This is a genomic window from Arthrobacter sp. AIWTK1 (assembly GCF_056680535.1).
The window spans coordinates 1,301,467-1,532,152 of record NZ_CM155287.1; the positions used below are offsets into that span (position 1 = coordinate 1,301,467).

A 230,686-nucleotide genomic window follows, 5' to 3' on the forward strand; every position below is an offset into this window, starting at 1 on the left:
ACCCGTCCGGTAGATGCTTTTATTGGCGTTGACACGGGCTCACGGGACAATTCCCTGGCTTTGCTTGACCAGGCATTCGGCGAGGACAACGTCACCACCTTCCACCAGGGGCGGACCGGAATGGGGGACGCGGTCAAGGCCGGCCTGGCCGCCTTGGCCCCCCGGAACCCGGACAGCCGGAACGACACCGAGTGGATCTGGTTGCTGCACGACGACGCCGCGCCCGCGCCGGAAGCCCTGGCCGAACTGCTCCATGCCGTGGAGCGTGCGCCCTCGGTGACGGTGGCAGGGTGCAAGCAGCTGGACTGGGACGCCAAGCGCCGGCTGATCGACGTCGGGCTTTCCACCAGCCGCTGGGCTGAACGGCTGACCCTCATTGAGGCGGACGAACTCGACCAGGGGCAGTACGACGGCCGCAGCGACACCTTCGCGGTCAACTCGGCCGGGATGCTGGTCCGGCGCGACGTCTGGGAAGAACTGGGCGGGTTCGACGCCGCCCTTCCCGGCACCGGTGACGATGTGGACTTCTGCTGGCGCAACCGCCTGGCCGGACACCGCGTTGTGGTGGTGCCCACCGCGCGGATGTTCCACGTTTCGCATCGGCCCCAAGCATTGGGGAGCGCCAGTGCTGCCCGGAAGGCCCAGGTCTACCTGCGCCTCAAGCACACAGTGTGGTGGAAGGTACCCCTGCACGCCGCAGGGGCGTTGCTGGGCAGCCTCTTCAAACTCGTCCTGAGCATTGCCGTCAAGGACCCCGGCCACGGATTCTCCCAACTCATGGCAACCTTCGTGGCGCTGGGCCGGCCCGGGGCTGTGATCCGCGGACGCCGCGACGCAGCAAGGACGCGGCGGATCCGCCGCTCGGTCATCAAGGGGCTCCAGACCCCGCGCCGCGAGGTCTGGGCCCACCGGCGTTCCCTCATTGAAGCCCTGGGCTCCGATGACCCGGGAGGGGACGCAGCCAGGAGCGATCCGCTGGCGGAACAGCCCAGCGGTGACTCCACGGATGATTTTGCCGCGCTGACCACTTCCGAGCGCGGATGGGTGGGCAACGGTGCCCTGCTCGCGGTGATCCTGACAGCGGCGGCATCGCTGATTGGTCTCTCCGGGTTCTTCCGCGCCGAAGCTGTCTCCGGCGGTGCCCTGATTCCGGTCTCGTCGAAGGTATCGGACATCTGGCACCACGCCACCAGCTGGTGGATCGGCCTCGGCGCCGGACTGCCCGGCCACGGCGACCCCTTCGCACTTCTTCTGTGGGTCCTTGGCCTTGTGGGCGGAGGGGACGCGAACAGCGCCCTCGCCTGGCTGCTGCTCCTGGCCATGCCGCTCTCCGGCCTTGCCGCGTGGTTCGCGGCGGGCGGCCTGACCACGCGGCGGCGCTTCCGCTTGGTGGCAGCAGTTGCCTGGGGCGGGGCTCCCGCCCTGCAGGTTGCGCTGAACCAGGGGCGCCTTGGTGCCCTGGTTGCACACATCATGATGCCGCTGCTGGTTCTGGCACTGCTGCGTGCCACCGGCACCGCACGCGGCCAGGGACGCTTCGCGGTTCCCGAGCCGGGGGACCGGCGCTTCCAGGAACAGCCTCCCGCCAAGCCGGGCGTTAACGGCACCCCTTCATGGACTGCGGCGGCGGCCGCCGGCCTGGCGCTGGCTGTTGTAACAGCAGCTGCACCCTCATTACTGCTTCCCTTCGTCGTCGTGGTTGTCCTTGCCGGGATCCTGCTTGGCAGGCGCGGGCGGACAGTATGGTGGGCGCTGCTGCCAAGTGCCGCCATTTTCATTCCGTTCGGTATTTCGGTGCTTGACCGCCCACGGGCACTGCTCGCCGACCCCGGCGTCCCGCTCGGTTTTCAGGGCGCGCCCTTGTGGCAGCAGCTTCTGGGTCAACCCCTGTATTTCGACGTCGACGGCGGCCTGGCCGGCCTTGCCGTCTTCGGCGGTTCCGGCATCCCGTGGGCGCTGCTCCTGGCCCTGCTGGTCGGGTTGCCTGTGGTTGCACTCGCCACTGCGGCACTGTTTGTCCCGGGCAAGCGCACCCGCGTGGCCCGCGCCTTGTGGGTAGCCGCCCTGATCGTCCTCGCAGGCGGCTGGCTCGCCAACCACATCGCCACCGGCGCCAGCGCGGACACCCTTGTCACTCCCTTCACCGGACCGGCCGTGTCCGCGTCCGGCTTCCTCCTGCTGGGCGCCGCCCTGATCGGAGCCGACGGCCTGCTCTGCTTCGCTGAGAAGACGGCCTCAGCCCCGGCCGCCCGACGGGTCGGCCTCAAGTCCGTGTCCGTCCTAGCCATGGTGCTGCTCCTGGCCGGACCCGCGGCGGGACTGACCGCGTGGGCAGCCCAGAACCTGTTGCAGTCCGTATCAGGGGCAACAGCGGCCGAAGCGACCCCCGCTGGTACAACCCCCCTGGGAACCCCGCGGCAGATCGCTCCCACGGCCGCCCGCACGCTGCCGGCCACGGCCATCGACCGGGGCCAGGGCCCCGAGCAGACCCGGACGCTGGTCATCGACACGGCGGAGGACGGCAGCTTCGACGCCTCGATCGTGCGTGGCGCCGGGACCACCCTTGACGGACTGTCCACCATCGCAGCCGCCCGCAATATCATGGGTGACCCCGGTAAGGAAACGGTCAGGGATGACGACGCCGTCACGGCGGCGCTGCGCAGCGTCGTAGCCACGGTGGTTGCCGGCCAGGGCGTCGACCCGAGGCCGGAGCTGGAACGCCTGGGCGCGGGATTCGTTGTGCTGCGGGCGTCGGACACTGCCGCGCAGCTGACCGCGAGCCGGATGGACGCAGTGCCCGGACTGGTGGCAGTAGGTCAGACCAACGTCGGCTGGCTCTGGCGGATCAGTCCGCTCAACCAGCCCGTCATCGACGCCGCCGCCGTTGCCCACCGCGTGCGCATCGTGGACGGCGCCGGCGCTGCGATCGGACTCCTGCCCTCGGACCTGGAAACAGTCGATGCCGCCGTTCCGGAAGGACCGGAAGGCAGGCTCGTGGTCCTGGCGGAGCGTTCCGATCCGGGCTGGTCCGCATGGATGGATGGCAAGCGGCTGACGTCCACCACCTCCGGCTGGTCCCAGGCCTTCACTCTGCCCGCCCAGGCCGGCCAGCTCACCATCCGTTACGAAAACCCGTGGGCAGTGTGGTCCGCCATCATGCAGGCGACGGTCATCGGACTGACTGTCCTGCTGGCCATCCCCATGCCCGCCCGCCGGCCCAACACGGGCCTCTCCCGGGATGAAGGCTCCCTGCGTAAGGAACATCAGCATGCATAAGGACGGGAACGACGCCGCGACGGGTGTCCACGAGGCAGGGGACGGCTCCGACGCAGCACGCGGGAACACGGACGAAGCGCCCGTGGCCGGCAGCGTTAAGGCACCCGGCGCCCGCGGACTGTCCGCCCGCGGAACGGTCGCCGGAGTAGTGTCAGCCGTGGTCATCGTGGCCGCAGCCGGAAGCCTGGTCGCGGCAGCGTCCCTGGGGCCCCAAAGCGCGTGGAGCCGCCCGCTTGAGGCGCCGCTGGCGGCAGTCCCCGCGGGAAGCAATGTGGGGATCTGCCCGGGACCGGCCCGCCTGCTGGAGGGTACACCCGTCGGCACCGACCCGCAGTTCAGCCCGGAATCGGCCACTGCCAAGAGCTTGGTCAGCGCTGCCGTGCTGAGCACCAACGCCGGTGTGGTGCCCGGCAGTAGGCTCGCGGAGCTCAACGGAAATCCCCTGGCCGAAATTGCCAAGGACCCCGGTGTTCCCACCGCTGCGCCAACCCCTCCTGCGCTGCTGGCAGGTGTCGTTTCCCAGCGCACGGTGGATTCCGTCAGCGTCCTGAGTGCAGATGCCGTAGGCAACCAGCAAGCCACCGCTGGCGCTGTCATGAGCTACACCGCCACTGACGGCGACCTGCGGGGCTTAGCTGCGGCAGGCTGCCAGCAGCCGGCCAACGACCTGTGGCTGGTAGGGGCTAATACGTCGCTGGGACGGACGGCAGTCCTTAATCTCAGTAATGCCTCCAGCACCCCGGCAACAGTCAGCCTGGAGCTGTATGGGGCGGCGGGACAAATTCAGGCGCCCGGCAGCAGGGGGCTGCTGGTGGCGCCGGGGACCACCCGTTCAATCGTGCTGGCCGGACTGGCTCCGGACCAGGAGAAGCTCAGCATCCACGCACGCAGTGCCGGCGGCCCGGTCACTGCGGTCATCCAGCAGAGCGTCCTCCGGGGGCTCACCCCCGGCGGCGTGGACTTCATCGTGCCCGGCGCGGCACCTGCGACCCGGCAGGTCATGTCCGGACTGGACATCCAGGACCCCGCATCCGCCAGGGCACTCACCGCCAAACAGGGATTTGCCGATGCCGCGGCTGCCTTGCACATCACTGTTCCGGGCCCGGCGGACGCCGTGGTGGAAATCAAGCTGTATGGACGCGACGGCCAAAAGGCGCTGCCAGGCGGCGGCGTTGTGACAGCCAAGGGCGGGTCCGTGACTGAGGTGTCGCTGGCCGGGGTGCCGACTGGCCAGTACACCGTTGCCGCCACTTCCGACGTATCGTTCGCCGCCGCTGCCCGGGTTACCCGCGGCCTCAAATCTGACAGTGCCACGGACTTCGCGTGGTCGCCGTCGTCCGCCAGGCTGGGCAGCCAGCACGTGGTCACGGTACCGCGCGGCGGAGAGCGGTACCTGGTCTTTGGCGCTCCCGAGGACCGGGCCAAAATCACCTACACGCCCATCACCGCCGACGGTAAGGTCCGCGCCGCCGCCACGGCGGACATCGCAGGCGGCACGACGGCGGTTATCAAGGTGCCGGGTGAAGTGGGCGGGACCGAGGTGCTCGGGTACGTTGTGTCAGCTTCCGGCGATGCCGCGTACGGCACCGTGCTGCTGGAACAGGACGGTCGCACGGACATCGCCACGGTTGCGGTGGCCGCAGGCGCCGCCGGCCAGGAACAGGTAGCGGTGAAACTGGGCTACTAGCCCGGGGCTAGTAGCGCCGCCGGTACACGGGGTCCAGTGTTTCCGGTGCTACCCCGAGCATTTCGGCGGTGCGCTCCACCACGACGTCGTGCACCAGGTCCTGGAGTTCGTCCCGGCTGGAGCAGGCGTTTTCGATGACCCGGCGGTAGAGCGTGATCACCGGGCCTTCGTCGGCAGTGGCGGGCTCGTACAGCCCCATGGGCGCGGGGGACCGGTCTGCAACCAGCTGTTCCAGGCCCTGCGGGATTTCGTCAACAGCAAACCTGACGCCGTCCAAGGGCTTTCCCCAGATGTCATGCAGACGCTGGGCGGAGTCCATGACCATCTCGTCGAAGCGGTCGGAACGGGTGCGGTATCCGGGTAGCGTGGGCAGCATCAATTCGCCGCGCAGGCCGCGGCCGTGGCGGTTCCTGCGGCGCTGCCTGAAGCTCTTGCCGCGGACCGCTACCGCGGGCGCGGCGGCGTCCGCCGGCTGGCCGGCTCCCGGTTCAGCCAACCGGACCGTAAACCCCGGAACGTGGTGCGATTGCTGCATATATCGACTCTAGACCCGCCGCTTGAAATACGCGACATAACCGGCGAACGCCACACTGGCCGCCCGGGTGTCAGCCGACACCACAGGACACTGCGGGCCGGAATGCACGGCACCGCAGCAAACGGGGAGTAGTCTGTGATGTCGTGGGTGCTATTCGTCAATGTTCAAGATCAGCCTGCCGCAACTCGGCGGTGGCGACTTTGACGTACGTCTACGCGGACTCGACGGCTGTCCTGGGCCCGCTGGCTACGTACGCGGAGCCCCATTGTTACGATTTGTGCGAACAGCATGCCGGGTCGCTCACGGTGCCGCGGGGCTGGGAAGTGCTGCGACTGGCCATGCCGGCCGCGCCGCCGCAGCCGGGACCTGATGACCTTTTAGCCCTCGCCAACGCCGTCCGGGAGGCGGCCTTGCGGCCGTCCGCCGCAGATCCCGCACCTGGCCAGCGTCCGGCTCACGCCTCGCTTGAGGCCCCGCCGGCTTCGGAAGGCGCCCGAAGGGGACACCTGCGCGTCCTCCGCGAACCCTCCTGAGCCGCGGCGCCGCCGCGAAGCTTGTACGCTGGAAGCTGCAAATCCATCGGCCACCGGCGCCTGCTGCGGCGCCATCAGGGAGCATCCACCATGCCAAAGATCAGTCCTGACCTGTTGTCTGTCCTGCGCTGCCCCGTTACCGGCTCAACGCTGGTGCAGGAAGGCGAGGAACTCGTCTCCACCGCCGCGGGGCAGTCAGGGGAGAAGCTGCGCTACGCCATCGAGGACGGCATCCCGCTGCTTTTGCCGCCGGAACTGGTCTCCGCGGCGAACGCTGCGTCTTCGGACCAGCACGACGGCGGTCCCGGCGCAGCGGCGGGTTCCGCAGCGCCGCGCCTTGCCAGCGCCGAATAACTGCCCGGCCGGCCCATCGCCCGTCCACTTGGCGCCGAACTTCCCATAGTTCGCCGAACGGACATGCTCTTCCGCCGTTCCAGAATTTTCCGGATACAACACAAGGACTCACATGACTTTCGATTACAAGGTTGCTGACATCTCCCTGGCTGAGGCCGGCCGCCACCAGATCCGCCTTGCGGAACACGAAATGCCCGGACTGATGTCCCTGCGCGAGGAGTTCGACGCCAGCCAGCCCCTCAAGGGCGCCCGGATTGCCGGTTCGCTGCACATGACCGTCCAGACCGCCGTGCTGATCGAAACCCTCACAGCTTTGGGCGCCGAGGTCCGCTGGGCTTCCTGCAACATCTTCTCCACCCAGGACGAAGCCGCTGCCGCGGTCGTGGTGGGCAACGGCACGGTGAATGACCCGCAGGGCGTCCCTGTCTTCGCCTGGAAAGGCGAGACCCTGGAGGAATACTGGTGGACTGCCGAGCAGATCCTCACGTGGCCCGGTGCGGACAGCAACCCGGATCTTGGCCCGAACATGATCCTCGACGACGGCGGCGACGCCACCATGCTGGTGCACAAAGGCGTTGAGTTCGAAGCCCTCGGCTCCGTTCCCGCCGCAGCGGAGGACGAGTCCGATGAAGGGCGGGTTTTCCTCGACGTCCTGCGCGCCTCGCTGGCTGCGGACAAGCAGAAGTGGACCCGCATCGGTTCCCGGCTGCTGGGTGTCACGGAGGAGACCACCACGGGCGTGCACCGCCTCTACCAGCTGGCGGAGCAGGGCAAGCTGCTCTTCCCGGCCATCAACGTCAACGACTCGGTGACCAAGAGCAAATTCGACAACAAGTACGGCATCCGGCACTCGCTGCCCGACGGCATCAACCGTGCCACCGACGTCCTCATGGGCGGCAAGATCGCCGTCGTCTGCGGCTACGGCGACGTCGGCAAGGGCGCGGCGGAGGCCTTCCGCGGGCAGGGCTCCCGCGTGATTGTCACGGAGATCGATCCGATCTGTGCACTGCAGGCCGCCATGGACGGCTACCAGGTGGCCAAGCTGGAGAGTGTCCTCAGCGAGGGACACATCTTCATCACCACCACCGGGAACAAGGATGTCATCATGGCCGAGCACATGGCCGGCATGCGTGACAAGGCGATCGTGGGCAACATCGGCCACTTCGACAACGAAATCGACATGGCAGGCCTTGCGCGGATTCCCGGCGTCAAGAAGGTCGAAATCAAGCCGCAGGTGCACGAGTGGGTCCTCGACGCAGGAACTGCGGAAGAGCGGTCCATCATCGTCCTTTCTGAAGGCCGCCTGCTGAACCTGGGCAACGCCACCGGCCACCCGTCCTTCGTGATGAGCAACTCGTTCGCGAACCAGACCATCGCGCAGATTGAACTCTTCACCAAGCGGGACCAGCCGGAGGGCGAGCGGGAATACGAAAACCAGGTCTACGTGCTACCGAAGATCCTTGACGAGAAGGTCGCCCGGCTGCACCTGGATGCCCTGGGCGTGGAGCTGACGGAACTGTCCAAGGAGCAGGCCGGGTACCTGGGCCTGGACGCTGCGGGGCCGTACAAGCCGGATCACTACCGCTACTAGGACTGAGGCTGCCAAACCGGCAGGAAAGCACCATCTGAAGGGCCCCGGTTCAAGATCCGGGGCCCTTCTTCGTGACCGTTACGATGCCGGATTCCCCGGCAACTCCAAGGAGTGTGGCCTAAGCTGTGCCCATGATGACTGCAACGGTCCTCGAGCTGTGACGGCCCGGGAACGCTGGACCACCCGCAGGAAGGCCTTCCTGCTCGGAACACTGTGCGTGCTTGCGGCGGGCGGCGGTGTCTTCGCCGCGGTCGCGCCGGGGGCCGGCCGCGCCGCCTTTGACTCCGAGGCCGGCGCCGCGGAACGCACCACCCCGGGCCTCGCTGCGCCGGTGGTTGCCCCGGTGCAACTTGCGGCGTCCCCGGCCGACGGCGCGAAGCAGGTGAACCCGGCAGCACCCGTCTCGCTCAAGGTCAGCAACGGAACGGTGGAACGCGTGGCCTTGACGGACGCCGGGGGCACCGCCGTTGAGGGGATCCTCAGCGCGGACGGAACCGGCTGGTCGGCCGCAGGTCCGCTGCAGTTCAACAGCACCTACACGTACACCTTCGTCGTGACGGACACGGCCGGCCGCAAGACCAACGACACCCGCACCTTCACCACGGTGTCAACCGCCAATGAGGCGGATGCCGCCGTCTATCCGCTGGACGGCATGAAGGTGGGCGTCGCCCAGCCGCTGCAGGTGACGTTCAGTGAGCCCGTGGTGAACAGGGATGTCGTGGAGAAGGCCATCAAGATCTCGTCGACGTCCGGCCAGGCGGGGGAGTTCCACTGGTTCAGCGACACCATGGTCCGGTACCGGCCGGAGAACTTCTGGGCGGCCAACAGCACCGTGACCATGGACATGCAACTTTTCGGCGTGGATTTCGGCAACGGGCAGATTGGGAATTTCAACAAGAAAGTCACGGTCCATATCGGCGACAAGAAGGTGGCTGTGGCTGATGCCACGGCACACACGTTTTCGGTCAGCGTCAATGACCAGCCGGCCGGTTCGTGGCCCGCAACCATGGGTGACACCCGGTTCCCGTCGGCCCGCGGCTACCTCGTGTTCATGGAAAAGTACCGCGTGGAACACATGTCTGCTGCCAGCATTGGGCTCAAGCCGGGCGACCCGGCCTACTACGGCGAGCTGGACGTCAACTACGCCACGCGCCTGACGCCGAGCGGCGAGTTTATCCACCAGGCCACGGACTCCGCGATGCCGTACATCGGCGTGACCAACCTTTCACACGGTTGCATCGGCCTCGCCGCGGAGAGCGCCAAATGGGTCTTCGACAACATGACCACCGGGGACGTCGTCCAGGTGGTCAACACAGAGGGGGAGAACGCCAACTTCGACGACGGATTCGGTGACTGGAACATCCCCTGGGCCCAGTACGCCAATTGACGCGCCGGCCGTACGGTAAAATCGTCTGGTCAGTGTTGGGAGCTGCGGCACCTCACTGAATGAGACTAAGACGGTATTGGGGCTGATCACGGGCCTGTCGGGGGACATGGAGAAGGTCATGACTGAAGTCCACAAGCGGAAAACCATGAAAATTTTGGGCGTCGTGGCCATCTGCGCTGCGGTTGCTGCCGGCGGCATCGGCGTCGCCACGGCCCCCAGCTGGGCGGAGCCCGCTTTCCAGTCGGAGTCTTCCAGCCCGGTCCGCAACGAACCGGGACTCGCTGCCCCTGTGGTCAAGGCGGTTGAGCTCGGCGTGACTCCCACAGACGGCGCCGCGGGCGTCAATCCCGCGGTTGCGCCGTCTGTCAAAGCCGTCAACGGAACGGTGAAGGACGTTGTCCTGGCAACGGCCGACGGCCGAGAACCCGTCAAGGGCACCTACAGTGCCGACGGTTCCACCTGGACCGCCCTTGACCCCCTGGAGTTCGACGCGGCCTACGAGTACGCCTTTACGATCGTGGACCAGGCGGGCCGCGAAACCAAGAAAACGCAGACCTTCAACACCGTGGCCACGGCAAACGAGGCCGACGCCGCCGTGTACCCGCAGAACGGTTCCACCGTCGGGTCCGGCCAGCCGATTGAAATCGTCTTCTCGGAGCCGGTGCTGAACAAGGCGGCCATGGAGAAGGCCGTCACCGTCACCTCGTCCTCGGGCCAGGCCGTCGCCTGGCGCTGGTATTCGGACCAGCGCGTGCGCATCCGGCCGGAGGCGTTTTGGGCATCCGGAAGCCAGGTCACTGTTGACCTGAAGCTGTTCGGCGTGGACTTCGGGAACGAGATGGTGGGCAACGTCGACACCAAGGTCAGTTTCAAGGTTGGCCCGCAGCGGGTGGCCGTCGTGGATGATGTCACCAAAACCATGAACGTCTTCTTTGACGGCCAACTGGTCAAGACCGCCCCCGTAACCCTCGGTGATGCCGAGTGGCTCTCGCCCACCGGCTACGCAGTGATCATGGAGCAGGAACGCCATTCCAAGTTCAATGCCGGGAGCATCGGACTGAAGCCCGGCGACAAAGGCTACTACCCGCCGCTGACCGTGGAATACGCCAACCGGCTCACCTCCTCAGGCGTCTACGTCCACCAGGCCCTCGAATCCGCCTGGAGCTACGTCGGCAAAGCAAACGTCTCACACGGCTGCGTCGGACTGCTGCCGGCTGACGCGGCCTGGTTCTTCAACAACATGAAGACCGGCGACGTCGTCCAGACCCTCAACACGGGCGCTCCGCCCGTGGAACCGCTGGAAGGCTACGGCGACTGGAACATTCCCTGGGCGCAGTACGCCAAGCGGTAGGACCTGCCCGCTACGGGGTGTCCCGGCTGTAGGGCAGGTGGTGCAGCCGTTCCCCCACGCCCGTGCTTCGTGTCCGGGCCCGGCTCAGCCTTGCCAGTTCCCGCTCTCGGCGTTCCACCAGGACTGCCGCCAGGTATTCTTCCGGGCCCGTGCCGGCCGGAGGCTGCGGCGCGACGCACGCTGAAACTTCGGTGGCCAGTGACGCCGCCATGGAAGCGCGCGACGCCGGCGACATCCGGCCTGCCTGGCGGATGAACTGCCCCGCACGGCGGGCGACGGCGTCCGGTATCCGGCCGATGTCAGCCAGGGCCGCCCAGGCCCGAAGGTGCGGCTGCACGAACGGCACGAACGGCGGGTCCGCCGGCACGCGGCGCCGGAGGGAGTATGTTCCTGCCACTACATCGCCGAGCCGCTTGGATTTGTCGCTAAACAGTGCGACGGCGATGGCCAGGCCGCCGAACGTCAGGTAGATCTCCAGGAAACCGACCAGCCCGCGGATCACAGCGTGACGGAAGCGGATGGCGCCGCCGTCGTCCCGCACTATCCGGAGTCCTGCCGCCAGCTTTCCCAGCGAGAGGCCGCGGGTGAGGGTTTCCACCGCCACCGGGAGGATCACGAAGCAGAAAACCACACTGACCAGAACCAGGGCGCGCGCGGCCGCCCCGTCCAGATCGCTGAAAGCCGACGAAATCACCGTCATCATCACCGTGAGCAGGAGGACGTTCGCAGCGACGTCCAGAATCAGGCCCAGTGCCCGCGCGGCGAAGGACGCCGGGCGGAGCTCCAGTACAACTGCTTCACCTGTGATGATTGAGCTCAAGCCGGGTCCCCGTCCCCTACACGCCGCCTACCGAACGCTCACAGTCTAATCCGGGCGCGCTAGGGTAGTGCCGTGGACATCGATGCGTTCTCCGCGGTCAACGGGGACAAATGGGCGCGGCTCTACGTGCTGGCGTATAAGCGCCGGCTCAACGGAAGCGAGGCCGACGAACTGCTGCGCCTCTACCAGGCCACGTCCGCCCACCTTTCCCTGCTTCGCTCAGTGGCACCCGAAAGCGGTCTGTCCGCCTCCCTGTCGGCCACACTGGCCCAGGCCCGCACCCGCTTCACCGGGGCCCGGTCCAACGTCATGGACGACCTCGCCCGGTTCTTCGTCATAGCGCTGCCGGCGGCGTTGTACCGGCTTCGCTGGCTCACCGTGTGGTGCGGTGTGGCGTTCTGCCTGGTCGCGGGCGCCTACGCACTGTGGATCGCGTCGTCCCCTGATGCGCTCCGTGCCCTCGGCTCGGATGCCGCCATCAAACAGTACGTGGAACAGGACTTCATCGACTACTACTCGGAGAACCCCGCAGCGTCATTTGCCGGTGCCGTCTGGACCAACAACGCCTGGATCTCGGCCCAGGCGGTGGCGTTGGGCATCACCGGCTTCTGGGTTCCCATGATCCTCTTCGGCAACGCCCAAGGACTCGGGGTCGCTGCGGGAGTATTCGCCGCCGTCGGCAAATCCGACATCTTCTTCAGCTACATCCTCCCGCACGGACTGATGGAACTCACCGCAGTGTTCATCGCCTGCGCGGGGGGCCTGAAGATCTTCTGGGCGCTGGTGTCGCCGGGACCCCGGACCAGGGGACAGGCGGTAGCGGCGGAGGGACGCTCCCTGATCACCGTTGCCCTGGGGCTTGTCCTGGTGCTGTTCGTCTCCGGCCTCGTGGAAGGCTTTGTCACACCCAGCAGCCTCCCGGTGTGGGCCAAGATCGGCATTGGGGCGGCTGTCCTGGCTGCCTACTGGATCTACGTCCTGGTGTGGGGCAGGCGCGCGTACCGCTCGGGTGCCACCGGAGACCTGGAAAGCGGCGACGCCGGATACGCGGCATTGGCTGCCTGAATACGTTACAGAACGGGGTGGCACCTGCCGCCACGGAGTGCCTGACGGTAGGCTCATCTGGAGATAAGTAGCGTTGCCTGGCGGTTCCCGGCGACGCGGACGCCTACGGAAGTGAAACTGCAGTGACTGAGAAGACGCCCACCCCGCCGAACCGGCAGGATCCGCACCTGGATCCGGCCGATGATACCGACGAACCCGCGTTCGACTGGATGAAGCCCGCGGGCGCAGGCACAGGGGCCGGGGCAACGGGAGCAACCCCGGCCGGAAACACCTCCCCCGGTGCGGGCAAGGAGCAGCCGGCAGCGTCCGCCGGCACCCCTGCGCGCGCCACGGGCGGTTCCCAGGCAGATGCTCCCCGGCCCGGTGCTCCCCGGCCGGGTGCTTCCCAGCCAGGTGTTCCCCGGACCGGAACGTCGCCGGCTGCTGCTGCGCCCCAGGCAGGCAGCCGTGCCGACCGCAAGGCCGCGGAAGCCGCCGTCGAGCCTGCTGCCGAACCACAGGGGAGGGGAACGCATTTCCGGGAGCCGCTGCCCACCTCCGCCCTCCAGGTGCGGCCGCCGCAGGATGAAGTGGAGCGCCGGAACGCCGAACGCGAGCTGGCGAACAACACCAAGCCCGTACTGCCCCGCGTGATGCAGGTCCTGCTTGCTGTCTTCTACCCGCTGATCCTCCTGGTCCTCGCCGTCCGGGCCGTCACCAGCCCGTTGTTCCTCTGGGTTGAATACAACCGACCAGGCTTCCCGGGCGACGGCTACGGCTTCAGCACCGACGACCGCATGACCTACGGTTCCTACGCGGTGGACTACCTCAGCAACTGGTCCGGTCCGCGGTATCTCGGCGAACTCGTGAACCGCAGCGGCGACGCACTGTTCCAGGAGGGCGAGGTCAGCCACATGACGGACGTCAAACTGGTCATCCTGTCCGCTTTCGCCGGCGGTGCGCTGCTGCTCCTGCTGAGCATCATCGCCATCATCTACCTGCGCCGCCGCAGCACCGGGGGCGTCCGCCGCGGCCTTTTTGCCGGCTCCATCGTCACCATCGTGATCATCGTCGGGCTCGGCACGTTGGCGGTGCTGGGCTGGCAGCAGTTCTTCACTGAGTTCCACCGCATCTTCTTTGCCAACGGGACCTGGACGTTCGCCCTGGATGACACCCTCATCCGGCTGTTCCCGGGCCAGTTCTGGGTTGACGCCGGGATTGTCATCGGTGCCCTGGTGCTGATCGCCTCTGTGGCCACCCTGGTCCTCACCTGGCCCACCCGGAAGCGCCGCGGAATTGCCAAGGACGCCGTGGCCAAGGATGCGGACGCAAAGGACGCAGCTGCCACCGACACAACGTCCAAGGACGCTGCCGACGGCGCCGCAGCGCACCCTGACGCCCAGGCAGGCCGCGGACGCGGAAATTCCGCCGCCCGGTAGGGAGGACACAGGACCACAGTGAAGGCGACCGGCACGCGTGCCGGTCGCCTTCACTGTTTGTTTAGCTGTACAGCCCGTTGATGTGTGCCTCAAAGTCGCGGACGACGGCGGCCCGCTTCAGTTTCAGTGACGGCGTCAGGTGACCGGACTCCACCGTGAAGTCAGCATCCAGCAGGACGAAGCTGCGGATCGACTCCGCCTTCGAGACCAGCAGGTTGGCCTGGTCGACTGCGCCCTGGACTGCCTCCCGGACGCGGGTATCGGCTGTGGCTTCGGCGAGGCCCAGGAGCGGGATCCGCTGGGCCGAGCACCAGTTCTCCAGGCCTTCCGGATCGAGGTTGACGAGCGCGGAGACGAACGGCCGTCCGTCTCCCACCACCACCGCCTGTGCCACGAGCTGGTGCTCCCGGATCTTTTCCTCGAGCGGCCCGGGTGCCACGTTCTTGCCCCCGGCGGTGACAAGGAGGTCCTTCTTGCGGCCGGTGATGGTGAGGAAGCCGTCTTCATCGAGCGAACCGAGGTCTCCGGTGCGCAAGAACCCGTCCACGAACGCTTCTGCGTTGGCGGCCTCGTTGGCATGGTAGCCCTTGAAGACGCCGATGCCCTTGACCAGGATCTCGCCGTCGTCGGCCACCCGGACGGTGGTCCCCGGCACGGGAATCCCCACTGTCCCCACCTTGGTCCGTGACGGGGTGTTGGCGGTGCAGGGGGCCGTGGTTTCAGTGAGGCCGTAGCCTTCCAGTACGGGAATTCCTGCGCCGCGGAAGAAGTGGGCGTCGTTGGAGCTCAGCGGGCTGGCGCCGGATACCGTGTACTTGACCTGCCCGCCGAAGGCCTGGCGGAGTTTGGGATAGAGCAGCCGGTCGAACACGGAGTGCTTGGCGCGGAGCATGAGCCCGGGTCCTTTGCCTTCTCCGCGGGCCTCAGCGTCGAGCGCCTTGGAGTAGTTGATGGCCACTGCGGAAGCGGCAGCGAACAGCCGTTCCTTTCCGGCAAGGGCGGCCTTGTGGGCGGCACCCGCATAGACCTTCTCAAAAATCCTGGGCACCACCAGCAGAAACGTGGGTTTGAACGTGGCCAGGTCCTCGAGCAGTTGCGCTGCGCTGGCAGTGTGGCCCAGGGTGACCCCGGCGCTGAGGCACACCACCTGGACGGCGCGGGCCAGGACATGCGCCAGCGGGAGGAACATCAGCGTCCGGGCACCTTCCTGCCGCAGGATCTCAGGAAGGAACCCCACAATATTGGTGGCCACCAGGGCGAAGTTGCCGTGCGTTATCTCGCAGCCCTTGGGCTTGCCCGTGGTTCCGGAGGTGTAGACCAGCGAGGCGACGTCGGCCAGGCCGGCCGTGCTGCGGTGCCGCTCCAGCTCCGAGTCAGTGACGCCGGCACCGGCGGCGGCGAGGCTGGCCAGGTTGGGTGCGCCGCCGTCGTCGTCCATCCGCACAACCGTCACCACAGCGTCGCCGAGCAGTTCCGACTGGGCCAGGACACCCGCCACCAACTCTGCCTTCGCCGGGTCCTCAACGAACACCCTGCGGGCGCCGGAGTCATGCAGGATCCATTCCACCTGGCTGGCGGAGGACGTTTCATACACCGGCACGGTGACGCCGCCGGCGAACCAGATGGCGAAGTCCACCAGGGTCCATTCGTACCGGGTTCCGGACATCACTGCCACGGTGTCGCCGGGCGCCAGGCCGCCGGCAATCAGGCCCTTGGCCAGTGCCACGACTTTGTCCAGGAACTGCTGGACGGGAATGTCAACCCAGCCGTTGGGGCCTTTGCGGGCATAAATTGCGTGGGACGGGTCCTTGGCGTGCTGCCCGAGCAGAAGGTCGGTCACGTTGCTGTCCTGGTCCAGCTCCACGAGCAGTTCAGTGCTTGCTTCTCTCACAGCCAGTCTCCGTTCCGGATCCGCGATTTTGGTTTCCCGGTACCCCGGTCCTTTGCCCGCGGCCCCCCTTGCCATCCTGCCCTAGATCCAGGACGGCATCCACATTCGGAACCGCCAATCCTGGTAGGGGATGATTTCGGCGGTCCAGATGGGGTAGAAGAACGCGGAGAGCAGCACCGCTCCGGCCACGAACAGGGCCACCAGGTAGAGCCCGGAACGCCGGCGCCACAGCGGGTCCTCCCGCCGCCCGAGCACCAGGCCCAGGCAATACGTCAGGGCGAGTACCAGGAACGGTTCAAAGGACACGGCGTAGAAAGTGAACATGGTGCGTTCTGGATACATGAACCAGGGGAGGTAGCCCGCGCCGACCCCGGCCAGGATGGCACCGGCCCGCCAGTCGCGGCGGCCGGCCCACCAGAACAGCAGGATCACCAGCGACACCGTGGCGCTCCACCAGATCAGCGGGTTGCCCACCGAGAGGATGGCGGACGTGCAGCTGGCAACATCGCAGCCGGGGCTTCCCTGCTTGGGGGACTCGTAGAAGAACGACGTGGGGCGCCCCATGACCAGCCAGCTCCAGGCACTCGCCTCATAGGGATGGTCTGAGCTGAGGCCCTGATGGAACTTGTACGCTTCCAGGTGGTAGTGGGCCAGGGACCGCAGCGGCCCGGGCACCCAGCCCCACTGTGCTGACGGGTTGGTATCCGCCCAGTGGCGGAAATACGCATCCTTCGACTGGAACCAGCCGGTCCACGTGGCGAGGTACACCAGGGCAGCCACCGGCACGATGCTCAGGAAAGCGGGGATCCCGTCCTTGATAATGCCGCCGCTGATCCATCCCCGGATGCCCGCGATCCGGCGGGCACTCAGGTCCCAGAAGACGGTCAGGAGCCCAAAGCCGGCCATGAAGAACAGCCCCGACCACTTGGTGCCCACCGCGAGTCCCAGGCAGACCCCCGCGGCGACGCGCCACCAGCGGATCCCGAGCCACGGCCCGGAGACCAACTGGATCACGGACGGCCTGCCGGTCGTGCCGGCGCCAGCCTGCCGTGCCAGCCTCACGGCCAGCCGCCGCCGTCCGTCGTCACGGTCCATCAGCAGTGCACCGAACGCGGCGAGGAGCCAGAACATCAGGAAGATGTCCAGCAGGGAGGTCCTGGACATCACCAGGTGGTGCCCGTCCACTGCCAGCAGGAGGCCGGCTACCGCCCCCAGCGTCAGCGAGTGGAAGAGCTTCTGCGCGATCAGGGTGATCAGGAGGATGGACAGCGTCCCCGTGAGCGCTGCCCCGAAGCGCCACCCGAGCGGGTTGTCCGGGCCGAACAGCCACATCCCGGCCGCGATCATCCATTTGCCCACCGGCGGGTGCACCACATACTCGGGGGAGGACAGGATGACGCCGGGGTTCCCCGCCACAAACGATTCGTTGGCCTTGTCCGGCCAGCTGCGTTCGTACCCGCTGATGAGGAACGAGTATCCGTCCTTCACGTAGTAGGTTTCGTCGAACACCAGGCTGCGCGGACTGTCGAGGCGGACGAACCGGAGGATGCCGCCGATCGCCGCCGTGATGGCCGGAATGAGCCAGAACCACAGCCGCAGCGACGGCGGATAGTCACGCCAGCTGCGGATGTCGCCGATCAGCCGCTCCTGCAGGGCGCTTTCCGTGAATGCTTCCCGCGGCCGGCGGATCCACCGGTGGCCCTCAAGGTTGCGTCCCAATGTCCCGGACGCCGGCTGCACCGGTTTGGCTGGGTCGGCCTCGACAGGAGGTACGGAGGTCTGGGTCACGTGCCCATGCTACCTTTTGGCGCTGGAAGAGCCTGCCAGCAGTAGGCTGGTTCTGTGGACCAACAATTCAGCACTTCCCGTTCTTCCCGCGCGAGCGGCTCCGACGACGCCGGCACTGCGCCGGAGGAAGGCTCCACGCCGGAGGCAGGTTCGACGCCGGAGGACGCGGCGGGTGCCATGGACGAGGCCTGGGCTCCCGCAGGGGAAGCGGCGGCCCGCTCCACGGACGGGCAGCCCGGCAGGATCGTGCTCGCGGCGACGCCCATCGGCAACGTCGGCGATGCGTCGCCGCGGCTGGTTGAACTCCTCACCACCGCTGACATTGTGGCCGCCGAGGACACCCGGCGGCTGCACCGACTGGTGCAGAACCTGGGAGTTGCCGTGTCCGGGCGGATCATCAGTTACCACGAGCACAACGAGGCGGTAAAGACCGCCGAACTCCTTGATCAGGTGCGGGCGGGGAAGACCATCGTGATGGTGACCGATGCGGGCATGCCTGCTGTCTCGGATCCGGGTTTCAGGCTGGTTGAGGGTGCCGTGGCGGCCGGCCTGACAGTCACCGCCGTGCCGGGCCCGTCGGCCGTCCTGACGGCACTCGCCCTGTCCGGCCTTCCCACGGACCGTTTTTGTTTTGAAGGATTCCTCCCCCGCAAGGCCGGTGAGCGCGCCTCCCGGCTGTCCGAACTCGACGCGGAACGCCGGACCATGGTGTTCTTCGAGGCGCCCCACCGGCTGGAACCGATGCTTCGGGCGCTGCGCGAGCGCTTCGGCGGCGACCGCCCGGCCGCTGTGTGCCGCGAACTGACCAAGACGTATGAGGAAGTCATCCGAGGCCCCCTGACTGACCTCCTTCGATGGGCGGAAACCAACGAGGTTCGCGGCGAAATAGCCGTCGTGGTGGGCGGGGCCCCGGAACGTGAGCCAGGCAAGCCGGAGGACCATGTGGCCGCCGTCAACGGCCTGATTGCCCAAGGCATCAGGCTGAAGGAAGCCGTGGCGGCTGTGGCCGAGGACGCAAAAGTCTCCAAGAGGGAGCTATATTCCGCCGTCCTGGCAGCGCGCTAAATCAGCCACGCACCTTGTGCAGCTGCACAGCAAAGTCCGCCATGCCTAGTGCGCACATGCATAGACGCTCCGGATCACGCGGCAGTACCGTGGCTGTAAAGCAGCCGAGAGCTGAACCCATCCCCAACCCCAATTGCTGACGAGGGAGTCATCGTGACTGTAACTGCACAGCCCACTGTTACTGCGGAGCGCGAGAGCGAGCTGCTGGCCTCTGTTCCCACCGGCCTGCTGATCAACGGCGAATGGCGCCCGGCCGCGTCCGGGAAGACGTTCGACGTCGAGGATCCCGCCACGGGCAAGGTCCTGCTCAGCATCGCCGACGCCGGCCCCGAGGACGGCAAAGCCGCCCTCGACGCCGCCGCTGCCGCCCAGGACTCTTGGGCCAAGGTCCCGGCCCGTGAACGCGGGGAGATCCTGCGCCGCGCCTTCGAGATGGTCACGGCCCGGGCCGAGGACTTCGCGCTGCTGATGACCCTGGAGATGGGCAAGCCCCTCGCCGAGGCCCGGGGCGAGGTCACCTACGGCGCCGAATTCCTGCGCTGGTTCTCCGAGGAAGCCGTCCGGGCCTTCGGCCGCTACTCGGTGTCTCCGGACGGGAAGTCCCGGCTGCTGGTGACGAAGAAGCCGGTGGGCCCGTGCCTGTTGATCACGCCGTGGAACTTCCCGCTGGCGATGGCCACCCGCAAGATCGCCCCGGCCGTGGCCGCGGGCTGCACCATGGTGCTGAAGTCCGCGAACCTGACTCCGCTGACCTCCCAGCTGTTCGCCGCCGTGATGCAGGAAGCCGGCCTGCCCGCCGGTGTCCTGAATGTCATCCCGACTTCGACGGCCGGTGCCACCACCGGGCCTTTGATCAAGGATCAGCGGCTGCGGAAGCTTTCCTTCACCGGTTCCACCGAAGTGGGTCGCCGCCTGCTCTCCGACGCCTCCGAGACGGTGCTGCGGACCTCCATGGAACTCGGCGGGAACGCCCCGTTCGTGGTGTTCGAGGACGCCGACGTCGACGCCGCCGTCACCGGTGCCATGCTGGCGAAGCTGCGGAACATGGGCGAGGCCTGCACGGCCGCGAACCGGTTCATCGTGCACGAGTCCGTCGCGGACGAGTTCGCGGAGAAGTTCGCCGCGAAGATGGCGGACATGACCACCGCCCGCGGCACCGAGCCGGAGTCCAAGGTTGGCCCCCTGATCGATGCCAAGAGTCGGGACAAGGTCCACGAGCTCGTCACCGACGCCGTGGCCTCCGGTGCGGTGGCTGTGGCCGGCGGCGGTCCGGTGGACGGTCCGGGCTACTTCTACCAGCCCACGATCCTCAAGGGCGTCACCGAGGGCACACGCATCCTGTCCGAGGAAATCTTCGGACCCGTCGCACCGATCATCACCTTCGGCACCGAGGACGAGGCGGTCCGCCTGGCCAACAACACCGAATACGGCCTGGTGGCCTACGTCTTCACGAAGGACCTGAACCGCGGGATCCGGATGGGCGAACGCCTCGAGACCGGCATGCTGGGCCTGAACGCCGGCGTCGTGTCCAACGCGGCCGCACCGTTCGGCGGCGTCAAGCAGTCCGGCCTGGGACGCGAAGGCGGCCTCGAAGGCATCGAGGAATACCTCTACACCCAGTACATCGGCATCGCAGACCCCTACGCCGGCTAAGCCCGACGCAGGCCAGTCAGCAGCCTAGCCCCGCCGCAGCCGCCGCAGGCCGTCGCGCACCGTCCGCCAGGACCGCGCGGCGGCCTGCGTCGTTGTGGCTGCGGCCCGGGTGACGGCCCGGAACGGAGCGCCGGCCGCGTGCCCCCAGCGATTCATGACCGACGGCGGCAGCCACTCCGCCCGCAACCGGCGGGCCGGGCGCGAGTGCCTGCGCAGGGCTGCCTGGACCGCGGTAATCCTCTCGGCCGCGGGTGGCACCGACGCTTCGGACGGTGCGGCGCCAGCGTCAGCTCGGCCGGCGGGCGGGCCATACTGCCGGCGTTCAAAGTCCGCGGTGAGCGAGGCGACCGCCCGGATGCCGGCGCCGTCCCCGCCGTCGCGCGCGCCAAGCGCACCCGATCCGCGAAGCCGGCGGGAGAAGTGCCGCGGAGTTTCACTGACGCCGGGAGCCAGTCCGTAGTCTGTGGCAAGGTCCCGCAGTTCAGCCCACGCAGCAGCAGCGGGGTTGCCACCCGAGGACGGTGCGCCCCTGAGCCGTCGGGACCGCAGCCCGGCGCGCACCAGCCGGGGCGCGGCAACGAGCAGGGCAAGCACCAGGACCCCGGCGGCTCCATGGAGCGGCAGCGTCAACGGGTGCCCTGCTTCACCGGCCGAGTCCAGGCCCGGCAGCGGCGCCGGCGTGGCGCTTGGTGTCGCGGCCGGCGTGGCGGCGTTGGACGGGACCAGGTCGTCGTTGTTTTCGTTGGTGCTGGCACCGCCTGGAGTGGAGGCCTGCGACGCGTAGTCCGGCACCACTCCACGCGAGGGTGTGGGTTCGAACGCTACCCAGCCGAGGCCTTGGAAATACAGTTCGGGCCAGGCATGCGCGTCCCGGGAATCGACCTCGTATTCCGTCAGCGCCCCTTGCCCGGGGACCGAAACCGTGGCCCCCGTGGACCGGCCCGGGGCATAGCCCACAGCGATGCGGCTGGGGATTCCCTCCAGCCTGGCCATGACGGCCATGGCCGACGCGAAATGGATGCAGTAACCGCTCTTTTGGGCCAGGAAGTCCGCGAGCACGGAGAGTCCGTTGCCGTCGTAGCCACCCTGGACCGGGGACTGCAGGGAATACGTGAACTCGACGGAACGCAGGTAGTTCTGGATGGCCATCGCCTTGGCGTACGGCGTGCTGCTTCCCCCGGTGACGGTATCCGCCGTCCTGCGCACAATCTCCGGAACGTTGTTGGGCGTCCGGACGAACTCCTCCGAGATCCCGCGCACCGGAGCCGAGGACTGGGACAAAAGCTCCGGAGTGAGCCTGGGCGCAGACGACTGCACCACGTACTGCTGGTTCCGTGAGTTCGTGTCCACGCCCTTGATGCTCAGCGTGGCCGGATCCCAGCTCCACCGTCCGGCCAGCCCGTTGACCGCATCCGGAGCATACGGCACCGGCAGGTACGGGCTGGTGAAACGGCCGGTATTGACGGCCGTGACCTGGCGGACCTGCTCGTCTGCGAGGATCTCATACCCGGCGTCCATCCTCCCGACCCCTACCCGCCGGGAAGCGTCGCGGTCGTCCGGTGACCACGAATCCCCGTCGAACCGGTCCACCGTGACGGACCGCATGTACGGGGGCCTGCTGGCACTGGTGGCATAGGTGATACGCCCGTCGCCGGAGGGGCTCCGCAGGCTGCTGCCCAGGCTGATCATGGGGTTGAGCCCGGTGGCCGAACCCCACGGATTCAGCCTGGAACCTTGCGGGAACGTGCCCTGGTCGAAGCCCGGGACGGCGAGGGGGAGGAGGAGCGTGATCACCAGCGCCATGCCGCCGGTAAGGGCTGCGCGGCGGAACTGACCCGGATTGCGGGCGGTGTCTGCCGTGATGCGGTTGTCAGGGGCGAACCACTGGCTGCAGGCAAGGATCACCAGGTAGCCGCCGGCCGCTGCGGCAAACCCCCACACCCCGACGCTCTGCGGCTTGACCATGGCCGGCACCACGAGGACGGCCACGAGACCCAAACCGCTGGTTGCTGGCAGGGCCAACGGCACTGCCAGGGCATCCACCAGGATCACCACCAGGCCCAGGACCGCGCAGGTGACCAGTACTATGCCGGCGTTGGGCGCAACCGGGGAGCTCTCGGCCAGGACGGTCTCGCTTGCCCGCCGCAGGTATCTGCCCAGCTGCTCCATGGTGTCGCCGGACGGAATGAACCCGGCGATGCTGTACCGGCGGAAGAACGTGAAGGTCAGGATGAAAACGAGGGACGCAAAGCCGCCCAGCGCCACGAGGAACGGTTGCGCGCGAAGCGACCTCAGTGCCGCCATGGCCAGGGCCACCACACAGACGGTGGTGAGCACCGGGGGATACCAGGCCCATCCACGCAGCACGCCGTTCAGGGAGACTGCGGCACCGGCGACCGCAAGGGCGACGGCCGCCGCCATGGCCCACGGCTGCGCACCTACGCGGCGCCACCGTGCGGCCGGAGCCGGTGACGGTGCAAGGACCTCAGGCGCGCGGCCGGTGTCCGGACCCTGGCCGGAACGCCGCTGGGGAGTCAGGGTCATCGGCTGACCCCCGTGCCCCGGCGCACGTCCGCGGCGGCCGTGGCGGCAGCCGCGTCGCGCTGGTCGAAATAGGACCATGCCGCAGGCACCGATGTGCCAGGGGTAACGGCCACGGCCCGCCAGCCGCCGGACCTCAGCGACTCAAGAGCCGCCTGGCATTCGGCCGGGTGTTCGGTGACCACTACCGCGAATGCATTGGCGCCGAACCCGGCAGCCGCGGACAGGGCGCGCGCCTCTGCTGCGTGCAGATGTCCCAGGATGGCCATGACGGGGCCACGCTGCCTGTGGGCGGAGAGCTTGTCCATGAGCCGGTCGTCGAAGGGCCTGTGGCCTGATTCGGGCGCTGCGGCATGGTGCGCGCCGGAGAGCTGGATGGCCGCCAGGCTCTCGGCAATGGACTGCAGGCCGGCGGACCCGGTGTATTCCTCGGCCTCGGGTTCGGGGGCGGAGGGCGAATGCAGGAAGGCAGGTTCTCCCGCGGGATCCAGGAACCGCAGGGCATAGTTTCGTTCCGCCAGGTGCGCGCTGACAGACATCGCGGCGGTAACGGCCCACTCGAACGTATCGCTGGTGACCAGTTCGTGGCCGTCCTCGCCGGAGGTGGCGGAGAAGGCAGCACCCGGTCCGCGCGCAAAGGCCGACCACCGGTGGTCCAGGATGATGGTGGCCTCCGGCGTGGTAACGGATTCCTCCTGCCGCACCATCAGTGCACCATGCCTGGCCGTCGCAGCCCAGTGCACCCGGCGCATGGGATCCCCGTGGCGGTATTCGCGGGTCATGACGTCGTCGTCGCTTGGATTCGCCCGGATCCGCGTGGCAGTGACGCCGTCGTTCCCGCGCGCGCCGGCAAGTCCCGTCGCGGGGAGTTCGACGGCGGCGGGTGTCACGGTCAGCGTGTCGCCGTCGTCGATCGCGTGGCGGTGCAGCGAGAGGCCGAAGGGGTCGATGAACTCGGCCGTCACCGGGCCAATCACAAACTGTCCCCGCTTGCCGGACCGGAGATGGTATTCGTACCGGCTGGTCCCGCCGGCCGCAGAGCGGGACGGGAACCGGAAAGCCGGCGATTCGCCGAACCGCGAGGGGAGGCGTTCCTCCATGATCACCTGCCCCGCGGCCGCGCCGGTACGGGCCACGGCGAGCCGCACGGTGGTGGTCGAGGAGGTTTCCACGCTGGCGGGGCTGAATTCCCGGTACACCTTGAATCTGGGTTTGAGGATGCGGATCCCCGCGAGTGAGACCAGCGGGAGGACAAACAGAAGGATGCCCAGCGTGAGCAGGTCGCGGCGGCCCATGACCTGCGCGGCCAGCAGCGAAACCACGCCGGACGCCAGCAACCCCCAGCCGCGCGTTGTGAAGAGGTGTCCAGGGAGCTTGTCCATGAGGGCCATCGGGGTGTTTTCGGCTAGCGCGTACGCCGCTGGTCCGGGCCGCTTCGCGGGCTGCCGCCCCGGGACGGTACCGCGGACATCTCCTGCGGCACCGGCAGCTTCGCCAGGATGCCTCGGATGACGCTGTGCGGAGTTTCACCCGTACTGGCGGCCTTGCGGTCAAGGATGATCCTGTGCGCCAGCACGGATTCGGCAACACCGACGACGTCGTCAGGGAGGACGAAGTCCCGGCCGTCCAGCGCAGCGGTGGCCTTCGCCGCCCGCAGCAGCTGGAGCATGGACCGGGGACTGGCGCCGAGACGGAGCATGGCACTTTCGCGGGTGGCGCGCCCCAGCGACACCGTGTACTCCTTGACGGCCTGTGAAACGTAGACCCGCTGGACAGTGGCGATCATGGCGGCCACATCGGCCGCGGTGACGACGGCGGTCACCCGCGTCAGCGGCGACGTCGCCTGGTGCGTCTCCAGCATCTCAATCTCGGAGTCCTTGTCCGGATAGCCCATGGAGATCCGGGCCATGAAGCGGTCCCGCTGCGCTTCCGGCAGCGGGTAGGTCCCTTCCATCTCAATCGGGTTCTGGGTGGCCACCACCATGAACGGCTCATCCAGCTTGTAGGAGTCCCCGTCCACGGTCACCTGGTGCTCCTCCATGCATTCCAGGAGCGCGGACTGCGTCTTAGCCGAGGCCCGGTTGATCTCGTCACCGATGACAATGTTGGCGAACACGGCGCCGGGCCTGAATTCGAACAGCCGCGAGGCCTGGTTGTAAATGGAGACGCCGGTGACGTCCGAGGGCAGGAGGTCCGGGGTGAACTGGATCCTGCTGACCGAACAGTCAATGGTGCGGGCGAGTGTCTTCGCGAGCAGCGTCTTTCCCACGCCGGGAACATCTTCGAGGAGCAGGTGTCCCTGGGCAAGGAGGACCGTGAGGGCCAGCTTCGCCGCCTCCGCCTTTCCGTCGATCACCGTGTTGATGGCTGAGAGGATGCGCTCGCTGGCGTTGTGGAAGGCCTCCGCATCCATGGCAGTCGGCCGGGTTCCGTTGAGCTGGTTTCCAACAACCCCCGCACCGCCGGGGAAGCCCTGCCCTTCCGGGAGCGCTTCATCTACTGTGGTGCGTCTGTGGGAATCCATCGGCAGCCTTTCAGCCCTCGGGAAAGCCTGGCACGGGGTGGCAAGGACTGCGCGCCCGCCGCCGGGCCTTCGCCCGTATGCCTACCAGACTACTAACACAACTGCCGGAGCTGACAGAGAGTTCCGGTAATTCCCGGCAGGATGCGGAATGCCCGGGCGGCTAGGGTAGAAGGATGAACACCCCGTTGACGCCAGCCCCGTTTCGCGTGCCCGGAAGCGACGGCTCCGGCCGGCACGGCTATCCGCCCGCTCCGGAGCCGCTGCCCGTCCCGGTCATGGACAACCACACGCACCTGGACTTCCCCAACAGCGACGTGACAGTGGACGTGGCCGCTGCCCTGGACGTGGCCGCGTCAGTGGGCGTGCAGGGAGCGGTGCAGGTTGGCTGCGACCTGGAATCCTCCAGGTTCACGGTGCAGGCCGTGGACCTGGACCCGCGGCTGCTCGGCGCGGTGGCCATCCACCCCAACGACGCCCCGGACTATGCAGTCCGGGGGGAGCTGGAGGATGCCCTGGCGGAGATCGAGGCCCTGGCTGCGCACCCACGGATCCGCGCCATCGGCGAGACGGGACTTGATTTCTTCCGCACCGAGGGGGAGGGGCTGCTGCACCAGCGGTACTCGTTCCGCCGCCACATCGACATCGCCAAACGCCTCGGGCTGACGCTACAGATCCACGACCGGGACGCCCATGACGACGTCGTCCAGGTTCTGCGCGAAGAAGGACCCCCGGAACGGGTGGTGTTCCATTGCTTCTCCGGGGACGAACAACTCGCCCGGACGTGCAACAACGAAGGCTGGTACATGTCCTTCGCCGGCACGGTGACGTTCAAGAATGCGGCCAACCTGCGCGCGGCACTTGCGATCGCAGATCCGGCCCGGGTCCTCGTGGAAACTGACGCGCCGTTCCTGACCCCGCATCCATTCCGGGGCCGGCCCAATGCCAGTTACCTGATCCCGCACACCGTCCGGACCATGGCCGAATTGACAAGCACCGAGTTGTCCCGGCTGTGCTCCCAAATCGCCGAAAATTCCCTGCGGGCATACGGATCCTGGGACTGACAGCGGTCCCGCTCAGCCATCTGTCAGGAATACCAGGTATGCATCAAATCTTGGCTGCTTTATAACGCTTCGGTTACAGTGGAAAACTATTAGCCGGGGTCGGGGAAGGCCTTCGGATAATTTCGCTCAGTTCCAGACCCGTCTCACGGCGGGTCCGGTGAGTCCTGAGTGTGGCGGCGCACACGTCTGCTGCAAACAGCCGGACCGTGTCCGGAGTTGCCCTGAGGGTGTTTGCGTCGGTGGGTGATGTGCGTTTTTCCCCGTGCCCGGATGGTCCTAGAGTTACGGGCAATCGTGGTCAAGTTCTTCACTTCGGACGGTAAGTTCAGTTTCGTCAAGGTCGGCGCTCAGCTGGTTGTGCTCTCTGCACTCGTGCTGGGCCTGGTGGCCTTCGTAGGCAACAACAAAACAGTCACCCTGAATGTGGACGGCAAAGTCAGCTCTGTCCAGACGTTCGGCGGGACGGTAGGCCAAGTGGTCAAGAGTGCCAAGGTGGAGCTGCAGGCCGCGGACCGGGTATCCCCGTCGGCGGACGCCCGCGTGGAGGATGGCTCGGTCATCAACGTCAATCTTGCCAAGGCAGTGAAGATCAGCCTCGACGGGGCTGAGAAGACGATCAACACCACGTCGGCCAACGTCGAAGGGCTGGTCACCGAACTCGGCGTCGCCAGTGCCTCGGAAGTCTCCGCGCCGAAGGACGCCCAGCTGGCCGTCTCCGGTTCCTTCGTGGCCATTTCCACACCCAAGACCGTCAGCATCCTCGCGGACGGCAAGGCGTCAAAGACCACCACCACTGCGGCAACCGTAGCGGAAGTCCTCAAGGACGCCGGCGTGACCGTCGGCGCCGGCGACAGGCTTTCCCAGCCGCGTAACGCGCACGTCGTCAACGACATGGCGATCAAGGTGTCCCGGGTGGATTCCTCCAAAACGGCCGCCACGTCCGAAGAGGTTCCCTTCGAGACGCTGAGCTCCGAAAGCTCCGACCTCTTCGTGGGCGAGAAGAAGGTTACCCAGGCCGGTGTTCCCGGCAAGGTGGATAAGAACTTCAAGCTGGTGCTGGTGGACGGCCGTGAAGCCTCCCGGACCCTCGTGTCCGAGACCGTCTCCGTCCAGCCCGTGACCGAAAAGGTCTCGGTGGGCACCAAGGAAAAGCCCAAGCCCGAAGCGGCAGCTTCGAGCGCCGGTGCGAACACCGGTGCAGCAGCACCCGCCATGATGAATGAAGCCATGTGGGACAAGATCGCGCAGTGCGAATCCACCGGCAACTGGTCCATCAACTCCGGCAACGGCTACTACGGCGGTCTGCAGTTCGACATCCAGACCTGGATCGGTGCCGGCGGCGGTGCCTATGCGCCCAACGCCAGCCTTGCCACCAAGGCCCAGCAGATCGACATTGCCAACCGCGTTTACGCGCAGCGCGGACTTTCCCCCTGGGGTTGCGGCTGGGCAGCGACCAGCTAATAGCCGCTGCAGCGAGCATTTCCTCCTCCTGACAGCCGCGGCGGCTGACCACCGCCGCGGGTGAATCGAAGGCCGGGTCCGGATAACGGACCCGGCCTTCGCCGTGCCCCGTCCCAAGTGGGCCGAGGAGCTTCACGGGGGCCGCCGCCGCCGGCCAACGGGATAGGATACCTAGGTGACTGAACCGACCCCCGCCGCCTCCGGCACCGCGCCCGCAGCCCTGTTTGGCGCCTCAGATGTCCGCCGGCTCGCCGAGGAAATCGGAGTCCGTCCCACGAAGACCCTGGGCCAGAACTTCGTGATCGACGGCAACACCATCCGCCGGATCGTGGCCGCCGCCGGCATCCACGCCGATGAGACCGTCCTCGAGGTCGGTCCCGGCCTGGGGTCGCTCACCCTGGGATTGCTGGACGCCGCAAAGTCCGTCGTCGCCGTCGAAATCGATCCGGTCCTTGCCGCCAAACTGCCGGGCACAGTGCAGCAGTGGCGGCCGGACGCCGCCAAGGACTTCCACCTGGTGCTGGCGGACGCCATGAAGGTCACGGAACTGCCGGTGGAACCGACCGCCCTCGTGGCAAACCTCCCGTACAACGTGGCGGTGCCGGTGGTGCTCCATCTCCTGCAGCACTTCCCGAGCCTGCGGCACGGCCTGGTCATGGTCCAGGACGAGGTGGCGGACCGGCTTGCCGCCGGCCCCGGCTCCAAGACCTACGGCGTGCCTTCGGTGAAGGCGGCCTGGTACAGCGGCATGCGCAAGGCCGGCGTGATCGGCATGAACGTCTTTTGGCCGGCTCCCAAGATCCACTCCGGGCTGGTCGCCTTCACCCGCCGGGAACCTCCGGCCACCACCGCCACCCGGGAAGAGGTGTTCGCCGTCATTGACGCGGCCTTCGCCCAGCGGCGCAAAACCCTGCGGGCCGCCCTGGCCGGCTGGGCCGGCAGCGCTGCCGAAGCCGAACGCTGCCTCCGGGCCGCCGGCGTCGACCCCACTGCGCGGGGCGAAGTGCTCGATATCACAGCCTTCGCACGGATCGCCGAAGCCCGCCAGACCCGGCAGGCGTGAAGTGACAGGCCGCTGCCGTATGCGCGGTCCCTTGAGGATGCATGCTTGGAGCCTGACGCCGCCATGCCATAGCTTGGACTCATGAACGCAGTGAGAGGGCGCTTTGCCGCGAGGACGGTCCGGGTCAAGGCTCCGGGCAAAATCAACGTCTCGCTGGACGTGGGCCCGCTGCGCGAGGACGGCTACCATTCCGTTGCCAGCGTCTATCTGGCGGTGTCCCTCTATGAGGAAGTGGCTGCCACGAGCACTGCCGCGGAAGGCATCACCGTCAGCATCAGTCCGGCCAGCACCTTGGACCTCTCTGACGTGGACATTCCGCTGGACGAACGGAACCTCGCCTACAAGGCGGCCGCCATCATGGCCGACGTGTCCGAGCACTCCACCGGGGTCCACCTGGAAATTACCAAGCGCGTCCCGGTGGCTGGCGGCATGGGTGGCGGTTCAGCGGACGCGGCAGCCACGCTGCTCGCCTGCGACGCCCTCTGGAACAGCGGGCTATCCCGCGATGAGCTCGCCCACCTCGCCGCAGAACTCGGCGCCGATGTCCCGTTTTCCCTCCTCGGCGGGACTGCCGTCGGGCTGGGCGTGGGTGATGAGTTGTCGCCGGCGCTGGCGAAGGCCCAAATGGACTGGGTGCTGGTCACTGCCGACTATGGCCTGTCCACGCCGGAGGTCTTCCGGACTTTGGACCGGCTCCGGCTGGCCGAGGGCGTCACCGTGGAAGAGCCCGCCGCCGTGGATCCGAAGATCCTCCAGGCGCTGCGCAGCGGCGATGCAGACGCCCTGAGCCGCGTCCTGGTCAACGACCTCCAGCGAGCCTCCATTGAGCTGGCGCCGGGGCTGCGCGATACCCTTGGACTCGGGGAATCGTGCGGAGCCATCGCCGGACTTGTATCAGGCTCCGGCCCCACCGTGGCTCTGCTCACCCACAGTCCTGAGGCGGCAGCCGGCCTCGCGGAAGACCTCAGCCATCACGGCCTGAATGCCCTGGCCGTCCACGGTCCGGTGCCCGGCGCGCGCATCATCTCCGATACGCTCCTTTAGTACTTTAAACGAATTTCCACCGAAGAAAGCAGTTCCCAGTGGCTCACCTGCTCGGCGGCGAGAACCTCACGGTCTCGTATGCAACCCGCACCGTCCTCGACGGCGTTACCCTCGGCCTTGAGGAGGGCGACCGGATCGGCATGGTGGGCCGCAACGGCGACGGCAAGTCCACCCTCATGCGCCTGCTGGCGATGCGCGCCACCCCCGATTCGGGACGCGTCACCAAACGCAGCGACGTCAACATCGGCTACCTGGACCAGAGCGACGTTCTCGACGGCGACCTCACGGTCGGCGCCGCCATCGTGGGCGACAAAGCGGACTACGAGTGGGCTGCCAACCCGCAGATCCGCGAGGTCATGGGCGGACTCGTGTCCGACGTCGACTGGCATGCGAACGTGCACGCCCTGTCCGGCGGACAGAAACGACGCGTTGCGCTGGCGAAGCTGCTGATCGAAGACCATGACGTGATCATGCTTGACGAGCCCACCAACCACCTCGACGTCGAGGGTGTGGCCTGGCTGTCTCGCCACCTCAAGACCCGGTGGCGGGCAAACCAGGGCGCCTTCCTCGTGGTCACCCACGACCGTTGGTTCCTCGACGAAGTCTGCAACAAGACCTGGGAAATCCACGACGGAATCATGGACCCGTTCGAAGGCGGCTACGCGGCCTACGTCCTGGCCCGCGCCGAACGTGACCGCTCGGCATCCGTGATGGAAGGCAAACGCCAGCAGCTCGTCAAAAAGGAGCTCGCCTGGCTGCGCCGCGGCGCCCCGGCCCGGACGGCCAAGCCGAAGTTCCGCATCGAAGCAGCCAACGCGCTGATAGCCGACGTCCCGGAACCGCGGGACTCGATGGCGCTGAGCAAGATGGCCACGGCGCGCCTCGGCAAGGACGTGCTGGACCTTGAGCACGTTTCGCTGGACTTCCTGGGTGGCGAGCCCGGGCAGAAACTCTTCGACAACATCACCCTGAGGCTCGCGCCGGGGGAGCGGCTCGGGCTGGTCGGCGTCAACGGCGCCGGCAAGACCACGCTCCTGAAGCTCCTCAACGGCGAAATCCAGCCCACCTCGGGCAAGCTCAAGCGCGGCAAGACGGTTGTCACCGCCGTTCTGACCCAGGAGGTCAAGGAGCTCGACGACGTCAAGGACTTGCGCGTCATCGAAGTGATCGAGCGCGAAAAGCGGTCCTTCAACGTTGGGGGCAAGGAATTCAGTGCCGGCCAGCTGGTGGAACAACTCGGCTTCACCAATGAGAAGCAGTGGACCCCGGTCAAGGACCTCTCAGGTGGCGAACGCCGCCGCCTCCAGCTCCTGCGTCTGCTCGTGGGCGAGCCGAACGTGCTGATGCTCGACGAGCCCACCAACGACCTCGATACCGACACCCTCGCCGCCGTCGAAGACGTCCTGGACGGCTGGCCGGGCACGCTCGTTGTGGTGAGCCACGACCGCTACCTGCTGGAGCGCGTCACGGACCACCAAATGGCGCTGCTGGGCGACGGCAAGATCCGCGCGCTGCCCCGCGGCGTCGACCAGTATCTGGAACTGCGCGAAAGCGCGCTGGCCGGCTCCACCATCACCGGCGGCGGAAACCCCGTCACGGGAGCCAGCGGCAGTTCAGCTCCCGCCGCGGGCGGCCCGTCCGAAGCCGAGAAGCGTGACGCCCGCAAGGCGAAGAACCGGATTGACCGCCAGCTGGGCAAGCTGACACAGCAGGAAGAAAAGATCCACGCCCAGATGGTCAAGAGCACGGCCGACAACGACTTCGACGCCATGGCCGAACTCAACAAGAAGCTCAAGACCCTGGCCGAAGAACGCGAAGCCCTGGAACTCGAGTGGCTCGAAGCTCTCGAGGTCCTGGGGGAATAGCCCCTGCATTCGACACCCGCTGACCACGTCGGGGCGTTTTCGGAGACCTAAGCCTCGGACCGGAGCTCGGGCTCCTTCTGCAGTCCGGTGAGGCCGTTCCAGGCGAGATTCACCAGGTGGGCGGCCACGGCGCGCTTGTCCGGGGTCCGGCTGTCCAGCCACCACTGGCCGGTCATTGCCACCATTCCCACCAGCATCTGCGCGTACATGGCGCCGTCGGCCGCACTGAAGCCGCGGCGGGCGAACTCGTCGGACAGGATGTGCTCGACCCTGGCCGTCACGTGCGAGAGCAGGGTGGAGAAGGCGCCTTCGGGCTGCGACGGCGGGGCGTCGCGCATGAGGATCCGGAACCCGTCGGTGCGTTCCTCGATGTAGGTCAGCAACGCCAGTGCGGCGCGCTCCACCTGGACCCGCGGCTTGGCTTCGTCCGTGAGGGCGTCGTTGATGGATGCCAACAGAATCCGGAACTCGTGCTCCACCACTTGCGTGTACAGGCCTTCCTTGGACCCGAAGTGCTCGTAGATCACGGGTTTCGACACGCCCGCAGCAGCGGCAATCTCTTCGATCGTGGTGCCGTCAAGGCCACGGATGGCAAAGAGTCCGCGGCCGATTTCGATCAGCTGTGAGCGCCGCTGCGCCCCGGTCATGCGGGCCCTGGGCACGTATCCGGGAGCCCTGACGGGCCTGCCAGGAGGGTTTCCGGCACCATCGGGCGCACCGTTGATCTTGCTCACCGTCCAATCATGCCTTAAGGGGCGCCGGGGCTTCCGAGTCGCACGTGCGTCGACCTTCGTGGCAGAATTGGTTCTCGTGCCGCGGGGCCAATGGCCCGGGCACGGTCCGCCCTGGTGTAATGGCAGCACCCCGGCCTTTGGAGCCGTGGAGTATAGGTTCGAATCCTATGGGCGGAACTGCCACTGTTGACGGGTCCTGTACCCGGAACAGTCCGGCCAAGGTGTGAAAGTGCGCGCAACTGAGATTCACCAAGCAAGGAGAGCCTGTACGTGAGCCCCGAGACCACCGGCCCCGCCGCCGTCATCGTCCTAGCTGCAGGTGCCGGTACCCGGATGAAGTCGCGCACCCCCAAGATCCTCCACGAAATCGGGGGACTGTCGCTGGTGGGCCATGCCCTCCGTGCCGCCCGCACCATCGATCCCCGGCAACTGGCCATCGTGGTCCGGCATGAGCGCGACCTTGTGGCAGCCCACGTGTCCCGGCTCGATCCGGCAGCGCTGGTCGTGGACCAGGACGAAGTGCCCGGCACCGGCCGCGCGGTGCAGGCTGCCCTGAAGGCCCTCGACGCCGGCGGCCCGCTGAGCGGCACCGTTGTGGTCACCTACGGAGACGTGCCACTTCTGTCGGCGGAACTGCTTGCCGAACTGGTGCTGATCCACGAACACGAACGCAACGCCGTCACCGTCCTGACGGCAGTCCTGGACGATGCAGCCGGCTATGGCCGCATCCTGCGTGCGGCCGACGGCACGGTCACGGGTATCCGCGAGCACAAGGACGCCTCGGACGAAGAACGCGAAATCCGCGAAATCAACTCCGGAATCTATGCCTTCGACGCCGCCGTCCTCCGCGACGCGCTGGACCACGTCACCACGGACAATGCGCAGGGCGAGATGTACCTCACCGACGTCCTGGGCCTTGCACGCTCGGCCGGCGGGCGCGTGGCCGCCGTGGTCACCACCGACCGCTGGCAGGTGGAGGGCGCCAACGACCGCGTGCAGCTCTCCGCGCTGGGAGCGGAACACAACCGCCGCACCGTCGAAGCCTGGATGCGCGCCGGCGTCACGGTGGTGGACCCCGCCACCACCTGGATCGACTCCACGGTGACCCTGGCAGAGGACGTCCGGATCCTGCCCAACACCCAGTTGCACGGCGCCACGGCAGTGGCGAGGGACGCCGTCGTCGGCCCTGACACGACGCTGACCGACGTCACTGTGGGCGAAGGCGCCAAAGTGACCCGGACGCACGGCTCCGGCGCCACGATCGGCGCGAACGCCAGCGTGGGTCCGTTTACCTACCTCCGCCCGGGAACGGTGCTGGGGGAGACCGGCAAGATCGGCGCGTTCTACGAGACCAAGAACGTGAAGATCGGCCGCGGCTCCAAGCTGTCGCACCTCGGTTACGCCGGCGACGCGGAGATCGGTGAGGACACCAACATCGGCTGCGGCAACATCACGGCCAATTACGACGGCGAGAACAAGCACCGCACCGTGATCGGCTCGGGCGTTCGGACGGGTTCCAACACGGTCTTCGTTGCTCCGGTCCAAGTGGGCGACGGCGCCTACAGCGGCGCCGGCGCCGTGATCCGCCAGGACGTGCCGGCCGGCGCGCTGGCAATCTCGGTGGCCAAACAGCGGAACGCCGAAGGCTGGGTCGTCTCGCACCGGCCGGGCTCCATCTCAGCAGTACTGGCCAAAGCCGCGGGGGCAACGGCGCCGGTCAGCGAAACAGCAGCGGCTCAGCCGACCCAGGATTCCTCAAGCACCCCGGCAACTACAGAAGAGGGCAAGCAATCATGACCGAAATTACGGCACGCGGCGAGAAGAAACTGGTTCTCGCTGCTGGGCGGGCACACCCCGAGCTTGCGCGGGAGATCGCCAAGGAACTGGGCACTGAACTGCTGCCTGTGGATGCCTACGATTTTGCGAACGGGGAAATCTACGTGCGCGCCGGGGAGAGCGTCCGTGGCACTGACGCCTTCGTGATCCAGGCGCACCCGGCTCCGCTGAACAACCACCTGATGGAGCAGCTGATCATGATTGATTCGCTGAAGCGGGCATCCGCCAAGCGCATCACCGTGGTTTCGCCGTTCTACCCCTACTCCCGCCAGGACAAGAAGGGCCGCGGCCGCGAGCCGATTTCCGCCCGTCTGGTGGCTGATCTGTACAAGACCGCCGGCGCCGACCGCATCATGAGCGTTGACCTGCACACCTCACAGATCCAGGGATTCTTCGACGGTCCCGTGGACCACCTCATGGCCATCCCGCTGCTGGCTGATTACATCCGCACCCGGGTTGCCGCGGACAACATCACCGTGGTCTCGCCGGACACGGGGCGTGTGCGCGTGGCCGAACAGTGGGCGGAGCGGCTCGGCGGGGCTCCGCTGGCGTTCGTCCACAAGAGCCGGGACCTCACGGTTCCGAACCAGGCTGTGTCCAAGACCGTGGTGGGCCAGATTGAGGGCCGCACCTGTGTCCTGATCGACGACATGATCGATACCGGCGGAACCATTTCCGGGGCCGTCCAGGTGCTCAAGAACGCAGGCGCCAAGGACGTCATCATCGCGGCGACCCATGCTGTCTTCTCCGACCCGGCTGCCCGCCGGCTGTCCGAGTCGGGCGCCCGCGAAGTAGTGGTCACCGACACGCTGCCGATTCCGGCCGACAAGCGCTTCCCGCAGCTGACCGTGCTGTCCATCGCTCCGTTGATTGCGCGCGCCATCCGTGAAGTGTTCGACGACGGCTCAGTCACCAGCCTCTTCGACGGCAACGCCTAAGCCCGGCATACCGTCCGGCGTCGGGCCCGTTTTCTGTAACCGGGCCCGACGCTGGTAGGCTTGTCCACGATACCTTGGCGAGGGAGAGCGTTCTCCGTTATCGACTGGGTCTGAATCTCCCTTCTTGAAGGGCCGGCCACGGGCCGCCCGGCGTTGAAGGTCGCAAACAGACCTCCGCCCTTGCTGAACACCGTTTAGATTTCAAGGAGATTTTCATGTCTGAGCAGAAGCTCGCAGCAGAAGTACGCACCGAATTCGGCAAGGGCTTCGCCCGCCGCGCACGCATGGCCAACCTCATCCCGGCTGTTATCTACGGCCACGGTGCAGATCCCATCCACATCACCCTGCCGGCCAAGGCCACCACGCTGGCTGTCCGCGTTGCCAACGCGCTGCTGACCCTGGACATCAACGGCGAACAGCACCTCGCGCTCGTCAAGGACATCCAGCGCGACCCGATCAAGCAGATCATCGAGCACCTTGACCTGCTGACCGTCCGCACGGGTGAGAAGGTCACCGTGGACGTTCCCGTCCACGTCACCGGTGAGCTTGCTCCGGGCAACGTCTACAACCAGGAAATGACGGTTGTTTCCCTGGAAGCCGAGGCCACGCACCTGCCCACCGCCGTCGAGGTCAGCATCGAAGGCCGCGCCGCCGGCGAGCACATCCACGCTTCCGACCTGGTCCTGCCGAAGGGCTCCGTGCTGCTGGCTGACCCCGAGTCCCTCGTGGTCAACATCTCCGAGGCCACCGAAGTCACCGAGGAAGAGGCTTCCGAAGAAGCTACCGCCGAGGCATCCGGGGCCGCAGCCGAGTAATTCCGGCAGCCCGTTTGCAGTGGCCGGGACCCCGTCGGGGCCCGGCCACTGCCGTTTTAAAGCCCACTTGTATTAACCCTAGGATTGACGCATGACTGACACCTGGCTGATCGTAGGCCTTGGCAACCCCGGCACCGAGTACAGCAGGAACCGGCACAACGTCGGCCAGATGGTGCTGGATGAACTGGCTCGCCGGGTGGGCGGGAGTTTCAAAGTGCACAAAGCCCGCGCCCACGTACTGGAGGGCCGGCTCGGCATTGGCGGACCCCGCGTTGTCCTGGCCAAGCCCATGAGCTACATGAACGTCTCCGGAGGGCCGGTATCCGCCCTTGCAAAGTTTTACGACATCACTCCGGAACACGTCGTCGCGGTCCATGACGAAATAGACATTCCCTTTAATACCGTCAAACTCAAGTTTGGCGGTGGCGAAGGAGGGCACAACGGCCTTCGGGACATTTCGAAGGCCTTGGCCACCAAGGATTACCTCAGGGTCCGCGTCGGAGTGGGCCGGCCGCCGGGCCGGATGGACACGGCAGACTTCGTCCTGAAGGACTTCGCCTCCACTGAAAAGAAGGAACTGCCTTTCCTCCTCGACGATGCCGCCGATGCGGTGGAGTCCGTGGTGAAGGACGGCCTGGCGGCCGCCCAGCAGAAATTTCACACTGCGGTTCAGTAACGTTGCCGTGAAGCCGCCTTTATCGCGGTAACCTGCGGGTGGGGGACTGGCCACCGTTAGTGCCACGCAACTGGTTAACCAATTGCAAAACGGCCTAATTGTTTAGTCATACCTGCTATGGTAATTTTCACATTCAAGGCCTTGTTGCCTCGTTTGGCGGCATCGGAAAACTGAACACCCGACGGCTCAGCCAAGTCGCATCAGCTCGAGCCACGAAGGTAGCGTGATCGATCGTGCTTGCATCACCAGGCTCTGAACATGGGGGGCTGCTGGAGACTGAACGCCGGGGCATGGGAGCCTCAGAGCGGCGTAAGTGGTCGTCTCTGGTCAGGCAGGACCTCCAAGCATCCGTCATTTCGATCCTTGGCGACAACGATCTTCATGGCGTTGTTGTGGTCGGAGCCCAGGGCGTCGGCAAGTCCACGTTTGCTCGTGCGGTGGAAGCCCAGCTGGCGGGAAAGATGCACGTCATCCACCTGCACGGAACCACCACCGATCCTGCCATTCCCTTCGGCCAGCTGGCGTTCCTCGTGGCCCGGCTGCCCGGCAAGGCGCTGGAGTCTCCCGGCGAAATTGTCCACGGGATTTCCCGGCTGATCCGGGAGGACGCCGCCGGACGCCCTGTCCTGGTGGTGCTCGAGGACCTGCCGGCGATCGACAGTATGAGCACCGCCGTCCTGATGCACCTCGTCCTCAGCGGCGCCGCCAAGCTCATGGTCACCGTCCGCAATGTGACGGACATGCCCGAAGACCTGATCCGGCTCCTCCGGAACAAATCACTTGAGGAAGTCCGGCTCGAAGTATTCACCAGGCCGGAAGTGAGCAAATTGCTTGCCGGAGTACTGGGGCGCCCGGTGACGGCCACAGCCGCAAGTTCGCTCTACGCGGCGAGCGGCGGAAATCCGCTGGTCCTCCAGGCGATCGTCATTGAGCAATTGCGTTCAGGCAACCTTCATCTGGCAGGCAAGGTCTGGGCGCTCAGGGGAGGCATCAACCTCGCGGAAGCCGACGCACTGGTGGACCTGGTCAGGTCCCGGCTGGCAAGGGAGACTCCCAAAGTCCGGGAGGGCCTGGAATGGCTGGCCCTGATCCGGCGGGTTCCCCTGTTCGTCCTGCTCGACGTCCTGGACCCGGCGGTGGTCGCCGACCTCGAAAAGGCAGGGTACCTGCAGGTGGGAGAGACTGGCCGGCGCTGGGTGAGCTTGAAGGACGAATATGTAGGCGAAGTCATCCGGGGCTGGATGGACCTGCCGCGCCGCAAGGAGCTGCACCAGCTCGTGGCGAGGGTGGTGGGTGCAACCCCCGCTGAGATGGATGTCGAAGAGCTCCTTGGCTATGTGGCATGGACACTGGACTGCGGGGAACCCGTGGAGCCGGCGTTTGCGCTGGCCGCGGCCGCCGCGGCAAACCGGCTGTTCGATCCGATGTTCGCCTTGGAGTCCCTGGCGCAGATCCGGGTGGGAGACCCGCACTGGGCTGAAGCGGCCCAGCAGCGGGCCTCCGCTTACATGACCCTGGCCGAGCACGAATCGGCAGTGGCTGTCCTGGAGGAAGTCACCCCCGAGCAGCTGTCTGAACTGCCCGCGACAGCCTACGCAAGCTACGTACAGGACTTCTGTAGTGCACTGCTCTGGATCTACGGAGGGTACAGCCGGATCGACGGCATCCTCTCGGCGGCCCGGCAGGAACTTGCCCGGCGGGAGAGGGCATCCATTGGCAATGAAACGCCCGCCGACTTTGCCCGCGCGCACGAGCTGATCAGGCTTGCCGAATACGAGCAGATGGTCCACCAGGGCGAATACGCTGCCGTTGCCGAAGACCTGGAGCGGGCCTACAAGGAAGACGGCGACCCGCTCTTTGTCTTGAACTGTGCGTGCCTGCTGACCATGGCGTGGGCGATCCTGGGCCGGGAGGCAGACGCAATCGCCCTGGCGGCTGAGATTCAGCACAGGATGGAGCAGTCCAACGTAGCTCCCGGGATGCTCAGCTGGCAGGCTGAAGGCCTTTTTGCCGCCCTGCTCTGCAGCGGCCAGTGGGAGGACTGCGTCAGGATACTCACCGAAGCCCTGGATAAGAAGCCCAAAATCATGCAGTATCTCGGCGGGGCAGCCGAACTCGCGCTCGGCGTGGCCTATACCTATGCCGGCAGGGCCGACCTCGCCATCGACACGTTGCTCGGCGCCCAGGCGCAACTGGAAATCAGGCGGAGTTACTACGGTCCGTCCCTGGCGTGCTCCGCGCTGGCTTTCGCCTATGCCCAGGCCGGTGATATCCAGGAGTCGCGGAACTTCCTGGACCTGGCCGCCCAGGAGGAGCAGCACGTCGCCTGGTTCACCTCCTGGATGGCAGACTTCTGCGTTCGGATGGCCAAACGGTGGCTCAAGGATCCGGGAGCCAAACAGAAGCTGATGGAGTCCGCCCACGAGGACATTTCCAAGGGGCGGACAACCACTGCCTCCATCAGCCTGTTCGGTGCTACGGTGCATGGAACAGAGGAAGAACTGGTCCTGCTGACCGAAATTTCCTCTCGTCGGCAAGGAAAGATGGCCAGCGTTAACCGGCTGGTGGGGGAGGGGAGCAGAAAGAAGGATTCCAAGGTCCTGCTTGAGGCAGCGTCCGTGGCCCATGAGCTCCACCTCGATGCGGTGGAGTCCAGATGCGTCGTCCTGGCGTTGGACATCGCCAGGGAAAAGGGTGATTCCCAATCCGCCCGCGCGGCCCAGCATCGTCTGGACCGGCTCGTGGAGACGCTGCCGGTGCTGCCCTTAATGCCGCACACCGTGGGACCGGAACTGACGGAGCGGGAACGGCAGGTCGCCAGGATGGCCAGCCAGGGGTTGAGCAACAAGGAAGTCGCCAACCGGCTGCAGCTTTCCATACGTACCGTGGAGGGCCATCTCTACCAGATCTTCACGAAAATGGGGATTTCATCGAGGAGTGAGCTTGAAGGATCCGCTCAAGTCTGACGGGAAGGCTTCGGCGCAGGCGCGCGCCGGGACCAGGCGTCAGAATGCCGGTGAGCCGTGGATAGACCGGGGGGACATGCTGTCCGCAGTCAGGGACGCCCTCGCTTCGGATGACTGCTGGGCTGTTTTTGTGGTGGGCGACGCCGGGCTGGGGGCCTCTTCGTTATTGGCACAACTGAACGACGCCCGAAACGGCCGGACGTCCGTGATGACTGTCCACGGGAGCCCGTCGCTTGCCCCTGTTCCGTACGGGGCGCTGTCCCCCTACCTGGCTGATCTCTCCGTTGAGGACGTCACTTCCAAGGTCGCTGTCCTCAGGGCCTTGTGGGCCCACCTGGAAAGCAGCAGGAAGAATCCGGGACCCGCCCTGCTGCTGGTTGACGACGCCCACGACCTCGACACGGCCACGGCCGAGATGATTTCCGAACTTGTCCAGGCGGGCTGGGCCAAACTCGTGGCCACGTGCATTCCGAGGCCCGGCATACCGCAGCCGCTGCTCCGGCTCTGGCACGACGGCACGGCTGAACGGTTCGACATTGCCCCCCTGACCATGGAACAGGGGCACCAACTCTGCGAGGCGCTGCTTGACGGCAAAGTCCTCAACAGCACCTCGCGTCAATACTGGCAGGAGGCCGGCGGCAACACGCTGCTGCTCAAGACCCTCGTCCGCGAGGCCCAGCGCTCGGGTGACCTGATCCGGCGCAACGGAGTGTGGCTTAACGCAGGTTCCTCCCACGTCCGCACCCTGGAACTCACCGCCGTCGTCAAGGTCCAGCTCATGCGCATCTCGGCCGACGGCCGTGAGGCGCTGAACCTGATCGCGCTGGCGGAACCGGTGGACAGGACCCTCGTGGGAGAGATCGCGGGCGAGCCCGCCGTCAAGGAACTTCTGGACCAGCGGCTCGTGGTCCAGTCGGTGGACAGCGAGCCCACACTCCGTCTGGTCAGCCCGGTCTACGGCGAAGTGCTGCGCCGGATCGTTCCCGCGGCCCGAAGCCTCCAGCTGCACCGGGAACTCGTGTCCCGGATGGAAGTTTCGGGCGACAAACCGGAGTCGCTGCTCCGAATGGTTTCCTGGTCCCTGGACTGCGGGGCGGAAGTGCCCGCCCGCCTGCTGATCCGGGCAGCGGTGCTGGCCTGCAAGCTGTTCGAGAGCGAGACTGCCCTGCGCATCGCCTGGGCAGTGCAGGACCCCGAACTGCAACAGACTGCACGGGCCGTGATGGCCCGCTCGCACTACAACCTCGGACACTACGACGAAGCCGCCGCCCTGTTGAACGTCAACGTCCAGGCCGGCAGCGGTCTCACGCACATGGTGGTCAACAGCCTCCTGAGATCGGCCACAAGGACGGCACTCGGGCACCCCGCGTCGGACATCGCGGACGATGCCCGCCGGCTGCGCCAATGGGGAGAAAAAGAGGCCGCGGCCAATCCCGCGGACTCGGCCGCCATCCTCAACGTCACGGCACGCCGGGCCTCCCTGGTGGAACTCATGGCCTACTCGCTGACGGGCGACTACAGGCAGATGGGCCCCCTTCTTGACGACCTGCTGGCAGCCGGCCGCTCCACCGGGGAATCCGATGGCGCCCTTACCCGGTCCATGGCCCTGGCGCTGCAGGCCGAGCGGCTCTGCGCGCTGGGATACCCGCTTCAGGGACGGCAACTGGCCATGGACGCCTTCGGCCAGGCCCAGCCTCCGGACAATGACATCTTCTTCCTCCCAGAGTTCATCGTGGTCCGGCTCGTTGCCTGCGACCTTGCGGCTGGTGAATGGGACGAGGCGCAGCAGCTCCTGGCCGGCTACGCGGAAACGCCCTTCGGTTCCGCCATGGTCTCGTTCAGCGGTGCCGCCTACGTCGTGATGGGCTACATTGCGGTCCGGCAGGGAAAGCTGGCGGACGCCCTGGAGCTACTGACCACCGGGCTTGAAGCCCTCCGCGACAGCGACCCCCAGCAAATGTTCCGGTTGTGCGCGGCCATGGCGTACTACGTGGCGGCGGCCCAGGGATTCAAGGCCGAGGCTGACAGGCTGAAGTCAGACTACGACGCCTGGGGTGAGCGAGGCATGCACCTGGTGACGGCTTTTGCCCGGGATTTCCTGGCTGCCGGTGATGAGCTCCTGGCCGGGGACGGAACCGGCATCGCGGCCCTGCTGCGGAGTGCGGAGGAAGCCGCGCAACAGGATGCCACGTTCCTGGAACTGAATGCCCTCGCCATGATGCTTGGCCTTGGCGACACCACCAGGCTGGAGCGGATTCGGGAACTTGCCGGAGCGGTGGAGGGCACCTGGGCCGCTGCCCTGGCTGAATACTGTGCGGCGCTCAACGACGGCAGCCCTGAACTGTTCCTGCGCGCGGGCGACACCCTCTGCGCGGCATCCGTCTTCCAGCTGGCCTCGGACGCTTATTCAGCCGCCCTGACCTCTCTGGACCGCAGCCGGGACCGCGAACTGGCAGCTTTGGCCCGCGCAGGCATCGCCCGGTGCAACGAAGAGCTGGGCCACGCAGGCAGCGAAGCCCAGCCGGACACTGTGGCCCCCGTCCTGACCAAGCGTGAGCGGAACATTGTTGGACTGGCGGCAACCGGGCTCAGCGACCGAATGATCGCGGACAAACTGCAGATTTCTGTCCGCACGGTGGAAGGCCACCTTTACCGTTGTTACTTGAAGCTCGGTATCGCAGGACGCGACGAGTTGGCCGCCGCCGCCGGACTCGTAGAAGACCCGGACGCCGGGCCCGGGACGCCACCGGGGAAATAGGTACCTGGACCGCCGGGTACTACCCGGACGCGTGGCGGAACCGGTAGTGCCACCGCGACTTGTTAACTATTTCGGAGCGGCCGCAGGTGCCGGTAAAGCCCCTAAACGCCTGTAAATTCGCAGGTCTGCGTACCGTGACGGGGCAAACAGGGGTACCTGCTTTCCAAGTACAGGTAGGGGCACCGGGCAAATTCGAGTACTCACTACTGGTGCCCGCGGGCCTGCCAGCTGGTTAATTTGGGGTACTAGGAATCGCTCGTAAATACAGAGGTCTCACTCATGTTGACAGCCGATAATGTGGCCAGTTCACACGCCACCAGGTCCGCCGGAATGACACGGGGCGCCGCATGGCCTTTGATCGGGCGGAAGCAGGCGGTCAGCGATATCACTCGCGCGTTGGCGGAGTCCACCGGTGGAGTCCTGGTGACCGGGACCTCCGGCACCGGGAAGACCTTCCTTACCACCCACGCCCTCAAACAGTTCCGTGACGATTCCCTGGTTGTGACCCTTCGATGCAGTGCCGCCCTCTCCCGTTCACCCTACGGCGCGCTGAACATGCTGTTGAGCGATCTTGAGCCGGGGTACTTGAACCACCCGGTGCTGGTGCTGTCCGGGCTGATGCGGCTTCTCCGCGAACGCGCCAAGGGAAAGACCGTATACCTCTTTGTCGACAACGCCGGCGAGGCCGACGAACTCACGGCTGTCACCATCGCCCAGCTGGCCCGAAACCGCGCAGTGCGCCTGGTGCTGACGTGCTCTGATCCCTTGCGGCTGTCGGCAGAGCTTTCGGGACTCTGCGACGGCGGGTTCCTCACCCGCGTCAACCTCGAACCCTTGTCCTTCCGCGAGGCCGTCAGCTGGCTTGAAGAAGGCCTCAGTGCCAAGGTCTCCCACTCGGCTGTCCAATCCCTCTGGGCTGCCAGCGGCGGCAATCCGCACTACCTCAAGATGTTGGCCATGGAGCTTGCTGACTCAGGTTCCCTGGTAGTCCGGGACGGGGTGTGGGTACTGACTGCGGACCACCACGTCCACGGCCGGGCCATCACCGACCTGATCGCCACACGCCTGGGACGGATAGGCGAGGCTGACCGGCGGATCCTGGAAATCCTCTCGCTGGCAGAGACACTGCCCTTGGACACGCTGCTGAAGCTCGTAGAGGCCGACGACGTGGACGCCCTCGAAGAACGCGGGGTCCTGGCGGTCGAGGACTCCCTGCCCCGCCGCGTCAGGATCCAGAGCCAGTTGGTGGCGGATGTGGTCCGCGAAAACGTCCCGCCCGGCCGGAGCAACGAGCTCCGCGAAATGGTTCTCCTCGCTGCGTCACCCTCCCTGCGGACGCCCGCCACGGAACTGCCGTTCGCGGTCTGGGCGCTGGAATGCGGGGCCGTGTTGTCAACGGAAGAGTCCCTTTCAGCCGCACGCCTCGCCAACAGGAGGCTGGATGCCGCCCTGGCGCTGAGGTTTGTCCGCTCCGTACCGGGGCGTGAGGGGCTGGCGGCAGCAGTCACCGAGGAAGTCGCGGCGCTGATGACCCTCGGCGACGTCGAGGAGGCCCTCGAGGTGGTACGCCGCCACCATAAGTCTTCGACGGGAGACCCGGCGCTAGCTGCATGGATCGGTCTGCTGCTGGCCGAGAGCTCGGTCTTCCTTGCCACGCCGGGGGCCTGGCAGGAGGCCAGTGATTCTTTGGCCAAGGCGCGCCACATACTTTATGAGGAGGCGCCAGGTCCGTCAGCCGGGATGCCGGCACCGGAGCTCAGGCGCATCCGCGAACAGCTGACGCTGGCGGAAGCCGAAGCAGCCAGCTACGCCGGCACCTACCCGGAAATGGCAGCCGCCCTTGCCGGAGCCTTGGACAACGCGGAATTCCATAGCGCGGAATTCCGGCTTCAGGCAGGGAGCTGGCTGTGTGAAGCGTGGGCCGTGACGGGGCGACAGGCGGACGCCGCCGACCTTGCTGAACAGCTGAAGTTGCAGTGTTTGCGTCCGGAGATCCCGGTGACGATAGCGCAGTCGGTGATATCCCGGCTGCGCTTCGCCTATTTGGTGGCCGGCAAATGGGACGAGGCGGCGGAGACCTTGCCGGCCGAGGACTGGGACCCGTCATCCGTGGTCTACCGCCGGTTCAGCGCCACTGAGGTGCCAGAAGCGATCTGCGCCTGCATGCAGGGCCGCGGACGCGACGGACTCGACCTGCTCATTCCCGGCATCAGCCAGCTGCGGATCCAGGACAGCGACGGCACCCTGAGCCTTGCCTGCGCGGCCGCGGCCTACGCCTCGGCACTGCAGGGGGAGCGCGAGCAGGCGCTCGGCTACCTGGCGGAGACGGAATCGGAATCCCGGCGGAAATCATGGAAGGTGTCGCGGGCGGAGGGCTACTTCACGGCCCTCGCACGGGCGGAGCTGGACGGCCCCAGGACGGGGATCGGACAGCTGCTGCGCATGGCGGAGGAGGACCGCGGTACGGGCAACGTCGGCCACGAGCTGCTGTGTTTGAGTTCGGCAGTCAGGCTGGGGGAGTCCGCTGCGGCGCCGCGGCTGCTGGAGAGTGCGGCGGAAAGCCAGGGACCTTTCGCGGAACTGTGTGCGCAGTACGCACGCGGCGTCATCTCCGGTGAAGCGGACGATCTTATGGCTGCCGCCAATCTCGCAGCCAGGCTACATAATGACAGGTTTGCCCTGGACATCGCCGAATCAGTTCTCAACCTCGACCTGGCGCGGCTCGAACGGAGCCTGGTCCGGCAGGCCAAGCATCTGGCGGAAACCTGCCGCAGAAGGTTGCGGACGCCCCAGGACGGAAGCCACGACCGTCTCACGCTGACAGCCCGCGAGCTCCAGATAGCGCAGCTGGCAGCTGCCGGAGCGAGCAACAAGAGCATCGCAGCCCAGCTGCACGTTTCGGTTCGGACCGTGGAGGGCCACCTCTACCAGATCTACGGCAAGCTAAAAATCGAAGAGCGCCTGGAGCTTCCGGTAGCCCTCGGAAGTACAGGAGATGACTAGCCATGACTGAAACCACCATTACGGCAGAGCGGCTGATCGGCCGATTCGGCATGGTTGCGTCGGTTGTTGATTGCCTTCTGGACGCCAACGGCCCGGGCGCCCTCATCCTTGGCGACGCAGGCATCGGCAAGACCGCGCTCGCCAACGAAGTGATCTTTGAACTTGGCAGCCGGATCCGGCCCTTTTACGTCTTCGCCGGCCCTTCGCTCTCGGAGGTTCCGTACGCGGCCCTTGCGCCATTGCTGACGGCGCTGACTCCGGGACAGACGGACCAGCCGCGTGCCGTGCTCAAGGCCCTGGTAACGGAACTCAATCCGGAGGGCTTGCGGGACCAGTCGCAGGCAGTCCTGGTCGTGGAAGACGCCCAGCACCTTGATGACAGCAGCGCCGCAGTCATTGCCCAGCTGGCTGCTGCGGAAGCCGCCAGGGTGGTGCTCCTGTGCCGGCCGCACCCGTCGCCGCCGCCGGAGGTGCTGTCCATGTGGTCGGAAGGCCTGGTGGACCGTTTCGAACTGCAGCCGCTGAGCAAGGAAGAAGCGGACGAGCTGTGCACCCGGGTGCTGGGCTCGCCCCTGGTCCCCAGCGCGAGCGCGGTCCTGTTCAGGTCCTCCGGCGGAAACCCGATGTTCCTGCTGGAACTCATAGCCCATGCCAAGACCCGCGGCCACCTGGTGCAGCGAAATGACACCTGGGTGCTCTTGGGCGAGCCGGGAGCAGCCACTGTCCGGCTGATGGACCTCGTCAGGAACCAGATCATGCAGCTGAATCCTGATCAACGCCAAGCCTTGGAATCTGTGGCGCTCGCCGAGGCGATCCCCCTTAGCGTCCTTCAGCGGGCCAGTGACAGCCACGCCGTCGATGAGCTCAAGGAGCTCCAGTTCATCGCGATCTCGGCGGACCCGGCGAGGCACGTCCGCCTGGCCCAGCCGCTGATCGGCGAAGTGATCAGGCAGCTGGTTCCGACCGCCCGCAGCGTGACCATCCGGCGGCGGATAGTTGACCTTATGGACTCGCGCCCGGAGACCCTGGACGGCAGGCTACGGCACGTCACCTGGGCGTTGGAGTCCGGCGCAACAGTCCCCGACGCCGACATCCTTGAGGCCGCCCAGCTGGCGAACCGGCTCTTCATTCCGGAATACGTGGAACGGGTGGTTGGCGCCATCCGCGACCCATCCCTGAAGCTTGCCGCACAGGTGGAACTTGCCCGCGCCAAGCTCTATGGACGGGACCCGATGGGGGCCGCCCTGTGCCTCGAAGGCGTGGTGGAACAAGCCACCGACCTTCGCACCATACGGCAGGCTTCCATGCTGGCGGCCCAGCTCGCGGCCGGCAAACGCAACGGTCCGGAAGCCGTGCTGCGGGCGGCTGACGCCTGGGCGGAGGCTGTCTCAAGGCTGGAAGAGGCCGAGCCCGGCTTCGATGCGAAGGAGCTTGAGACCGCGCGGCTGGGCAGCAGGCTTCTTGCTCTGGAGGGCTACCAGGCCGCAGGACGCCATGTGGAAGCGGAGCCGGAGCTCCAGCAGATCTGGGAATCCACGGACGACGACGAGTCCCGGCTGCTGGCCGGGACGCTGCTGGCAGAGTCGCTGGCGCTCACCGGACGTGCCGTGTCGGCACTCCAGATTGTCATGGACGTCGAGGATATCCTTGCCGATAGCGGTGACCGGCGCCTTGAGTACGCCGAGTTTGTGATGCGGCGCTACTTGCTGGCGCTGCTGCATGCGGGCGAATTCGACGTCCTGGACACCTACCTGCAAAACCACATCGCCCAGGCTTCGAATTCCCTGATCTACTTCGGCGGGATGCTGCACCTCGCGGCGGGTACCGCGGACCTGCGCCGTGGGGCTATCGGGGCAGCCTTGCCGAAACTCAGCCAGGCGTCCGAGGTGCTGCGCCTCTCGGATGCCGGCGGAGACCTGCCGGACGCCCTCGCGGCCGCAGCCTACGCAGCGTCCATCCTCAACCGGACGGAAACGGCAAAAGCAAATGCGGACGCGTATGACGCACTGCTGTCCGACCACCGCCACGCGTCACCACTGGGGCGGGCCTACACAGTTGCTGCGCTGGCGGAGCGTATGGGCGTCCAGACCGCCGTCTCAAAGCTGATGGCTCTCGCGGATGCGGCGGCAGCGTCCGGATTCCTCAGTTACGAAGTGGAGATCCTCTCTTTGGTGCTCCGCCTCGGCGACCTGTCCGTCGTGCCTCGCCTTGCCGCAGCCGCGGAGGGCTGCGAAGGGCGCAGCGCGGAATTCCTGGCCGCTTACTGCCGTGCGCTCGCTGCCAAGGACGTCAACCGGCTCGTGGAAATGAGCGATGCCGCCGCGCGGGACGGCTTGGACCTGGCGGCCGCGGAATGTGCAGCCCACGCCTTGCGGATCCTGGAGACGCGCGGAGATAAGCCCCGCCAGTTCGAGGCCCAGAAACTCGTCAAGCAGCGCAATGCGGCGCTGAACATGACAGGATCGTCCACCGCCGAGATCCCGCCGGATCTGCACAAGCTGACGCGGCGCGAGCAGGAGATCGCAGCGCTCGTCCAAGCCGGTGCGAGCAACCGGGAAATCGCCCTGCAGCTCGGGCTCTCGCTTCGCACCGTGGAAGGCCATCTCTACCGGATGTTCGCGAAACTTGGCATCAGCCACCGGGAAGACCTGGCTTCCGTAGCCTCCGGTGCCCGCCACGCCGGCCTGCCCGGCACGGCCTGACCTGACGCCACCTACGGCACTGCCAGTACGGCACGGACTCTTCTAGTACCGCACGGGCCTTTCCGGCACGGCCGGGTCCGGCCGGCTGGCAGAGTTAGCGCCCGCCCACAACTGTAGTCAACCCTCCGGCTACCCGCTGGAATTTTTCCGCGCCCCGAGATCGGAGCCGGCCCTGCGTTCGCACCGTCCTCAAACGAGTATTCATGCGAGTGGTTCGGGCGGGCCGGGCGGGTACCACCCTGTACACCTCAGTGATGCACCCGCAAAGACGGGTAGAGCCCACTCGCGCCCCGGCAGGTGGTTGGTTAATACGCTGTAGCTTGTTGGGCCGCAGGCAACTATTGGGGAAAGAAGTGGGTCTCTAAATGCATCAATCAGCTGACACTTGGCATTCGGAATTTCACGTGGCAATCCACCTGGAACACTCCTCCAGGGCGACCAGCATCCCGCCGATCGCGGGCACCCCATTCGAGCCGGCGACGATCCGGGCAGCATCTTCTGAGACCGGGATCTGCCACCTTTCGTCGCGGGCTTTCTTTCAAACGGGACAAATCGAATACCGGGAGGTCGGTTAGCATGACACCGAACACCAAACTCAAGACCCACAAGGCCGCCCTGAGCAGGGCCGAGCTTCCACCGCTGCATGAGGATTCCCGGGAATGGCCGGAAGACGGAGCAGGGGTGCCCGAGCTGGCGCCCGAAGCCGTTGAATCAGACGCAGCGGCAGACGACGCTGCCAGCCAGGATCTCACCTTCACGTTCGACGTCGCGATTGTGGGACTTGGCTACGTTGGCCTGCCGACGGCGCTTGCCATCAACGCCTCCGGCCGGCGCGTCCTGGGACTCGACGTCTCCGAGAACAGGCTGGCTGTCATCCGGTCCCGGCAGGCGGACCTGCTGGACTCCGACAAAGTCCGGCTCGACAACGCGCTGGAGGACCCGTCCTTCATGATCAGCACGGACCTCTCCCTGCTGGCACGGGCGGCGGCAGTGGTGGTTTGCGTCCCCACCCCGGTGGACCCCTACCTGGTGCCCGATCTCGGTATTCTCCGGGCAGCGTGCGCCTCCGTGGTCGAATTCGCGGTACCGGACCAGCTGCTGATGCTGACCTCCACCACCTACGTGGGATCCACCAGGGACCTCCTGGCAGTGCCGCTGGCCGCCAAAGGCCTGATTCCCGGCAGGGATGTGTTCGTGGCTTTCTCGCCGGAACGCATCAACCCCGGCGTGGACGCCTTCTCGCACGAGGACGTTCCCCGGGTGGTGGGAGGAGTAACTCCTGCTTGCGGTGAGGCCGCGGCGGAGCTGCTCCAGGCCAGCACCAAGCTGGTGCACGTTGTGCCGTCAGCCGATGTGGCCGAAATGACCAAACTCGTCGAAAACACCTTCCGTGCGGTGAACATCGCCCTGGCCAACGAGTTCGCGGATATCTGCCACGAGTTGGGCATGGAGGTCATGGACGTGATTGATGCGGCGTCGACGAAGCCATACGGCTTCATGCCGTTCACGCCCGGCCCGGGCGTCGGCGGACACTGTATTCCCTGCGACCCGCACTACCTGCTGTGGCAGTTGCGGAAAGCAAGGGTCACGGCGCCCGTCATCGAGCACGCCATGGCAGGCATCGCAGGAAGGCCCCACCAGGTGGTGGAAAAGGCCCGGCGCATCCTGTCGGACCGGAACCACGGAATCAAGGGAGCCCGTGTGCTGGTCCTTGGCGTGGCCTACAAGCCGGATGTCGAGGACCTCCGCGAATCTCCGGCCTTGGAGATCATCGCCGCAATGGTGGCCGACGGTGCTGTCGTTGCCTACCACGATCCGTGGTGCCCCACAGCCCCCGACGGCCAGGGCAGCTCGCTGGAATCCCTGGAGGACCCGTCGGAGTGGGACGCGGATCTGGTCATCCTCCACACCAGGCACTCCGCGATGGACATCGACTGGCTGCGTGACACTCCGGCCGTCCTGGACACCACTTACCGGCTTCCGGCCGGCACCAACGTCACGAGGTTGTGAATCCAAGTTGTGAGCCCAGCGGCCCAGCTGGGATTCAAAAGAAAGTAGGAGAAGTGAAAACAGCAATCACCGGCGGAGCCGGCTTCATTGGGAGCCATCTCGTGGAGCACCTCCTCGCGGCCGGGGACACAGTCACCGTCTTGGATGATCTCTCAACCGGTCGCCTGGAAAACCTCCGGACGGTGATTGGCCACCGGGACTTCCATTTTGTGGAGGGCACCATCCTGGACCGCGCAGCGGTGGACAAAGTGGTGGCCGGTGCCGACCGGGTGTTCCACCTGGCCGCCGCGGTAGGCGTCAACCTCATTGTTGAGCACCCCTTGGAGAGCCTGCGCACCAATATCCACGGTACGGAAGTGGTCCTGGACGCGGTCCTGGAATCAGGGGCGACGCTGCTCCTGGCATCCACGAGTGAAATTTACGGAAAGAACACTTCGGACAGCCTTTCGGAGGAATCAGACCGGATCCTCGGCTCCGCACTCAAGTCCCGGTGGACCTACGCCGCGGCCAAGGGCATCGACGAGGCCTTTGCACACGCCTACTGGCGCCAGTTCGGACTTCCGGTTGCCATTGTCCGGCTGTTCAACACGGTGGGTCCGCGGCAGACGGGCCGCTACGGAATGGTGGTGCCCCGCCTCGTCAAGCAGGCGCTGGCGGGGGAGCCATTGACCGTCTACGGCGACGGACACCAGACACGGTGCTTCTCGTATGTCGGGGACATCGTTCCGGCCATCACCAGAATTTCCGAGGAAAAGTCCGCTTACGGCAATGCGTACAACCTCGGCGGCAGCTACGAGATTTCGATCTTGACCCTCGCAGAGCGGATCGTGGAGCTGCTCGGCAGCGACAGCCCCATCACGCTGGTGCCCTACGAACAGGCCTATGCCGAGGGATATGAGGACATGCGCCGGCGTGTACCCAACAACGGCAAGGCGAAGGATCTGGTGGGCTTCGACCCCAAGACGACACTGGACCAGATCATCCTGAACGTGGCGGCCGACCACCGCCCGGTGAAAGCACCCGACCCGCTCGGGTGGAAAGTCACGATGGCGGCCAACTAGCCGTCCGTGAGGTGCCGCGCCGTACGGGGGGCGGCAACCGTCAAAAGTTATGAGCACCTTCGACGAAAGAGTTGAGTTCCATGACGCTTCTGCAACGCTACACCGCGGCCTCGGAGCCCCGGCACAGGGCCGAGCGGCCTCCGGGCCGGCGCAGGTCCCGCTGGCTGGCCGCTTCCACAACGGTGGCGCTGGCCGCCTCCCTGCTGGGGCTCACCGCCCCCGCCGCCAACGCTGTTGGCGAAACTGTCGTCACGCTGACGTTCGACGACGCCAACGTCGACCAGATTCCCGCCGCAGACAAGCTCGCTTCGCTGGGCATGCACGGCACGTTCTTTCTGCCGTCCGGCTACATGAACCAGACGAACTACATGACCACGGCCCAGGCCCAGGCGCTGCAAAGCGCCGGGCACGAAATCGGCGGGCATAGCGTGACGCATGCCGACCTGGCCGCCGTCGGACCGGAAGAACTTGCACGGCAGATCTGCAATGACCGTGCGACGCTGATGGGTTACGGACTGGACGTCCAAAACTTCGCTTATCCGTTTGCCTCGTCAAACCCGGCTGCCGAAACCGCAGTCGCCACATGCGGCTACAACAGCGCACGCGGTTTGGGCGATATTCGGAGTAAAGTTGTGGGCTCGGAGACATTCCCGTTTGCCGAGACGATGCCCCCGGGTAACCTCTACTACACCGGGGCACCTGACCAGTTGGATAACACCTGGACCCTCGCGGAAATGCAGTCCCTGGTTACCCAGGCGCAGGCCAACGGCGGCGGCTGGGTCCAGTTGACCTTCCACCACGTCGGCACGGGCATCCTGATCGGCTCACCGGTGGCGGATCCCCTGACTGTCAGCACGGATACGTTCAACCAGTTCGCCGACTGGCTGGCAAACCAGAGGGACACGAACACCACCAACCCGGTGCTGGTCAAAACCGTCAAGGAAGTCATTGGCGGCACCACCAAGGCGGCGCCGGCCGTCGTTCCGCCCCCGGCGCCGCAGACCGCCGGCAACCTGATCAAGAACCCGAGCCTTGAGACCCCGGGCCTTGCCGGGTCCCTGCTCCCGCGGTGCTGGCAGGCCGGCGGTTACGGCAACAACACCCGGACTTTCAGCAATGTGAGCCCCGGGCACGCCGGTACGGCCACAGCCGCCCAGCAGATGGTGGTGTCGGCCTACACCGACGGCGACGGCAAGCTGTTGCCCACCTTGGACACCGGCGAGTGTGCGCCTAGTGCCACCCCGGGGCACACCTACCTTGCCAAAGCCTGGTATAAATCGACCGGTGGGGCCGGCGCGAACACCCAGTTCAATCTGCACTACCGGACGGCGTCCGGCACGTGGACGTACTGGACGGACAGCATTCAATACCCCCCCACGAATGATGTCTGGACTCAGCTGACCTTTACGACGCCACCGGTTCCGGCCGGGGCAACGGCCATCAGCTTCGGCCTGAACATGATCGGCGTTGGCACCCTGGTCACTGACGACTACGAACTGTATGACACCGTGGGCGTCAAGACGTTCACCGATGTCCCGGCGACGTTCCCGCTGTACAACGAGATCAGCTGGATGTCGAACAACCTGATTACCAACGGCTACCCGGACGGCACCTTCAAGCCGGGAACCACCCTGGACCGTGGAATGATGGCAGCATTCCTCTACCGGCTGGCCGGACGGCCGACGGTTCCGGCGTCAGCCCAGAAGTTCCCGGATGTAGCGCCGACTCACGTGTTCTACAACGAGATCCAATGGATGGCGTCCACCGGCATTACGGAGGGGTTCGAGGACGGCGGCTACCACCCGTTTGAGCAGGTGAACCGTGACCAGATGGCGGCCTTCCTGTACCGCATGAACGGCAAGCCGGCCGTCAGTGCCACCGCCCCGGCCTTCCCGGACATCACGCCAGCACTGAAGTTCTACAACGAAGTTCGCTGGTTGGCTGACATGAAGATCACGCTTGGTTTCCCGGATGGCACTTTCAAGCCGGGTGCCTCCATTAATCGTGACCAGGTAGCAGCATTTATCTACCGCTACAACCTGAGCTTCCCGAAGGGAATGTAAACAGGCTCAAAACCGGTGACGCGACAGGCGGCCGCGCAGCCGGGGGAACCCCCTCGGATGCGCGGCCGCCTTCGCCGCTGTTCTTTTCCGCAGGACTGACGTCCGCTAACCCGGGGGGACCATAGTGAAGTATCCAGGTTTGAGGCGCCGCCGCATCCGCGGTTTGGCGGCGGCCGCACTGCTGCTGGCGATGGTCGCGACAGCCTGCACGCCTCCGGAGTCGGAGCAACGGTCCCAGGGGAAATACCCCTGGCACACAAACATCGTGGCCACCACCTTCTGGGTGGGCGAGGTCTTTGACCCCAACGCAGCGGACGGCAGCCAGGTCTTCTCCACCTACGACTCGAAGTGGATGGACAGTTACGGCGGCTGTGACGGCCGGGTCACGGCAAACGGCTGTGAGACCGAGGCTCGGTCGGGCTCCAACGGCTTTGCCCCCACCGGCATCAAGCCCAAGGAGAACCCTTTCTACCTTGACCTGCCGTATGACGACATCAACAACGCTGCCGCCTTCCGTGAACGGGCAACGGTCATTCCCTGGGCAAACGACGAGGGATACAAGGGCCAGGCCACCAACCGCTCCTTCAGTTACATGAAGAACCGCTGGGTCAAGATCCGCAAAGACGGCAAAGAGTGCTACGGCCAGATCCAGGATGCCGGCCCGGGGGAGTACCAGGACAAAGAATACGTCTTTGGGTCGAACGACGCGCGGCCGGTCAACAAGAAATTCAACGGCGCCGGAATGGATGTTTCGCCTGCCCTCAACGGCTGCCTGGGCTTCAGCACCCTCAACGGGGAACAGGACAAGGTGGACTGGCAATTCGTGGAGCAGCAGGATGTTCCGCCGGGCCCGTGGCTGGACGTGGTCACGACCAGCCAGGTGAAGTGAGGGTCAGCCCATCCTGCCGGGGAGTCCGGATCCCAGGAGGTCGGAGAACCTGGAGCTTCCCTGGTCCACGCCGCTGCAGGTAAAGCTGGCGGTTTCCCCCTGCTCACTGGAAGGACAGGGCGCATCCCGGTTGAGCGACCACATGGACAGGCGTTGGATCTCCAACTCCACCGCGTAGTCCTTCAGTTCCCGTGCCGCGTCCAGGCCGAAAATCTCGCCCGGCAGGTCGTTGCGGCCGATCATCGGAGTCAGCCCGATCTTCTTCCACACCTGTTCGCGGCTGAGGTTGATCCCGGCACGCTGGTAGATGATGCCCAGCTGGTCATGGGTGGCAGCCGCTGCGGCCTGGGCGGCCTCCAGCATGCCCTGTGAACTGCCCCGGCTGGCCCCGTAGTTCATGGTCATGATGTTGACGCCGGACAGCTCAACGCCTGCCTGGAGCATCTGCTCCGCAGCGGCTATGCCGGCGTCGGTGAGTCCACGGGGTGAAGCCGGAAGGGTCAACCAGACGGCGAGCTCCTTGCCGGACGAATTCCGGTCCCCCTGCAGGGCGGCAATGGCCCTCGCCCGGCGTTCACCGCCGGCCTGGTCAATGAGATCAGCACCCTCCAGGTCGAAGTCGATGAAGGCAGGCTCGTAGCGTTCAACGACGTCCCGGTACGCGGTACGGAGCTTCCCTTCGTCCTTGCACGTGGTGGCCAGTTCGCTGTTCCGGGCCCCGCCAAAGGACACGGCAGCAGATCCGCCGCGCGAGCGAAGATCGGAGATGCGCCGTTCCAGGCCCAGAGCGGTATTTGCTTCCTCGAGCCCGTAGCTGGCGCCCCAGCTGGGCACGCAGAGGTCCTGGGGGGAGGCGACGAGGAACGCCAGCACAACGTCCTTGGTGCCGGACGTGGCGGCTTGCTCGAAGGCGTAGGGCGGCGAGACCGTCACGTCGACGTACCCGGCAAACCATGTGGGTTGCGCCGTTCCGGTGGCCAGGCCGGAGCGCCAGGCCCAAAAAAAGATGACGCCGGCGAGGATGGCGGCTATGGCAATGCCTGTCATCAAGGGCGACGAGGGCTGAGGCAGCTGAAACGTCCGGCGGGCGCGGGACCTGCCGGGAACCGGCGGCGGAACGGCCTCCGGTCCCGGCTCCTTTTCAGCCGTGGCGGCCGGCTCCGTGCCGCGGTTTATGGCTGTCATCCGGTTCCCACGCCCCCCTCTGGTTTACTTAGACACCATTTCACCACGGCATGCCTGCCGGTGGCTCCTGTGGGCCCGACAAGGCGGGTGTGTACGGGTCCGCAACGAGTACCGAACCGGGTAACGGGCGAGTGGCGTTAGGCCCATCCGGCTCACGCTGAAGGGAAAGACGGGTAGGCACCACTCGTGCCGCCGGGGTCCCCGCTTAATAGGCTTTGGATGTCGGATAGATACGGAGTTCCGGGGGAGAATCGGGTCTCACAATGGGAATGGACGCACCTTTGCGGGCGAAAGCACGCAACCTTACCCTTGGACGGCAGTCCGCGACGGCCATGGCGGCAGGAATGCCCAAGCCAGCGGAACCAGCCGGTGACTTCTCTCCCAATTCTGCCGATACAGCTGCCGCGAGGCAGCCAGCCCTGGCGCACAGGCCCGGGGCCCGTGAACGGGGGTCGGTGGCGAACAAGCCTTTGAGACCAAGGCTTCCCCCCAGTCGTCACCGACCCCTTCAAGGTGTCAAACAATGAAGCACTGCGGCCTGGGGGGATCCTCTTGCGGCCGGGCGATACGGATGTAAGAGGGGATATCTGTCATGAGCCAGAGGCATGAACTGCCGGGGGAGCAGGGCGGTCCGCCCGGGCCCGGTTTGACGAGGCAGCGCAAACGGACAACGCTCTGGGCGGTCTCCTGGCTGGCCGGGCTTGCACTTCTGACGGGGTCCGCCGCACTGGTACCCAAGGACGGCCCGGCGCAGGGCCGCGACGCTCAGGGCCCCCTGAAGAATTTTGCGGCACCAGTGGACACCAGCCTTGCGCTGACCACCGTCACACTGACGTTCGACGGCGGCAGGGCCAGCCAACTGGCCGCCGCCCAGACCCTTCGAAGCCATGGATTGCGGGGGACGTTCTTCGTCAACTCCGGCTTCTTGGGGGCGAAAGACTATATGACGGTGGAGGATTTGCACGCGCTGGCCGCAGACGGCAACGAGATTGGCGGCCACACGGCAACGCTCGCCGACCTGACGGCGCTCGAACCTGCTGAAGCCACCCGACAGGTCTGCAATGACCGGACCAACCTCACTGACTGGGGCTTCAAAGTCACATCCTTCGCTTATCCCTTTGCCGCAAAGTCGCCGGCGGCCGAGGCGATGGTGGCCGGCTGTGGGTACAACAGCGCGCGCAGCCAGGGCGATCTCCGCAGCCGGCTGGGGTGCGCCGATTGCGCCGTGTCTGAGACGGTTCGGCCGGCCGACCCGTTCGCCACGAGGTCGACGCCGGAGATCGGTTCTGGGTGGACCCTCTCCGACCTTCAGCAGTCAGTGATGGATGCCGAAACCACCGGAGGATGGGTGCAGCTGGGCTTCTACGACGTCGATGACAGCGGCAGCCCCCGGTCGGTGAGCCCCGCGCTCTTCAACGACTTCGTCGCGTGGCTGGTGACGCGAACGGACGAGGGAACCACAGCCATCCGCACCGTGCACGACGTCGTTGGCGGCGGGGCAAAACCCGCAGTTCCGGGACCTGCAGCGCCGCCGGCACCGCCGGGCACCAACGCGCTACGCAACCCGGGACTGGAAACAGCCGGAAAATACGGCCTTCCCGAGTGCTGGCAGGTTTCCTCCTACGGCGAGAATTCACACGTCCTGAGCACGCTGACTCCCGGCCGTTCCGGCACCGTCGCGCGGCGCCTGGACGTTACCGGCTACGCATCCGGGGACGCGAAGCTGCTGCCTGTCATGGACCTGGGGGCGTGCGCACCGGGCGTAGCCCCCGGTCACAGCTACACTCTTCGCGCGTGGTACAGCTCCACTTCATCCACGCAGTTCGAGTTGTATTACCGCAACAAGGTTGGCACCTGGACCTACTGGACAGCCAGCCCATGGTTTCCCGCCAGCGATGCCTACCGGCAGGCTGAGTGGACTACACCACCGGTGCCGGCCGACGCCGTCGGCATCAGTTTTGGCTTGAATCTGTTCAGCGACGGGGAGCTGGCCACAGATGACTACGAGATGTTCGACACGGGGGCGCCTCCCGCCCCGTAGGCCCCGCCCGTTGCCAGCGCAGAAGCTCCACGGGCTCGAAAAAAGAATCGAGTCGATTCCCATGAAGTTACCAACTTCCGGGCGTTTAGCATGGCAGATTGACCCTGGCCCCGCACTGAAGGGGATCAGGAGGCGGACGCGGAAGGCTGTGACGGCGGTGGGCATTGTGGCCCTGGCCTTGACCGGCCTGGCTGCGCAGGCATTACCGGCGCAGGCAGCGGCACCCACTGTTGTGTCGTTGACGTTCGACGACGGCAATGCCGACCAGTTGGCTGCGGCCCAGATCATGAACACCTACGGTCTGGACGGAACGTTCTTCATCCCTTCCGGGAACATCAACAATGCCGGCTACCTGACAGTGGCGAATCTCCAAGGCCTTGCGGCCAGCGGCCACGAGATTGGCGGCCACACCGTGACGCACGCCGATCTCACCACCCTGCCCGCGGACGAGGTCACCCGCCAGGTATGCAACGACAGGGTGAACCTGGCCAACTGGGGTTTCCGTGTCACCAGCTTTGCCTATCCGTTCAGCGCCGTTAATAGTGCCGTCCAGACGACTGTCAGAGACTGTGGTTATAACAGCGCACGTGCGCTGGGCGACATTCAATCCCGCTTTGGCTGCTCGGGGTGCGCCTGGGCGGAAACCGTTCCACCGCTAAATCCGTTCCGCACAGCGGCTTTGGACCAGGTGGACAGCCCCTGGACCCTGGCTGATTTCCAAAATAGCGTGACCAGGGCCGAAAGCGTCGGCGGGTGGGTTCAATTCACCTTCCACCACATCTCGTCTACACCCGGTCCGCTGACCATTAGTCCCACGCTCTTCACTCAGTTCGCATCCTGGCTGAAGACCCGGCCGGCCACAACAACGGTCAAGACGGTGGACCAGGTGATCGGTGGAACTGTAAAGCCTGTTGTCTCCGGCCCGGCACTGCCGCCGCCGCCTTCGAGCGGCAACCTGGTAAAGAATCCCAGCCTCGAGACGCTCGCTAGCGGTGTGCCCCAATGCTGGCAGGCGGCCGGCTACGGCACGAATACACGGACATTCACAACGGTGAGTCCCGGCCGGACCGGATCTGTGGCAGAGCGCCTGGTGGTGTCAGGCTACGTCAACGGCGATGCTAGATTGCTGCCGTCCCTGGACCTCGGCGGATGTTCGCCGGCGGCAACGCCCGGGCACACATACAACTTAGGCGCCTGGTACAAGTCCACCGCCAACACCCAGTTCGCGCTCTACTACCGGACAGGCCTCGGGTACTGGGTCTACTGGACTTCGAGCCCGTGGTTCGGACCCGCCACGACATTCCAAAGAGCCAGCTGGACAACCCCCGCCCTGCCTTCCGGCGCCAGCGGTATCAGCTTCGGGCTTAACCTCTTCAGTAACGGGACGCTGACCACGGACGACTACGAAATGACCGACACCGCATCGTCCACACCTCCGCCTCCGCCACCGCCCGCCGGTACGAACCTGGTGCAGAATGCCAGCCTTGAAACGGCGGGCAGCGGCACAACGCCGCAATGCTGGCAAACAGCAGGGTACGGCTCCAACACGGCCTCCTTAAGTACCGTCTCAACCGCCAGGACCGGGACAAAGGCAGAACGTCTGGTGATGACCAACTACGTCGACGGCGACGCTAAACTCCTGCAGACACTGGACTCCGGTTCATGCGCACCGCCGGCGGTCGCCGGCCACACGTATTCGCTCCGCGCCTGGTACACCTCGACGACGGTGACCCAGTTCGCCGTCTACTACCGGAATTCTGCCGGAACCTGGGTGTACTGGACATCAAGTCCGTGGTTTGCTGCCGCCGGTTCCTATACGCAGGCGAGCTTCACCACCCCCGCGTTGCCCTCCGGCGCAACCGCGATCAGCTTCGGGCTGAACCTCTTCAGGAATGGCACGCTCATCACGGATGACTATGCCATGTACGACACGATTGGAGCGCCGTCGCTGTGATAGCCGTATACATCGTCCTTGTCCTTGGAATCAGTACGATCTTCTGGTCATTCGTTGGATTGCTGCGACTGGCCAATGAGCAGTACACGCGCCGGATCACGCTGGGCCCGCCACTGAGCGGGCGTATGCTCGGGCTCCTGCAGCGCTGGCCGATGGCCAACCGGATCGGCCATGGCGTCCATGGCGCCCACACGTTGCCGGCGCCGCGGGCACACCGGGGCCAGATCCAGCGGGAGCATGGCCGCCACCGGGCCAGGGACCCAAGGATACTGCCCGCAAATGTTGCCGTGCTCATAGCTGCCCACAACGAAGCCCTGGTCATCAGGGAGACTATCCGGGCCGCCTCGGCACTGGTGCCGATCAGGAACATCCACGTGATCTCGGACATGTCCACCGACGACACCTCCGCGATTGCCCGCGCCGCCGGGGTCAAAGTCCTGGATCTCGAACCCAATAGGGGGAAAGCCGGCGCACTGGCCGCGGGGATCGCATATTTCGAGCTGTGCCGGAAGTTCAAAGTAGTGATGCTGCTTGACGCGGACACCCGGCCCACCGCGGATTACCTGGAGACCGGGCTGCCGCTCTTCCTTGATCCCTCCGTGGTGGCCGTGGCCGGCAGGGCAAAGTCCATCATGACGCCGCCGGCACCCACGGTGCTGGGCCGATTCCTGGTGGCCTATCGGGAACGCCTGTACATCGTGGTGCAGCTGCTGCTGAAATACGGCCAGGCGGCCAGGGGCGCCAACGTCGTCTCGATCGTGCCGGGCTTCGCCAGCATGTACCGGACAAGCGCCCTCGCGAAAATCAAGGTGCTGGCACCGGGGCTGGTCATCGAGGACTTCAACATGACCTTTGAGATCCATGCCAAGAAACTCGGACGGATCGCGTTCCACCCCTCGGCCGCCGTGGCCTACACCCAGGATCCGGACAACCTGCAGGACTACACCAGGCAGGTCCGGCGTTGGATCCTGGGCTTCTGGCAGACGGTCCGGCGGCACCGCCTGCAGGCCGGTAAGTTCTGGTTTGTGCTGGTCTTCTACATCATCGAACTCGTTGTCAGCTGCCTGTTCTTCGTGTTGTTGATCCCGGTCTTCCTGCTCTCGCTGGTGGCGTCCATGCAACTCCAGGCCTTCGGTGACAACGGCGAGTCGTTCCTCTACCTGTCCGGACTCATGCGTCCGCAGGACGTCCTCCTGGGTGTCCTCATTCCGGACTTCCTGCTCACCGTGATCGCGGCTCTGGCCCTTCGCCGTCCGGGCATCCTGCTGATGGCTCCTTTCTTCCCGCTCATGCGCATCCTCGACTCCGTCATCTGCCTCATGGTGCTGCCCCGGGCCTTCTCCGCGGCCTCATCGGGCGTGTGGGTCAGCCCGATGCGGCGCATCCAGGGTGAAGGCCTTGAGCTGGAAGAGGCAACGGCGGGTGCCGGCATCACCCGATAGTGCAGAAAACGCCCCTTCCGCCGGACACTGTGGTCCGGCGGAAGGGGCGTTTCTTCGTACAGGGTTCCTGCGTACAGGGTTTCTGCTTACAGACGCGTGCTGCTTTTTACCAGCTGACACCCGAGGTGGTTTCGACGTTCAGCCACGGCCCGGCGGGAACATTTGCGCGGTCAACAAACCTCCACGAGACGTGATCGCCGCTGCCATCCAGTTCTGCGAAGCCGAGGCAGCCGTTCAGGGCAGGGGAAACATCCATTCCTGCGCCCTGCGTGCCGTCGGCGGAGAAATCGGTGTTTGCGGGGCGCGCGTCGGCGGCACCAAAGACGTAGTTCGCGTCATGGTACTCGGACCCGCTGGAAGGACCGGCGTCCTCAATCTGTCCGTAGCACACGTTGCCGTTCGGACCGGTCATCTGGACCCACCGGTTCTTCATGTACGAATAGCTGCCGTCCGCGCAGTGGTCGACGCCCGTGGCGGCGTTGTCCGCGGCGGCCCAGGGGATGACCTGGCAGCGCTGCTGGAACGCGACGCTGTCATTGACGTCGTCGTAAGGCAGGTCAAGGTAGAACGGGTTCTCAAGCGGCGCGGGCTGGTTCTTGGGGAAGTACCCGTTGGAGGCATCGCGTGCTTCCGTGGCGCAGGTGAACGAGCTTCCCGAGCCGGAGCTCACACCATCGCACCCGCCGTAGATGCTGCCGGGGCAGCCGGAAGCGGTGGCGGGGGTAGTGCCTGCGTTGACGCCGGTGTGCTTGAAAGCCCACTGGCCGTTGTACGTCGAGCAGACCTGGGAACCGTCTGCAAGGTTGGCGTTGAAGATTTCGCCTACCCAGAAAGTGGTGCTCACGACGTTGGTGTGCAGCGGGTACTTGCTGGCTGCCGGTGCGGCTGCGGGCTCAACTGCTGCTACGGGCTCAGCTGCAGCTACTGCCAGCGGTGCGGGAGCCGCGACGGCAGGTTCGGGTGCGGAAACTGCGGCGGGCGCAGGTTCCTCGACAGGGGCAGCAGCCGGCGTCGAACTGGGTGATGCCTTCGGCGTTACCTGCGATGCTTGTGCGCTGGCTGACGAAGGGCTGGCAGAGGCCGACGGGCCGGGAGCCGATTGCGCGGCGCAGCCTGCGGTCAATACTCCGATGAGGAGGATCAACACAGCCATGATGGGCGTGGTCATGTGTTTCATTTTTTTTGGGATACATATCTGTTGGGGACATTAACAGGGATGGCAGGGGCCCAAAGAGGGCACGCCAAGCACGGGTCATGACCGCCAGATCGGCGCAGCAGTGGCCGCGCCCAGAATCGATGCTGATAGTGAAATCAGCTGAGCCGCTTACTCCCCAGAAGCAGCCAGCGGGACCGTCAGGAGACCCGTAGAGACCGTAAACACCCGCTCTACTTTACACGGATGCCTGTGAGTAGCCTGAACGGACCTGAGAGCAGTGGTCCGGCATTTTCGAGTAGTCACTACTCACGCCAGCGCGAGGGGTAGCTAGGTAGCGTAGGAGTTGCTAATGCCGGCATGGTTGGGGGCGGTCCGGAACTCCACGCTCCGCGGCTAAGGAATCGACGCAACCATGGACGTTAGGGCAGGAAACTCACCTTTCCCCCCGGTCATTCGAGTGGCCGAACTGCGGGCCGTTATCAGTTCGCTCTCCGGTTCGGAGAGTTCGGGCGTCATCGTTACTGGCGCTGCCGGCTCGGGCCGGACCATGCTCCTTGCCGCCGCGGCGGAGGAGCTCTCCGGACAGCTCACCGTCATGGTGCACAGCATTCCCCGGTCCTGCCGCGGGATGAAGTTCGGCATCGGCAGCGTGCTGGCTCCGGCGTTGCCCGCAAATGCCAAGGTGTCACCCCTGAATATCGTCCGGGCCTGCCGGGATGCACTCCGCAGCCAGGACCCGGGAGCGAACGGAATCCTGGTGGTCCTGGACAACGTTGACCACCTGGACGGAACATCGCTGTGGGTCCTGAACCAGCTCCTCGCAGAACCGGACATCAGGATGCTGGCAAGCCACCGCTCCGACCGGCAGCTGCAGATGGAGCTGATGGAATCTGTGGTGGCCCGGCAACTGTCCATCGTGACACTGGAGGAGCTGACACCGGACCAGCTCCGGACGTTCCTTGAGCACCGGCTCCCCGCCCGGCCCGTCCCTGCTCTGGTGCGCGACATCCATGCTGCCTCGGCCGCCAATGCGCTAACTGCCAGCTGGCTGATGGACGAAGCATTGGCGGACGGCCGGATTGCGGAGCGGGACGGCGCCTGTAGCCTGGTCCGGCCGCTTGACCCTGTGGAAGTGCGCCAATTCGACCTTGCCCGGCGGCGGATCGAAGGGCTTCCGGCAGTGCAGCGCCAAGTGGTTGACTTCCTGGCCGCCGCGGATCCGGCTCCGCTGTCAGGCCTCGCCCGGGCCGTGCCGCCGGACGCCTTGGCCGCTCTGGAACGGCGCAACGTCATCCGGCTCCAAATCAGGAGCGACGGCGGGGCCGACGTCACCCTGAACCACGAGGTCGAGGCCAGCGCCGCGCGGCATTGTCCGGGCGGTGCAGGGCCGCTGGACCTGCACACCGAAGTGCACCTGCGCGGCCGGGGGCACGGCGCCTCCGGGCGGGCGGGGGAGGAACCGCTGTGGGATCTCTTTCGGCGGGTTGATGCCGCGCTGGATGCCGGCACCGCGGTGGCGGACCTGGACCTCCTGGCCGTGGCAACCATCGCAAACAATCTCTATGACAGCGACCGCGCCCTGAAGGCAGCCGAATCGGTCAAGGCACCGGAACTCCAGCTGATGGCGCAGACGGAAGCGGCACGGGCGCTGTTCCATTCCCACCAGTACGGCCGGAGCGCCGAGGTTCTCCGGGGCGTCGTGGAGACCACCCCGGCAGTGCTGAGCATCGAGTTCGCCCGGGCAGTCGGCCTGCTCCTCCAGGCACTTATACCCATGAATCCGGGCCGCAGCACACTTGAATCCGTATTGGACGGTGCAAGGCGGCGGCTGACCATGGCGGCCGCCGCCTCCGTAGGTGATACGGCCGCCGAGACATACCAGAATGCCGTCCAGGATGAGCTGGACGTCCTCCAGCTCTATCTGGAATCGCAGGAGGGAAACTGGCCCAGCCCCGACGGGGAGCTCTTCCGCCGGCTTTGCCCGCCCGGCTTCTGCGACGGCGGCCGTCCGGGTCCTGAGGACTCGCCGGGTACCCACGCCGGCATCCTGCTTCTGGCGCTGGCTTCACAGGGCCTTTCCGCGCGCGGGAAGTCCGCGGACGCCGTCGAGCTTTCCACCCGGGCGCTTAGCGCCGTGGAGCGCCTGCCGCGGTGCAGCGTCGACTTCCACTCCACAGTGCTGACCATCCATGCCTCTAACCTGACTCGGATGGGGCAGGGCCCCGACGCCGGGAGGTCGGACAAACTCCACGGGCGGAACAAATGGATGACTTACCCGGGCGGCCCGCTGCAGCTCTTCCGGGCCATGATGTTTTGCCGGCGGGCTGCCGGGAGCGCCGACGAGCGCACGTCCGGGGACGTGGCAGCCGGGGCCACCGGGGACCCTGACGACCTGCTGGCACTCACCCTGGGCGCGCAGGCGACGGCGGAGTGGCTGTCCTGGGACCTGGCTCAGCTGCCCGGCCCCGGCTTTGCACCCGCAGAGGACCGGGCGGAGGACCGGGCGGAGGAACGAACGGAGGAACGGGCAGCGGACCACCGGGCAGCGGACGGCCGGGCAACGGACGGCGGCGTCGCGGCCAGACTGGCTGAAACCTACGCCTCGGTGGCGCGTCCGGCCGTTACCGGTGCAGCCGGTCCGCCCCAGCGGACGCCCCGAAAGCCGGCCATGGCAACAGGAGGCGGCAGGGGCCGCAGGGCACGTGAACTGCTGAACCTTGGAGCCGCGGCAAGGCCGGAAGGGGCGGTATTTGAACAAACGGCAGACGGGCCGCCGGACTGGCGGTGGTCAAGTGACGGGAACAGCGGGCCGGAGCCCGGCGGCACGCAGGACTGGCTGTCCGATGGGCCAGGCAGCGAACCGGCACGCCGGACGGGCGCCGGCCACCGCGCCCCGTCCGGCAGGAACGGACCGGCTGCTGATGCCGCCAAGCTCTCCCATCGGGAGCGTGAAGTGGCGGTGCTTGTTGTCACCGGCATGGGGAGCGCACGCGTGGCGTTGGAACTCGGGATCGCCGTCAACACCGTGAACGCCCATCTGCAGCGGATCTACGGCAAGCTGGGGGTATCCCGCCGCCAGGAACTGGCTGAACTCTGGAATAGCCTGGACAACGCCGGGCAGTGACGGCGCCGGGCAGTGACGGCGCCGGACACTGGACAACACCGGGCACTGACAACGCCGGCGGAACCGGCGCCGGGCAATAGTGGGACAATTGAGGAGTAGCACCGCGGACGCAAGCGGTGTGCCTGCCCGTAGCGGAGAGCCGCCGGCAGGTCTTGCCTATCAAGGAGCTCCAGTTTGGTCATGGTATCCACTCCCGCTACCGCAGACACCCAGGTCGGGCTAAGTGATGTCGAAGTGCTGCGGATCCGCAACGACTTCCCCGTCCTGGACCAGGAAGTCAACGGCCGGCCCCTCGTCTACCTGGATTCCGGTGCCACATCACAGAACCCCAGAAGCGTGCTCGAGGCTGAACAGGAGTTCTACGAACTGAGGAATGCCGCGGTGCACCGCGGTGCACACCACCTTGCCGTCCAGGCCACCGACGCCTTCGAAGACGCCCGGGCCAACGTGGCGGGATTCGTAGGCGTGGCGGAGGACGAGCTGGTCTGGACGGCCAATGCCACCGCCGGACTCAACCTCCTCGCGTACGCGTTCTCGAACGCAAGCGTCGGTGCAGTCCGGGGTGACGCCGCCCGCTTCGCCCTCGGCCCGGGCGACGAGGTTCTGGTCACCGAGATGGAACACCACGCGAACCTGATTCCCTGGCAGGAGCTCTGCCGGCGCACGGGCGCCACCTTGAAGTTCATCCCCGTCGACGACGACGGCGCGTTGCGGCTTGAGGAGGCGGCGCGGCTGGTCACCGGGCGCACCAAAGTCCTGGCGTTCACCCACGCGTCGAACGTCCTCGGAACCATCAATCCGGTGTCCGAGCTCGTCGGGCTGGCCCGGGAGGCAGGTGCCCTCGTTGTGCTGGACGCCTGCCAGTCAGTGCCGCACCTGCCCCTGGACTTCAAGGCGCTGGACGTGGACTTTGCTGTTTTCTCCGGGCACAAGATGCTGGCGCCCACGGGGATTGGCGGCGTATACGGGCGACGGGAATTGTTGAACGCCATGCCTCCGTTCCTGACCGGGGGCTCCATGATCACCACTGTGACGATGGAAAAGGCCGAATACCTTCCGGCGCCCCAGCGGTTCGAGGCCGGCACCCAGCCCATCTCGCAGGCGGTGGCGCTCGCAGCCGCCGCCAACTACCTGCGCGAAACCGGCATGGAACGCATCGCCGGCTGGGAAGCGTCCCTGGGCCAGCGGCTGGTCACCGGGCTGAGCGCCATCGACGGGGTCCGCGTCGTGGGGCCCGGGGCAGGCGTGGAACGGCTCGGCCTGGCCGCCTTCGACGTTGCCGGCGTGCACGCGCACGACGTCGGGCAGTACCTGGACAGCATGGGTATCGCGGTCCGGGTGGGTCACCATTGCGCCCAGCCGCTCCATCGTCGGCTGGGCCTGACCGCCACCACGCGGGCGAGCACGTACTTGTACAACACCACCGACGAAGTGGACCTCCTGCTGGAGGCCGTGGCCCAGGTCAGGCCCTACTTCGGTGTCGCGGGCGCGGAGGCATCCAAATGAGCGCCCTGGATGCGATGTACCAGCAACTGATCCTGGAGCACGCAAAAGCGCGCAGCGGGTCCGACCTTACGCTTGATGAAGCCACGGCCATGCCTGACCAGGCGGGAGTGGGGCAGTGCCATCAGCTCAATACGGTCTGTGGCGACGAAATTACGCTGCGCCTGGAATTGGAGGCTGCGGGAAACCCGCCGTCAGTGAAAGGAATCCGCTGGCACGGTGACGGCTGCGCCATTTCCATGGCCTCGGCTTCCATATTGAGCGAGCTGTCCGAGGGGGCGTCGCCGGACGAGCTCAGCGAAATGATCGACCATTTCCGGGAGCTCATGCGGTCGCGGGGCCGGCTGGAGCCGGACGAGGAAATCCTGGCTGATGCGGCGGCCCTGGCGGGAGTGGCAAAGTACCCGGCCAGGGTCAAGTGCGCCATGCTGGCGTGGGTGGCTGCCGAGGACGCCCTGCGGCAGGCCGTAGCCACCAGCCGCTAGGTCTTGCCGGCCTCCGGATGCTCGTCGTCCGCGAGCGTGGAATGGTGCTGGACGTAGTCTTCGATGGCGTGCTCGGGGACCCTGTAGGAGCGGCCAAAACGCACTGCAGGGAGGTCGTGCGCCTTGACGAGGCGGTACACGGTCATCCGTGACAGCCGCATGACCTCTGCGACCTCGGAAACGGTCAGGAAACGGGTATTTGAAAAACCTTCAGCGGCCACTGTTCTCAGCTCTCCTGGGACGTAGTTCAATCCTGAGGACGTACTTCAATCCTGAGACAAACGTCGCTGAGCCGATCGCCGATCTTATGGCTACTTTATGGCATGGTGAGCTTGATGTGAAGAGCGCGCCGCAATGGGGATAAAGACAAGTAGTGACTACTCTAGTGGCGTGGAGGCAGGGCCAGTAGCGTCTATATATGGTTGATATCCAGGACGAAACGGAATGGCGGCAGACGCAGCACAGGATTCACAGGGCGGAAATTTTCTGCGTTGTAGCCCTCGTGGTGCTCACCGCGCTCACGATCATTGCCGGCTATTCCGACTTCGTCCGGTAATTCCGCAGGAAGCGGTGACCGGCCGCCGCAGAAAATAGAACTCCGACAGGTGGGGACCCGCCGGAGTTCTGGTTATGGTGCCGAAAATTCGAATATTAGTGGGGAAAGGCAACTATTACCCACGCGATAAGCCCCAATAGGGTGAGTGCGAAATACAACGACCAGTTCCTGCGGTCGATTTTACGGTGGCTTCCGTGCCAAACCCGTTCCATATCGTTCGCGTCCATATCAGGAATTTACGGCTTATCACATTCAGATAACAGCGTGTCCTCCACCTCATTTAGGCCCCCTCCTACTCCATTTGCCGCGGCTGCTACTCGAGTGGTCGGCTAACCGATCATTCCGGCGATGCCGATCGCTGCAGTAGCGGCGCCAAGGACCATCGAGATGGACACCAGGACCACGTGGACCGTGAGGAACCGGGTAGCTTTGCCGGCCGTGTCACGGGCGCGCGGGTCCTTCATGACCCGCTTGAGGAACTGGGGCCAGACCACCAGGGACCAGACACCGGCAATGATCAGGACCCAGGCCAGGGCAACGGGAAGCTGCACGGCGTTAGTGGCTTTCCAGCCAGGCCTGCGCCTGCTGTGACTGGATATTCAGGGCCTTGCCCACCATTGGCTCGGCAGCATCGGCAATCTTGCCGCCCAGGAACGGGACCGAGGATGTGACGTTGCCTTCAAGCTCAACGCGGGTGCTGCCGCCCTCGGCCACCAGCCGCTGCACCGCGGTGACGTCCAGCGGGGCGCCTGCGATCTTCAGGCTGATGTTGCTCTGCCGTGAGCCGTCGGCGGCAGGGGCCTCCCAGGTCTCGAGCTGGGTGACGGTGAGGCTTTCGCCCACGAATTTGCGGGCAATTTCCGGTAAACGGGTAGTGGGCAGCGTGCGCACCGAGGTGGTGCTGAAAGCGCCGGCAACATCGCCGTCGACCTTGAACGATTCAAGGGTTCCGCCCACCAGTTCACTGGTGTGACGCTGGAAGTCCTCATTGGCGAACACAGCCGTTACGCGGTCAACGCTGTGCGGCAGGGTGGTGGAAGCACTCAGTGCCATTGTTCCTCCATGTGGGTTGGGGGGTATGGGGGCATCGGTTTTTTGCCTCCCACATCCTATGTGGTGGACCCTGCAGACTCCGATTCGGCTTCGGCCAGCTTTTGCGCGGCGGCAGTGATGTTGTGTGACATGGCGGGGAAGATGACGCTATGAAACGGCAGCACGGCGAGCCAGTACAGCTTGCCGCTGAGGCCCTTCGGGAAGAAGATGGCCCGCTGCCGGTAGCGGCTGCCGCCGCCTTCCGGTTCCACCGACAGCTCCAGCCACGCCCGGCCGGGCGCCCGCATCTCGGCGCGCAGCCGGAGCAGGCGGCCGCGGTCGATCCGTTCGACCCGCCACCAGTCCACTACCTCGCCCTCGGCAAGCAGGTGCGGGTGCCGCCGGCCGCGCGCCAGCCCCGCACCGCCCGTGAGCTTATCCAGCCAGCCGCGCACGCTCCAGGCCAGCGGCAGCGAATACCAGCCGTTGCGGCCGCCGATGCCTTCGATGATGGTCCAGACGTGTTTCGGGTCCACCGGGCTGGAGTAGCTTCGCTCGTCGACGTACACCCGGTGCCCGGCCCAATCCGGGTCGCTGGGGAGCGGGTCAGCGTCCGCACCGGCGCTGGCCCAGGTCGTCTCCACCTGGGCGTCGCGTTCCTTGCCCAGGGCGAGGGCCACGGCGCGCCGGTACGGTGTCAGCCCGCCCTCAGGCAGCGGAATGTAGTCGTCGATGTCGTGCTCGCGAGCCACGGCGTCGTGCTGGAGCGATTCGACGAGCGGCAGCGACATGGACAGGGGGATGGGCGTAGTCAGTGCCACCCACATGCCGGCGAGTTTTGGTGCGGGAATGGGCAAGGCAAGCACCACGCGGTAGGGCAGGCCGGCCTCGGCGGCGTACTCCTTCATCATGCCCGCGTAGGTGAGGACCTGCCGGCAGCCGATGTCGAAGGTGCGGTTAATGTGCCCTTCCAGGGACGCTGCGGCAACGAGGTAGTACAGCACGTCCCGGACGGCGATCGCTTCGATCCGGTTCCGCACCCAGCTCGGCGCGGGCATGAGGGGGAGGGTCTCTGAGAGGTGCCGGATCATCTCGAAGGACGCCGACCCGGATCCGATCACCACTCCCGCCTGGAACACCACTGCGTCCACCGGACTCGCGAGGAAGACCTTGCCTACGGCTTCGCGCGAGCGCATGTGGGTTGAGAGGTCTGCCCCTTCCGGGTGCAGGCCGCCAAGGTAGACGATTCTCTCCACCCCGGCGTCTTCTGCCGCAATCGCGGCGGTTTCCGCCATGGCCTTCTCTTTGGCTTCGAAGCCGGTGCCGGTGGCCATCGAATGGACCAGGTAGTAGAGCACGTCGACGCCGTCCAGCGCCCCCCGGAGCATGTCGCCGTCGTCGAGGCTGCCCTGGATGACCTCCACCTTTTCCAGCCATGGGACGCCGGCGATCTTCGCCGGTGTCCGGACCACGACTTTCACCGTGTGCCCGGCTTCGAGGAGGCGGGGGACCAGCCGGCCGCCGATATAACCGGTGGCACCGGTGACAAGCACGGTTTTCGGGATGCCGTTCATGTGGATCTCCTTGGAACGAAAGCGGAGTGCGTCGGTGCACAGCCAGCTTAGCAATCCAAGTTTTTCCAAAGGCCGGTCATCAATGCTGGGGCCATTCAGGGAACCGAGCGACCACGTTGAGGGGGGAGCCGGTAGGAACTCGATGGAGGAAAAGTCATGGCTAAACATCGCAAGTCCCGAAAGGGGGCCAACATGCCCCGTTCGAAAGCTTCAGCCACAGCTGTAACTCGCAAAGTCACTGCGGGCGCGCTGGCCCTTTTGATCGGGGCGGGAGTTGTCCCGTCAGTGCTGGCACCAGCGGTCTCCGCGGCCCCGACGGGCCAGGGTTTCACACTCAATGCCGGCGATATGCGTTTCATTCTCAAGCAGATCAAAATCGCCGAAAACAATGCGACAAAAGAGGACGCGCAGGGAAATGATGTTCCCGGCCAGCCGCTCCTGGGTAACGGACCGAACCAGATTGCCAGCCCCCTGCTCCCCTATGGTCTCCGCACGGTGGACGGCACGGATAACAACCTGGTGGCCGGCCAAAGCGGCTACGGCTCCGCCAGCCGTGAGTTCCCCCGGTTGTCGGACCCGGAATGGCGCACTTCGTCCGGCGGGCAGAGCTACGAGTCCGTCAACGCTAACGTCACTGACAACGGCCCGCGTTTCGTCAGCAACGTCATTGTGGACCAGACCGCAACCAACCCGGCTGCCGTAGCCGCGGCGGGCCAGGCCCATCGCACGGTTAATGACGGGCCCACGGCTGTGCCTTGCGACGGCAACGGACTCCCGGAAAACTGCGTGCCTGAGGGGGAGACCCTGGACATTCCCAACGTCACCACGGACTTTGGTCTCTCCCCGCCGTATAACGGCATGTTCGCGCTGTTCGGCCAGTTCTTCGACCACGGCGTGGACTTCACCAAGAAGACCAAGAACTACGTCATGATGCCGTTGTCGGAGGACGATCCGCTCTACGTCCCGGGGGGACGCACCAACTTCATGCTGCTTAGCCGGGCCGAGAACCAGCCCGGTCCGGACGGCGTCCTGGGAACAGCCGATGACGAGCAGAACGGTACCAACACCGACTCGCCGTGGGTGGACCAGAGCCAGACCTACTCCTCGCACTCGTCCCACCAGGTGTTCCTGCGCGAATACACGCTCGATGAAAACGGGGATCCTGTCTCCACCGGCGAACTCATCGAAGGTGAACCGGGCGGTATGGCAACGTGGGCCCACATCAAGGAACAGGCCCGGACGATGCTCGGGCTCGAACTGTCCGACGTTGACGTAGCAGATGTCCCCAAGCTGGCGACCGACCAGTACGGCCGCTTCCTGCGCGGGCCGAACGGACTCCCGCAGTACGAAACCGCAACCGGGCGCGTGGAAGGGAACCTGGCCGCCCCGGTGGCTCCCCCTGCCAACGTGGAACGGATCGGCATCGCCTTCCTGGACGACATCGGCCACAACGCGGCCCCCTTCAACTCCCAGACCGGTGCCCCGCTGCAGCCGGACGATGACGCCGACGTCAATGACGTCAACCTGCCGCGGCCTGCGGGCCGCTACGACGACGAGATGCTGGACAAGCACTTCATCGCCGGCGACGGCCGGGTCAACGAGAACATCGGCCTGACGGCGATCCACCAGGTCTTCCATTCCGAGCACAACCGCCTGGTGGGCTATATGGAGGACCTTCTCACATCACAAAATCTGGACCTCAACGAATGGAAGCTCCCCAACGGTCAGTGGAATGGTGAGCGGCTGTTCCAGGCGGCACGCTACGTGACCGAGATGGAGTACCAGCACATCGTGTTCGAGGACTTCGCCCGCAAGATCCAGCCCGGGATCAACGGCTTCAACGTCTTCACGCAGTCCGACACCGGCATTGATCCAGCGATCAAGGCGGAGTTCGCCCATGCCACGTACCGGTTCGGCCACTCGATGCTCACGGAAACCGTTGATCGCAAGTTGAACGACGGCACGGACATCGGGATGCCGCTGCTGGACGCGTTCCTCAACCCGCCGGCGTACTACGAAAGCACGGCCGGCACGCTGACTCCGAAGCAGGCCGCTGGCGCCATCGCTATGGGCATGACGGACCAGGTGGGTGCCGAACTCGACGAATTCGTCACCGATACGCTACGGAACAACGTCCTGGGCCTGCCGCTGGACCTTGCCTCGCTGAACCTGGCCCGCGGTCGGGATACGGGCATCCCGTCCCTGAACAACTTCCGCGGACAGCTGTACGCGAGCACCGGCGAGTCCTCGCTGAAGCCCTACACCAGCTGGGTGGATTTTGGCCAGAACCTGAAGCACCCGGAGTCCGTGGTGAACTTCATGGCTGCTTACGGCTCCCACCCGACCATCACCGCCGCAACGTCGATCGTTGACAAGCGTGCTGCAGCGCAGCGGCTGTTCGACATGGACACGACGGACGCGTTGACCCCTGCTGACTCTTTTGAGTTCGTCAACAGCGCCGGAGCCTGGGTAACAGACCCCACCGGCCTGGACAACGTGGATCTTTGGGTTGGTGGCCTTGCGGAACGCCAGAACCTTTTCGGCGGACTGCTGGGCTCAACGTTCAACTACATCTTTGAACGCCAGATGACGGACCTCCAGGACGGGGACCGGATGTACTACCTGTCCCGCACGTCAGGGCTGAACCTTCGCACGCAGCTGGAAGGCAACTCGCTGGCCGAGCTCATCATGCGCAATACGGATGCGGAAGCCCTCAAGGCAGATGTTTTCGGCGTGGCTGACTGCGAGTTCGAGCTCAGCCGCATATCGGCAAGCACCGGAAACTCGGTTGCCGACGACCCGGTCTCCGCCTGCGACGAATCCGCGCTCCTGATGCGGATGTCGGACGGCACCATCCGGTACCGCGTCAGCAACACCGTGGACCGTCCGGGCCTCAACGCCCAGTCCACCTTCAACGGCACCGCCCTCGGTGACCGGATCTGGGGCGGCATCGACAACGATACGTTCTGGGGCAACGACGGCAACGACATCATCGAAGGCAACGACGGCGCCGACACAGTGCTCGGTGGCGACGGAAACGACCGGATCACGGACTCGCACGGCGATGACGTCCTGAAGGGCGGCAACGGAAACGACGCAATTGACGCCGGCCCCGGCCTGGACATCATCATGTCCGGAGACGGCGACGATTTCTCCAACGGCGGCCTCAACGGCAACGAGACGTTCGCCGGCGAAGGCAACGACCTGGTTCTCTCCGGCGACGGACCGGACACAGTGTTCGGTGGCGGCGGGGACGACTGGCAGGAAGGCGGCAACTCCAACGACCTGCTGCAGGGCGACAGCGGCGCACCGTTCTTCGACGACATCAACGCTCCCGGCCATGACGTCCTGATCGGCGATTCCGGCGAAGACGACTACGACGCCGAAGGCGGCGACGACGTGATGGTCGCCGGCCCCGGCATCGAACGGAACCATGGAGTGTTCGGCTTCGACTGGGTGACGCACGCACGGTCGGTCGAACCGGCCGATTCCGACATGCGCCAGATCATCGTCGACGGACCCAACGCACTGAAGGACCGCTTCCTCCTTGTGGAGGCCCTCTCGGGCTGGGACAAGGATGACGTTCTCCGCGGAGACGACGAGGTCCCCTCTGTTCCCAACACCGAGGTCAACGTGGACGGCCTGAGCAATGAACTCGACGCGGCCGGCATTGCGCGGATCAACGGCCTGGCCGACCTGCTGCCTGCAGGTGCCACCACCTTCGGAGCCGGCAACATCATCATCGGCGGCTCCGGGAGCGATCAGATCTGGGGTAACGGCGCCGATGACATCATCGACGGCGATAAGTGGCTCAACGTCCGGCTGAGCGTCCTCGATGGGTCAGACGGCTCCGAGATCAGGACGGTCACCTCGCTGACTGAGCTCCAGGCCGACATCATGGCCGGGACCATCGACCCCGGCAATGTGAGGATCGTCCGGGAAATCCTTTCCAGCCCGGGTGAAGCCGATATCGACACAGCCGTGTTCTCGGGGGCAATGGACGAGTACGACATCACCACCGTCAGCGGCGTCACCACCGTGGCACACACAGGCGGCAACGGCGACGACGGCACGGACCGGATTACCAACGTTGAGAGGTTGCGGTTCACTGACCAGACCGTGGACCTGACGGCACCGGTGGAGCCCGTTGTCGAGGCTCCGGCCGCCCCAGTAATCGGTGCAGCCATCGCTGGAAACACGACGGCAACCGTGACCTTCACGGCTCCCGCTGGTGAGTTCCCGGCTGACTCGTTCAGCGTCGTGGTCCGCGCCGGCACTACCGTGGTTCGCACGATCGAAGGTGTTCCTGCCAACGACACCAGCCTCCTGGTGGTGGGCCTGACCAACGGTACGGCCTACAACTTCCAGGTCCGTGCGGTCAACGCCGGAGGCGAGAGCCCACTGTCGGCCGCATCCAACGAAGTGACGCCAACGGCGCCGGTGGTTGTTCCTCCGGCGGTCTCGTCGTTCACGGACGTGGCCACCAGCCACACTTTCTATAAGGAAATCGCGTGGCTGGCCGAACGCCGGATTTCCGAGGGCTGGCCTGAAGCGGACGGTACGTTCACCTACCGGCCGTGGGCCAACGTGAACCGTGACCAGATGGCAGCCTTCCTCTATCGGATGAGTGGCACCACCGACTACACGGCACCTGCGGTCTCGCCGTTCACGGACGTGCCCACCAGCCACACGTTCTACAAGGAAATCTCGTGGCTTGCCGATCAGGGCATCTCCCAGGGATGGCCAGGCGCCAACAACACGGCGACGTTCCGTCCGGCGGATACCATCAATCGTGACCAGATGGCGGCCTTCCTCTACCGGATGAGCGGCACTACCGACTACACGCCGCCGGCGGTGCCTCCGTTCATTGATGTTCCTACCAGCCACACGTTCTACAAGGAAATAGCGTGGCTTGCCGATCAGGGCATCTCCAACGGTTGGCCCGAGGCTAACAACACGGCCAGCTACCGTGCCGGCGAGAAGATCAACCGCGACCAGATGGCCGCCTTCCTCTACCGGATGAGCAACCCGACGGCAGGCTAAAGGCGCTGACTGAGCAGGAGGCAGGTCAGTAACAACGCAGTAATCAAAAGGCAGGCTCCGGAGGACCCGGCGCCTGCCTTTTGCGTGTAGTCGCTTCACTTTCATCCCAACCAGGCAGCGCCTACCCATGGATCACTCCCGCAACAGAAACTACTTGCCTTAACTGTGCGAGTACTCAGTCACAGGCCTGCCGCTCCACCCACGGTGCGGAATGCTGTACGTATCTTTCCCGGAATCCAAAAGACAGGTATTTGGAACGCTTTGTGGGGCCATATCCAGCGTGTCACCGTGGATTTGGAAGGCCGGACCAGAAACAACGCACCGTTGCCTGGTCCCGCCGGAAGACGCATGGGGCGTTGACGTGGGGAAAATGGAGAACATCGTGGGGACAACTCCTGAATTATCAACATCGATATCTGTTCGATTGTTCGGAATGTTTGAAATCCGGCGCAACGGGGCGATGCTGGCCGCAGCCGACATGGGCGGATGCAAACCCCGGCACATTCTGGAAATCCTGCTGCTGAATTTGGGCAGCCCTGTATCCAAAAGCCGGATCATAGAAATTCTGTGGGGTTCCAGCGCCGGCGGCGGAACAACTGCGACGCTGGAGAGCTACGTGTGCGGCATCCGGCGGGCGATCCAGCCGGGGAACACCAGGAACGGCCCGCTCCGGACCGCCAACGGCGGCTATGTCCTGGACCCGGCGCTGGTGGACCTGGACCTGTGGACATTCCGCCGGCTGGTGCGGGATGCCGGCCAGGCAGCTCCCCGGGACGCCTATGCCCTCCTGACGGAGGCCCTGCGGCTATCCGCCGATCCGCTCCTCGGTTCGGAACTGGCCTCCGACTGGGCCGACGAAGCCCGAACCCGGCTCAGCGCCGAAAGAGTGGCCGCCCAGGTCCGGACCGCGGAAACAGCCGTCCTGCTCAACAGGCCTTCGGAAGCTGTCCCCTGGGCGGAGTCGGCGGTGGCGTCCGAGCCACTCAACGAACGGGCCTGGACCGTGCTGGTGACAGCCTACGAACTGTCGGGGCTCCCCGCCGAGGGCCTGTCTGCCTATGCGCGGTGCCGCAGGATATTGGACCGGGACCTCGGCTGCGCGCCGGGTCCTGCCCTGCAGGCCGCGCACCTGCGGCTCCTGCGCCAGCGGGCCGAGGCGGATGTGGAGCTGTCAGAAGCCCTGGCCGCCCTGCTGTACCTGGGCGAGTCAATGAAGGGAACCCGGCACGGGCAGGAGGCCGGCACGGATCCCGTGTCCACCCGCGAGAACGCCGGCCGCATTCTCGATTCTTTCCTGCAGCGCGCCAGGGCCGCGGTCTGACGCCGGCGGACACCACCGGTCGCACGCAGGCTCCGCGGTAGCGGTAGGCTGGGAAGACCCGGGATTCTCGCGAATTTCGGGTTTTCGTGTTGCCTGCTTCCCCGTGATCATTTCAGGAGCTTCTGCCATGAGCCTCACCGGCCCGTCACTCACCGGCCCGTCACTCACAGGCCTTCGCCGCGCGCTCGCCGGAGACACAACGTTTGCCCGCGTGCAGGCTGAAGCGTCCCGGAGTTTTGGAACCCGCAGCGAGGATTACCAGATCAGCGCACCGGCCGGGCTGCGCGCTGCGCTGCTGGCCGAGATGTCCGACGGCCTGGCGGCGCTGCACGCCGGCGATGGCGCGTCACCGGACGCAACCCACGACGACGGCGGGGCGCCCCTGGTGCTGGCCGTCACCGCCACCGGCCGCGAAGCGGAGGACCTCACCGCGGCGCTGCGTGCGTTCCTGCCGGCCGGGTCCGTGGCTGAATTCCCCAGCTGGGAGACGCTCCCGCACGAGCGGTTGTCCCCGCGCTCGGACACCGTTGGCCGCCGCCTGTCCGTGCTGCGCCGGCTGGCCCACCCGGGGACGGCCTCGGGAGGACCGCTCCGCGTGGTGGTGGCGCCAGTCCGCGCCGTGGTTCAGCCGATCGTGGCGGGCCTGGGCGACCTCAAGCCCGTCACACTGAAGGTGGGACAGGATGCCCCCTTCACCGAAGTTGTGCGCAGCCTCTCCGACGCCGCCTACGCCCGGGTGGACATGGTGACGCACCGCGGCGAGTTCGCCGTCCGCGGCGGCATCCTGGACGTCTTCCCGCCCACCGAGGACCACCCGATCCGGGTGGAATTCTTCGGCGACGAGGTGGACCAGATGCGCTGGTTCGCCGTGGCGGACCAGCGTTCCCTCTCGTCGCCCGGCCTGCACCACCCCACCGAGCTGCATGCTCCGCCGTGCCGGGAGATCCTGATCACCCCTTCGGTGATGTCCAGGGCCGCCACGCTCAAGACCCAGCTTCCGGCAGCTGCCGACATGCTCGAAAAGATTGCCGGGGGCATCGCGGTGGAGGGCATGGAGTCCCTGGCGCCGGTGCTGGTGGATGCCATGGTTCCCTTTGTGGAGCAGCTGCCGGGCGGGTCCATCTCCGTAGTGATCGAGCCGGAAAAGGTCCGCACGCGCGCCCACGACCTCGCCGCCACGAACGAGGAATTCCTTGAGGCGGCCTGGTCCACCGCCTCGGACGGCGGCACGGCGCCCCTTGACCTGAGCTCAGCAGCCTCGGCTGCCCTGCATTCGGCCAGCTTCCGCTCGCTGACGGAGACCCGCACCTCGGCGCTCGGCCAGGGCGTCTCCTGGTGGTCCATCACCTCGCTGGCCACCGACGAAGAGCTGACGCCGGACATCAACGTCCTCAACCTGCACGCCCGGGAACCCCGCGGCTACCAGGGCGACGTCGCGGAGATGATGGAGTTCATCGGCTCGCACGTCCGGGACCAGTGGCGAATTGTTGTCGCCACGGAGGGCCCCGGACCGGCCCAGCGGCTGGCTGAACTGTTCCATGACAACAACATCCCCTGCGCGCGGGTGGACACGCTCGACGACGAGCCGCAGGCCGGCATCATCGAGGTGACCACTGCCGCCGTCGGACGCGGTTTTGTCCTGGACGGGCTGAAACTTGGCCTGCTGACGGAAGCGGACCTGCTGGGCCGCACGTCCGCCGGCTCCACGAAGGACATGCGGCGCATGCCGTCCAAACGGCGGAACGCCGTGGACCCGCTGCAGCTGGTGGCCGGCGACCATGTGGTCCACGAACAGCACGGCATCGGCCGCTTCGTGGAACTGATCCAGCGCAAGGTTGCGGGAGGCGGCGAGGGTGTCCGCGAGTACCTTGTCCTGGAATACGCGCCGTCCAAGCGCGGTGCGCCGGGGGACAGGCTCTTTGTGCCCACGGACCAGCTGGACCAGGTTACCCGCTACGTGGGCGGCGACACCCCCGCGCTCAGCAAGATGGGCGGCTCGGACTGGGCCAGCACCAAATCCAAGGCGCGCAAGGCAGTCAAGGAGATCGCCGGCGAACTCATCCGGCTGTATTCCGCCCGGATGGCGTCCAAGGGCTTCGCCTTCGGCCCGGACACCCCGTGGCAGCGCGAGCTGGAAGAAGCCTTCCCTTACGTGGAGACCCCGGACCAGCTGACCACCATCAACGAGGTCAAGGCGGACATGGAGCGTGAAATCCCCATGGACCGCCTGGTGTCCGGTGACGTGGGCTACGGCAAAACCGAGATCGCCGTCCGGGCAGCGTTCAAGGCAGTCCAGGACGGCAAGCAAGTGGCGGTGCTGGTGCCCACCACCCTGCTGGCCCAGCAACACTATGAAACCTTCACGGAACGTTTCTCCGGATTCCCGCTGCGGGTGAAGCCGCTGTCCCGCTTCCAGGCATCGAAAGAGGCCAAGGAGACTGCGGAGGGCGTCAAGAACGGCTCCGTGGACGTGGTGATCGGAACACACCGGCTCCTGTCCAAGGACTTCGAGTTCAAGGACCTGGGCCTGGTGATCGTGGACGAGGAGCAGCGCTTCGGCGTCGAACACAAGGAAGCGCTCAAGAAGATGCGCACCAACGTGGATGTCCTGGCCATGAGCGCCACCCCGATTCCGCGCACCCTGGAGATGTCGCTGACCGGCATCCGGGAAACGTCCACGCTGGCCACCCCGCCGGAAGAACGCCACCCGGTGCTGACCTATGTGGGCCCGTACACCGACAAGCAGACCTCCGCCGCAATCCGCCGCGAACTGATGCGCGAGGGGCAGGTGTTCTTCGTGCACAACCGCGTGTCCACGATCGAACGGACCGCGGCGAAAATCCGCGAACTGGTCCCCGAGGCCCGGGTGGAGGTGGCCCACGGCCAGATGTCCGAGAGCCGCCTCGAGCAGATCATCGTGGACTTCTGGGAGAAGCGCTTTGACGTGCTGGTCTGCACCACCATCATCGAAACGGGCCTGGACATTTCCAACGCCAATACCCTGATCGTGGACGGCGCGGACAAGTACGGACTCTCCCAGCTCCACCAGCTGCGTGGACGCGTGGGCCGCGGCCGGGAACGCGCCTACGCGTACTTCCTGTATCCCTCCGAGAAACCCCTGGGCGAGGTGGCGCTGGAACGGCTTAAGGCGGTGGCAACCCATAACGAGCTGGGAGCCGGCATGCAGCTGGCCATGAAGGACCTTGAGATCCGCGGCGCGGGCAACCTGCTGGGCGGCGAACAGTCCGGCCACATCCAGGGCGTGGGCTTCGACCTCTACATCCGCCTCGTGGGCGAGGCCGTGGCCGACTTCCGGGGCGAGGCCGAGGAGAAGGCCGCCGAAATGAAGATCGAGCTCCCCGTCAACGCCCACCTGCCGCACGACTATGTGCCGGGCGAAAGGCTGCGCCTCGAGGCCTACCGCAAGCTGGCCTCCGCGTTCACGAACGAGGCCATCGACGAGGTCCTGGCCGAACTCGTGGACCGTTACGGCGAACCGCCGCTGGCCGCGCAGAACCTGATTGCCGTCGCCCGCTTCCGGGTGGGAGCCCGCGAAGCCGGGCTCTCCGACGTCGCCCTGCAGGGAAACTTCATCAAGTTCTCCCCGGCCCAGCTGCCCGAATCGAAAACCATGCGGCTGGCCCGGATGTACCCGGGCTCGCAGTCCAAGCCTGCCCTGGACGCGGTGCTCATCCCCAAGCCCAAGACCGCCCGGATCGGCGGCCGGGACCTGCAGGATGCCGAAATCCTGGAGTGGGCCAACGGCGTCATCAGGAACATCTTCTCCGACGCCCCACTCGCCGCTCCGGCAGTTAGCGGTTAGCTGCATGATGGGAGGACACCACGCCGCGTCGGGAGCCGCGGCGTGGGTAGCTATTGCCTCGACGGGGCCGTACACCCTGGGCTGGTACCCGCTGGATGCCACCGGCATCCTGATCGGCGGCATGGCGACGGCGGGAACCGCACTGGTGTGCGACTGGGACCACCGCCACAGCACCGTTGCCAATTCGCTGCCGCCGCTGTCCAACGTGATCGCCGTGGGGATCGAGAACGCCAGCGGCGGCCACCGGCAGGGCACGCACTCCGTGCTGGGGGCGGCCTTCTTCGTGCTGCTGGCCACCATCGCCGGCCAGCTCCAGCTGCACACGGACTGGGGCCTGCTCTCAGTGGGTGCCGGCCTGCTCTGCATGTTCATGATTAACATCGCCGCCAAGGCCCTTAAGCTCTTCCCCAAGTCAGGCTTCATCAGCAACTGGCTCTTCGCCCTGACCATGGCCGGACTGGTCACCTGGTTTGCGCCGGACCAATGGACCTGGCTTCCCGTCTCGATGCTGACCGGGGTGGCGGTGCACATCGTCGGCGACATGATCACCACCGGGGGAGTGCCCCTGCTCTGGCCGATCGTGATCAAACCGCCCAGGTTCCTGCGAAAACTGCCCGTGCTCAACGACGTGTGGCGGGCGAACGGCGCATTTTCCATTCCGCTGCTGGGCCGGGCCGGGTCACGGCGGGAGTGGCTCGTGCTGATTCCCGTCAGTGCCTACGCCATGGTGGGCATGTGCGTCGCGGCCTGGGCGCTGGCCAAAACCCATTTCCCGGCAGCACTTGCGCTGGGAAGCACGCTGGTCAGCAGCCTGTTCCGCGCGGGCTAGCTGCCGTGCCGGGCCAGCCGGACACCGGCCGCTTAAAGAGCTGAAGCCCCCGGAAGTTCCGGGGGCTTCAGCTCTCTAAGTTCGAAGGCTCAGTGCTCGCCGGCCGAATCCGAACGGCCCAGGAGGGTCTGCGGGATCCAGAACGCTCCGGCGAAGAGGATCAGGCATACGGCCATCGGCCACGGGTTGCCCAGCGTCAGGAAGGACAGCGAATAGATGGAGCCGAGGAACAGGGCCATCATGACCACGAAAACGGCGATGCTCCCGGCAAGGCTGTTCTCGTTCTGAGGGGTCTTGGGGCTATCAACGGTCTTGGACATTCATTCCTCCTCGGCCCCGCAGGGCTCAAAACGCCCCGAAGGGCTCAAAAACTGTGGCGCTTCCGGACCTGGTCAGTACGCGGACGAACCCTGTTCGCCTTTGACGATCGCAATTCCGGAGCTGGCGCCAATACGTGTTGCACCTGCAGCAATCATAGCCTGAGCGTCGGCCAGCGAACGCACCCCGCCGGAAGCCTTGACGCCGACATCCGGGCCCACCGTGCGGCGCATCAGGGCCACGTCCTCCACCGTGGCGCCACCGCCGTTGAAGCCCGTGGACGTCTTGACGAAGTCCGCTCCGGCTTCCACTGCTGCCTCGCAGGCGAGGACTTTCTGGGAATCGCTGAGCAGCGCGGTCTCGATGATCACCTTCAGGACGGCGTCGCTGCCGTGCACGGCCTCGGCAACGGCCCGGATGTCATCAACCAGCGCGCCTTTGTCATCGGCGCGGGCTGCCGCAATGTTGATCACCATGTCCACCTCGTCGGCGCCGTCAAGCACGGCCCCGCGGGCTTCGAAAGCCTTGACATCGGTGGGAGTGGCGCCGAGGGGGAACCCGACCACCGAGCAGGTCAGGACGCCCGAACCCTTGAGTGCGTTGGTAACGGTCTTGACCCACACCGGGTTCACGCAGACGGATTTGAAGTGGTACTCGGCGGCCTCGGAACAGACCTTGAGGATCTCCGCTTCACTGGCCTCAGGCTTCAGCAGCGTGTGGTCGATAAAGGAGGCGATTTCTCCGGGTGCGGTGGCCCCGGGTGTCGTGACCCCGGCGGCAGTTTCAGGCATGCCGGCCGCGGTGGCTTCGTTGCTCATGGTGGTCCTTCCTGGTGCGCCTGCCGGGCCTTGTGGGCAACAGGCGCCGTGTTCTTCGTGGCTTCTCAGGTGACCATCTTGCCACAACGGTGCTAGGCGGCAGCGGCCACAGGTTCCTGCAGCGTTGCCTGCATAAGCTGGGCTGCGCAGACACCTGCTGCGGAACCCGACGCCACGAGAAGGCCCAGGCGCACGCCGTCGAACGAGGCGGCATCGCCGATGGCCCAGATACCGGGAACCGACGTCCGGAAGTCCTGGCCAATCACGATCCCGCCGTTGGCTGCAGTCTCGAGGCCCGCGCTCGCCGCCAGGCCGTCGCGTGCCACCCGCTCTTCGGCGAGGACCACCAGGTCGCCGTTCATGCTGCTGCCGTCCTCGAAGACAATCCCGGCGGAGGGGAGCACTGAGCCCGCCCGTGTCGGGACCACCGCGGCCGGCCGGAGCGTGGTACGGATAGGCCGTACGCCGCGGGCCCGCAGCACCGCTTCGGCCTGTCCCGCCTCGGGGCCCGTTCCCACCAGGATTCCCAGCGGCCTGCGACCGAGGATGCGAGTGACTTCCTTGACGGCGTCACCGATCCGGGCGGCGTCGTCGATGGTGGAGTAGCTGAGGCACCGGCCTGCGCCGTCCACGGGAGAAAGGGCCGGGGCCGAACCCGTGGCAATCACCAGCTGGTCGTAGCTGAATTCCATACCGTCTGCGGTGGTCACCATGCGGTTGGCCGCATCGATGAAGCTGGCCGGCTGGCCGAAGCGGACCGAAACCTGCGGAAGGGCAGCCAGCTCGAGGAGCTCGGACGGGGCGTCGTCGCGGTTGCTGAGCACCGTGATGGTGCCTGCGAAGCGGGACCTGTCCAGCTGGTCCACCAGGGCACGGGCTGCGGGTCCGGCGCCGGCGATGACCACGCGCGGCGCCGGGGCCGACCCCCGGAACGTGGCGGAGGAGGAGATGGACGGTGCCGGAGCGGACATGTGAAGGCCCTTTCGCTGGTGAGGCCCTTGTCAGGCCCGGGTTGGTGATGGGGACCAGCCTAGGCGCCCGGTTTTTCGGGGGTGTTTCCCGGTTGTTGCCGGAATGACAGCGCCTGTTCCACGCTGTTTACCAGCCGGCAACAAAAGTGTCCTTGAATGTGTCCTGCCTCACAATCAGGCCGGTCGTCAGCCCTGCGCTGCCCTTGAGGCGTCAGCCGTACCGGCGGAAGGCCTCCCGCAGCCCTCCCGCCACGACTTTTGCGACGACGCCGGCGCGGTCTCCGAGACCATGGACGCCGGCCGGTTCCACCGAGGCGATCAGGGCCGCTGCGTCCGCCAGACCCATGGTGACCGGCGCATCCAGCAGCGACCCCACCGTCAGGCGGCCCCGCCTGGTGTCCTCCCAGGCGTCCGGTCCGGGATCGTCGTGGAACACCCGGGTCAGGGACAGCCGGTGCCAGGCGCCCCCCGCATGGACCGACGCCCGGTAGGTCACCGACTCACCGCGGACGTCCACCCGTCCGCCCGCCAGGAACACCCTGGGGCCGAAGGGTGCGTGGTCAAGGAACCCGGTGAGCCTTGCTGCCGCGCCTGAACCGTCGAGGGGCAGGGCCACGGTGACTGTGAGTTGGACGTCCTGGCCGCCGGCGTCGCCACGCAGGCGTTCGGTGAAGCGGATGCCGGCCGGCGGTTCCACCATCGCAGTGCAGAAAGCGTCCTTGGGCAGGCCTTCGGCTGTCATTTCCTTGAGGTAGCTGCGGGCGTCCCGGTACCCCATGCCGATCAGCGTGTCCGCATCGATCCGGCCCAGGTAGAACTCCGGATCCAGCGGCAGGGGGTTCTCCGGCCTGACCACGTGGAGGGTGAAGTCCCGGGCCGCCGCTGCCGCAGCCTCGAAGTCTGCCAGCAGGGCGCCCATGGCACTCATCTCGATCATGTGCACGTATTGCTCCAGCGGACCGTCGCCCCAGTACCCGGTGTTGCCGATGCACCAGACAAGCCACACCTCATCCGCCCCGCGGCGAAGGGCTTCGGCCACGTTGGCGTCGCGGATCCAGACCGCATCAGTCCAGATCTTCCCCCCGCGCCGCAGCGGAGTGAGGAAAATGGGCAATGACATTCCCGCCGCCATCAGTGGGGCATCCGCGTCACGGGCGTCGATGGCGTGGCAGCGTTTTTCGGTGAACTCCGCCACGTTGAATGTGCCTTCGGCGGCGCCGGGCAGCGCAGCACGGCGGCGGATCGCGCCGTCGTCGATCCCGAGGGCCGGGAAGACCTTGCCGAGCAGGCCGTCGGCGTCGCCGATGGCAGGCAGCGACCACGGGCCCTTGACGTAGTCGCCCAGCGGCAGCGCCGAGCCGAAGTCCTTGACGTTGACGGAGGACCAGTTCCGGCACATGTCCTCCGGGGACACCCCGGAGAGCAGCATGGCTGCCGTCAGGATGCCGCCGGACGTCCCGTCCACGTGGTCAAAGTGCAGCCCCTCTTCGGCCAGTGCGCGGACCACTCCGGCCTGCCACGCCACGCGCATTCCGCCTCCGGCTAGGACCAGCGAGCGTTTCACCGCAGTGTTCCCGGTCCGGTGGCTTGGCCGGCACCGTTCCCCGCCGGGACGCCGCGCAGATACACCAGCCGGCGCAGGTAGATGAGGCACAGTGCCGCCGTCGCCAGGTCAAACACGGCAACGGCCAGCGCCACCGGCGCAAAGACACCGTTGAGCACCCCGACTGCGACGGCGGCGCAGGCCCCTGCTTTTTGCACACCGGACCACAGCAGCACTTCGGCCGCCGGCTGCGGCCGCAGCAGCGTGTGCAGCAGGAGGCCGCCCACCACCACCATGAACATTCCCACGGTGGCGAACAGCTGGCGTGCCGCCGTCGTCGGCTCCGCTCCGAGTAACTCCAGGACAGCGCCGCCGAAGGGTATCTGCACCACACCGGAAAAGACAGTGACGACGGCGATCGCGGCCAGGACGGCGCGCAGCGGATCGGCCGCGATCCAGGCGCCGACGCCGGGAAGGGCCGCCCCGGAAGGGCGGACCGCCCCGCTCATGCGAACGCCTCCCACAGGCGGCCCCGGTCCACCAGCAGCCAGACGATGGCCAGCCAGGTGAGCGTGGAAACATAGAAGCGGATGTCGTTGAGCAGCATCCACCGGCGCAGCAGGGAACGCAGTTCGGCGTCGTCGGCAAAGTCTCCGCCCCGGATCCTGATGTTGACGGGAATGATCATGGCCTGGCCCACCACCGTGAGGACGATGATCCCGAGGAGGCAGAGCGCCGCGGGGATGATCCGGACCGTGCCCCATTCCGTCCAGACCAGGACGATGCCGGAGATGAACATCGGCGGCACCACCACGGTGAAGAACTTGGTGGCCTGGCGGGTGGGGATGCCGAAGTGCATGTCCACGTTGCCGCGGTTCAGGGACTCCCAGGTGGGGTAAAGGAAGAACTTCAGCACCCACATGGTGCCCACGTACATGGTGGCGCCGAAAAGGAAGTAGAGCGCGTTCAGCAGCAGGAGCCAGTTCATGGCGTTTCTCCGCTGGGGGCCGTGCCTCCGGCGCCGGTGCGGCCCGTGGTGCTCCGGTCCGGGGCGGGCAGCCATTCCTGGCCCTGGCCCAGGCCCACGACGGATTCGAGGGGGTCGCCGCCGGGGATCCGGGCGGCGTCCTCGGCGCTTGGCGCCGTCAGGAACCAGGCCTCGTAGTGGTCGTCCAGCACTCCGTGGGCCTCGGGAAGGTAGGCCGTGAACACCGGTTTCTCCGCCGGCTGGAGGCTCTTGAGGACGGTGACGCCGGGCGCGTCGCCCAGCACCAGCCGGGCCTTGGCACCGCCTCCCAGGGCGATGTCCCCGGCGGCCTCAAAATAGATGTCTGATTTCATCAGCATCCCGCGGAAGGCGCAGTAGTTGGAGGCGGCCAGCTTGAGCGGGATGCCCATCGCCGGGGGCCGTTCAATCTCGATAAAGCAGCCCAGCTTGCCGCCGTCGTCATACTGCGCCGAAACCGCAGTGTCAGTGACCACGAAGTCCAGGCTGGCCTGGTGCTTGGGCATGCCCCAGATGCCTTTGCCGCCCTTGACCGAGATTTCCGTGCTCACCGGCAGGTCCACGACGTACTGGCCCAAACCGAACGTCTTTTGGAAGATCAACGGCAGCAGCGGAGGTGCCGGCCGGGAGCCGTGCGTGACGGCGATCGCCAGCGAGTATTCGATGTATTTGCCGATGTCCGTCGACTTGTAGTTCACCACGGTGACCACCAGCAGCCCCTTGCCGCCCAGGCTGAACGGCCGCAGCTCCGTGCCGGGCAGGGCTGCCGCGGCGGCGCGCTTGTTGATGGGGAAGGCCGCCATCAGCACCGGGGAATCGTCGGAATTGACGGGCATGGAGTATTTGATGCCGTCCACTGTGGCGTGTTGTCCCCGCAGCCGCTCCTGGCGGTGCGGCACGGGGGAGGGCACCAGCCGCAGCAGGGAAGCGGCAAGACCGATGAGTTGGTTCATCTGTTCAGCTCCTTGAGGATGACGGGATAGGTGTCCGCCCAGGCGCGGGCACCAAAGAAGACGTCCAGATGCCCGTACCCGGACAACAGGTGCAGGGAATCCTTGCCGGGGCGGTGGCCCTGGAAGAAGGCGAAGGTCCGTTCCTGGCTTTCGGGCAGGAAGCAGCGGTTGTTGCGGCCGGCCAGGAAGGAGAACCTGGCGTCCGTCTGCGGGGCATCGGCCAGGAAGTTTGCGGGCAGCTCCGGGTGGTTTCCGGCCGCCACCATGCGTCTGGCCAGCACGCTGCGGCCCATCTCGGACAGGAACGTGAACGGTACCTCGGCAAACTCTCCGCTGATCCAGTTGTGGGTTGCCTCGTCCAGGTTCTCGTGCGACCACAGCGCGGGCCTGCCGCTGCCGTAGGTGAAGCTGACCAGGCGGCATACCAGGTTGTCGCATTCGTGGTGGGTGGCCTTGACCATGGACCTGAGGATCCGGGAGAGGTAGCCGTTGGATTTGTAACCCCACGCCGGGGAAAGGCAGGGCGTGAAGGGCTTCAGCAGTTCGGCCAGGTAGGTGATCTTGATGACCGACCACAGCGGGATGACCGGATGCAGGGACACGGCGTTGGAGACCACCGTATCCACCCGGGGAAGGAGCCCGGCCACGGCCGCCATGGTGAAGGAGACCGACCCCTGGCAGTGGATGACCGCCTTCAGCGTCTCGGCGCCGGTGGCTCCCAGGACGTAGTCGACGGCGGCAGGGTGGTCGTACACGGCGGCGTCGCCCAGGGTCCAGGAGAGGGGTTCCAGGTCGATGGAGGCGCGCCAGTTCAGCAGCCAGACGTCCCAGCCGTCTTCCAGCAGTGCGTCCACCAGGGTCCGCGGCAGCGGCGGGCGGAAGAGCTCGGCCCGCACGCCGGCCCCGTGAACCAGCAGCACCGGCCCCTTCTCCGGTTTCCCGGCATCGGGAGGCGCTGCGGAGGTGACATGCACCAGGGTCAGCGGCGTCCCGTCCCCGGCGGGAAAGGGAATGACTTCCGTGAGGTGGTCCGCCCGGGTGATGGTGCGGGGGCTGTTCATGGCGGAAATCCTTCCCTGGCGACGGTGACCGGCGGTTCGAAAAGCCGGAGCGGCGGCAACCCGCCGGCCGGTACCGGGCGGATGCCGCCGTCGTCGTTTTCCTTGAGATCCCAGTCCCGGCAGACGCGGTCCACTGCCACGGGATAAACCGTCACGTTGCCGTCCGTGGCAATTCGGATCCGCAGGAAGCCCTTGTGGTCCTCGATGGCCTGGCCGGACATGGCCCACGAGGCCACTTCTCCGCCTGCGGTGCCCAGGATGAAGCAGGCGAACGCTTCACTTCCGGCAGCAAATCCTGTGGCGTAGATGATGGCGAGCACCAGCGCGAGGGTCAGGAACGGCGGCCACCCCGCCGGCCAGGGAAGGAGGAGGACGACGGCGATCCCGGCTCCCAGCGCGGACAGCTGCCAGAGCGCACCACGGGCAACGGTGAACCCCGCGCCGTTCTCCCGGGGGTCCCGGGAGAGGCCGAGCGCAGCGCCGAAGGTCACCAGCAGCACCAGCAGGAGCAAGGGGACTGCGAGGATCGTCAGCGCGAGGAACCCGGTATTTCCCGCCCTCAGGCTGAGGAGGCTGTCCACGAAGGAGAGGCCCCGGAAAGCGCTGAAGACGGTCCAGAGCGTCAGCGCAGCCACCGTGTGCGCGATGCCGAGGGCCGAGCCGAAGCCCGGGTTCCGCACCGGAAGCCAGAACGGCGAGAAAGGATTGGCCAGGCGCCCGCGGAACTTCAGGGACTCGGCGGCACCCGGGAAGGTTCCGGGTGTCAGGACGAAGCGGCGGCCGGGGCCGGGAGTTCCGCCTGGCGCTGCGGAGTCCAGGGTGCCGGGTGCCGTCCCCGGCCCTGCGGCGTCTGCCGTGCCGGGCCGGGTCCGCCGCCCGGTGCCGGCGGGGGCAGGTGCCGGCTGGTGCGCAGGAAGCGTAAGTTCCGCGGGCAGCAAGCGTGTGTCGGCCAGGAACGCACCGCCCAGTCCGCAGGTGATGAGCTGGGTCCGGCGCGGGTCGGCCCCGGCCCGGGTGCCCCCCGGGGTGCCGGTGGCGCCGTCAGCCTCCGACGCGAGTTCCTCGTAGCGTGAATAGTGATGCAGGTCCCCGGTGAGCCACAGCCGCACGGAGGCCCCGGTTTCCTCGAACAATCCTGCGCGGCGGTTGAAGCGGCGCCGCAGGTAATCCTGCTCGAAGAAATGCACCTGCCGGAAGGCATTCGCATTTTCCGTTTCCCGCACCCAGTAGGGGGCAGCCACGCACAGGATGACCGCATCTCCCGGCAGCAGCCTGGTGGTCACCGTGTTGTAGAAATAATCCAGCTGGGGTTCATCGATGTACTGGCCCAACTGGCTGTCCAGCCCCACCAGCCACCAGCCGGGTGAGTCGTCCCCGCCCGTCAGCCGGAGGCCGAAGTAGCTGCGCGTCTGGATGGTCCGCCAGCCGCCGATGTTCCGTTGCCGGGTGAACAGCCGGATGAAGGAGGTCAGGCCGTCGTACCAGTCATGGTTGCCCGGCAGGGCCAGCAGCACGCCGTCCCGGCCCGGGGAGCGGCCGCCGGGAAGCGCCGTCCGGTACGGCCCCACCATGCGGTCCTCGTACGCGGCGGGCGCGGCCACCGGATACACCTCGTCGCCGCCCAGCACCAGCACCTTGCCGCGGCGAAGCTCATGCCCGTCCACCACCAGCGACTCCTCGGCCAGCACCGACGCCACCGTGTACGTCGAATCAAAGCCGTCGCCGAGGTCGGCCGCGAAATCCAGCCACAGCTCGGGACCGCCGGACTCCGCGGCTCCGTCCGTGCGGGCGGTGCCGTGGTCAGCGGGTTCTCCTGCGCGGTCGGCGCGTGACGGCGTTCCGGGCAGCTCCAGGTCGCGGACCACCGGCTGCGCCGGCTGGCCCTGCACTGGCAGCCGTTCCAGGTCGAGGTCGTAGCGGGGAAAGCCGCCCTCCAGTTCCCGCTTGTCGCCGAAGTCCGCGAAGACGGACGCGAGGACAACCCGCACGGCGGTCCTGCCCAGCTGGGCCGGGGCAAGCCAGCGCACTGCGTCCCGCGGCGTGAAGCCAAGTCCTTCGCTGTGATGTGCCAGCTCAGCCCGCTTCATGCCCGGTCGCCCCTCATCGCCTGCCGGCGGACCGGCCGTGCAGCCGGCGGCCGTATACCTGCCAGAGTTCACCCAGGAAGACCTTGCCGAAGGCCGCCAGGGCGCCCGCAGGGTTCGGGCCCACCGCGCGGAACGTGGTCAGTTGCCGGGCGAAGTCCCAAGGCCGGATGTACAGAATCCCCGCGCCCGCTACCATGGCCGGGTTTTTGTCCACATCGAGGGGGTTCCGGGGCGCGGAAGTCCCGTTATCTGGACGAAAACTCGGGGCAGTGGCAGTGGGAGCGACCGGGTCCGGGGGCGGAATGTGCCCGCGCAGGACCGTGACATACAGTGTGGTGGTGTCACCCCAGACGTCGAAGCCCGGGTCGTTGCGGACGTCCTTGTGGCCCACGAACGTCAGCGGCGTGCCGCCGGGATCCCGCAGCCAGAGACGGTAGAGCATCCTGCGTCCGGCAGGTTCAGGACCGTCCTTGACGAAGAGGTTGAACCAGCCCCGTTCCACCGGCAGGCGGCCGCCGAACTGGTCCGCCAGAACGTAACCGTCCGCGCTCGCCGGATGGAGCGGGTCCCGCACGAACTCCTCAATGTCCGGGGCGGTGATGGTGAGCTCGAACATCATCCGGCGGCCGCGGTCACGGCCCAGGCTGCGTCCCGCCTCGGGGTCCGCCACGCCGGCGCTGAACCACCCGTGCATCTGTTCGGTGAAACTGACGGAGGTGGGCCCGGTTTCGGCCAGTTCGGCGTCCTCCTCGATCTCAGCCTCCTGCAGCGCCTCACTTCCGGGGGTTCCAAAGGCAGCCGGTGATCCAACGGCCTCCGGTGATCCGAGGTCGCGCAACCCCCGCGACCGGCCGGCGGTCCGCGGGACGAACGTGCTTTCTTGGGCCGGGGCCCTGGCGCCTTTGGTGGCGTCCGGCACCAGGGCGCGAAGCGGCCCCGGCCGGTAGCCGGGAATCCCGCCGTCGGGCATCCCGCCGTCGACGCTGCCGCCGTCGAAAGTCACGGCGTCGGTATTGCCGGACGGGGAGCCGGCGGTGTCCAGGCCGCCGCGCTGCCTTTGCGCGTCAGGTCCGGTCAGGATCCGGTGGCAGGCCCGTTCGGCAAAGGCGGCAATGGTCAGGGCCGGGTTGGCTCCCACCGGCCCGGGCATCACGGCGCCGTCCACCACATGCAGCCCCGGGTAGCCGAAGACTTCACCGTAGGAATCGCACACGCCTTCGCTGCTGTTCCGTCCCGCCGGGGCGCCGCCCAGCGGATGCACGGTGATGACCCGCTTGCTCCACCACAGCGGATTCTGTTTGAAGCTCCCGCCCAGTTCCCTGGCGATCGCGTGCATGGTGGCCTGCATCCGGCCGAAGTACGCGGCCGAGGTGGCCAGGGTCCAGTTGATGGCCAGCCGGCCGCCCTGGAGTGTCATCACGCCGTCCGGTATGTCCCGACCCATGCCGAGCAGGGGAACGGAGGACGCGGACAGGCGGCCGTCCCCGAGTGCGGCGGCAAGGTCGGCGGAGATGTTGGAACGCTGGGCCTGGAAGAGCCGGTCCTTGAGGAGCTGCACCATCACTTTGCCGGCGCGCTTGGCCACCTGGCGGAACTGTCCGGTCTCCAGGAGCCAGTTCATGAACGCGGGGTAGCCGGCGTCTTCGATGTAGTAGCCGCGTCCGTCTCCGCCGTCGGTGGAGTCGGGCGTGCGGATGGCCGTGGTGATCACCGGCCCGATGCTGCCCGAGAGCGTCCGCGTGGCGCCGTCGGCGTCCTTGGCGTCCAGGACGAACCCCAGCAGGTCACCGTTCCCGCTGAACCGGGTGCCCAGTGCAGGGCTGAGCGCCGGCAGCGAGGCGCGGTTGCGCAGCAGCAGGAACGTGGTGCCGAACGTGCCGGCGGCGAGGATGAGCCGGCGGCAGTGGATCACCTGTTCGCGCAGGAGTCCGGGTGCGGCGTCGGCGGGATTATGGACGACGTAGCGGACCTCGTAGCCGCCTGCCGGAAGGGGCCGGATGCCGCGGACGTCGTGGTAGGTCCGGATATCCGCGCCGGCAGCCTTGGCCGCGGACAGGTAGTTGTGGTCCAGGGTGTTCTTGGCGCCGGCGTTGCAGCCGATGTCGCATTCGCCCGAGAGTGTGCAGGTAGTGCGGAACGCGTCGTCGCCATGGACGCTGCCATAGGGCGCGGGCGGCAGCACCCGGTTCCGGGCAGGGGCGGCGTCAGGGGAGGTGGCAAAGGTGACGGCGATGGGCGGCCGCGTGATGCTGAGGCCGAGTGTCCTCGCGGCGGTTTCCATGGCCAGGGTCTTGGGGGTGTCCTGGTAGGGATAGGGCACGGGACGGAGCATGGCTTCGGCTGCGTCGTAAAAGGGCTCGAGGTCCTGCCTGCTGAACGGCCAGCTTTCGTAGCCTCCGCCGGGAACGGGGGATTCCTGGACGAACCAGTTCCGATCCTTGCGCAGCAGCACGTTCGCGTAAATGAGGGAACCGCCGCCCAGTCCGCTGGAGACGATTCCTTCCAGGCCGCGGAACGTCCAGGCGTCAAAAAGGCTATAGAGGCCTTTGTCCGGGTCCCAGAAATTCCGGCCCATCTCCGACGGCGTCCTGGCGAAGCTTCCCGGCGGGTAGGCCCTGCCCCGTTCCATCAGGACCACGGACTGGCCGCCGGCCGCCAAGCGGTAGGACGCTACCGATCCGCCGAAGCCGGAGCCCACCACCACGGCGTCCACCGACTCCGCGGGATCATCGTCGCCTTGCACCACCGGTTCCACGCAATTCCCCTTGGAAGAGCTATCTCGCCGAACGTCCCGGCAGCCACGCACCTGGGCGGTGCGGGGGCGGCCACCGGGCGGTCAGACGCAAACCATAGCGACATGTTCCCACTGCGGCCCGGGTCTGTCCACGGACTGCGCGGCGTCCGGCGCCGGCAGGGAACAGCTAGACCCGGATCCGGTATCCGCGTTTGACCACGGTTTCCACCATGCGGCCGTCGGGCAGCGAGGAGCGCAGCCGGCTGACGGTCATGTCCAGCGCATGCACGGAGCCGCGCAGTTCGAGCAGGTCGGAGAGCGATTCCCGGGACAGGACGGCGCCTTCGGCACCCAGCAGGGCCCGGAGCAGGAGGAGTGGTGCCGGTGCCATTTCCACCGGTTCCCCGTCGATCCGGAGTGACCGTCCGCGGAGCTCCACGTTGCCGGACCGGGTGTCCAGGCGGCGCACGTGGTTCAGCGCAAGGTGTTCGCAGACCAGGCGGATCAGGGCGCCCATCCGGAAGCGTTCCGGGATGAGCGGTGACAGCCCGGCGTCGATCAGCGGCTGTGCCGTGATGGGACCGACGACGGCAGTGGTGACGGTGGTCTTCAGGGCATCGACAAGCTGCTTGTAGAGGCCCATTTCGTGGGCGGTGCTCCACATGGCGTCGACGGCCGGCGCGCTGGTGAACGTCAGGACGTCCAGGTTGCCGCTGCAGGCGGCTTCGATGAGCCGCGGCAGCTTGTCCTCGCCGTCGGGCTTGACCCAGCGGTAGGGGGTCACGGTCAGGACAGTGGCGCCGGACATCTTGAGTCGCTCCAGCTGGCGGACATCCGTGTAGCCGTGCAGCTGCACGGCCACGGTCTTGCCGCGGACGCCTTCCTTCAACAGCATGTCCACCAGGGTGGCCGTGGTTTCGTCGCTGCTGATTCCGACGTCGGCGAGTCCGGCGGCGCGGACGGCGCCGCGTGCCTTGGGCCCGCGGACAAACATGCGGCAGGCCGCGAGGGTCTCCAGCAGTTCGTCGCCGATGCCGGACGCGTCAGCCGCCTCGCACCAGCGGCGCATGCCGTAGGCAGTGGTGGCGATGCAGAGGTCGGGCCTGGCGGCAATGATGGCCTTGGTGTCCTCGATGAGCCGCATGTCCTCCTGCACCGGTGCGATCTTGAGCGCGGGCGCGTGCAGCACCTCCGCTCCGCGCCGCTCCAGTGCTTCGATCAGGTCCTGGGAACGCCGGTGCGACGTCACGCCGATTCGGAACCCCTCAAGGGGCGCATCGGGGGCGTCGGCAGCGGGGGAGTCCTGCGGGCCGGAGGTGGAAGCGGGGGCAATAGAGTTCATGGCGCTCATGGTTTTTCTTTCACGATTCCATCAGTGACGCTGCAAGGCGGTCGAGGTCTGCCGCCGCCTCGGCGTGCCCGCGGTTGGCTTCAGCCACCCGCACCACCTCGCCGATGACCAGCACTGCCGGGTTGGTGCAGTCGGCGGCCGCGGTGACAATCGTACCCAGCTGGGCGATGGTGGTGCGCTGGCCGGGCCGGTAGCCGCGTTCGACGACGGCCATCGGCATGTCGGCCGGCATGCCCGCACGGCGCAAGCCGGCGGCCAGCTGGTGGAGCGTTCCGATGCCCATGAGGACCACGATCGTCCCGCCCAGCCCGGCGAGGTGGGTGAGCTCCTTCTCGGTCAGCGGGGCGTGGCCGGACACCACAGTGAACATGTGGCTGACTTCGCGGTGGGTCACCGGGATCCCGGCCGCGGCAGGGACGGAGATGGCGCTGGTGACGCCGGAAACGACCTTGACCGGCACCCCGGCGGCCACGCAGGCGGCAACTTCCTCGCCGCCGCGGCCGAACACATAGGGGTCCCCGCCCTTGAGGCGGACCACGTTGTTCCCGGCCAGGGCGCTCTGCACCATGAGCTTCTCGATGTCGCCCTGGCTGACCTTGTGATGGCCTGGCTGCTTGCCCACATCCACCAGCTCGGCCGAGGTCAGGGACGGCAGCTCCTGGTAGGGGGCCAGCCGGTCGTAGAACACGACGTCGGCATCGCGCAGCGCCTTGACGGCCGCTACGGTCAGCAGCTCGCCGACGCCGGGGCCGCCGCCCACCAGGGTTACGTGGCCCACCGCTCCGGCCGCCGGTTCCAGTGCCACGGGGATGCCTGTCTGGCGGCACCGCTCCAGCAGCGCGTCCCAGCCGGGCTGGCCGTCGTCGACGGCGGCCACGAGGAACGGGCGCTCGGGCAGCGGTCCGTCATGACTGGCGCCGTGGGGAGTGCTGAGGCGGGAGACGACGGCGCCGGCGGCCTGGTATCGGCGGACCGCCTGCCGTGCGGCGTGGTCCGAGCCGGTGACCAGGACTTCGCGGCCGGTGAGATCAATGCTGAGCTGCATGCCTATACCTCGTTCTTGTCGAGTTCCGGGGTGGAGGGACGCATCGGGATGGTGGCCCCTATCAGGACCTTGCCTTTTTCCTCAGCGGTGGCCGGGCGCATCTGGCCTCGCTCGTCGGACACGAACGTGATGGAGTCGTCCTTCTGGTCCGGCGCGTTGACGAAGGACCGGAACCGGCGCAGGCGCTCGGGATCCTTCAGGGTGTCGGCCCATTCGTCGACGTAGGTGTCAACGTGCTTGGCCATGGCCGCTTCGAGTTCCTCGGCGATGCCCAGGGTGTCCTTGACCACCACATCCTCGACGTGCTTGATGCCGCCGTCGAGCTCTTCCTGCCAGCGCGCGGTGCGCTGCAGGCGGTCGGCGGTGCGGATGTAGTACATGAAGTACCGGTCGATGTACTTGATCAGGGTCTCGTCGTCGAGGTCCTTGGCCAGCAGCTGGGCGTGTGCCGGGGTGGCGCCGCCGTTGCCGCCGACGTAGAGGTTCCAGCCGTCAGCCGTGGCGATCACGCCGACGTCCTTGCCGCGGGCCTCGGCGCATTCCCGGGCGCAGCCGGAGACGCCCATCTTGAGCTTGTGCGGGCTGCGGAGGCCGCGGTAGCGGAGCTCGAGCTGGATGGCCATGGCCACCGAGTCCTGCACACCGAAGCGGCACCAGGTGGAACCGACGCAGGACTTCACCGTGCGCAGGCTCTTGCCGTAGGCCTGGCCGGATTCGAAGCCGGCGTCCACCAGTTCCTTCCAGATCTCCGGCAGCTGTTCCAGCCGCGCACCGAACATGTCGATGCGCTGGCCGCCGGTGATCTTGGTGTACAGGTTGTACTTCTCTGCCACGGCTGCGATGACGCCAAGCTTCTTCGGGGTGATCTCACCGCCGGCGATGCGCGGGACCACCGAGTAGGTGCCGTCCTTCTGCATGTTGGCCAGGGCGCGGTCGTTGGTGTCCTGCAGCGTGCCGCGGCCGGCGTCGAGCACGTAGGCGCTGTTCTGGCTGGCCAGGATGTTGGCGATGGTCGGCTTGCAGATGTCGCAGCCCGCGCCGGTGCCGTACTTGGCCATGACCTCCTCGAAGGAAGTCATTTCCAGGACCCGGATGGTCTCGAACAGTTCCTGGCGGGAGAGCTCGATGTGCTCGCACAGTGCCTTGGAGACTTCGACGCCGGACTTGGTCAGCTCGGTCTCCAGCAGCTTCTTGAGCATCGGCACGCAGGAACCGCAGCTGGTTCCGGCGCGGGTGCAGCCCTTCAGTTCGCCGAGTTCCTGGACGGGAGCGTTGCCGTCGCAGGCCCCGCAGCCGTTGACGGTGTCGCGGATGGTTCCTGCCGACACGTTGTTGCAGGAACACAGAATGGCGTCGTCCGGCAGTTCGGTCTCCGGAGCGTCCCCGCCGCCGGCAGCCGTGAGGTAGGCGCCGGGCTCGGCGGCGAGCTCGCGGCCCAGCATCGGGCGCAGGCTCGTGTACGGGGTGGCATCGCCCACGAAGATGCCGCCCAGGAGGGTCTTGGCATCATCGGTGGTGACAATCTTCTGGTAGACGCCGCGGGCGGGGTCCGCGTAGACGATCTCCAGTGAGTGTTCGGTGCGGGCAAAGGCATCGCCGAAGCTGGCAACGTCAACACCTGAGAGCTTGAGCTTGGTGGCCGTATCGAACCCCGGGAAGGTGGCTTCGCCGCCGTGCAGGCGATCGGCCACGATTTCAGCCATGGTGTTGGCAGGGGCCACCAGGCCCAGGCACATGCCGCCGAAGTTCGCCACCTCGCCGATCGCCCAGATGCCGGGGATCTGGGTTTCGCAGCCGTCCGTGATCACGACGCCGCCGCGCGGACCCAGGTCGAACAGCTGTTCCTCGCCTTCGGCGGCGCGGAAGAGTTCGTCGCGCGGCTTCACGCCGATGGCAACAATCACGAGGTCGGCCGGGATGATGCGGCCGTCTGCCATCAGGACGCCGGTAACCTGGCCGTCTTCGGAGAGCACCTCGGAGGGGAACACCCCGCCGTGGACGGTGAAGCCCTTGGCTTCGATCAGGCGGCCGAGCGCCTGGCCGGCGCCTTCGTCGAGCTGGGTGTTCATGAGCCAGGGGGCGCCGTTGATCACCACGGGAGTCGCGCCGAGCTGTTCGGTGCCTGCGGCTGATTCGAGGCCCAGGAGCCCGCCGCCGATGGTGACGGCAGTGATCTTGCGGCCGAGCTTTTCGGTGAGTTCTGCGATCGCCTTATTGATGGCCCACACGTCTTCGAGGGTGCGGTAGACGTGCACGTGCTCGGCGCCGGGAATCGGCAGGCGGGCGGCGTCTGAACCGGTGGCCACCACGAGTTCGTCGAATTCATAGGTGTTGCCAGCTGCCGTCTCCACGGACTTGGCAGCGTGGTTGATCCTGATGACCCGTTCGCCGGTCTTCAGGGCCAGGGCGTCGTGGTCCCACATGGCGGCGCTGCCCAGGGTGAGGTCCACGTCGCTGTCCGTCAACGCCTTGCTGAGGGCAACCCGGTCGTAGGGGAGGTGTGCTTCCTCGGTGAGCACAGTTACATGCCAGCCTTCAAGGCCACGGGCATGCATTGCGTCCGCAAAGCGGTGGGCCGCGGGGCCGCCGCCGGCGACCACGATGCGGCGTGGTGTCTGGGTGCTTGAAGTCTGTCCGGTCACTGTGGGCCTTTCGCATGGGCCGCAGACGGTGCTCTGCAGCTTGTCGTTCCAGACTAGGCAGGCGCAGTTTCGCTTCAGTTTCCCTTATGTTTCGTGAACTTAACTTCTGCATCACGAACGGATTTCCGGACAGGTGAGTTGCCTTTTACGTGCCGGACACATTGACTGCACGCCGCCGAAACACCGCAACCCTAGCTTGGAGATGTGGCCGCGTCGGCGGCCCGGGCCCGGTAGCCGTATCAATAGCGCACCGGGCGGCAGGCTATGCGAGAGGGGCCGGAAAATGACCGCAATACTTGAACTAGAAGACCAGAGCACCGGATTTGCCACGGGCTGGAACCGCGTCTGCGCCGTGGAGGAACTGGAGCTGGCCTGGGGTGAGGCTGCACTGATCGCCGGCCGCCAGGTGGCATTGTTCCGCACCGCGCCCGCCGAAGTTTTCGCCGTCGCCCAGGAAGATCCCGCCACGGGAGCCCACGTGATGGCCCGCGGGATCGTTGGCTCACGCGGAACGCGCCAGACCATTGCGTCCCCGCTGCACAAAGAGGTTTACGACCTGGAAACCGGTGAGTGCTTTGGCACCGCCGAACTCCGCCTGCCGACGTTCCGCACCCGTGTGGTTGACGGCTACGTCGAAGTTGAGCTCTAGCTAGAGCCCCAGGGCCTCCCGCACATCCACCAGGACGCCGTCGAGCGCTGCCCGTGCCGCCTGCCGTGCCTCGGGCAGTTCGGCCGCTGAGCCCACGCTCCGGATGACTTCGAGGTAGCACTTGAGCTTCGGTTCCGTGCCGCTGGGACGGATGATCACCCGGCTGAGGTCCTTCGTCAGGTAGAGCAGGCCGTCCGTCGGGGGCAAGGCGTCGCTGCCTTCGGCCAGGTCCTTGAACGTTTCGACGGCGGACCCGCCGAAGGATTCCGGCGGGTCCGCCCGGAGCCTGTTCATCATGGCGTCCAGCAGGCCCAGGTCCGCCACCCGGATGCTGAGCTGGTCGCTGGCGTGCAGGCCGTGCACCAGGTACAGCTCGTCGAGGGTATCGAAAATGCTCTTGCCGTCGGCCTTGGCCGCGGCCGCTAGTTCCGCGATGAGCACGGCAGCGGAAATGCCGTCCTTGTCCCGGACCAGGTCCGGGGCCACGCAGTACCCCAGCGCTTCCTCGTAGCCGTAGAGCAGGCCCGGAACGCGGGAAATCCACTTGAACCCGGTCAGGGTTTCCTCATGGGAGTACCCGGCCGTAGCGGCGATCCGTGCCAGCAGACGCGAGGACACGATCGAATTCGCGAAGACCCCGGTGGCCGGGCTTGCGCCGCTGGCAGCGAGCCTGGCCACAATGTGCGCCCCCAGCAATGCGCCCACTTCGTCGCCGCGCAGCATGCGCCAGGCACCTGTGTCCGGATCCTTGGCGGCAACGGCGGCACGGTCGGCGTCGGGGTCGTTGGCCAGCACAATGTCGGCGTCCACCCGGGCCGCCGTTTCCAGCGCAAGATCCAGGGCGCCGGGTTCCTCCGGATTGGGGAAGTTGACCGTGGGAAAATCCGGGTCCGGCCGGGCCTGTTCGCTCACCAGGGTGACGTCGTCGAACCCCGCCGCCCTCAGTACCGCAACGGCCGTGTCGCCGCCCACGCCGTGCATGGGGGTCAGGACGATCTTCAGGTCCCGGGCCGGGAACTGCCCGGGACGCGCCAGGGCAGCAACGGCTGCCTGGTAGTCGGCAGCGATGGAGGGGTCCAGGACAGTCCAGCCCGCAGTGGCGAGGGTGACGGAGTCCAGCTTGCCCACACGGTCGATTTCCGCGGCGATCAGCGCGTCGTAGGGGGCCACGATCTGCGCCCCGCGTCCGCTTTCCTCCACCGCGTGCCTGCCGAGGTACACCTTGTAGCCGTTGTCCTGCGGAGGGTTGTGGCTGGCGGTCACCATCACGCCGCCGTCGCAATCCAGGGCCCGGACGGCGTAGGCGAGCAGCGGCGTGGGGAGCGCCTGCGGCATCAGGAAGGTTTCGATTCCCGCGGCTGTGAAGACCGCGGCGGTCTCCTCCGCGAAAATGTCGGAGTTGTAGCGGGCGTCATAGCCGACGACGGCGCGGGGCCGGGTGCCAGGCGAGGCATCCGCGACGGCGGTGGCCAGGAAGGAGGCGAACCCTGCTGCCGCGCGCCGGACAACCACGCGGTTCATCCGGTTGGGTCCCGGCCCAAGCGCGGCACGGAGGCCTGCGGTGCCGAACTGCAGCGTTCCGCTGAAGCTGTCCTCGAGTTCCTGCCGGGCAGAGGGAACCCCGTCCCAGGAGCGCTGGATGAGTTCTGTCAAAGCGGCGGCAGTGGCGGGATCCGGGTCCTGGGCGGCCCAGTCCCGGGCATCGCTCAGCAGCTGCGGAAGTTCGGCATCGGAAGACGTCATAGGAACAAAGCTATCCTAACGTCCTGGATTGGCTGTCCGACAAGCGCGGCGGCACCCTTGACAGTAAATTTTCCGGACACGTAATGTCTGAAAAATGAAGATGGGGCAGGGGGTTGAGTGGGCGCTGCACTGCTGCGTGAACATGTCCTGGGCGCCCGCGGGCGAGGCCGTGAACAGCGCCAGGCTGGCTGAGCTGTATCAGTTGCCCGCCGCCTACCTGAACAAGCAACTGCAGGCGTTGGTCCGCGCGGGCATCCTGTACTCCGTTTCCGGACCCCGTGGCGGCTTCCAGCTGGCGCGCGCCGCTGAAAAGATCACCGTGCTGGATGTTGTCCTGGCTATTGAGGGTCCGGAACCCGCTTTTCGTTGCGAATCCATTCTCGCGAACGTGCCCGGCGCGGACCCCGCCGAAGACTATCTCCGCAGTTGCCTGGTGTCCCAGACCATGAGGCAGGCCGAGCTGGCGTGGCGGCAGACGCTGTCCCGGCAGACCATCGCCGGCATTGCAGCCTCAGTTGAGCGGAAGTTTCCCGGCTCCCGGAAAGACACCCTCCGCCGCCTGATGCCCGCCAGGAACTAGAGGTTGGGGGACTAGCTCCCGGCGGGCACCGCACGAAGTAGGTTCTCAGAGCTTGGCGATGATTTCCGCGAGCAGCTTGGAGATGCGGGGGGCGGCGGCCTGTCCGGCTTCCAGAACTTCCTCATGGCTCAACGGCACCGGGCTGATGCCGGCGGCGAGGTTGGTCACCAGCGAGATGCCGAAAACCTCCATGCCGGCATGCCGGGCGGCAATGGCTTCGAGCGCCGTGGACATGCCCACCAGATCGGCGCCGATCCGCTTTGCGTACTGGACTTCGGCGGGGGTTTCGTAGTGCGGACCGGTGAACTGCGCGTACACGCCTTCGTCGAGGGACGGGTCAACTCCGCGGGCCAGTCCGCGGATCCGTGACGAGTACAGATCTGTCAGGTCAACGAAGGTTGCGCCTTCCAGCGGGGACGTGGCGGTGAGGTTTATGTGATCTTTGATGAGCACAGGGGTGCCGGGAGCCCAGTCTTCGTTGAGGCCGCCGCAGCCGTTGGTCACCACCAGAACCTTGCAGCCGGCCGCAGCGGCCGTCCGTACCCCGTGCACTACTGCGCGGACGCCCTTGCCTTCGTAATAGTGCGTCCGGGCGCCGAGGACCAGGGCCCGCTTGCCTTCCCGGGTCAGCACGGAGCGGATGGTGCCGACGTGGCCCTCAACTGCCGGTGCCGAGAAGCCGGGAACCTCGTCCGCGGATAGCGTGGCCGTGGTTTCGCCGATCAGGTCCGCGGCGTCGCCCCAGCCTGAGCCGAGCACCAGCGCGACGTCGTGGCTGTCCACGCCCGTCTCCTCGGCGATATAGTCGGCGGCCGCGCGCGCGGCGTCAAAAGGGTCCGTGTTCAGGAATTCTGTATTACTCACTGGTACAAGCTATCGTGCCCGCCGTGCCGTGCCCAGCAGTGGCGCAGGTCCCTTTTATTGGTGTGTGGCGGCGGTTGGGTAGAGAATGGATCTTTGTGACTACGCATCCGGATTTCAGCTCACCTCGCATCGCAATACTCGGCGGAGGGCCCGGCGGCTACGAAGCCGCCATGGTGGCCGCCTCGCTGGGGGCGCAAGTCACCATCATTGAGCGGGCGGGCCTGGGCGGCTCAGCGGTGCTGACCGACGTCGTACCTTCCAAAACCCTGATCGCGACGGCGGACCTGATGACCCGCGTCGGCGAGGCGGGGGAGCTGGGAGTGAAGTTCGACGTCGACGGCGGCGATTTTGCCCCCGTGATGCGCGCGGACCTGAAGCACATCAACGACCGGCTGCTCGGCCTGGCGCGGAAGCAGTCCGAGGACATCCGTACCGGCCTGGAACACCAGGGCGTGCGCATCCTGATCGGCTCCGGCAAGCTGCTGGACAACCACACCATCGAGGTCCTCACCGTCGACGGTACCGAGACGGTGGAAGCTGACACCATCCTGCTCGCGGTGGGCGCCCACCCGCGCGAACTTCCCACCGCGCGGCCCGACGGCGACCGGATCCTGAACTGGGCGCAGATCTACAACATGGACGAGCTCCCCGAAGAACTCATCGTGGTGGGTTCCGGTGTGACCGGCGCGGAATTCGCCTCCGCCTACAACGGCCTGGGCTCCAAGGTCACCCTGATTTCCAGCCGCGACCGCGTGCTGCCGGGCTCCGACACTGACGCCGCCGAGGTCCTGGAGGGCGTCTTTGAACGCCGCGGCGTGAAGGTGCTCTCCCGCTCGCGCGCTGAAACGGTGGAGCGGACGGACGACGGCGTGGTGGTCACCCTGGGTGACGGCTCCCAGGTCACCGGCAGCCACTGCCTGGTCTGCGTGGGCTCCATTCCCAACACGGCAGGTATTGGGCTTGAGGAAGCCGGCGTGGCCCTCAGCGAGAGCGGCCACATCAAGGTGGACGGCGTCTCCCGTACCACCGCTCCGAACATTTACGCCGCCGGTGACTGCACCGGTGTCCTTGCGCTCGCCTCCGTCGCGGCCATGCAGGGCCGCATTGCCGTGGCCCACTTCATGGGCGACAGCGTCACCCCGCTGAAGCTGCACCAGGTGGCCTCCAACATCTTCACCTCGCCGGAGATCGCGTCGGTTGGCGTCTCCGAGGCGGAGATCGACTCCGGCAAGTACCAGGGCGACGTCGTGAAGCTGTCGCTGCGCAGCAATGCCCGCGCCAAGATGCGCAACCACCGCGACGGCTTCGTCAAGATTTTCGCCCGCAAGGGCTCCGGCACCGTGATCGGCGGTGTGGTGGTGGGGCCGAACGCCTCCGAACTGATCTTCGCGATTTCCATCGCGGTCACCCAGAAACTGCATGTCGACGACGTCGCCAGCACCTTCACGGTGTACCCGTCACTCAGCGGTTCCATCTCGGAAGCGGCCCGGCGCCTGCACGTGCACATGTAACGTCAGGCGGGCAAGGCACCCGCGTGCTCGGTGGACACCGCGGCGCGGGACATCCGTGCCGCCACCAGAAACAGCAGGCCGGTGACCAGCGGGATCACGCTGATGGCGGAGAGGGACACTACTCCCGCGAGGTTGCCCAGGGCTGAGAAGGCGATCGGCCCAAGGCCGAGGGCCAGGAGCAGCCAGCCCGCAGTGGCCGTTCGTTTCAGGCCCAGGACGGCTGCCGGGAACGCGAGGACCAGCACGGCCACGGCGCGGACCGGGCCGTTGGCGTTCTCGAATTCTCGCCACGACGCGGAATCCAGGGCGAACCATATTCCTGCCATGACCACCAACGCGGTGAGCAGGGCCAGCACCGGTACAGCCCATGAGGGACGAAGCCAGGCAAGGACAGCGAGCACGGCCAGGGGAACGGCCCACCACAAAACCAGCATGATTCCCTCTGTGCCGCCGGGGTCGGTCAGGGCATAGCCGCTGATGAACAGGCCGGCGAGGACCGTGAATACTGTCATGATGGCGGCTGCAGTCCACACCAGTGCACGGGCACGGACGGAACGGTCCGGCCGCCGCATGGAGACGATCCCCATGACGGCGGCAGCAACGATGAGCGCGGCCGCGGCCAGGAAGATCGTGACGCTGAACATGGCAACTCCTCCGTCTGAAGCTGGGACCGTAGCTTCCATGACACCCCGGGGGCACGGGCGGGGCTAGGGGCATAAGTCCCTTGGACCACGCGCCCTGCGTCCCTGGCGTCACCTCACATCAGGCGGCTGCTGCCGCCTGGAAGTGTTTTTCGATGATGTCCTTGATGTCGGAGTGGCAGCCGCCACAGCCGGTGCCGGCGCGGGTGGCGCCGGAAACCTCGGCCACGGTGGAGCAGCCGTCAACGACGGCGTCCTGGATCTTGGTTCCGCTGACCCCGGCGCACCGGCAGACGGTGCGCGCGGGGTCGCTGTTGCCCGGGGCTGCCAGCTGGTCCGGTCCGTCGAGGCGGAGCAGGAGCGACCTGTCGGCCGGGAGCTCGTCGCCCCGCTCGAACAGGGACACCAGCTCCGCGGCGGTGCGGGGCATGCCCACTGCCACGAGGCCCTCCAGGACTCCGCCGCGCGTGGTCATCTTGACGTAGCGGCCGTGTTCCGGGTCTGCCCACTGCGCAATCTGCAGGCGCGGGCGGCCGTTCACCGCACCGGCCGTGAGTACTTCTTCGTCCCACGGCTCAGCTGCGTTGTCGCCGGCCACGGCCATGTTCAGGCCCCGGGCCTTGAGGACGATGACCCCCGGCTTTTCCATCGGCAGCTCAGGCAGGGAGTCCGCCAGGTCGGCCGCGGCGGCTTCGCCGGACCCGTCGCCGGATGCCGCCGCGGATCCTTCGGCGAGGAGCGTCAGGTAGTCGGCGAGCCACTCCGCCTGGCGCCAGCCCGGGCCCACCAGGCCGGAGGGGCCGCCCGCGGTGCGGCACTCGCTGCAGGACGGATCCGGGCAGCGGACTTCGGCGCAGTCGCCGATTGCGAAAATGTGGGGTTCGTGGTGTGCCCGCAGCTTGTGGTCCACCAGGATGCCCGTTGCCGTGGACAGCCCGCAGCCTTCGGCCAGTTCCACGCGCGGCCGGACGCCGCAGGAGAGCACCAGCAGGTCGCCGTCGATCGCTGAACCGTCATCCAGCAGCAACGCGGAGAAGCCGCCGTCGGGAGCGTTGTGCTCCAGCCCGGTGGAGCGCGCGTTGCCGGCCATCCGGACTCCGCAGTTGCGCAGGCTGGCGGCGAGCACCGCACCGCCGCCGCGGTCGATGTTCCGGCCCAGCGGGTGGGCGCCGTTGTGGACCACGGTCACCGTGGCACCTTCTTCGGCGGCGGCCAGGGCCGTCTCGAGTCCCAGGACGCCGCCGCCGAGCACTACCACGCGCTTGCCGCCGGAAACAGCCTGGCGAAGCACCTCGGCGTCGCGCAGGTCGCGCAGCGCTGTCACGCCGGCGGGCAGCACGGGGTGGGCCGGGTCCGGGTTGAGGCCGGTCAGGTTGGGGATGACCGGGCGCGACCCGGTGGCGAACACCAGCCGGTCGTAGTGCGGCGTGGTGCCGTCGGTGAGGATCACCTGCTGGCGTGCGCGATCCACCCGGCGGACGCGCACGCCGAGCCGGACGTCCACGCCGTCGGCGATCAGCGCCGCGGCGTCAGCGAGCGCCAGCGCCGCCGCAGTGGTGCGCCCGACGCCGAGGTCGGCCACCAGTACGCGGTTGTACGCTGCGTCCGCCTCCTCGCCGATCACCGTCAGGCGGGCGAGCCCGCTGCGGACGGCGGGCAGCAGCTCATCGATCAGCCGTGCGGCAACCGGACCAAAGCCAACAATTACGATCTGCTCACTCATGAGGCCTCCGTTGTCTGAAGAACGCTGTGCTGGAGTCGGTTGGCGGCCGCCCGGACCCACACTGTATTGAATTTGAACTCGGGCATCCCGGAGATGGGATCGGTGGAAGCTTCCGTCAGGCGGTTGGCGCTCCCGAGCTCCGGGAAGTGGAACGGCAGGAAGACCGTCTCGGGCCGGATGGCGGTGCTGAGTTCCGCCCGGCAGAGCACCTCGCCGCGTTCGTTGGCCACGGACACGAGCGCGCCGTCGGTGATGCCCATGGACGCAGCGGCAGCGGGGTGGATCTGCACCTTTGCCTCAGGCTGGGATTCCAGCAGCTCGGACACGCGGCGGGTCTGCGATCCGGACTGGTAGTGCTCCAGCAGGCGGCCGGTGATGAGTGTCATGGTTTTGGCGTCCGGGTCCGGATTCGCGGCCGGGGTACGACGGCGGCGGGGCGCCACCGGTGTCATGACCGCCTTGCCGTCGGCGTGGGCAAAACCGTCCAGGAACAGCCGCGGCGTGCCGGTGCTTCCGGCGGGGTAGGGCCAGTAGGCGGCCTCGCCGCGGTCCAGCATGGCGTAGTCGATGCCCGAGTAGTCGGCGAGCCCGCCGGCAGAGGCGAGGCGCAGTTCCTCGAACACCGTCTCGGGATCCTCGCTGTAGGTGGACGGGGCATCGAGCGCCTCGGCGAGCCGTGCCATGATCCAGAGTTCGCTGCGGGCTCCGGCCGGCGGCTGCAGGGCGCGGCGGCGGCGCAGGACACGCCCTTCAAGGTTGGTCAGCGTGCCTTCCTCCTCGGCCCACTGAAGGACCGGCAGGATGAGGTCGGCTTCGACGGCCGTTTCGGAGACGAAGAAATCGCAGACCACCAGGAAGTCCAGGCTGCGGAGGCCCTCGATGACTGCGTTGGCGTCGGGGGAGGCCACCGCGATGTTGGAGGCGTGCACGAAGAGGCAGCGGACGCCGTCGGGCTGTCCGAGGGATTTCAGGAGTTGGACGGCGGGGAGGCCGGGGCCGGGAATCAGCGATTCCGGGACGCCCCACACCTTGGCCACGTGGGCGCGGGCGGCTGGATCGGTGATCTTCCGGTAGCCGGGGAGCTGATCGGCCTTCTGGCCGTGCTCGCGGCCGCCTTGGCCGTTGCCTTGGCCGGTGAGGGTGCCATAGCCGCTGCGGGCTGAACCCGGCAGACCGAGCAGCAGGCTCAGGTTGATGGCGGCGGTGGCGGTGTCCGTTCCGTCCACGTGCTGTTCCACGCCTCGGCCCGTCAGGATGTAGCTGCCGCCCTTGGTGGCCCCGTGGGCCAGCCGGCGGGCAGTCTCCCGGATCAGGTCCGCGGGCACACCGGTCAGGGACTGGACCCGTTCGGGCCAGAAGGCGTTGACGCTGCGGACCACGGCTTCGAAGCCGCTGGTGCGCGCCTGGATGAATTCGGTGTCCGCCAGGCCTTCGTGGATCACCACGTGCGAGAGGCCCAGGAGGAGGGCGAGGTCGGTGCCCGGCAGGGGCTGCAGGTGCAGGCCGCCGCCGTCGGAGGTGAACGCAGCCGTGGCGGAACGGCGGGGGTCCACCACGATGAGCCCGCCGGCGTCGCGCACTCCCTGCAGGTGCTGTACGAAGGGCGGCATGGTCTCGGCCACGTTGGAGCCGAGCATCAGGATGGTGCTGGCGCCGTCGAGGTCCTCGAGCGGGAACGGGAGTCCGCGGTCCACCCCGAACGCCCTCATGCCGGCGGCGGCTGCGGAGGACATGCAGAACCGGCCGTTGTAGTCGATCCGGGACGTGCCAAGGGCCAGGCGGGCGAACTTGCCCAGCATGTAGGCCTTTTCATTGGTCAGGCCGCCGCCGCCGAAAACGCCGACGGCGTCCGCGCCGTAGCGGGAGCGGGTGTCCTTCACGGCGGCGGTGATGAGCTTCAGGGCATCATCCCAGCTCACCGGGCGGTGGACGCCGTCGGAGCCCTTCAGCAGGGGCTCAGTGACGCGTCCGGGGTGGCTCAGCAGGGACGCGGACGTCCAGCCCTTGCGGCAGAGGCCGCCGCGGTTGGTGGGGAAGTCGCGTCCGGATACCTCCAGGACGGGTGCAGCCGGCACGGGGTCTGACCCCGGCTGGACAGCCGGGGTCAGAGCCGCTGGAGACTTCAGCGTCATGGCGCACTGCAGGGCGCAGTAAGGGCAGTGCGTGTCGGCGCTTGTGGTCATGTTAGACGTGTCCCATCGCATTTCGGTTGGCGTTGCGGATGTAGCAGGCCCAGCAGACCACCAGCATCAGGACGTATGCCCCGACGAAGCCGTAGAAGGCGGGGGTGTACGAGCCGCTGGCCTGGTTGGAGGCGTTCAGCACCTGGGGGATAACGAACCCGCCGTAGGCGCCGATGGCCGAGATCAGGCCGAGGGCGGAGGAGGCCAGGCGCTGGGTGGCCACTGTGCTGGCGCCGTTTCGGGCTGCCCGGCTGTTGGTGGCGAAGATGATGGGGATCATCCGGTAGGTGGCGCCGTTTCCGAAGCCGCTGGCGGTGAAGAGCATCAGGAAGAGGACCAGGAACAGCCAGAAGTTCTTGAGCGGCAGGGTCCAGATCATGGCGAGCGTGATGACCGCCATCGAGGCGAAGGCGGCAACGGTCATGCGGGCGCCGCCCATCCGGTCCGCCATCCGTCCGCCGTAAGGGCGGGCCAGCGAGCCGACCAGCGGGCCGAGGAACGCGAGGGACAGTGCAACCGTGCCCACTCCGATGGAGGAGAACGCGGGGAAGTAGTCCTTGATGAGCTTCGGGAACACCCCGGCGAAGCCGATGAATGAACCGAAGGTGCCGATGTACAGCAGCGCCATGATCCACAGGTGCGGTTCCTTCAGCGCAGCCACGGATCCGGCCACGTCACCCTTGGCACTGGTGAGGTTGTCCATGTATTTCCAGGCGCCGAACGCGGCGAGCAGGATCAGCGGGACCCACATCAGGCCGGCGACGGGCAGGTTGACCGTGCCGGCGGCCAGGAGCGTGATGGCAATCGGGACGGCGAGCTGTGCGACGGCGGCACCGAGGTTTCCGCCGGCGGCGTTCAGGCCCAGTGCCCAGCCCTTTTCGCGGGCAGGGTAGAAGAACGTGATGTTGGCCATGGAGCTCGCGAAGTTGCCGCCGCCGAAACCGGCAAGCGCAGCAACGAGGAGCATGACGCCGAACGGTGTCTCCGGGTTGGAGACACACAGTGCCAAGCCAGTGGAGGGGATGAGGAGAAGCAGCGCGGAGACGATGGTCCAGTTGCGGCCGCCGAACCTGGGGACCATGAACGTGTAGGGGATGCGCAGGGTGGCACCCACCAGGCTGGGCATGGAGATCAGCCAGAAGATTTCGGAAGTGGAGAAGGTGAAGCCTGCTGCCGGGAGCTGGACCACCACGATGGACCAGAGCTGCCAGACGACAAAGCCGAGGAATTCGGCGAAGATGGACCAGTTCAGGTTCCGACGTGCGATGGAACGGCCGTGGGACTCCCACTGCTCCTTGTTCTCGGCATCCCAGTTGGCGATCCAGCGGCCGGGGCGGACTTCAAGGGCGGGGGCTTCAGCGGTGCGGGTAGTGCCGGGCTGTGCGCCGGCCTCTGCCGTGCGATCAACAGTCACGGTGTACCTCCTTTGGGGGTTTTGTTGTTCTTCTAAGGTAGGGATGGCGCGTTTCGTGAAGCGTCGCCGTTTGTTAACGTGCTGTGAAGTTTGCCTATCGGCGCATTCGGGGCGGCGTGAGGCGCCGTCAGGTGAGACAAATCAAAAAGTCCGCATAATGGACTCTTTGTCCAGTCGCTGGACGCCGGGAACTATTATTGAGAGATACGTATCCCTTAGCCGGGCAGTCTTTTGGGGCACCCGCCCGGTTTCTCACGAAAGCGCTACTACATGTCATCCACTGCCACCTCACCGCAGCCGGGGTCAGCCAAGCAGGTTAACTCGCGCGGGCGCGTGATCGTCGCCAGCCTCATCGGCACCACCGTTGAGTTCTACGACTTCTACGTCTACGCCACCGCCGCTGTGCTCGTCTTCCCCAAGCTGTTCTTCCCGGGACAGAACGAGACCACCCAGCTGCTGAGCTCCTTCGCCGTGTTCGGTGTCGCGTTCATCGCCCGGCCGCTCGGTTCCGTGGTCTTCGGCCACTTCGGGGACAAGTTCGGCCGCAAGGGCACCCTGGTGGCTTCGCTGCTGACCATGGGTATCGCAACATTCCTGATCGGCTGCCTTCCCACGGCGCTGGTTCCGGGCTGGGGCTTCTGGGCGCCGGCCCTCCTGGTGGTCATGCGCTTCGCCCAGGGCCTGGCCCTCGGCGGGGAGTGGAGCGGCGCAGCCCTCCTGGCCACCGAGAACGCCCCCGCCAACAAGCGGGCCATCTACGGCACGTTCCCGCAGCTGGGTGCGCCCATCGGCTTCATCATTGCCAACGTGATCTTCCTCGTGGCCAGCTACCAGCTGTCCCCGCAGGCGTTTGAAGCCTGGGGCTGGCGCGTTCCGTTCCTGCTCAGCGCCGTCATGGTGATCATCGGGCTCTACGTCCGCCTCAAGCTGATTGAAACGCCGGCCTTCACCAAGGTCCTGGAATCCAACGAAGTGGCCAAGCTTCCGATCAGCCGCGTCTTCAAGACCAGCTGGCGCCCGCTCATCCTGGGCACGTTCATCATGCTGGCCACGTACGTGCTGTTCTACCTGATGACCACGTTCACCCTGACCTACGGCACCCGCGCGTCCAGCCTGGACGCCGCCAAGGCCGCCGCCGAGAAGGCCGGAAAGCCGATGACCGAAGCGGCAGCCGCCGCGTTCGTCCCGGGTCTGGGCTACACCCGTAACGACTTCCTGTGGATGCTGATCGCCGGCGTCGTGTTCTTTGGCATTTTCACCCTGGTCTCCGGCCCGCTGGCTGAAAAGTATGGCCGCCGCAAGATGCTCATCGCCGTCACCGCCGGAATCTTCGTCTTCGGCCTGCTGTTCGTCCCGCTGTTCAGCGGCGGCTTCGTGGGTACCATGGCGCTGCTCATCCTCGGCTTCACCCTGATGGGCCTGACCTTCGGACCCATGGGTGCGCTGCTGCCGGAACTGTTCCCCACCAACGTCCGCTACACGGGGTCCGCCGTGAGCTACAACGTCTCCAGCATCCTGGGTGCGGCCGTGGCCCCCTTCATCGCGGTGTGGCTCTGGGAAATGGCCAAGGGCAGCCCCGTGCTGGTGGGCGTGTACCTCAGCGTCATGGCGGTGCTGACGCTTGTGGCACTCTTCCTGAGCAAGGAAACGCGGGACCTGGACTACGAGAACAACGTAGCCTGACCCGATTAGGAGTCACGGGAAATGCCCGGCACCCCTTCGCGGGGGTGCCGGGCATTTGTCATTTCCCGCCGCTAACTCGCATAGCGCTCCACGAAGTTTCGGAGGATCTTCATCGGTTCCGCCGCAGTGAACTGCCGGGCGCTTTCCATCAGCAGCTCCGCCGACTCCGGCGGAAAGTAGCCGGCATGGCGGTAGATGTCGATCCTGGTGACCAGCCCGTCGGCATCGAGCTCCGGGTGGAACTGGGTGGCGTACAGGTTGGCCTTGATCCGGAACATGTGCACGGGGCAGGCCGCGGAACTGGCCAGGAGCACCGCGTGGGAGGGAAGGACGCTGACGGCTTCCTTGTGGCCGGTGAAGGCCGTGAAGCTTTCCGGCAGGCCGCGAAGGAGGGGATCCTGCAGGGCCTCCGCAGTGAGCTTGATGGTGGTGCCGCCCAGTCCCTCGCCGTAGGTCCGGTCAATGACAGCACCCTGGTGGAGGCCCAGCGTGCCCACCCCGTAGCAGGCGCCGAGGAACGGGAAATCCGCCGGCACAATGCGGTCCAGCAGCAGGCGCAGCTCATGCTCTACCCGGTGCTGGGCCGCGCTCTTGTGGTCCGCCGGGTCGCTGGATGTGAAGGGGCTGCCGCCCACGATCACCCCGGAGTAGTCGGACAGGTCCAGCTCAGGCATGGGTCCGGCTTCCATCCGGATGCGCCTCAGCTGCGCCGGCTCGAGTCCGCCATAGCGCAGGTAGGCTTCGTATTCCTCTTCGGCGGCCCTGTCCTCGGCACGCGATGCAAGAAGTAGAAATGGCTTCACACGCTAAGTGTGCATGGAGCCGCCCCCGGGCGCCATGGGCGCGCCGGGGGCGGCGTTAATGCTGTGCGGGCCCGCTGCGAAGGAGCCTGCGCGTGGTCAGTCCTCGATCGTGGCGATCACGGCGCCGGCGGAAACCGTCTCACCCGCGATGGCGGCCAGGCCGGTAATGGTGCCGGCGCGGTGCGCCGTGAGCGGCTGTTCCATCTTCATCGCTTCGAGTACGACGACGAGGTCACCTTCGGCAACAACGTCGCCCTCCACAACAGCCACCTTCACGATGGTTCCCTGCATGGGGGAGGTCAGGGCGTTGCCGCCCGCAGCGGCAGCCGGTCCGCCGGAGCGGGAGCGCTTCTTGGCCTTGGCCGGCTTGGCGGCGCCGCCGCCCGTGCTGAAAGAGCCGAGCGACGACGGCAGCACCACCTCAAGGCGCTTGCCGCCCACCTCGACCACAACGCGCTGGCGATCGCCGGCGTCGGACGCTTCACCTTCGGCGCCGTTTGGCGTCCACGCCGGGATGTCGTTGACGAACGCCGTCTCGATCCAGCGGGTGTGGACCTTGAACGGTCCTTCTGCCGGGGCGAAGTCGGGGTTGGTGACCACGGCCAGGTCGAAGGGAATAACGGTGGGGATGCCCTCGACCACCATCTCCTCCAGGGCGCGGCGGGAGCGCTGCAGTGCCTGCTCGCGGGTGGCGCCCGTGACGATCAGCTTGGACAGCATCGAATCGAAGTTGCCGCTGATGACGTCACCCTGCTCCACTCCGGAGTCGATCCTGATGCCGGGGCCGGTGGGGTTCTTCAGGGTGGTGATGGTGCCCGGGGCGGGCATGAAGTTGCGGCCGGGGTCTTCGCCGGTGATGCGGAATTCTATGGAGTGGCCGCGCACTTCGGGGTCGCCGTAGCCCAGCTTTTCGCCGCGGGCCAGCCGGAACTGTTCGCGGACAAGGTCGATTCCGGTGACTTCCTCGGAGACGCAGTGCTCCACCTGGAGGCGGGTATTGACCTCCAGGAAGGAGATGGTCCCGTCCTGGCCCACCAGGAATTCGCACGTTCCGGCACCGAGGTAGCCGGCCTCCTTGAGGATGGCTTTGGAAGACTCGTAAAGGCGGCCGTTCTGCTCTTCGGTCAGGAAGGGGGCGGGCGCCTCTTCCACAAGCTTCTGGTTGCGCCGCTGCAGGGAGCAGTCGCGGGTGGAGACCACCACCACGTTGCCGTACGCGTCAGCCAGGCATTGGGTTTCGACGTGCCGGGGAGCGTCCAGGAAGCGTTCGATGAAGCATTCGCCCCGGCCAAACGCGGCAACGGCCTCGCGGACCGCGGACTCGAAGAGTTCCGGGATTTCCTCGCGCGTGCGGGCCACCTTAATGCCGCGGCCGCCGCCGCCGAAGGCCGCCTTGATGGCCACGGGCAGGCCGAACTTGTCGACGAATTCGAGGATCTCTTCCGCGGATTCAACGGGGTCAGCCGTGCCGGGGACCTGCGGTGCGCCCACCTTTTCGGCAATGTGCCGGGCCTGGACTTTGTCGCCGAGGGCGGAGATTGCCTCCGGGGAGGGCCCGATCCAGGTGATCCCTGCACCGATGACCATGGCCGCGAACTGTGCGTTTTCAGCCAGGAAGCCGTAGCCCGGGTGGATGGCGTCGGCGCCGGACTGGTGGGCCACTTCGATGAGCTTTTCCATCACCAGGTAGGACTCAGCTGCAGTGTTGCCGCCCAGTGCGTAGGCCTCGTCCGCCAAGCGGACGTGCAGGGCGTCGCGGTCCGGGTCGGCGTAGACAGCCACCGAGGCGATGCCTTCGTCGCGCGCGGCGCGGATGATGCGCACGGCGATCTCGCCGCGGTTGGCGATGAGGACTTTGCTCAGCCGCTTGGAGCTCGTCAGGGCGGCACCTGCGTGGCTGGGGGCGGTGGACTGCTCTGGACTTGCGGACTGCTCCGAATTTGCTGACAAGGCGTCTCCTTCTTTCCTTCAGGGAGCCTAGCGCGATTTTGAGGGTTCCGCCGATATTACTTGCGGATTCCGCGTGTAAAGCTCCGAAGCTTTGTAGGGAAGCTACAAAGACTTGCGAAATGGCTCACTCGGCGCGGACTTCGGCGGGGTCGATGGCGCCGCCGGTCCACAACTCGGTGATGCCCACCTGTGCTTGGCCCAGCAGCCCGCGAAGGGTGGAAATGGAGAGTCCGACGACGGTGTGGGGGTCGCCGTCGACCTTCCTGATGAAGGCGCCGCCGTAGCCGTCGATCGTGAAGGAACCGGCGCACTGGAGCGGCTCGCCGGTGGCGATGTACGCATCGATTTCTTCGGCGCTCATGTCCATGAAGTGGACTTCGGCGGAGGTCACGGAGCCCAGCGTGGCGCCGGAACCGTTTGAGCCGCCGTCGTCTGAGTCTGTGTCCCGGCAGTCGACCAGCCAATGGCCTGTATGAAGTACCCCCATGGCGCCGCTCATGCGCAGCATCCGCTCCCTGGCGACGTCGGCCGTGTACGGCTTGCCGTGCGCCTCACCGTCGAACTCGAAGACGGAATCGCAGCCGAGCACCAAGGCGCCGTCCGCCTCAGGCAGCGAGGCGACGGCCTCCGCCTTGGCGCGCGCCAGCAGCAGGGCGGTGTCGTGCGGGTCCGTCACGCCGTAGCGGGCCTGGACCGCATCTTCATCCACATCCGAAACCAGGATCTCGTGGCGGATGCCGGCGTGGCTCAGCAATTTGGTGCGTGCGGGGGACTGGGAGGCAAGAATGAGGCGGGTCACCGTTCCAGCCTAATTGACCCGTGGATGTACCGGACTGCTGGAGTGCCCCACTTGGCGGGGCGAAAGCCTCTGGTTACGGACGTTTGGCCATGGTGTGGTTGAGCCAGGATCCCATAGAGAGTCGAGGATTCCATGGCCACGTGGCTATTCGCAGGCGTCGCAACAGCGGGCGCCGGAACATATTTTGGCTGGGACGGCTTCACCATCCAGTCCGGAAACCTGATAGTGATCGTCGTGATGATCATCCTGTTCGTTCTGGCCTTGGTGCTGCCTTTTCCCGGCGGGAAGCGGCGGAAATGACTGCCACTGCCACACCGGGGCACGGCACGCCGGTCGAGGAACCTGGCGCCCACACCTGGACCGGGAGAGTCCGCCGGTGGCTTCTTAGGAAGCTTTCTCCGGAGAAGCTCTTGCCCGAGGACCAGCCAAGCTATGTGGCGTCCTGGGCCTACGTCTTCGGCATAGGGGCCATCGGCTCCCTGCTGTGGATCGTCATTTCGGGGATTGTGCTGGGACTGAACGGACCCCAGTGGTATCACCTGTCCTCGCTGGGGAGCTTTGTCAACAGCACCCATTTGTGGAGCGTGGAACTCTTCTTCATCTTCATGGTGGTGCACCTGTGGCTGAAATTCTGGATGGCGGCCTGGCGCGGGGGCCGGGTCCTGACCTGGATCACCGGAGTGATCTCCTTTGTCGTTTCCATCGTGGCGGCCTTCACCGGATACCTGCTCCAGACGAACTTCGATTCCCAGTGGATTGCCTTCGAAGCGAAGGATGCGCTGAACGCGGTCGGCGCAGGGGCCTGGTTCAATGTGGCCAACGTCGGGCAGCTCTTTACCTGGCACATCACCCTGCTGCCCCTGGCCGTGGGTGCGGTGGTGGTCCTGCATGTCCTGCTGGTCCGGGTGCACGGCGTTGCACCGCCGCTTGAGGCCGCGGAGTCCGACGCCCAACTGCTTCACAGTCGCCCGGCGTCCACCGATCCTCCGGCGTCCGCCGAACCCCGGGACGCAGTTCGATGACCGGGAAAAACGGCAGCATCTCCTGGCGGAAGACGGACGACCTTGCCAGCCGCCCCTGGGCGGGCCGTGTCCGCGAATACGACCTGATCAAGGAACTGATCATCGGTTTCGTGGTCGTCGGCCTGCTCGTGCTTGGCGTATCCGCCATCTTCGGGTCCCCTGATGAGCCCAGCGTCAGCCTCAAATCGTGGGCCACGGCCGCCCCGGCAGATTTCGTTGCCACCGCAACAAAGGAACTTGCCGGAACCAGCGACAGTGCGGGCTACGGGCCGCCCTACAACTCGACGCCGGACGCATCGCAGAAGATCGGCCCGGTGGACCTTCAAAGCCTCTCCGGCGTCCGCCTTCCGGTCGATAACGCCAACGACTTGGTGATCGCCCCGCTGGCGACGCTGCCCTCGCCGCCAGCCGACCTTGCAGTTTGGACGGCCGCCACCGATCAGCAGCGCTCGGACTGGGCAGCTGCCTATTCCATCGCCCTCGCCGCTGCGCCCGACAACGACCCGGCCAAGGTCGCCGACGGCGACTACGGCCCGGTCCCTGCGCTGACCGGGGCATTGTTGGACATGGCCCGCCAGGGCAGTCTGGACGGCGTGCTGCAGGGCGGCGGGAACTTCTACAGCATGGACTACACCCGCAGCCTCCTGTTCCTCGGCGACGGCAGCTACTTTCCGGATCTCGCGGCAGGCCAACACCTCTCCGGGGACCAATGGGGCGTGATGAATGAGACCGGGGACACCCCCGGGCAGTCCTGGCTGTGGCTCTTCTCGCTCATCTACCAAGTGGAGCCGTTCAAATCCTCGTCGAGTGTCGACGCCCTGGCGGTTGTCACAATGTTCGTGCTGACTGCCCTGCTGACACTGCTTCCCTTTATTCCCGGCCTGAGGTCACTGCCGCGCAGGCTGCCCGTGCATCGCTTGATCTGGCGCGACTACTACCGGAACCGCTGAGCCAACGCGGGGTCACTTAGGACCCGCCCGGAGGGCAGGGCGCCAGGTCACGCCGCGTTAATTCCGCGGCCAGGGCGCGTTAATTCAGCGGCCAGGGATGGTCAGTGCGCGGCGACTTCCTCAGTCTCCGCCTCGGATGAGGCCACGGCGGCGGTTTCATCCTTGCGGAGTTTCGTGCCCTCAACGTCGACGTCCGGCAGGATGCGGTCCAGCCAGCGGGGGAGCCGCCAGGCTTTTTCGCCGAGGAGGTACATCACAGCCGGGACGATCGTCATGCGCACCACGAAGGCATCAATCAGCACACCGAAGGCCATGGCGAAGCCGAGCGGCCGGACCATGTTCAGATGCGAGAAGATAAAGCCGGCGAACACGCTGACCATGATGATGGCGGCCGCGGTCACCACGGCGGCGGCGTGGCTGAAACCGCTCCGGACGGCGTGCTTTGCCGACTCCCCGTGCATGAACGATTCGCGCATGCCCGAGGTAATAAACACCTGATAGTCCATGGCCAGTCCGAACAGCACGCCGATCAGGATGATGGGCAGGAAGCTCAGGACAGCACCCGGATTTTCGACGCCGAACACCGCGCCCAGCCAGCCCCACTGATAAACGGCGACGACCGCACCGAATGCCGCGGCGAGCGAGAGCAGGAAGCCGCCGGTGGCCAGCAACGGGACCCAGATGGAGCGGAAGACGAGCAGGAGCAGGATCAGCGAGAGGCCAACCACGATCGCCAGGTACGGCGGGAGCGCGTCACCGAGTTTCGTGGACACGTCCACGTTGCCGGCCGTCTGTCCGGTGAGGCCGATGCTCACGCCGGTGGAGTCCTTGATCTGGCCCTTTTCGGCCCGGAGCTCGGAGACCACCTGCACGGTGCTCGCGCTGGCCGGGCCCTCGTTCGGGATGACTTGGAACACTGCGGTGCGGCGGTCCTCGCTCAGGGCCAGCGGCACGGCGGCGGAAACGTTTTCGGTCTCACGCAGGATATCCGCGACGTCGAACTGCTTTGCCTGCGCCTCGGCTTCGCTGAGTCCCTCCGGGAAGTCGCCCACCACGATGATCGGGCCGGTCATGCCCTCGCCGAAGCTCCGCTTGGTGACGTCGTAGGCCTTGAACGCTTGTGAGGCGACCGGCTCGGAACTGGCGTCCGGCAGGGCGAGCCGGAGCTGGCTGGCGGGCAGCGCCACAACACCAAGCAGCACCACGCCGGCCAGAAGGGCCAGCCACGGGTGCTTGGTGACGATGCCGCCCCAGCCGTGACTGCTCCGGTATTCGTCCTTTGCGCGGTCCTCGGTTTCGTGGCCGGGAGCGGCATTGTGCTTGGCCGCTTTGGCCCAGGCCCGCTTGGAGATCAGTTTCCGGCCCACGAGGGAGAGCACGGCCGGCGTCAGGGTCAGGGCAACGACGACGGCGACAGCCACCGTGGCGGCAGCGGACAGACCCATGACGGCGAGGAATGGAAGGCCCGGGACCACCAAGGCCGCGAGGGCGATGATGACGGTCAGGCCCGCAAACAGCACGGCATTGCCGGACGTTCCCGTGGCCAGCGCCACGGACTCCTCCGGGTCCATTCCGGAGAGCAGCTGGCCGCGGTGCCGGTTGACGATGAACAGGGAGTAATCGATTCCGACGGCGAGACCAAGCATCAGGGCCAGCATCGGGGAGATGGAGCTCATATCCACGCCGCCGCTCAGGGCGAAGGTGGCGCCCACACCGACGGCGACGCCGACGACGGCCATCAGCAGCGGCAGCCCGGCGGCGATCAGGGTGCCGAGCATGATGATCAGGACCAGGGCTGCCACCGCGATGCCGAGGATTTCCGCGGTGCCAAAGAGCTCGGAGATGTCCTCGCTGATCTCCTTGCTGGGGAGGGCGGTCACGTTGGCTGCAGACACCTCGCTGACGATGTTCTGCACTTCCTGCCGGACCTCGGGATCAAGGCCGTTGATGGACGTTTTGAACTGGACCTGCGCGATCGCGGCCTTGCCGTCCTCGGAGACGAAGCGGAGCCCCTCCGAAGCCGCCAGCTGGCGGGTGCCAAGGGCCAGCTGTGCCTCGCCCGCTTCCAGTTCCTTGGTGCCGGCGTCGAGCTTTGCCTGGCCTTCGGCGAGGGCGGCCTTCTGCTGCCCGAGCTGGGCCTCGATGGCCGCGGGAGGGAGCCCTGCGGCAGTCATCTGTTGTTCGGCGGCTTCCAGCTGGGCCTTGCCGGCAGCGAATTCGGCAGCTGCTTGCTCCAGCCGCGCCTTGCCGGCAGCTGACTGCTCCTTGCCGGCGGCGAGGTCTGCGGCGGCCTTGTCCAGTTGCGCCTGGGTGGCGAAGGGGTCAACCGTGCCCTGGACGTCGGGCAGGGTCTTGAGCTTGGTCAGTGCAGCGGTGACTGCGTCCTTCCCGGCTTGGCTGAATTGTGCGTCGTTGGCTTCGAACACCACGCTCGCCGAACCGCCGGAGGACGTGGGGAGCTCGCTCTTGAGCTTGTCCGCCATCCGCTGCGTCTCGGTGCCCGGGATCTGGAAGTTGTTGGACAGGGTGCCATGGAAGGCTGCAGCCGCGCCACCGACGGCCACCATGACGGCGAGCCACACGGAGATGACCAGCCAGCGGTGCCGGTAGGAGAACTTGCCGAGGCGGTAAAGCAAAAGTGCCATGTCAGAGCCGATCTGCGAAAGGGGTGGCGGTGGAGTTGTTGGCCGTCGTGCTGGCCTGGGGCGTTTCGGGGCGGCCGAATCCGGAGCCCAGCAGGCCCACGGCATCGATCAGGAGTTGCCTGAGGATGGAAAGGGACTCCGGGGTGAGGGACCCGCCGCACCGGGCGAACCAGACGTCCATTGCAGCCTTGCCGCAGGAGATGAGGGAACCGGCCAGCGCACGGAGGTAGAGTTCGTCGAATTCCGCCCCGGGGGTCCGGGCGAATCGTTCCCGGGCAGCGTCGATGATTTCCGCGGTGCAGTGCTCCCAGGCTTCAAGTTCGGAGCGGTTGAGCTGTGGGTTGGACTGCGCCAGGCTGTAGAGCTCGGCCATGGGGGCCACGGTCATGGGGTCGGCGAGCTGGATCAGGGCCGCCCTGGCTGACTCAAGGATGGGCTCGTCGGCCGGGCGCAGCCGGAACTGCGCCAGGGCGTGGTCCAGGAAGCCGTGGGTCACTGCCGCCAGGGCCGCTTCGGTGCTGCTGAAGTAGTTGAAGAAAGTTCGCCGGGAGATGGCTGCGGCCTCGGCGATGTCCTCGACTGTGAAGTTACCGGGCCCCTTGCTGCGCAGAAGGTGCAGCGCGGCATTGGTAATGGCCTGGCGCGTGGCGGCCTTGTTGAGTTCCCGGCGCGAGGGAGCGGGCGGAACAGCGTTATCGCCGGAAGCCTGAGCGGGCACGGTCTGGGTGGTCGGCACGGCATTACACTACGTGCATATTTACACTCTGTGCAAGTTTATGCGGTGTCGGATTCACAGCTTCCTGACAGCTATATGACAGCTCTTCTATAGGTCGAGGCCGCACGCTTGGAAGGTAGGTGAACTGTACCTACCGCCACGGGCAGCAACGTTGCTGCGGAGGATCTAGGAGACGTGCCATGACAAGCAGAAAGAAGTTGGGCCTCGGCCTGGGCGCCGCTGCCCTGGTTGTCGGGGCCGGGATCGGCGTGAGCGGAATTGCGTCGGCCGCCACTACACCCGCGCCCTCTCCGTCGCCCAGCGCGTCGGCTACTCCCAATGCCGACGGCCACGAGCGCGGGCACATGGGCGGCCGGCACGGACACGGGGGCGGCGCGCAGGCATCGGAGCTAGCTGCCAAACTCGGAGTTGACGAGGCAAAGGTCACCGAGGCGCTGAAGGCGTTCCGTGACGCGAACAAGCCGGCCACGCGTCCTGCCCAGGGCACGAAGCCGGACAGGGAGGCCATGGAAGCGGCACTCGCCAAATCCCTCGCGGAGTCACTTGGCATGGAGGAATCCAAGGTCACCGCCGCTCTGGACGAGCTGCGCACCGAGGCCCAGTCCCAGCGGGCCGCCGCACTGAAGACCCGGCTGGACAAAGCCGTAGCGGATGGAAAGCTCACCCAGGCGGAAGCCGACGCGGTCACCAAGGCCGTAAAGAACGGCGTGATCGGCGGCGGTGGCCGGTAGGTCCCTGCCGGCACCCCCAAGGGCGCCTTGAACGCAGCAGTCCCCGGGAGTGATTCCCGGGGATTGCTGCGTTGTCAGCTGAGCCTGGTATCAGGCCTTTGCATCGGCGAGTTCGCGGCCGTCCGCGGCAGCAGCCGCCGTCGGGCCGGCAACCGCCTCGGCGGAGCCTTCAACGGAGTCGTCTGCGAACGGGTCGCCGTTGCGCGGCGCGTTGTACAGTGCCTCGTCCAGGATTCCCTGGCGCTTGGCCACGATCGTGGGGACCAGGGCCTGACCGGCCACGTTGACCGCAGTGCGGCCCATGTCCAGGATCGGGTCGATCGCCAGCAGGAGGCCGACGCCGGCCAGCGGGAGTCCCAGCGTGGAGAGCGTCAGGGTCAGCATGACGACGGCGCCGGTGGTGCCTGCGGTCGCCGCCGAGCCCAGCACGGAGACGAGGGCGATCAGCAGGTACTGGCTGAAGTCGAGCTGGATGCCGAAGAACTGGGCCACGAAGATCGCCGAGATGGCCGGGTAGATCGCGGCGCAGCCGTCCATCTTGGTGGTGGCGCCCAGCGGAACAGCGAAGGAAGCGTACGCCCGGGGGACGCCCAGGCTGCGTTCGGTGACGCGCTGGGTCAACGGCAGGGTTCCCACGGAAGAGCGGGAAACGAAGGCAAGCTGCACTGCGGGCCAGACACCGGAGAAATACTGCTTGACGGACAGCCCGTGGGTGCGGACCAGGACGGGGTAGACCACGAACAGCACGAGGGCCAGGCCGACGTAGATGGCAAAGGTGAACTTGCCGAGCGACCCGATGGTGTCCCATCCGTAGACGGCCACGGCGTTGCCGATGAGGCCCACGGTGCCGAGCGGGGCGATCCGGATGATCCACCACAGCACCTTCTGGATGACGGCGAGGGCGGATGCGTTAAGGGTCAGGAACGGCTCCGCAGCCTTGCCCACCTTCAGGGCGGCCACGCCGACGGCGATCGCGATCACCAGGATCTGCAGGACGTTGAAGCTGACGGCGGTGGTCACGGCGCCTGATTCGGCAACGGTGGAGCTGGCGCCCAGGCCCAGGAAGTTCTTGGGGAAGAGTCCGATCAGGAACGCCCACCAGTCGCCGGATTTGCCGGCGTACTTGGCTTCCTGGGTGATGCCGGTGCTGGCGCCGGGCTGCAGCAGCACGCCCAGGCCGATGCCGATGAGCACTGCGATCAGGGATGTGATGGCGAACCAGAGGAGCGTGTTCCACGCCAGCTTCGCGGCGTTGGATACCTGGCGCAGGTTCGAGATCGAGCTGACAACCGCGGTGAAGATGAGGGGGACCACGGCGGTCTGCAGCAGCGAGACGTAGCTCGAACCGATGGTCTGCAAGGTGGCGCCGAGGGCATTGGGGCTCGCCTTGGTGCTGCCGGTGTACTTGGCCAGGAGGCCGAGGCCCAGGCCCACGATCAGGGCGGCGATGATCTGGAAGCCGAACGAGCCGGCCCACTTGGGCAGCCGGAAGCCGGTGTTTCCTGCGGGGGAGGGGGTGCTGGTTTGAGTGGTCACCAGAACACGCTAGGACGGGTTCGCCTACCACGACGAACGGATGTTGAGAAATGTTACGGGAATAAATTCTGCGCGCGGCCAGGAAATCCCTAGAAAATGGCGTACCTGGGCGCTTTTGTGAAGTTATTCCCGGCGCCCATGTGTCAAACGTCTCGCGCGGGACACGGTTACTGGAGCAGTGCCCGCTTGAGGGTGTCGAGGCCTACGGAGCCGATGTTGAGGGCCTTGGTGTGGAAGGCCTTCAGGTCGAAACCGGGGCGGGCTTCAAGTTCGGCCCGGATCTGTTCCCAGAGGCGCTGGCCCACTTTGTAGGACGGTGCCTGGCCCGGCCACCCCAGGTAGCGGGCGAATTCGAAGTTGAGCTGTCCCTCGCTGATCGCCAGGTTCTCCTTCAGGAAGTCGTAGCCCTTGTCCGGCGTCCAGGTGCCGCTGCCCCAGCGTTCCGGAACCTCCAGCTCCAGGTGTACGCCGATGTCGAACACCACGCGCGCCGCGCGCATGCGCTGCATGTCCAGCATGCCCATGTGGTCGCCCGGGTCCTTGAGGTACCCCAGTTCCTGCATCAGTTTCTCTGCGTAGAGTGCCCAGCCTTCGCCATGGCCCGAGGTCCAGCAGACGTTGCGGCGCCACTTGTTGAGCAATTCCCGGCGATAGATGGCCGTAGCGATCTGGAGGTGGTGCCCGGGTACGCCTTCATGGAACACCGTAGTGGTCTCGGCCCATGTGGTGAACGTGTCCTCGCCCGCAGGGACGGACCACCACATCCGGCCCGGCCGGCTGAAGTCGTCGGAAGGGCCGGTGTAGTAGATGCCGCCTTCGTCGGTGGGGGCGATCAGGCATTCGAGGGTCTTCATGATGTCCGGGATCTCGAAGTGAACGCCGGCGAGATCCGCCACAGCCTTGTCGGAGAGGTCCTGCATCCAGGCTTTGAGGGCATCGGTGCCCTTGAGTTGGCGGGCGGGATCGCTGTTCAGGATCTCCTTGGCTTCCTCCACTGACGCGCCGGGCCGGATCTCGTTGGCCACGCGTTCCTGTTCCGCTATGAGCCGTTCAAGTTCCTGGACGCCCCAGGCGTAGGTCTCGTCGAGGTCCACCGTCGCGCCGAGGAATGCCCTGGATGCCAGTGCATAGCGCTCCCGGCCCACCGCGTCCTTGGCCGGTGCCACGGGCAGCAACTCGGCGGACAGGAAGTCCGCGAGTTTCACATATGCTGCGCGGGCAGCGGCAGCGCCGTCGTCGAGCGTTGCCTGCAGTTCCGAGGAAAGCGGCCCTTCGATGGTCTTTGCGCCGGCGGCCATCTTCGCGAAGAAGCCGTCTCCGGCGGCGTATTTGGTGGCCTGCTCGATGACGATCGCCACTTGCCGCGAAGCGGACACCCTGCCCTGCTCCTTTGCGGAACGCAGCGACTCGATGTAACCGTCGATCGCTCCGGGGACGCTGTGGGCGCGGCCGGCGATGTGCTCCCAGTGTTCGGTGGTGTCGGTGGGCATCAGGTCGAAAATGGAGCGGATGTTTTGCGCCGGCGATTCGATGTTGTTCAGTTCGGCGGCATCCCAGCCGGACTCGTGGATCTCCACCTGAAGTCCCAGCCGTTCGCGCATGGCGTCGAGCGTCACTGCGTCCACGTCGTCCGCCGGCTCCAGGCCGTCAAGGGCGCTGAGCGCCTCCCGGGCCGCCGCCATGAACCCTTCGATGCCGGCCGGCGAGAAGTCCTGGAATTCGGTCTCGTGGCCCGGCACGCCCAGCACGGTGGCGAAGCTCGGATTGAGCCTGATCAGGGTGTCAGTGTAGGCGTCTGCGACGGCGTCGATGGCTGTTTGGGGGCGCGCGGAGGCTGCGGGTTCGGTAGTCACCCCACGAGACTAACGGGGCAATCCCAGTTATGAAAGACTTACTGAACTTTTCGGTGTGTCAGTTCCCGGTGTGCTCCGGCAGGCCGGAGGGCGCCGGCGTCAGCCTCGGCTGCGTTTCCAGGCTCCCGGTCCCGGGGCGGGGGCCAGCCGCAGTTGTTGCCGCCGCACCCAGTGGCGGACGCTGGGCTTGGCCGCGCTTTCGGGCCCGGCGCTGCGGCCAAGGGAGAGTACGACGGCGGTCAGCGCCGCGAGTTCGACGTCCGTCGGTTCGCCCTTGACCACCGAGAACAGCGGCTCCGCGGCGTCGGTTCCGTTGCCGTCCGGCGTCGCCTGCGACTCGACCGCCGCGTTCGCGGCCGGCTCCACGTCCGGCGTCGCCTGCGACTCGACCGCCGCGTTCGCGGCCGGCTCCACGTCCGGGGTCACAGCGGAATGTTTCCGTGCTTCTTGGCGGGAAGGCTGGCGCGCTTGTCCCGCAGGGCCCGAAGGCCCTTGATGATCTGAACCCGGGTATCCGAGGGCGCAATGACGGCATCCACATAACCCAGCTGGGCTGCCTGATACGGGTTGAGGAGCTCTTCCTCGTACTGCCGGATGACCTCTGCGCGTTTGGCCTCGACGTTGCCACCGGCGTCCGCGACCGCGGCAAGCTCGCGGCGGTACAGGATGTTGACGGCACCCTGCGCGCCCATGACGCCGATCTGGGCGGTGGGCCAGGCGAGGTTAAGGTCGGCGCCGAGTTTCTTGGAGCCCATGACGATGTACGCCCCGCCGTATGCTTTGCGGGTGATGACCGTGAGCTTGGGGACGGTGGCCTCGGCGTAGGCATACAGGAGCTTGGCGCCGCGGCGGATGATTCCCTGGAATTCCTGGTCCTTGCCCGGCAGGAAGCCCGGCACGTCCACCAGCGTGATGATGGGGATGTTAAAGGCGTCGCAGTGCCGGACGAAGCGTGCGGCCTTTTCAGACGCCGAGATGTCCAGGGTGCCGGCGAACTGCATGGGCTGGTTGGCCACGATGCCCACCGTGTGCCCTTCGATCCGGCCGTAGCCGATCATCACGTTGGGAGCGTATAGGGCCTGCATCTCGAGGAAGTGGCCGTCGTCCACGATCTGCTCAACGACCTTGCGCATGTCGTAGGGCTGGTTGGCGGAATCCGGAATGAGCGTGTCCAGGGCGAGGTCGTCGTCGTCGACTCCCACTTCCTGCTGGTGGTCCAGCACCGGGGCCTCGGCCAGGTTGTTGGAGGGAAGGAAGTCCAGGAGTTCGCGGACGAATTCGATGGCATCTGCCTCGTCCGACGCCAGGTACGTGGAGGTTCCGGTGGTGGCATTGTGCTGCCGAGCGCCACCCAGGGTTTCCATGTCGACGTCCTCGCCGGTGACGGTCTTGATGACGTCCGGTCCGGTGATGAACATATGCGAGGTCTTATCCACCATGACCACGTAGTCGGTCAGGGCGGGGGAGTAGGCGGCACCGCCGGCGGAGGGGCCCATGATGAGGGAGATTTGCGGGACGACGCCGGAGGCGTGGACGTTGTTGCGGAAGATGTCCGCGAACATGGCCAGGGATGCGACGCCTTCCTGGATGCGGGCGCCGCCGCCGTCGAGGATGCCAACCACCGGGCATCCGTTGCGCAGCGCGAATTCCTGCACCTTGACGATCTTCTCGCCGTTGACCTGGCTCAGTGAGCCGCCGTACACGGAGAAGTCCTGGCTGTACACCGCCACGGGGCGGCCGTCCACGGTGCCGTATCCGGACACCAGGCCGTCGCCGAGGGGCTTCTTCTTTTCCATGCCGAAGGCCGTGGAGCGGTGGACGGCCAGTGCGTCGAACTCGACGAAGGATCCCTCGTCCAGGAGCATGTCGATGCGTTCGCGCGCAGTGTTCTTGCCGCGGGCGTGCTGTTTTTCGATGGCCTCGGGGCCGGATGGCTGCTCGGCACGCGCCTGGCGGTCGCGGAAGTCGGCAATCTTTCCCGCTGTCGTTGTCAGATCGTGGCTCATCAAGTGTCTCCGGCTCTGTAGCTGATGGTCGCTGGCACTGTGTCGCAACGGCGCTTAAGTAGCTTCCGCACAAAAACAGGACCCTGTTGGCTAGTCTAGTGACGCTATTGGCGCGGACCGCTGTAGAAAACCTACAATTTTCTGCCGTTGAGAGACAGCGACCAGTATGTTACTCACCGGTAACATACTTCGGTTAGAGTGTCCTTATGACTTCAAGCAACGATGCTTCGGGCACCGCCGCAGGGCCGTACCAGGCCGCCGGTTCCCTTCAGGGCCGCACCATTTTGATGTCGGGCGGCAGCCGCGGCATCGGCCTGGCCATAGCCCTCCGCGCCGCACGCGACGGCGCCAACATAGTGCTGATGGCAAAGACCGGCCAGCCGCACGCGAAACTGGAGGGGACGGTCTTCAGCGCTGCGGAACAGCTGGAGGCGGCGGGCGGCCAGGCGCTACCGATCGTCGGGGACGTCCGCCACGACGACGACGTCGCCGGGGCGGTTGCCGCCGCCGTCGAACGGTTTGGCGGGATCGACGCCGTGATCAACAACGCCTCCGCGATCGATCTGTCCAAGACCGACGCCCTGGACATGAAGCGCTACGACCTGATGCAGGACATCAATGTGAGGGGCACGTTCCTGCTTTCCAAGCTTGCGCTTCCTGCCCTGCGCCGTTCATCCTCCGCCAACATCCTTACCCTTTCCCCGCCACTGAACCTGGACCCCAAGTGGGCCGGGATGCACCTTGCCTACACCATGGCCAAATACGGCATGAGCCTCACCACCCTCGGCCTGGCCGAAGAACTCAAGGCAGAGGGCATCAACGTCAATTCGCTCTGGCCCTGCACCCTGATCGACACGGCAGCCATCCGCAACATGCCCGGCGGCGAGAACATGGTGAAGGCCGCCCGCGGACCGGAGATCATGGCGGATGCGGCGCATGCCGTGCTGACAGGCAGCAACCTGCAGGGAGGCGGCGGTTCGCCGAGCGGCAACTTCTATACGGATGAACAGGTGCTCTCCGCGGCCGGGGTGGCTGACTTTTCCGCCTACAGCCTGGGCGCGCCGGAGGACCGGCTGGTCCCTGACATTTTCCTCTGAGAACCCTTCGGGCCGCCGCCGGAGCCGCACCAACTCGGTAGGATTCAACTATGGACGCCCCACAGCCTGCCGACGGCCAGGACCCGAACAACCTGCAGTCTCCCGAGCCCGGGCCGGAGCAGCAGGGTGATGATGCGCCGACCGCTGCCGGGCCGGACTCCGTTCCGCGGGCCGGGCTCAACCGGGCTGAGCTGGGCAGCGATGAATTCCTTGCTGCCAACGGCCTCGCGCAGCTCACGGTGGTGGACTCGACAGGCTCCACCAACGCGGACCTCCTACAGGGGGTGACCGTGGATCCCCGCGCCTGGCCGGACCTTTCCGTGCTGACGGCCGAGCACCAGACCGCGGCCCGCGGCCGGCTTGACCGCCACTGGGAGGCCCCGCCGCTGAGCTCGGTTTCCGTGTCGGTCGTTCTCCGCCCGGTCAACGCGGAAGGGCGGCCGCTGCCCACGCACAGTTACTCCTGGTTTTCGCTGCTCGCCGCGCTTGCCCTGCGTGAGGCACTCTTGGAGACCGCTGGCATCCCGGCAGAAATCAAATGGCCCAACGACGTCATGGTGCGCGGCCGGAAGATCGCCGGCATCCTGGCGCAGCTTGGACCCATGGGGGACGGCACTGTTCCGCCCGTGATCCTGGGCACGGGCCTCAATGTGACCCTGACTGCCGGCGAACTGCCCGTCCCCACGGCCACGTCCGTGCTGCTGGAGAACGCCCGGACGGTTGACCGGACCGCACTCCTGAAGAGTTATCTTTCGCGCTTCGCCGCGCTCTACCGGAACTTCTGCAATGCTGACGGCGATCCCGCCGCCGGGATGGCCGGCGGACCGTCGCTGCACAAGCGGGTTGAATCGGTCATGTCCACCCTCGGCAAGCAGGTGCGGGCACAGCTGCCCGGTGACCACGAGATCATCGGCCATGCCTCCCGCCTGGACGAATACGGCTCCCTCCTGGTGGTCGATGCAGCCAAGCATGAACACGTCGTGACGGCGGGGGACGTGGTCCACCTCCGGCCGTGGACGCCGCCTGGCACAGGCAACGGAGCAGAAACCGGCACGGGCGCCGCGGAAAGCGGATATGCGTAAAGACCTCCTGCCGGGTGAACAGGTCATCACTGTCACCCGGCCCCAGCCCCGGAAGCTCTTCTTTCCGGGGCTGTTGTTCATTGTTGTTCCTGCCCTGGGTGCTTTCGCGAGTGCCTGGATCGTGAAAGGCGGCCCGGCCCGGCTGGTTCCGCTGATCACCGGGGATTGGACGATCTGGCTTGTCGCAGTGTGCGTCGGGGCGGTTGCGTGGATACTGTTGGGGTATTGCCTGCCTAGTGTGCTCAGGTGGCACGCTACGCAGTACGTGCTGACCAGCCGGCGGATAGTTGCCCGTTACGGCATGTTGCGCAGGCGGGACATGCAGGTTCCGCTCGCATCCGTCCACCACATCGGTGTCAGCCAGACGCTGTGGCAACGCATATTGCGATCCGGGAATATATCGTTGGATACCGGACATGGCGCGGACGCCGTGATCCCGGATGTGCCGGAGGCCATGAAGTTCCGGAACTTCGTCCTCGATGCCATCGATGAGCTGCCGCCCGGCATGGTCTTCGAGGCAGACCGGGCGGAGCAATTAGCCGGGGACGCACAGTACTACCGGCCGTGGGATATGGGCGGGCAGTGGGATACGAGAGAAGGTGGAACAGATGAGCGTTGAGAATGCCGGACCCGTGGACGAGGCCGAGCGCTCCGAGCTGCCCTCGCCGCCGGACGCCGTAGTGGAAACCGCCACACTCGAAGCCGCCGTGTTGGAAACGGCCGCGCTGGACACCGTTTCAGTGGAGGCACCCGTGCTCGACACGTCCGCGGCCGGGGACCCCGCCGGAACGCCGCTTGCACCCCACCGCCCGATACCCCACGATCCCGACCCCTATGATCCGGCCCCGGCGGGCAGGCCGGCGGGATCATCCCCGTCTGAGGCACCCCCCACGGGAACACTCTCCGCCGAACGGCTCGCAGCCAAGGCGCTTGAGGCCAGGCTCCTTGGCGGTGAGCGCAAGCTGCGCCGCCGTGAGGTGGCTGCCGGAGCGGGGCTGTCCCTGCTCTCCGCCCGTAAACTGTGGCGCGCCCTAGGCTTTCCCAACCTCGGCGACGAGGACGTGGCCTTCACTGAACGCGACCAGGCGGCGCTCTCCACCGTGGTGGACCTGGTCCGCGCAGGAAAACTTACCGAAGAGGCGGCCATTTCGGTGACCCGGGCCATCGGGCAAATGACTGACCGCATGGTGGTGTGGCAAATCGAAGCCCTTGTTGAGGACATGGTCCACCGGCAGGGCGTGTCGGACGCCGTTGCCCGCAAGCGGCTGGTCAACCAGCTGCCGTCCCTCGTGGATGCCCTCGAGGAAATGCTGGTGTATTCCTGGCGCCGGCAGCTCAATGCGGGTGTCCAGCGCCTTGCCGTGCGGGCCGAAGCCGGACTGCAGGCAAGTGAAGAGGGCCGTGAAGGCGATGAGGATGACGCGCCGTTGCCCCTTGCACGGGCAGTGGGCTTTGCGGACCTGGTCTCGTACACCAGCCTTTCCAGGCGCATGAACGAGAAGACGCTCGCCCAGCTGGTGCAGCGTTTTGAAAACAAGTGCGCGGAGATCATTTCGGTAGGCGGCGGCCGGCTGGTGAAAACGGTGGGCGATGAAGTCCTCTATATTGCCGAAACACCGGCAGCCGGCGCCGAAATTTCCCTCGCACTGTCACAGGCTTTCACCGAGGACGAGATCCTGCCCGAGGCCAGGGTTGCCATGGTGTGGGGCCGGATCCTTTCGCGCCTGGGCGATATCTACGGGCCCACTGTCAACCTCGCAGCCCGGCTCACGGCACTGGCCGACCCCGGCACGGTGCTGGTCGACTCGATGACTGCCGCCGCCCTGGAACACGACGAGCGGTTTGTGCTTGTGCCGCAGAAGGCCGAAGAGGTCCGCGGCTTCGGCGAAATCCATCCCGTACTGCTGCAGCGCGGCAGCGGCCGCGGGCTCGTGCTGGACTAAGTCCTTGCACCGGGCAGGTTTCTACATTTGATGGTCTTATGACATAGTCGGACTGACCCGGCTACGTCTCTGGTGGGTCGCAGCGTGCCCGGAATGCATTTTTTGTGGGGGAAAAACTGGCAATGAAACGGCTACTTCGATCCGTGCCGCCCAAATCGGAACCGACGCAGAACCGTCGGCCTGCGCGGATTTTCCGAGGCACGGTTTTTGCGGTGGCCGGTGCTGCGTTGGTGGCTGGTGCGATTATTTATCCGGGGTTTAAGACCACTGAGGTGGAGTTGAACGACGGCGGCGTGTGGGTGGTTTCCAAGGCCAAGAATGCTGTGGGCCGGCTGAATTATCCGTCGCGGGTTTTGGATGGTGCGGTGACGCCGGCGAGTACGACTTTCGATATCCTGCAGAACTCCGGCGATGTCTTCGTTGACGATGAGACCGGTTCGACGTTGAATCAGGTGTCGCCGGCGAATATGCAGCTGGGCGGGGATAAGCAGTTGCCGGGTTCGGCTGATGTCAGTTTTGGTTCGTTGGTCATTTCGGTGACGGATCCGGCCAAGGGCAAGGTGTGGGCTCTGTCGCCGGCGACGGTGAACGGTTTCGATGAGGAGGCCACCGAACCCGCCTTGGTGGGTTCGGAGGGCCTGGTGTCCGCGGTCGGTGCGGATAACCGGATTTACAGTGCGGATCCCAAGACCGGCGCTGTCACTATCACAGCGGTTGACGCCAATGGCGCAACGGCCTCCACCGAGTCGGGCACGTGGGACGGGTTGAAGGGTGCGGGTGATCTGCAGCTGGCTGTGGTGGGGGACAAACCGGTGGTCCTGGATGCGGGGCGGGGGAAGTTGTTCCTGCCGGGCGGGCGTGAGCTGGCGTTGGAGAATGCGCGGGATGCGAAGTTGCAGCAGTCCGGTCCGGGGGCGGATGTGGTGGCGGTGGCGACGCGGAAGGCGTTGTTGAAGCAGCCGTTGGATGGTTCGGCGGCGAAGGCGGTGTCCTTTGATGGTGAGGGTGTTCCGGCGGCGCCGGTGCAGCTGGGCGGGTGTGTTCATGCGGCGTGGTCGGGGGCGAACAAGTATGTCCGTGACTGTGTGAATGATGCTGATGATAAGAACGTTGAGGTGCCCAAGGCGAGTGCGTCGCCGTCGTATGTGTTCCGGGTGAACCGGGACCTGGTGGTGTTGAACGATGTGAACTCGGGCAATGTGTGGCTGGTGAACCAGAACATGCAGCTGGTCAACAACTGGGACGACGTCATCCCGCCGCAGCAGACCTCGGATGACGCGGACAAGGACTCCGCGGACGAGGTGCAGCAGACCGTGCTGCCGGACCGGACCAAGCCCAACAGCGCGCCGGTTGCCAAACCGGACACCTTCGGAGTCCGCGCGGGCAAGACCGCCATCCTCCCCGTCCTGGACAACGACACCGACCCCGACGGAGACATCCTCACGGTCCGCGCCCCGGATGCGATCAGCTCCGGGCTCCTTGCCCCGATCTACGGTTCCACCGGTTTCCAGGTCAGCGTGCCGGCGGACAAGACCGGCTCCGAGACATTCAAATACTCCGTGGACGACGGCCGCGGCCTCAGCGCCTCCTCCGATGTCACCCTCAACATCATCCCGCCGGGGGAGAACTCGGCCCCCCGCCGGAAGCCGAACCGGAACACCTCCCTGGTGGTGCAGGCCGGCAAGCTCGTCAGCCAGAACATCCTGACCGACTGGATCGACCCTGACGGCGATGACCTGTACGTCGTCAGCGCCTCCAGCAGCGATCCCCGGGACCAGGTCAAAGCCCGGCCGGACGGACTGCTCAGCTTCCAGGACGGCGGCTCCGAGCCCGGCCGCAAAGTAGTCACCGTTACGGTCTCGGACGGCCAGTCCACTGCCGAAGACAAGGTCACCGTGGATGTGCGGGCCCCGGGAGCGCTTCCGCCGATCGCCAACGCAGACCACATCGTCGCCGTCGCGGGCGTGGACACGGTTATCGCCCCGTTGAAGAACGATTCGGATCCGCAGGGCGGCGCGCTCCGGCTCGCCCAGGTCACTCCCGACGGAAACTCCACTGCCACCATGGGAGCGGACCAGCAGACCTTTACCTTCAACTCCACTGCCGAGGGCGCCCACTATGTGACCTATCTCGTGACCAACGGCCCGGCCAGCGCACAGCAGCTGGTACGCGTGGACGTCGTTCCCGGCAACGGCGACGGCGCCCCCGTCGCCGTCCGCGACACCGCCCTGCTGCCCAGCGGCGGCAGTGTGCTGGTGGACGTCCTCGGCAACGATTCGGACCCCTCGGGCGGCGTGCTGGTGGTCCAATCCGTCACAGCGGCCGAGGGCCAGCCGGTCAGCGCATCGGTGCTGAACCACTCGCCCATCAGGATCACCGACATCCGGGCAGAGGGGCAGCTCAACGTCAAGTACACGATTTCGAACGGCAAGGCCTCCGCCAGCGGAGACATCGCCGTGCTGGTGGTGCCGGCACCGGCCAAGCTCCAGGCCCCGCAGGCCAAGCCTGACGAGGTATCGGTCCGGGCGGGCGACGTCGTCACCATCCCGGTGCTGGAGAACGGCACCGACCCCAACGGCGGCAAGCTCACCCTTGAACCCGAACTGGCGCAGAAGCCCGACGACGCCGACGGCCGCATGTTCCGCGCCGGCGGCACCCTGCGCTTCCTCGCCGGGGACGTTCCCAAGACGGTCTATGCGATCTACAAGGTCACCAATGAATCCGGGCAGTCGGACTCCCAGCAGGTCACCATCCGCATCCGTGCCCGCGACGACGAACGGAACACCCGGCCCGAGCCGAAGAACCTGACCGCGCGCGTGGTGGCCGGTATGGTGGTGCGGATTCCGGTGCCCTTGGACGGGATCGATTCCGACGGCGACTCCGTGCAGCTGATCGGCGTGGACAAGGCTCCGGCAATGGGAACGGCCGTCGTGAAGGACGGATACCTGGAGTTCACTGCTACCGCAACGGCCGCCGGCACCGACACCTTCACCTACCGTGTCCGGGACCGGATCGGCGCCGAAAACACAGGCACCGTAATTGTCGGAATTGCCCCGCCGGAGGCCAACAACCAGAAGCCCATTGCGGTGGACGACGCCGTGGATGTCCGCCCCGGGCGCCAGATCGCCGTCGACGCGCTCAGCAACGACTCGGACCCTGACGGGGACCCCATCGGCCTGGTGGCCAACGGCTTCGAGGCGCGACCCGAACTCCGGGTCGAGAGCGCCGACGGGGGCAAAGTGCTGCTCACGGCACCCGGCGCCGCCGGCAACGAGAGCGTCAGCTACAAGATCCAGGACGACAAGAAGGCCCAAGGGAGCGCCGTGATCCGGGTACGGGTCAGTCCCGATGCCGCCCTCAAGTCCCCGGTCGCGCAGGACGATGTGGTCACTCCGGCCGAGACGCTGGGCAAATCCGCCGTCGACGTCCCGGTCCTCAAGAACGACTCGGACCCCGACGGCGTCGCCGCCGAACTCAAGGTCGCCCTGCCGGACGGCAACCCGAACGCGCGCGTCGGAGGTGACGGCAATGTCGTCGTGTCACTCGCCCCGAATGACCAGCTGGTTCCGTACACCGTCACCGACGTCGACGGCCAAAGCGCGACGGCGGTCATCTGGGTTCCAGGGCAGGGGGAGCAGTACCCCACCCTGGCCCGCACCGACGTCCTGGAAGTGATGGCCGGCAAAGAAGCGACCATCGACCTGGGCGAGTACGTCCGCGTACGGGACGGGCGCACCGCCCGGATCACCCAGGCGGACAAAGTACGCGTCCAGGGAGCGGACCCCGGGAACATCATCACCGGCAACGGAAACGCGGTGCGCTACGCGGCGCTTAGTGACTACATGGGGCCCGGCTCTGTCACCTTTGAAGTGACGGACGGCACCGGCCCGGACGATCCGCAGGGGCTGAAGTCCACGCTGACCGTCATCACCCGGGTAATCCCGGACCCCAATGCCAACCACGAGCCCACGTTCAGCGGAACCGACCTCGAGGTGCCGCTGGCCGAAACTGCCAGCCTGGAACTGGGCAACCTGGCCAAGGACGTTGACGAGGGGGACCAGGAGAAACTCGCCTTCGAACTGGACGGCACCCTGCCGGAAGGTTTCAAGGCAACCATTGAGGGGCAGACGCTCAAGGTCAGCGCTGATTCCGGCATCGCCGCAGGCCGCAAGGGGATCATCCCGCTCAAGGTGACCGACGGCCGCTCCGGCGCGGTGAAAGCTGCAGTGACCGCTACCGTCGTCGCCTCCAACAGGCCGCTCCCCGCCGCCAACGAGGACGTCATCGACAAGGCCAACGCCGGCCGGACCGAGACCATCAACGTCCTCGCCAACGATTTCAATCCTTTCGGTGAAACCCCGCTGAAGATCATCTCTGCCACGGTCGAAACCGGTTCTGCCGCCGGTGCACCTGCCGTGAACGGGGACTCGATCACAGTCACTCCCGCCGAGGGCTCCAAGGGAGTCATGGTGATTCGCTACACCGTGCTGGACAAGACCGGGGACCCCTCCCGGCAGGCGAGCGGCCGTGTGCGCATCACCGTCCGGGACAAACCGGATGCCCCCTCGGCCCCGTCCGCGACGGACGTGCGCAGCCGCACCGCCGTACTCAAGTGGGCGCCGCCGTCGGACAACGGCGCGGCCATCAGCAAATACACCGTTACGTCCAGCGGCTTCAGCCAGGACTGTGCCACCACCACCTGCACACTCAGTGGCCTGACCAACGACGTCAAGTACGTTTTCACCGTCACGGCCACCAACGAAGTGGGGGTCTCGGCGGCATCGGTGGCGTCCAACGAGATCAGGCCGGATGAGAAGCCCTCGCCTCCGGAGGCACCCACCGTCAAAGCCGGCGACAAGAATATGGTCATTGCCTGGCCTGCGGCGAAGACCGAGGGCTCAGCCGTCAAGGGCTACAACCTGGAGATTTCGCCGCCGCCGGCCAACGGGGTTGCCGTGAAAAACGGGGTCACCGGCCTCAACTACACCTGGCCGGGACTGACCAACGGCGTGCGCTACAAGGTCCGTGCCCAGGCCGTCAACGAGCTTGGCCCCTCCGACTGGGGCATCTACTCGTCCGAAGACAATCCTGCCGGGGTGCCCGCGGCTCCGGCCGCGCCGACGTCTGCCGTGGCCTCAGCCGTCGGAACCACGAACCAGCTGCGAGTTAACTGGTCGGAACCCGACACCAACGGTGATCCGATCAGGAACTACTTCGTCACGATGAGCGGAGGCGGCGGAGCGCCGCAGACCCAGACAGTCGCGGGCACAGTGCGCACTGCAAACTTCACGGCAAACAACTCCGAAGCTGAGTACACCTTCACCGTGCAGGCCGAAAACAAAGCCGGAAAGGGTGCCGTCAGTCCGCCATCCGCGCCGCGGCGCGCCACCGGCAAACTCGGCCAGGTCTCGGGGGTCAGCGCTACCCCGGCAGACACCGGGGGAGCAGGGCGGAAGGTGACCATCAACTTCAAGGAGCTGACCGCTGCCGAACGCAACGGCTCTGCCTACGGTGAAGTCAGCTACAGCTACAACGCCAGCACCGGCCAGGGCGGACCCATCAAGCCCGGGCAAACCGTGGGAGGCTTCACGAATGGTGACGCCACATCTATCACCGTGGTGGCCAACTCCACCGTGGCACCAAGCTCGGACGCCAGCGCCGCAGCCAAGGCCACGCCGTACGGCGCCCCGGGCACGCCGTCGGTGTCGGGCCAGAACGGCGGCCAGAACCAGAAGTCCCTTAGCTTCAGCTGGTCCTCACCGTCGACGGCGACGAACGACGTCGCTTACACACGGATCAATATCGACGGCCGGGGCTGGGAAACTGTCGCGGCGTCCGGAACACGGACGGTGAACACCGGCGGCTTTGACGAACGGCACTCGATCCAGGTGCAAACCGTCAACTCCGTGGGCACCGGCGGGCCCGTTGCCCAAGCCACGGCCCAGTCCGGCCCGGCCAAGACAAATTGGGATACGGCGGTCAACGGTTACCGCACGTGCACTGACGCGCCTGCCTCCGGGCAAACCTCGTGGCGGTCGCCGACGAACGCGGAACATACGTGCGACGGAGTCATCCGTGGCTATCCCTGGATCTACGGCTCCGGCCCGTCCTTCACGGTCAACTGCTTTATGTGGCGCACTGTGCCTGACGCCCGCGGGACCTATAAGTGGTACCGCATCAATACGCATCCTGACGGCCGTTTCGTGGGCCGCACCATCCAGGTCGGCAATACCACCCTGGGCGAACCCGAGAGTCACGGGATTCCGCAATGTTCATGACGGGCGTAACCGCAGGTCAGGCGGCTGGGGAGTGCTCCCCATCGCAGTCCCGCGGATGGTTGGGTAGGCTGTCGCGGGAAACAGAGAGCCCGGTACCGGGTCTTTGGAAACGCTGCCCTGGGGGCGGCTGCGATTTTGAGGGATTTGAAAACTTGTGACTACTCTGTTCGGCAAACTGGGTCTCAGGGAGCGCCGCAGCAAGCTGGTATCCGGCACTGTTTTTGCGGTGGCCGGTGCTGCGTTGGTGGCTGGTGCGATTATTTATCCGGGGTTTAAGACCACTGAGGTGGAGTTGAACGACGGCGGCGTGTGGGTGGTCAGCAAAGCCAAGAATGCTGTTGGGCGGTTGAATTATCCGTCGCGTGTGCTCGATGGTGCGGTGACGCCGGCGAGTACGACTTTCGATATCCTGCAGAACTCCGGCGATGTCTTCGTTGACGATGAGACCGGTTCGACCCTGAATCAGGTGTCGCCGGCGAATATGCAGCTGGGCGGGGATAAGCAGTTGCCGGGTTCGGCTGATGTCAGTTTTGGTTCGTCGGTCATTTCGGTGACGGATCCGGCCAAGGGCAAGGTGTGGGCTCTGTCGCCGTCAACGGTGAACGGTTTCGATGAGGAGGCCACCGAACCCGCCTTGGTGGGTTCGGAGGGCCTGGTGTCCGCGGTCGGTGCGGATAACCGGATTTACAGCGCCGATCCCAAGACCGGCGCTGTCACCATCACAGCGGTTGACGCCAATGGCGCAACGACCTCCACCGAGTCCAGCACGTGGGACGGGTTGAAGGGTGCGGGTGATCTGCAGCTGGCTGTGGTGGGGGATAAGCCGGTGGTCCTGGATGCGGGGCGGGGGAAGTTGTTCCTGCCGGGCGGGCGTGAGCTGGCGTTGGAGAATGCGCGGGATGCGAAGTTGCAGCAGTCCGGTCCGGGGGCGGATGTGGTGGCGGTGGCGACGCGGAAGGCGTTGTTGAAGCAGCCGTTGGATGGTTCGGCGGCGAAGGCGGTGTCGTTTGATGGTGAGGGTGTCCCTGCTGCTCCGGTGCAGCTGGGCGGGTGTGTTCATGCGGCGTGGTCGGGGGCGAACAAGTATGTCCGTGACTGTGTGAATGATGCTGATGATAAGAACGTTGAGGTGCCCAAGGCGAGTGCGTCGCCGTCGTATGTGTTCCGGGTGAACCGGGAGCTGGTGGTGTTGAACGATGTGAACTCGGGCAATGTGTGGCTGGTGAACCAGAACATGCAGCTGGTCAACAACTGGGACGACGTCGTCCCGCCCAAGAACCAGTCCAACGACCAGGACCAGGAATCTGCGGACAACAACACGATCAACATCCTGCCGGACCGCACCAAGCCCAACCGTCCGCCGGAAACCAAACCCGACACCGTCGGCGTCCGGCCGGGGCGCACCACTATCCTCAGCGTGCTGGACAATGACTCCGATCCCGACGGCGACGTCCTGACGGCATCCGTGGGCGGTTCCGGGCCGGCGTCGGGCACACTGCAAAGCATCTACGGCGGCACGGCCTTCCAGATCAACGTTCCGGCGGACGCCAAGCCCGGCTCCGAAACCTTCGGCTATAACGCGGCGGACGGCCGCGGGCTCTCCGCCGGCGGACAGGTCTCCCTGAACATCGTCGGCGCTGACGAGAACAAGCCGCCCGTCTTCAAGCGCGGCGACCCCACCACCATGCTGGTGGAACAGGGCAAGACCGTCAGCCAGAACATCCTGACCGACTGGACCGACCCCGACGGCGACGACCTCGTGCTGCTGGACGCCAAGGCGGACAACGACCAGGACCAGGTCAAGGTCCGCCGCGACGGGCTGCTTACCTACCAGGATTCCGGCGCCGCGCCCGGCAAGAAAACCGTCACGGTGTCCGTGTGGGACGGCCGCGACACCACCACCCGCCAGGTGGTGGTGAACGTGCAGCCGCCAGGCGCCCTGGCGCCGGTGGTCAATGCCGACCACGTGACCGCCGTCGTCGGCCAGGATCTGGTGATCGCACCGCTGAAGAACGACGTCGACCCCAACGGCGGAGCCCTGCGGCTCGCCCAGGTGGAAGCCTCCGGCCCGGCCGAACTCGGCCCCGTCACCGACGGCGGCACGTTCACCTTCCGCAGCGAAACCGCGGGCCCCGTCTACCTTACGTACATCGCCAGCAACGGTCCGCAAAGCAGCCAGGGACTCATCCGCGTGGATGTGGAATCAGGCAAGGACACCGGCGACCCCGTGGCGGTCCATGACGTTGCGCTGATGCCGACCGGCGGCAGCGTGCTCCTTGACCCGCTGGCCAACGACTCCGATCCCTCCGGCGGAGTGCTGGTGCTGCAGTCGGTCCAGCTTCCGGAAAACACCACGGCCTCAGTGAGCGTGATCGACCACAGCGTGCTGCGCATCACGGACGTGCTGGGCACCAAAGACCCCTTCATGTTCCAATACACGATGTCCAACGGCAAGAAGTCCGCCACCGGAAGCGTCTCCGTGGTGCCGGTGCCGGCGCCCGCCGTCGTGGAAGCTCCCCAGCCAAAACCTGACGAGGTGAATGTCCGCGTCAACGACGTCGTCACTATTCCCGTGCTGGCCAACGACACCCATCCGCAGGGCCAGAAACTGACCGTGGATCCGGTGCTGCCGCAGGCAGTGGCGGAAGTCGACGGCAAGAGCTTCGTCTCCGAAAACACGCTCAGGTTCATCGCCGGACCCCAGCCCAAGACGGTCCGGGCCATCTACAACGCCGTGGACCCGCAGGGCCAGAAAAGCGCCGCGGCCGTCACCATCCACATCCTGCCGCTGGAAGGCGCCGAGAACTCCCGGCCGCAGCCGAAGAACCTGACGGCAAGGGTGGTGGCCGCCGGCTCTGTCCGCATTCCGGTGGACCTGGACGGCATTGATCCCGACGGAGACTCGGTCCAGCTGACCGGCATCGACAGCACCCCCGGCATGGGCACCGCCACTGTGGGCAGCAACTTCATCGACTTCACTGCGGCCGGCGACGGCGCGGGCACAGACACCTTCCGCTACAAAGTGGTGGACCGGCAGGGCGCCGTCAATACCGGCACCGTCACCGTGGGCATCGCGCCCCGCGGCGAGGCGAACCAGAAACCCGCTCCCGTTGATGACGACGTCCAGGTCCGGCCCGGGCGGCAAATCGCCGTGGATGCCATCGGAAACGACACCGATCCCGACGGGGACCCCATCGGCATCGTTGGCGACGGCATCGAGGCGCCCGCGGAACTCCAGGCCACCGTGAGCAAGGCGAGCGGCCGCATCATCCTGCAGGCACCGGCCAGTGAGGGTACGGTCAACGTCCGCTATACGATCGTCGATGACCGCGGCGCCTCGGCCCAGGCCACCATCCGGGTGAACGTCCGCAAGGACGTGCCGTTGAAGGCACCCATCGCCCGGGACGACCGTGTGACCTCCGCCCAGACACTGGGCAAGACCGCCGTTGACGTGCCCGTGCTGAAGAACGACGAGGATCCGGACGGCGTGGGCGAGAACCTGAAGATCGCCACGGATGCCACCACTGCCCGGCCGGGGACCGAGGGCAACATGGTGGTGGACCTGACCGAACAGCCCCAGCTCATCCCCTACACGGTAGAGGACGTGGACGGGCAGAAGTCCACCGCCATCATCTGGGTGCCCGGCATCGGGCAGCAGGTACCGACGCTTGCCAAGGACGAGGTCCTCGAAGTCGTCTCCGGACAGTCAGTGACGGTGGATCTGAAGGAGTGGGTGAAGGTCCGCGAAGGACGGTCGCCCCGCCTCACCCAGACCGACCGGATCAAACTCATCGGTGCCGACGGCGCTGACCCGGTGGCCGGAAACGGCGCGGCGATAACCTACACCGCCGGCCAGGACTACGTGGGCCCGGGTTCCATCAGCTTCGAAGTCACCGACGGCACCGGACCGGATGATCCGGCCGGACTGAAATCGACCCTCAGCATCCGGACCAAGGTGTTGCCGGACCCGAACCGGAACAACCCGCCCGCGCTGCTGGGCAGCTCCGTGGACGTTCCCAAGGGCGAATCCGCGGAGACCGACCTGGGCCGGCTGACCTCGGACCCCGACCGCGATGACGTGGCCAACATGAAGTATGAGCTGGTGGGGGACGGCCCGGCCGGTTTCAACGCCCGCATTGACGGCAAGTCCCTCAAGACATCCGTGGACGGGGCAATGGCCACCGGCACCTCGGGCGCCGTGCAGGTCAAGGCGAAGGATCCGCGGGGACTGGAAGCAACCGCGACATTCCAGCTTGCCGTCACGGCCTCCAACCGGCCGAAGCCGGTGGCGAGTGACGACGTCGAGCCCAACGCGGCCGCCGGCAAGGCCGTGTCCGTGAATGTCCTCGCCAACGACTCCAACCCGTTCCCGGAAACGCCGCTGAAAATCGTGCAGGCGTCCGTCGAAACCGGACTCGGCAACGTGGAAGTATCCGGAAGCGACGTCACCGTGACTCCCGCTTCCGGCTTCACCGGAACGCTGGTGGTGGCCTACAGCGTGGAGGACAAGACAGGGGAGGCCTCCCGGCACGCCACGGCCCGGGTCCGGTTGACGGTCAAGGACAAACCGCTGGCACCTGCCACGCCGCAGGCCCAGAGCGTGGGCGACCAGACGGCCCTGCTGAACTGGACCGCTCCGGCGGACCGCGGCTCGCCTATCACCAAGTACACGGTCTACGGTGAGGGCGGCTTCCAGCAGGACTGCCCGGCGAACTCCTGCACGCTCAACAACCTGGTCAACAACACCAAGTACCACTTCCAGGTCACAGCCACGAACGAGTTTGGCGAATCAGACAGGTCTCCTGCCTCAGCCGAGGTCCGCCCCGACGTCAAGCCCGACACCCCCGTTGCCCCTGCGCTGAAGTTCGGCGACAAGCAGCTGACGGTGACGTGGGCTGCCCCGGCCAGCAAGGGTTCACCGGTCAAGTCATATGACCTGGAGATCTCCCCGGCCCCGGCAGGGCAGAATGCCCAGATCCAGAACCTGACCTCGCTCAGTTACGTCTGGAAGGGGCTGCAGAACGGAGTCGCCTACAAGGTCAGGGTCCTGGCGCGCAACGATGCCAAGGAACCGTCCGAGTGGAGTGCCTACTCCGCCGCGGAGACCCCGGCCGGTGTTCCGGTCACCCCGGCTGCGCCTGCCGTCTCCGGTGCGGGCTCGGTAGGCGACCAGAGCCAGCTGCAGGTCAGCTGGAAGGCGCCGAACAACAACGGTGACGCCATTTCTGCTTACACACTCACCACCTACCGTGGCGGTGCCGCCGTGGCCACCCAGCAGGTGACCTCCGGAACGTCCCAGAACGTCACCGTCAGCAACTCGGAAACTGACTACACCTTCACGGTTTCGGCCACCAACAAGGCCGGCACGTCGGGTACAAGTGCACAGTCGGCGCCCATCCGCGCCGCCGGCAAGCCCGGTACGGTCAGCGGCGGCACGGTGGTGGAGACGGGCGTCAGCGGCCAGCTGAAGGTGACGTTCACGGAACTGACCGCGGCCCAGCGCAACGGCTCCACAGCCGATGAGATCCGCTACAGCTACAGCGCCTCCAGCGGCCAGAAAGGGGCCATCAACCCCGGCGGCGGCAACATCAACGGGCTCCCCAACGGAACCAACGTGACCATCAACATCATTGCCACCTCCATCAAGAACAACACTGCCGGTGACGCCAAGGCCATCGGCACGGCCAACCCCTATGGTCCGCCGAACGCACCGAACGTTAATGGCGGGACGTCGGCCAAGGGCGACGGCCAGGTGCACTGGACCTGGAACGACCCGGCCACCAACGGCCGGCCGCTGGACCACTACCAGGTGAACCTGGATGGCGGCGGCTGGCAGAACGTGGGCAAGGTCAACAAGTTCGACGCCTCCGGCGGCGGCTGGAGCAAGACCCGGACACTGCAGGTACGGGCAGTCACCGTCGTAGCGGGCGCTATTGGCTCGGCCAGGTCCACGTCCGGCGCTGACCCCACGCCGCCGCCGCCCACCTCCTGGGATATCAGGGCCACCCCGGTCCGCACCTGCACCGAGCCGAACAGCAGCACTGACAGCTACCGGAATTCAAATCCTGACCAGTGCATCAACCCGGGGATATGGTTCGACACCGGCTACACGGCGCAGGCCGACTACTACGTTCGGTGGGGCACCAGGGTCTGGTACCACCTCACGTCAGGCGCGGCCAAGGGCAACTTCGCCCGCGGGGACACCACCTCGCTGGGCACCAACCCGCCGGCAGGCATGCCTCAGCGGTGACACCGAGACAAGCAAAAACATTTAGACTAATCGCTGGACTAAGCGGGCAGCGGCCCGACGATTCAACCGAACCCGGAAGAGGATTCACCCATGACCATGACAACTGAGCAGGCCGACTGGTTTGCAGGAACGTTCGAGAAGCTCGTTGCCAATGTAGGACAGGCCGTGCTGGGCAAGTCCCACGTCATCCGCCTCACCTTCACGGCCATGCTCGCCGAAGGGCACGTCCTCTTCGAAGATGCGCCGGGCACCGGAAAGACATCCCTGGCGCGGGCCCTCGCGGCCACGGTGCAAGGCTCCAACAACCGCATTCAGTTCACCCCGGACCTCTTGCCGTCGGACGTCACGGGCGTGACCATCTACGACCAGAAGACGCAGAAATTCGAGTTCCACAAGGGCCCCATCTTCAACAACATCGTGCTGGCGGACGAAATCAACCGGGCCTCGCCCAAGACGCAGTCCGCACTCCTGGAGGTCATGGAGGAATCGCGGGTCACGGTGGACGGCACCACGTACGAGGCCGGCCGTCCGTTCATGGTGATGGCAACCCAGAACCCGATCGAGCAGGCGGGCACCTACCGCCTGCCCGAAGCCCAGCTGGACCGCTTCCTGATCAAGACGTCCATCGGCTACCCGGACCACGCGTCCACGGTGCAGTTGCTGGGCGGCGCCAACCTCAAGGACCGGTCGAAGGAAATCAACCCCGTGATCACGACGCAGGCAATCGGGGACATGGCTGACCTGGCCGCCACGACGCACGTGGACACCGCAGTGCTGGAATACATTTCCAGGCTCTGCGAGGAGACCCGCAGCGCCCCGGAAACCCGCCTCGGCGTTTCCGTCCGCGGCGCGCTGGCGATGGTCCGTGCCTCAAAGGTCTGGGCGGCCAGCCAGGGCCGAAACTTCGTGCTCCCGGACGACATCAAGGACCTCGCATCCGTGGTCTGGACCCACCGGCTGGTGATGGATCCGGAAGCCGAGTTCTCCGGTGCCACAGCCGAGGCCGTGTTGACGCGCGTCCTGTCCGAGGTGGCAGCACCGCAGCAGCGCGCCGCTGTCGTCTAGCCCCGACAGCCCCGGCGCCGCGGGATCCCGGTACCCCTGTAAACCAGCACGAACAAAGGCACCCATATGTCCCCCAGCACTCCGCTGACCCGGCTTGCTGAACAGCTGCAACGGCCCTTTCGCCGCGACGGCCGGCCCACCCGGCTCCACCCCGCCTCCCTCTGGTCCGAGGCAGTCGGCACAGCCGGCCTCGCATTGGCACCCGCCGGGTCCAAAGTCCGGGAACTCTGGCTGAGATACGTCTGGCCGGTACTTTCGGTGGTGAGCGTCCTGGGCTGGTCCGTCCTGGCCGCATCGATCCTGCTGTGGAGCGTGGGCCAGGCCTACGGCTGGCAGGAGGCGAAGGCAGCCGCGGTGGCGGCCTTCGTCCTTTTCGTCCTTGCCGTCGGATTCATTGTGGGCCGCTCCTCCTACGGCGTGGTCCTGGACCTTGCCAGGACCAGGGTGGCCGTGGGGGACAGCGCGGTCGGAAGCATCGCAGTCTCCAACACGTCTGCGCGCCCGCTCCTGCCGGCCGCGCTGGAACTCCCCGTGGGAGCCGCCACCGCCGTGTTCCACCTGCCGCGGATGAAACCGCAGCAGATCCACGAGGATCTCTTCACCATCCCCACCGCCCGCCGGGCCGTCATCGTGGTTGGCCCGGTGCGCTCCGTCCGGGCCGATCCCTTGCACCTGTTGCGGCGCCAGGTGCTCTGGACCGAGCCGGAGGACCTCTACGTGCATCCGCGGACCGTTGCCCTGGCCGGTTCGGCCGCAGGCTTCATCCGCGACCTCGAAGGCATGCCAACCACCGACCTGTCCAGCGCCGACGTTTCGTTCCACGCCCTCCGCGACTACGTGCCGGGCGACGACCGCCGCCACATCCACTGGAAAACCACCGCACGGACCAACAAACTCATGGTGCGCCAGTTTGAAGAGACCCGCCGCGCGCACCTCGCCATCTCGCTGTCCATCAACACGGACGAGTACGACTCCGAGCAGGAATTCGAGATGGCCATTTCCGCCGCCGCCTCCATCGGACGCCAGGCCATCCGCGAACAGCGCGAACTCGACGTCCTCACCCAGAAGGGGCCCCTCCGGTGTGAAACCGGCCGGAACATGCTCGACGACATGACCCGGATTGTGGGCACACCGATGCGGAAGACCGCCGTCGACCTTGCCCGGACGCTGGCGGACACGGTCCCCAACGCTTCGGTGGTCTTCTTCGTGGTGGGCAGCCGGGTCACCCCCGCCCAGCTTCGCTCGGCAGCCGCATCCGTACCGCCGGGCGTGCGCAGCCTCGCTGTCCGCCTTCAGACCGGGGCCGCGCCCGCACGCGCCAACATCGCAGATCTTACGGTCCTGACGCTGGGGGACCTGTCCGACCTCGCCATCATCCTCAGAAAGGCGGCTGCATGAGCTCCGCGCCCGCTTCCCGCCCGCGCAAGCGGCCCGCGCAATCTCAGCCGTCCGCCTTCAGTGACGGCCAGCCGGCCTGGCATTTCGCGCTCGACGCCGGCGCCCTGGTTGTCCTGCTGGGGCTGGGAGTCCTCGGGTTCAGCCTCAGCTTCGGGGGCGATCCTTACTATCTGATCGCCGGATTCGGCGGCATCCTGCTGGGCCTTGGCATAGCCGCGGCCAACGCCCACTTCAGGCTCGGGACGCTCATCACCGCCGCGACCGTGCTTGGTTCCTACCTGGTCCTCGGAACGCTGTTCGCCGTGCCGGATGCGGCCATCGCCGGCTTTGTTCCCACCCCCGAGTCTCTTCGGACCCTGCTGCTGGGCATCGTCTTTGCCTGGAAGGACATGCTCACGGTAGGCGTCCCGGTGGGCACCGCCGGCGGGATGCTCATTGTCCCGTTCCTCAGTGCCCTCCTCACTGCTTTGGCCGCGGGACTGATGACCTGGCGGCTGAAGAGCCCGTACTGGCCGCTGCTGCCCGTCCTGGTGCTCTTCGTGACCGGCATCGCCTTCAGCACCAACGCCGGCTTCCTCAATGTGGAACGAGGCATCTCCCTCACGGTGGTGGCCGTGGCGTGGGCAACCTTCCGCCGCGACGCACACCGGCGCAGCGACACACGCAAGGTGTCCGTGAACCGCCCTGAGGCGGATGCCGCCACCGCCCGCCGCGCCAAAGTGCGCCGGCTCGGCTCCGCCGCCGGCGTCATCGCCGCCTGCGTTGCCATCACCGCTGTGGCTTCGCCCCTGGTCACGGCCGGCGATGACCGGACGGTCCTTCGAAACGTGATCGTTCCGCCGTTCGACCCCAAGGACTACATCACCCCGCTGGCCAGCTTCCGCAACTTCGTCAAGGACAAGAAGGACGACAACCTGTTCGTGGTGAAGGGCCTGCCCCGGGACGGACGCGTCCGGCTCGCTGCCCTGGACGCGTTCAACGGCACCAACTACAACATGGACCCGGACAGCTCCGGCAACTTCAGCAAGGTGGGGGATGCCAAGTCCCTGAACACCCTGGCCGACTCCGACGGCATCGTCCCCAGCAACGATTACACCCTGGACATCACCATCGAGGACTACCAGGGGTACTTCCTGCCGGGCGGCCGGCGCACCACCGGGATCAGTTTCACCGGGGATTCCTCGGGTGCCGCGTCCGGGCTGTACTTCAACTCCGGAACCGACACCGCGGTCACCACCAAGGGCCTTGCGAAAGGCGATGCCTACACTGTCCAGGTGTCCGACCCCGCCAGGCTCGAACACGGCCAGCTGACACAGTACGACTTCGCCAAGGTTGCCCTCCCGGACGCCTCGGAGGTGCCGCCGGTAGTCGGCTCAAAGGCCAACGATCTGTCCGCCGATGCTCCGACGGCAATCGACCGCGTCCGGCAGATCGAAGCCCATTTCCAGAAGAAGGGCGCCTTCAGCAACGGCCTGATCGACGAAGGCCAGCTGCCCAGCGTTTCAGGGCACGGATCGGCTCGCATCCGCAGCCTGCTGACCGCCAAGCAGATGCTGGGCGACGACGAACAGTACGCGGTGGCGATGTCCCTGATGCTCCGGCACCTGGGAATCCCCTCGCGCGTGGTGATGGGCTTCTACCCGGACCCCAAGAGCCCGGAAAACGGCGCCGGCGAAGTGAAGATCACCGGCAAGGACGTCCATGCCTGGGTTGAGGTCGCTTTCGACCGCGTCGGCTGGGTGTCCTTCGACCCCACGCCGCCCAAGGACAACGTCCCGATTCCGCCGGACCCTGAGAACAAGTCCAAGCCCAAGCCACAGGTCCTGCAGCCGCCGCCACCGCCGCAGGAGCCGGCCGACCTGCCGCCGGACTCTTCCCCGGATGCGCTGGACGCCGACCAGAAGAAGAACAACCCGTGGCTCTTCTGGGGGCCCATCCTGACGGCCATCGGAATCGCGCTGATCCCCGTCGGTATCCTGGCGCTGCCGCTGCTGCTCATCGCGCTGCTCAAGAGCCGGCGCCGCAAGGCCCGGTTCTCCGACGGTCACCCGGCGCAGCGCGTCGGCGGCGGCTGGAACGAAGTGGTCAGCCTCGCGACTGACATGGGCGCCGCCATCGACACCCGCGCCACACGGCGGGAGTCCGCCGTCGTCCTCGGTGAGGCTTTCCCGGGAACGGCGGGCACCACCACCTTGCTGGCCCGGCGCGCTGATGCCTCCATTTTCGGCGCCGGCCAACCGAGCGAATCGGAGGTCCGTGAGTACTGGACCATCGTGGACGGTTCGCTGAAGGAAATGACGGCTACGGTCGGTTTTTGGAGACGGCAGGCTGCCCGGTTCTCGCCGCGTTCCCTCCTGTCCGACGGCCGGACCGCGCTCAACCTCCGCGGTCTCAGGCTTGTCCGCACGGCAAAAACGGATCCCGCCGGTAGGGTGGTTGACGGCCCGCCTTCGGCACCCGGCTCGGACGGTGCCCCGGACTCCCCGGCGGCCGGACCAGGACCGGCCCCCGCTGGCCAGACGACGCCGGGCCCGGCACCTTCCGGGCCGGAGAATGGACCCACCGTGCTGAGGCGCGATCTGAGAGAGAACCGCAACGAACCATGACGCATGACGCCGAGCGCTGCCAGCGCTGCCAGCAGTTGATTCGTCCGGGAGCGACGTTCTGCCCGGCCTGCGGCGCCCCGTTGAGCAACCGGGCCGCCCGCAACAGCCGCAACATCGACCACTCGCAGCGGGAACTGATGGAACGGGCCGCCGCGCATGGCAGCCGGATCCCCGGTAGTATCCCCGTAGTGCAGGCCCGGACGGAAGCCGCCGGACCGGGCGCCCAGGGACAGGCCGCCGGACCGGGCGGCCTCGGACCAGGAGTCCAGGCACAAGACGCCCAGGCACAGGGCGGGCACGTACTAGGGGGAGGTACCGGAATGAGTGGCAAGCTGGACGTGGTTCCCGCGGCGGCCGGACGACGCCTTGGCGCCGCGGTGCTCGACTGGGTGGGGCCGGCAGCACTTCTCATCGTGATGTTCACCATTGGATTCGCCAGCATCACCCGCACCCAGAGCGGCGGCTTCATCATTTACGACACGGCGATGCTGGTGCTGCTGGGCAGCATCGCCGTCGGCATCACCGTGGTCTACATGCTGGTGCTTCTCGGAATCGAGGGACGCTCCGGCAACACGATCGGCAACAGGCTGATGGGAATCCGCAGCACCGACCAGGACGGCTACGCCCCGGGCACCGGCGCCCTGTTCCTGCGCGGCCTCATCACCGGGGCCGGCATCCTCCTGGCAGTAGTGGCAGCGGTGTTTGTGGTGGTCTTCAAGTGGTTCGAAGCCGCCCTGTGGATCCTCGCGCCCCTGGTCCTGCTGGGTGTCGCGTGGGCCTTCATCGTGGTGGTGTCCAACTCCTGGGACAAGAACGGCAAGCTCAGGGGCTGGCACGATGCCGCAGCCAAGACCCTCATGTTCGATGTCAACGCCGGCCGGAACCCGCTGACCACCGGAGGCATCCAGGGCCCCTACAGCTTCGCGCCGCTGGACCTGCCCCCCGTGCAGCAGGTCACCTCACCGATTGCGGGTGCGGCCGCAAGGACCGGCCACGCCGTGATGGCACGCACCCCGGAAGCGCAGCAGGGGTTCAACCAGCCTGTCGCCATCCCGCAGCCGCCCCTGAACCCGAACCAGTGGCAGCCGCCGGCCGAGCCCCGGCCGTTGGCTGGCCCCGCCGCTGCAGCATCCGCTCCGCCAGCGCCCGCCGCTGCATCGTCCGCCCCGGTCCAGGCGCAGCCCGCGCCGGACCCGGTGCAGACCAAGACCCTGCCGGACCCGGCAGTCCAGAGCCCGGCAGCGCAGAGCCCGGCCCCGGGGTGGGCCCTCCACCCCGATGACGACCACGACCGGACGCAGATGCGCGGGCAGACCGTTCCGGCCCCGGTGGCCGTGCTGCGGATCAGGCTGGACGACGGCCGCGATTTCCAGCTTGACCAGACGGTGCTCATCGGCCGGAATCCCAGCGGCTTTCCGGGCGAACACATTGCGCAGTTGCTCGCTGTGGCCGATCCCGGCCGGTCCATCTCCAAGACCCACCTGCACCTCCGCGAGGACAACGGGGGCGTCTGGGTCACCGACCGCAACTCAACCAACGGCAGTGCCGTCACCACTCCGGACGGCGTCCGGACTGCTTTGCAGGCCGGGGAACCCGCCTACGTACGCCCAGGGTCCACCGTCCACTTCGGTGACCGCACCTTCCACCTAGGACAGGCATGAATCCCCAGCCGGCAGCAGCCACCTCCGCAACGGGCCGGGAGCCCGGACTCCAACTGAGCTGCGGCTACGGTACCGACCGTGGCCTACGCCGGGAACTCAACGAGGATTCCTTCATCGCCTCCGACCCCGTGTTTGCGGTCGCCGACGGCATGGGGGGCCATGAAGCGGGCGAAATCGCCAGCGGAATATGCGTGCGGACGCTCGCCGGAATGCCGCAGCTGGCCACCGGGGAAAGGACGGCCACGGCCGCCGTCGTCCAGCAGTACCTCGTCAGCGCCGACGAACGGATCCGCACCGCCACCGGCTCACGGGCCGGCACCACGCTCTCCGGGGTAGTGGTTGTGGAACAGATGGGCGTCCCTTACTGGCTGGTCATGAACATCGGCGACTCCAGGACCTACCGGCTGAGCCAAGGCGAATTCGCGCAGGTCACCGTTGACCATTCCGAAGTCCAGGAGCTCGTGGACGCCGGCGAAATCACCAGGGAACAGGCGGCGGTGCACCCCCGCAGGCACGTGGTGACCCGCGCCCTGGGGACCGGCGACGAGACGGAAGCCGACTACTGGCTGCTGCCCGTCGAGGAAGGCGACCGCATCATGATCTGCTCCGACGGGCTGAACGCCGAGCTCACGGACGATCACATGTTCCGGATCCTGAGCACCGTCGGCCACCCCCAGGATGCCGTCGACGCCCTCATCCAGGCCGCGCTGCGCAGCGGCGGGCGCGACAACGTCACCGTGATCGTTGTGGACGCCAAGAACGTGATGAACGACGCCGGAACGGACACCGCGCCCCGGCCTGCCGCGGGCGTCGAAGACGAGGACACACTGCCCCGCACCCAGGTGCTGGACAGCGCTGAGGTGGACAGCGACGGGCTGGACAGTACCGAGGTGGACACCGAGGAGCTCCCCGAGGCTCCCGGGGCCGTGCAGCCCGCGGACGATCCCGAGACCTGGAACCATTCCGCAACCGACCACGAGGGCCGCCACGATGGTCTCAACTAGCTACACCCCGGGGACCTGGCTTGGTGTGATCCGGGCAGGGACCGCTGTGCTGCTGCCGCCCGCGACTCCGTCCGCGCTGGTGGACTCGCTCTGGGAACTCCTGGGCGGCGAGCCTGAAGCACACGAAGTGCTGCACGCGGTGACCAGCGCCTCCTCCGGTTCGCTGGCGCAGATTCCCTGGTTCGGCATTGTGGACTTCCGGGAGTCCCTGCGGGTCTTCCTCCGCGGCGACGTCGAGCTGACCGCACGCCTCGCCGCAGGAGCGGTGGAGTTGAACGGCAGCGACGTCACCACCTGGACCGAGCGGCGGCTCAGCGAACCGCAATGGTACAAAGTGTCGGTTCCGGACAACGCGGCCGGTGCAGCTGAACTCCCGCTGGGGGAGGGGGTTGTCCTGCTGCAGAGCCTCACCGTGGATTGCGTTCCCGCTGAAGCCGTGACCGCTGAGCGAGTGGTTGTTGAACAGGTGCCTGTTGGACAGGTGCCTGTTGAACAGGTGCCTGCTGAACACGGTGCATCAGCCGAAACCGTGATGGGCATTCCCGACGAAGACCTCCAGATCACGGATGACGGAGTCACCGTGCTGCCGCATGACGCGGGTTCGGATGACACGGGTTCGGAAGATGCAGGATCGGACGACGCCGGTACGGATGTGCCCGATACCGCCGCCCCTGCTGAATCGCAGGACCCGGTTCCCGCGAACGAGCTGACGGGAAGTTATGACCACTTGTGGGAGAAGACCGTAGTGCGCCGCATTGAGGACGCCGCGGTGCGGGACGAGCCCGAAGACGAGCCTGCCGTGGCCGCTGCCGCGGCTGCGGACAGCCCGGAAGAAACCGCTGACGGCGACGGCGATCAGGAACCGGCTGCCCCGAAGCAACAACAGCCTGCCCCCGGGCAGCAGCCGGCCCCGGCCCAGCCCGCTGCCCCAGCCCAACCCCTCATCCCTGCAAGCCAGGGCGGCCTGATCGATTCCGTTCCCTGGAACACCGGCGGCGACAAGCCCGCCCGGCCCTCAGGGCCGCCGTCGTTCGGTGCCGGATCTTCAGCTCCCGGATCCCAGGACATGACGGGCTGGGGCAGCCCGGCGGCAGTGCCGCCGGCACTCGAAGGCGACCACGACGGCGAAACGATCATGAAGAGCGACCTCGCCGGGCTCGGGACCTCACCGCAGGTGCAGGCCCCGGCAGGCGGAAACGAACCGGCCACCGGGCCCATGGTCCTGGCCCGTGTCTGCCCACAGGGCCACGCCAACCCGCCCACGCATTCACAGTGCGCCGGCTGCGGCATGGCGCTGGCGTCGGACGCGGTGCAGGTCCGGAGGCCGCGGCTGGGCCGCGTCCGGGTGTCAACCGGTGAACTGATCGACCTGGACCAGTCGTTGGTGATCGGCCGCCAGCCGTCAGTATCGAGGGTCCAGGGCGGAGGCATGCCGCGGCTCGTCCAGGTGGCCAGTCCCAGCGGCGACATTTCCCGCTCCCATGTTGAGGTCCGCCTTGAAGGCTGGCACGTGATGCTGTGCGACCTCAAGGCCACGAACGGGACCGTCCTGGTCCGGGAGGGGCAACCGCCCAGGCGGCTCGCCCAGAACGAGATGGCCATCCTTCTTGACGGTGATATTGCAGAACTCGGCGATGACGTGTCGCTGCGGTTCGAGGAGATTCTATGAGTACCAAGCGGCCAGTAGCACCGCCGCCCGCCATTCCCGGATTCACGTACGTCAGCCTCCTTGGTTCGGGCGGCTTCTCCGACGTCTACCTGTACGAACAGGACAGGCCGCGCCGCAAGGTGGCCGTCAAGGTGCTTCTCTCCGACCTGAAGACAGAGGGTGCCCGGCGCCGCTTCGAATCCGAAGCAAACCTCATGGCGCAGTTGTCCTCGCACCCCTACATCGTCACCATCTTCGAAGCCGAGGTCACCGAAGACGGCCACTCCTACCTGGCCATGGAGTACTGCTCCCGGCCCAGCCTGGACGTCCGCTACCGCCGCCAGCGGTTCAGCGTGGACGAAGTGCTTGCTGTCGGGATCCAGGTGGCCTCCGCCGTCGAGACCGCCCACCGCGCCGGCATTGCCCACCGCGACATCAAACCGGCCAACATCCTGGTCACTGACTACAACCGTCCGGCACTGACTGACTTCGGCATCTCCGGCACGCTGGGCAGCGACACGGATGAGGACGCCGGGATGTCCATTCCGTGGTCCCCGCCGGAGCAGTTCCGGGACGGCCCGGTGGACGGCGTCATGGTGGACGTCTGGGCCCTGGGCGCCACGCTGTACACCCTCCTGGCCGGACGGTCGCCGTTCGTCCTGCCGGGAGCCGACAACTCCCAGCGCGAACTGATTTCCCGGATCACCAACTCGCCCGTGCCCCGGCTGGGGCGCGCGGATGTTCCCGCATCGCTGGAACTCGCGCTGGCCACGGCGATGGCGAAGTCGGCCGCTTCGAGGTACTCCTCGGCCCATGCCTTTGCGCTGGCACTGCAGCGGATCCAGGCCGAACTGAATCTATCTGTCACGCCCTTCGAGGTCCTCGAGGACGCCCACGCAGAGGAAAGCCATCCGGATGACGGCTTCGAAGAGACCCGGGTCCGCAGCATCGCCTCGGTGGACCCCGACCAGACGGGGAACGCTCCGACGTTCCCGGCCAGGACACGTCCTTCAGCGCCCTCTGCCTATACTCCCGGCGTGCCAGCGGTCCCGCCGGCAGGGCCCGCTCCCGGGCCTGTCCCGGGACCGGGCGCACGTCCGGACCAACACGATGACTGGTCGCAGGGCACCATGCTGCGGGGGAGCGTAGCGTCAGGGCTGCGGCCCGGCGGCGGCCACGATGCGGCCGACGACGCGACCGTCCACCGTGGTGCTCCCGGCCGCCCGGCCGGGTGGCAGTCCGGTCCTGCGAGTCAGGGCGAGCGGGGCGACGAGCAAATGGCGGCCACCGTCAACAGGCCGCAGGCGCTGCAGGAGGCGACGGCCGAGGTCCCGGCCGACCACGGCAAACGGAACCTCTGGCTGGCCGTGGCCGGCGGTGCCGTGCTCGTCGTCGCCGTCGTGGTGGGGTTGGTGCTGGGTGCGTCCCGGCCGGAACCTGTTGCCGAACCCACCGGACAGGTTTCCAAGCCGCCGGCGGATGCCATCGGGGACGGCTCTGTGCCCGACGTGACTAACATCGCGGGCGTTAAGGGAACCGACGGGGCGTTGCGTTTCACGTGGACCAATCCGGAGCCCAAACCCGGTGACACCTACAAATGGCGCGTGTTCGACGGCGGAACGTTCCAAGCCACTGACAAGGCGGAGGCGGTGCCGGTTTTCCAGCCGGGCGAAGTTTTTTGCGTCCAGGTAATGATCGTCCGACGGGACGGCTCGTCGTCGCCCCTGGACATAGATAATTCCGTGGGCTGCTACCGGGACAAATCCTAATGAAGACCTGTATTGCCCTTTGAGGAGGCACGGAAAATGGGGGATCTAGCAGTAGATTTCTGTGGCGAATGGTACGAGCCGTCGGACGAGGACGTCTTCAATATCGGACGCGAGGGCGACCTGGAAGTGGACGACAACCCGTACCTGCACCGGCGGTTCCTCCAGATCGCCCGGTACGACGGCATCTGGTGGCTCAGCAACGTGGGGAGCATGCTCTCAGCCACGGTGGCGGACGGTACCGGCGGGATGCAGGCGTGGCTGTCACCCGGGGCCAGGATTCCGCTTGTCTTCAGTCACACCAATGTGATTTTCACGGCCGGACCCACCACCTACGAGTTTGCCGTGCATCTCAAGACACCTTCGTTCCGTCAGGAGGCCCCCGATGACGAAAGCGCCGGGGACACCACCATCGGGCCGGTGGTCTTCACCGATTCGCAGAAGGCGCTCATCGTTGCCCTCGCCGAGCCCATGCTCCGCCGTGACGGCACCGGGTTCAGCGCCATCCCGTCGTCGGCGGATGCCGCCAGGACGCTCGGCTGGGCACTCACCCGGTTCAACAGAAAGCTGGACAATGTGTGCGACAAACTTGACCGCGTCGGGGTGGCAGGGCTGCGCGGCGGCGGCGGAAAACTGGCCACCAACCGGCGTGCCCGGCTTGTTGAGCACGCCGTGACGTCGCACCTGGTCACCGCCGCGGACCTGCACCTGATCGACAAGATGAGGGGGATCGACGAAGGATGAAAATCCGACTGACGCTGCGCCGGGACCCCGCCGACGCCAAAGACCTGGCCGTCACCGTTGACGGCCTGGCAACGGTGGCGGACATCGCCACCCAATTGTGGGCTGCCGATCCTGAACGGCGGGGCACCCGGCCGCCGGACAACCTGTCGCTCTGCATCGACGAGGCATTCGTGGCCGGCGGCATGCGCGGCAACATCCTCAACCGTGCAGACAACCTGCTGGAATCCGGGCTCAGGCCCGGGTCCATTGTGTCGCTGGCGCAGGTCAGCGAGCAGTTCGGGGCGCCGGGCGCCAACCGCGGCCCCGCAGCGGCGACCCTCCGCGTCCTGTCCGGGCCCGACGTCGGGCAGGAATTTTCGCTGCCCTCCGGCACCAGCTACATCGGCCGGGACCGGGACGTCGACATCCGGCTGTCGGACCCCATGACCTCCAAGCGGCACGCCCGCATCACCGTGGGGGAAACCGTTGAAATCGTGGACACGAATTCCGCCAACGGGCTGATCATGGACGGGCTGCCGGTCACCCGGGCCACGCTGAACTCCTCGGACACCGTGACCCTGGGCGACACCACCGTGTCCGTCGTCGGGCTGGGCCACCACGGGGGCGCACCGACGTCGCCGCTGGTGGACTTCAACCGCTCGCCGCGTGTGGTCCCGCGTTTCGCCCCCTCCAAACGCGTACTCCCGGCGGGCCCCAAACGCCAGGAGCATCACCCGTTCCCCTACATCATGCTGATCGCACCGCTCATGATGGGTGCGGTTTTGTTTGCCGTCACGGGCAACGTCCTCTCGGTCCTGTTCATGATGATGATGCCGCTGTTCATCATCGGCCATTACGTGGACCAAAAGATGCAAAGCAAGCGGGAGCGCAAGGAGCAGCTCAAGCAGTTCCGTGAAGCCATGGCGGCGTTCCGCAAGGACATCACCGAACTGCAGCACGTCGAGCGGTCCGTGCGCCTCCAGGAAGCTCCGTCCGTGAGCGACACCGTGGATTCCATCTACAAGCTGGGACCGCTGCTCTGGACGCACCGGCCCGAGCACAACGGGTTCCTCGGCCTGCGGTTCGGGCTGGGCACGGCGCCGTCGCGCATTTCGTTCGACGAGCCCGCCAACAACGAGACCGAAGCCGAATACATGCAGGAAATCCAGGCCTGCCTCAAACAGTTCCAGGACATCGAAGGCGTTCCGATCGTGTCCCAGCTCCGCTCTGCCGGCGCCTTCGGGCTCGCAGGAGCCCGCGGCCTGGTGGACGACGTGGCCCGCGGCATGGTCCTGCAGACCGTGGGGCTGCATTCCCCGGCCGAAGTGGTGGTTACGGCCATCACGTCGGCCAAGTCGAGGGAACGCTGGAACTGGCTTCAGTGGCTGCCTCACGTTGGCTCGGGGCACAGCCCGCTCAGCGGCGACCACCTGGCTGCGGGACCTGCCGGAGGGTCTTCCCTGCTGGCCCGGCTGGAGGACCTTATCGACCAGCGCGAAGCGGGCGCCCAGTCCCCGCGTCCCGCCCCGCGGCCCGCCCTCAACGGCGAGAACGGCGACATCCCCGGCCCGGTGCTGCCCTCCGTGCTGGTGATCGTGGAAGACGACGCACCGGTGGACCGTGGACGCCTGACACGGCTCGTGGAACGCGGCCCGGATTCGGGCGTGCACGTCATGTGGGTGGCCACCAGTGTCCAGTCACTCCCGGCCGCCTGCCGGGACTTCATGGTGGTGGATGGCGACCACGGCACCACCACCGGCCAGGTCCGGCTGGGCCGCCACACCTACCCGGTCAGCTGCGAAAGCCTCGACGCCGGCCTGGCCACCCAGCTTGCCCGGATGCTGTCACCGGTCATCGATGTGGGCAAGCCCGTGGATGACGACTCCGACCTTCCCCGCGCGGTGTCCTACGTGAGCCTCATCGGCAAGGACTTCATGGACAACCCGCAGGCGGTGGCTGACCGGTGGAAAGAGAACAACTCCGTTCACGCCACTGCAGTCGCGAACCGCAAGGACAACGGCACGCTCCGGGCCCTGGTGGGGTCCAAGGGCATCGAACCGCTGTACCTTGACCTGAAGAATGAGGGCCCGCACGCTCTGGTGGGCGGCACCACCGGCGCCGGCAAGTCGGAATTCCTGCAGTCCTGGGTCATGGGCATGGCCGCCGCCTACAGCCCGGACCGGGTGAGCTTCCTGTTCGTCGACTACAAGGGCGGTGCCGCGTTCGCCGACTGCGTGCACCTGCCCCACACCGTGGGCCTGGTGACCGACCTCTCGCAGCACCTGGTGCGCCGCGCCCTGACGTCCCTGCGGGCTGAACTGCATTACCGCGAGCATCTGCTCAACCGGAAGAAGGCCAAGGACCTCCTGGGCCTTCAGCGCGAGGCCGATCCCGAGGCACCGCCGTACCTCATCATCATTGTGGACGAGTTCGCCGCCCTGGCCACAGAAGTCCCCGAGTTCGTGGACGGAGTAGTGGACGTGGCAGCCCGCGGCCGTTCCCTGGGCCTGCACCTGATCCTTGCCACCCAGCGGCCCGCCGGCGTCATCAAGGAAAGCCTGCGCGCCAACACCAACCTGCGCGTCGCCCTCCGGATGGCCGATGAGGACGACGCCACGGACATTCTCGGTGTTCCGACGGCGGCTTACTTCGACCCCTCCATCCCGGGCCGTGGCGCCGCGAAAACGGGTCCCGGCCGGATCCAGGGCTTCCAGACCGGCTACGCAGGCGGCTGGACCACGGACAAGCCGCAGGCACCCCAGATCGACATCGTGGAAATGGCCTTTGGCTCGGGACCGAGCTGGGCCGCGCCGGCGCCGGAGAAGCCGACGCGGGAGGAACCGGCGGGGCCCAATGATATTGCCCGGATGACGGCCAATATCATCAAGGCCGCGGACGTGCTGTCCATCGCGCCGCCCCGGAAACCGTGGCTCAACGAGCTGGCAAAGACCTACGACTTCTCCAAGCTTCCCAACCCCAGGACCGATGAACGCCTCCTCCTGGGCGTGGCCGACGACCCGGCACACCAGGACCAGCCCACCGTCTTCTATGAACCCGACAGGGACGGCAACATGGCCATCTACGGGACTGGCGGCTCAGGCAAGTCAGCCGCACTGCGCGGCATCGCCATCGCCGCGGCAGTGACGCCCCGCGGCGGGCCCGTGCACGTCTACGGCATCGACTGCGGTTCGTCGGGCCTGAAGATGCTCGACGGGCTCCCGCACGTCGGGGAGATCATCAACGGTGACGACGTCGAACGCGTGGGCAGGCTGCTGCGGTGGCTGCGCGATGTTGCCGACGACCGCGCTGCCCGCTACGCAGAAGTGCGGGCCGCCACCATCGTGGAATACCGGAAGCTGGCCAACGATCCGGACGAGAAGCGGATCTTCATCCTGGTGGACGGCATGTCCAACTTCCGGGAGGCCTACGAATACAGCAGGCTGTCAGCGCTGTGGGACATCTTCCTGCAGCTGGCAACGGACGGCCGGCCGCTGGGCATCCACCTGGTTGTCACCGGCGACCGGCCCAACTCCGTGCCGGCCTCGCTGCTGGCTTCGATCCAGCGGCGCCTGGTCCTGCGGCTCTCCTCCGAGGACGACTACATTTCGCTGGACGTGCCCAAGGACGTCCTGAGCCAGGCTTCGCCCCCGGGCCGCGGCCTGCTGGGAGGGCACGAGGTGCAGCTTGCCGTCCTCGGCGGCGACTCGAACCTGGCACTGCAGGCCCGCGAAGTGCACAAGCTCAGCGAAGCCATGCTGCGCCAGGGCGTGGAAAAAGCACCGCAGATCGAACGCCTGCCCGAGCAGGTGGACCTGGACATCCTCCCCGCCGGGAGCCAGGACCTGCCGGTTATCGGCGTCGACGACGAGACGCTCCAGCCGGCTGAGATCATGGCCAAGGGACCGCTGCTCGTCGCGGGACCGCCCGGCGCCGGCCGCACGGTGGCGCTGGTCACCATGGCCTACGCGCTGCGCCGGTCCAACCCCGGCACCGAACTGATCTACATCGGCTCCCGCCGCTCCGCCGTCGCATCGCTGAAGGTCTGGAACCGTGCCGTCGTGGGCGCTGACGACGTCGAAGAAGCAATCGACGGGCTGGTGGACTACTCCTCGGAGAACCCGGGCCGGCTGGCCATCTTCATCGAGGGCCTGACCGAGTTCACGGACACAGGTGCAGAGTCCGGCATCGAGCAGCTGGTCACCACGTCCATCAAAGCCGACCAGTGGGTGGTGGGGGAGTCCGAGACCTCCACCTGGTCCTCCGCCTGGTCACTGTCGCAGCCGTTCAAGTCCGGACGGCGCGGACTGCTGATCAACCCCGGCGACATCGAAGGCGACAGCCTGCTGAGTACCTCGCTTGGCAAGATCAGTTCCGATTTCATTCCAGGCCGCGGCTACATCGTGGGCCGGGGGAAGGTCCGGAAGCTGCAGATTGCGCTGCCACCGGAAAACCGCAGCCAGGCCGATCCGGACCTCAACAGGGTGGGAGCATCACGGTGAGCGGACCACATGGGGACTGCTCCATGGGGAGCGGTGCCCATCGACAGTGGTTTGGGCCGCGGGATAGTTTCTAGGTAATGGATCTTCCGGATGAGCCGGGGGCCGCTGGGGATGCCGATCGGATCGGGTCCGTTGACTGAAGGAGAAAACTAATGGCTATTTGGGGTGCAGACATTGCTCAGCTCAAGGCACTGGGAACCAAGCTTCAGGCTGGTTCGTCCGAGATCGAGAAGGCCAAGTCGCAGCTGACGAAGGCTCTTGACAGCACCGACTGGAAGGGCCCGGACGCTGAGAAGTTCCGCAGCGAATGGTCCGGCCGCCACGTAGCGGACCTGGCCCGGGTGGCGCGTGCCCTGGAAGAGGCCGGCAAGCAGGCCAGCAAGAACGCTGCCCAGCAGGAAGAGGCTTCCCGCTAGGGAACGCCGCACCGCCGGCAATGCTGAAACGGAGGTCCCGGACGCAACAAAGCGTCCGGGACCTCCGTTTGCCGGTAGCCGGACAATGTCGGAGATCTAGGGCAGGATAGGTCTGTGAGCACAGGGAACACGGCAGCAGAAACTGAAACGCAAAGCATGACCGGGGCAGGCATAAGCCAATCGGGCACCGACCGGGATCAGGTGCCCTCCGGTGCGGTGCGCGAGGAATACGAGAACCTGGTGGAAGAGGTCCGCAAGCACCGCTTCGCGTACTACCAGGAGGACGCGCCCATCATTTCGGACGCCGAGTTCGACGAGCTCTTCCGGCGCCTCGAAACAATCGAAGCCATGCACCCGGAACTCGTGGCCAACGATTCGCCCACCCAGGAAGTGGGCGGCGAAGTGTCCGCCGCCTTTGCCGCCGTCGAACACCTCCAGCGGATGTACAGCCTGGAGGACGTCTTCTCCCTCGAGGAACTTGAAGCCTGGATCGCCAAGGCCGAGGCGTCCGTGGCCAAACTCGGGAACGGTACTGCCGGACCCGCATGGCTCACTGAACTCAAGATCGACGGCCTGGCGGTGAACCTGCTCTACCGCGACGGCAAGCTGGTCCGCGCCGCCACCCGGGGGGACGGCTACACGGGCGAGGACATCACCCACAACGTCCTGACCATCAAGGAGATCCCGCAGCAGCTGACCGGCGGGAACTACCCGGCCGAGATGGAGGTCCGCGGCGAGGTCTTCATTCCGTCCAAGGCCTTCGCCGAATACAACGAGGCCTTGATCGAGGCAGGTAAGGCGCCGCTGGCCAACCCGCGCAACGCTGCCGCCGGCTCGCTCCGGCAGAAGGACCCTGCGGAAACTGCCAAGCGCCCGCTGCGCATGTACGTGCACGGCATCGGCGCCCGCGAAGGGCTGGAGACCGTCAGCCAGTCCGACACCTACCGCCAGCTTGCCGAGTGGGGCCTGCCCACCAGCCCGTACTTCGAGGTCCTCGGCAGCCTGAAGGAAGTGCTGGATTTCATCAAGCGCTACGGCGACAAACGGCACAGCCTCACCCATGAGATCGACGGCATAGTGGTCAAGGTGGATGATTTCGCCACGCAGCGCGCCCTCGGCTACACCTCGCGGGTCCCCCGCTGGGCGGTGGCCTACAAATACCCTCCGGAGGAAGTCCACACCAAGCTGCTGGACATCGCCGTGAACGTGGGGCGCACCGGCCGGGTCACCCCATTCGGCATCATGGAACCCGTGAAAGTTGCCGGGTCCACCGTAGGAATGGCCACCCTGCACAACCAGGACGTGGTCAAAGCCAAGGGTGTGAAGATCGGCGACATCGTAGTGCTGCGCAAAGCCGGGGACGTCATCCCGGAGATCGTGGGGCCGGTCCTGGCACTCCGGGACCAGCAGGAACCGCCGGTGCGTGACTTCGTCATGCCCACGGAGTGCCCGTCCTGCGGGACGCCGCTTGCCCCCGGGAAGGAGGGCGACGTCGACATCCGTTGCCCCAATTCCCGGTCCTGCCCGGCCCAGCTGCGCGAACGCGTCTTCCATGTGGCCAGCCGCGGCGCGTTCGACATTGAGGCCCTCGGCTGGGAAGCGGCGATTGCCCTGACCCAGCCGGCCGAGCCCGCAACGCCTCCGCTGACCAGCGAGGCCGCGCTCTTCCGGCTCACCCGCGAAGACCTTGCCGATGTCCGGATCCGCCGTGAGAAGCGGTCCAAGGGCGTGGCTACGGGCGAATTCGAACTCGTGCCGTACTTCTACACCAAGGGCACAGCCAAGTCGCCGTCCAAGCCGACGGCCACCACGGAGAAACTGTTCAACGAGTTGGAAAAGGCCAAGACGCAGCCCCTGTGGCGCGTTCTGGTCGCGTTGTCCATCCGGCACGTCGGCCCGCGGGCATCGCGGGCGCTCGCCACGGCCTTCGGTTCGATGGACGCCATCCGGCAGGCCTCGGAGGAGGAACTCGCCCACGTCGACGGTGTGGGCCCGGTGATCGCGGCTGCGCTGAAGGAATGGTTCGCCGAGGACTGGCACCGCGAAATCGTGGACACGTGGGCTGAGGACGGCGTGCGGATGGAGGACGAGCAGGACGAATCCACCCCGCGGACCCTGGAAGGGCTGACCGTCGTGGTCACCGGAAGCCTTGAGGGCTTCAGCCGGGATGAAGCCAAGGAAGCCATCCTCATCCGGGGCGGCAAGGCGTCGGGATCCGTCTCCAAGAACACCAGCTACGTCGTCGCGGGTGAGAACGCCGGAACGAAACTGGACAAGGCCGAACAGCTCGGCGTTCCCGTGCTGGACGAGGACGGCTTCCGCGCGCTGCTGGCCAACGGCCCGGCCGGCCCGGCCGACTTGGCTGACCCCGCGGACGCGGCGGAGTCGGACGCGGCGCAGTCGGACGCGGCCGGTTCCGCGGGCCACGCAGCCAGCAACGGCGACGCCCTCGAAGATCACCAGGAAGAGCCGACGGAATGAGCCTCACCGCAGCGGACCTGCTCGAAGTGGCGAAAGCGGCAGCCGCGGCCGGAGCCGCGGTGCTCGCCACCCGCAATGGCGACGCCCTGGACGTCAGCAACAAGGGAGCCCCGGGCGACTGGGTCACCGCCTTCGACGTCGCGGCCGAAAACGCCGTGCGTGAAGTCATCGGCCGGGTCCGGCCGCAGGACGCCGTCACCGGCGAGGAACATGGCACCATCAGTCGCGACAACCCCAGCGGATTTCGCTGGTCAATCGACCCGCTGGACGGCACCACCAACTTCATCCGGAACATCGTCTATTACGGCACGTCGGTGGCGGTGGCGGATCCCGACGGCGTCTGGCTTGCCGGCGTCGTGAATGCCCCGGCCCTGGGCCGCATCTACTACGCGTCGCGCGGGGGAGGCGCCTGGCTCGAGGAGCGGGGGCAGCGGACCCAGCTCACCGGACCTGTTCCGGGCCGGGCCGGTCAGATCCTGGCCACCGGCTTCAGCTACGATCCCGGCGTCCGCGCCGAGCAGGCAGCGGCACTCGGCGGTTTCATGGAAGGTTTTGCCGATGTGCGCCGGCTGGGGTCCGCTGCCCTGGACCTCTGCCTGGTGGCGGACGGAACCCATGACGCCTTCGGGGAACGCGGACTCAATGAGCACGATTTCTCGGCGGGCGCCCTCATCGCCGAGGAAGCGGGGTGCTGGGTGCGCCGGCCCCGCCTCACGAGCCCCCTCGACGGCGGACCGTCGGACGAGGAACGCCTGGCGGCCTGGACGTGTGCCGGCACCCTTGAGCTGTCGGGCAAGTTTCCGCTCTAGGAGCCGGCTCAGGCGTGGCGCCCGCTCAGGCGTGCGCGCCCGCGAGTCCGGCGGCGCCTGAGAGTCCGGCGGCGCCTGAGTACCGGTTGAGCGGGCGCTCCAGCCCGTAATGCCCCCGGAGCGTGTCGGCTGTGTACTCGGTTCGGAACAGGCCGCGCTGCCGGAGGACCGGCACCACGTGGTCCACAAATGTCTCAAGCCCTGAGGGCAATACTGCCGGCATGATGTTGAAGCCGTCGGCAGCGCCGTTCTCAAACCAGAGCTGAATGGCATCGGCCACCTGCTCCGGTGTTCCCGAGAAGGTGCGGTGCCCGCGGCCCCCACCCAGGCGCCCGATCAGCTGCCGCACCGTGAGACGTTCGCGGCGGGCAAGCTCCACGATCAGGGTGTAGCGGCTCTTGGCGCCCTGGATTGAATCCTCATCGGGGAGGTCGGCGGGCAGCTGCCTGTCCAGCGGCAGGTCGTCCGGGCCGACGCCCAGCGTCCGGGCAAGTTCGATCCGCGCATACTCCGGACGGATCAGCTCATCGAGTTCGCGTTCAAGCTTCCTGGCCCCGGCTTCCGTACCGGCCAGCACGGGCACGATTCCGGGAAGGATCTTGATGCCGGCCGGCGGCCCACGTTGCCGAAGATCACGGGCGAGTCGGCGAAGAAGATGGAATCGAAGGTGCCGCGCTCGGCAATCCGGGCGAGGGCGCGGTAGTGGCTGATGTCCAGGCTAGCCAGCGGGTTGCTTTCGGGCAGCCGCCAGGAGGCTTCATGATGCCCGGTGCTCATGAGGAAGGCGTTGAGGTGCAGCGTGCGCTGAGGGGTTGCCACGGGAGGTTCCTGTCTATCGGGGCGGCGTGGTTGCCGGCGTCGGTGGTGCAAATCAACCACAGCCCGGCGGCGGCCGGCCAGGGCCGCCGACCACTGGAGCAACGCCCGGAAATGCAGGGAAACACCCGGAAATACGGGGCAACGCAGAGCAACGCCGCGAAACGGAGGGCAACTCAGGGCAACACCCGGACGCAGAGCGCGTAGTGATAGCTCAGTCACGGAAACGGCCCTTTCGCGGGTCCGGACGTGCGCCCGCGACTACCATGGATAAGTGCATTCGCAGATCATCATTCGTCCCGCCGTCCCGGCCGATTTCGACGCCGTGGCCCGCATTACGCGGGACGCCTACCTCGCCGCCGGCTACTTCGCGAGTGCCGACCACCCCTACATGCTGCAGATCCAGGACGTGGCCAAACGGGCCGGCCAGGCCACCATCTGGGTTGCCGAGCGGGCGGGGCGCATTGTCGGTTCGGTGACGCTCGCCGTCGCGGGTGAACCTTTCGCGGACATCGCACTGCCGGACGAACTCGAATTCCGCATGCTGGTGGTGGACCCGTCGGTCCAGCGCAGCGGCGCAGGCAAGGCCATGGTCGAGGCGATCATCGACCACGCAAAGTCGCTGGACGGCATCAAGGCCGTGGCCCTCACCACCGGCCGCACGTGGGAGAGCGCGCACGGGCTGTACCGGAAGACAGGCTTCCACCGCGTTCCCGAACGCGACTGGTTCGTGCCGGACACCGACATAAAGCTGCTGGTTTACCGGCTCGACGTGTAGCCGCCCTAAAGTGGTGCCGACTCAAGGCACCATCGAAAGGCACACCCATGCGCAAGACATTCGGCTCCGGCTCCTCGTGGGAGCAGACCCTCGGCTATTCCCGTGCGGTGCAGGTGGATAACACCCTGTACATCTCCGCCACCGCGGCGAGCGGCGACAACGGCATCGTGGGCGAGGGCTTCTACACCCAGACCAGGTACATCCTGGAAAAGCTGGGCGCCGTCCTGGCCGAGGCCGGATTCGACTATGCCGACGTGGTGCAGTCCAAGCTGTACCTGACGGACATCAGCAAGTGGGAAGACGCCGGCCGCGCCCACGGTGAAGTGTTCGGCGAGATCCGCCCCACGTTGTCCCTGGTCCACGTGCTGCCGTTCCTGGACCCCAAGATGCTGGTGGAGATCGAACTGGTGGCCCAGAAGAGCGCCAACTAACCGGCTCCAACCAGCGCGAACGGACACTCGAGGCCCTTGAATCCGCGGATTTAGGGGCCTCAAGTGTCCGTTCGCGCTACTTTGCAGGCAGGCCGTAGCGGTGTTCCGGGCGGCCTGTTGTTCCGTAGCGCAGCTGGATGTCGACGGCGCCGTCGTCCGCCAGCGAGGACAGGTACCGCTGGGCGGTGGCCCGGGAGACTCCCACCCGCCCGGCGACTTCGGCCGCGGAATACTGTTCCCCGGGCACCAGCGATTCGAGCACGGCGGCCTCGGTGGCGGAGCGGGGCTTGGCGGAGGGAGCCACGTCGCCGGGAATCAGCGAACGCTTGGCCCGTTCCACCGTGTCCTGGTCCAGCGCCCCCGGCTGGGCCAGGATCCGCCGGTACCGGGCATAGGAGCGCAGCTGCTGCGACAGGGACTCGGCTGTGAACGGCTTCAGCAGGTAGCCCAGGGCGCCGCGGCGGAAGGCCACCCGCAGCGAGGCCGCGTCCGACGCCGCACTGAGGATCATGGTGTCCACGTCCAGCTGGCCGAGCAGGTCAAGGCCGGACGCATCCGGCAGGTACACATCCAGCAGCACCAGGTCCGGGCGCAGGCTGTGGATGGCCTGCAACGCCAGCGATGCCGAACCCGCCGGCGGCAGCGCCAGGAAACCAGCCACCGAATCCACGTAGGCCGCGTGCAGCTTGGCGACGTGGAAGTCGTCATCCACGATCAGAACCCTGAAATCCTCAGCCATCGTTGTCCTTTCCGGTTACTTCGCTGATCCCGGCGGTGGTCCGCGGCAGTGTCGCCATAAAGACGGCGCCCGGGCCGCCGGGGGAGCCGGCTTCCAGGACCCGGACGTCCCCGCCGCGGCGCCGCGCAAGCTGCCGGGCCAGGGCCAGCCCCAATCCCTGGCCGCCGCCGGCACGCGCCGGCCGCACCGACGTCGTAAACCCCTCGGCGAACACGGCATCCGCACCGGGCCCGTCCGCCCCGCCCGCCGCGGAGTGCACGGCCAGGCCGTCGCCGGAGTCCGCGACGACGATATGCAGCGTGCCGCCGTCGGGTCCCGGTTCGTCCAGCAGCTCTACTTCCACCCAGCGGTCCGCCGCGGAACCGGCGACGGCGGCGTTCACGGCGTTGTCGATCAGGTTCCCCAGCACCGTGGTGACGTCCTGCGGCTCGGTGACCTGGCCGCGCACCAGCGTTTCCGGGCCGATGCGCAGCATCACGCCGCGTTCGTCCGCTTCCACGCCCTTGGCGCCCACGAAAGCCTGCAAGTACGGGTCCTGGAGGAGCTCCGCCTGGTCCACCGGGAACTTCAGCGGTCCCGTGGCAGCCAGCCGGGCCAGGTAGTCGCGGGCCTGCTGGTGCTGCCCGATGCTCATGAAACCGGCAATGGTGTGCAGCTGGTTGGCGAACTCGTGGCGCTGGGCCCGCAGCGCCGTGGACATGGTGCCCACGGCATCGAGCTGGCGGGTCAGATGCTGGAGCTCGGTGCGGTCGCGGAGCATCACCACCCAGCCCAGGTCTTCCTGCCGGTGCAATGCCTTGCGGGCGCTGGCCACCAGCACGCGGCCGCCGGCGATGACTTCGACGGCGTCGGCTTCCGCGGCGTCCGGCAGGGTCAGCGCCTTCAGCTGTTCCGGGACCGGGGCCTGCTTCCACGGCGTGCCGGCGAGGTCCGGCCTGTCGAGGAGCCGCTGGGCGGCTGCATTGAAAACACTGATCCTGCCGTCGGCCGAAACGCCGATCACGCCGTCGTCAACGCCCTGGAGAACCGCCACCTGGTCGTGCACCAGCGTGCTGATCTCCTCCGGTTCCAGGCCGAGCGTCAGCCGTTGCAGGCGGCGGCGCAGGAGGAACGAGGCCAGGATTCCGGCCAGCAGCGAACCCGCCGCGGTCAGCGCAATCGGCGTGATGTCGCGGGCCAGGCTCTGGACCACGCTCTCCGTGGAATACCCCACGCTGACCTCGCCCACCACCGTGCCCGAATCCGGTCCGAAGACCGGCACCTTGGCCCCCGCTGAGGGCCCCAGCGTTCCAGTGTTCCGGGTGGTGACCTCCTTGCCGGAGAGCGCCTCGGACGGATCCGTACTGACCTTTTCGCCCAGCCGGTCGGCATCCGGGTGGGCCAGGCGCAGGCCTGTCTCGTCTGTTATCACCACGAACAGCGCCCCTGTGCGGGTGCGGGCACCTTCAGCCACCGCCATCAGCGGGCCCGCCAGCAGCACGGATGCCGGGGGAGTGCCCGCTTCGCGGCTGATGGCCTGGACTTCCCGGCGGACCGCAGGATCCGAGGCGACGGTGCGGGCCAGGGTGAGCGCCTGGTTCTCGGCTTCGCGGCCCAGCCGCTCGTACGTCAGCCAGGCATGCACGGCGCCGCTGAGCAGCACAACGAGCAAAACCACTCCGAGCTGGAGCAGCAGGGTCTGCGTGGAGAACCGCAGCGGCGGCCTCGGTGCCGGACGATTCATTGCCCTCCTGACGGGGTGGTGCTGACGGGGTGGTGGCTGCTGAGCTAAATGAGCAAAATGCTCCCAATAAGCAGTATGCCAATCAATTGAGCCAAAGGCACTGCCGTGACGCGGGCCACTCTAACGTCTGTAGTGCGCATCACACCGGAGTGGTGCCATTGACTGACAAAGGAGCCGGCCGTGCTGGTATTACTTGGATTCGCCATGATCGCGGTATTCATGGTGCTGATCATGACGAAGAAGTTGACGCCGGTGCTGGCGCTAATCATCGTCCCCACCGTTTTCGGGCTTTTCGCCGGGGCGGGACTCGGCATCGGGGACATGGTGCTTGACTCGATGAAGTCCATGACGTCCACCGCGGCCCTGCTGATGTTCGCCATCATCTACTTCGGCCTGATGATCGACGTCGGGCTGTTCGACCCCCTGGTGCGGTTCATCCTCCGCAAGCTGGGCAACGACCCCGCCAAGGTGGTGCTCGGCACCGCCATCCTGGCCGCCGCAGTGTCCCTGGACGGCGACGGCTCCACCACCTTCATCCTCACCACCGCAGCCATGCTGCCCGTCTACCTGCGCCTGAAGATGAGCCCGGTGGTCCTGACCTGCGTCGCCGGCCTCGCCAACGGCACCATGAACATCCTGCCGTGGGGCGGCCCCACCGCCCGTGCCGCTACCGCGCTGAAGATCGACGTCAACGACGTCTTCGTCCCCATGATCCCCTCCCTGATCGCAGGCCTCGTGGTGGTCTTCGCCTTCGCCTGGCTGCTTGGCCTGCAGGAACGCAACCGGCTCCGCACCACCGCACCGGAAATCTGGGGCGTGCCGGATACTGCAGAAGAGTTCGACGGCGGCATCACCGGCGGCGGTAGCAGCACCTCCCGCCGCGGCCCGGGCAACGGCGGCACCGGCACCGGCACCGCACCGGGCGGCCCCGCCGTCGGCGGTTCAGTCGCAGTCCTCGAGCGCACCGAAACCCTCGTGGACGACCATGACTCCGCCATGGCGGACACCGCCCTTGACCCGAACCGCAAGACCCTGCGACCCAAGCTGTTCTGGTTCAACCTGGGCCTCACCGTCGCCGTTATGGTCATGCTCGTGGCCGACCTGGTGCCGCTGCCGTTCGTCTTCATGGTGGGCTCCGCCATCGCCCTGCTCATCAACTTCCCCAAGGTCAAGGACCAGGGTGCCCAGCTCATCGCCCACGCCCCGTCCATCGTGGCCGTGGTCAGCATGGTCATGGCCGCAGCGGTCCTCACCGGCGTACTGAAAGGCACCGGCATGGTCGAGGCCATGTCCGCCTGGCTGGTCCAGATCATCCCCACCAGCATGGGCCCGTTCATGGCCGTGATCACCGGCGTGCTCAGCATCCCCATGACGTTCTTCATGAGCAACGACGCCTTCTACTTCGGTGTCCTCCCCGTGCTGAGCGAGACCGCGGCACACTACGGCGTCAGCGCCGCCGACATGGCGCGGGCCTCCATCACCGGCCAGCCGTTCCACCTGCAGAGCCCGCTGGTGCCCGCCATCCTGCTGCTCGTGTCACTCGCCAAGGTGGACCTCGGCGACCACCACAAGAAAGTGCTGTGGCGTACCGCCGTCATCTCGCTCGTCATGCTCGGTGTCGGAATGCTGACGGGAGCCATCGGCATCGGCTAGGGTAAAGCTGCCCGCGGCTCCTGTTGCCTGCAGCTCACGCTGCCTGAGGCCGGCGCCGCGGGTCGGTGTTGCCCGTCTGACGCCCGCTGGGGGTCGTCAGGCGGGCACACTGTTGCAACGTAGACTATGGGGGAAACCAAAACTACATTGCAGGGGAGATCCATGGCTGCGATCAACCGCGACGACGTCGCGCATCTCGCGCGTCTCGCGCACATCGAGATGAGTGCTGAAGAGCTGGACCGGATGGCCGGCGAACTCGCCGTCATCGTCGAATCAGTGAAGTCCGTAAGTGAAGCCGCCGGTGATGATGTCCCGGCCACGTCCCACCCGATTCCGCTGACGAATGTGTTCCGCGAGGACGTTGTGGGCCACACCTTCACCTCCGAGCAGTCCTTGAGCGGTGCCCCTGACGCCTACGAAGGCCGCTTCAAGGTTCCGGCAATCCTGGATGAGGACTGACACATGACTGAGAACAACGTACTGATCCGCCTCTCCGCCGCCGCGCTCGCCCAGAAGCTCGCAGCCGGCGAGGTCACCTCCGTTGAGGTCACCCAGGCGTACCTCGACCGCATCGCAGCGGTGGACGGCGGCCCGCGGGGCGTGCACGCCTTCCTGCACGTCAACACCGAGGAGGCGCTCGCCGTCGCCGCAGAGGTGGACGCCATCCGTGCCGCCGGCGGCCCGGCCGCTGCGGAACTCCACGAACTGGCCGGCGTGCCCATCGCCGTCAAGGACCTCATCGTCACCATCGGCCAGCCCACCACGGCCGGCTCCAAGATCCTCGAGGGTTGGCACAGCCCGTATGACGCCACCGTGGTCAAGCGCCTCCGTGACGCCAAGATGCCCATCCTGGGCAAGACCAACCTGGACGAATTCGCCATGGGCTCCTCCACGGAGCACTCCGCCTACGGCCCCACCCGCAACCCGTGGGACCTGGACCGGATCCCGGGCGGCTCCGGCGGGGGCTCGGCTGCCGCCGTCGCCGCGTTTGAAGCGCCCCTTGCCCTCGGCACGGACACCGGCGGATCCATCCGCCAGCCGGGCGCCGTCACCGGCACCGTGGGCGTCAAGCCCACCTACGGCAGTGTTTCCCGCTACGGGGCCATCGCAATGGCTTCCTCGCTGGACCAGATCGGCCCCGTCTCCCGCACCGTGCTGGACTCTGCCCTCCTGCACCAGGTCATCGGCGGCCACGACCCCCACGACTCCACGTCCCTGCCTGACCCCCTGGAAGACCTCGTTGCCGCCGCACGGCTGGGCAACGTGGACGGCATGAAGATCGGCATCATCAAGGAACTCCACGGCGAGGGCTACCAGGCCGGCGTCGAGAACCGCTTCAACGAATCGCTGGAGCTGCTCAAGCAGGCCGGCGCGGAAATCGTTGAGGTGTCCTGCCCCAACTTCAAGTACGCCCTGGGAGCCTACTACCTCATCATGCCCTCGGAGGCTTCCTCCAACCTGGCCAAGTTCGACGGCGTCCGGTACGGCCTGCGCGTTCTGCCCAAGGATGCGCCGCTCACCATCGAACGCGTCATGGGAGCCACCCGCGCCGCCGGCTTCGGCGACGAAGTGAAGCGCCGCATCATCCTCGGCACCTACGCGCTCAGCGCCGGCTACTACGACGCCTACTACGGCTCGGCCCAGAAGGTCCGCACGCTCATCCAGCGTGACTTCGAGGCCGCGTTCGCCCAGGCCGACGTCCTGATTTCCCCGACGGCCCCCACCACGGCCTTCAAGCTCGGCGAGAAGCTGAACGACCCCCTGGCGATGTACCTGAACGACGTCGCCACCATCCCGGCCAACATGGCCGGCGTCCCGGGCCTGTCCCTGCCGGGCGGCCTGGCCGATGAGGACGGACTGCCGGTGGGCATCCAGCTCCTGGCCCCGGCCCGCCAGGATGCGCGCCTGTACCGTGTGGGTGCCGTGCTCGAATCGCTGCTCGAGGCACAGTGGGGCGGTCCGCTGCTGGACAAGGCGCCGGAATTGGCCACCTCGGTGGTCGAGCCTGCCGAGACCCTCGAAACCCAGGAGGCAAAATAATGAGCACTGACGCAACCCTGAGCTTCGAAGAGGCCATGGAGAAGTACGATCCCGTCCTGGGCTTCGAGGTCCACGTGGAGCTCAACACCAAGACCAAGATGTTCTCCTCCGCCCCGAACGTGTTCGGCGACGAACCGAACACGAACGTCAACGAGGTGGACCTCGGCATGCCCGGCGTGCTGCCCGTGGTGAACAAGACAGCCATCGAGTCCTCCATCAAGATCGGCCTGGCGCTCAACTGCAAGATCGCCGAGACCTGCCGCTTCGCCCGGAAGAACTACTTCTACCCGGACACCCCGAAGAACTTCCAGACCTCCCAGTACGACGAACCCATCGCGTACGACGGCTACCTGGACATCGAACTCTCCGACGGCACCGTGTTCCGCGTCGAAATCGAACGCGCCCACATGGAAGAGGACGCCGGCAAGCTGACCCACATGGGCGGGGCCGCAGGCCGCATCCAGGGCGCGGACTACTCGCTGGTGGACTACAACCGCTCCGGTGTACCGCTGGTGGAAATCGTCACCAAACCGATCCAGGGCGCCGGCAGCCGTGCGCCCGAACTGGCCAAGGCCTACGTCGCCGCCGTGCGGGAGATCGTCAAGAACCTCGGCGTTTCGGACGCGAAGATGGAACGCGGCAACGTGCGCTGCGACGCCAACGTTTCGCTGCGCCCGCACGGCCGTGAACGCTTCGGCATCCGCTCCGAGACCAAGAACGTGAACTCGCTGCGCGCCGTCGAACACGCCGTCCGCTACGAGATCCAGCGGCACGCCGCCGTGCTGGACTCCGGCGAGCCGGTCATCCAGGAAACGCGCCACTGGCACGAGGACACCCGCTCGACGACGTCGGGCCGGGCCAAGTCCGACGCCGACGATTACCGCTACTTCCCGGAGCCGGACCTCGTTCCGATTGTTGCCTCACGCGAATGGGTGGAGGAGCTGCGCGCCACCCTGCCCGAGCCGCCGGCCGAGCGCCGCAAGCGACTGCAGGCCGACTGGGGCTATTCGGACCTCGAATTCCGCGACGTGGTCAACGCCGGCGTCATGGACGAGATCGAAGAAACCATCGCCGCCGGTGCCACGGCAACCGTCGCCCGCAAATGGTGGATGGGCGAGATCGTGGGCCGTGCCAAGAACGCCGACGTGGACCCCGGCCAGCTGGGCGTCAAGCCGGAAACCATCGTTGAGCTGAACAAGATGGTGGAAGCCGGCAAGATCAACAACAAGATGGCCGCCGAAGTCCTGGACGGCGTCCTCGCCGGCGAAGGCACCCCCGCGGAGATCGTGGAGAAGCGCGGCCTGGCCGTGGTCTCTGACGACGGCCCCCTGCTGGAAGCCATTGACGCGGCCCTCGCCGCGCAGCCCGACGTCGCTGACAAGATCCGCGGCGGCAAGGTGCAGGCCATCGGCGCGATCGTGGGCGGTGTCATGAAGGCCACCCGCGGTCAGGCCGACGCCGGCCGTGTCCGCGAGCTGATCCTCGAGCGTCTCGGCGTCGAAGGCTAAGCAAGCCTGTTTTAACCCAACTGGGTCGCAGTTAATGTCGTTTTGAACGCTCATAACGACATCTACTGCGACCCGGTTGGGTTTTAAGGGGACACGAGCCCGGCCATGATGTCCTCGAGGGCCTCGCAGACCATCATCACCGAGGTCCGCTTCAGGTTTTCCGGCCGGGCCAGGATGTCGATCCGGCGCCGGGTGCTGATGCCCTGCAGCGGCCGGAGCACGATCTCCGGGTTCAGGACCGGCTTCGCCGTGTGCCGCGGCAGCAGACCGATGACGCTGCCCGTGGCCACCAGCCCGGCCACGGTGGAGTAGTCGTTGATCCGGTGGACAATGTTCAGCTCCCGGCTGGACACCGCGGCGACGGCGGACAGCACGTCCGCGGGGGAGTACCCGGCGTGGCTGGTCACCCACGGTTCACCGACGACGTCGTGCGCCGTCAGCGTTTCCTTGCCCGCCAGCGGGTGCCCGGCGGACAACGCCACGTCCAGCGGCTCGTGCGCAAGCGGGATAACGGCCACCCGTTCCTCCGGCCACCGCGGGCTATGGTCCATGCGGTGCGCCAGCACCAGGTCATACCGGGCAGTCAGCGCGGGGAAGTCGTGCTGCGCCACGTCCTCGTCGGACAGCAGGACCCTGGGCTTGTCCGGTGAGTCCAGCAGCCGGGCCAGTGGCGCGAACAGGGCCTGGCCGGCGCTGTGGAAGCCGCTCACCGTCACCGGTGCCACCGTGGAGCCGTGGTACGCACCGATCGCCATCCGCGCATCGGCCATCGCGCTGACGACGGCGGCCCCGGCGTCAGCCAGCGCCTGGCCGGCTTCGGTCAGCACCAGGTTGCGGCCCTCCTTGCGCGTCAGCGGGACCTCCACGCTGCGCTGGAGTGCCGCCAGCTGCTGCGACACGGCGGAGGGGGTGACCAGGAGCGTTTCGGCGACCGCTTTAACACTGCCGAGGGCGCCGAGTTCCCGAAGCATTTCCAGCTGATGGACTTCCATCTCCCCAGTCTATTGCTTAGCGATTTCTAAATCGTCGATTGAGAAGAATTCGGTTGTGCTAATGCTTCTTTGTGGTTCTAATGAAGGAGTCAGCCCGGCAGCACCTCCGCCGGGCACCTCGTTCCTGAGAACAGATACCAAGAGTAAGGAAGCCAATGAAGGCTCTGTACAAAGCCGGTGCACACGCCGGATTTGAGCTGGTGGACCGCCCCGAGCCGGAAGCGGGCCCCGGCGACGTCAAGATCCGCGTGATGACCACCGGGATCTGCGGCACGGACCTTCATATCCAGTCCTGGGATGCCTGGGCGCAGAGCATGATCGAGGCTCCGCTGATCGCCGGCCACGAGTTCTACGGCGAGGTGGTGGAAACCGGCGAGGACGTCCGCGACGTCAAGGTGGGCGACCGCGTCTCCGGCGAAGGGCACATTGTCTGCGGCATCTGCCGCAACTGCCGCGCCGGCCGCCGGCAGATGTGCATCCACACCGTGAGCGTGGGAGTCCAGCGGGACGGCGCCTTCGCCGAGTACGTGGTCATCCCCGAGACCAACGTCTGGGTCCACCAGGATCCTTCAGTCACCCCCGAACTTGGCGCCATCTTCGACCCCTTCGGCAACGCCGTCCACACCGCCCTGAGTTTCCCGCTGGTGGGCGAGGACGTGCTGATCACCGGCGCCGGGCCGATCGGACTGATGGCCATTGCCGTTGCCCGCCACGCCGGGGCCCGGAAGATTGCCATCACGGACGTGTCCGCACCGCGGCTGGAGCTGGCGCGCCAGCTGGGCGTTGACCTCGCCATCGATGTGTCGAAGATGCGGGTCAAGGACGCCCAGCGTGAACTGGGCATGCGCGAAGGGTTCGACATCGGCATGGAAATGTCCGGGCACCCCACCGCCCTGCCGGAAATGATCGACAACATGAACCATGGCGGCCGGATCGCCATGCTGGGCCTGCCGAGCCAGTCCATCGACATCGACTGGGGCAAGGTGGTCACGCATATGCTGACCATGAAGGGCATCTACGGCCGCGAAATGTTCGAGACCTGGTACGCCATGAGCGCCATGCTGTCCTCCAACCCGGTGCTCCACGCCAACATCTCGGCGGTGGTCACGGACACCCTGCCCGCCACGGACTGGGAGAAGGGCTTCGAGGTTGCCCGCGCCGGTGTGGGCGGCAAGGTTGTCCTCGACTGGACCGTTTTCTAGTCCCCAAACTTCCACCCCCCAAAAACTTTCGGCACCAGAACACAAGAATTCACCCAGCTGAGGAGCGCACCCCATGTATTCAGCCATCAAGGACCAGCTGCAGAACGAGCTGGATGAGATCCGCACGGCGGGCCTGTTCAAGACCGAACGCCACATCGACTCGCCCCAGGCCAGCCACATCACGGCAGGCCAGATCGGCGAGGCAGGCGCCGACGTGCTGAACTTCTGCGCCAACAACTACCTGGGCCTGGCCGACCACCCGGACATCATTGCAGCAGCGAAGGCGGCGATGGACGAGCGCGGCTTCGGCATGGCCAGCGTGCGTTTCATCTGCGGAACGCAGGACCTGCACCTGGCACTGGAGGCGCGCGTCTCCAAGTTCCTGGGCACTGAGGACACCATCCTCTTCTCCAGTTGCTTCGACGCCAACGGCGGCGTGTTTGAGTCCCTCTTCGGCCCCGAGGATGCTGTCATCTCCGACGCCCTGAACCACGCGTCCATCATCGACGGCATCAGGCTCTGCAAGGCCCGGCGGTTCCGGTACGCCAACCGCGACATGGCGGACCTCGAAGCGAAACTGATCGAGGCCACTGGGCAGGAGAACCCGGCCCGCCGCACGATCATCGTGACGGACGGCGTGTTCTCCATGGACGGCTACCTCGCGCCGCTCGAAGCCATCTGCAACCTGGCCGAAAAGTACGATGCCCTGGTGATGGTGGACGACTCCCACGCCGTCGGCTTTATGGGCGCCACCGGTGCGGGAACCCCGGAGCACGCCGGCGTGGGCCATCGTGTGGACATCTACACGGGAACGTTCGGCAAGGCCCTGGGCGGGGCGTCCGGCGGCTACGTCTCCGGCCGCGCTGAGGTGGTGGCCATGCTCCGCCAGAAGGCGCGCCCCTACCTGTTCTCCAACTCGCTCGCGCCGGCCATCGTGGCCGCCACACTCAAGGCGCTTGACCTCGTGGAGAACTCCGCAGAACTGCGTGCCAAACTGTTCGCCAACGCCGAACTGTTCCGGAACCGGATGGCGGAGGAGGGGTTCGACCTTCTGGACGGCGAGCACGCCATCGTGCCCGTGATGTTCGGGGACGCCGTCATGGCCGCGAAGGTGGCAGACCGGATGCTCCAGCACGGAGTGTTCGTCACCGCCTTCAGCTATCCCGTGGTGCCCAAGGGGGCCGCCCGGATCCGGGTTCAGCTCTCCGCAGCGCACAGCACCGAGGACGTCGAAGCCTGCGTCCGGGCGTTCGTGGGCAGCCGCGACGGTGTGGGGGCGTAAGGTACTGACGTGACGCCCCGCCGGGTGCAAGGATGTAGGCATGTCAGCTAATTACGATGTGGTGATTGTGGGCGGCGGCATTGCCGGGCTGTCCCTCGCCTCTGCCCTTGCCGGTAAATGCAGCGTTGCACTCGTCGAGGCCGAACAGTCCCTCGCCTATCACACCTCGGCCCGCTCGGCCCGGCAACTGATCCCCAGCTACGGCCCCATGGTGGTGCAGGAGCTGACCCTCCGCACGCTCGGGCTGATTGCGGCGCGGGACGCGGAGCTTCCGGAGCCGGTCCTTTCGCCGCGCAGCTTCATGCTGATCGGCGACGAAGACACCGTCCGGGAAGAAGCCAGCGGACACATGCACCGGATTTCCCATGCCGAGGCACTGGAGCTGTGCCCGGTGCTGGATCCCGGATTCTTTACCGCGGCCGGCCTGGACACCGGCTCGTTCGCCTGCAACGCCCCCGTGCTGCTGGAAGACCACCGGCAACGCGCCGAGGCGGGCGGGGTGGACATCATCACCGGCGCCAAGGTCCATTCCGCCCAGCGGCTGGGATCAGGCTGGGAGCTCGGGGCCGGCCAGGAAGCGTTCCAGGCCGGAGTTGTGGTTAATGCCGCCGGAGCCTGGGCCGACGAACTGGCCGTGATCAGCGGCGTGGAGAAGCTCGGCCTCCAGCCGTACCGCCGTACGGCGGCGATTGTCGGCGTCGAACGTCCCCTCCCGGAGTCCTGCCCCATGGTGGCGGCGGCGGACGAATCGTTTTACTTCCGCAGGGAGGGGAACGGCGTGCTGATCTCGCCGTCGGAATCCGTGCCGAGCGGCCCCGAGGACGCGAAGCCGTACCCGGGCGATGTGGAGGCGCTGGTGGCGCGGCTCAACGCGGTGACCACGCTGGGCATCACGAACGTCGAGTCCTCGTGGACCGGCCTTCGCACCGAAGCTGCCGACGGCGTGCCGGTGGTGGGGTTCGACGCCGAAGCCACCGGATTCTTCTGGCTCGCCGGACAGGGCGGTTACGGTTTCCAGACCTCGTCCGGGATTGCGGAACTGGCAGCGGAGCTGATCCTGTCAGGACCGTCCGTGGGGCAGAGCGCCTGGGACGGGGAGGCCGGGCTCAGTCCGGCATCCCGGACAGCGGCGGCCCTGGCCGCGACCCGCTGGTCCATCCGGCACTGAAGGATAGACTCATGAGCACCCTGATCACCAATATTGCCGAGCTGATGACCCAGGACGTGGAACACCGCGTCCTCAAGGAGGCCGCCGTGGTGATCGAAGGGGAGCGTATCTCCTGGCTCGGGCCGGCGTCGGCAGCGCCGGCCGCCGACGACGCAGTGGACGCCGGCGGCCGCGCTCTGCTGCCGGGCTGGGTGGATTCGCACACGCACCTGATCTTTGCCGGTGACAGGACTGCGGAGTTCGAGGCCCGGATGGCCGGCGAAAGCTACAGCGCCGGCGGTATCGCCGTGACCATGGGCGCCACCCGCGGGACGAGCGACTACGACCTCACCCGGCTCGCCCTGGGCCGCGTGGCCGAAGCAGTCTCGCAGGGAACCACGTACCTGGAAACCAAGACCGGCTACGGACTGGACGTGGAGAACGAAACGCGCAGCGCGCGCATCGCCTCCACGGTGGCGGACGAAGTCACCTACCTGGGCGCCCACCTGGTCCCAGCAGGTGAAGACCCGGACGAATACACCGACCTGGTGTGCGGGCCCATGCTGGCGGCCGTGCGGCCCTACGTCAGCTGGGCGGACGTGTTCTGCGAGCAGGGGGCCTTCAACGAGGAACAGTCGCGCCGTGTGCTGCAGGCCTGCAAGGACGCGGGCCTGGGCCTGCGCGTCCACGGCAACCAGCTGGGAGAGGGGCCCGGGGTGAGGTTGGCGGTTGAATTCGGGGCCGCCAGCGTGGACCACGTGAACTACCTGTCCCGCGCCGACGTCCACGCCCTCGCGGACACCTGGTCCGGCTGGGAATCGGCGGCCGGCGCCGGCGAGCGGGGCACCGTCGCGACGTGCCTGCCGGCCTGCGACCTCTCGACCCGCCAGCCGCTGGCCCCCGGGCGCGAGCTGCTCGACGCCGGGGTGCCGATTGCCCTGGCCTCCAACTGCAACCCCGGCACCTCCTATACGAGCTCCATGGCGTTCTGCGTCACCACCGCGGTCCTCCAGATGCGGCTGAGCGTCCACGAGGCCGTCCGTGCCGCGACGTACGGCGGTGCGCTCGCGCTACGGCGGGAATCGGGGAACGACGTCGACGGCGAACGGGCGGTGGGTTCCATCGCCCTCGGGCACCGCGCGGATCTGCACCTGCTCAACGCACCCTCCGCCACGCACCTGGCCTACCGGCCGGGCATCCCGCTGACCCACGCCGTCTGGCGGGCGGGCGTCCGCGCCCGCTAGCGCGCCGGTTGGGAGGACCTAGAAGACCATGGGCGGAGCGTCCAGGACTGTCTCGTCCACCCGGCGGTCCTCCCACTGGCTGAACGGCTTGTCCAGTTCGTACTTGCCCTTGCGGGTGCGCACCAGGATCCGCACCTCGGCATTGTCCGGGTTGTTGAGGGACTCGAAATACTCCACGGACCAGTGGAACCAGCGCATGCAGAACAGCCGCATCGTCAGCCCGTGGGTCACAAAGAGGGCGTTCGGAGCGTAGCTGGGCTTGGACCAGTGCCGGTGCAGGGTTTCCATAAACGAGGAGATCCGGTCGTAGACGTCGGAGCCGGATTCACCCTCGCGGAACCGGTAGAAGAAGTGGCCATAGGCGTTCCGGAGCTCCTTCTGGTCCTCGATGTCCCCGGCGATCTGGAAGTTGGCCCAGTCCTGTTCGCGGAGCCTGGGTTCTTCGATGATCCGCTCCACGAGCGGTCCCAGGTTGAGCGCTTCGAGGGTCTGGTAGGCCCGGAGATACGGCGACACATAGACACACACCGGCTGCCCGTTAAGTTCGCGGCGGATGTTCTCGCCCGCTGCCCGGGCCTGTGCCACGCCGAGTTCGGTCAGCGGTATCCGGTAATCAGGCACCCGGTTATAAATGGAAGTGTCGGCATTGGCGGCGGACTGGCCATGCCGGATCATGATGATTTTTCCGGGCGCACTCATAAATCCCAAGCATAGGCCCCGGACCACGCAGCTTCCGGGTTGCGTTGCCCGGGGGCTCCCGAAGCGGCGGACAGGAAAGAACCAGAAAGGGAAGGCAAGATAGGAACATGCTGGTTCCCTCCCGCCGTCGTCTGCGGATAGAAGTCTGGATTGTCCTGGGTCTGTCGCTGGGGCAGTCCGCCGTGTATTCGGTGGTGCAGCTGCTGGACAAGCTGACGCGTGCCCCCTTGGCCGAAGGGACCTCCACCCTCAACCGGTCGCAGAGCAGCCGCGAATACTTCGACCTGACGTATCAGTTGCTGGACATTTTTTTCGCGCTGGTGCCGGTGGCGCTGGTCATCTACTTCCTCACCGAGCACCGGGCGGCGGGGCAGTCCGGGGCCTCGGCCTTCCGCCAACTCGGCTTCAACTTCGCCCGCCCGGGGAGGGACCTGCTGCAGGGGCTGGGCCTTGCAGCGCTGATCGGCATCCCCTCGCTGGGGCTGTACGCAGCCGGCCGGGCCCTGGGCATCACTACGGCCATCATCCCCAGCGCGCTGGATGCCTACTGGTGGACGATTCCCGTGCTGATCCTGTCCGCAATCCGGCACGGGATCGTGGAGGAAGTCATTGTGGTGGGGTACCTGCTGGACCGTCTCGGCAAGTTCGGCTGGGGCATGCCGCTGGCCATCTTCGCCAGCTCCATGCTCCGGGGCAGCTACCACCTCTACCAGGGCTTCGGTCCGTTCATCGGCAACGCAGTCATGGGCGTTGTCTTCGCCTGGATCTACACGAAGACCCGCCGGGTCATGCCGCTGGTGATTGCCCACGCGCTGTTGGACATCGTGGCGTTCGTCGGGTTCAGCCTCTTCGGCAAGGCCATCGGGCTGGGCTAGCTGTACTGCTCAGGGACGCCTGAGTGACGCCTCAGGCCAGCCGCTTAAAAGGATTCGGCCGCTATCGGTGGGTGGCGTCATTGGCACCCGCTGATAGCGGCCGAAGTTTGTCACGGCAGCGCGCTGCCCGTGGTCCCTGCGGTCCACACGGTGGAAGGGGGTTAGATGGTTACTGCCCCGGAGGCGGTTTCGAACGTGACGGAGAGGATTCCCGGCGTTCCCTTCGGAGCAACCCATTCAACGGCCACATCTTCGAGCGGCTTTTCGACGGGTTGGCCGAGCCATTCCGTGACACGCTCGGCCGAGCCGGCGATGGTGAGGCTGGACATCTTAACGTTGCTTGGGTAGGCGTTGGACGGGTGAAGCTCCGGGTCGCCCTCCCACTTGAGCATGTACGGCACCTGCGGATCCGCAATGAGGCCAAGGATGCCAATCTGCTTCCAGACGAGTTCGCGGCCGTCGGGGAACTTGCGGTTGCCGTTAACAGCCGAGCGGCCGAGGCGTTCTTCGAACGGTGCCAGGTCGTCCACTTCGACGCACCAGCCCATCCAGCCGCCGCCCGCTGCGGAGCGGGCCCGGACAGCCTGCCCGAACGGAGCCTTGTCGGATGCCGGGTGGTCCAGGACCTCCACGACCTCCAGGTACTTGTGCCCGGCAAGCGGGATAATCATGTTGCGGGTGCCAAAACGGGGGTGTACCCCGCCCTTGACGGCTTCGACGCCGAGGGCAGATGCAATACGGTCGGTGGTGGCAGCCAGGCCATCCTGTTCACAGGCGTAAGAGACGTGATCCATGCGCATGCCCTCATCTTGGCACTTTGTGATGGAGCTCTCAGCTAAGGGTACCCTTACCGGGGTGGGATGTTGTTCCGGACCGGCCTGAGGTCCGTGAAATCACGCGGCCGACGTCCTTCGTCACAAACCTGTTCACACACAATCCGCCCTTTCTACACTGGGTTCAGGTCATGAGCGCCAGCATCGAGCCCCGGCTTGCTGGCCGGCAACCCTCGTTCCGCGGTGGGGTGCCCCGGGTGAAGACCTGGCCCTCCGGCAACCGCCGGGCGGCAAGCGCGGCACCAGACCGTCCCGGCATACCGTACGCCCGGCCATGGTGCCCTCCTTGGAAGGAGCCCCCCGATGTCCAATGCATGGTCATTCGAAACCCGCCAGATCCACGCCGGCCAGGAGCCGGACAGCGCCACCGGCGCCAGGGCCCTGCCCATCTACCAGACGACGTCGTTCGTCTTCCCCAGCGCCGAAAGCGCCGCGAACCGTTTCGCGCTGGCCGAACTGGCGCCCATCTACACGCGTATCGGCAACCCCACCCAGGATGCGGTGGAGCAGCGCGTGGCCAGCCTTGAGGGTGGACTGGCAGCGCTGCTGCTCAGCTCGGGACAGGCTGCGGAGACATTCGCCATCCTCAACGTCGCCGAGGCCGGCGACCATGTGGTGGCCAGCCCCAGCCTCTACGGCGGCACCTACAACCTGCTGGCCCACACCCTGAAGAAGTTCGGCATCTCCGTGACGTTCGTGGAGGACCCGGACAACCTCCAGCAGTGGAAGGACGCCGTCCGGCCGAACACCAAGCTCTTCTTCGCCGAAGTGGTGTCCAACCCCCGCCAGGACGTCCTGGACATCGAGGGCGTCTCCCGCGCCGCCCACGAGGCAGGCGTCCCGCTGATCGTGGACAACACGCTGTCCACCCCCTATCTCATCCGGCCCCTGGAATGGGGCGCCGACATCGTGGTCCACTCGGCAACGAAGTACCTTGGCGGGCACGGCAGCGCCATCGCCGGTGTGATCGTGGACTCGGGCAACTTTGATTTCGGCAAGGATCCGGACAAGTTCCCGGGGTTCAACACCCCGGACCCCACCTACAACGGGCTTGTCTACGCGCGGGACCTCGGCGCCGGGGGCGCCCTGGGCGCGAATCTTTCCTACATCCTCAAGGCCCGCGTCCAGCTCCTGCGTGACCTGGGCTCAGCGGTTTCCCCGTTCAACGCCTTCCTTATCGCCCAGGGCCTGGAAACGCTGAGCCTGCGCGTTGAGCGCCACGTGGCCAATGCGGTGAGTGTTGCAGAGTGGCTGGAGGCGAGGGCCGACGTCGAATCCGTGGCCTATGCGGGCCTGCCGTCCAGCCCCTGGTACGAGCGCGGCCGCAAGTACGGGCCCAAGGGCACCGGCGCGATCGTGTCCTTCAACATCGCCGGCGGGGCGGAGGCCGGCAAGCGGTTCGTGGACGCGCTGGAACTGCACTCCCACGTGGCAAACATCGGTGACGTGCGCTCGCTGGTCATCCATCCGGCGTCGACCACGCACAGCCAGTTGACTGCGGAACAGCAGGCGGTGGCGGGGGTGACACCGGGCCTGGTCCGCCTCTCGGTGGGGCTCGAGCACATCGATGACATTATCGCCGACCTCGACGCCGGTTTCCGCGCAGCCAAGGGCGACTGAACACTGTGACCCCCGGCGCCCGACGCCGGGGGTCACATTGCTGTCACATTCTTCGCCATTGCGGGGACGCATTTCGTACACTCTTTACAGGTCATGAGTGCCAGCGACAGCCCCGGCTTGCTGGCCGGCAACCCTCCTTACGCGGCGGGGTGCCCCGGGTGAAGACCTGGCCTGCCGGCCAGTTGGCGGCGGGCAAGCGCGAAGAAGAGGTCCTCAGATGACGATTGCCGTCACCCGCAGTGGTGTACCCGAAACAACCAGTGTCCCCGATGGAACCGTCAGGTTCCTGGACATAGGCGGACTCGACCTGGAGGCCGGCGGCCGCCTGCCGGACGTCACGCTCGCCTACGAAACGTGGGGAACACTCAACGCCGACCGCTCCAACGCCGTGTTGGTGCAGCATGCCCTGACCGGCAGCACGCACGTCACCAGGGGAGCAAGCGATGAGGAGGGCTGGTGGGAGCAGCTTGCCGGCCCCGGAGCCCCGGTTGATACGGACAAGTACTTCGTGGTGTCCATCAATATCCTGGGCGGTTGCTACGGCTCCACCGGGCCCTCCACTCCCGCTCCGGACGGCAAGCCGTGGGGCTCGCGCTTCCCCCTGGTGACCCTGCGCGACACAACGGCGGCCGAGGCCCGGCTGGCAGATGCCCTGGGCATCGACAGCTGGTACGCCGTCCTGGGAGGATCACTGGGCGGAGCCCGCGCGCTCGAATGGGCCGTGGGCTACCCGGACCGCGTCCGGCGCTGTGCCGTGATCTCCATCGGCGCCAGCAGTACTGCCGAGCAGATCGCCTTTGCCCAGGCGCAGACCCTCGCCATCCGCCAGGACATCAACTTCAACGACGGCGACTACTACGGCGGCCCGGAACCTGAAGCAGGCCTGGCCCTGGCACGCAGGATTGCGCACATCACGTACCGCTCCGCCGACGAGCTCGAAGCCCGGTTCGGCCGGAGCGCCCAGGGTGGCGAAGCGCCGCTCCAGGCAGTGTCGCTGGGGGAGCGCGGCCGCTACCAGGTCGAGAGCTACCTCGATCACCAGGGCACCAAGCTGGTCCGCCGCTTCGACGCCAACAGCTACATCGCCATCACCGAAGCGCTCATGAGCCACGACGTGGGCCGGGGGCGCGGCCCGCTCAAGGAGGCGCTGGCGCGTGCCAAGGCTGAGTTCTTCATCGCCGCCGTCAATACCGACCGGCTGTATTTTCCGGCGCAGTCCCGCGAACTCGCGGCTGCACTCCCGGGCGACGTGCCGGTGCACGTCATTGAAGCGCCCATCGGCCACGACGGATTCCTGACCGAAATCGGCCAGCTTAACGCTCAGCTGAGGCAGAACTTCTTCGCCTAGCCCGCGGGCTCAATGTGCATTTATGCAGAGCGGTTCTGCAGAAAATGGCGTTGAGCCTGCGGCAATGTGAGTCCATACTCTAGGGGACCGGCGCGTTGGTGGTGCACATCACACGCGGCCGCTACGGAATGGTCCACATGGTGTCGACGGAGACGCCGAAGGAGTTCACAATGAGCACACAAAACTCCGCCGCAAGGCGCGCAGATGAGACTGACGTCAAGGCCTCAGGGCTAAAGAAGGTGGTAACGGCCTCAATGGCCGGCACCGTCGTTGAGTGGTATGAGTTCTTCCTCTACGCTTCAGCGGCCACCCTGGTTTTTGGCAAGACATTCTTCCCCAATTCCGGCACGGAGCTGGATGGCATCATAGCCGCCTTCCTCACCTACGCGGTGGGCTTCGTCGCCCGACCCATCGGCGGCATCGTCTTCGGCCACTTCGGCGACAAATTCGGCAGGAAGCAGCTGCTCCAGCTCAGCATCATCCTGGTGGGCGTCTCCACGTTCCTGATGGGCTGCCTGCCGACCTTCCAGCAGATCGGCTACTGGGCTCCGGCCCTGCTGGTCTTCCTGCGCTTCGCCCAGGGCTTCGCCGTCGGCGGTGAATGGGGCGGTGCCGTCCTGCTCGTTGCCGAGCACAGCCCGAGCAAGTCCCGCGGCTTCTGGGCCAGCTGGCCGCAGTCCGCTGTGCCCCTGGGCAACCTGCTCGCCACCGCAGTGCTCTTCACGTTGTCCTCCACACTGTCCTCCGCCGACTTCCTCGGCTGGGGCTGGCGCGTGGCCTTCTGGCTCTCCGCTGTGATCGTGCTGGTTGGCTACTACATCCGGACCAAGGTCACCGACGCCCCCATCTTCCTGGAAGCGCAGAAGGAAGTCACCGTCGAAAAGAAGGGCTACGGCGTCGCCGAAGTGTTCCGCCGCTACCCGCGCGGCGTCTTCACCGCCATGGGCCTGCGCTTCGCGGAGAACATCCTTTACTACCTCGTGGTCACCTTCTCCATCACGTACCTGAAGGTGGTGGTCCAGACGGACACCTCCCGGATCCTCCTGCTGCTGCTCGTGGCTCACCTCGTCCACTTCGCCGTGGTGCCGATGGTCGGCAAGCTCTCCGACGCCTTCGGCCGCAAGCCCGTCTACATGGCCGGTGCAATCCTGGGCGGTACCTGGGGCTTCTTCGCCTTCCCGATGATGGACACCAAGAACGATCTGGTCATTCTCGCCGCCATCACCATCGGCCTGCTCTTCCACGCGCTGATGTACGCCGGCCAGCCGGCCATCATGGCCGAGATGTTCCCCACCCGGATGCGCTACTCCGGCGTTTCCCTGGGCTACCAGGTCACCTCGATCGTGGCCGGTTCGATGGCCCCGATCATTGCCACCGCGCTGCTGAGCCAGTTCAAGTCCTCCACTCCGGTGGCCGTGTACCTGCTCGGTGCGTGCCTGGTCACCATGGTGGCGGTGTACTTCCTCAAGGAAACCCGCGGGATCTCACTGCACGACGTCGACGCCGCCGATGCCCAAGGCACCGCAGACCTCCTTGCCGCCAGCAAGAAGTAACGGCAGGAACCAGTGCCCATGCGAGCTGCAGTCCTCTACGCCACCGTCCCCGCCGGAACCAGCTATACCGAAGCACGCCCGCTCGTGGTGCAGGAACTTGACCGGCCTGAACCCCGCGCCGGCGAGCTGGGGGTGGCCATCACGTACTCCAGCCTGTGCCACTCGGATTTGTCGGTGGTGGACGGCTCCCGGGTCCGGCCGCTCCCCATGGCACTCGGGCATGAGGCCGTCGGCCGGGTGGTGGCAGTGGGAGAGGGCATCAGCGACGTCTCGGCGGGCGACCATGTTGTGCTCGTCTTCGTCCCCAGCTGCGGCGACTGCCGCGCGTGCCGCTCCGGGCGCCCGGCCCTGTGCCACCGCGCCGCCGAGGTCAACGGCTCCGGCGACCTGCTGCACGGAGAGGCGCTGCTGCGGACGCCGTCGGGGGAACGGATCAACCACCACCTCGGGGTGTCGGCCTTTGCGGACTACGCCGTGGTGGCGCGCGAATCAGTAGTGGTGATCGACGACGACGTCCCGGACACCGTCGCTGCCATGTTCGGCTGCGCTGTGCTCACCGGAATGGGCGCCGTGCTGAACACGGCGGCGGTCACCGCCGGGCAGTCGGTGGCAGTCTTCGGCCTCGGCGCAGTCGGGCTCTCCTCCGTGATGGCGGCATCCCTGGCCGGCGCCGCCGCCGTCATTGCCATCGACCCCAATGAGGGCAAGCACCAGCTCGCCCGGGATTGCGGGGCCACGGCAGTGGGAACTCCCAACGACGCAGTCCGGCTGGTTGCCGAGGCGACCGGTGACGGCGTGGACGTCGCCGTCGAGGCCGTGGGTTCCGCCGGGGTGATCGCCTCGTGCCTTGACCTCGTCACGCGCGGCGGCGCCGTCGTCTCCGTCGGGCTGCCGAAACCCTCAGCGGAACTGACCGTAGGAGCCCTGCAGTTCGCCGGAGCAGGGAAGCGGCTCCTGGGCTCCTACATGGGGGATGCCGTCCCGGAGCGGGACATTCCGCTGTATCTTGACCACTGGCGCGCCGGGCGGCTTCCGGTGGAACTGCTGCACACGGACACCAGGCCCCTCGGGGAGATCAACGAAGGCCTTGACGCCCTGGCCGCCGGACAGGTGGTCCGCCGGCTGTTCCGGGCCTAGTGTCAGGGCCGGCGTCGTGTCAGGCCGCCAGGATGTCCCGGCGGCCTGACACTTCCGCCTTGAGCGCCTCCACCACGGCCCGGACGGACGCCGAACGCAGTGACTCGGGACGCGCCACCGCCCAGATGGGGAGCTGGCGCTGGAACAGCTCAGGCAGCACGGGAACGAAGTCCGGCTTGTCCGCCACCATGAAGTTCGGCAGCAGGCCGATGCCCGCGCCGTGCCTGACCGCCTCCACCTGGGCGAAGACGCTGGTGGCCTGGAAGCTGGATTTTGGCGCGGGCAGCTGCGAGGACCGGTGGCCCAGTTCCGCCACCTGCAAAGCCGACTCCACGTAGGAGACAAAGCCGTGCTCGCGGACGTCATCCAGGGCCGCGGGCAGCCCGCGGGACCGGACATAGCCCGGGCTGGCATAGAGCCGCAGGAAGTAGTTCGTGAGGAAGATGGGCTGCACGTTGGTGACCTCCATCCGGCCCACCACCACCTCCAGGTCCACGCCGGAACGGTTCTGGCTGACCTTTCGCGTGGCGCTGAGCATCTCGATGCCCAGCAACGGGTTCTCCTGCTGCAGTCGCACCAGTGCCGGGGCGACGAATTCCGCCCCGAACCCGTCGGACGTGCTGATCCGGACCATGCCGGACAGTGAGTGTTCGCCGTCGCCGATGGTGCCGGCAAGGGACCCGAGCGTCGCCTCGATCGCCTCCGCTGCGGCAACGGCCCGGTTGCCCAGTTCGGTCAGTTCCCAGCCGTGCGGGCTGCGCTCCAGTGTCCGGCCGCCCAGCTGCTTGTCCAATGCCAGGATCCGGCGGGAAATGGTGGTGTGAGTGGTGCCCAGCGTCTCTGCCACGGCATTGAACCGGCCCAGCCTGGCCACGGTCAACAGGATCAGCAGGTCATCAGGGCTCGGCAACCGGTTCACATCCACTTATTCACGTCCATCTGTCTGGTTCGCAGTGCGCGTTTCCCAAGGATGTGCATCAATGCACATGCTCTCTGTAATTTTTCCCCTTGATTGCACTCTAACAGGGTGTGATGGTGGACACGGAACCTCCAGCAATACCGGCTGGTACTCGAAGCAAAGGAGCTTTAGCCATGGCAGTAGTCGCTTGGATCGGTCTCGGAAACATGGGTGGGTCCATGTCATCAAACCTGGCGAAGGCCGGTCATGACGTCCGCGGATTCGACCTTAACCCCGAGGCGGTCGCAGCCGCGGAAGCCGGCGGCGTGAAGCCCGTGGGCAGCATCGCCGCGGCGGTGAACGGTGCCGACGTCGTGTTCACCATGCTGCCGAAGGGCGAACACGCCCGGGCCGTGTACCTGGGGGAGGACGGCGTCCTGGCCCATGCGGACACGCGTACGCTGCTGGTGGATTCCTCCACCATCGACATCGCCTCCGCCCAGGCACTGCACGACGCCGCCGCTGCCGCCGGCTTCCGTTTCGTGGACGCCCCCGTCTCGGGCGGCATGAGCGGGGCGAAGGCGGGGACCTTGACATTCATGATCGGCGGCCAGGCGGATGCGGTGGCCGAGGCCACGGAATACATCCGTCCGATGGCCTCCAACATCATTCCCACCGGCGGCGCCACCACGGGGCAGGCGGCGAAGATCTGCAACAACCTGATGCTCTTCATCAACCTTGCCTCCACGGCCGAAGGTGCGGTGCTCGCCGAGCGGCTGGGCCTGGACAAGCAGGTCTTCTGGGATATCGCCTCGGTGTCCTCGGGTGACAGCTGGGCGCTGCGCACCTGGTACCCGGTAGCCGGTGTGGTCCCCACCGCGGCCTCCAACAACGACTTCGCCCCGACCTTCACCACCGAGCTCGCGAACAAGGACATCGGCCTGGCCATCAGTGCCGCCCGCGACATCGGCACCCCGCTGGAAATCGGCGAGCACGTGCAGACGCTCTTCCAGCGCCTCATCGACTCCGGGCAGTCCGGCAAGGACTGCTCCATGATCATCAAACTCGTCGACGGCTCGCTCGAGACCTCCAACTAACCGCAGCCTGCTTCACGAATAGGAATTTCCCATGGAACGCATTCCGCACTTCATCAACGGCGCCCTGGTCAGCGACGCCGACCGTTTCGGCCCCGTCTTCAACCCCGCCACCGGCGCGCAGGACAAAGAGGTAGCACTGGCCTCAGCATCCCGGGTGGAAGAAGCCATCGCGGCCGCCCAGGCCGCCCTGCCCGGCTGGCGGGCCACCAGCCTGGCCAAGCGCACCAATATCTTCTTCCGCGTCCGGGAACTGCTGACGCAACGGAAGTCCGAGCTGGCGGCCATTCTCACCAGCGAGCACGGCAAGGTGCTCTCCGACGCCGAGGGCGAGATCTCCCGCGGCCTTGAAAACATAGAGTTCGCCACGGGCCTCTCCCACATGCTCAAGGGCGAACGTTCGGAGCAGGTGTCCAGCGGCGTGGACGTGCACTCAGTGCGCCAGCCGGTGGGCGTGGTCGCCTGCATCACCCCGTTCAACTTCCCCGCCATGGTCCCGCTGTGGATGATCGGCAGCGCGCTGGCCTGCGGCAACACCGTCCTCCTCAAGCCAAGCGAGAAGGACCCGTCGTCGGCCGTTTTCATCGCCCAGGTCTTCGCCGAGGCAGGCCTGCCGCCGGGCGTCCTTAACGTGGTCCACGGTGACAAGGAGGCCGTGGACGTCCTGCTGGAACACCCCGGCGTCAAGGCTGTCAGCTTCGTGGGGTCCACGCCGATCGCGCAGTCCATCTACAAGCGGGCTGCGGACCACGGCAAGCGGGTCCAGGCGCTGGGCGGTGCCAAGAACCACATGGTGGTCCTGCCGGACGCAGACCTGGACATGGCCGCGGACGCCGCCGTGTCAGCCGCCTACGGCTCCGCGGGGGAACGGTGCATGGCGGTGTCCGTCCTGGTGGCGGTGGGCAACATTGCCGACGACCTGGTGAAGGCCATTTCCACCCGCATGGCGGACCTCAAGATCGGTCCCGGTACGGATCCGGCCTCGCAGATGGGCCCCCTCATCACCAAGGAACACCGGGACAGGGTTGCTTCCTACGTGGCCGGGGCAGCGGACGAGGGCGCCACTGTGGTGGTGGACGGGCGCGAGCAGGCCTTCGACTCGGACGGCTTCTTCATCGGGGTCAGCCTGGTGGACCACGTCAAGCCGGGCATGAAAGTGTACGACGACGAAATCTTCGGCCCCGTGCTTTCGGTGGTCCGCGCTGAAAGCTACAGCGACGCCGTCAGGCTGGTGAACGACAACGAGTTCGGCAACGGCGTGGCCATCTTCACGCGCGACGGCGGCGCGGCGCGCCAGTTCGAGTTCGACGTCGAGGCCGGCATGGTGGGCGTCAACGTGCCCATCCCGGTTCCGGTGGGGACGTTCTCGTTCGGCGGCTGGAAGAACTCGCTGTTCGGCGACACCCACATGTACGGCCCGGACAGCATCCGCTTCTACACCCGCGGCAAAGTGGTGACCACCCGCTGGCCGGACCCGTCCACTTCCGTGATCGACCTCGGCTTCCCGCAAGTGGACTGAGGGCCGGACGACGCAGGCCGCGGGATCACGGTCAGGGACCTCATCGGTCTTCTGGCCTCGATCCGCCCCTGCGGCGACAGCGCCGCCCTGATAGACCAGGTGCGCGATCTGGAGGATTTGAAGTCGGCCGCGGCCGCGATGCAGGCCCGCTCCTCGGTGGCGTTCGACGTCCAGCAGCGCTGTGCCCAGGCTGAGGCCGGGCTTCCGGCGGATGAGCTGGGCAACGGTGTCGCTGCCCAGATCGCCTTGGCCCGCCGTGAATCACCGGCCCGCGGCGGCCGGCTGCTGGGACTGGCCAAAGCCCTGGTGACGGAGATGCCCCACACCCTGGCAGCCCTGCACACCGGTCAACTCAATGAGTGGCGCGCCACGCTGCTGGTGAAAGAGACCGCCTGTTTGTCCGCGGCGGACCGGTGCGCCGTCGATGAAGAACTCGCCGCAGACGCCGGGACCCTAAGCGGCGCCGGCGACCGGACCATCGTCGCCGCAGCCCGGGCGGCGGCCTACCGTCGGGACCCGCGCTCCGTGGTCAACCGTGCCCGCAACGCCGTGGCCGACCGGCACGTGAGCCTTCGCCCGGCACCGGACACCATGACGTACCTGACCGCCCTGCTCCCGGTCACCGCCGGCGTGGCCGTCCACGCAGCACTCACGCGGCGGGCCGACGCGCTGCGCTCGGCCGGAGACGACCGCTCCCGCGGACAGATCATGGCTGATGATCTCGTCGAGCGGATCACGGGCACGCCGGGCGGGATCGCGGGGATTGAAATCCAGCTCATCATGACCGACCGCACCCTATTCCAGGGCGACAGCGAACCGGCGAGGCTGCCCGGATACGGCGTGGTCCCTGCCGGGTGGGGCCCGGGAGGTCGCTGTCCAGGGCCAAGGCCATGACCGGCCCCTGAACGTTTGGCTCCGTCGGCTCTACACCGTCCCGGGCAGCGGGGATCTCGTGGCGATGGACTCGAGGGCAAGGCACTTTCCGCCCGGACTCCGCCGTTTCATCCAGGCACGCGATGACACGTGCCGCACGCCGCACTGTGATGCGCCGATCCGCCACCACGACCACATCGTCGCATGGCAGCGCGGCGGCCCCACGAGCCTTAGCAACGGCAGCGGGCTCTGCGAATCCTGCAACCACATCAAAGAATCGCCCGGCTGGCATGCCGAACCACGGCCCGGACCGCGGCACACGCTACAAATCCACACTCCGACCGGGCATAGCTACCAATCCACCGCGCCTCCACTGCCCGGGAAAGCACTGCCTGAGACATCGCTGCCCATGGACCGTCGCCGCAGACGCGAGTTACTTCACCGCGCCAAGATTCTCAGACGCGCCCGTCTTGATGGCTCGCTGGCCGCCTGAAGGACACCAAACACGCGAAGGAAACCGGCGACCTGATCAGAATTGGGAAAGGGTGGGCTAACCCTTCATGATCTCGTCTCGCCGGGCCATGTATTCCTCCATGGCGATTTCGCCGTTGCTGTACTGCTGGTCAAGCTCCGCCAGTTTCCGCGCGCGGAAACCCTGAGGGGCCGACGGCGGCGGGGGAGTAACCGGGGCGGATGGCTGCTGCGGCTGCTGGCGTGACTGGTTGGCCGGATACTCGGGGCTGTCCTCGTAGGGCACCTGTCCGGTGCCGCCGGGGGCAGGATAGCCGGGAGTGTGGTGGCCCGGATTCTGGTGACCGGGAGCCGGGTAGCCGGGGTTCGGGTAGGGCTGGTCGAGCGGGGGCTGCTGCCCGCCGCCGAGCTGCCGGAAGCCGCCGCCGAAGTAGTCCTGCTGGGTGTAGCCGTCACGCGGCTGGTTGTTCGGCCGGCCCGGCTGCTGCCCGGGGAACTGACCGGGAAACTGGCCTGGATACTGCCCGTTGAAATCCTGGTTTTGGTTCCTGCCCCGGACCGACTTCCGGTACATGCGCATGGCGAAGGGAATCAGGAACGACAGGATGATGATCCAGAAGAACACGTTGCTCACGGTGGAGGGCCTCTCAGAAGTGTCCCTTCAGTTTAACCCCCGGCTCAAAACCGGCATGGGACCGCGGCAGCCAGACGGCTTCGTTCCGCCTACTTCCGCGCTGCGCCTACATTCGCACTGCGCCTACTTCCGCACCGTGGGGATCCCCAGAAAGGCGCCGTATGCGGCAACGGCGTCATCGATCGCACGGCTGGTGTCCCGCTCAGCGGCGGCGTCGGGTTCGGGCCCGGTGCGGATGTCCAGCTCACAGCGTCCGCCGGCCAGGTCATGGTGCCAGGAGCCGATCATTTGGCCGTCCTTCAGTACGACATGCATCGGAGTGTCCCGCTCCGGACGCGCCGGGGCGGTGCCGCCCAGGAAATACCGCGACCGTGAATAGCCCATGACGTATTCGTCATAGCACTGGATCAGGTCAATCCGGTGTCCTCCGCTCTCCGCGTCATGTCCGGGTGCGGCGTCTGCCGGCCCACCGGATCCGGGTTCCGCGGAACTGAAATGGAACTCCATATCGTCCAGCACCGTGGTCCCCAGCTCAGCGGAATCAGCTTCCAGCGTCAGGCCCAGCCCGAGCCGGACGTCCGTGACAGTGAGCCCGGACCAGTCTGCACAATCCTTCACGGTGGCCGGTCCGCGGCTGAGGAAGTAGCGCCTCACCAGCTCCGCCAGGGCCGCGGGGCGGTCGGCCGGGCCGCCGGGCATCACCGGAACGCGTTCCTCGAAGAGTGCATAGGTCTGTTTGAGCGTGCCGCCGGCGCTGCGCACGGGCGTTCCGCTAGTCAGTACCCCGCTGATCTCCGCGTGCATGATCAGGTAGGCGAGTTCCAGGCCCCTGTCCGCGAAGCCGCTGAGCTGCAGTGCAGCGGCCAGCTGCTCCCGGGTTTTGTGGGCGCCGCCTGCCACGGCCTCGGCGAGGACCCGGGCGCTCCGGGCTGCCGCCCCGGCATCGATGCCGGCCTGGCGGTACATACCCGCGTTTTTCCGGTGCAGCCGGGGCGCCGACAGCATTAGCAGCCCGCGGAGGTCGGTGCGGTGCACAAAATGCCAGGTGGGCCGCAGGATGTGCGTCCGGAGAATCCGGCCGTCCGCCACGGCTTGTTCGACGTCGGCGGCGGAGGCTCCGGCAGTGCGCTGCGCCAGCGACCAGCGGGCGTAGGAAAATTCCTGCGACTGGATGGCCAGGAGGTTCTTCACCGCCGCTTCGGCGGAACCCGCCCGGGGAGGGCGGAGCTGCTGCCGGCTAAGCCTCAGCCTGACGACGTCGTCGGCGTGCACGCGCCCCTACCCCTGTTCGGACTCTATTCCCGCTGCCTCGCCCGAGCCCAGCGGCATCCCGGGTCCAAAGACCGGACCGGGCGTTGGCCGCTTGGCCGTGACGCCGTCACCGGAGGACTGGTGGCGAAGCCGCCGGACAACCCAGGGCACAAAGTATTCACGCGCCCACACAAGGTCCCCGGACCGCGCCTCGCGCCAGCTGCGCTGGGGCAGGGGCTTGGGCGAGAGGGGTTCCAGAGTGTGCTGGATGTTGAGCGAATCGAGCACCATGGCCGCGATGGTGTGATGGCCCAGGGGAGAGAAGTGCAGGCGGTCCTGGTCCCACATCTGCGGATCGCTGAGCTGGCGAAGCGACCACATGTCGGCGATAACGGCGTCGTGCCGCGCCGCCACCGTGCGGAGGTTCTCGTTGTAGATCGCGATCTTGCTGCGGACCCTGCCCAGGACGGACGAACCGGTGTCCGGGCCGTTGAACAGCACTACGGTGGCACCGCCCAGGCTGAGGATGTGCACCACGGAATCCAGCTTTTCGGCCAATGCGTCAGGGTCCCCGCCGGGCCGGATGAGGTCGTTACCCCCTGCCGAAAGCGTCACCAGGTCCGGCTTGAGGGCCAGGCACGGCGCCAGCTGCTGGTCAACGATCTGTCCCAGGAGCCGGCCCCTCACGGCGAGGTTGGCGTAGGCGAAATCGCTGTGCCCCCGGCTGAGTTCTTCGGCCACCCGGTCAGCCCAGCCGCGGTGCCCGCCCTGGCTTCCCGCTTCCGGGTCGCCGATGCCCTCGGTAAAGGAATCACCCATGGCGACATAACGGCCCCAGGGGTGGGTATCAACGGTGTCCTGCGGGTTCGGAATGGCTTCAGTTTCGCTCACGTTTCCATCCTGCCTCGTGAGGCTAAAGCTACGCCACCGTAGGTTGTTACCGGGCGGTAACTGCAAGAATGGATCCATGACTAAAGCCGACGTTTCCACTGCCCCTGTTGTCCTGTGGTCCACTCCCGACGAAGAACGCTCGGGCAAGCCCCTGCTGGTTCTGCTGCACGGCTATGGTGCCAACGAACAGGACCTGCTCAGCCTGGCCGAGCTGTTGCCCGGCGATTTCGCGGTGGCATCCGTTCGCGCCCCCATCGCCATGGGCCCGGGGTTCACCTGGTTCCCCCTGACGGACTCCGCCGACTACTCCCTTGACGCGGTCAAGGACGCCGCCGCTTTTGTTCTGGAATGGCTCGACGGCGTCAAGGGCGACCACCCGTCCGTCACCCTGCTCGGGTTCTCCATGGGAATGGCGATGGCCACCACCCTGCTGAGGCAGCGCCCCGCGGACTTCGCCGCCGTCGTCGGGCTTTCCGGCTTTGTGGTGAACGCCGGCGGGGATCCAAGTTTCCGCGACGACGAACTGGACGGCACCGTCCCGGTGTTCTGGGGCCGCGACCAGCAGGACCCCGTCATCACCCAGGACAAGATCGAATACACCATGGGCTGGGTGCGCAAGCACGTGAAGCTGACCAAGGTCCTCTATGCAGGGATGTGGCACGGAATCAACCAGCAGGAAATCGGGCACGTTTCCGAATTCCTCACCCACGAGGTGCTGAAGAAGTAGTCCCGCCCTGGCCGGCCGCGGAGGACGGCAGGGCCGGAAAGGCTAGGAACCGGCGGGTGTGAGAATCCGCACGGTCCGGCCGTTCACGGTGACAGTGTCGCCGTGGTGCAGCTGCCGACCGCGGCGGTCGTCGATTTCGCCGTTGACCTTGACGAGCCCGTTCCTGATCAGCTCCGCGGCCTCGACGCCGTCCTCCACGAGGCTGGCCAGCTTCAGGAGCTGGCCCAGGCGGATCATGTCGTCGCGGATGGGGATCTCTTCGATTTCCGGGTTGCTCATACAAGCAATGATGCCTGACGTAAGGTGAATCCAGTGACCCATGCACCCCGTCTCCCACTCATTGCAGGACTGCCGCTGGCTGTAGCCGCCGGCCTCGCCATCCCCGTCCAAGGCCGGATCAACGGGGCGCTGGGCGCCCGGTTGAACGACGGCATCGCCGCGGCCGTGGTGAGTTTCACCACTGGACTCATCGTGATGACCGTGGTCTCGCTGGTCCTTCCGCGGGGACGCCGCGGGTTGGCACAGATCCTGCCCGCGCTCCGGGAACGCCGCTTTCCGCCCGTCTACGTGATGGCCGGCGGCATCGGCGCGTTCTTTGTGTTTGCCCAGTCCTTCACTGTGGGACTGCTCGGGGTGGCGCTGTTTACCGTGGCCACAGTCACCGGTCAGACCCTGAGCGGGCTGCTCGTGGACCGGCTCGGCATCGGCCCCGCCGGCAAGAAGTCAGTTACCGGCATCCGCGTCCTGGGCACCGTACTGACCATCGCCGCCGTTGCATGGGCGGTGTCCCCGCGGTTCGGCGGTTCGGGCCCCGGCGGCGGCGCGGAGCCGGCCCAGCTGCTGCTGCCGGTAATCCTGCCGGTCATTGCCGGGTTCCTGATGAGTTTCCAGCAGGCAATGAACGGGACCGCCACGGTGCATTACGGCTCACCGATCGCGGCCACGCTGGTGAATTTCATCTCGGGCGCCATAGTGCTCTGGCTCGCGTGGCTGATCAAGCTGGCTGTGGCCGGGGCAGGCAATGGGCTGCCCCCGGAATGGTGGTACTACCTGGGCGGTCCCGTGGGCTGCGCATTCATCGGGCTGGGCGCACTGCTGGTCCGGAGCCTGGGCGTACTCGTCACCGGACTGGGCATGATTGCGGGGCAGTTGCTGGGTTCGCTGGGCCTGGACCTTGCCTTTCCCGCACCCGGCACTGTGGTGGCCCTGCCCACCGTCCTCGGCACCGTCCTGACCCTCGGCGCGATAGTCCTGGCCACCCTTCCGTGGCCGCGCGGCGCCCTCAAGCGGCAGTCGGGCCGGTAGGCTAGGACACGCAGCTTCCTGCACATTCTTTCCTTCGTACCGCCCCGCCCGGCACCAGCCAGGCAGAGGGGCCTAGAAACCGCGCGGACCGCACCCAGCGGCCCTGTAGAAATTGGAGTTCCCCATGGCAGCAAAATCCGTTCTCGATCAGGTCATCTCCCTCTCCAAGAGGAGGGGCTTCGTTTTCCAGGCCGGTGAAATCTATGGTGGCTCCCGTTCTGCCTGGGACTACGGGCCCCTCGGCGCCGAGCTGAAGGAAAACATCAAGCGCCAGTGGTGGCAGTCCGTGGTCCGCGGCCGCGAGGACGTGGTGGGCCTGGACTCCTCCGTCATCCTTCCCCGCCAGGTATGGGAAGCCTCCGGCCATGTGGAGGTCTTCTCCGATCCCCTGGTGGAGTGCCTCTCCTGCCACAAGCGCTACCGGGCCGACCACCTCGAAGAAGAGTACGAGGAAAAGAAGGGCCGTCCGGCCGAAAACGGCCTGAAGGACATCGCCTGCGCGAACTGCGGCACCCGCGGCGAATGGACCGAGCCCCAGGAATTCTCCGGCCTGCTCAAGACTTTCCTCGGCCCGGTGGCCAACGAGGAAGGCATGCACTACCTGCGCCCGGAAACCGCACAGGGCATCTTCGTGAACTTCAACAACGTGCTCACCACCTCCCGGAAGAAGCCGCCGTTCGGCATCGGCCAGATCGGCAAGTCCTTCCGCAACGAGATCACGCCCGGAAACTTCATCTTCCGCACCCGTGAATTCGAGCAGATGGAAATGGAATTCTTCGTGGAGCCGGGTACGGACGAGCAGTGGCACCAGTACTGGATGAAGGAACGCATGGACTGGTACACCGGCCTGGGCCTCAAAGCCGAAAACCTGCGTTTCTTCGAGCACCCGCTGGAGAAGCTGAGCCACTACTCCAAGGGCACCACGGACATCGAATACCGCTTCGGCTTCCAGGGCTCCGAGTGGGGCGAGCTGGAAGGCATTGCCAACCGCACGGACTTCGACCTCACCACGCACTCCAAGGCTTCCGGCCACGACCTGAGCTACTTCAACCAGGCCACCAACGAGCGCTACACCCCGTACGTGATCGAACCGGCCGCAGGCCTGACCCGTTCCTTCATGGCGTTCCTCATCGACGCATACACCGAGGACGAGGCCCCCAACGCGAAGGGCGGCGTGGACGTCCGTACCGTGCTGAAGCTGGACCCGCGCCTGGCCCCCGTCAAGGCCGCTGTGCTGCCGCTGAGCCGAAACGAGGACCTGTCCCCGAAGGCGAAGGCCCTGGGCGCCCAGCTGCGCAAGAACTGGAACATCGACTTCGACGACGCGGGCGCCATCGGCCGCCGCTACCGCCGCCAGGATGAGATCGGCACCCCGTTCTGCATCACCGTGGACTTCGACACCCTCGAGGACCAGGCCGTGACCATCCGCGAACGCGACACCATGAGCCAGGAACGCGTCTCCCTGGACAAGGTGGAAGGCTACCTGGCCGCACGGCTGATCGGCGCCTGAGCATGGCCATCGAATACCGCGAATGGCGTGAGGGCGACGACCTTGCACTGCTCGAACTGTGGGGCGGCCCGGAGACCGAGCAGGCACGGCAGTTCCGCGGCACCCTGGCGCCCTCGGGCAACTCGCCGTGGCGCCGCTGCATCGTGGCCGAGGACGTCGTCGACGGCGTGGCCATCCCGGTGGCGGCGGCCGTCGTCCACGAAGCCTCCCTCCACCCCGAGCGGCTCTGGGCCTACATCGAGGTGGCAAAGGACCACCGCCGCGCCGGTGTTGGTTCCACGCTGCTGACCATGCTCCGGCACGAGGCGGGCCGGGCGCCGTCGGGCGTGTCCAGGCTGCGGACCAAGGTGGAACCGGGCACGCCCGGGGCCGCCTTCGCCGAAGCTGCCGGGCTGGTTCCCATCCAGCGCTCACGCCTCGTTGTGGTTGAACCCGGCGCGCTCAAGCTGCCGGTCTTCGGCGACGGCTCCGAGGCGGCTGCTTCGGAGCAGATCGAAGACCTTGCCACAGGATCGGTGGAGCTCAGCGACGTGGTGGGCCGCTACTACACGGCTGTTCACGGCTGGGACAGCCCGGGCGAACTGAGCATCGGCACGGTGCAGCGGTTGTTCCTCGATGAACTCAGCGGGGCGCACGGAGCCATTGTGCTGCGGGCACCGAAGGCCAGCGCGTTCGGCCAGGGCGTCCCGGCCAGCAGGAAGGGCCGGCTCGAGGCGTTTGCCATCAGCTACGCGGAGCTGGCCCCCGCCGGCGGGAACGCGGCAGCCGGCGGCGCAGGCTCTGCGTCGGGGCAGCCAACGGATGTGTTCGTCGGCCATGAGCCGAAGCTGTCCGGGGAGGAGGCCCGCGCTGCCGTCCGCGACCTGCTGGCGCTCATCGCGTTCCAGCACCCGGTGGTGCTGGAACTGGACGACTCGATGACTGCCCTGCGCGCCGTCGTCGAACCTTTGCTGGAGGATGGCAAGGCCAGCCTCCGGGGCACCGAAACCCTGGTGGTTTCCGACCCCGCCTAGGACCCCGAAACGGCAGGCCCGCAGTAGTCCGCTACTGCGGGCCTGCCTGCTTAAGCTTTCTGTGGGCCGCGCGTCCCCCTGGGCGCCGGGGCCCTTCGGCCTGATCAAGCCGCTGGCGTTCCTCTTCCGTGGGGGCACCGCCGCCCAGGTGCGCGGGCATCCACCATGCCCCGGGCCGCGGGGTGAGCGGAAAGTCCTTGATTGCAGTGTCGATCCCGGCCTGCAGGACCATCCTGAGCTGTTCGGTGGCAGTATCGGCGTCCTGGGCAGGGTCCGGCAAGTCCGCGGGCAGCACCAGCTCGCCCACGTGGATCCGTACCGGCGCGCGCCAGGCGCGGCGCGGTGAGAACCCGTGGTGCCGGGTCATCAGGCGGTGGCCGCCCCACACCGAGACCGGAATGATCGGCACACCGGCCTCTGCCGCCATCCGTACGGCTCCGGTCTTGCAGTGGCGGACCGTGAAGCTGCGGCTCACCCCTGCTTCAGGAAGGATGGCGATGTATTCGCCCTCGCGCAGTTTCGCGACCGCTGCGTCGTAGGCGCCGCTGCCGGGACCGTAGGGGACCACAACGTGCCCGGCGGCGCTGATGGCAGGACCAGCCAGCCAGTGGTCGGCCGCGCCCTGGGTGACGAGGTAGCGCATCTCGGCACGGTTGTTCCACCACAGGAGCAGCTCCGCGAAGGCAAAATCCAGGTACCCGAAATGGGTGATGGCAACCACGGCTCCCTCACCCGGCACCACCCGGCGGGACGGGCCGTTGAGCGGTCCCGGCAACGGCAGGTGTTCGCGGCCCGAGACAATGACGCGGATCAGGAAGAGCCGGCGCAGCGCCAGCCCGGTGCGGACGATGAAGCGGTAGAAGCGGTCGTTCGGCTGCGGCCGCCATGCCATCTCAGCGCCCGCCCGCCGGCCGCCGCGGAGGCCAGGGGATAAAGCCCGACGTCGACTCGACGTACTCCTTGTACCCTGGCCGGGCGGACATCGCCTTCTCCGTGAGCGGCTTCCCGGTCTTTCCCGCGAGCGCCCAGACCATCAGCGCGGGGGAGAGGACGGTCAGGATACCGGGCCAGGAGTCGGCGGCAACCAGGAACAGCCCGGTCCAGACGGCGGCATCGCCAAAGTAGTTGGGGTGGCGGGTGTAACGCCACAGCCCGGTGTTGAGTACCGTTCCCTTGTTGGACGGGTCCTTCTTGAACTGTGCCAGTTGCCAGTCGCCCACCGTTTCGAACACGAAGCCCACCACCCACAGGACCACTCCCAGGACGGCAACCCAGCCCACCGCGCCGGTGGCGAACATGCCCACCTGAACCGTGAGGGAGACGAAGAACATCACCAGGCCCTGGGGCAGGTAGACACGCCGCAGCGCATACACGTTGCGGGAGCCCGGGGCGTCGCTGAGCATTGCCTCGTAGCGGGGGTCCTCGTGGCCGCCGCGCGCACGCCAGCCGATGTGGGCCCCGAGGCGGAGGCCCCACACACCCGTCAGCAACAACAGCAGGAGGCGCCGGCCGTCGTCGCCCGTTCCTGCGGAGAGCAGCCACGAAACCGCGGCGATGGCAGCGAAGCCTGGCCCCCAGGCGACGTCCATGACGGAGTGCCTCCGCTGCGCCACTGCCACGGCGAAGGTCACCGCCAGGACTGCTGCCACGGCGAGGGCAGTCCACGGCAGGCTCGCCAGGAATTCGTTCAGGGGGAAATCCGCCAGCATCACAGCACCACCGGGGCGCCGGGGGCGGTTGCCGGCAACAGGGCGTCAAACCGTCCGCGGCCGCTGTCCAGCTCCACACCGGCGGTTTCCGCGAAGGCCTTGAGGACAAAGCCGGTGGCCAGGGTGTGCCACAGCCGGACCTTACGGAACATAAAATGGCCTGCCCCGGCCAGCGACACATAGCGCAGCTCCTTGGCCCGGGCGGTGGCGCGCTGGGCAAATTTCCAGGATTCGGCGGGACTCGTCCAGCGGTCCGTGGAGCCGTGCACAATGAGCACCCGGCGCCCCGCCACGTTCTCCGCCGGTGTCTCGGCACTCAGCCACGGGGCCAGGGCCACTACCGCATCCACCTGGGCATCGTCGGCGGCGCAAATGGCGGTGAGCCCGCCCATCGAGTGCCCCAGCAGGTACACGGGCACGCCCGGGTGTTCGTCATGGATCCGGGCGAGCGCCCAGCGGGCATCCTGCAGCGGTGACATGTCCGGGCCGTTCCAACCGCGCACGCTGTTGCGAAGCGTCCAGACCGCAAGCCCGTGGCTGCCGCCGGCCCGGTGCAGGTGCTTCGCGAACGGCACCATCCGGGCCGGGCTCAAGTGGCGGGCCTCAACGGGCTCGTAGCTGTGCGAGCGGCCGCCATGCAGCACGAGTGCCACGCCGCGGGTTTCTCCCGCCGCCTCGCGCACCGTCAGTACGGGCTTGGTGCTTGCGTCGTCATTCCTGCGATTACCCATGCGGGCCTCCAGACTCCTCGTCTTACAGTTATAAACCCAAGGGTTCCCGTGTTTAGTTCCGGTGTTTATTTCCGGCGCGGCCGGGGGCGCACGGGCACCCGACAACAGGGCTTCCACCTGACATTCGGAGCCGCCGCTGGTGAAGATGGGCGACCGGAGGGGCCGGTGGTTCCGCGTAAAGTTCTGGCATGAGGTTTTTCTGCTGATGGGTGCCGGACACTCGCACGGTCACACAGACCAATCGGAGCCGACACCCCGGGCTCTCGCTGCGCGCAAGCGGGCCAACTGGCTTCTCGCGGCAGTGCTGGTTCCGCTGACGCTCCTGACACTGGCGGCCATGGCCATGATGTGGCCGTCCGGGAACAAGGAGGACCTGAAGCTGGCCAGCCCGTACGCCGCCGCCCCCGGCGTGACCTTCGACACCGGCAAGATCCAGCGGGTGGTGGTGGAAAGCTGCATCCAGGGAAACACCGGCCAAAACCCGGCCGCCCAGCCCGGCACGGGCCAGGACACCGGCCAGGGCGCCACGCAGCCGGGGAGTGAGTGCACCTTCGCCTTTACCGAGCCGGACAAGGGCGGCAACCCGGTCAAAGTGGTGATCAACCCGGACGTGGTGAAGTCCCACGGCGTCAAAGTGGGGGATAACATCCGCTACCTGAACCTCTCCAACGCGCAGGGCGCGTCCGCAGGGCAGGGCGCGCCCGCCTACATCTTCGTGGACTTCGTCCGCACGCTGCCCATCATCCTGCTGGCCGTCCTTTACGCGGCCGTGGTGATCGCCGTGGCGCGCTGGCGCGGGCTGCGGGCACTGATCGGACTGGTGGGCGCCTACGCGGTGCTGGTGACGTTCATGCTTCCCGGGCTGGTGGAAGGAAAACCGCCCCTGCTGCTGGCGCTGGTGGGATCCACCGTGATCATGATCGGTGTCCTCTACTTCGCGCACGGCTTCTCGGCGCGAACCTCCACGGCGCTGCTGGGCACCATGTTCGGCCTGGGCATCACGGCCCTCCTGGCGGCCTGGGCCACCGACGCGGCAAACCTGGCCGGCGTGGGCAGCCACGATGCCGCCACGCTGGCGAACATTTCGGACAACATCTCCATCTCCGGCATCATCCTCTGCGGCCTGATCATTTCCGGGCTCGGCGTCCTGAACGACGTCACCATCACCCAGTCCTCGGCGGTGTGGGAACTGTACGAACTTGCGCCGGAGACCAGCGCCCGCCAGCTCTTCTCCTCGGCCATGCGGATCGGCCGCGACCATATCGCCTCCACCGTCTACACCATCGCCTTTGCCTACGCAGGGGCGGCGCTGCCCATCCTCATCATCGTGATGCTGTACGACCGCCCGCTCGGCGAGGCCCTGACCAGTGCTGAACTGTCCGAGGAAGTCATCAGGACCCTCGTCGGTTCGGTGGGGCTGGTGCTGGCCATCCCCGTCACCACGCTGATCGCGGTGCTGGTGGTCAAGGCCACCGGGATCAGGCCCGCTAACGGAGCGGGAACGGCCGGTTCCGTGTCCGGCCGGCCGCCGGTAACGCCCGACGACGTCGCGGACACCGGCGCGCTCGCGGCGGCAGCGGCGGTTTCACGCGGCGGGCGGACGCGCCCCGCCGGTTCCCCCGCGTCCCGTGAGCCCGGGCGGGAACCACTGCCCGGCAGCCGCCGGGCACGGCGGGCCGCAGAAGGGGAGTAGTGCGGGCCGGGCGACGCCGCAGGAGCAGCGTTCCGGCAGCCGGCTCGCCGATTTGCCCGGCTTTGAGACAATGAACGGGTGACTGTTGTAGCAACGCCTCCCGCCCCCAAGCTGGAACTCCCGCCCCTGAAGCTGGGCCCCATCACGGTGGATACTCCCGTGATCCTGGCGCCCATGGCGGGCATTACCAACTCCGCCTTCCGCAGGCTGTGCCGCGAATACGGCGGCGGCCTGTACGTTGCGGAGATGGTCACCTCGCGTGCGCTGGTGGAGCGAACCCCCGAATCCCTGCGGATCATCTCCCACGACCCCGACGAAAAAGTGCGTTCCGTCCAGCTCTACGGCGTGGACCCCGTGACCGTTGGCCAGGCCGTCAGGATGCTCGTCGACGAGGACCGGGCGGACCACATCGACCTCAACTTCGGCTGCCCCGTGCCCAAGGTGACGCGCCGCGGCGGCGGCTCCGCGCTGCCCTGGAAGATCGACCTCTTCACCTCCATCGTGCAGACGGCCGTCCGGGAAGCCTCCAAAGGCGGCATACCGCTGACCATCAAGATGCGCAAGGGCATCGATGAGGACCACCTGACGTACCTCGACGCCGGCCGGATCGCCCGCGATTCCGGAGTTGCCGCCGTCGCGCTCCACGGCCGCACCGCCTCGCAGTTCTACTCCGGCCAGGCGGACTGGTCAGCCATCGCACGGCTGCGTGAGGCGCTGCCGGACGTTCCCGTGCTGGGCAACGGCGACATCTGGTCCGCCGAAGACGCCGTGCGGATGGTCCGGGAAACCGGCGTGGACGGCGTGGTGGTCGGCCGCGGCTGCCAGGGCCGTCCGTGGCTCTTCGGGGACCTGCAGGCCGCCTTCGAAGGCAGCGACCACCGGCACCGCCCGGGGCTCCGCGAAGTTGCCGAGGGCGTCTACCGCCATGCCCAGCTGATGATCGAAACATTCGGCAATGACGAGTACAAGGCGCTGCGGGAAATCCGCAAGCACATGGCCTGGTACTTCAAGGGCTACGTGGTGGGCGGTGAGCTCCGCGCGAAACTCGCCACCGTCCCCACCCTCGAGGTCCTGCGCGAGCTGCTGGACCAGCTGGACATGGACCTTCCCTATCCGGGGGTCGATTCCGAAGGCCCCCGCGGACGTGCCGGTTCCCCCAAGAAGCCCGCCCTGCCCAAGGACTGGCTGCTCAGCCGGCAGATGGACGCTGACCAGACACGCGACATCGCCGCCGCGGAACTGGACGTGTCAGGTGGCTGAAACCCGGACGACGGCCCCCGTGCTGCCGGGCTACGAGGCCCATGACTCCGCCCGCTGGGTGGAGGAACCGCCCAAAACCACCTACCGCTCCGACTTCGAACGGGACCGGGCACGGGTCCTGCACTCCTCGGCGCTGCGCCGGCTTGGGGCAAAAACCCAGGTGGTTGCACCGGACACGGACGACTTCGTCCGGACCAGGCTCACGCACAGCCTCGAAGTGGCCCAGGTGGGCCGCGAACTGGGCCGGGCGCTGGGCTGCGATCCCGACGTTGTGGACACTGCCTGCCTCAGCCATGACCTTGGCCACCCGCCCTTCGGGCACAACGGCGAATCCGCCCTGAACGAGATGGCGCACGCCATCGGCGGCTTTGAGGGCAACGCCCAGACCCTCCGGTTGCTGACCCGGCTGGAGCCCAAGGTGCTGGCCGCGGACGGAACCCCGGCCGGGCTGAACCTCACCCGGGCCAGCCTTGACGCCGCTGCCAAGTACCCGTGGTCGGCGTTGAACGCCCCGGTGATCCACGGCCAGCGGACCAGCAAGTTCGGCGCCTATGAGGATGACCTGCCCATCTTTGACTGGATCCGGGAGGGAGCGCCGGAGCGCAGGTCCTGCCTGGAGGCGCAGGTCATGGACCTCGCGGACGACATCTCCTACTCGGTGCACGACGTCGAGGATGCCATCGTGGCGGGCCACTTCCAGCTCCGCTGGATGGACAACCCGGACCACCGCGCCCGCGTGGTGGGCTACGCCAGGCAGTGGTACCTGCCGCACAACGATCCCGCTGCCATTGATGCCGCGCTGGCCCGGCTGGAGGCCACGGACGTCTGGGTCCGCGAGGCCGACGGCAGCCGCAAGGCGATGGCCGCGCTGAAAAACATGACCAGCCAGTTGATCGGCAGGTTCTGCCAGAGCGCACTGGAGACAACGCGGGCCGTCTACGGCCCCGAAGACCTCACCCGGTACAACGCCGAGCTGATGGTGCCGGATGAAACGGTCATGGAAATCGCCGTCATGAAGGGCCTTGCCACCACGTTCGTGATGACCACCGAGCACCGCCAGCCCATCTACGAACGCCAGCGCGAAGTCCTGCACGCCCTGGTGACGGCGCTGAACGCCACCGGGGACCGCCACCTTGAGCCGATGTTCGCTGCCGACTGGCGGGACGCGGCCGACGACGGCGCGCGTCTTCGCGTCGTCATCGACCAGGTCGCCTCACTCACCGACGGTTCAGCTATGGCGATGTACGAGCGGTTGGTCGGCAGCCTGCCGTCGCTGTGGTAAGGCCGATCAACAGCTGGTTCTAAGAATTTACACAGGAAGCGCGAGGAGTATAGAAGGACAGGCAGACCGTACGAGCAGAGCGCAAGAGACGGGAGCAGGTCATGAGTACCCGCAACAGGGGCAAGCGCCTGGCCAGCGGCATCACCGCAGCCGTGGGCGTAGGCAGTCTCGCGACCGCCGGCGTCGCCGCCGCAGCGATCTATTCGGCCACGCCGTCAGTCCTTTCCACAGCGAATTCCAGCTCGTCGACGTCCCAGGCTCCGGGAGGGGCCACTAAACCCGGGGGATCCTCCTCAAGCGGTTCCCCGTCAGGCGGCTACTCCGGCAGTACTGAGGACAACGGCGTTCGGCGCCAGCGTGGTGATGGCGGCACCAGCCCCGTGCAGCCGGGCAGCGGCGGCTTTGCCCATGGACAGTCATCGGGGTCCTGACATGGACGGCCAATCCAGCTGGACGGTCTGGGGGCTCGACGCCAGCCTCACCGTCACCGATCCGGGGCTGCTGCCGGACGCGGAACGGATAGTACGCCGCATCGTCGCTGAGGTGGACTTGGCCTGCAGCCGTTTCCGCGGCGATTCGGAGCTGATGATGCTCCAGCCCGACATGGCCGCCGGTGTCACCGTCAGCGAGACACTCCGCCACCTGATGGAACGCGCGCTCGCTGCAGCGCACCTGACGGACGGCGACGTCGATCCAACCCTTGGCGCCGACCTGGATGCCCTGGGGTATGCCAGCGGAATAGTCAGCGTGCCGCTGGAAGCAGAACCTGCGCGCGCTGCCGGCCGTGTTCCAGGCTGGCAGCGCATTGCACTCGAAGGACATACGCTGACCGTTCCTGCCGATCTCCGGCTGGACCTGGGCGCAACAGCCAAAGCTGTAGCGGCAGACCTTGCCGCGACCGAGGTGAACGCCGTCCTGGGCTGCGGGGCGCTCGTGTGCCTGGGTGGAGACCTGGCAACCGCCGGTCCGGGACCTGCAGCGTCCGGGCGCCCGGGCCCGTGGCAGATCTTCGTCCAGGACCTACCCGCCGACCCGGACCAGCATGTTGCCTTGGAACCAGGGTTCGCACTCGCCACCTCCAGTACGCAGAAGCGGCGCTGGAAGCACGCCGGAACCGATGTCCATCACATCCTTGACCCCCGCTTCGGGCGTCCCGCCCGGGCCGTATGGCGTTCTGTCACCGTGGCCGCCCGCACCTGCCTTGAGGCCAACGCGTTTAGCACGGCAGGCATTGTCCGGGGTACCACCGCCCCCGAATGGTTTACCTCGGAAGGCGTCCCGGCCCGCCTTGTGGACCAGCAGGGACGGGTTGTTGCCGTCGGCGGCTGGCCCGCGGAACACTGCACCGTGGAGGCGGGTGCTTCCCATGGATGAGGCGATGTGGGCGTTCGGAAGGGCCAGCGGGTTCATGGCCCTTGCACTGTTCACGGCCTCAGTGCTGCTGGGCATCCTCAACCGGTCCGGCCGGCCGCTGCTGGTGCTGCCCAGGTTCTCCATCAGCATCCTGCATCGGAATTTTGCCCTGCTGGCCGCGGTGTTCCTGGCCCTGCACATCGGGTCCCTCCTTCTTGACTCCTACGCCAAGCTGCGCCCGGTGGATGTCCTGGTCCCCTTCCTGGGGTCGTACCGGCCGTTCTGGCAGGGACTGGGGACGGTGGCCCTCGATCTCGTGGCGGCCGTGATGGTGACAGGCTTTCTACGGCACCGGATCGGGCAGCGTGCCTTCAAAGCCGTCCACTGGTTAAGCTACGGCGTCTGGCCCGTGGCGATGGCCCACGCGATCGGAAACGGCACCGATGCCAGCAGCGCGTGGTTCTTCCTGCTGGCGGCGGCGTCGGCGCTTGCCGTCGCAGCGGCCGTGGTGTGGCGGCTCTCAGCAGGGTTCCTCGAAACGTCCAAAGCACGTGAAGGCAGCCTCCCGTGAACCCCTTCCCTGACGTGTCCGCACAACACCTCCCGCCCGCGGGCCGGCAGGTGTCCCGGCTGCTGGCGGCAGGGCCGGACCCGGCGCTGACCCGGCATCTGGACACCTTCGGCCCTTTGGACGCCGACGCCGTGACGCCCGGATTCCTGACAGTGCTGGAGTCAGCAGGCCTTACGGGCCGTGGCGGCGCAGCCTTCGAAACGGGGCGCAAGGCCATGTCCGCGGCCCGGTCCGGGCAGAAGGGTCTGCTTCCGGTCCGGCCCGTGGTGATTGGCAACGGAGCCGAAGGGGAACCCCTCAGCTTCAAGGACCGGACGCTTCTGGCCTACGCGCCGCACCTGGTGATCGATGGCCTGCTTGCCCTGACCCGGGCACTGTCCGGGGCTCACATGTACCTGTATGTCACCGCCGTCAGCATTCCCGGTGTGCGGCTTGCCCTTTCGGAGCACCCGGATGCGCGCCGGATCGAGGTGGTGGAAGCACCCGAAACGTTCGTCTCCGGCGAGGCGAGCGCCGTTGTCAACAGGATTGCCACCGGTTCGGCGTTGCCGCTGGACCAACGCCGCCGGCTCAGTGAGGCGGGACTCAACGGGCGTCCCACGCTGGTGGTCAATGTCGAAACCCTCGCGCAGGTTGCCCTGATCGCCAGGTATGGGGCGGAATGGTTCCGCGAAGCGGGGACCCCTGCGGACCCGGGCACCCGGATGGTGTCCGTTTCCGGACCGGCTCCGGCCCGCGATGTTGTCCTGGAGGTACCCGGCGGGGCAAGCCTGCCGGACGTCCTCCGCTCCGCCGGCATGGACCCGGACTCAGTGTCCGCTGTGCTGGTGGGCGGATACCACGGCCGCTGGGTCCGGCCGGGCCCGTATGTGCTTTCGCCCACGGGGCCCGCGGGCCGTGCGGTGCGGCCGGGAGCGGGCGTTATCCACGCCCTGGGTGCTGACGCCTGCGGACTCCAGGCCACCGCGCGGATCGTCTCCTACCTCGCCGGGGAATCGGCGCGCCAATGCGGGCCCTGCATGTTCGGCCTGCCGGCCTTGGCGTCGAACCTCAACCGCATTGCCGCCGGGGAAAGGAATCCCCGGCTTCCGGAAGAACTGGACCGCCTTGCCAGGCTTGTGTCCGGGCGCGGGGCGTGCCGGCACCCGGACGGAACAGCGGGGCTGGCCGGCAGCGCGCTGGAAGTTTTCGCCGACGACGTCCGGGCACACCTGAACGGCCGATGCATCGGCCCCGGAGGCCTGGCGGCGTGAGTACCTTCCTTCACATCGACTGGACCAGGTGCGACGGGCGGGGCCTGTGCACCGAACTGCTCTCCGGAATGCTGGACCGGGATGACTGGGGCTATCCCGTGGCCCGCGGCCGGGTGGGCCGCGAGCGCACCGACGTTCCCCTGGCGCCCGCTGACCTCGAGGCTGCACGTGACGCCGTCGCGCTGTGCCCGATGCTGGCCCTCAGCTTTCAGGATGACGGCCGGCGGGGGACCGGCCAGCCGGTGATCGCCGCCCGGGGGACCGCCGTCGAACGGCCACCGCGCGGTCGCCGGTAGTTCACCCGGCGACTAGGATGGCTCTGTGGCCGGGCTGATTAAACGCGAAGATATTGACGAAGTACGCCAGCGCACGGACATCAAGGAAGTCGTCGACGGCTACGTGACGCTCAAGGGCGCCGGGCTGGGATCGTTCAAGGGCCTGTGCCCGTTCCACGACGAGCGCTCGCCGTCGTTCACGGTCCGCCCGCAGGTGGGCAGGTATCACTGCTTCGGCTGCGGCGAGGACGGCGACGTCATCTCCTTCGTCCAGAAGCTGGACCACTCGTCGTTCCATGAGGCCGTTGAAAAGCTGGCGGCCAGGATCGGCTTTGAACTGCATTACGAGGACGGCGGCACCGGCCCCAACCGCGAGGAAGTGGGCAAGCGGCAACGCCTCCTGGACGCCCACAAAGTGGCAGACGAGTTCTTCCGTGCCCAGCTGCTGACCCCCGGGGCCGCAGAGGGCCGCAACTTCCTCCACGGCCGCGGCTTCGACCGCGCCGCCTCCGAACAGTTCGGCGTGGGCTACGCCCCGCAGGGCTGGGACGCGCTGCTCAAGCACCTTCGCGGCCGCGGCTACACGGATGCGGAGCTGAAGCTGACGGGCATGTTCTCGGAAGGCAACCGGGGAATCTATGACCGGTTCCGCGGCCGCCTGATCTGGCCCATCCGCGACATCGCCGGCGACACCATCGGCTTCGGTGCCCGGAAGCTCTACGAGGACGACCAGGGCCCCAAGTACCTCAATACGCCCGAAACCACGCTCTACAAGAAGTCCCAGGTGCTCTATGGCATCGACCTCGCCAAGCGCAACATCGCGAAGGAACGGCAGCTGGTGGTGGTGGAGGGGTACACCGACGTCATGGCCTGCCACCTGTCCGGGATTACGACGGCGGTGGCCACCTGCGGGACCGCGTTCGGCGCCGACCACATCAAGATCGCCCGGCGGCTGTTGTCCGACGACGGCACCGGCGGGGAGGTCATCTTCACCTTCGACGGCGACGCCGCCGGCCAGAAGGCGGCCCTGCGCGCCTTCGAGGAGGACCAGCGCTTCGTGGCACAGACGTACGTGGCCGTGGAACCGACCGGAGCCGATCCCTGCGATCTCCGCCAGGCCCGGGGCGACTCCGCCGTCCGGGACCTCATCAGCAGCCGCCGTCCGCTGTTTGAGTTCGCCATCAGGGCCTCGCTGAAGAGGCACAACCTCGACACCGTTGAAGGCCGCATTGCGGCCCTGCGGGAGTCCGCGCCGGTGGTGGCCCAGATCCGTGACGCAGGTATCCGCCCCGGGTACGCCCGCGAGCTGGCGGGCTGGCTCGGCATGCCCGTCGAGGAGGTCAGCCGCGCGGTGGCCGTCGCCGCCAAACGTGCTGCGCAGGGCGAAACGCCCGCAGGCGCTGGCGGGACACCCGGCATAGCCGAGCTGCCGGCGTCGGGCGTTGTGCCGTCCTTCAACAGGCCGGACCCCCGGGACCCCGTGGCGTCCATGGAGCGGCAGGCGCTGGAAGTGGCGCTTCAGGAGCCCGCAATGCTGGCTGGCGCGACCTGGGACCGGTTCAGTGCGGCCCGGTTCCGGACGCCCGCCTACCAGGCCGTCCACGAGGCCATGCGCGCCTCCGGCCCCGGGCTGACCGGCGATCCTGTGCGGTGGGTGGAACAGGTGATGAACGAAGTGCCGGAGCCACTCCGCCCGCTGGTCTCGGAGCTTGCAGTAGTGCCGCTTCCGGCGAGCAATGCGGAAGGCGTGCTCAGATACTGCCGGGATATCCTCGCCCGGCTGTTCGAACTGCAGATCACCAGGGTCAAGGCGGACAAGATGGGACAGCTGCAGAGGCTGGATGCCTCGGCCCATCCTGACGAATTCCAGCGGCTGAACCGGGAGTTGATGATGCTGGAAATGGAGCGTCGTTCGCTGCGTTCCGATGCCTGACCACCGTCCGCGAACCGGGGCAGGAGGAGTGCGGCACCGCTCAGCTTCGGTTGCCGGTTTCACTTCCCGATTTCATTTCCTGACGGGGGCTTGCTAGGCTAGTACCCGCTTCATTCCTCCTTAGCTCAATTGGCAGAGCATTCGACTGTTAATCGAAGGGTTGCTGGTTCAAGTCCAGCAGGAGGAGCGCACAGTCCCCGTTCCGGGCCACCGGAACGGGGACTTTTTTATACCCCGGCGGGGTATCCGGGCTTGCCATGGAACCCGATTTCACATTGGGGCGGAACCTTTGCTAATGTCATACCTGCTTCATTCCTCCTTAGCTCAATTGGCAGAGCATTCGACTGTTAATCGAAGGGTTGCTGGTTCAAGTCCAGCAGGAGGAGCGCACAGGCCCCGCGGCCGGCTAACAGCCGGCAGCGGGGCCTTTTTGTTTGGCTGAGTCAACAGCGCGGGTCAGACGAAGTCCATCTCCACCTGAAGGAAGCGTTCCGCCTCATCGATGGCGGCGCGGAACGCTTCGTCCTCGGTGGGGGACTTCCGCGGTTCCCGGGGATGCCACTCGTGCGGCGCTGAGTGCACCCTGGTGAAGCCGCTGCTCGGCGGAGCGTAGAAGATGCCGAACCGCTGCACGGGCCACTCCGGGGACGTTTCCGGGGCCACCAGGAGCGCGGCGTTGAACGCGGGGTTGAACCACTGGGCGATGGGACGGCGCCGGTCCTCGGTGAAGAGTCCGGCGGCGTACAGCGCTGCGGACTGCGGACTTGTCTGTGCGCACAGCCGTTCCCACCACAGGGGCAGGATGCCGGTGTCGCATCGTTGCCACGTGGCCGGAAGGGGCGGATGATGCTGCTGCCAGTCGGGCACAAAACAACTTTATCGCGCGGGCAATTCCCGGAACAGGGCCACTAAGCCCGGTGCTCCCGGGAGCTTGTCAGGGCCGGTTCCAGGGGCCGGGATTGACCCGGTAAAGCAACGCTGAGCCGGCGATCGCCCCCAGGATGATGCCCATGGCCGGGTTCCCCATCGCCCGCCCGGCGAAGTAACCTGCGACGCCGCCAATCACCGCGCCGAGGAACAACCCCCTGCGGTTGCGGTTAAGTCTCTTGGCCATGGCTTCAGCGTACCGGGGGTCTCAGCGCACCGGGACGGCGGCCGGGGGCCAGTGGGTCTGCGGGGGCTAGTGGATGGAGGGAACCGTGCGCGGTCGGACCACCAGCCACAGCGCAGCCGCGGCCAGCAGGATGCTTGTGGCTTGGACTCCGCCCATGACGGTTGCCGAGATGTCTCCGAACCAGCCCACCACCGGAGAAACGATGCCGGCCATCATGAACGTAGCCGCTCCCAGCAGCGACGCCGCCGTCCCTGCCTGTGCCCCGTGCTTGGAGAGTGCCAGGACCTGCACGCAGGGAAAAGTGAAGCCTGTGCCGAGGATGTAGAACCAGAGCGGCACCATGACGCCCCAGAGCCCGAAGCCGAGCTGGTCGAAAAGGACGATCAGCACCGCCATCAGGAACATCCACGCGGTGGAACAGGCCAGGATCCACTGCGGCGGAACCAGCCTGATCACCCGGGAGCTGGTCTGCACGCCTGCCACGATGCCCAGCGAGTTGATGCCGAAGAGCAGGCCGTACTGCTGGGGCGAGAACCCGTACACATCCTGGAACAGGAAGGGGGAGGCTGAGAGGTAGGCGAAGAGCCCGGCGAAGTTCATGCCGCCGAGCAGCAGCAGGCCCACGAAGATCCGGTCCGAAAAGAGCAGTTTGTAACGCTGGCCCGCCGTCAGGCCCGACTTGCCCCGGAGTTCACGGGGGAGGGTTTCGCGCACCAGGAGGATTGCGGCGATGATCACCAGCGAGCCGTAGCCGGCCAGGAAGTAGAAAATTCCCGGCCAGGGCATGACCAGCAGGAGCTGGGACCCGATGACCGGTGCCAGGATCGGGGCCAGGCCGTTGACCAGGGCCATCCGCGAGAACATCCGCACCATGGCGTATCCCGTGAAAAGGTCCCGCACCATGGCCATGGCCACCACGCCGCCGCCGGCAGCGCCGATGCCCATGAGTACCCGGAACAGTCCCAGCGTCGCCAGGTCCGTGGACAGCGCGGCCCCGAGAGAGGCGGTGATGTGCAGTGCGGTCGCAAGGATCAGCGGGAGCCTCCGGCCGAACTTGTCGCTCAGCGGGCCCACCACCAGCTGTCCCAGCGCGAAGCCCACGGTTGTGCCGGTCAGCGTCAGCTGGACTTCCGCTTCGGACACTCCGAGGCTCGCCTCAAGGGCGGGGAAGGCCGGCAGGTAGAGGTCGATCGTGAAGGGGCCCAGTGCGGTCAGGGCGCCGAGGAGGAGGATGTACAGGATTTTCCGCTTGCGGCTCAGGGAGTCGCCCGGATTGGCGGGAATGCTCACAGGGATCAATCCTAGGGCGCTCAGATCAGACTTTTACAGCGTTGAAGGGCGCGCCACGGGTTATTAGCCGAAGAAGGGGCCGAACCTGAATGATAGTTTTGTCAACGGGGAGTGTGTGAAGCCGCGCAGGCCCTCGGAATCCACCGGAATCCGAATCAAAGATGGAACCAGTTAGGCGGGATCGATGAGCGGACGACACAGCGGCCGGACAACAGGCGGACTAAGTATTGCGGCGCTGCCCAAAACTCTGAGGCTCGTTGCGAAACTGGCACCACGGCAGCTCAATGACGAAATCGCCCTCGCGAAGATTGAGCTGAAGCGCAAGGGCATCGAGGTCGGCGTGGCTGCGGCGTTCCTGGTTGTTGCGCTGGTGTTCGTTGCCTTCCTCATCACCGGACTCATTGTTGCGGCAATCATGGGGCTTGCCACCATCATGCCCGCCTGGCTGGCAGCCCTCCTTGTGTGCGCCGTCTTCCTTGTCATCGCCCTCATCGGCGCACTGATCGGCATGAGGAAATTCAAGAAGGCCATGCCGCTGGTGCCCGAAGACACAATCCGCGGTCTCAAACACGATCTCGGCATCGTGAAGGAAGGTTCGGAGTTCAACCCGGCTGTCCTGGACCCGACCACCGAGCAGGCAAAGGCCGCAAAGGCCGCCAAGGAAGCGAAGGCGGCGCAGGAAAAGGCGGAGAAGGAGGCCAAGGAAGCGGCGAAGCCGGACCTTGGACCGGCACCCACGGAAGCCGAACTGCGGAGCCGGCTGGACAAGCGCCGTCGGCACCTGACGGGCGTCCGCGACGAGCTTGGCGAGGAACTCGACGTCAAGACCCAGGCGCAACTCCTGCTGGCCGCCGCCGACGCCGGCCTGAAGTCCGGCAAGGCCAGCGCAGGCCGCCAGGCAGAATCCCTCAGCCGCTCGGCATCCGCCCTGCTGAACCGTGCCGGCGAGAGCCAGGTCGGCGAGCGCTGGAAGCCGCTGGCTGCCCTGGCGGCATCGGCCGCCGTCCTCGTAGTCCTCCTCCGCAAGCTCCTCAAAGGCTAGCGCTACCGGCACCACCCAGGCAGTCCAAGCGGCAAGGGAAGGAGGTTAGGGATGAAGTTCATCAACGCGGGCGCACGTCTGGGCCAGCGCCATGTGGACAGCGACGCCGTCTTCACCATCCCCAACATCCTGACTGTGGTCCGGTTCATGGGCGTGCCGCTCTTCATCTGGCTGGTCCTGGGTCAGAAGGAGTATGCCCTCGCCACGATCGTGCTGGTGGTCATGGGCAGCACGGACTGGGTGGACGGGTACATCGCCCGCCGCTTCAACCAGACGTCCAGGTTGGGCCGGATCATGGATCCGGTGGCCGACCGGATGGCGCTAATTGCCGTCGCCGTCACCCTGGTGATCGCGGGCGTCGTGGAATGGTGGTACCTGACCGCCCTGGTGGTTCCGGATGCCATCCTGATGGCCGTTTCGCTGTACTACTTCCACAGCCACCCGGACCTCCCGGTCAGCCGGATCGGAAAAATCCGGACTGCGCTCCTCCTCGTTGGCACCCCGCTGCTGGTGCTCGCCAAGCTGCCCATCCCCCTGACCGAGCTGTATTTCGTCGCTGCGTGGATCTTCCTTGGCCTCGGGCTGATCGGCCACTGGGTGGCGGCCTACAACTATTTCTGGGCCATCATCCGTAAGGGCCGGCTCAAGGCTGCGGACGACGGCGGTCGCGGCTGATGGTGTGGCTCGCCGTCTTCCTGGCGGTGCTGGGTGCCTTTTGCCTGGCGATCGGCGCGCAACGCCAAGGCAGTGCGGTCAAGGCCGACACCGGCGGCCTTGCGCTCAGCTCGCACGGCTTTCTTCGGCTCATCCGCAATCCGCGCTGGGTTTTCGGTCTATTGCTGCTCTGCGCCGGCATGGCGATGAACGCTGTAGCGCTCGTTTCGGCGCCGCTGACGGTGGTGCAGCCGATCGGGGCAATCGCTCTGGTCATCACCACTGTCGTTAACGCCAAGGACCAGGGCCTGAGCATCAACCGTGCCACGGTGGTTGCCATCTCGGCGTGTGTCACCGGATCTGCGATGTTCGTCCTGCTTGCGGTGAATGTGACGCAGGAAAACCATCACGTGAGTTTCGACGACGAACTCACCATTGTGCTGCTGCTCGCCCTCGCGGTGGGCCTCTTCGGCACGCTGGCTTTGGTGTTCAAGCACCGGATGAGCGCCTTTATCTACATTCTGGGGGCGGGCGTGCTTTTCGGTTTCGTGGCTGTGCTGACCCGCATCATCGGCAAGCACCTGCTGGACCCCAACGGGCTGGTTCTGCTCAACGTGCAGTGGTATTCGGTGGTGGCCATCGCCGCAGCGGGCGGGCTGGGCTCGTGGTTTGTCCAGTCGGCGTACTCCGGCGGGCCGCCGGACCTGGTCATAGCCGGGCTTACGGTCGTTGACCCCATTGTGGGAATCGCCATCGGCATCGCCATACTCGGCGAACTCCGGCCGGATGTCCACGCCGTGCTGGCGATTGCCATGGGGGCGGCCGCTTCCCTTGCTATCGTGGGGGTAATCGCCCTCTCGCGGCACCATCCCGAAGTGACCAAGCGCAAGAAGGACGCGCGGAAGGCCGCGGGGCGGGTGTCCTAGGGGCGGCTGATACCCAGACTTCACCTGAAGTCCCGGCGCGAGAGCGCCGAGGGACAGCCGGCCGCCACAGCCAGCGCTGACCGCACCGTGACCACCAGGAGCTCTCCACGTGACCTTGCCCGACAGCCAGCACCCACTCACCATCCTGATTGCTGCGGACACCTACCCGCCCCACGTCAACGGAGCCGCGCAATTCGGATACCGGCTGGCCATGGGCATGACCGCCCGCGGACACGACGTCCACGTGCTGGCATGCCGTCCGGACAAGGGCAAGAGTTTCACCGAGTTCCGCGCGGAGGGTACGGTTCACCGGATCCGCTCCCACTCAGTTCCCACGCACGAGTATTTCCGCATCACCTTCCCCTGGGAGATTAAGAAGGAGATCAGCCTCCTGTTCGACCGGGTCAAGCCGGACGTGGTGCACATCCAGAGCCACTACATGATCGGCGAGCACGTGCTCTACGAAGCCGAGCGGCGCGGGGTGCGGATCATTGCCACGAACCACTTCATGCCGGAGAACCTCAACCCCTTCCTGCCGTTCCCGCAGTGGTTCAAGGACATCGTGGGACGCATTTCCTGGAAGGACATGGGCAAGGTGATGGGCCGGGCTGACGTTGTCACCACGCCCACTCCGCTCGCCGCCAAGGCCATGCACCAGCACGCCTTCCTGCGCAAGGTCCTGCCGCTCTCCAACGGTATTGATTCGGCCGCCTATGAACTCCGCGAGGGCGAGGTGATCGAGCGGCACCCGTACCCCACCGTGCTGTTCGCGGGCCGCCTCGCCGAGGAGAAGCACGTCAACGTCCTCATCGATGCGGTGGCGAAGACCCCGGCAGAGCTGAATGTCCACCTGGAGATTGTCGGGGGAGGCGAGGTCCGCGCCGCCCTCGAAGCCCAGGTGGCAGGGCTGGGACTGGAATCGCGGGTGAAGTTCCTGGGCCTGGCGAGCGACTCCGAACTGCGCGAGGCGTACATCAAGGCGGACCTGTTCTGCATGCCGGGAACAGCTGAGCTCCAGTCCCTGGTCACCCTGGAGGCCATGTCTGCGTCCACCCCGGTGTTGCTGGCGGATGCGATGGCGCTGCCGCACCTCGTGCGCGACGGCGAAAACGGCTACCTCTTCACTCCCAACGACAGCGACGACCTCGCCGCCAAGATCACCCGGGTCCTGCAGCTTCCGGCCGAGGACCTTGCCGCGATGGGCAAGGCCAGCCGCTGCATGGTGGAGCCGCACAGCATCCAGGGGACCCTTCAGACGTTCGAAGACCTCTACCGCGGCGCCACCTACGACGACAAAGTGGTGTAACCCCGAAGGCGGTAATCCCCGCACGCGCCTGGTGCTGGTGCGCGTCTCGGGCGATTACTATTGCTAGAGTGTTTTTGCCCCGGAACTGCCGAGGCTCCCTGCGGAGCCGGCGGTCCGCGGGGCGCACGGGGCTATAGCTCAGCTGGTTAGAGCGCGGGACTCATAATCCTAAGGTCCTCGGTTCAAGTCCGAGTAGCCCTACGAAAAGTTACAGCGCCCGGCACGGGAAGCCGGTCGCATGCGCCGACAGCGCCCCTGCCAGGGAGCCGTGGCCGATGTTCAAACATCGGCCACGGCTCTTTTTTGTTTGCCGCCCGGGGCGTGCAAAGACCCTGTGTCCGCTTGCCCGCCACACTCCGCTGCGGTATGTTACTCATCAGTAACTTAATCGCCGGCGCGACGTCGGCGTCTTCTGGTCGCTGCTGATCACACGTGAAGGAACCCCATGTCCAAAGCTGCTATCGACATCAACAACCTGCCGTACGCCGACGGCGACTTCTTCGCGTTCGAGCAGTTGCTCAGCGGCAAGGAACGCGACCGGCTGGCCGAAGTCCGGGAGTTCCTGGACCGCGAGGTCAAGCCGATCGCCGTCGATTGCTGGAACCGGGCCGAGTTCCCGATGGACCTGATCCCGAAGCTGGCCGAGATCGACCTGGTCAGCCCTGTCCGGCGCCAGGGGTACTCCAACCTGTTCGCGGGGATCCTGCACGCAGAAGCCACGCGCGCGGACACCTCCATCGCCACCTTCCTGGGTGTGCATGACGGCTTGTTCACCGGCTCCATTGAGGCCCTCGCCTCACAGGAACAGCAGGAAGCCTGGTTGCCGGACATTTACTCGCTGAAGAAGATCGGCGCCTTTGGCCTTACCGAGCCGCTGGGCGGTTCGGATGTTGCCGGCGGCACCCGCACTACTGCCCGCCGCGAAGGCTGCAGCTGGATCCTCAACGGCGCCAAGCGCTGGATCGGCAATGCCACGTTCTCGGACTGGGTGGTCATTTACGCCCGTGACGAAGCTGACAACCAGGTCAAGGGCTTCCTGGTTGACACCGGGACCGAGGGGTACAGCGCCACCAGGATTGAAAACAAGATCTCGCTTCGGACCGTCCAGAACGCCGACATCACGCTCGACAACGTCGTGGTCCCGGACTTCTTCAAGCTCGCCCATGCCAACAGCTTCCGCGACACCAACAAGGTCCTGAAAGTGACCCGGCTCGCCGTCGCCTGGCAGGCTGTCGGCCAGCAGCTCGCGGCCTTCGACGTGGCCCGGCGCTACGCCGTGGAGCGCAGCCAGTTCGGCCGGCCGATCGCTTCCTTCCAGCTGGTGCAGAACCAGCTGGTGCAGATTCTTGGCAACGCCGTCAGCTCCATGGGCATGATGGTCCGGCTTTCCCAGCTTGAAGACGCCGGCGAGGCGAAGGACGAGCAGTCCGCCCTTGCCAAGGCCTTCACGACGGCCAGGATGCGCGAAAGCGTTGCCATCGGCCGCAGCCTCCTCGGTGGCAACGGCATTGTCACGGACTTCGAGATGGCCAAGATCTTTTCCGACGCCGAGGCGATCTATTCCTATGAGGGCACCCACGAAATCAACACCCTGGTAACGGGGCGTGCCATCACCGGGATTTCAGCCATCGTGTAGCCATTCCGGGAGCTGTGCACCTGCGGCCGTTCACCCTCCATTCCGTCTAGCCACGGGAAGCAGGATGGAGGGCCGCAGGTCTGTGACCAAGGACAGCGGGTTGATGTACTCCTCGCCCCGGCGTACACCCCAGTGCACGCACGGCAGGGATGCGCAATGACCCGTCGCCACCGTTCCGATAACGTCCCCCCTCGACACCGCGGCACCGGTGGAAAGGCCGCTTTCGACCGGCTCGAAACTACTGCGCAGCCCATTGCCGTGATCGATAGTGATCACGGGCCGGTCCACCACCACGCCCACGAAGCTGACGGTTCCGGACTCCGGAGCGGCGACCGGGGCGCCGTCGGCCGCCGCCTGGAGGTCCACGCCGCGGTGCCCGCTCATCCACGGTTTGTCCGGGGGATCGAACGCGCGGACCACTGCCGGCCTGGGTGACAGCGGCCAGTCCCAGGCGCCGGGCCCAGCGGCTGCACCAGCCGTCCCGACGGCGCCGGAGGCCGGGGCGATGGCTGAAACGGAGAGCAGGATGGCGGCAGGGACGGCTCGGACTTTCATGCCTTCAGCCTGCAATCCCGGCGTGCCGGCCGGAAGGGGCGTGCGTCGCTATGTGGACAAGGCGCCCGCCCCCGAAAATGGTCTGATCCGGTGGGGCCGCTGTAGTACACTTGACGGAGCAGTTTGCTGTGCCCTCAACGATGCCCGGCCGGCGGTTCATGCCTCCTCTTGGTCGCTTGGTCCTTCCGGACGTTCTCGTCAGCACGTCTCATTCAGAGGTGTGGGGGAGCAGTGGCTGACTACGCGCATCCAGCCCTCCCGTTCCGAAGCCCAGGCTTCAGGCTGCGGAGGATTGTGCCTCTTACGGTCAGGCCCGGCAACGGTCCTGATGAGAAGTGCAAGGGATGCCAGGAGCAACGCCCGCCTGGGCGAAGCTAATCAACCGTCAACTATTGGCAGGGTAAGAGAGCCATGGGCTCTCTCATGAATGACCTGCCGGAAGGAGCGTCGGCATGCCCGTCGTAACTATGCGCCAGCTGCTTGACAGCGGCGTCCACTTTGGACACCAGACCCGTCGTTGGAACCCGAAGATGAAGCGCTTCATCTTCACGGAACGCAACGGCATCTACATCATTGACCTGCAGCAGTCGCTGTCCTACATCGACCGTGCCTACGAGTTCGTCAAGGCCACCGTTGCCCACGGCGGCACCGTGCTCTTCGTCGGTACCAAGAAGCAGGCGCAGGAATCCATCGCCGAGCAGGCCACCCGCGTTGGCCAGCCGTACGTCAACCAGCGTTGGCTCGGCGGTATGCTGACCAACTTCCAGACGGTCTCCAAGCGCATCCAGCGCATGAAGGAACTCGAAGAGATCGACTTCGACGACGTCGCCGGCTCCGCGTACACCAAGAAGGAACTCCTGCTCCTTCGCCGTGAACTCACCAAGCTCGAGACCAACCTTGGCGGTATCCGCAACCTGACCAAGGCACCGTCCGTGCTCTGGATCGTGGACACCAAGAAGGAACACCTCGCCGTTGACGAGGCCAAGAAGCTGAACATCCCGGTTGTTGCCATCCTGGACACCAACTGCGATCCGGACGAAGTCGATTTCCCGATCCCGGGTAACGACGACGCCATCCGCTCCGTCAACCTGCTGACCCGCGTTGTTGCCGATGCAGTTGCTGAGGGCCTGATCGCCCGCAACCAGCGTGCAACGGGCACCACGGAAGCTCCGGAAGAGCCGCTGGCCGAGTGGGAGCGCGAACTCCTCGAAGGCAGCAAGTCTGAAGAAGCTGCTCCGGCTGCTGCAGAAGAAGCTCCCGCCGCGGCAGAGGAAGCCCCGGCAGCTGCCGAGGCCACCGAGCCTGCTGCCGGCGAAGCCGACGCTGCCAAGTAGGCAGACAAATAAATCTGGACCATCCCCGGCACTGTCCGCAGTGCCGGGGGTTTCTGACAGGATGGCCGCTCACTCGGTGAGCTGCCGTCCTGTCAGTCCGTACACCACACAAAATTTCTAGACAGAGGGGTTCACATGGCGAACTACACTGCCGCTGATATCAAGGCTCTGCGTGAGCGCACTGGCGCCGGCATGATGGATGTCAAGAAGGCTCTTGACGAAGCCAACGGTGACGCCGAAAAGGCCATCGAGATCATCCGCATCAAGGGCCTGAAGGGCGCTACCAAGCGTGAAGGCCGCTCCACCGCAGAAGGCCTGGTTGCTGCCAAGGTTGCCGGCGGCGTTGGCGTAATGATTGAAGTTAACTGCGAGACCGACTTCGTGGCCAAGGCTGACAAGTTCATCCAGCTGGCCGACAAGGTCCTGGCTGTCGCAGTCGAGTCCGGCGCAGCCGACATCGAAACCCTGCTGGCCACCGAAGTTGACGGCAAGCCGCTGTCCGAGGTTGTCGTCGAAGAGGGCGCAATCCTGGGCGAAAAGGTTGTTGTCCGCCGTATCTCCCGCCTTGAGGGCGGCACGGTTGATGCCTACCTGCACAAGACCTCCAAGGACCTCCCGGCCCAGGTCGGCGTCCTGTTCGCCGTCGACGGCGAAGGCGAAGCGGCTGCAACCGCGGCACACGACGTCGCCGTCCACATTGCCGCCATGGCTCCGAACTACCTGACCCGCGAAGACGTTCCGGCCGAGCTGGTCGAGTCCGAGCGCCGCATCGCCGAGGAAACGGCCAAGGCCGAGGGCAAGCCCGAGGCAGCCATGACCAAGATTGTGGAAGGCCGCGTTACGGGCTTCTACAAGGGTGAGGTGCTGGTTGACCAGGCATTCGCCAAGGATGCCAAGAAGTCTGTGGCGCAGGTCCTCGAAGAGGCCGGCGTCAAGGGCACCGCATTCGCGCGTTTCCGCGTCGGTTCCTAGTTAGACACGCAAAGGGGTGGTCACTTCGGTGGCCGCCCCTTTTGCATGCAACCGCAGCCCTGGAGGCTGCACTTACGGCCCGGTGAAATGACACCTTTGGCCATCGGGCACGATAACCTAGCTCAGAGCTCATTTACGGGAAGGCACCATGGAAACCGTCAACAATTCTGTCCAGTCAGAGAAGAGCCGGCGTCGCGTCCTCCTGAAACTCTCCGGCGAGGTCTTCGGCGGCGGAAAGCTGGGCGTGGACCCGGACACCGTCCGCGGAGTCGCCAAGCAGATCGCCGCGGCAGTTCCCGACGTCGAGGTTGCGATCGTCGTGGGCGGCGGCAATTTCTTCCGCGGCGCCGAACTGTCCCAGAGCGGCATGGACCGTTCCCGTGCCGACTACATGGGCATGCTGGGCACCGTGATGAACTGCCTTGCGCTCCAGGACTTCCTGGAGCAGGCCGGCGTGGAGACCCGCGTCCAGAGCGCCATCACCATGGGTCAGGTTGCTGAGGCATACATTCCCCGCCGGGCCATCCGCCACATGGAAAAGGGCCGCGTCGTGATCTTCGGTGCAGGCGCCGGGCTCCCGTACTTCTCCACCGACACCGTGGCTGCCCAGCGCGCGCTGGAAGTCCACGCCGACGTCGTACTGATGGCAAAAAGCGGCGTGGACGGCGTCTACACCGCCGACCCCAAGAAGGACCCCGACGCCGAGAAGCTGGACCACCTCAGCTACGACGACGCCCTGCGCCGCGACATCCGCGTGATGGACCAGACCGCCATGACCATGTGCAAGGACAACAACCTCACGATGGTGGTTTTCGGCATGGAAGGCGAAGGCAACGTGACCCGGGCGATCCGCGGAGAGAAGCTTGGCACCGTAGTCACCCCCTAGCAACAGCTAGGATGATTTGAGGAAGGCCGGCCCGCAGGGCGGGCCGCAAAGACGGAACGAACCGTGCATTGCTCCGGGCATCCGGGGTGCACCAATTTCTGAGGAGAGACCGTGATCGAAGAGACCTTGCTCGAAGCCGGGGACAAGATGGACAAGGCAGTCGAGGTAGCCAAGGAAGACTTCGCGTCGATCCGTACCGGCCGTGCCACTCCGGGCCTCTACAACCGGGTGCTGGTGGACTACTACGGTTCGCCCACCCCGCTGCAGCAGCTGGCATCGTTCGCCGTTCCCGACGCCCGCACCATCCTGATCACTCCGTTCGACAAGACGGCCCTGCGCGACATCGAGCGGGCCCTCAGCGACTCCGAGGTAGGCGCCAACCCGTCCAACGACGGCAACGTCATCCGGATCACCATTCCGGAACTGACCAAGGAACGCCGCAAGGAATACGTCAAGATCGTCAAGGCAAAGGGCGAGGACGCCAAGGTCTCCATCCGCAACATCCGCCGCAAGGCCAAGGAAACCCTGGACAAGCTGGTCAAGGACGGCGAAGCGGGCGAGGACGAGGGAGCGCGCGGCGAGAAGGAACTCGACGCCATCACCAAGGCACACGTTGACGGCATCGACGATCTGCTCAAGCGCAAGGAAGCCGAGCTGCTCGAGGTCTGATGGATCAGGCACAGCAGGCACCCGGACCCAGGGTCCGGGTCCGGGGGAAGCAGCGCTCCAACCCGACGCCCAAGGCAGGAAGGAACCTTCCGGCCGCCACGGCGGTGGGTCTGGCAATGCTTTTCGCCGTGTTGGGGGGTCTCCTGTTCCTGCCGCTCGGATTTGTCCTGGTCACCACCACCTTCGCGGTGTTCGGCGTCTGGGAGATCTTCCGGGCCCTTGAGGTCAGCGGCACGCGCCTGCCCATCGTTCCGGTGATGGTGGGCACCGTGGGAATGCCGCTGGCAGCCTACTTCGGCGGACTGGAAAGCCTGCTGTTTGCGCTCCTGGCCAGCAGCGTGGCCGTGCTGCTGTGGCGGACCATCGAGAGCGCCGCCGGATCTGCCCGCAGCATCTTTGCCGGGGTCTTTACGTTGGCATGGGTTCCGTTCTTCATCAGCTTCGCGATCCTGCCGCTGCACGGGGTGGGAAGCGTGACGCCGGTGGGCCTGTGGCCCGGCGGTGTGGTTCCGCCGGGTGCGTGGCAGATCGCGACGATGCTTCTTCTGGTCGTTTCCAACGACACCTTCGGCTACCTGGTGGGGGCGTCCTTCGGAAAGCATCCCATGGCGCCCAAAATCAGCCCCAAGAAATCGTGGGAAGGATTCGCGGGATCCATCGCCGGCGCCATTGCCGTGGGCGTCCTGGCCTGCCTTTTCCTGCTCGATAAGCCCTGGTGGGTCGGTGTGGTGTTTGCCGTGGGCATGGTGGCAGCGTCAACCATCGGCGATCTCTCCGAATCCATGGTCAAGCGGGAACTCGGAATCAAGGACATGAGCAGCATCCTGCCCGGTCACGGCGGCGTCATGGACCGCCTGGACTCAATCGTGTTCGCCTCCCCGGCGGCGTTTATCCTGTTCACAGCTGTTTCCGGAGCCTGAGGCGTCCCGCCCGGCAACAACCCGGCACCTTAGACTGGTGCCGAGCAAAACAGCTGAACAGCACTGAAGGAAGCAAAGTGACAGTGGACATTCAACGGCAGATACCTGCGTCTTTTGACCGCGTGCAGCGGAACGAATACGGCTACAACGCCAAGCAGGTGGACCAGTTCCTCCAGCGCGCACGGGTTTCATTCGAGAATCCGGGATCAGCCGCCCAGGTCATCAAGAGCGCCGATGTCAGGGCGGTCTGCTTTGATCCCGTCAAGGGCGGCTACGCCGCTGCCGGGGTCGACGCTGCCCTGGACCGCCTCGAGGACGCCTTCGCGCGGCGCGAGCGCGACGAACTCATCGAAGCCCGCGGCGAGGAAGCCTGGCTCCGCGAGATCGGCAAGTTGTCCGGCCTCCTGCGGGGGCGCCTCCACCGTCCCGACGGCGAACGCTTCCGCCGGCCCGCGGGCGGGCGCGTCCGGAGCTACAACACCGTGGACGTGGACAACCTGTGCCACGACCTCGTCGGCTACCTCGAGCACGACCAGCCGCTCAGCGTCGACAACGTCCGCCGGGCGGTCTTCCGCCAGGCCAAGGGCAAGGACGGCTACGAGGAAACCCAGGTGGACGCGTTCCTGGACCGCGTCGTCGAGCTCATGGCGGCCATCGACTGACGTTCACGCGCGTTCGGCGGTTACGCTGAGCGTTCCATGGTCTGTTACGGGCGTTCCGTGGTTCCCTGGCGTTCGGTGGCCAGCGGACGTTCCGGAGTGTGCAGCCTGGTCATGACCTTCGTGAGCGTCCTCGGCACTCGGCCCTTCGTGGCACGCGAAACGACGATCATGACGGCGAACGCGGCCGGCACCGTCCAGGCTGCCGGCTGCGCCAGCCACTGCGGCATCGCGGCACCGGACATGGCCGGCCCGGACAGGGCGCCGGCAACCAGGGCGCCGCCGCACAGGACACCGCCGGTCACCATCCCGGCGATGGCTCCGACATCGGTGAGGCCCCGCCACCAGATCCCCAGCAGCAGGGCGGGACAGATCGTGGAGGCCGTAAACGCGAACACGAGGCCAACGCTGCCGGCCAAGGCCAGGGAGTCCGTCATGAAGGCGAAGCCCAGCGGAACGGTTGCCGAGATGAGCGCGGCCAGCCGGAAGCCACGGACGCTTCCGCCCAGGACGTCCTGGCTGATGACGCCGGCCAGGGACACCACCAGCCCGGATGTGGTGGACAGGAACGCTGCGAAAGCCCCCGCCACCACCAGTGCCGAGAGCAGGTCCCCGGCCGGACCGCCGATCAGCCGGCCCGGCAGCAGCAGGACCAGCGCATCCGACCTGCCGCCCTGCGCGAGGTCCGGCGCGAACATCCGCCCAATCAGCCCGTAGGCGGTGGGGAAGAGATAGAAAACGGACAGCAGCCCCAGCACGATCAGCGTGGTGCGGCGTGCCGACTGCCCGTCCGGGTTGGTGTAGAACCGCACCAGGACGTGCGGCAGCCCCAGCGTTCCAAAGAGCAGCGCCACCAGCAGCGAGATGTTCTGGTAGGGACCTGTCGGTGCCAGGCCGGTGGGGTTGCTGTTGGCTTCGGCCACCGAAAACGCCCCGTTGCCCGCCAGCACGAGGGCGATGAACACGATGGGCACCGCAAGGGCTGTCAGCTTCAGCCAGTACTGAAACGCCTGCACAAAGGTGATGGACTTCATCCCGCCTGCCATAACCGTCAGGCACACCACAATGACCACCGCCACGGACCCAACCCAGGACGGAAGCCCGGTGGTGATGCGGATCGTCAGGGCGGCCCCGTGGAGCTGGGGCACAATGTACAGCCAGCCCACCACCACAACCACCAGGCTGGTGACCCGGCGGACCGGCCGGGAATCCAGCCGCACTTCGGTAAAATCCGGAATCGTATAGGCGCCCGAGCGCCGCAGCGGCGCGGCCACGAAGAACAGGAGCATCAGGTATCCCGCCGTGTAGCCGATGGGGAACCAGAGGGCATCCGTCCCGGAAAGCAGGACCAGGCCTGCCACGCCCAGGAAACTTGCTGCCGAAAGATACTCGCCGCCGATCGCGGAGGCGTTCCACCAGGGGCGGACCGTCCGGGAGGCCACGTAGAAGTCGCCCGTGGTTCGTGAAATCCGCAACCCGTAGAACCCGATGACGGCGGTGGCCACCGAAACCGCCACGAAGGCCGCGATGCCGACCACCGGGTTCACAGCCGCCTCACCCGCCCTCCGCCAGGTCCCGGTACCGGGCCTCGTTGCGGGCGGCCGTCCGGATGTACAGCCAGGCACTCAGCCCGATCACGGGGTATATCCCCGCGCCGAGGAGGAGCCAGCCGAACGGGATTCCCGCGATCTCAGCTTCCGCCAGCCCGGGGACCAGCCCCAGCAGGAGCGGAAATGCCAGCAAAATCAGCAGGAAGCCCGCCGCCACGACGATCGCCAGGCGCAGCTGGGAACGGATCAGGGACCTGACGAACACCTGCCCCACGTCCGACTCCTCGGCTGCTTCGCGGGAATCCCGCACCGGCTTCGCGGCGGACCGCGGGGCCGTCACCCTGACCCGGGTCATGCCTGCGGCCGGATCCGGGTGGTTTCGAGTTTCTCCCGGACAGACGGCAGGTGGCGGCGGCTGATGGGCAGCTCGGCCCCGGCCACAGTCACGGTGGGCCGGGCCGCGGCGAGCTTCATGTGGCTGACGTGGTTGAGGGCGATGAGGTAGGACCGGTGCGTGCGGATGAACCCGGCCTCGGCCCACTGCTGCTCCAGGTCGGCCAGCGGGACGCGGATGAGGTAGCTGGCGTCGGCCGTGTGCAGGCGGGCGTAGTCGCCCTGGGCCTGGACGTACGTGACGTCGTCGCGCCGGATCATCCGGGTGGTGCCGCCGAGGTCCACTGTGATCATTTCCGGTGCTGCGGCGCCGTCCTTCATGAGTTCACTGATGCGGCCCACCGACCTGGCAAGGCGCTCGGCGCGCACGGGCTTCAGCAGGTAGTCGACGGCGGCGAGTTCGAACGCTTCCAGCGCGCAGTCCTCGTCCGCGGTAACGAAGACAACAGCCGGGGGATTGCTGCTCCGCGCGATGGCCCGGGCGATGTCCAGGCCGGACAGGGCAGGCATATGGATGTCCAGGAACACCGCGTCCACGGTCTCGGCGTCGAGCACGCGAAGGGCTTCGGCGCCGGACGATGCCCGGTGGATGGCCCCGATCCGGCCGTCACGGCCAAGCAGGAAAGCGAGTTCCTCGACGGCGGGCAGCTCGTCGTCAGCGACGAGGACGTTAATCATGGTTCTAGAGTACTGCCGCGGTTCACGCGTCGTGGCCGGGCTGGGACTTGGGGACACGCATGGTGATCAGGGTCCCCTCCCCGGGTGCCGTTTCGATGACCAGGCCGTTGTCTTCGCCGTAGACCTGGCGGAGCCGGGCGTCCACGTTCCGCAGCCCCACGTGGTCGCCGTCGCTGTGCCCCGCCAGCATGGACCGAAGCTGTTCGGGATCCATCCCCACGCCGTCGTCCTCTATTGTCACTTCGGCGAAGGCGCCGGAATCGTTCGCCGAGATGGTGATGTGGCCCGGACCTTCCTTGGCCTCCAGCCCGTGCCGGACGGCATTTTCGACCAGCGGCTGCAGGCTGAGGAACGGAATCACGGTGCTCAGCACCTCCGGGGCGATCCGCAGGCTCACCTGCACCCGGTCGCCGAACCGGGCCCGCTCCAGCAGCAGGTAGCGGTCGATGCACCGGAGTTCTTCGGCAAGGGTGGTGAAGTCCCCGTGGCGGCGGAAGGAGTACCGGGTGAAGTCGGCAAATTCCACCACCAGCTCCCGTGCCCGTACGGGGTCCGTGTTGATGAAGGAGGCGATCGCGTTGAGCGAGTTGTAGATGAAGTGCGGGCTGATCTGGGCGCGGAGGGCGCGGACCTCGGCCTCCATCAGGAGGGTCCGGGAGGCGTCGAGTTCGGCGAGCTCGACCTGCGCCGCCACCCAGTCGGCCACTTCGCCGGTGGCCCGGACCAGTCCGGCGCCTGCCGACGGCGCGAACGCCGCAATGACTCCCACCACCCTGGCGCCGGCCTTAATGGGGGCGATGACGACGGCGCGTTCGACGTCGGGCGTGATCGTACCGGAGGCTGTGTCTCCGGCGAGCATCTGCAGTTCGCCGGCCGGGATCACTGCCGTGTGGCCGCCGTCGAGCACTTTGGCGGCCAGTCCCATCAGGGACGGTTTCAATTCCTCCGCGGCGCCGTCCCAGGCGAGCACTCCCGAGGTGTCGGTAATGGCCAGGGCGTCGCAGCCCAGAATCGTGCGGAGCTGCCGGCTGGCCTTGGCCGCGCCTGCGGGGTTGAGTCCGGTGCGGAGGTGCTGGCCGGCCCTCGAGGCCGCATGCAGGGTCTTGTAGGTGGCCCGTTCCGCATCGGTGCCCAGCTCCCGGAAGGACCGCAGGACTTTGAGCCCAACGCCGACGACGACGGCGATCGCCATCGCGATCACGGCGATGGCGGCAGCGGTGAACAGGGGGGAGTCCGGCATGGTGCCCAGCGTATCCTGCCCGGCGTGGCCGCGGGGCACCGTTTGGCGCAGCATCGGGACCGCTGAGCGACGCCGCGGCGGCCTTCTCTGGATGTAAGCCGCATCACGGGAGACAGTGATTGCAGTCACATTGGCTGGGACTGTCTGCGGGTGGGCGGGGCAGTCGGTGTGGACGGCAAGTCTCAATGAGGAGGAATGATGGGTAACGATGCCCCAACTCCGGACGCAGCGGCGTCCGTGGACTTCAAGCAAGTCCAATCGACCAAGCAGTTCCAGGAACTGCGCAAGCGTCACCGCAGCTTTGTCTTTCCAATGGCCGTTGCGTTCCTGCTCTGGTACTTCGCATACGTCCTCCTGGCCGACTACGCCGTGGGCTTTATGTCCACCAAGGTATGGGGCAACATCAACATCGGGCTGATCCTTGGCCTGCTGCAGTTTGTTTCCACGTTCGCCATCACCGGCTGGTACGTGAGCTACTCCAACCGGCGCCTTGATCCCATCGCGGCGGAAATCCGCCATGAAATCGAGGGCCACGAGTTCGATAAAGAAGGCAACAAAATCAGCGGGGTAACAAAATGACGCTTATGGTTCCCGCAGTCAACGTTGCGGATCTCAAGGACACCACCCTGCTGAACATGGGCATCTTCGGCCTGTTCGTGGCAATCACCATGGTCATCGTGATCAAGGCCAGCCGCAACAACAAAACGGCGGCAGACTACTACGCTGCCGGACGCTCCTTCACCGGCCCGCAGAACGGCACCGCCATCGCCGGCGACTACCTTTCGGCGGCCTCGTTCCTGGGGATCACCGGCGCCATCGCCATCAACGGCTACGACGGATTCATGTACTCCATCGGCTTCCTGGTCGCCTGGCTCGTCGCCCTGCTTCTCGTCGCCGAACTGCTCCGCAACACCGGCAAGTTCACCATGGCCGATGTGCTCTCCTTCCGGCTCAAGCAGCGCCCCGTGCGCATCGCGGCAGCCATCTCCACCCTTGCGGTCTGCTTCTTCTACCTGCTGGCGCAGATGGCCGGAGCCGGTAGCCTGATCTCCCTGCTCCTCGGCATCAGCGACTGGGGCGGACAGGCGCTGGTCATCATCGTCGTCGGCGCCCTGATGATCATGTACGTACTGATTGGCGGCATGAAGGGCACCACCTGGGTCCAGATCATCAAGGCGATGCTGCTGATTGCCGGCGCTGCCGTCATGACCTTCTGGGTCCTCGCCATCTACGGCTTCAACCTCTCCGACCTGCTGGGCGGCGCGGTGGAGACGTCAGGCAACCCGAACATGCTCAACCCGGGCCTGCAGTACGGCAAGACCGAGACCTCCAAGCTTGACTTCATGTCCCTGGGCCTGGCACTCGTGCTTGGCACCGCGGCCCTGCCCCACGTGCTGATGCGCTTCTACACGGTTCCCACCGCCAAGGAAGCCCGCAAGTCCGTGGTCTGGTCCATCTGGCTGATCGGCCTGTTCTACCTGTTCACGCTGGTGCTGGGCTACGGTGCCGCGGCACTGGTCGGCGCTGACACGATCAAGAGTGCGCCGGGCGGCGTCAACTCGGCTGCACCGCTGCTGGCATTCCACCTCGGTGGCCCGCTGCTGCTCGGCTTCATCTCGGCGGTGGCCTTTGCCACCATCCTGGCGGTCGTCGCCGGCCTCACCATTACCGCGGCGGCATCGTTTGCGCATGACATCTACGCCAGCGTCATCGCCAAGGGAAAGGCCGACGCCGACACGGAAGTCAAGGTCGCACGGCGCACCGTTGTGGTCATCGGCCTCCTGGCCATTGCCGGCGGCATCTTCGCCAACGGCCAGAACGTGGCGTTCCTCGTGGCGCTCGCCTTCGCGGTGGCGGCGTCTGCGAACCTGCCCACGATTGTGTACTCGCTGTTCTGGCGTAAGTTCACCACCCAGGGCGCCATCTGGAGCATGTACGGCGGGCTTGGCTCGGCGATCATCCTGATTGCCCTGTCGCCGGTGGTTTCGGGTCTGAAAACGTCCATGATCCCGGGCGCCAACTTCGCGATCTTCCCGCTCAGCAACCCAGGCATCGTCTCCATCCCGCTCGCGTTCTTCCTGGGCTGGCTCGGTTCGGTGCTGGACAAGAATCTGGAAGACACCACCAAGCAGGCCGAAATGGAAGTCCGTTCCCTGACCGGCGTCGGCGCCGAGAAGGCAGTGGACCACTAATCCCTGATTGGCCCAGGCATAGCTGACACACAAGA

Annotated in this window: 171 protein-coding genes, 4 tRNA genes, 2 pseudogenes and 2 riboswitches (1 of these 179 cut by a window edge); of the genes and pseudogenes, 113 read left to right on the forward strand and 64 right to left on the reverse strand. The window is 66.6% G+C overall.

Annotated elements, in window-relative coordinates:
* Positions 1-3,276, forward strand: the 3' portion of a protein-coding gene (locus AC1MDG_RS06110) for a glycosyltransferase family 2 protein (RefSeq protein ID WP_479808138.1). It extends 60 nt beyond the left edge of the window; the window shows 3,276 of its 3,336 coding nt (coding positions 61-3,336); its start codon lies beyond the left edge, outside the window; the stop codon is at positions 3,274-3,276.
* The gene (locus tag AC1MDG_RS06115) at positions 3,269-4,963 is read left to right on the forward strand and encodes a DUF5719 family protein (protein ID WP_479808140.1); all 1,695 of its coding nucleotides are present in this window, start codon (positions 3,269-3,271) and stop codon (positions 4,961-4,963) included. Before AC1MDG_RS06110 ends, AC1MDG_RS06115 begins: the two co-directional genes overlap by 8 nt.
* 7 nt (positions 4,964-4,970) lie before the next feature.
* Here the strand turns inward: AC1MDG_RS06115 and AC1MDG_RS06120 are convergent, their stop codons facing one another.
* The gene (locus AC1MDG_RS06120; protein ID WP_479808141.1) at positions 4,971-5,498 is read right to left on the reverse strand and encodes a metallopeptidase family protein; all 528 of its coding nucleotides are present in this window, start codon (positions 5,496-5,498) and stop codon (positions 4,971-4,973) included.
* 143 nt (positions 5,499-5,641) lie between these two features.
* On the opposite strand from AC1MDG_RS06120, the gene AC1MDG_RS06125 reads away from it, so the two are divergent.
* From AC1MDG_RS06125 to AC1MDG_RS06145, 5 genes are all read left to right on the forward strand, one after another.
* On the forward strand, positions 5,642-6,031 hold the full coding sequence (locus AC1MDG_RS06125) for a DUF3499 domain-containing protein (RefSeq protein ID WP_479808142.1): 390 nt from the start codon (positions 5,642-5,644) through the stop codon (positions 6,029-6,031).
* Between the two features lie 90 nt (positions 6,032-6,121).
* The gene (locus tag AC1MDG_RS06130; protein WP_479808143.1) at positions 6,122-6,385 is read left to right on the forward strand and encodes a Trm112 family protein; all 264 of its coding nucleotides are present in this window, start codon (positions 6,122-6,124) and stop codon (positions 6,383-6,385) included.
* Positions 6,386-6,497: 112 nt separating this feature from the next.
* Positions 6,498-7,976, forward strand: coding sequence for an adenosylhomocysteinase (ahcY, locus tag AC1MDG_RS06135; RefSeq protein WP_479808145.1), 1,479 nt, complete (start codon positions 6,498-6,500; stop codon positions 7,974-7,976).
* A 157-nt stretch (positions 7,977-8,133) separates the two neighbouring features.
* Complete coding sequence (locus tag AC1MDG_RS06140; protein WP_479808146.1) at positions 8,134-9,363, forward strand: L,D-transpeptidase; 1,230 nt, start codon at positions 8,134-8,136, stop codon at positions 9,361-9,363.
* 118 nt (positions 9,364-9,481) lie between these two features.
* Positions 9,482-10,714: a L,D-transpeptidase gene (locus AC1MDG_RS06145; RefSeq protein WP_479808147.1), complete on the forward strand. Its 1,233-nt coding sequence runs from the start codon at positions 9,482-9,484 to the stop codon at positions 10,712-10,714.
* 10 nt (positions 10,715-10,724) lie between these two features.
* Here AC1MDG_RS06145 and AC1MDG_RS06150 read toward each other — a convergent pair whose 3' ends face one another.
* The gene (locus tag AC1MDG_RS06150) at positions 10,725-11,534 is read right to left on the reverse strand and encodes an RDD family protein (protein ID WP_479808148.1); all 810 of its coding nucleotides are present in this window, start codon (positions 11,532-11,534) and stop codon (positions 10,725-10,727) included.
* 72 nt (positions 11,535-11,606) lie between these two features.
* On the opposite strand from AC1MDG_RS06150, the gene AC1MDG_RS06155 reads away from it, so the two are divergent.
* Positions 11,607-12,599: a stage II sporulation protein M gene (locus AC1MDG_RS06155; RefSeq protein WP_479808149.1), complete on the forward strand. Its 993-nt coding sequence runs from the start codon at positions 11,607-11,609 to the stop codon at positions 12,597-12,599.
* A 122-nt stretch (positions 12,600-12,721) separates the two neighbouring features.
* Entirely contained in the window at positions 12,722-14,017 is a 1,296-nt protein-coding gene (locus tag AC1MDG_RS06160; protein WP_479808151.1) for a TIGR01906 family membrane protein, read from the forward strand.
* Between the two features lie 61 nt (positions 14,018-14,078).
* Here the strand turns inward: AC1MDG_RS06160 and AC1MDG_RS06165 are convergent, their stop codons facing one another.
* Entirely contained in the window at positions 14,079-15,908 is a 1,830-nt protein-coding gene (locus AC1MDG_RS06165) for an AMP-dependent synthetase/ligase (RefSeq protein ID WP_479808153.1), read from the reverse strand.
* Positions 15,909-15,989: 81 nt separating this feature from the next.
* Positions 15,990-17,696, reverse strand: coding sequence for a dolichyl-phosphate-mannose--protein mannosyltransferase (locus AC1MDG_RS06170; RefSeq protein WP_479808155.1), 1,707 nt, complete (start codon positions 17,694-17,696; stop codon positions 15,990-15,992).
* 177 nt (positions 17,697-17,873) lie between these two features.
* Here AC1MDG_RS06170 and rsmI point away from each other — a divergent pair, with 177 nt between their 5' ends.
* A complete protein-coding gene (gene rsmI, locus AC1MDG_RS06175) occupies positions 17,874-18,761 on the forward strand; it encodes a 16S rRNA (cytidine(1402)-2'-O)-methyltransferase (protein ID WP_479809030.1) in 888 nt (295 codons plus the stop codon).
* A gap of 153 nt (positions 18,762-18,914) precedes the next feature.
* Positions 18,915-20,414, forward strand: coding sequence for an NAD-dependent succinate-semialdehyde dehydrogenase (locus AC1MDG_RS06180; protein WP_479808156.1), 1,500 nt, complete (start codon positions 18,915-18,917; stop codon positions 20,412-20,414).
* Between the two features lie 24 nt (positions 20,415-20,438).
* Here the strand turns inward: AC1MDG_RS06180 and AC1MDG_RS06185 are convergent, their stop codons facing one another.
* From AC1MDG_RS06185 to AC1MDG_RS06195, 3 genes are read right to left on the reverse strand one after another with little or no spacing between them, the layout of a single operon-like run.
* Entirely contained in the window at positions 20,439-22,958 is a 2,520-nt protein-coding gene (locus AC1MDG_RS06185; protein WP_479808158.1) for a transglutaminase TgpA family protein, read from the reverse strand.
* Positions 22,955-24,346 (reverse strand): DUF58 domain-containing protein, encoded by a 1,392-nt coding sequence (locus tag AC1MDG_RS06190; RefSeq protein WP_479808160.1) that lies wholly within the window; start codon positions 24,344-24,346, stop codon positions 22,955-22,957. Before AC1MDG_RS06190 ends, AC1MDG_RS06185 begins: the two co-directional genes overlap by 4 nt.
* 14 nt (positions 24,347-24,360) lie before the next feature.
* Entirely contained in the window at positions 24,361-25,479 is a 1,119-nt protein-coding gene (locus AC1MDG_RS06195; protein ID WP_479808162.1) for an AAA family ATPase, read from the reverse strand.
* Positions 25,480-25,652: 173 nt separating this feature from the next.
* Between AC1MDG_RS06195 and AC1MDG_RS06200 the strand changes: the two genes are divergently transcribed.
* The 5 genes from AC1MDG_RS06200 (at position 25,653) to AC1MDG_RS06220 (ending at position 31,973) form a co-directional block, all read left to right on the forward strand.
* Positions 25,653-26,540 carry a TatD family hydrolase gene (locus tag AC1MDG_RS06200; protein WP_479808163.1) on the forward strand — a complete coding sequence of 296 codons (888 nt, stop codon included), beginning with the start codon at positions 25,653-25,655 and terminating at the stop codon, positions 26,538-26,540.
* A 270-nt stretch (positions 26,541-26,810) separates the two neighbouring features.
* The gene (locus AC1MDG_RS06205) at positions 26,811-28,001 is read left to right on the forward strand and encodes a ubiquitin-like domain-containing protein (protein ID WP_479808165.1); all 1,191 of its coding nucleotides are present in this window, start codon (positions 26,811-26,813) and stop codon (positions 27,999-28,001) included.
* Positions 28,002-28,176: 175 nt separating this feature from the next.
* Complete coding sequence (rsmA, locus tag AC1MDG_RS06210; protein ID WP_479808167.1) at positions 28,177-29,064, forward strand: 16S rRNA (adenine(1518)-N(6)/adenine(1519)-N(6))-dimethyltransferase RsmA; 888 nt, start codon at positions 28,177-28,179, stop codon at positions 29,062-29,064.
* Positions 29,065-29,145: 81 nt separating this feature from the next.
* Positions 29,146-30,108 (forward strand): 4-(cytidine 5'-diphospho)-2-C-methyl-D-erythritol kinase, encoded by a 963-nt coding sequence (locus AC1MDG_RS06215; RefSeq protein ID WP_479808168.1) that lies wholly within the window; start codon positions 29,146-29,148, stop codon positions 30,106-30,108.
* Between the two features lie 38 nt (positions 30,109-30,146).
* Positions 30,147-31,973, forward strand: coding sequence for an ABC-F family ATP-binding cassette domain-containing protein (locus AC1MDG_RS06220; RefSeq protein ID WP_479808170.1), 1,827 nt, complete (start codon positions 30,147-30,149; stop codon positions 31,971-31,973).
* A 47-nt stretch (positions 31,974-32,020) separates the two neighbouring features.
* On the opposite strand, the gene AC1MDG_RS06225 is transcribed toward AC1MDG_RS06220, so the two are convergent.
* Entirely contained in the window at positions 32,021-32,620 is a 600-nt protein-coding gene (locus AC1MDG_RS06225) for a TetR/AcrR family transcriptional regulator (RefSeq protein ID WP_479809031.1), read from the reverse strand.
* 192 nt (positions 32,621-32,812) lie between these two features.
* On the opposite strand from AC1MDG_RS06225, the gene AC1MDG_RS06230 reads away from it, so the two are divergent.
* From AC1MDG_RS06230 to AC1MDG_RS06290, 13 genes are all read left to right on the forward strand, one after another.
* Positions 32,813-32,884 (forward strand) — tRNA-Gln (locus AC1MDG_RS06230).
* Between the two features lie 93 nt (positions 32,885-32,977).
* Entirely contained in the window at positions 32,978-34,504 is a 1,527-nt protein-coding gene (gene glmU, locus AC1MDG_RS06235; RefSeq protein WP_479808171.1) for a bifunctional UDP-N-acetylglucosamine diphosphorylase/glucosamine-1-phosphate N-acetyltransferase GlmU, read from the forward strand.
* Positions 34,501-35,481 carry a ribose-phosphate diphosphokinase gene (locus tag AC1MDG_RS06240; RefSeq protein WP_011691079.1) on the forward strand — a complete coding sequence of 327 codons (981 nt, stop codon included), beginning with the start codon at positions 34,501-34,503 and terminating at the stop codon, positions 35,479-35,481. The genes glmU and AC1MDG_RS06240 overlap by 4 nt, the downstream gene beginning before the upstream one ends.
* 215 nt (positions 35,482-35,696) lie before the next feature.
* Entirely contained in the window at positions 35,697-36,296 is a 600-nt protein-coding gene (locus tag AC1MDG_RS06245; protein WP_043479503.1) for a 50S ribosomal protein L25/general stress protein Ctc, read from the forward strand.
* A 91-nt stretch (positions 36,297-36,387) separates the two neighbouring features.
* Positions 36,388-36,972, forward strand: coding sequence for an aminoacyl-tRNA hydrolase (gene pth / locus AC1MDG_RS06250; protein WP_479808172.1), 585 nt, complete (start codon positions 36,388-36,390; stop codon positions 36,970-36,972).
* Positions 36,973-37,205: 233 nt separating this feature from the next.
* Positions 37,206-39,938, forward strand: coding sequence for a helix-turn-helix transcriptional regulator (locus AC1MDG_RS06255; protein ID WP_479808173.1), 2,733 nt, complete (start codon positions 37,206-37,208; stop codon positions 39,936-39,938).
* The gene (locus AC1MDG_RS06260; RefSeq protein WP_479808175.1) at positions 39,916-42,696 is read left to right on the forward strand and encodes a helix-turn-helix transcriptional regulator; all 2,781 of its coding nucleotides are present in this window, start codon (positions 39,916-39,918) and stop codon (positions 42,694-42,696) included. Before AC1MDG_RS06255 ends, AC1MDG_RS06260 begins: the two co-directional genes overlap by 23 nt.
* 330 nt (positions 42,697-43,026) lie before the next feature.
* Positions 43,027-45,699: a helix-turn-helix transcriptional regulator gene (locus tag AC1MDG_RS06265; protein ID WP_479809032.1), complete on the forward strand. Its 2,673-nt coding sequence runs from the start codon at positions 43,027-43,029 to the stop codon at positions 45,697-45,699.
* 2 nt (positions 45,700-45,701) lie between these two features.
* Complete coding sequence (locus AC1MDG_RS06270) at positions 45,702-48,401, forward strand: LuxR C-terminal-related transcriptional regulator (RefSeq protein WP_479808176.1); 2,700 nt, start codon at positions 45,702-45,704, stop codon at positions 48,399-48,401.
* Between the two features lie 576 nt (positions 48,402-48,977).
* Entirely contained in the window at positions 48,978-50,411 is a 1,434-nt protein-coding gene (locus AC1MDG_RS06275) for a nucleotide sugar dehydrogenase (RefSeq protein ID WP_479808177.1), read from the forward strand.
* Positions 50,412-50,464: 53 nt separating this feature from the next.
* The gene (locus AC1MDG_RS06280) at positions 50,465-51,472 is read left to right on the forward strand and encodes a dTDP-glucose 4,6-dehydratase (RefSeq protein ID WP_479808178.1); all 1,008 of its coding nucleotides are present in this window, start codon (positions 50,465-50,467) and stop codon (positions 51,470-51,472) included.
* Positions 51,473-51,552: 80 nt separating this feature from the next.
* Positions 51,553-53,535 carry an S-layer homology domain-containing protein gene (locus AC1MDG_RS06285; protein ID WP_479808179.1) on the forward strand — a complete coding sequence of 661 codons (1,983 nt, stop codon included), beginning with the start codon at positions 51,553-51,555 and terminating at the stop codon, positions 53,533-53,535.
* A gap of 139 nt (positions 53,536-53,674) precedes the next feature.
* Positions 53,675-54,424 carry a hypothetical protein gene (locus AC1MDG_RS06290; protein WP_479808180.1) on the forward strand — a complete coding sequence of 250 codons (750 nt, stop codon included), beginning with the start codon at positions 53,675-53,677 and terminating at the stop codon, positions 54,422-54,424.
* 3 nt (positions 54,425-54,427) lie between these two features.
* Here AC1MDG_RS06290 and AC1MDG_RS06295 read toward each other — a convergent pair whose 3' ends face one another.
* A complete protein-coding gene (locus tag AC1MDG_RS06295; protein ID WP_479808181.1) occupies positions 54,428-55,471 on the reverse strand; it encodes a chitinase in 1,044 nt (347 codons plus the stop codon).
* 730 nt (positions 55,472-56,201) lie between these two features.
* On the opposite strand from AC1MDG_RS06295, the gene AC1MDG_RS06300 reads away from it, so the two are divergent.
* The 3 genes from AC1MDG_RS06300 to AC1MDG_RS06310 all read left to right on the forward strand — a co-directional run bounded on the left by AC1MDG_RS06300 (position 56,202) and on the right by AC1MDG_RS06310 (position 61,046).
* On the forward strand, positions 56,202-57,650 hold the full coding sequence (locus tag AC1MDG_RS06300) for a polysaccharide deacetylase family protein (protein WP_479808183.1): 1,449 nt from the start codon (positions 56,202-56,204) through the stop codon (positions 57,648-57,650).
* Positions 57,651-57,711: 61 nt separating this feature from the next.
* Complete coding sequence (locus AC1MDG_RS06305) at positions 57,712-59,604, forward strand: polysaccharide deacetylase family protein (protein ID WP_479808184.1); 1,893 nt, start codon at positions 57,712-57,714, stop codon at positions 59,602-59,604.
* Positions 59,601-61,046 (forward strand): glycosyltransferase family 2 protein, encoded by a 1,446-nt coding sequence (locus AC1MDG_RS06310; RefSeq protein WP_043479531.1) that lies wholly within the window; start codon positions 59,601-59,603, stop codon positions 61,044-61,046. Before AC1MDG_RS06305 ends, AC1MDG_RS06310 begins: the two co-directional genes overlap by 4 nt.
* A gap of 106 nt (positions 61,047-61,152) precedes the next feature.
* Here the strand turns inward: AC1MDG_RS06310 and AC1MDG_RS06315 are convergent, their stop codons facing one another.
* Positions 61,153-62,214, reverse strand: coding sequence for a hypothetical protein (locus AC1MDG_RS06315; RefSeq protein ID WP_479808185.1), 1,062 nt, complete (start codon positions 62,212-62,214; stop codon positions 61,153-61,155).
* A gap of 400 nt (positions 62,215-62,614) precedes the next feature.
* On the opposite strand from AC1MDG_RS06315, the gene AC1MDG_RS06320 reads away from it, so the two are divergent.
* From AC1MDG_RS06320 to sufU, 3 genes are all read left to right on the forward strand, one after another.
* Positions 62,615-65,326, forward strand: a complete 2,712-nt coding sequence (locus tag AC1MDG_RS06320) for a LuxR C-terminal-related transcriptional regulator (RefSeq protein ID WP_479808187.1) — start codon at positions 62,615-62,617, stop codon at positions 65,324-65,326.
* A 174-nt stretch (positions 65,327-65,500) separates the two neighbouring features.
* Entirely contained in the window at positions 65,501-66,832 is a 1,332-nt protein-coding gene (locus tag AC1MDG_RS06325) for an aminotransferase class V-fold PLP-dependent enzyme (protein ID WP_479808188.1), read from the forward strand.
* Positions 66,829-67,314, forward strand: coding sequence for a Fe-S cluster assembly sulfur transfer protein SufU (gene sufU, locus AC1MDG_RS06330; RefSeq protein WP_479808190.1), 486 nt, complete (start codon positions 66,829-66,831; stop codon positions 67,312-67,314). Before AC1MDG_RS06325 ends, sufU begins: the two co-directional genes overlap by 4 nt.
* Here the strand turns inward: sufU and AC1MDG_RS06335 are convergent.
* Positions 67,311-67,535, reverse strand: a complete 225-nt coding sequence (locus tag AC1MDG_RS06335; protein ID WP_011691098.1) for a helix-turn-helix domain-containing protein — start codon at positions 67,533-67,535, stop codon at positions 67,311-67,313. The genes sufU and AC1MDG_RS06335 overlap by 4 nt on opposite strands.
* A 197-nt stretch (positions 67,536-67,732) precedes the next feature.
* Here AC1MDG_RS06335 and AC1MDG_RS06340 point away from each other — a divergent pair, with 197 nt between their 5' ends.
* The gene (locus AC1MDG_RS06340; protein WP_160292483.1) at positions 67,733-67,870 is read left to right on the forward strand and encodes a hypothetical protein; all 138 of its coding nucleotides are present in this window, start codon (positions 67,733-67,735) and stop codon (positions 67,868-67,870) included.
* Between the two features lie 329 nt (positions 67,871-68,199).
* Here AC1MDG_RS06340 and AC1MDG_RS06345 read toward each other — a convergent pair whose 3' ends face one another.
* Genes AC1MDG_RS06345 through AC1MDG_RS06355 form a run of 3 tightly spaced genes read right to left on the reverse strand, consistent with a single transcriptional unit; the run spans position 68,200 to position 70,476 of the window.
* The gene (locus AC1MDG_RS06345) at positions 68,200-68,421 is read right to left on the reverse strand and encodes an SCO4848 family membrane protein (protein WP_479808191.1); all 222 of its coding nucleotides are present in this window, start codon (positions 68,419-68,421) and stop codon (positions 68,200-68,202) included.
* A gap of 4 nt (positions 68,422-68,425) precedes the next feature.
* Positions 68,426-68,923, reverse strand: a complete 498-nt coding sequence (locus AC1MDG_RS06350; RefSeq protein WP_043479547.1) for a DUF2505 domain-containing protein — start codon at positions 68,921-68,923, stop codon at positions 68,426-68,428.
* Positions 68,924-68,979: 56 nt separating this feature from the next.
* Positions 68,980-70,476, reverse strand: coding sequence for an SDR family oxidoreductase (locus AC1MDG_RS06355; RefSeq protein WP_479808192.1), 1,497 nt, complete (start codon positions 70,474-70,476; stop codon positions 68,980-68,982).
* Positions 70,477-70,824: 348 nt separating this feature from the next.
* Between AC1MDG_RS06355 and AC1MDG_RS06360 the strand changes: the two genes are divergently transcribed.
* The 4 genes from AC1MDG_RS06360 to AC1MDG_RS06375 all read left to right on the forward strand — a co-directional run bounded on the left by AC1MDG_RS06360 (position 70,825) and on the right by AC1MDG_RS06375 (position 81,492).
* Positions 70,825-75,519 carry a peroxidase family protein gene (locus tag AC1MDG_RS06360; protein ID WP_479808193.1) on the forward strand — a complete coding sequence of 1,565 codons (4,695 nt, stop codon included), beginning with the start codon at positions 70,825-70,827 and terminating at the stop codon, positions 75,517-75,519.
* A 433-nt stretch (positions 75,520-75,952) separates the two neighbouring features.
* Positions 75,953-76,840 (forward strand): AfsR/SARP family transcriptional regulator, encoded by an 888-nt coding sequence (locus AC1MDG_RS06365; RefSeq protein ID WP_479808194.1) that lies wholly within the window; start codon positions 75,953-75,955, stop codon positions 76,838-76,840.
* A 127-nt stretch (positions 76,841-76,967) separates the two neighbouring features.
* A complete protein-coding gene (mfd, locus tag AC1MDG_RS06370; protein ID WP_479808195.1) occupies positions 76,968-80,663 on the forward strand; it encodes a transcription-repair coupling factor in 3,696 nt (1,231 codons plus the stop codon).
* A 4-nt stretch (positions 80,664-80,667) separates the two neighbouring features.
* On the forward strand, positions 80,668-81,492 hold the full coding sequence (locus AC1MDG_RS06375; RefSeq protein ID WP_479808196.1) for a metal-dependent hydrolase: 825 nt from the start codon (positions 80,668-80,670) through the stop codon (positions 81,490-81,492).
* Positions 81,493-81,581: 89 nt separating this feature from the next.
* Here the strand turns inward: AC1MDG_RS06375 and AC1MDG_RS06380 are convergent, their stop codons facing one another.
* The 13 genes from AC1MDG_RS06380 to nirB form a co-directional block, all read right to left on the reverse strand.
* Positions 81,582-81,812 carry a hypothetical protein gene (locus AC1MDG_RS06380; protein ID WP_043479557.1) on the reverse strand — a complete coding sequence of 77 codons (231 nt, stop codon included), beginning with the start codon at positions 81,810-81,812 and terminating at the stop codon, positions 81,582-81,584.
* A 72-nt stretch (positions 81,813-81,884) separates the two neighbouring features.
* Positions 81,885-82,628, reverse strand: coding sequence for a deoxyribose-phosphate aldolase (gene deoC, locus AC1MDG_RS06385; RefSeq protein WP_479808197.1), 744 nt, complete (start codon positions 82,626-82,628; stop codon positions 81,885-81,887).
* A gap of 92 nt (positions 82,629-82,720) precedes the next feature.
* Positions 82,721-83,599, reverse strand: a complete 879-nt coding sequence (locus AC1MDG_RS06390) for an FAD-dependent oxidoreductase (protein WP_479808199.1) — start codon at positions 83,597-83,599, stop codon at positions 82,721-82,723.
* Positions 83,600-83,810: 211 nt separating this feature from the next.
* Complete coding sequence (locus AC1MDG_RS06395; protein WP_479808200.1) at positions 83,811-85,163, reverse strand: patatin-like phospholipase family protein; 1,353 nt, start codon at positions 85,161-85,163, stop codon at positions 83,811-83,813.
* On the reverse strand, positions 85,160-85,651 hold the full coding sequence (locus AC1MDG_RS06400) for a hypothetical protein (RefSeq protein WP_479808202.1): 492 nt from the start codon (positions 85,649-85,651) through the stop codon (positions 85,160-85,162). Before AC1MDG_RS06400 ends, AC1MDG_RS06395 begins: the two co-directional genes overlap by 4 nt.
* Positions 85,648-86,130: a hypothetical protein gene (locus tag AC1MDG_RS06405; protein WP_479808204.1), complete on the reverse strand. Its 483-nt coding sequence runs from the start codon at positions 86,128-86,130 to the stop codon at positions 85,648-85,650. Before AC1MDG_RS06405 ends, AC1MDG_RS06400 begins: the two co-directional genes overlap by 4 nt.
* Positions 86,127-87,101, reverse strand: a complete 975-nt coding sequence (locus tag AC1MDG_RS06410; protein ID WP_479808205.1) for an acetoacetate decarboxylase family protein — start codon at positions 87,099-87,101, stop codon at positions 86,127-86,129. Before AC1MDG_RS06410 ends, AC1MDG_RS06405 begins: the two co-directional genes overlap by 4 nt.
* On the reverse strand, positions 87,098-88,162 hold the full coding sequence (locus AC1MDG_RS06415) for an alpha/beta fold hydrolase (RefSeq protein WP_479808207.1): 1,065 nt from the start codon (positions 88,160-88,162) through the stop codon (positions 87,098-87,100). Before AC1MDG_RS06415 ends, AC1MDG_RS06410 begins: the two co-directional genes overlap by 4 nt.
* Positions 88,159-90,249 (reverse strand): hypothetical protein, encoded by a 2,091-nt coding sequence (locus AC1MDG_RS06420; protein WP_479808208.1) that lies wholly within the window; start codon positions 90,247-90,249, stop codon positions 88,159-88,161. The genes AC1MDG_RS06415 and AC1MDG_RS06420 overlap by 4 nt, the downstream gene beginning before the upstream one ends.
* 13 nt (positions 90,250-90,262) lie before the next feature.
* Positions 90,263-93,004: a GMC oxidoreductase gene (locus AC1MDG_RS06425; RefSeq protein WP_479808209.1), complete on the reverse strand. Its 2,742-nt coding sequence runs from the start codon at positions 93,002-93,004 to the stop codon at positions 90,263-90,265.
* Between the two features lie 166 nt (positions 93,005-93,170).
* Complete coding sequence (locus AC1MDG_RS06430) at positions 93,171-94,325, reverse strand: uroporphyrinogen-III synthase (RefSeq protein ID WP_479809033.1); 1,155 nt, start codon at positions 94,323-94,325, stop codon at positions 93,171-93,173.
* 19 nt (positions 94,326-94,344) lie between these two features.
* Complete coding sequence (gene cobA / locus AC1MDG_RS06435) at positions 94,345-95,379, reverse strand: uroporphyrinogen-III C-methyltransferase (protein WP_043479579.1); 1,035 nt, start codon at positions 95,377-95,379, stop codon at positions 94,345-94,347.
* Between the two features lie 2 nt (positions 95,380-95,381).
* Positions 95,382-98,021, reverse strand: coding sequence for a nitrite reductase large subunit NirB (gene nirB / locus AC1MDG_RS06440; RefSeq protein ID WP_479808211.1), 2,640 nt, complete (start codon positions 98,019-98,021; stop codon positions 95,382-95,384).
* 283 nt (positions 98,022-98,304) lie between these two features.
* On the opposite strand from nirB, the gene nirD reads away from it, so the two are divergent.
* Positions 98,305-98,670: a nitrite reductase small subunit NirD gene (gene nirD, locus AC1MDG_RS06445; RefSeq protein ID WP_479808213.1), complete on the forward strand. Its 366-nt coding sequence runs from the start codon at positions 98,305-98,307 to the stop codon at positions 98,668-98,670.
* Here nirD and AC1MDG_RS06450 read toward each other — a convergent pair whose 3' ends face one another.
* On the reverse strand, positions 98,671-100,413 hold the full coding sequence (locus tag AC1MDG_RS06450) for a phospho-sugar mutase (protein WP_479808214.1): 1,743 nt from the start codon (positions 100,411-100,413) through the stop codon (positions 98,671-98,673).
* Positions 100,414-100,507: 94 nt separating this feature from the next.
* Here AC1MDG_RS06450 and AC1MDG_RS06455 point away from each other — a divergent pair, with 94 nt between their 5' ends.
* Positions 100,508-100,993 (forward strand): RrF2 family transcriptional regulator, encoded by a 486-nt coding sequence (locus AC1MDG_RS06455; RefSeq protein ID WP_479808215.1) that lies wholly within the window; start codon positions 100,508-100,510, stop codon positions 100,991-100,993.
* Between the two features lie 45 nt (positions 100,994-101,038).
* Here AC1MDG_RS06455 and AC1MDG_RS06460 read toward each other — a convergent pair whose 3' ends face one another.
* The gene (locus AC1MDG_RS06460; protein ID WP_479808217.1) at positions 101,039-101,857 is read right to left on the reverse strand and encodes a purine-nucleoside phosphorylase; all 819 of its coding nucleotides are present in this window, start codon (positions 101,855-101,857) and stop codon (positions 101,039-101,041) included.
* A 95-nt stretch (positions 101,858-101,952) separates the two neighbouring features.
* Between AC1MDG_RS06460 and AC1MDG_RS06465 the strand changes: the two genes are divergently transcribed.
* Positions 101,953-103,368 carry an NAD(P)H-quinone dehydrogenase gene (locus AC1MDG_RS06465; protein ID WP_479808218.1) on the forward strand — a complete coding sequence of 472 codons (1,416 nt, stop codon included), beginning with the start codon at positions 101,953-101,955 and terminating at the stop codon, positions 103,366-103,368.
* A 2-nt stretch (positions 103,369-103,370) separates the two neighbouring features.
* Here the strand turns inward: AC1MDG_RS06465 and AC1MDG_RS06470 are convergent, their stop codons facing one another.
* The 4 genes from AC1MDG_RS06470 to AC1MDG_RS06485 all read right to left on the reverse strand — a co-directional run bounded on the left by AC1MDG_RS06470 (position 103,371) and on the right by AC1MDG_RS06485 (position 109,329).
* Complete coding sequence (locus AC1MDG_RS06470) at positions 103,371-104,012, reverse strand: hypothetical protein (protein ID WP_479808219.1); 642 nt, start codon at positions 104,010-104,012, stop codon at positions 103,371-103,373.
* A gap of 118 nt (positions 104,013-104,130) precedes the next feature.
* On the reverse strand, positions 104,131-105,732 hold the full coding sequence (locus AC1MDG_RS06475; RefSeq protein WP_479808220.1) for an FAD-dependent oxidoreductase: 1,602 nt from the start codon (positions 105,730-105,732) through the stop codon (positions 104,131-104,133).
* Entirely contained in the window at positions 105,729-107,915 is a 2,187-nt protein-coding gene (locus AC1MDG_RS06480; RefSeq protein WP_479808222.1) for a molybdopterin oxidoreductase family protein, read from the reverse strand. The genes AC1MDG_RS06475 and AC1MDG_RS06480 overlap by 4 nt, the downstream gene beginning before the upstream one ends.
* Before the next feature lies 1 nt (position 107,916).
* Positions 107,917-109,329 (reverse strand): MFS transporter, encoded by a 1,413-nt coding sequence (locus tag AC1MDG_RS06485; protein ID WP_479808223.1) that lies wholly within the window; start codon positions 109,327-109,329, stop codon positions 107,917-107,919.
* A gap of 270 nt (positions 109,330-109,599) precedes the next feature.
* Between AC1MDG_RS06485 and AC1MDG_RS06490 the strand changes: the two genes are divergently transcribed.
* Positions 109,600-111,012, forward strand: a complete 1,413-nt coding sequence (locus AC1MDG_RS06490; protein ID WP_479808224.1) for an MFS transporter — start codon at positions 109,600-109,602, stop codon at positions 111,010-111,012.
* Positions 111,013-111,083: 71 nt separating this feature from the next.
* Here AC1MDG_RS06490 and AC1MDG_RS06495 read toward each other — a convergent pair whose 3' ends face one another.
* The 3 genes from AC1MDG_RS06495 to AC1MDG_RS06505 all read right to left on the reverse strand — a co-directional run bounded on the left by AC1MDG_RS06495 (position 111,084) and on the right by AC1MDG_RS06505 (position 114,564).
* Positions 111,084-111,815: a glutamine amidotransferase gene (locus AC1MDG_RS06495; RefSeq protein WP_479808225.1), complete on the reverse strand. Its 732-nt coding sequence runs from the start codon at positions 111,813-111,815 to the stop codon at positions 111,084-111,086.
* Positions 111,816-111,911: 96 nt separating this feature from the next.
* A complete protein-coding gene (locus AC1MDG_RS06500) occupies positions 111,912-113,765 on the reverse strand; it encodes an acetyl/propionyl/methylcrotonyl-CoA carboxylase subunit alpha (protein WP_479808226.1) in 1,854 nt (617 codons plus the stop codon).
* A gap of 124 nt (positions 113,766-113,889) precedes the next feature.
* Positions 113,890-114,564: a Maf family protein gene (locus AC1MDG_RS06505; RefSeq protein ID WP_479808227.1), complete on the reverse strand. Its 675-nt coding sequence runs from the start codon at positions 114,562-114,564 to the stop codon at positions 113,890-113,892.
* A 132-nt stretch (positions 114,565-114,696) separates the two neighbouring features.
* Here AC1MDG_RS06505 and AC1MDG_RS06510 point away from each other — a divergent pair, with 132 nt between their 5' ends.
* The 3 genes from AC1MDG_RS06510 to AC1MDG_RS06520 are packed head-to-tail and all read left to right on the forward strand — an operon-like array spanning position 114,697 to position 116,536.
* The gene (locus AC1MDG_RS06510) at positions 114,697-114,864 is read left to right on the forward strand and encodes a hypothetical protein (protein ID WP_479808228.1); all 168 of its coding nucleotides are present in this window, start codon (positions 114,697-114,699) and stop codon (positions 114,862-114,864) included.
* Positions 114,861-115,586 (forward strand): cytochrome b N-terminal domain-containing protein, encoded by a 726-nt coding sequence (locus AC1MDG_RS06515; protein ID WP_479808229.1) that lies wholly within the window; start codon positions 114,861-114,863, stop codon positions 115,584-115,586. The genes AC1MDG_RS06510 and AC1MDG_RS06515 overlap by 4 nt, the downstream gene beginning before the upstream one ends.
* Positions 115,583-116,536, forward strand: coding sequence for a hypothetical protein (locus AC1MDG_RS06520; RefSeq protein ID WP_479808230.1), 954 nt, complete (start codon positions 115,583-115,585; stop codon positions 116,534-116,536). The genes AC1MDG_RS06515 and AC1MDG_RS06520 overlap by 4 nt, the downstream gene beginning before the upstream one ends.
* A gap of 101 nt (positions 116,537-116,637) precedes the next feature.
* On the opposite strand, the gene AC1MDG_RS06525 is transcribed toward AC1MDG_RS06520, so the two are convergent.
* Positions 116,638-119,181 (reverse strand): MMPL family transporter, encoded by a 2,544-nt coding sequence (locus tag AC1MDG_RS06525; protein ID WP_479808232.1) that lies wholly within the window; start codon positions 119,179-119,181, stop codon positions 116,638-116,640.
* 1 nt (position 119,182) lies between these two features.
* Complete coding sequence (locus AC1MDG_RS06530; protein ID WP_479808234.1) at positions 119,183-119,917, reverse strand: TetR/AcrR family transcriptional regulator; 735 nt, start codon at positions 119,915-119,917, stop codon at positions 119,183-119,185.
* Between the two features lie 179 nt (positions 119,918-120,096).
* Here AC1MDG_RS06530 and AC1MDG_RS06535 point away from each other — a divergent pair, with 179 nt between their 5' ends.
* Positions 120,097-120,648 (forward strand): hypothetical protein, encoded by a 552-nt coding sequence (locus tag AC1MDG_RS06535; protein ID WP_479808236.1) that lies wholly within the window; start codon positions 120,097-120,099, stop codon positions 120,646-120,648.
* Positions 120,649-120,738: 90 nt separating this feature from the next.
* Here the strand turns inward: AC1MDG_RS06535 and AC1MDG_RS06540 are convergent, their stop codons facing one another.
* From AC1MDG_RS06540 to AC1MDG_RS06555, 4 genes are all read right to left on the reverse strand, one after another.
* Positions 120,739-122,184 (reverse strand): dicarboxylate/amino acid:cation symporter, encoded by a 1,446-nt coding sequence (locus tag AC1MDG_RS06540; RefSeq protein WP_479808238.1) that lies wholly within the window; start codon positions 122,182-122,184, stop codon positions 120,739-120,741.
* A gap of 167 nt (positions 122,185-122,351) precedes the next feature.
* Complete coding sequence (locus AC1MDG_RS06545) at positions 122,352-124,037, reverse strand: DUF885 domain-containing protein (RefSeq protein ID WP_479808240.1); 1,686 nt, start codon at positions 124,035-124,037, stop codon at positions 122,352-122,354.
* Between the two features lie 99 nt (positions 124,038-124,136).
* Complete coding sequence (locus AC1MDG_RS06550) at positions 124,137-124,328, reverse strand: acyl-CoA carboxylase subunit epsilon (protein ID WP_479809034.1); 192 nt, start codon at positions 124,326-124,328, stop codon at positions 124,137-124,139.
* Between the two features lie 131 nt (positions 124,329-124,459).
* On the reverse strand, positions 124,460-126,043 hold the full coding sequence (locus AC1MDG_RS06555; RefSeq protein ID WP_479808242.1) for an acyl-CoA carboxylase subunit beta: 1,584 nt from the start codon (positions 126,041-126,043) through the stop codon (positions 124,460-124,462).
* Between the two features lie 206 nt (positions 126,044-126,249).
* On the opposite strand from AC1MDG_RS06555, the gene AC1MDG_RS06560 reads away from it, so the two are divergent.
* The 18 genes from AC1MDG_RS06560 (at position 126,250) to AC1MDG_RS06645 (ending at position 162,769) form a co-directional block, all read left to right on the forward strand.
* A complete protein-coding gene (locus AC1MDG_RS06560; protein WP_479808244.1) occupies positions 126,250-127,140 on the forward strand; it encodes an SDR family oxidoreductase in 891 nt (296 codons plus the stop codon).
* A gap of 50 nt (positions 127,141-127,190) precedes the next feature.
* Positions 127,191-128,222 carry a biotin--[acetyl-CoA-carboxylase] ligase gene (locus AC1MDG_RS06565; protein WP_479808246.1) on the forward strand — a complete coding sequence of 344 codons (1,032 nt, stop codon included), beginning with the start codon at positions 127,191-127,193 and terminating at the stop codon, positions 128,220-128,222.
* The gene (locus AC1MDG_RS06570; RefSeq protein WP_479808248.1) at positions 128,215-128,841 is read left to right on the forward strand and encodes a PH domain-containing protein; all 627 of its coding nucleotides are present in this window, start codon (positions 128,215-128,217) and stop codon (positions 128,839-128,841) included. The genes AC1MDG_RS06565 and AC1MDG_RS06570 overlap by 8 nt, the downstream gene beginning before the upstream one ends.
* On the forward strand, positions 128,831-130,165 hold the full coding sequence (locus AC1MDG_RS06575; RefSeq protein WP_479808250.1) for an adenylate/guanylate cyclase domain-containing protein: 1,335 nt from the start codon (positions 128,831-128,833) through the stop codon (positions 130,163-130,165). Before AC1MDG_RS06570 ends, AC1MDG_RS06575 begins: the two co-directional genes overlap by 11 nt.
* A 122-nt stretch (positions 130,166-130,287) precedes the next feature.
* A complete protein-coding gene (locus AC1MDG_RS06580) occupies positions 130,288-136,443 on the forward strand; it encodes an Ig-like domain-containing protein (protein ID WP_479808252.1) in 6,156 nt (2,051 codons plus the stop codon).
* 154 nt (positions 136,444-136,597) lie between these two features.
* Positions 136,598-142,693: an Ig-like domain-containing protein gene (locus AC1MDG_RS06585; protein WP_479808254.1), complete on the forward strand. Its 6,096-nt coding sequence runs from the start codon at positions 136,598-136,600 to the stop codon at positions 142,691-142,693.
* A gap of 90 nt (positions 142,694-142,783) precedes the next feature.
* Complete coding sequence (locus AC1MDG_RS06590; protein ID WP_043479674.1) at positions 142,784-143,758, forward strand: AAA family ATPase; 975 nt, start codon at positions 142,784-142,786, stop codon at positions 143,756-143,758.
* 66 nt (positions 143,759-143,824) lie between these two features.
* Complete coding sequence (locus AC1MDG_RS06595; protein ID WP_479808256.1) at positions 143,825-145,156, forward strand: DUF58 domain-containing protein; 1,332 nt, start codon at positions 143,825-143,827, stop codon at positions 145,154-145,156.
* The gene (locus AC1MDG_RS06600; protein WP_479808258.1) at positions 145,153-147,762 is read left to right on the forward strand and encodes a transglutaminase TgpA family protein; all 2,610 of its coding nucleotides are present in this window, start codon (positions 145,153-145,155) and stop codon (positions 147,760-147,762) included. Before AC1MDG_RS06595 ends, AC1MDG_RS06600 begins: the two co-directional genes overlap by 4 nt.
* Positions 147,759-149,423 (forward strand): RDD family protein, encoded by a 1,665-nt coding sequence (locus AC1MDG_RS06605; protein WP_479808260.1) that lies wholly within the window; start codon positions 147,759-147,761, stop codon positions 149,421-149,423. Before AC1MDG_RS06600 ends, AC1MDG_RS06605 begins: the two co-directional genes overlap by 4 nt.
* Positions 149,420-150,427, forward strand: coding sequence for a PP2C family protein-serine/threonine phosphatase (locus AC1MDG_RS06610; RefSeq protein ID WP_479808262.1), 1,008 nt, complete (start codon positions 149,420-149,422; stop codon positions 150,425-150,427). Before AC1MDG_RS06605 ends, AC1MDG_RS06610 begins: the two co-directional genes overlap by 4 nt.
* Positions 150,414-152,096, forward strand: a complete 1,683-nt coding sequence (locus tag AC1MDG_RS06615; RefSeq protein WP_479808264.1) for an FHA domain-containing protein — start codon at positions 150,414-150,416, stop codon at positions 152,094-152,096. The genes AC1MDG_RS06610 and AC1MDG_RS06615 overlap by 14 nt, the downstream gene beginning before the upstream one ends.
* Complete coding sequence (locus tag AC1MDG_RS06620) at positions 152,093-153,844, forward strand: serine/threonine-protein kinase (protein ID WP_479808266.1); 1,752 nt, start codon at positions 152,093-152,095, stop codon at positions 153,842-153,844. Before AC1MDG_RS06615 ends, AC1MDG_RS06620 begins: the two co-directional genes overlap by 4 nt.
* A 36-nt stretch (positions 153,845-153,880) precedes the next feature.
* Positions 153,881-154,585, forward strand: coding sequence for a hypothetical protein (locus AC1MDG_RS06625; protein WP_479808268.1), 705 nt, complete (start codon positions 153,881-153,883; stop codon positions 154,583-154,585).
* Positions 154,582-159,063, forward strand: a complete 4,482-nt coding sequence (locus tag AC1MDG_RS06630; RefSeq protein WP_479808269.1) for an FtsK/SpoIIIE domain-containing protein — start codon at positions 154,582-154,584, stop codon at positions 159,061-159,063. Before AC1MDG_RS06625 ends, AC1MDG_RS06630 begins: the two co-directional genes overlap by 4 nt.
* Before the next feature lie 152 nt (positions 159,064-159,215).
* Entirely contained in the window at positions 159,216-159,479 is a 264-nt protein-coding gene (locus tag AC1MDG_RS06635) for a hypothetical protein (protein ID WP_043479689.1), read from the forward strand.
* 156 nt (positions 159,480-159,635) lie between these two features.
* On the forward strand, positions 159,636-161,960 hold the full coding sequence (gene ligA, locus AC1MDG_RS06640) for an NAD-dependent DNA ligase LigA (protein ID WP_479809035.1): 2,325 nt from the start codon (positions 159,636-159,638) through the stop codon (positions 161,958-161,960).
* Positions 161,957-162,769, forward strand: a complete 813-nt coding sequence (locus tag AC1MDG_RS06645) for an inositol monophosphatase family protein (RefSeq protein ID WP_479808271.1) — start codon at positions 161,957-161,959, stop codon at positions 162,767-162,769. Before ligA ends, AC1MDG_RS06645 begins: the two co-directional genes overlap by 4 nt.
* 25 nt (positions 162,770-162,794) lie before the next feature.
* Here AC1MDG_RS06645 and AC1MDG_RS06650 read toward each other — a convergent pair.
* Positions 162,795-163,588 (reverse strand): annotated as a pseudogene (locus tag AC1MDG_RS06650) (LLM class oxidoreductase).
* A gap of 271 nt (positions 163,589-163,859) precedes the next feature.
* Between AC1MDG_RS06650 and AC1MDG_RS06655 the strand changes: the two are divergent.
* Both AC1MDG_RS06655 and AC1MDG_RS06660 read left to right on the forward strand, forming a co-directional pair.
* Entirely contained in the window at positions 163,860-164,363 is a 504-nt protein-coding gene (locus tag AC1MDG_RS06655) for a GNAT family N-acetyltransferase (RefSeq protein ID WP_479808273.1), read from the forward strand.
* Positions 164,364-164,410: 47 nt separating this feature from the next.
* The gene (locus tag AC1MDG_RS06660) at positions 164,411-164,794 is read left to right on the forward strand and encodes a RidA family protein (RefSeq protein ID WP_479808274.1); all 384 of its coding nucleotides are present in this window, start codon (positions 164,411-164,413) and stop codon (positions 164,792-164,794) included.
* Between the two features lie 76 nt (positions 164,795-164,870).
* Here AC1MDG_RS06660 and AC1MDG_RS06665 read toward each other — a convergent pair whose 3' ends face one another.
* Together AC1MDG_RS06665 and AC1MDG_RS06670 are read right to left on the reverse strand one after the other, a co-directional pair.
* The gene (locus tag AC1MDG_RS06665) at positions 164,871-165,533 is read right to left on the reverse strand and encodes a response regulator (protein ID WP_479808275.1); all 663 of its coding nucleotides are present in this window, start codon (positions 165,531-165,533) and stop codon (positions 164,871-164,873) included.
* On the reverse strand, positions 165,526-167,256 hold the full coding sequence (locus AC1MDG_RS06670) for a sensor histidine kinase (RefSeq protein ID WP_479808277.1): 1,731 nt from the start codon (positions 167,254-167,256) through the stop codon (positions 165,526-165,528). Before AC1MDG_RS06670 ends, AC1MDG_RS06665 begins: the two co-directional genes overlap by 8 nt.
* Before the next feature lie 180 nt (positions 167,257-167,436).
* On the opposite strand from AC1MDG_RS06670, the gene AC1MDG_RS06675 reads away from it, so the two are divergent.
* The 4 genes from AC1MDG_RS06675 (at position 167,437) to gatB (ending at position 172,457) form a co-directional block, all read left to right on the forward strand.
* Entirely contained in the window at positions 167,437-168,909 is a 1,473-nt protein-coding gene (locus AC1MDG_RS06675) for a CitMHS family transporter (RefSeq protein ID WP_479808278.1), read from the forward strand.
* Between the two features lie 162 nt (positions 168,910-169,071).
* Complete coding sequence (gene gatC, locus AC1MDG_RS06680; protein WP_043479953.1) at positions 169,072-169,368, forward strand: Asp-tRNA(Asn)/Glu-tRNA(Gln) amidotransferase subunit GatC; 297 nt, start codon at positions 169,072-169,074, stop codon at positions 169,366-169,368.
* A 3-nt stretch (positions 169,369-169,371) separates the two neighbouring features.
* Positions 169,372-170,949, forward strand: a complete 1,578-nt coding sequence (gene gatA, locus AC1MDG_RS06685) for an Asp-tRNA(Asn)/Glu-tRNA(Gln) amidotransferase subunit GatA (protein WP_479808280.1) — start codon at positions 169,372-169,374, stop codon at positions 170,947-170,949.
* Positions 170,949-172,457 carry an Asp-tRNA(Asn)/Glu-tRNA(Gln) amidotransferase subunit GatB gene (gatB, locus tag AC1MDG_RS06690; RefSeq protein ID WP_479808281.1) on the forward strand — a complete coding sequence of 503 codons (1,509 nt, stop codon included), beginning with the start codon at positions 170,949-170,951 and terminating at the stop codon, positions 172,455-172,457. Before gatA ends, gatB begins: the two co-directional genes overlap by 1 nt.
* Before the next feature lie 83 nt (positions 172,458-172,540).
* Here the strand turns inward: gatB and AC1MDG_RS06695 are convergent, their stop codons facing one another.
* Complete coding sequence (locus AC1MDG_RS06695) at positions 172,541-173,449, reverse strand: LysR family transcriptional regulator (RefSeq protein WP_479808282.1); 909 nt, start codon at positions 173,447-173,449, stop codon at positions 172,541-172,543.
* 155 nt (positions 173,450-173,604) lie between these two features.
* On the opposite strand from AC1MDG_RS06695, the gene tdh reads away from it, so the two are divergent.
* From tdh to hutI, 4 genes are all read left to right on the forward strand, one after another.
* Positions 173,605-174,651, forward strand: a complete 1,047-nt coding sequence (tdh, locus tag AC1MDG_RS06700; RefSeq protein ID WP_479808284.1) for an L-threonine 3-dehydrogenase — start codon at positions 173,605-173,607, stop codon at positions 174,649-174,651.
* A gap of 73 nt (positions 174,652-174,724) precedes the next feature.
* Positions 174,725-175,933 carry a glycine C-acetyltransferase gene (locus AC1MDG_RS06705; protein WP_479808285.1) on the forward strand — a complete coding sequence of 403 codons (1,209 nt, stop codon included), beginning with the start codon at positions 174,725-174,727 and terminating at the stop codon, positions 175,931-175,933.
* Between the two features lie 40 nt (positions 175,934-175,973).
* Positions 175,974-177,101: an NAD(P)/FAD-dependent oxidoreductase gene (locus AC1MDG_RS06710; protein ID WP_479808287.1), complete on the forward strand. Its 1,128-nt coding sequence runs from the start codon at positions 175,974-175,976 to the stop codon at positions 177,099-177,101.
* Between the two features lie 11 nt (positions 177,102-177,112).
* Positions 177,113-178,324, forward strand: a complete 1,212-nt coding sequence (gene hutI, locus AC1MDG_RS06715) for an imidazolonepropionase (protein WP_479808288.1) — start codon at positions 177,113-177,115, stop codon at positions 178,322-178,324.
* Between the two features lie 18 nt (positions 178,325-178,342).
* Here the strand turns inward: hutI and AC1MDG_RS06720 are convergent, their stop codons facing one another.
* Complete coding sequence (locus AC1MDG_RS06720; RefSeq protein ID WP_479808289.1) at positions 178,343-179,023, reverse strand: histidine phosphatase family protein; 681 nt, start codon at positions 179,021-179,023, stop codon at positions 178,343-178,345.
* Between the two features lie 107 nt (positions 179,024-179,130).
* Between AC1MDG_RS06720 and AC1MDG_RS06725 the strand changes: the two genes are divergently transcribed.
* Positions 179,131-179,898 (forward strand): CPBP family intramembrane glutamic endopeptidase, encoded by a 768-nt coding sequence (locus tag AC1MDG_RS06725; protein ID WP_043479965.1) that lies wholly within the window; start codon positions 179,131-179,133, stop codon positions 179,896-179,898.
* A 161-nt stretch (positions 179,899-180,059) separates the two neighbouring features.
* Here the strand turns inward: AC1MDG_RS06725 and AC1MDG_RS06730 are convergent, their stop codons facing one another.
* Positions 180,060-180,698, reverse strand: a complete 639-nt coding sequence (locus tag AC1MDG_RS06730) for a VOC family protein (RefSeq protein ID WP_043479967.1) — start codon at positions 180,696-180,698, stop codon at positions 180,060-180,062.
* Between the two features lie 160 nt (positions 180,699-180,858).
* Positions 180,859-180,974, forward strand: a riboswitch (SAM riboswitch).
* Positions 180,975-181,034: 60 nt separating this feature from the next.
* Between AC1MDG_RS06730 and AC1MDG_RS06735 the strand changes: the two genes are divergently transcribed.
* From AC1MDG_RS06735 to AC1MDG_RS06750, 4 genes are all read left to right on the forward strand, one after another.
* Entirely contained in the window at positions 181,035-182,351 is a 1,317-nt protein-coding gene (locus AC1MDG_RS06735; RefSeq protein WP_479808292.1) for a bifunctional o-acetylhomoserine/o-acetylserine sulfhydrylase, read from the forward strand.
* 89 nt (positions 182,352-182,440) lie between these two features.
* Positions 182,441-182,556: riboswitch (SAM riboswitch) on the forward strand.
* A gap of 12 nt (positions 182,557-182,568) precedes the next feature.
* Positions 182,569-183,699 carry a homoserine O-acetyltransferase MetX gene (metX, locus tag AC1MDG_RS06740; protein ID WP_479808294.1) on the forward strand — a complete coding sequence of 377 codons (1,131 nt, stop codon included), beginning with the start codon at positions 182,569-182,571 and terminating at the stop codon, positions 183,697-183,699.
* Positions 183,700-183,869: 170 nt separating this feature from the next.
* A complete protein-coding gene (locus tag AC1MDG_RS06745) occupies positions 183,870-185,252 on the forward strand; it encodes an MFS transporter (protein WP_479808296.1) in 1,383 nt (460 codons plus the stop codon).
* Between the two features lie 18 nt (positions 185,253-185,270).
* Positions 185,271-186,389: a zinc-dependent alcohol dehydrogenase family protein gene (locus tag AC1MDG_RS06750; protein ID WP_479808298.1), complete on the forward strand. Its 1,119-nt coding sequence runs from the start codon at positions 185,271-185,273 to the stop codon at positions 186,387-186,389.
* Between the two features lie 19 nt (positions 186,390-186,408).
* Here AC1MDG_RS06750 and AC1MDG_RS06755 read toward each other — a convergent pair whose 3' ends face one another.
* Positions 186,409-187,308, reverse strand: a complete 900-nt coding sequence (locus AC1MDG_RS06755) for a LysR family transcriptional regulator (protein WP_479808300.1) — start codon at positions 187,306-187,308, stop codon at positions 186,409-186,411.
* A gap of 173 nt (positions 187,309-187,481) precedes the next feature.
* Here AC1MDG_RS06755 and mmsB point away from each other — a divergent pair, with 173 nt between their 5' ends.
* The 3 genes and pseudogenes from mmsB to AC1MDG_RS06770 all read left to right on the forward strand — a co-directional run bounded on the left by mmsB (position 187,482) and on the right by AC1MDG_RS06770 (position 191,266).
* Positions 187,482-188,384, forward strand: a complete 903-nt coding sequence (gene mmsB / locus AC1MDG_RS06760) for a 3-hydroxyisobutyrate dehydrogenase (protein WP_479808302.1) — start codon at positions 187,482-187,484, stop codon at positions 188,382-188,384.
* Positions 188,385-188,415: 31 nt separating this feature from the next.
* Positions 188,416-189,900 carry a CoA-acylating methylmalonate-semialdehyde dehydrogenase gene (locus AC1MDG_RS06765; RefSeq protein ID WP_043479974.1) on the forward strand — a complete coding sequence of 495 codons (1,485 nt, stop codon included), beginning with the start codon at positions 188,416-188,418 and terminating at the stop codon, positions 189,898-189,900.
* Positions 189,901-189,924: 24 nt separating this feature from the next.
* A pseudogene (locus tag AC1MDG_RS06770) lies at positions 189,925-191,266 on the forward strand (HNH endonuclease).
* A gap of 57 nt (positions 191,267-191,323) precedes the next feature.
* On the opposite strand, the gene AC1MDG_RS06775 reads toward AC1MDG_RS06770, so the two are convergent.
* The 3 genes from AC1MDG_RS06775 to AC1MDG_RS06785 all read right to left on the reverse strand — a co-directional run bounded on the left by AC1MDG_RS06775 (position 191,324) and on the right by AC1MDG_RS06785 (position 193,948).
* Positions 191,324-191,878 (reverse strand): hypothetical protein, encoded by a 555-nt coding sequence (locus tag AC1MDG_RS06775; protein WP_479808304.1) that lies wholly within the window; start codon positions 191,876-191,878, stop codon positions 191,324-191,326.
* Positions 191,879-192,001: 123 nt separating this feature from the next.
* Positions 192,002-193,150, reverse strand: a complete 1,149-nt coding sequence (locus tag AC1MDG_RS06780) for a winged helix DNA-binding domain-containing protein (RefSeq protein ID WP_479808306.1) — start codon at positions 193,148-193,150, stop codon at positions 192,002-192,004.
* 6 nt (positions 193,151-193,156) lie between these two features.
* On the reverse strand, positions 193,157-193,948 hold the full coding sequence (locus tag AC1MDG_RS06785; RefSeq protein WP_235347304.1) for an SGNH/GDSL hydrolase family protein: 792 nt from the start codon (positions 193,946-193,948) through the stop codon (positions 193,157-193,159).
* Positions 193,949-194,096: 148 nt separating this feature from the next.
* On the opposite strand from AC1MDG_RS06785, the gene AC1MDG_RS06790 reads away from it, so the two are divergent.
* Positions 194,097-194,747, forward strand: coding sequence for an alpha/beta hydrolase (locus AC1MDG_RS06790; protein ID WP_479808307.1), 651 nt, complete (start codon positions 194,097-194,099; stop codon positions 194,745-194,747).
* Between the two features lie 42 nt (positions 194,748-194,789).
* Here the strand turns inward: AC1MDG_RS06790 and AC1MDG_RS06795 are convergent, their stop codons facing one another.
* The gene (locus AC1MDG_RS06795; protein ID WP_309977741.1) at positions 194,790-195,026 is read right to left on the reverse strand and encodes an RNA-binding S4 domain-containing protein; all 237 of its coding nucleotides are present in this window, start codon (positions 195,024-195,026) and stop codon (positions 194,790-194,792) included.
* 33 nt (positions 195,027-195,059) lie between these two features.
* Between AC1MDG_RS06795 and AC1MDG_RS06800 the strand changes: the two genes are divergently transcribed.
* The 3 genes from AC1MDG_RS06800 to AC1MDG_RS06810 all read left to right on the forward strand — a co-directional run bounded on the left by AC1MDG_RS06800 (position 195,060) and on the right by AC1MDG_RS06810 (position 198,575).
* On the forward strand, positions 195,060-196,052 hold the full coding sequence (locus tag AC1MDG_RS06800; RefSeq protein WP_479808310.1) for a DMT family transporter: 993 nt from the start codon (positions 195,060-195,062) through the stop codon (positions 196,050-196,052).
* Between the two features lie 124 nt (positions 196,053-196,176).
* Entirely contained in the window at positions 196,177-197,562 is a 1,386-nt protein-coding gene (locus AC1MDG_RS06805; RefSeq protein WP_011691191.1) for a glycine--tRNA ligase, read from the forward strand.
* A gap of 2 nt (positions 197,563-197,564) precedes the next feature.
* Complete coding sequence (locus AC1MDG_RS06810; protein WP_479808312.1) at positions 197,565-198,575, forward strand: GNAT family N-acetyltransferase; 1,011 nt, start codon at positions 197,565-197,567, stop codon at positions 198,573-198,575.
* Positions 198,576-198,606: 31 nt separating this feature from the next.
* Here the strand turns inward: AC1MDG_RS06810 and AC1MDG_RS06815 are convergent, their stop codons facing one another.
* The 3 genes from AC1MDG_RS06815 to AC1MDG_RS06825 are packed head-to-tail and all read right to left on the reverse strand — an operon-like array spanning position 198,607 to position 201,015.
* Positions 198,607-199,467, reverse strand: coding sequence for a lysophospholipid acyltransferase family protein (locus AC1MDG_RS06815; protein WP_479808314.1), 861 nt, complete (start codon positions 199,465-199,467; stop codon positions 198,607-198,609).
* 1 nt (position 199,468) lies between these two features.
* The gene (locus tag AC1MDG_RS06820; protein WP_479809036.1) at positions 199,469-200,281 is read right to left on the reverse strand and encodes a DUF1295 domain-containing protein; all 813 of its coding nucleotides are present in this window, start codon (positions 200,279-200,281) and stop codon (positions 199,469-199,471) included.
* Positions 200,282-200,283: 2 nt separating this feature from the next.
* Positions 200,284-201,015: an alpha/beta hydrolase gene (locus AC1MDG_RS06825; RefSeq protein WP_479808316.1), complete on the reverse strand. Its 732-nt coding sequence runs from the start codon at positions 201,013-201,015 to the stop codon at positions 200,284-200,286.
* 205 nt (positions 201,016-201,220) lie between these two features.
* Between AC1MDG_RS06825 and AC1MDG_RS06830 the strand changes: the two genes are divergently transcribed.
* The 11 genes from AC1MDG_RS06830 (at position 201,221) to AC1MDG_RS06880 (ending at position 211,021) form a co-directional block, all read left to right on the forward strand.
* Entirely contained in the window at positions 201,221-202,708 is a 1,488-nt protein-coding gene (locus AC1MDG_RS06830; protein ID WP_479808317.1) for a YibE/F family protein, read from the forward strand.
* A 78-nt stretch (positions 202,709-202,786) separates the two neighbouring features.
* The gene (dusB, locus tag AC1MDG_RS06835; RefSeq protein ID WP_479808319.1) at positions 202,787-203,968 is read left to right on the forward strand and encodes a tRNA dihydrouridine synthase DusB; all 1,182 of its coding nucleotides are present in this window, start codon (positions 202,787-202,789) and stop codon (positions 203,966-203,968) included.
* On the forward strand, positions 203,961-205,250 hold the full coding sequence (locus AC1MDG_RS06840; protein ID WP_479808321.1) for a deoxyguanosinetriphosphate triphosphohydrolase: 1,290 nt from the start codon (positions 203,961-203,963) through the stop codon (positions 205,248-205,250). The genes dusB and AC1MDG_RS06840 overlap by 8 nt, the downstream gene beginning before the upstream one ends.
* A gap of 101 nt (positions 205,251-205,351) precedes the next feature.
* A complete protein-coding gene (locus AC1MDG_RS06845) occupies positions 205,352-205,681 on the forward strand; it encodes a hypothetical protein (protein WP_479808322.1) in 330 nt (109 codons plus the stop codon).
* 1 nt (position 205,682) lies between these two features.
* Positions 205,683-206,624: an FAD:protein FMN transferase gene (locus tag AC1MDG_RS06850; protein WP_479808323.1), complete on the forward strand. Its 942-nt coding sequence runs from the start codon at positions 205,683-205,685 to the stop codon at positions 206,622-206,624.
* Positions 206,617-207,174: a ferric reductase-like transmembrane domain-containing protein gene (locus AC1MDG_RS06855; RefSeq protein ID WP_479809037.1), complete on the forward strand. Its 558-nt coding sequence runs from the start codon at positions 206,617-206,619 to the stop codon at positions 207,172-207,174. Before AC1MDG_RS06850 ends, AC1MDG_RS06855 begins: the two co-directional genes overlap by 8 nt.
* On the forward strand, positions 207,171-208,427 hold the full coding sequence (locus AC1MDG_RS06860; protein WP_479808325.1) for an NADH-ubiquinone oxidoreductase-F iron-sulfur binding region domain-containing protein: 1,257 nt from the start codon (positions 207,171-207,173) through the stop codon (positions 208,425-208,427). The genes AC1MDG_RS06855 and AC1MDG_RS06860 overlap by 4 nt, the downstream gene beginning before the upstream one ends.
* Positions 208,424-208,723 (forward strand): ferredoxin, encoded by a 300-nt coding sequence (locus tag AC1MDG_RS06865; RefSeq protein WP_479808327.1) that lies wholly within the window; start codon positions 208,424-208,426, stop codon positions 208,721-208,723. Before AC1MDG_RS06860 ends, AC1MDG_RS06865 begins: the two co-directional genes overlap by 4 nt.
* A 25-nt stretch (positions 208,724-208,748) precedes the next feature.
* Positions 208,749-210,635, forward strand: coding sequence for a DNA primase (dnaG, locus tag AC1MDG_RS06870; protein ID WP_479808329.1), 1,887 nt, complete (start codon positions 208,749-208,751; stop codon positions 210,633-210,635).
* 114 nt (positions 210,636-210,749) lie between these two features.
* Positions 210,750-210,822, forward strand: a tRNA-Asn gene (locus AC1MDG_RS06875).
* 126 nt (positions 210,823-210,948) lie between these two features.
* A tRNA-Asn gene (locus AC1MDG_RS06880) sits at positions 210,949-211,021 on the forward strand.
* A 70-nt stretch (positions 211,022-211,091) separates the two neighbouring features.
* Here AC1MDG_RS06880 and AC1MDG_RS06885 read toward each other — a convergent pair.
* From AC1MDG_RS06885 to AC1MDG_RS06895, 3 genes are all read right to left on the reverse strand, one after another.
* On the reverse strand, positions 211,092-211,502 hold the full coding sequence (locus tag AC1MDG_RS06885; protein ID WP_043480006.1) for a hypothetical protein: 411 nt from the start codon (positions 211,500-211,502) through the stop codon (positions 211,092-211,094).
* A gap of 67 nt (positions 211,503-211,569) precedes the next feature.
* A complete protein-coding gene (locus tag AC1MDG_RS06890) occupies positions 211,570-211,749 on the reverse strand; it encodes a hypothetical protein (protein WP_043480008.1) in 180 nt (59 codons plus the stop codon).
* A gap of 66 nt (positions 211,750-211,815) precedes the next feature.
* Positions 211,816-213,039: a multidrug effflux MFS transporter gene (locus AC1MDG_RS06895; RefSeq protein WP_479808330.1), complete on the reverse strand. Its 1,224-nt coding sequence runs from the start codon at positions 213,037-213,039 to the stop codon at positions 211,816-211,818.
* A gap of 184 nt (positions 213,040-213,223) precedes the next feature.
* Between AC1MDG_RS06895 and AC1MDG_RS06900 the strand changes: the two genes are divergently transcribed.
* The 6 genes from AC1MDG_RS06900 (at position 213,224) to AC1MDG_RS06925 (ending at position 218,603) form a co-directional block, all read left to right on the forward strand.
* Positions 213,224-214,081, forward strand: coding sequence for a phage holin family protein (locus tag AC1MDG_RS06900; RefSeq protein ID WP_479808331.1), 858 nt, complete (start codon positions 213,224-213,226; stop codon positions 214,079-214,081).
* A gap of 51 nt (positions 214,082-214,132) precedes the next feature.
* Entirely contained in the window at positions 214,133-214,756 is a 624-nt protein-coding gene (locus AC1MDG_RS06905) for a CDP-alcohol phosphatidyltransferase family protein (protein WP_479808333.1), read from the forward strand.
* On the forward strand, positions 214,756-215,661 hold the full coding sequence (locus tag AC1MDG_RS06910; RefSeq protein ID WP_043480013.1) for a DMT family transporter: 906 nt from the start codon (positions 214,756-214,758) through the stop codon (positions 215,659-215,661). The genes AC1MDG_RS06905 and AC1MDG_RS06910 overlap by 1 nt, the downstream gene beginning before the upstream one ends.
* 109 nt (positions 215,662-215,770) lie before the next feature.
* Entirely contained in the window at positions 215,771-216,967 is a 1,197-nt protein-coding gene (locus tag AC1MDG_RS06915) for a glycosyltransferase (RefSeq protein WP_479808335.1), read from the forward strand.
* A gap of 127 nt (positions 216,968-217,094) precedes the next feature.
* Positions 217,095-217,168, forward strand: a tRNA-Ile gene (locus tag AC1MDG_RS06920).
* Positions 217,169-217,412: 244 nt separating this feature from the next.
* Entirely contained in the window at positions 217,413-218,603 is a 1,191-nt protein-coding gene (locus AC1MDG_RS06925; RefSeq protein WP_479808336.1) for an acyl-CoA dehydrogenase family protein, read from the forward strand.
* Between the two features lie 30 nt (positions 218,604-218,633).
* Here AC1MDG_RS06925 and AC1MDG_RS06930 read toward each other — a convergent pair whose 3' ends face one another.
* Positions 218,634-219,158: a M23 family metallopeptidase gene (locus AC1MDG_RS06930; protein WP_479808338.1), complete on the reverse strand. Its 525-nt coding sequence runs from the start codon at positions 219,156-219,158 to the stop codon at positions 218,634-218,636.
* A gap of 452 nt (positions 219,159-219,610) precedes the next feature.
* On the opposite strand from AC1MDG_RS06930, the gene rpsB reads away from it, so the two are divergent.
* The 6 genes from rpsB (at position 219,611) to AC1MDG_RS06960 (ending at position 224,601) form a co-directional block, all read left to right on the forward strand.
* Positions 219,611-220,492, forward strand: a complete 882-nt coding sequence (rpsB, locus tag AC1MDG_RS06935; protein ID WP_043480018.1) for a 30S ribosomal protein S2 — start codon at positions 219,611-219,613, stop codon at positions 220,490-220,492.
* A 135-nt stretch (positions 220,493-220,627) separates the two neighbouring features.
* Positions 220,628-221,464, forward strand: a complete 837-nt coding sequence (tsf, locus tag AC1MDG_RS06940; RefSeq protein ID WP_479808340.1) for a translation elongation factor Ts — start codon at positions 220,628-220,630, stop codon at positions 221,462-221,464.
* Positions 221,465-221,612: 148 nt separating this feature from the next.
* Positions 221,613-222,350 (forward strand): UMP kinase, encoded by a 738-nt coding sequence (gene pyrH, locus AC1MDG_RS06945; protein WP_043480021.1) that lies wholly within the window; start codon positions 221,613-221,615, stop codon positions 222,348-222,350.
* 111 nt (positions 222,351-222,461) lie between these two features.
* Positions 222,462-223,019: a ribosome recycling factor gene (frr, locus tag AC1MDG_RS06950; protein ID WP_043480023.1), complete on the forward strand. Its 558-nt coding sequence runs from the start codon at positions 222,462-222,464 to the stop codon at positions 223,017-223,019.
* Entirely contained in the window at positions 223,019-223,939 is a 921-nt protein-coding gene (locus AC1MDG_RS06955; protein ID WP_479808342.1) for a phosphatidate cytidylyltransferase, read from the forward strand. Before frr ends, AC1MDG_RS06955 begins: the two co-directional genes overlap by 1 nt.
* A 77-nt stretch (positions 223,940-224,016) precedes the next feature.
* On the forward strand, positions 224,017-224,601 hold the full coding sequence (locus AC1MDG_RS06960) for a DivIVA domain-containing protein (RefSeq protein WP_043480027.1): 585 nt from the start codon (positions 224,017-224,019) through the stop codon (positions 224,599-224,601).
* Between the two features lie 44 nt (positions 224,602-224,645).
* On the opposite strand, the gene AC1MDG_RS06965 is transcribed toward AC1MDG_RS06960, so the two are convergent.
* Genes AC1MDG_RS06965 through AC1MDG_RS06980 form a run of 4 tightly spaced genes read right to left on the reverse strand, consistent with a single transcriptional unit; the run spans position 224,646 to position 228,459 of the window.
* The gene (locus AC1MDG_RS06965) at positions 224,646-226,145 is read right to left on the reverse strand and encodes a sodium/solute symporter (RefSeq protein ID WP_043480028.1); all 1,500 of its coding nucleotides are present in this window, start codon (positions 226,143-226,145) and stop codon (positions 224,646-224,648) included.
* 7 nt (positions 226,146-226,152) lie between these two features.
* The gene (locus AC1MDG_RS06970; RefSeq protein WP_043480030.1) at positions 226,153-226,503 is read right to left on the reverse strand and encodes a DUF485 domain-containing protein; all 351 of its coding nucleotides are present in this window, start codon (positions 226,501-226,503) and stop codon (positions 226,153-226,155) included.
* Positions 226,500-227,219, reverse strand: coding sequence for a LytR/AlgR family response regulator transcription factor (locus tag AC1MDG_RS06975; protein WP_043480032.1), 720 nt, complete (start codon positions 227,217-227,219; stop codon positions 226,500-226,502). Before AC1MDG_RS06975 ends, AC1MDG_RS06970 begins: the two co-directional genes overlap by 4 nt.
* A 22-nt stretch (positions 227,220-227,241) precedes the next feature.
* A complete protein-coding gene (locus AC1MDG_RS06980) occupies positions 227,242-228,459 on the reverse strand; it encodes a sensor histidine kinase (protein WP_479808344.1) in 1,218 nt (405 codons plus the stop codon).
* Between the two features lie 198 nt (positions 228,460-228,657).
* Between AC1MDG_RS06980 and AC1MDG_RS06985 the strand changes: the two genes are divergently transcribed.
* Both AC1MDG_RS06985 and AC1MDG_RS06990 read left to right on the forward strand, forming a co-directional pair.
* The gene (locus tag AC1MDG_RS06985) at positions 228,658-229,038 is read left to right on the forward strand and encodes a DUF485 domain-containing protein (RefSeq protein WP_028272139.1); all 381 of its coding nucleotides are present in this window, start codon (positions 228,658-228,660) and stop codon (positions 229,036-229,038) included.
* The gene (locus tag AC1MDG_RS06990) at positions 229,035-230,651 is read left to right on the forward strand and encodes a solute symporter family protein (protein WP_479808345.1); all 1,617 of its coding nucleotides are present in this window, start codon (positions 229,035-229,037) and stop codon (positions 230,649-230,651) included. Before AC1MDG_RS06985 ends, AC1MDG_RS06990 begins: the two co-directional genes overlap by 4 nt.
* The last annotated feature ends 35 nt before the right edge of the window (positions 230,652-230,686 follow it).

Coding starts and splice junctions, on each gene's coding strand:
- AC1MDG_RS06115 (WP_479808140.1), top strand. CDS start 3,269: ATGCATAAGGACGGGAACGACGCCGCGACGGGTGTCCACGAGGCAGGG.
- AC1MDG_RS06120 (WP_479808141.1), bottom strand. CDS start 5,498: ATGCAGCAATCGCACCACGTTCCGGGGTTTACGGTCCGGTTGGCTGAA.
- AC1MDG_RS06130 (WP_479808143.1), top strand. CDS start 6,122: ATGCCAAAGATCAGTCCTGACCTGTTGTCTGTCCTGCGCTGCCCCGTT.
- ahcY (WP_479808145.1), top strand. CDS start 6,498: ATGACTTTCGATTACAAGGTTGCTGACATCTCCCTGGCTGAGGCCGGC.
- AC1MDG_RS06145 (WP_479808147.1), top strand. CDS start 9,482: ATGACTGAAGTCCACAAGCGGAAAACCATGAAAATTTTGGGCGTCGTG.
- rsmI (WP_479809030.1), top strand. CDS start 17,874: ATGGACGAGGCCTGGGCTCCCGCAGGGGAAGCGGCGGCCCGCTCCACG.
- AC1MDG_RS06185 (WP_479808158.1), bottom strand. CDS start 22,958: ATGACCCTGACTCCCCAGCGGCGTTCCGGCCAGGGTCCGGACACCGGC.
- AC1MDG_RS06190 (WP_479808160.1), bottom strand. CDS start 24,346: ATGGCCCTCATGGACAAGCTCCCTGGACACCTCTTCACAACGCGCGGC.
- AC1MDG_RS06195 (WP_479808162.1), bottom strand. CDS start 25,479: ATGGATTCCCACAGACGCACCACAGTAGATGAAGCGCTCCCGGAAGGG.
- AC1MDG_RS06200 (WP_479808163.1), top strand. CDS start 25,653: ATGAACACCCCGTTGACGCCAGCCCCGTTTCGCGTGCCCGGAAGCGAC.
- AC1MDG_RS06205 (WP_479808165.1), top strand. CDS start 26,811: ATGGTCCTAGAGTTACGGGCAATCGTGGTCAAGTTCTTCACTTCGGAC.
- AC1MDG_RS06215 (WP_479808168.1), top strand. CDS start 29,146: ATGAACGCAGTGAGAGGGCGCTTTGCCGCGAGGACGGTCCGGGTCAAG.
- AC1MDG_RS06225 (WP_479809031.1), bottom strand. CDS start 32,620: ATGACCGGGGCGCAGCGGCGCTCACAGCTGATCGAAATCGGCCGCGGA.
- AC1MDG_RS06240 (WP_011691079.1), top strand. CDS start 34,501: ATGACCGAAATTACGGCACGCGGCGAGAAGAAACTGGTTCTCGCTGCT.
- AC1MDG_RS06245 (WP_043479503.1), top strand. CDS start 35,697: ATGTCTGAGCAGAAGCTCGCAGCAGAAGTACGCACCGAATTCGGCAAG.
- pth (WP_479808172.1), top strand. CDS start 36,388: ATGACTGACACCTGGCTGATCGTAGGCCTTGGCAACCCCGGCACCGAG.
- AC1MDG_RS06265 (WP_479809032.1), top strand. CDS start 43,027: ATGACACGGGGCGCCGCATGGCCTTTGATCGGGCGGAAGCAGGCGGTC.
- AC1MDG_RS06270 (WP_479808176.1), top strand. CDS start 45,702: ATGACTGAAACCACCATTACGGCAGAGCGGCTGATCGGCCGATTCGGC.
- AC1MDG_RS06275 (WP_479808177.1), top strand. CDS start 48,978: ATGACACCGAACACCAAACTCAAGACCCACAAGGCCGCCCTGAGCAGG.
- AC1MDG_RS06285 (WP_479808179.1), top strand. CDS start 51,553: ATGACGCTTCTGCAACGCTACACCGCGGCCTCGGAGCCCCGGCACAGG.
- AC1MDG_RS06295 (WP_479808181.1), bottom strand. CDS start 55,471: ATGACAGGCATTGCCATAGCCGCCATCCTCGCCGGCGTCATCTTTTTT.
- AC1MDG_RS06300 (WP_479808183.1), top strand. CDS start 56,202: ATGAGCCAGAGGCATGAACTGCCGGGGGAGCAGGGCGGTCCGCCCGGG.
- AC1MDG_RS06305 (WP_479808184.1), top strand. CDS start 57,712: ATGAAGTTACCAACTTCCGGGCGTTTAGCATGGCAGATTGACCCTGGC.
- AC1MDG_RS06315 (WP_479808185.1), bottom strand. CDS start 62,214: ATGACCACGCCCATCATGGCTGTGTTGATCCTCCTCATCGGAGTATTG.
- AC1MDG_RS06320 (WP_479808187.1), top strand. CDS start 62,615: ATGGACGTTAGGGCAGGAAACTCACCTTTCCCCCCGGTCATTCGAGTG.
- sufU (WP_479808190.1), top strand. CDS start 66,829: ATGAGCGCCCTGGATGCGATGTACCAGCAACTGATCCTGGAGCACGCA.
- AC1MDG_RS06340 (WP_160292483.1), top strand. CDS start 67,733: ATGGTTGATATCCAGGACGAAACGGAATGGCGGCAGACGCAGCACAGG.
- AC1MDG_RS06350 (WP_043479547.1), bottom strand. CDS start 68,923: ATGGCACTGAGTGCTTCCACCACCCTGCCGCACAGCGTTGACCGCGTA.
- AC1MDG_RS06355 (WP_479808192.1), bottom strand. CDS start 70,476: ATGAACGGCATCCCGAAAACCGTGCTTGTCACCGGTGCCACCGGTTAT.
- AC1MDG_RS06360 (WP_479808193.1), top strand. CDS start 70,825: ATGCGTTTCATTCTCAAGCAGATCAAAATCGCCGAAAACAATGCGACA.
- AC1MDG_RS06365 (WP_479808194.1), top strand. CDS start 75,953: ATGTTTGAAATCCGGCGCAACGGGGCGATGCTGGCCGCAGCCGACATG.
- mfd (WP_479808195.1), top strand. CDS start 76,968: ATGAGCCTCACCGGCCCGTCACTCACCGGCCCGTCACTCACAGGCCTT.
- AC1MDG_RS06375 (WP_479808196.1), top strand. CDS start 80,668: ATGATGGGAGGACACCACGCCGCGTCGGGAGCCGCGGCGTGGGTAGCT.
- AC1MDG_RS06380 (WP_043479557.1), bottom strand. CDS start 81,812: ATGTCCAAGACCGTTGATAGCCCCAAGACCCCTCAGAACGAGAACAGC.
- deoC (WP_479808197.1), bottom strand. CDS start 82,628: ATGAGCAACGAAGCCACCGCGGCCGGCATGCCTGAAACTGCCGCCGGG.
- AC1MDG_RS06390 (WP_479808199.1), bottom strand. CDS start 83,599: ATGTCCGCTCCGGCACCGTCCATCTCCTCCTCCGCCACGTTCCGGGGG.
- AC1MDG_RS06400 (WP_479808202.1), bottom strand. CDS start 85,651: ATGAGCGGGGCGGTCCGCCCTTCCGGGGCGGCCCTTCCCGGCGTCGGC.
- AC1MDG_RS06405 (WP_479808204.1), bottom strand. CDS start 86,130: ATGAACTGGCTCCTGCTGCTGAACGCGCTCTACTTCCTTTTCGGCGCC.
- AC1MDG_RS06410 (WP_479808205.1), bottom strand. CDS start 87,101: ATGAACCAACTCATCGGTCTTGCCGCTTCCCTGCTGCGGCTGGTGCCC.
- AC1MDG_RS06415 (WP_479808207.1), bottom strand. CDS start 88,162: ATGAACAGCCCCCGCACCATCACCCGGGCGGACCACCTCACGGAAGTC.
- AC1MDG_RS06420 (WP_479808208.1), bottom strand. CDS start 90,249: ATGAAGCGGGCTGAGCTGGCACATCACAGCGAAGGACTTGGCTTCACG.
- AC1MDG_RS06430 (WP_479809033.1), bottom strand. CDS start 94,325: ATGAACTCTATTGCCCCCGCTTCCACCTCCGGCCCGCAGGACTCCCCC.
- cobA (WP_043479579.1), bottom strand. CDS start 95,379: ATGCAGCTCAGCATTGATCTCACCGGCCGCGAAGTCCTGGTCACCGGC.
- nirD (WP_479808213.1), top strand. CDS start 98,305: ATGACCGCAATACTTGAACTAGAAGACCAGAGCACCGGATTTGCCACG.
- AC1MDG_RS06450 (WP_479808214.1), bottom strand. CDS start 100,413: ATGACGTCTTCCGATGCCGAACTTCCGCAGCTGCTGAGCGATGCCCGG.
- AC1MDG_RS06455 (WP_479808215.1), top strand. CDS start 100,508: ATGAAGATGGGGCAGGGGGTTGAGTGGGCGCTGCACTGCTGCGTGAAC.
- AC1MDG_RS06470 (WP_479808219.1), bottom strand. CDS start 104,012: ATGTTCAGCGTCACGATCTTCCTGGCCGCGGCCGCGCTCATCGTTGCT.
- AC1MDG_RS06475 (WP_479808220.1), bottom strand. CDS start 105,732: ATGAGTGAGCAGATCGTAATTGTTGGCTTTGGTCCGGTTGCCGCACGG.
- AC1MDG_RS06480 (WP_479808222.1), bottom strand. CDS start 107,915: ATGACCACAAGCGCCGACACGCACTGCCCTTACTGCGCCCTGCAGTGC.
- AC1MDG_RS06490 (WP_479808224.1), top strand. CDS start 109,600: ATGTCATCCACTGCCACCTCACCGCAGCCGGGGTCAGCCAAGCAGGTT.
- AC1MDG_RS06510 (WP_479808228.1), top strand. CDS start 114,697: ATGGCCACGTGGCTATTCGCAGGCGTCGCAACAGCGGGCGCCGGAACA.
- AC1MDG_RS06515 (WP_479808229.1), top strand. CDS start 114,861: ATGACTGCCACTGCCACACCGGGGCACGGCACGCCGGTCGAGGAACCT.
- AC1MDG_RS06520 (WP_479808230.1), top strand. CDS start 115,583: ATGACCGGGAAAAACGGCAGCATCTCCTGGCGGAAGACGGACGACCTT.
- AC1MDG_RS06525 (WP_479808232.1), bottom strand. CDS start 119,181: ATGGCACTTTTGCTTTACCGCCTCGGCAAGTTCTCCTACCGGCACCGC.
- AC1MDG_RS06535 (WP_479808236.1), top strand. CDS start 120,097: ATGACAAGCAGAAAGAAGTTGGGCCTCGGCCTGGGCGCCGCTGCCCTG.
- AC1MDG_RS06555 (WP_479808242.1), bottom strand. CDS start 126,043: ATGAGCCACGATCTGACAACGACAGCGGGAAAGATTGCCGACTTCCGC.
- AC1MDG_RS06560 (WP_479808244.1), top strand. CDS start 126,250: ATGACTTCAAGCAACGATGCTTCGGGCACCGCCGCAGGGCCGTACCAG.
- AC1MDG_RS06565 (WP_479808246.1), top strand. CDS start 127,191: ATGGACGCCCCACAGCCTGCCGACGGCCAGGACCCGAACAACCTGCAG.
- AC1MDG_RS06570 (WP_479808248.1), top strand. CDS start 128,215: ATGCGTAAAGACCTCCTGCCGGGTGAACAGGTCATCACTGTCACCCGG.
- AC1MDG_RS06575 (WP_479808250.1), top strand. CDS start 128,831: ATGAGCGTTGAGAATGCCGGACCCGTGGACGAGGCCGAGCGCTCCGAG.
- AC1MDG_RS06580 (WP_479808252.1), top strand. CDS start 130,288: ATGAAACGGCTACTTCGATCCGTGCCGCCCAAATCGGAACCGACGCAG.
- AC1MDG_RS06590 (WP_043479674.1), top strand. CDS start 142,784: ATGACCATGACAACTGAGCAGGCCGACTGGTTTGCAGGAACGTTCGAG.
- AC1MDG_RS06595 (WP_479808256.1), top strand. CDS start 143,825: ATGTCCCCCAGCACTCCGCTGACCCGGCTTGCTGAACAGCTGCAACGG.
- AC1MDG_RS06600 (WP_479808258.1), top strand. CDS start 145,153: ATGAGCTCCGCGCCCGCTTCCCGCCCGCGCAAGCGGCCCGCGCAATCT.
- AC1MDG_RS06605 (WP_479808260.1), top strand. CDS start 147,759: ATGACGCATGACGCCGAGCGCTGCCAGCGCTGCCAGCAGTTGATTCGT.
- AC1MDG_RS06610 (WP_479808262.1), top strand. CDS start 149,420: ATGAATCCCCAGCCGGCAGCAGCCACCTCCGCAACGGGCCGGGAGCCC.
- AC1MDG_RS06615 (WP_479808264.1), top strand. CDS start 150,414: ATGGTCTCAACTAGCTACACCCCGGGGACCTGGCTTGGTGTGATCCGG.
- AC1MDG_RS06620 (WP_479808266.1), top strand. CDS start 152,093: ATGAGTACCAAGCGGCCAGTAGCACCGCCGCCCGCCATTCCCGGATTC.
- AC1MDG_RS06625 (WP_479808268.1), top strand. CDS start 153,881: ATGGGGGATCTAGCAGTAGATTTCTGTGGCGAATGGTACGAGCCGTCG.
- AC1MDG_RS06630 (WP_479808269.1), top strand. CDS start 154,582: ATGAAAATCCGACTGACGCTGCGCCGGGACCCCGCCGACGCCAAAGAC.
- AC1MDG_RS06635 (WP_043479689.1), top strand. CDS start 159,216: ATGGCTATTTGGGGTGCAGACATTGCTCAGCTCAAGGCACTGGGAACC.
- ligA (WP_479809035.1), top strand. CDS start 159,636: ATGACCGGGGCAGGCATAAGCCAATCGGGCACCGACCGGGATCAGGTG.
- AC1MDG_RS06645 (WP_479808271.1), top strand. CDS start 161,957: ATGAGCCTCACCGCAGCGGACCTGCTCGAAGTGGCGAAAGCGGCAGCC.
- AC1MDG_RS06660 (WP_479808274.1), top strand. CDS start 164,411: ATGCGCAAGACATTCGGCTCCGGCTCCTCGTGGGAGCAGACCCTCGGC.
- AC1MDG_RS06665 (WP_479808275.1), bottom strand. CDS start 165,533: ATGGCTGAGGATTTCAGGGTTCTGATCGTGGATGACGACTTCCACGTC.
- AC1MDG_RS06670 (WP_479808277.1), bottom strand. CDS start 167,256: ATGAATCGTCCGGCACCGAGGCCGCCGCTGCGGTTCTCCACGCAGACC.
- gatC (WP_043479953.1), top strand. CDS start 169,072: ATGGCTGCGATCAACCGCGACGACGTCGCGCATCTCGCGCGTCTCGCG.
- gatA (WP_479808280.1), top strand. CDS start 169,372: ATGACTGAGAACAACGTACTGATCCGCCTCTCCGCCGCCGCGCTCGCC.
- gatB (WP_479808281.1), top strand. CDS start 170,949: ATGAGCACTGACGCAACCCTGAGCTTCGAAGAGGCCATGGAGAAGTAC.
- AC1MDG_RS06695 (WP_479808282.1), bottom strand. CDS start 173,449: ATGGAAGTCCATCAGCTGGAAATGCTTCGGGAACTCGGCGCCCTCGGC.
- tdh (WP_479808284.1), top strand. CDS start 173,605: ATGAAGGCTCTGTACAAAGCCGGTGCACACGCCGGATTTGAGCTGGTG.
- AC1MDG_RS06705 (WP_479808285.1), top strand. CDS start 174,725: ATGTATTCAGCCATCAAGGACCAGCTGCAGAACGAGCTGGATGAGATC.
- AC1MDG_RS06710 (WP_479808287.1), top strand. CDS start 175,974: ATGTCAGCTAATTACGATGTGGTGATTGTGGGCGGCGGCATTGCCGGG.
- hutI (WP_479808288.1), top strand. CDS start 177,113: ATGAGCACCCTGATCACCAATATTGCCGAGCTGATGACCCAGGACGTG.
- AC1MDG_RS06720 (WP_479808289.1), bottom strand. CDS start 179,023: ATGAGTGCGCCCGGAAAAATCATCATGATCCGGCATGGCCAGTCCGCC.
- AC1MDG_RS06725 (WP_043479965.1), top strand. CDS start 179,131: ATGCTGGTTCCCTCCCGCCGTCGTCTGCGGATAGAAGTCTGGATTGTC.
- AC1MDG_RS06730 (WP_043479967.1), bottom strand. CDS start 180,698: ATGCGCATGGATCACGTCTCTTACGCCTGTGAACAGGATGGCCTGGCT.
- AC1MDG_RS06735 (WP_479808292.1), top strand. CDS start 181,035: ATGTCCAATGCATGGTCATTCGAAACCCGCCAGATCCACGCCGGCCAG.
- metX (WP_479808294.1), top strand. CDS start 182,569: ATGACGATTGCCGTCACCCGCAGTGGTGTACCCGAAACAACCAGTGTC.
- AC1MDG_RS06745 (WP_479808296.1), top strand. CDS start 183,870: ATGAGCACACAAAACTCCGCCGCAAGGCGCGCAGATGAGACTGACGTC.
- AC1MDG_RS06750 (WP_479808298.1), top strand. CDS start 185,271: ATGCGAGCTGCAGTCCTCTACGCCACCGTCCCCGCCGGAACCAGCTAT.
- mmsB (WP_479808302.1), top strand. CDS start 187,482: ATGGCAGTAGTCGCTTGGATCGGTCTCGGAAACATGGGTGGGTCCATG.
- AC1MDG_RS06765 (WP_043479974.1), top strand. CDS start 188,416: ATGGAACGCATTCCGCACTTCATCAACGGCGCCCTGGTCAGCGACGCC.
- AC1MDG_RS06785 (WP_235347304.1), bottom strand. CDS start 193,948: ATGGGTGATTCCTTTACCGAGGGCATCGGCGACCCGGAAGCGGGAAGC.
- AC1MDG_RS06790 (WP_479808307.1), top strand. CDS start 194,097: ATGACTAAAGCCGACGTTTCCACTGCCCCTGTTGTCCTGTGGTCCACT.
- AC1MDG_RS06795 (WP_309977741.1), bottom strand. CDS start 195,026: ATGAGCAACCCGGAAATCGAAGAGATCCCCATCCGCGACGACATGATC.
- AC1MDG_RS06805 (WP_011691191.1), top strand. CDS start 196,177: ATGGCAGCAAAATCCGTTCTCGATCAGGTCATCTCCCTCTCCAAGAGG.
- AC1MDG_RS06810 (WP_479808312.1), top strand. CDS start 197,565: ATGGCCATCGAATACCGCGAATGGCGTGAGGGCGACGACCTTGCACTG.
- AC1MDG_RS06815 (WP_479808314.1), bottom strand. CDS start 199,467: ATGGCATGGCGGCCGCAGCCGAACGACCGCTTCTACCGCTTCATCGTC.
- AC1MDG_RS06825 (WP_479808316.1), bottom strand. CDS start 201,015: ATGGGTAATCGCAGGAATGACGACGCAAGCACCAAGCCCGTACTGACG.
- AC1MDG_RS06830 (WP_479808317.1), top strand. CDS start 201,221: ATGGGTGCCGGACACTCGCACGGTCACACAGACCAATCGGAGCCGACA.
- AC1MDG_RS06845 (WP_479808322.1), top strand. CDS start 205,352: ATGAGTACCCGCAACAGGGGCAAGCGCCTGGCCAGCGGCATCACCGCA.
- AC1MDG_RS06850 (WP_479808323.1), top strand. CDS start 205,683: ATGGACGGCCAATCCAGCTGGACGGTCTGGGGGCTCGACGCCAGCCTC.
- AC1MDG_RS06855 (WP_479809037.1), top strand. CDS start 206,617: ATGGATGAGGCGATGTGGGCGTTCGGAAGGGCCAGCGGGTTCATGGCC.
- AC1MDG_RS06890 (WP_043480008.1), bottom strand. CDS start 211,749: ATGGCCAAGAGACTTAACCGCAACCGCAGGGGGTTGTTCCTCGGCGCG.
- AC1MDG_RS06900 (WP_479808331.1), top strand. CDS start 213,224: ATGAGCGGACGACACAGCGGCCGGACAACAGGCGGACTAAGTATTGCG.
- AC1MDG_RS06905 (WP_479808333.1), top strand. CDS start 214,133: ATGAAGTTCATCAACGCGGGCGCACGTCTGGGCCAGCGCCATGTGGAC.
- AC1MDG_RS06910 (WP_043480013.1), top strand. CDS start 214,756: ATGGTGTGGCTCGCCGTCTTCCTGGCGGTGCTGGGTGCCTTTTGCCTG.
- AC1MDG_RS06925 (WP_479808336.1), top strand. CDS start 217,413: ATGTCCAAAGCTGCTATCGACATCAACAACCTGCCGTACGCCGACGGC.
- AC1MDG_RS06930 (WP_479808338.1), bottom strand. CDS start 219,158: ATGAAAGTCCGAGCCGTCCCTGCCGCCATCCTGCTCTCCGTTTCAGCC.
- rpsB (WP_043480018.1), top strand. CDS start 219,611: ATGCCCGTCGTAACTATGCGCCAGCTGCTTGACAGCGGCGTCCACTTT.
- tsf (WP_479808340.1), top strand. CDS start 220,628: ATGGCGAACTACACTGCCGCTGATATCAAGGCTCTGCGTGAGCGCACT.
- pyrH (WP_043480021.1), top strand. CDS start 221,613: ATGGAAACCGTCAACAATTCTGTCCAGTCAGAGAAGAGCCGGCGTCGC.
- AC1MDG_RS06955 (WP_479808342.1), top strand. CDS start 223,019: ATGGATCAGGCACAGCAGGCACCCGGACCCAGGGTCCGGGTCCGGGGG.
- AC1MDG_RS06970 (WP_043480030.1), bottom strand. CDS start 226,503: ATGACCCGGGTCAGGGTGACGGCCCCGCGGTCCGCCGCGAAGCCGGTG.
- AC1MDG_RS06975 (WP_043480032.1), bottom strand. CDS start 227,219: ATGATTAACGTCCTCGTCGCTGACGACGAGCTGCCCGCCGTCGAGGAA.
- AC1MDG_RS06980 (WP_479808344.1), bottom strand. CDS start 228,459: ATGCCGGACTCCCCCCTGTTCACCGCTGCCGCCATCGCCGTGATCGCG.
- AC1MDG_RS06985 (WP_028272139.1), top strand. CDS start 228,658: ATGGGTAACGATGCCCCAACTCCGGACGCAGCGGCGTCCGTGGACTTC.
- AC1MDG_RS06990 (WP_479808345.1), top strand. CDS start 229,035: ATGACGCTTATGGTTCCCGCAGTCAACGTTGCGGATCTCAAGGACACC.